The 230,014-nt window shown below is 60.5% G+C and carries 210 protein-coding genes, 1 pseudogene and 1 riboswitch (2 of these 212 cut by a window edge); of the genes and pseudogenes, 101 read left to right on the top strand and 110 right to left on the bottom strand.

The genetic code is table 11. The annotated features are described in order from the left end of the window. Positions 1–873: the end of a malate synthase G gene (locus KGB25_RS01600; RefSeq protein WP_008045142.1), read on the top strand. It extends 1,305 nt beyond the left edge of the window; the window shows 873 of its 2,178 coding nt (coding positions 1,306–2,178); its start codon lies beyond the left edge, outside the window; the stop codon is at positions 871–873. A 195-nt stretch (positions 874–1,068) separates the two neighbouring features. Here KGB25_RS01600 and KGB25_RS01595 read toward each other — a convergent pair whose 3' ends face one another. Then, on the bottom strand, positions 1,069–1,515 hold the full coding sequence (locus tag KGB25_RS01595) for a response regulator (protein ID WP_223434085.1): 447 nt from the start codon (positions 1,513–1,515) through the stop codon (positions 1,069–1,071). A 253-nt stretch (positions 1,516–1,768) separates the two neighbouring features. Here KGB25_RS01595 and KGB25_RS01590 point away from each other — a divergent pair, with 253 nt between their 5' ends. The 8 genes from KGB25_RS01590 (at position 1,769) to KGB25_RS01555 (ending at position 10,954) form a co-directional block, all read left to right on the top strand. Continuing rightward, entirely contained in the window at positions 1,769–3,709 is a 1,941-nt protein-coding gene (locus tag KGB25_RS01590) for a putative nucleotidyltransferase substrate binding domain-containing protein (protein ID WP_008045144.1), read from the top strand. Beyond that, positions 3,706–4,413: a PolC-type DNA polymerase III gene (locus tag KGB25_RS01585; RefSeq protein WP_008045145.1), complete on the top strand. Its 708-nt coding sequence runs from the start codon at positions 3,706–3,708 to the stop codon at positions 4,411–4,413. Before KGB25_RS01590 ends, KGB25_RS01585 begins: the two co-directional genes overlap by 4 nt. A gap of 245 nt (positions 4,414–4,658) precedes the next feature. Beyond that, positions 4,659–5,177, top strand: a complete 519-nt coding sequence (locus KGB25_RS01580) for an RNA polymerase sigma factor (RefSeq protein ID WP_032829214.1) — start codon at positions 4,659–4,661, stop codon at positions 5,175–5,177. After that, positions 5,174–6,145 carry a FecR domain-containing protein gene (locus KGB25_RS01575; RefSeq protein WP_008035007.1) on the top strand — a complete coding sequence of 324 codons (972 nt, stop codon included), beginning with the start codon at positions 5,174–5,176 and terminating at the stop codon, positions 6,143–6,145. The genes KGB25_RS01580 and KGB25_RS01575 overlap by 4 nt, the downstream gene beginning before the upstream one ends. Positions 6,146–6,382: 237 nt before the next feature. After that, a complete protein-coding gene (locus KGB25_RS01570; protein ID WP_008045146.1) occupies positions 6,383–8,791 on the top strand; it encodes a TonB-dependent siderophore receptor in 2,409 nt (802 codons plus the stop codon). A 69-nt stretch (positions 8,792–8,860) separates the two neighbouring features. Further along, a complete protein-coding gene (locus tag KGB25_RS01565) occupies positions 8,861–9,991 on the top strand; it encodes a PepSY-associated TM helix domain-containing protein (RefSeq protein WP_008045147.1) in 1,131 nt (376 codons plus the stop codon). After that, a complete protein-coding gene (locus KGB25_RS01560; protein ID WP_008045153.1) occupies positions 9,988–10,167 on the top strand; it encodes a hypothetical protein in 180 nt (59 codons plus the stop codon). The genes KGB25_RS01565 and KGB25_RS01560 overlap by 4 nt, the downstream gene beginning before the upstream one ends. A 157-nt stretch (positions 10,168–10,324) precedes the next feature. Further along, the gene (locus KGB25_RS01555) at positions 10,325–10,954 is read left to right on the top strand and encodes a glutathione S-transferase (RefSeq protein ID WP_008045154.1); all 630 of its coding nucleotides are present in this window, start codon (positions 10,325–10,327) and stop codon (positions 10,952–10,954) included. Positions 10,955–11,165: 211 nt separating this feature from the next. Here KGB25_RS01555 and creD read toward each other — a convergent pair whose 3' ends face one another. The 4 genes from creD to KGB25_RS01535 all read right to left on the bottom strand — a co-directional run bounded on the left by creD (position 11,166) and on the right by KGB25_RS01535 (position 15,324). Then, positions 11,166–12,536, bottom strand: coding sequence for a cell envelope integrity protein CreD (creD, locus tag KGB25_RS01550; RefSeq protein ID WP_223434084.1), 1,371 nt, complete (start codon positions 12,534–12,536; stop codon positions 11,166–11,168). Between the two features lie 111 nt (positions 12,537–12,647). Beyond that, positions 12,648–14,066 (bottom strand): two-component system sensor histidine kinase CreC, encoded by a 1,419-nt coding sequence (creC, locus tag KGB25_RS01545; RefSeq protein WP_223434083.1) that lies wholly within the window; start codon positions 14,064–14,066, stop codon positions 12,648–12,650. Further along, the gene (gene creB / locus KGB25_RS01540) at positions 14,066–14,746 is read right to left on the bottom strand and encodes a two-component system response regulator CreB (protein ID WP_032832901.1); all 681 of its coding nucleotides are present in this window, start codon (positions 14,744–14,746) and stop codon (positions 14,066–14,068) included. Before creB ends, creC begins: the two co-directional genes overlap by 1 nt. A gap of 74 nt (positions 14,747–14,820) precedes the next feature. Beyond that, positions 14,821–15,324, bottom strand: a complete 504-nt coding sequence (locus KGB25_RS01535) for an ATP-dependent zinc protease (protein ID WP_008045158.1) — start codon at positions 15,322–15,324, stop codon at positions 14,821–14,823. Between the two features lie 264 nt (positions 15,325–15,588). On the opposite strand from KGB25_RS01535, the gene KGB25_RS01530 reads away from it, so the two are divergent. Then, positions 15,589–16,476, top strand: coding sequence for an acyltransferase (locus tag KGB25_RS01530; RefSeq protein WP_223434082.1), 888 nt, complete (start codon positions 15,589–15,591; stop codon positions 16,474–16,476). 1 nt (position 16,477) lies between these two features. On the opposite strand, the gene KGB25_RS01525 is transcribed toward KGB25_RS01530, so the two are convergent. The 9 genes from KGB25_RS01525 to KGB25_RS01485 form a co-directional block, all read right to left on the bottom strand. Next, positions 16,478–17,026, bottom strand: a complete 549-nt coding sequence (locus KGB25_RS01525; protein ID WP_207284836.1) for a DUF2780 domain-containing protein — start codon at positions 17,024–17,026, stop codon at positions 16,478–16,480. Positions 17,027–17,211: 185 nt separating this feature from the next. Next, entirely contained in the window at positions 17,212–18,411 is a 1,200-nt protein-coding gene (gene fdhA, locus KGB25_RS01520; protein WP_008035029.1) for a formaldehyde dehydrogenase, glutathione-independent, read from the bottom strand. Positions 18,412–18,607: 196 nt separating this feature from the next. Next, positions 18,608–19,465 (bottom strand): formyltetrahydrofolate deformylase, encoded by an 858-nt coding sequence (purU, locus tag KGB25_RS01515; protein WP_008035031.1) that lies wholly within the window; start codon positions 19,463–19,465, stop codon positions 18,608–18,610. Positions 19,466–19,581: 116 nt separating this feature from the next. Next, positions 19,582–20,214 carry a sarcosine oxidase subunit gamma gene (locus tag KGB25_RS01510; RefSeq protein WP_223434081.1) on the bottom strand — a complete coding sequence of 211 codons (633 nt, stop codon included), beginning with the start codon at positions 20,212–20,214 and terminating at the stop codon, positions 19,582–19,584. Between the two features lie 136 nt (positions 20,215–20,350). Beyond that, the gene (locus KGB25_RS01505) at positions 20,351–23,368 is read right to left on the bottom strand and encodes a sarcosine oxidase subunit alpha (protein WP_192227597.1); all 3,018 of its coding nucleotides are present in this window, start codon (positions 23,366–23,368) and stop codon (positions 20,351–20,353) included. Beyond that, positions 23,365–23,694, bottom strand: coding sequence for a sarcosine oxidase subunit delta (locus tag KGB25_RS01500; protein ID WP_008035036.1), 330 nt, complete (start codon positions 23,692–23,694; stop codon positions 23,365–23,367). Before KGB25_RS01500 ends, KGB25_RS01505 begins: the two co-directional genes overlap by 4 nt. Positions 23,695–23,708: 14 nt before the next feature. After that, positions 23,709–24,959, bottom strand: a complete 1,251-nt coding sequence (locus KGB25_RS01495) for a sarcosine oxidase subunit beta (protein WP_007947735.1) — start codon at positions 24,957–24,959, stop codon at positions 23,709–23,711. Positions 24,960–24,982: 23 nt separating this feature from the next. Then, complete coding sequence (gene glyA / locus KGB25_RS01490; RefSeq protein ID WP_008035038.1) at positions 24,983–26,236, bottom strand: serine hydroxymethyltransferase; 1,254 nt, start codon at positions 26,234–26,236, stop codon at positions 24,983–24,985. A gap of 283 nt (positions 26,237–26,519) precedes the next feature. Next, entirely contained in the window at positions 26,520–27,230 is a 711-nt protein-coding gene (locus KGB25_RS01485) for a TraX family protein (protein WP_223434087.1), read from the bottom strand. Positions 27,231–27,363: 133 nt separating this feature from the next. Between KGB25_RS01485 and KGB25_RS01480 the strand changes: the two genes are divergently transcribed. After that, positions 27,364–28,404, top strand: coding sequence for a low specificity L-threonine aldolase (locus KGB25_RS01480; protein WP_008035042.1), 1,041 nt, complete (start codon positions 27,364–27,366; stop codon positions 28,402–28,404). 379 nt (positions 28,405–28,783) lie between these two features. Continuing rightward, positions 28,784–29,608 (top strand): SDR family oxidoreductase, encoded by an 825-nt coding sequence (locus KGB25_RS01475; protein WP_223434080.1) that lies wholly within the window; start codon positions 28,784–28,786, stop codon positions 29,606–29,608. 126 nt (positions 29,609–29,734) lie between these two features. Here KGB25_RS01475 and gbcB read toward each other — a convergent pair whose 3' ends face one another. Continuing rightward, positions 29,735–30,835 carry a glycine-betaine demethylase subunit GbcB gene (gbcB, locus tag KGB25_RS01470; protein WP_008033237.1) on the bottom strand — a complete coding sequence of 367 codons (1,101 nt, stop codon included), beginning with the start codon at positions 30,833–30,835 and terminating at the stop codon, positions 29,735–29,737. Between the two features lie 281 nt (positions 30,836–31,116). On the opposite strand from gbcB, the gene gbcA reads away from it, so the two are divergent. Continuing rightward, the gene (gbcA, locus tag KGB25_RS01465) at positions 31,117–32,412 is read left to right on the top strand and encodes a glycine-betaine demethylase subunit GbcA (RefSeq protein WP_008044830.1); all 1,296 of its coding nucleotides are present in this window, start codon (positions 31,117–31,119) and stop codon (positions 32,410–32,412) included. 784 nt (positions 32,413–33,196) lie between these two features. On the opposite strand, the gene KGB25_RS01460 is transcribed toward gbcA, so the two are convergent. From KGB25_RS01460 to KGB25_RS01425, 8 genes are all read right to left on the bottom strand, one after another. After that, positions 33,197–34,360 (bottom strand): TIGR02281 family clan AA aspartic protease, encoded by a 1,164-nt coding sequence (locus tag KGB25_RS01460; protein ID WP_223434079.1) that lies wholly within the window; start codon positions 34,358–34,360, stop codon positions 33,197–33,199. A 79-nt stretch (positions 34,361–34,439) separates the two neighbouring features. Next, positions 34,440–35,006, bottom strand: coding sequence for a GNAT family N-acetyltransferase (locus tag KGB25_RS01455; protein ID WP_223434078.1), 567 nt, complete (start codon positions 35,004–35,006; stop codon positions 34,440–34,442). Positions 35,007–35,136: 130 nt separating this feature from the next. After that, complete coding sequence (locus KGB25_RS01450) at positions 35,137–35,907, bottom strand: electron transfer flavoprotein subunit beta (protein ID WP_192416772.1); 771 nt, start codon at positions 35,905–35,907, stop codon at positions 35,137–35,139. A gap of 15 nt (positions 35,908–35,922) precedes the next feature. Continuing rightward, the gene (locus KGB25_RS01445; RefSeq protein WP_223434077.1) at positions 35,923–37,143 is read right to left on the bottom strand and encodes an electron transfer flavoprotein subunit alpha/FixB family protein; all 1,221 of its coding nucleotides are present in this window, start codon (positions 37,141–37,143) and stop codon (positions 35,923–35,925) included. Next, the gene (gene dgcB, locus KGB25_RS01440) at positions 37,143–39,092 is read right to left on the bottom strand and encodes a dimethylglycine demethylation protein DgcB (RefSeq protein ID WP_192227589.1); all 1,950 of its coding nucleotides are present in this window, start codon (positions 39,090–39,092) and stop codon (positions 37,143–37,145) included. Before dgcB ends, KGB25_RS01445 begins: the two co-directional genes overlap by 1 nt. 173 nt (positions 39,093–39,265) lie before the next feature. Further along, positions 39,266–41,326, bottom strand: coding sequence for a dimethylglycine demethylation protein DgcA (dgcA, locus tag KGB25_RS01435; protein WP_008033247.1), 2,061 nt, complete (start codon positions 41,324–41,326; stop codon positions 39,266–39,268). 15 nt (positions 41,327–41,341) lie between these two features. Beyond that, positions 41,342–41,872, bottom strand: a complete 531-nt coding sequence (locus tag KGB25_RS01430; protein ID WP_008033249.1) for a DUF5943 domain-containing protein — start codon at positions 41,870–41,872, stop codon at positions 41,342–41,344. Positions 41,873–41,950: 78 nt separating this feature from the next. Next, positions 41,951–42,928, bottom strand: coding sequence for a dipeptidase (locus tag KGB25_RS01425; protein ID WP_008033250.1), 978 nt, complete (start codon positions 42,926–42,928; stop codon positions 41,951–41,953). Between the two features lie 234 nt (positions 42,929–43,162). On the opposite strand from KGB25_RS01425, the gene KGB25_RS01420 reads away from it, so the two are divergent. Both KGB25_RS01420 and KGB25_RS01415 read left to right on the top strand, forming a co-directional pair. Next, complete coding sequence (locus KGB25_RS01420; RefSeq protein WP_223434076.1) at positions 43,163–43,564, top strand: lysozyme inhibitor LprI family protein; 402 nt, start codon at positions 43,163–43,165, stop codon at positions 43,562–43,564. 80 nt (positions 43,565–43,644) lie between these two features. Then, positions 43,645–44,061: a DUF3010 family protein gene (locus tag KGB25_RS01415; RefSeq protein ID WP_214379365.1), complete on the top strand. Its 417-nt coding sequence runs from the start codon at positions 43,645–43,647 to the stop codon at positions 44,059–44,061. Positions 44,062–44,191: 130 nt separating this feature from the next. On the opposite strand, the gene KGB25_RS01410 is transcribed toward KGB25_RS01415, so the two are convergent. Next, positions 44,192–45,139 carry a GlxA family transcriptional regulator gene (locus KGB25_RS01410; RefSeq protein ID WP_008033255.1) on the bottom strand — a complete coding sequence of 316 codons (948 nt, stop codon included), beginning with the start codon at positions 45,137–45,139 and terminating at the stop codon, positions 44,192–44,194. Between the two features lie 194 nt (positions 45,140–45,333). Here KGB25_RS01410 and KGB25_RS01405 point away from each other — a divergent pair, with 194 nt between their 5' ends. The 7 genes from KGB25_RS01405 to aac(6') all read left to right on the top strand — a co-directional run bounded on the left by KGB25_RS01405 (position 45,334) and on the right by aac(6') (position 51,277). Next, positions 45,334–46,278, top strand: coding sequence for a choline ABC transporter substrate-binding protein (locus KGB25_RS01405; protein ID WP_008033257.1), 945 nt, complete (start codon positions 45,334–45,336; stop codon positions 46,276–46,278). 89 nt (positions 46,279–46,367) lie between these two features. Then, positions 46,368–47,255, top strand: coding sequence for a 3-keto-5-aminohexanoate cleavage protein (locus KGB25_RS01400; RefSeq protein WP_008033258.1), 888 nt, complete (start codon positions 46,368–46,370; stop codon positions 47,253–47,255). A 137-nt stretch (positions 47,256–47,392) separates the two neighbouring features. Then, positions 47,393–48,358, top strand: coding sequence for an L-carnitine dehydrogenase (locus KGB25_RS01395; protein ID WP_223413616.1), 966 nt, complete (start codon positions 47,393–47,395; stop codon positions 48,356–48,358). Positions 48,359–48,487: 129 nt separating this feature from the next. Next, the gene (locus KGB25_RS01390) at positions 48,488–48,964 is read left to right on the top strand and encodes a thioesterase family protein (protein ID WP_223434075.1); all 477 of its coding nucleotides are present in this window, start codon (positions 48,488–48,490) and stop codon (positions 48,962–48,964) included. A gap of 13 nt (positions 48,965–48,977) precedes the next feature. Continuing rightward, complete coding sequence (locus KGB25_RS01385; RefSeq protein WP_223434074.1) at positions 48,978–50,141, top strand: gamma-butyrobetaine dioxygenase; 1,164 nt, start codon at positions 48,978–48,980, stop codon at positions 50,139–50,141. 371 nt (positions 50,142–50,512) lie between these two features. Further along, positions 50,513–50,776 (top strand): hypothetical protein, encoded by a 264-nt coding sequence (locus KGB25_RS01380; protein WP_008033263.1) that lies wholly within the window; start codon positions 50,513–50,515, stop codon positions 50,774–50,776. A gap of 54 nt (positions 50,777–50,830) precedes the next feature. Next, complete coding sequence (gene aac(6'), locus KGB25_RS01375) at positions 50,831–51,277, top strand: aminoglycoside 6'-N-acetyltransferase (protein WP_223434073.1); 447 nt, start codon at positions 50,831–50,833, stop codon at positions 51,275–51,277. On the opposite strand, the gene KGB25_RS01370 is transcribed toward aac(6'), so the two are convergent. Further along, positions 51,278–52,381: a GlxA family transcriptional regulator gene (locus tag KGB25_RS01370; RefSeq protein WP_008033265.1), complete on the bottom strand. Its 1,104-nt coding sequence runs from the start codon at positions 52,379–52,381 to the stop codon at positions 51,278–51,280. It lies immediately after the preceding gene. Between the two features lie 518 nt (positions 52,382–52,899). Continuing rightward, positions 52,900–54,276, bottom strand: a complete 1,377-nt coding sequence (locus tag KGB25_RS01365; protein ID WP_192416756.1) for an L-serine ammonia-lyase — start codon at positions 54,274–54,276, stop codon at positions 52,900–52,902. 437 nt (positions 54,277–54,713) lie between these two features. Between KGB25_RS01365 and KGB25_RS01360 the strand changes: the two genes are divergently transcribed. From KGB25_RS01360 to choV, 3 genes are all read left to right on the top strand, one after another. Next, entirely contained in the window at positions 54,714–55,664 is a 951-nt protein-coding gene (locus KGB25_RS01360; RefSeq protein ID WP_223434072.1) for a choline ABC transporter substrate-binding protein, read from the top strand. 77 nt (positions 55,665–55,741) lie between these two features. Next, the gene (choW, locus tag KGB25_RS01355; protein ID WP_008033268.1) at positions 55,742–56,587 is read left to right on the top strand and encodes a choline ABC transporter permease subunit; all 846 of its coding nucleotides are present in this window, start codon (positions 55,742–55,744) and stop codon (positions 56,585–56,587) included. Then, positions 56,584–57,762, top strand: a complete 1,179-nt coding sequence (gene choV / locus KGB25_RS01350) for a choline ABC transporter ATP-binding protein (protein ID WP_008044794.1) — start codon at positions 56,584–56,586, stop codon at positions 57,760–57,762. Before choW ends, choV begins: the two co-directional genes overlap by 4 nt. 202 nt (positions 57,763–57,964) lie before the next feature. Here the strand turns inward: choV and KGB25_RS01345 are convergent, their stop codons facing one another. Further along, positions 57,965–59,914, bottom strand: a complete 1,950-nt coding sequence (locus KGB25_RS01345) for a BCCT family transporter (RefSeq protein ID WP_223413660.1) — start codon at positions 59,912–59,914, stop codon at positions 57,965–57,967. Positions 59,915–60,293: 379 nt separating this feature from the next. On the opposite strand from KGB25_RS01345, the gene betI reads away from it, so the two are divergent. From betI to yccS, 12 genes are all read left to right on the top strand, one after another. After that, positions 60,294–60,887 carry a transcriptional regulator BetI gene (betI, locus tag KGB25_RS01340; RefSeq protein ID WP_008033272.1) on the top strand — a complete coding sequence of 198 codons (594 nt, stop codon included), beginning with the start codon at positions 60,294–60,296 and terminating at the stop codon, positions 60,885–60,887. A gap of 107 nt (positions 60,888–60,994) precedes the next feature. Then, positions 60,995–62,467, top strand: a complete 1,473-nt coding sequence (betB, locus tag KGB25_RS01335; protein WP_008044788.1) for a betaine-aldehyde dehydrogenase — start codon at positions 60,995–60,997, stop codon at positions 62,465–62,467. Between the two features lie 85 nt (positions 62,468–62,552). Further along, positions 62,553–64,256, top strand: a complete 1,704-nt coding sequence (gene betA, locus KGB25_RS01330) for a choline dehydrogenase (protein ID WP_008044786.1) — start codon at positions 62,553–62,555, stop codon at positions 64,254–64,256. Between the two features lie 181 nt (positions 64,257–64,437). Then, positions 64,438–65,439, top strand: coding sequence for a hypothetical protein (locus tag KGB25_RS01325; protein ID WP_223434071.1), 1,002 nt, complete (start codon positions 64,438–64,440; stop codon positions 65,437–65,439). Then, a complete protein-coding gene (locus KGB25_RS01320; RefSeq protein ID WP_008044782.1) occupies positions 65,439–66,161 on the top strand; it encodes an AzlC family ABC transporter permease in 723 nt (240 codons plus the stop codon). Before KGB25_RS01325 ends, KGB25_RS01320 begins: the two co-directional genes overlap by 1 nt. 11 nt (positions 66,162–66,172) lie before the next feature. After that, positions 66,173–66,508, top strand: a complete 336-nt coding sequence (locus KGB25_RS01315) for an AzlD domain-containing protein (RefSeq protein ID WP_263286227.1) — start codon at positions 66,173–66,175, stop codon at positions 66,506–66,508. Between the two features lie 216 nt (positions 66,509–66,724). Beyond that, complete coding sequence (locus KGB25_RS01310) at positions 66,725–68,167, top strand: TldD/PmbA family protein (protein WP_008033276.1); 1,443 nt, start codon at positions 66,725–66,727, stop codon at positions 68,165–68,167. Further along, on the top strand, positions 68,167–69,504 hold the full coding sequence (locus tag KGB25_RS01305; protein ID WP_223434069.1) for a TldD/PmbA family protein: 1,338 nt from the start codon (positions 68,167–68,169) through the stop codon (positions 69,502–69,504). Before KGB25_RS01310 ends, KGB25_RS01305 begins: the two co-directional genes overlap by 1 nt. 184 nt (positions 69,505–69,688) lie before the next feature. Beyond that, complete coding sequence (gene mdtD / locus KGB25_RS01300; protein ID WP_008033279.1) at positions 69,689–71,116, top strand: multidrug transporter subunit MdtD; 1,428 nt, start codon at positions 69,689–69,691, stop codon at positions 71,114–71,116. A gap of 105 nt (positions 71,117–71,221) precedes the next feature. Next, positions 71,222–72,559, top strand: a complete 1,338-nt coding sequence (dbpA, locus tag KGB25_RS01295) for an ATP-dependent RNA helicase DbpA (protein ID WP_230427581.1) — start codon at positions 71,222–71,224, stop codon at positions 72,557–72,559. A 145-nt stretch (positions 72,560–72,704) separates the two neighbouring features. After that, on the top strand, positions 72,705–73,883 hold the full coding sequence (locus tag KGB25_RS01290; protein ID WP_008044773.1) for an NAD(P)/FAD-dependent oxidoreductase: 1,179 nt from the start codon (positions 72,705–72,707) through the stop codon (positions 73,881–73,883). A 223-nt stretch (positions 73,884–74,106) separates the two neighbouring features. Then, positions 74,107–76,290, top strand: coding sequence for a YccS family putative transporter (yccS, locus tag KGB25_RS01285; protein ID WP_008033283.1), 2,184 nt, complete (start codon positions 74,107–74,109; stop codon positions 76,288–76,290). Positions 76,291–76,406: 116 nt separating this feature from the next. On the opposite strand, the gene KGB25_RS01280 is transcribed toward yccS, so the two are convergent. Beyond that, positions 76,407–77,144 carry a substrate-binding periplasmic protein gene (locus KGB25_RS01280; RefSeq protein ID WP_008033284.1) on the bottom strand — a complete coding sequence of 246 codons (738 nt, stop codon included), beginning with the start codon at positions 77,142–77,144 and terminating at the stop codon, positions 76,407–76,409. A gap of 256 nt (positions 77,145–77,400) precedes the next feature. Here KGB25_RS01280 and KGB25_RS01275 point away from each other — a divergent pair, with 256 nt between their 5' ends. After that, positions 77,401–77,853: a GNAT family N-acetyltransferase gene (locus KGB25_RS01275; protein ID WP_008044754.1), complete on the top strand. Its 453-nt coding sequence runs from the start codon at positions 77,401–77,403 to the stop codon at positions 77,851–77,853. Between the two features lie 99 nt (positions 77,854–77,952). On the opposite strand, the gene KGB25_RS01270 is transcribed toward KGB25_RS01275, so the two are convergent. From KGB25_RS01270 to KGB25_RS01260, 3 genes are read right to left on the bottom strand one after another with little or no spacing between them, the layout of a single operon-like run. Further along, positions 77,953–78,249 carry a helix-turn-helix domain-containing protein gene (locus KGB25_RS01270; RefSeq protein ID WP_008033286.1) on the bottom strand — a complete coding sequence of 99 codons (297 nt, stop codon included), beginning with the start codon at positions 78,247–78,249 and terminating at the stop codon, positions 77,953–77,955. A gap of 15 nt (positions 78,250–78,264) precedes the next feature. Beyond that, on the bottom strand, positions 78,265–78,756 hold the full coding sequence (locus KGB25_RS01265; RefSeq protein WP_032832888.1) for a YgjP-like metallopeptidase domain-containing protein: 492 nt from the start codon (positions 78,754–78,756) through the stop codon (positions 78,265–78,267). Positions 78,757–78,802: 46 nt separating this feature from the next. Continuing rightward, positions 78,803–80,926 (bottom strand): putative bifunctional diguanylate cyclase/phosphodiesterase, encoded by a 2,124-nt coding sequence (locus KGB25_RS01260; RefSeq protein ID WP_223434068.1) that lies wholly within the window; start codon positions 80,924–80,926, stop codon positions 78,803–78,805. Between the two features lie 321 nt (positions 80,927–81,247). On the opposite strand from KGB25_RS01260, the gene KGB25_RS01255 reads away from it, so the two are divergent. After that, positions 81,248–81,916, top strand: coding sequence for a polysaccharide lyase family 7 protein (locus tag KGB25_RS01255; protein ID WP_008044751.1), 669 nt, complete (start codon positions 81,248–81,250; stop codon positions 81,914–81,916). A 126-nt stretch (positions 81,917–82,042) separates the two neighbouring features. Here KGB25_RS01255 and fba read toward each other — a convergent pair whose 3' ends face one another. From fba to tkt, 6 genes are all read right to left on the bottom strand, one after another. Continuing rightward, complete coding sequence (gene fba, locus KGB25_RS01250; protein WP_007981624.1) at positions 82,043–83,107, bottom strand: class II fructose-bisphosphate aldolase; 1,065 nt, start codon at positions 83,105–83,107, stop codon at positions 82,043–82,045. A 237-nt stretch (positions 83,108–83,344) separates the two neighbouring features. Beyond that, positions 83,345–83,677: an MliC family protein gene (locus KGB25_RS01245; protein ID WP_008045002.1), complete on the bottom strand. Its 333-nt coding sequence runs from the start codon at positions 83,675–83,677 to the stop codon at positions 83,345–83,347. Positions 83,678–83,733: 56 nt separating this feature from the next. Continuing rightward, positions 83,734–83,955 carry a hypothetical protein gene (locus tag KGB25_RS01240; RefSeq protein WP_008033291.1) on the bottom strand — a complete coding sequence of 74 codons (222 nt, stop codon included), beginning with the start codon at positions 83,953–83,955 and terminating at the stop codon, positions 83,734–83,736. Between the two features lie 34 nt (positions 83,956–83,989). After that, positions 83,990–85,153: a phosphoglycerate kinase gene (locus KGB25_RS01235; protein ID WP_223414042.1), complete on the bottom strand. Its 1,164-nt coding sequence runs from the start codon at positions 85,151–85,153 to the stop codon at positions 83,990–83,992. Between the two features lie 12 nt (positions 85,154–85,165). Continuing rightward, a complete protein-coding gene (gene epd, locus KGB25_RS01230) occupies positions 85,166–86,218 on the bottom strand; it encodes an erythrose-4-phosphate dehydrogenase (RefSeq protein ID WP_008033294.1) in 1,053 nt (350 codons plus the stop codon). 183 nt (positions 86,219–86,401) lie between these two features. Then, positions 86,402–88,399 carry a transketolase gene (gene tkt, locus KGB25_RS01225; protein WP_008033295.1) on the bottom strand — a complete coding sequence of 666 codons (1,998 nt, stop codon included), beginning with the start codon at positions 88,397–88,399 and terminating at the stop codon, positions 86,402–86,404. A 260-nt stretch (positions 88,400–88,659) separates the two neighbouring features. On the opposite strand from tkt, the gene KGB25_RS01220 reads away from it, so the two are divergent. The 4 genes from KGB25_RS01220 (at position 88,660) to KGB25_RS01205 (ending at position 93,288) form a co-directional block, all read left to right on the top strand. Then, a complete protein-coding gene (locus KGB25_RS01220) occupies positions 88,660–89,655 on the top strand; it encodes an ArsR/SmtB family transcription factor (RefSeq protein WP_008033297.1) in 996 nt (331 codons plus the stop codon). A gap of 18 nt (positions 89,656–89,673) precedes the next feature. Then, positions 89,674–90,864: a methionine adenosyltransferase gene (gene metK, locus KGB25_RS01215; protein ID WP_008033298.1), complete on the top strand. Its 1,191-nt coding sequence runs from the start codon at positions 89,674–89,676 to the stop codon at positions 90,862–90,864. A gap of 256 nt (positions 90,865–91,120) precedes the next feature. Next, positions 91,121–92,794: an NAD-dependent DNA ligase LigB gene (gene ligB / locus KGB25_RS01210; RefSeq protein WP_223434067.1), complete on the top strand. Its 1,674-nt coding sequence runs from the start codon at positions 91,121–91,123 to the stop codon at positions 92,792–92,794. 98 nt (positions 92,795–92,892) lie between these two features. Continuing rightward, positions 92,893–93,288, top strand: coding sequence for a DUF1090 domain-containing protein (locus KGB25_RS01205; RefSeq protein WP_223434066.1), 396 nt, complete (start codon positions 92,893–92,895; stop codon positions 93,286–93,288). Between the two features lie 128 nt (positions 93,289–93,416). Here the strand turns inward: KGB25_RS01205 and KGB25_RS01200 are convergent, their stop codons facing one another. Continuing rightward, positions 93,417–93,866, bottom strand: a complete 450-nt coding sequence (locus KGB25_RS01200) for a c-type cytochrome (protein WP_223434065.1) — start codon at positions 93,864–93,866, stop codon at positions 93,417–93,419. A gap of 128 nt (positions 93,867–93,994) precedes the next feature. On the opposite strand from KGB25_RS01200, the gene KGB25_RS01195 reads away from it, so the two are divergent. Then, positions 93,995–95,179 carry a murein transglycosylase A gene (locus KGB25_RS01195; protein ID WP_223434064.1) on the top strand — a complete coding sequence of 395 codons (1,185 nt, stop codon included), beginning with the start codon at positions 93,995–93,997 and terminating at the stop codon, positions 95,177–95,179. 158 nt (positions 95,180–95,337) lie between these two features. Here KGB25_RS01195 and KGB25_RS01190 read toward each other — a convergent pair whose 3' ends face one another. Further along, complete coding sequence (locus KGB25_RS01190; protein WP_008045013.1) at positions 95,338–95,721, bottom strand: MAPEG family protein; 384 nt, start codon at positions 95,719–95,721, stop codon at positions 95,338–95,340. 41 nt (positions 95,722–95,762) lie between these two features. Further along, positions 95,763–96,596 carry an EamA family transporter gene (locus KGB25_RS01185; protein ID WP_008033307.1) on the bottom strand — a complete coding sequence of 278 codons (834 nt, stop codon included), beginning with the start codon at positions 96,594–96,596 and terminating at the stop codon, positions 95,763–95,765. Between the two features lie 285 nt (positions 96,597–96,881). Here KGB25_RS01185 and KGB25_RS01180 point away from each other — a divergent pair, with 285 nt between their 5' ends. Further along, positions 96,882–98,051: an MFS transporter gene (locus KGB25_RS01180; RefSeq protein ID WP_008045014.1), complete on the top strand. Its 1,170-nt coding sequence runs from the start codon at positions 96,882–96,884 to the stop codon at positions 98,049–98,051. Positions 98,052–98,184: 133 nt separating this feature from the next. Next, a complete protein-coding gene (locus tag KGB25_RS01175) occupies positions 98,185–99,450 on the top strand; it encodes a cation:proton antiporter (RefSeq protein ID WP_207284864.1) in 1,266 nt (421 codons plus the stop codon). Here the strand turns inward: KGB25_RS01175 and KGB25_RS01170 are convergent, their stop codons facing one another. Next, a complete protein-coding gene (locus KGB25_RS01170) occupies positions 99,451–100,332 on the bottom strand; it encodes a formate/nitrite transporter family protein (RefSeq protein ID WP_223434063.1) in 882 nt (293 codons plus the stop codon). It lies immediately after the preceding gene. A gap of 182 nt (positions 100,333–100,514) precedes the next feature. Further along, positions 100,515–100,907: an acyl-CoA thioesterase gene (locus tag KGB25_RS01165; protein ID WP_008033312.1), complete on the bottom strand. Its 393-nt coding sequence runs from the start codon at positions 100,905–100,907 to the stop codon at positions 100,515–100,517. A gap of 198 nt (positions 100,908–101,105) precedes the next feature. Then, positions 101,106–101,204: riboswitch (S-adenosyl-L-homocysteine riboswitch) on the top strand. A 23-nt stretch (positions 101,205–101,227) separates the two neighbouring features. Here KGB25_RS01165 and ahcY point away from each other — a divergent pair. From ahcY to KGB25_RS01145, 4 genes are all read left to right on the top strand, one after another. Continuing rightward, the gene (ahcY, locus tag KGB25_RS01160; RefSeq protein WP_008045025.1) at positions 101,228–102,637 is read left to right on the top strand and encodes an adenosylhomocysteinase; all 1,410 of its coding nucleotides are present in this window, start codon (positions 101,228–101,230) and stop codon (positions 102,635–102,637) included. 191 nt (positions 102,638–102,828) lie between these two features. Beyond that, entirely contained in the window at positions 102,829–103,674 is an 846-nt protein-coding gene (gene metF, locus KGB25_RS01155; RefSeq protein WP_008045026.1) for a methylenetetrahydrofolate reductase [NAD(P)H], read from the top strand. A 196-nt stretch (positions 103,675–103,870) separates the two neighbouring features. Next, positions 103,871–104,686, top strand: a complete 816-nt coding sequence (locus KGB25_RS01150; protein ID WP_008045028.1) for a substrate-binding periplasmic protein — start codon at positions 103,871–103,873, stop codon at positions 104,684–104,686. Positions 104,687–104,908: 222 nt separating this feature from the next. After that, positions 104,909–106,783, top strand: a complete 1,875-nt coding sequence (locus KGB25_RS01145) for a DEAD/DEAH box helicase (protein ID WP_223434062.1) — start codon at positions 104,909–104,911, stop codon at positions 106,781–106,783. A gap of 237 nt (positions 106,784–107,020) precedes the next feature. Here KGB25_RS01145 and KGB25_RS01140 read toward each other — a convergent pair whose 3' ends face one another. From KGB25_RS01140 to KGB25_RS01130, 3 genes are all read right to left on the bottom strand, one after another. Further along, positions 107,021–107,617, bottom strand: coding sequence for a YceI family protein (locus KGB25_RS01140; RefSeq protein ID WP_008033318.1), 597 nt, complete (start codon positions 107,615–107,617; stop codon positions 107,021–107,023). A gap of 32 nt (positions 107,618–107,649) precedes the next feature. Then, positions 107,650–108,201, bottom strand: a complete 552-nt coding sequence (locus tag KGB25_RS01135; protein ID WP_008033319.1) for a cytochrome b — start codon at positions 108,199–108,201, stop codon at positions 107,650–107,652. A gap of 252 nt (positions 108,202–108,453) precedes the next feature. Further along, complete coding sequence (locus KGB25_RS01130; protein ID WP_223434061.1) at positions 108,454–110,220, bottom strand: flavin monoamine oxidase family protein; 1,767 nt, start codon at positions 110,218–110,220, stop codon at positions 108,454–108,456. A gap of 223 nt (positions 110,221–110,443) precedes the next feature. Between KGB25_RS01130 and KGB25_RS01125 the strand changes: the two genes are divergently transcribed. Beyond that, complete coding sequence (locus tag KGB25_RS01125) at positions 110,444–111,850, top strand: adenosylmethionine--8-amino-7-oxononanoate transaminase (RefSeq protein WP_207284869.1); 1,407 nt, start codon at positions 110,444–110,446, stop codon at positions 111,848–111,850. Between the two features lie 140 nt (positions 111,851–111,990). Beyond that, positions 111,991–112,710 (top strand): 16S rRNA (uracil(1498)-N(3))-methyltransferase, encoded by a 720-nt coding sequence (locus KGB25_RS01120; RefSeq protein ID WP_223434060.1) that lies wholly within the window; start codon positions 111,991–111,993, stop codon positions 112,708–112,710. Between the two features lie 113 nt (positions 112,711–112,823). On the opposite strand, the gene trhA is transcribed toward KGB25_RS01120, so the two are convergent. Beyond that, positions 112,824–113,441: a PAQR family membrane homeostasis protein TrhA gene (trhA, locus tag KGB25_RS01115; RefSeq protein WP_008033324.1), complete on the bottom strand. Its 618-nt coding sequence runs from the start codon at positions 113,439–113,441 to the stop codon at positions 112,824–112,826. Positions 113,442–113,674: 233 nt separating this feature from the next. Between trhA and KGB25_RS01110 the strand changes: the two genes are divergently transcribed. Further along, on the top strand, positions 113,675–114,589 hold the full coding sequence (locus tag KGB25_RS01110) for a LysR substrate-binding domain-containing protein (RefSeq protein ID WP_008033325.1): 915 nt from the start codon (positions 113,675–113,677) through the stop codon (positions 114,587–114,589). Positions 114,590–114,701: 112 nt separating this feature from the next. On the opposite strand, the gene madM is transcribed toward KGB25_RS01110, so the two are convergent. From madM to pilG, 15 genes are all read right to left on the bottom strand, one after another. Beyond that, positions 114,702–115,466, bottom strand: a complete 765-nt coding sequence (madM, locus tag KGB25_RS01105; RefSeq protein ID WP_008026230.1) for a malonate transporter subunit MadM — start codon at positions 115,464–115,466, stop codon at positions 114,702–114,704. Between the two features lies 1 nt (position 115,467). Further along, a complete protein-coding gene (gene madL, locus KGB25_RS01100) occupies positions 115,468–115,884 on the bottom strand; it encodes a malonate transporter subunit MadL (protein ID WP_223434059.1) in 417 nt (138 codons plus the stop codon). Between the two features lie 65 nt (positions 115,885–115,949). After that, a complete protein-coding gene (mdcH, locus tag KGB25_RS01095) occupies positions 115,950–116,861 on the bottom strand; it encodes a malonate decarboxylase subunit epsilon (protein ID WP_223434058.1) in 912 nt (303 codons plus the stop codon). Continuing rightward, positions 116,858–117,478, bottom strand: coding sequence for a malonate decarboxylase holo-ACP synthase (locus KGB25_RS01090; protein ID WP_223434057.1), 621 nt, complete (start codon positions 117,476–117,478; stop codon positions 116,858–116,860). Before KGB25_RS01090 ends, mdcH begins: the two co-directional genes overlap by 4 nt. Next, complete coding sequence (gene mdcE, locus KGB25_RS01085) at positions 117,472–118,275, bottom strand: biotin-independent malonate decarboxylase subunit gamma (RefSeq protein WP_223434056.1); 804 nt, start codon at positions 118,273–118,275, stop codon at positions 117,472–117,474. The genes KGB25_RS01090 and mdcE overlap by 7 nt, the downstream gene beginning before the upstream one ends. After that, a complete protein-coding gene (locus KGB25_RS01080) occupies positions 118,272–119,123 on the bottom strand; it encodes a biotin-independent malonate decarboxylase subunit beta (RefSeq protein ID WP_008026220.1) in 852 nt (283 codons plus the stop codon). Before KGB25_RS01080 ends, mdcE begins: the two co-directional genes overlap by 4 nt. Beyond that, positions 119,116–119,415: a malonate decarboxylase subunit delta gene (locus KGB25_RS01075; RefSeq protein ID WP_008026217.1), complete on the bottom strand. Its 300-nt coding sequence runs from the start codon at positions 119,413–119,415 to the stop codon at positions 119,116–119,118. Before KGB25_RS01075 ends, KGB25_RS01080 begins: the two co-directional genes overlap by 8 nt. Beyond that, complete coding sequence (locus tag KGB25_RS01070) at positions 119,415–120,290, bottom strand: triphosphoribosyl-dephospho-CoA synthase (protein ID WP_223434055.1); 876 nt, start codon at positions 120,288–120,290, stop codon at positions 119,415–119,417. Before KGB25_RS01070 ends, KGB25_RS01075 begins: the two co-directional genes overlap by 1 nt. Next, positions 120,290–121,960: a malonate decarboxylase subunit alpha gene (gene mdcA, locus KGB25_RS01065; RefSeq protein ID WP_008026213.1), complete on the bottom strand. Its 1,671-nt coding sequence runs from the start codon at positions 121,958–121,960 to the stop codon at positions 120,290–120,292. Before mdcA ends, KGB25_RS01070 begins: the two co-directional genes overlap by 1 nt. A 201-nt stretch (positions 121,961–122,161) precedes the next feature. Continuing rightward, complete coding sequence (locus KGB25_RS01060; RefSeq protein WP_008045056.1) at positions 122,162–122,617, bottom strand: chemotaxis protein CheW; 456 nt, start codon at positions 122,615–122,617, stop codon at positions 122,162–122,164. Beyond that, on the bottom strand, positions 122,610–128,615 hold the full coding sequence (locus KGB25_RS01055) for an Hpt domain-containing protein (RefSeq protein WP_223434054.1): 6,006 nt from the start codon (positions 128,613–128,615) through the stop codon (positions 122,610–122,612). Before KGB25_RS01055 ends, KGB25_RS01060 begins: the two co-directional genes overlap by 8 nt. A gap of 37 nt (positions 128,616–128,652) precedes the next feature. Further along, positions 128,653–130,710: a methyl-accepting chemotaxis protein gene (locus KGB25_RS01050; RefSeq protein ID WP_008026203.1), complete on the bottom strand. Its 2,058-nt coding sequence runs from the start codon at positions 130,708–130,710 to the stop codon at positions 128,653–128,655. A gap of 145 nt (positions 130,711–130,855) precedes the next feature. Then, positions 130,856–131,389: a chemotaxis protein CheW gene (locus KGB25_RS01045; RefSeq protein ID WP_008026202.1), complete on the bottom strand. Its 534-nt coding sequence runs from the start codon at positions 131,387–131,389 to the stop codon at positions 130,856–130,858. Positions 131,390–131,399: 10 nt separating this feature from the next. Continuing rightward, entirely contained in the window at positions 131,400–131,765 is a 366-nt protein-coding gene (gene pilH, locus KGB25_RS01040) for a twitching motility response regulator PilH (RefSeq protein ID WP_007897961.1), read from the bottom strand. 57 nt (positions 131,766–131,822) lie between these two features. After that, on the bottom strand, positions 131,823–132,227 hold the full coding sequence (gene pilG / locus KGB25_RS01035) for a twitching motility response regulator PilG (protein WP_008026200.1): 405 nt from the start codon (positions 132,225–132,227) through the stop codon (positions 131,823–131,825). Here pilG and KGB25_RS01030 point away from each other — a divergent pair. The 8 genes from KGB25_RS01030 to KGB25_RS00995 all read left to right on the top strand — a co-directional run bounded on the left by KGB25_RS01030 (position 132,216) and on the right by KGB25_RS00995 (position 138,618). Then, positions 132,216–132,386, top strand: a complete 171-nt coding sequence (locus KGB25_RS01030) for a hypothetical protein (RefSeq protein WP_157214348.1) — start codon at positions 132,216–132,218, stop codon at positions 132,384–132,386. The two genes, pilG and KGB25_RS01030, sit on opposite strands and share 12 nt — an antisense overlap. Positions 132,387–132,588: 202 nt before the next feature. Beyond that, a complete protein-coding gene (gene gshB, locus KGB25_RS01025) occupies positions 132,589–133,542 on the top strand; it encodes a glutathione synthase (protein WP_008026199.1) in 954 nt (317 codons plus the stop codon). 77 nt (positions 133,543–133,619) lie between these two features. Then, complete coding sequence (locus tag KGB25_RS01020; RefSeq protein ID WP_008026197.1) at positions 133,620–134,519, top strand: energy transducer TonB; 900 nt, start codon at positions 133,620–133,622, stop codon at positions 134,517–134,519. A 203-nt stretch (positions 134,520–134,722) separates the two neighbouring features. Continuing rightward, positions 134,723–135,295, top strand: coding sequence for a YqgE/AlgH family protein (locus KGB25_RS01015; RefSeq protein WP_032832312.1), 573 nt, complete (start codon positions 134,723–134,725; stop codon positions 135,293–135,295). Next, positions 135,295–135,732: a Holliday junction resolvase RuvX gene (gene ruvX / locus KGB25_RS01010; RefSeq protein WP_007945492.1), complete on the top strand. Its 438-nt coding sequence runs from the start codon at positions 135,295–135,297 to the stop codon at positions 135,730–135,732. Before KGB25_RS01015 ends, ruvX begins: the two co-directional genes overlap by 1 nt. 82 nt (positions 135,733–135,814) lie before the next feature. Then, the gene (gene pyrR, locus KGB25_RS01005; protein ID WP_008026190.1) at positions 135,815–136,318 is read left to right on the top strand and encodes a bifunctional pyr operon transcriptional regulator/uracil phosphoribosyltransferase PyrR; all 504 of its coding nucleotides are present in this window, start codon (positions 135,815–135,817) and stop codon (positions 136,316–136,318) included. 27 nt (positions 136,319–136,345) lie between these two features. After that, complete coding sequence (locus KGB25_RS01000) at positions 136,346–137,350, top strand: aspartate carbamoyltransferase catalytic subunit (protein WP_223434053.1); 1,005 nt, start codon at positions 136,346–136,348, stop codon at positions 137,348–137,350. Then, positions 137,347–138,618 (top strand): dihydroorotase, encoded by a 1,272-nt coding sequence (locus KGB25_RS00995; protein WP_223434052.1) that lies wholly within the window; start codon positions 137,347–137,349, stop codon positions 138,616–138,618. Before KGB25_RS01000 ends, KGB25_RS00995 begins: the two co-directional genes overlap by 4 nt. Before the next feature lie 94 nt (positions 138,619–138,712). On the opposite strand, the gene KGB25_RS00990 is transcribed toward KGB25_RS00995, so the two are convergent. Continuing rightward, a complete protein-coding gene (locus KGB25_RS00990) occupies positions 138,713–139,144 on the bottom strand; it encodes an NINE protein (protein ID WP_008026184.1) in 432 nt (143 codons plus the stop codon). Positions 139,145–139,394: 250 nt separating this feature from the next. On the opposite strand from KGB25_RS00990, the gene KGB25_RS00985 reads away from it, so the two are divergent. Next, positions 139,395–140,015, top strand: coding sequence for a C40 family peptidase (locus KGB25_RS00985; RefSeq protein ID WP_008036675.1), 621 nt, complete (start codon positions 139,395–139,397; stop codon positions 140,013–140,015). Between the two features lie 131 nt (positions 140,016–140,146). On the opposite strand, the gene KGB25_RS00980 is transcribed toward KGB25_RS00985, so the two are convergent. Then, positions 140,147–141,181 carry a type IV pilus twitching motility protein PilT gene (locus tag KGB25_RS00980; RefSeq protein WP_008036678.1) on the bottom strand — a complete coding sequence of 345 codons (1,035 nt, stop codon included), beginning with the start codon at positions 141,179–141,181 and terminating at the stop codon, positions 140,147–140,149. Positions 141,182–141,238: 57 nt separating this feature from the next. Between KGB25_RS00980 and KGB25_RS00975 the strand changes: the two genes are divergently transcribed. The 9 genes from KGB25_RS00975 (at position 141,239) to KGB25_RS00935 (ending at position 147,964) form a co-directional block, all read left to right on the top strand. Next, the gene (locus KGB25_RS00975) at positions 141,239–141,925 is read left to right on the top strand and encodes a YggS family pyridoxal phosphate-dependent enzyme (RefSeq protein ID WP_008026178.1); all 687 of its coding nucleotides are present in this window, start codon (positions 141,239–141,241) and stop codon (positions 141,923–141,925) included. Positions 141,926–141,961: 36 nt separating this feature from the next. Next, entirely contained in the window at positions 141,962–142,780 is an 819-nt protein-coding gene (gene proC, locus KGB25_RS00970; RefSeq protein WP_223434051.1) for a pyrroline-5-carboxylate reductase, read from the top strand. Positions 142,781–142,804: 24 nt separating this feature from the next. After that, the gene (locus KGB25_RS00965) at positions 142,805–143,392 is read left to right on the top strand and encodes a YggT family protein (RefSeq protein ID WP_008026173.1); all 588 of its coding nucleotides are present in this window, start codon (positions 142,805–142,807) and stop codon (positions 143,390–143,392) included. A 202-nt stretch (positions 143,393–143,594) separates the two neighbouring features. Next, positions 143,595–144,734 (top strand): homoserine O-succinyltransferase MetX, encoded by a 1,140-nt coding sequence (gene metX, locus KGB25_RS00960; RefSeq protein WP_008036684.1) that lies wholly within the window; start codon positions 143,595–143,597, stop codon positions 144,732–144,734. Positions 144,735–144,741: 7 nt separating this feature from the next. Further along, positions 144,742–145,362: a methionine biosynthesis protein MetW gene (metW, locus tag KGB25_RS00955; RefSeq protein ID WP_008036692.1), complete on the top strand. Its 621-nt coding sequence runs from the start codon at positions 144,742–144,744 to the stop codon at positions 145,360–145,362. Positions 145,363–145,388: 26 nt separating this feature from the next. Next, positions 145,389–145,823: a DUF4426 domain-containing protein gene (locus tag KGB25_RS00950; protein ID WP_223434050.1), complete on the top strand. Its 435-nt coding sequence runs from the start codon at positions 145,389–145,391 to the stop codon at positions 145,821–145,823. Next, positions 145,820–146,416, top strand: coding sequence for an RdgB/HAM1 family non-canonical purine NTP pyrophosphatase (gene rdgB / locus KGB25_RS00945; RefSeq protein ID WP_008036695.1), 597 nt, complete (start codon positions 145,820–145,822; stop codon positions 146,414–146,416). The genes KGB25_RS00950 and rdgB overlap by 4 nt, the downstream gene beginning before the upstream one ends. After that, positions 146,413–147,618, top strand: a complete 1,206-nt coding sequence (gene hemW / locus KGB25_RS00940; protein ID WP_223434049.1) for a radical SAM family heme chaperone HemW — start codon at positions 146,413–146,415, stop codon at positions 147,616–147,618. The genes rdgB and hemW overlap by 4 nt, the downstream gene beginning before the upstream one ends. A 22-nt stretch (positions 147,619–147,640) precedes the next feature. Beyond that, positions 147,641–147,964, top strand: a complete 324-nt coding sequence (locus tag KGB25_RS00935) for a DUF3392 domain-containing protein (RefSeq protein WP_008026163.1) — start codon at positions 147,641–147,643, stop codon at positions 147,962–147,964. Positions 147,965–148,089: 125 nt separating this feature from the next. Here the strand turns inward: KGB25_RS00935 and trmB are convergent, their stop codons facing one another. The 4 genes from trmB to KGB25_RS00915 form a co-directional block, all read right to left on the bottom strand. After that, positions 148,090–148,815 carry a tRNA (guanosine(46)-N7)-methyltransferase TrmB gene (gene trmB / locus KGB25_RS00930; protein ID WP_008026161.1) on the bottom strand — a complete coding sequence of 242 codons (726 nt, stop codon included), beginning with the start codon at positions 148,813–148,815 and terminating at the stop codon, positions 148,090–148,092. A 9-nt stretch (positions 148,816–148,824) separates the two neighbouring features. Continuing rightward, the gene (locus tag KGB25_RS00925; RefSeq protein ID WP_008036703.1) at positions 148,825–149,619 is read right to left on the bottom strand and encodes a thiazole synthase; all 795 of its coding nucleotides are present in this window, start codon (positions 149,617–149,619) and stop codon (positions 148,825–148,827) included. Positions 149,620–149,679: 60 nt separating this feature from the next. Next, the gene (thiS, locus tag KGB25_RS00920) at positions 149,680–149,880 is read right to left on the bottom strand and encodes a sulfur carrier protein ThiS (protein ID WP_008026157.1); all 201 of its coding nucleotides are present in this window, start codon (positions 149,878–149,880) and stop codon (positions 149,680–149,682) included. Between the two features lie 90 nt (positions 149,881–149,970). Then, entirely contained in the window at positions 149,971–150,342 is a 372-nt protein-coding gene (locus KGB25_RS00915; RefSeq protein ID WP_223434048.1) for a DUF423 domain-containing protein, read from the bottom strand. 74 nt (positions 150,343–150,416) lie between these two features. Here KGB25_RS00915 and mtgA point away from each other — a divergent pair, with 74 nt between their 5' ends. Further along, positions 150,417–151,139, top strand: a complete 723-nt coding sequence (gene mtgA / locus KGB25_RS00910) for a monofunctional biosynthetic peptidoglycan transglycosylase (protein WP_008026152.1) — start codon at positions 150,417–150,419, stop codon at positions 151,137–151,139. A gap of 181 nt (positions 151,140–151,320) precedes the next feature. On the opposite strand, the gene rpoH is transcribed toward mtgA, so the two are convergent. The 4 genes from rpoH to ftsY all read right to left on the bottom strand — a co-directional run bounded on the left by rpoH (position 151,321) and on the right by ftsY (position 155,471). After that, positions 151,321–152,175: an RNA polymerase sigma factor RpoH gene (rpoH, locus tag KGB25_RS00905; RefSeq protein WP_007897890.1), complete on the bottom strand. Its 855-nt coding sequence runs from the start codon at positions 152,173–152,175 to the stop codon at positions 151,321–151,323. Positions 152,176–152,287: 112 nt separating this feature from the next. Beyond that, positions 152,288–153,310, bottom strand: coding sequence for a permease-like cell division protein FtsX (gene ftsX, locus KGB25_RS00900; RefSeq protein WP_008026150.1), 1,023 nt, complete (start codon positions 153,308–153,310; stop codon positions 152,288–152,290). Continuing rightward, positions 153,307–153,978: a cell division ATP-binding protein FtsE gene (gene ftsE, locus KGB25_RS00895; RefSeq protein ID WP_008026149.1), complete on the bottom strand. Its 672-nt coding sequence runs from the start codon at positions 153,976–153,978 to the stop codon at positions 153,307–153,309. Before ftsE ends, ftsX begins: the two co-directional genes overlap by 4 nt. Continuing rightward, positions 153,975–155,471: a signal recognition particle-docking protein FtsY gene (gene ftsY, locus KGB25_RS00890; protein WP_223434047.1), complete on the bottom strand. Its 1,497-nt coding sequence runs from the start codon at positions 155,469–155,471 to the stop codon at positions 153,975–153,977. Before ftsY ends, ftsE begins: the two co-directional genes overlap by 4 nt. Positions 155,472–155,814: 343 nt before the next feature. On the opposite strand from ftsY, the gene KGB25_RS00885 reads away from it, so the two are divergent. From KGB25_RS00885 to KGB25_RS00860, 6 genes are all read left to right on the top strand, one after another. After that, on the top strand, positions 155,815–157,170 hold the full coding sequence (locus tag KGB25_RS00885) for a M16 family metallopeptidase (RefSeq protein WP_008040793.1): 1,356 nt from the start codon (positions 155,815–155,817) through the stop codon (positions 157,168–157,170). Beyond that, positions 157,163–158,653: a M16 family metallopeptidase gene (locus tag KGB25_RS00880; RefSeq protein ID WP_223434046.1), complete on the top strand. Its 1,491-nt coding sequence runs from the start codon at positions 157,163–157,165 to the stop codon at positions 158,651–158,653. Before KGB25_RS00885 ends, KGB25_RS00880 begins: the two co-directional genes overlap by 8 nt. Beyond that, entirely contained in the window at positions 158,653–159,267 is a 615-nt protein-coding gene (gene rsmD / locus KGB25_RS00875) for a 16S rRNA (guanine(966)-N(2))-methyltransferase RsmD (RefSeq protein WP_008040791.1), read from the top strand. Before KGB25_RS00880 ends, rsmD begins: the two co-directional genes overlap by 1 nt. A 148-nt stretch (positions 159,268–159,415) precedes the next feature. Continuing rightward, on the top strand, positions 159,416–160,648 hold the full coding sequence (locus KGB25_RS00870; RefSeq protein ID WP_223434045.1) for a M16 family metallopeptidase: 1,233 nt from the start codon (positions 159,416–159,418) through the stop codon (positions 160,646–160,648). A 186-nt stretch (positions 160,649–160,834) separates the two neighbouring features. After that, positions 160,835–161,833: a hydrolase gene (locus KGB25_RS00865; RefSeq protein WP_008026140.1), complete on the top strand. Its 999-nt coding sequence runs from the start codon at positions 160,835–160,837 to the stop codon at positions 161,831–161,833. Positions 161,834–161,837: 4 nt separating this feature from the next. Continuing rightward, on the top strand, positions 161,838–162,665 hold the full coding sequence (locus KGB25_RS00860) for an AraC family transcriptional regulator (protein WP_192416707.1): 828 nt from the start codon (positions 161,838–161,840) through the stop codon (positions 162,663–162,665). A gap of 95 nt (positions 162,666–162,760) precedes the next feature. Here KGB25_RS00860 and KGB25_RS00855 read toward each other — a convergent pair whose 3' ends face one another. Then, a complete protein-coding gene (locus KGB25_RS00855; protein WP_223434044.1) occupies positions 162,761–163,615 on the bottom strand; it encodes a sulfurtransferase in 855 nt (284 codons plus the stop codon). A gap of 33 nt (positions 163,616–163,648) precedes the next feature. Then, positions 163,649–164,320 (bottom strand): TetR/AcrR family transcriptional regulator, encoded by a 672-nt coding sequence (locus KGB25_RS00850; protein ID WP_008026133.1) that lies wholly within the window; start codon positions 164,318–164,320, stop codon positions 163,649–163,651. A gap of 146 nt (positions 164,321–164,466) precedes the next feature. Here KGB25_RS00850 and KGB25_RS00845 point away from each other — a divergent pair, with 146 nt between their 5' ends. The 5 genes from KGB25_RS00845 (at position 164,467) to KGB25_RS00825 (ending at position 169,234) form a co-directional block, all read left to right on the top strand. Further along, positions 164,467–165,897, top strand: coding sequence for a coniferyl aldehyde dehydrogenase (locus tag KGB25_RS00845; protein WP_008040788.1), 1,431 nt, complete (start codon positions 164,467–164,469; stop codon positions 165,895–165,897). A gap of 28 nt (positions 165,898–165,925) precedes the next feature. Continuing rightward, entirely contained in the window at positions 165,926–166,471 is a 546-nt protein-coding gene (locus KGB25_RS00840; RefSeq protein WP_192227538.1) for a twin-arginine translocation pathway signal protein, read from the top strand. A 133-nt stretch (positions 166,472–166,604) separates the two neighbouring features. Continuing rightward, a complete protein-coding gene (locus tag KGB25_RS00835; RefSeq protein WP_223434043.1) occupies positions 166,605–168,200 on the top strand; it encodes a GMC family oxidoreductase in 1,596 nt (531 codons plus the stop codon). Positions 168,201–168,315: 115 nt separating this feature from the next. Continuing rightward, positions 168,316–168,795, top strand: a complete 480-nt coding sequence (coaD, locus tag KGB25_RS00830) for a pantetheine-phosphate adenylyltransferase (protein WP_003177462.1) — start codon at positions 168,316–168,318, stop codon at positions 168,793–168,795. Between the two features lie 187 nt (positions 168,796–168,982). Next, positions 168,983–169,234, top strand: coding sequence for a YfhL family 4Fe-4S dicluster ferredoxin (locus KGB25_RS00825; protein WP_003195146.1), 252 nt, complete (start codon positions 168,983–168,985; stop codon positions 169,232–169,234). A gap of 109 nt (positions 169,235–169,343) precedes the next feature. Here the strand turns inward: KGB25_RS00825 and KGB25_RS00820 are convergent, their stop codons facing one another. The 3 genes from KGB25_RS00820 to KGB25_RS00810 are packed head-to-tail and all read right to left on the bottom strand — an operon-like array spanning position 169,344 to position 171,378. Continuing rightward, positions 169,344–169,667 (bottom strand): multidrug transporter, encoded by a 324-nt coding sequence (locus KGB25_RS00820; RefSeq protein ID WP_223434042.1) that lies wholly within the window; start codon positions 169,665–169,667, stop codon positions 169,344–169,346. A 53-nt stretch (positions 169,668–169,720) separates the two neighbouring features. Then, on the bottom strand, positions 169,721–170,533 hold the full coding sequence (gene mutM / locus KGB25_RS00815; protein WP_008026119.1) for a bifunctional DNA-formamidopyrimidine glycosylase/DNA-(apurinic or apyrimidinic site) lyase: 813 nt from the start codon (positions 170,531–170,533) through the stop codon (positions 169,721–169,723). Positions 170,534–170,562: 29 nt separating this feature from the next. Then, on the bottom strand, positions 170,563–171,378 hold the full coding sequence (locus tag KGB25_RS00810; protein ID WP_192227639.1) for an HDOD domain-containing protein: 816 nt from the start codon (positions 171,376–171,378) through the stop codon (positions 170,563–170,565). A gap of 316 nt (positions 171,379–171,694) precedes the next feature. Here KGB25_RS00810 and KGB25_RS00805 point away from each other — a divergent pair, with 316 nt between their 5' ends. From KGB25_RS00805 to ilvD, 3 genes are all read left to right on the top strand, one after another. Further along, positions 171,695–172,891 (top strand): class I SAM-dependent rRNA methyltransferase, encoded by a 1,197-nt coding sequence (locus KGB25_RS00805; protein WP_008026111.1) that lies wholly within the window; start codon positions 171,695–171,697, stop codon positions 172,889–172,891. Between the two features lie 207 nt (positions 172,892–173,098). Continuing rightward, positions 173,099–174,298 (top strand): MFS transporter, encoded by a 1,200-nt coding sequence (locus KGB25_RS00800; RefSeq protein ID WP_223434041.1) that lies wholly within the window; start codon positions 173,099–173,101, stop codon positions 174,296–174,298. A 258-nt stretch (positions 174,299–174,556) separates the two neighbouring features. Further along, positions 174,557–176,398, top strand: coding sequence for a dihydroxy-acid dehydratase (gene ilvD / locus KGB25_RS00795; protein WP_008040782.1), 1,842 nt, complete (start codon positions 174,557–174,559; stop codon positions 176,396–176,398). A 190-nt stretch (positions 176,399–176,588) separates the two neighbouring features. Here ilvD and KGB25_RS00790 read toward each other — a convergent pair whose 3' ends face one another. Next, complete coding sequence (locus KGB25_RS00790) at positions 176,589–177,644, bottom strand: hypothetical protein (RefSeq protein ID WP_008026105.1); 1,056 nt, start codon at positions 177,642–177,644, stop codon at positions 176,589–176,591. 240 nt (positions 177,645–177,884) lie between these two features. Here KGB25_RS00790 and KGB25_RS00785 point away from each other — a divergent pair, with 240 nt between their 5' ends. Beyond that, positions 177,885–179,276 (top strand): L-cystine transporter, encoded by a 1,392-nt coding sequence (locus KGB25_RS00785; protein ID WP_223434040.1) that lies wholly within the window; start codon positions 177,885–177,887, stop codon positions 179,274–179,276. Positions 179,277–179,371: 95 nt separating this feature from the next. Here the strand turns inward: KGB25_RS00785 and KGB25_RS00780 are convergent, their stop codons facing one another. Next, positions 179,372–179,884: a dihydrofolate reductase gene (locus KGB25_RS00780; protein WP_223434039.1), complete on the bottom strand. Its 513-nt coding sequence runs from the start codon at positions 179,882–179,884 to the stop codon at positions 179,372–179,374. 99 nt (positions 179,885–179,983) lie between these two features. Here KGB25_RS00780 and KGB25_RS00775 point away from each other — a divergent pair, with 99 nt between their 5' ends. Both KGB25_RS00775 and KGB25_RS00770 read left to right on the top strand, forming a co-directional pair. Beyond that, positions 179,984–181,354: a DUF2868 domain-containing protein gene (locus tag KGB25_RS00775; RefSeq protein ID WP_223434038.1), complete on the top strand. Its 1,371-nt coding sequence runs from the start codon at positions 179,984–179,986 to the stop codon at positions 181,352–181,354. After that, positions 181,347–182,723, top strand: coding sequence for a GTPase/DUF3482 domain-containing protein (locus KGB25_RS00770; RefSeq protein WP_223434037.1), 1,377 nt, complete (start codon positions 181,347–181,349; stop codon positions 182,721–182,723). The genes KGB25_RS00775 and KGB25_RS00770 overlap by 8 nt, the downstream gene beginning before the upstream one ends. 9 nt (positions 182,724–182,732) lie before the next feature. Here the strand turns inward: KGB25_RS00770 and KGB25_RS00765 are convergent, their stop codons facing one another. From KGB25_RS00765 to KGB25_RS00730, 8 genes are all read right to left on the bottom strand, one after another. After that, a complete protein-coding gene (locus KGB25_RS00765) occupies positions 182,733–183,263 on the bottom strand; it encodes a hypothetical protein (protein ID WP_223434036.1) in 531 nt (176 codons plus the stop codon). A 108-nt stretch (positions 183,264–183,371) separates the two neighbouring features. After that, a complete protein-coding gene (locus tag KGB25_RS00760; protein WP_207284888.1) occupies positions 183,372–183,935 on the bottom strand; it encodes a phosphonate degradation HD-domain oxygenase in 564 nt (187 codons plus the stop codon). After that, on the bottom strand, positions 183,935–185,068 hold the full coding sequence (locus KGB25_RS00755; RefSeq protein WP_223434035.1) for a TIGR03364 family FAD-dependent oxidoreductase: 1,134 nt from the start codon (positions 185,066–185,068) through the stop codon (positions 183,935–183,937). Before KGB25_RS00755 ends, KGB25_RS00760 begins: the two co-directional genes overlap by 1 nt. A gap of 119 nt (positions 185,069–185,187) precedes the next feature. Continuing rightward, positions 185,188–186,213, bottom strand: a complete 1,026-nt coding sequence (locus KGB25_RS00750) for a putative 2-aminoethylphosphonate ABC transporter substrate-binding protein (RefSeq protein WP_008040773.1) — start codon at positions 186,211–186,213, stop codon at positions 185,188–185,190. A 40-nt stretch (positions 186,214–186,253) separates the two neighbouring features. Beyond that, complete coding sequence (locus tag KGB25_RS00745) at positions 186,254–187,978, bottom strand: putative 2-aminoethylphosphonate ABC transporter permease subunit (protein WP_223434034.1); 1,725 nt, start codon at positions 187,976–187,978, stop codon at positions 186,254–186,256. Continuing rightward, on the bottom strand, positions 187,978–189,054 hold the full coding sequence (locus tag KGB25_RS00740) for a putative 2-aminoethylphosphonate ABC transporter ATP-binding protein (protein WP_008026095.1): 1,077 nt from the start codon (positions 189,052–189,054) through the stop codon (positions 187,978–187,980). Before KGB25_RS00740 ends, KGB25_RS00745 begins: the two co-directional genes overlap by 1 nt. Positions 189,055–189,278: 224 nt before the next feature. Then, positions 189,279–190,142, bottom strand: coding sequence for a LysR family transcriptional regulator (locus KGB25_RS00735; RefSeq protein WP_008026094.1), 864 nt, complete (start codon positions 190,140–190,142; stop codon positions 189,279–189,281). Positions 190,143–190,158: 16 nt separating this feature from the next. Beyond that, positions 190,159–192,414 carry a heavy metal translocating P-type ATPase gene (locus KGB25_RS00730; RefSeq protein WP_223434033.1) on the bottom strand — a complete coding sequence of 752 codons (2,256 nt, stop codon included), beginning with the start codon at positions 192,412–192,414 and terminating at the stop codon, positions 190,159–190,161. 84 nt (positions 192,415–192,498) lie between these two features. On the opposite strand from KGB25_RS00730, the gene cadR reads away from it, so the two are divergent. After that, positions 192,499–192,948 carry a Cd(II)/Pb(II)-responsive transcriptional regulator gene (gene cadR, locus KGB25_RS00725; protein WP_008040770.1) on the top strand — a complete coding sequence of 150 codons (450 nt, stop codon included), beginning with the start codon at positions 192,499–192,501 and terminating at the stop codon, positions 192,946–192,948. Positions 192,949–193,072: 124 nt separating this feature from the next. On the opposite strand, the gene KGB25_RS00720 is transcribed toward cadR, so the two are convergent. From KGB25_RS00720 to KGB25_RS00710, 3 genes are all read right to left on the bottom strand, one after another. Beyond that, positions 193,073–194,044, bottom strand: coding sequence for a thymidylate synthase (locus KGB25_RS00720; RefSeq protein WP_223434032.1), 972 nt, complete (start codon positions 194,042–194,044; stop codon positions 193,073–193,075). A gap of 48 nt (positions 194,045–194,092) precedes the next feature. Continuing rightward, positions 194,093–194,905 (bottom strand): prolipoprotein diacylglyceryl transferase, encoded by an 813-nt coding sequence (lgt, locus tag KGB25_RS00715; protein ID WP_008040769.1) that lies wholly within the window; start codon positions 194,903–194,905, stop codon positions 194,093–194,095. An 83-nt stretch (positions 194,906–194,988) separates the two neighbouring features. Beyond that, complete coding sequence (locus KGB25_RS00710; protein WP_008026089.1) at positions 194,989–195,771, bottom strand: sulfite exporter TauE/SafE family protein; 783 nt, start codon at positions 195,769–195,771, stop codon at positions 194,989–194,991. A gap of 120 nt (positions 195,772–195,891) precedes the next feature. Between KGB25_RS00710 and KGB25_RS00705 the strand changes: the two genes are divergently transcribed. After that, complete coding sequence (locus KGB25_RS00705; protein WP_008040768.1) at positions 195,892–196,638, top strand: NRDE family protein; 747 nt, start codon at positions 195,892–195,894, stop codon at positions 196,636–196,638. Between the two features lie 104 nt (positions 196,639–196,742). Here KGB25_RS00705 and ptsP read toward each other — a convergent pair whose 3' ends face one another. Both ptsP and KGB25_RS00695 read right to left on the bottom strand, forming a co-directional pair. Next, the gene (gene ptsP, locus KGB25_RS00700) at positions 196,743–199,022 is read right to left on the bottom strand and encodes a phosphoenolpyruvate--protein phosphotransferase (protein WP_008026086.1); all 2,280 of its coding nucleotides are present in this window, start codon (positions 199,020–199,022) and stop codon (positions 196,743–196,745) included. A 22-nt stretch (positions 199,023–199,044) separates the two neighbouring features. Further along, complete coding sequence (locus KGB25_RS00695) at positions 199,045–199,524, bottom strand: RNA pyrophosphohydrolase (protein WP_007897732.1); 480 nt, start codon at positions 199,522–199,524, stop codon at positions 199,045–199,047. A 143-nt stretch (positions 199,525–199,667) separates the two neighbouring features. On the opposite strand from KGB25_RS00695, the gene KGB25_RS00690 reads away from it, so the two are divergent. Beyond that, positions 199,668–200,324 (top strand): HAD family hydrolase, encoded by a 657-nt coding sequence (locus tag KGB25_RS00690; protein WP_008026084.1) that lies wholly within the window; start codon positions 199,668–199,670, stop codon positions 200,322–200,324. 113 nt (positions 200,325–200,437) lie between these two features. On the opposite strand, the gene KGB25_RS00685 is transcribed toward KGB25_RS00690, so the two are convergent. Then, the gene (locus tag KGB25_RS00685; protein WP_008026082.1) at positions 200,438–200,863 is read right to left on the bottom strand and encodes a DUF2269 domain-containing protein; all 426 of its coding nucleotides are present in this window, start codon (positions 200,861–200,863) and stop codon (positions 200,438–200,440) included. Positions 200,864–200,902: 39 nt separating this feature from the next. Next, positions 200,903–202,417, bottom strand: coding sequence for a threonine ammonia-lyase, biosynthetic (gene ilvA, locus KGB25_RS00680; RefSeq protein ID WP_008026079.1), 1,515 nt, complete (start codon positions 202,415–202,417; stop codon positions 200,903–200,905). A gap of 301 nt (positions 202,418–202,718) precedes the next feature. On the opposite strand from ilvA, the gene rpiA reads away from it, so the two are divergent. Further along, complete coding sequence (gene rpiA, locus KGB25_RS00675; protein WP_008026076.1) at positions 202,719–203,393, top strand: ribose-5-phosphate isomerase RpiA; 675 nt, start codon at positions 202,719–202,721, stop codon at positions 203,391–203,393. A gap of 123 nt (positions 203,394–203,516) precedes the next feature. On the opposite strand, the gene KGB25_RS00670 is transcribed toward rpiA, so the two are convergent. From KGB25_RS00670 to KGB25_RS00655, 4 genes are all read right to left on the bottom strand, one after another. Next, positions 203,517–204,434 carry an SdiA-regulated domain-containing protein gene (locus tag KGB25_RS00670; protein ID WP_223434031.1) on the bottom strand — a complete coding sequence of 306 codons (918 nt, stop codon included), beginning with the start codon at positions 204,432–204,434 and terminating at the stop codon, positions 203,517–203,519. 130 nt (positions 204,435–204,564) lie between these two features. Further along, entirely contained in the window at positions 204,565–205,494 is a 930-nt protein-coding gene (locus KGB25_RS00665) for an SdiA-regulated domain-containing protein (protein WP_223434030.1), read from the bottom strand. A 247-nt stretch (positions 205,495–205,741) separates the two neighbouring features. Further along, positions 205,742–206,407: a fumarylacetoacetate hydrolase family protein gene (locus tag KGB25_RS00660; protein ID WP_008026071.1), complete on the bottom strand. Its 666-nt coding sequence runs from the start codon at positions 206,405–206,407 to the stop codon at positions 205,742–205,744. A 37-nt stretch (positions 206,408–206,444) separates the two neighbouring features. Beyond that, positions 206,445–207,839: an FAD-binding oxidoreductase gene (locus tag KGB25_RS00655; RefSeq protein ID WP_032828611.1), complete on the bottom strand. Its 1,395-nt coding sequence runs from the start codon at positions 207,837–207,839 to the stop codon at positions 206,445–206,447. Between the two features lie 203 nt (positions 207,840–208,042). Here KGB25_RS00655 and serA point away from each other — a divergent pair, with 203 nt between their 5' ends. Next, positions 208,043–209,272: a phosphoglycerate dehydrogenase gene (gene serA, locus KGB25_RS00650; RefSeq protein ID WP_223434029.1), complete on the top strand. Its 1,230-nt coding sequence runs from the start codon at positions 208,043–208,045 to the stop codon at positions 209,270–209,272. Between the two features lie 62 nt (positions 209,273–209,334). Here serA and KGB25_RS00645 read toward each other — a convergent pair whose 3' ends face one another. Next, positions 209,335–209,760 (bottom strand): DUF4399 domain-containing protein, encoded by a 426-nt coding sequence (locus tag KGB25_RS00645; protein WP_008026064.1) that lies wholly within the window; start codon positions 209,758–209,760, stop codon positions 209,335–209,337. A 136-nt stretch (positions 209,761–209,896) separates the two neighbouring features. Here KGB25_RS00645 and KGB25_RS00640 point away from each other — a divergent pair, with 136 nt between their 5' ends. Next, positions 209,897–210,481, top strand: a complete 585-nt coding sequence (locus KGB25_RS00640; RefSeq protein ID WP_008040763.1) for a transporter substrate-binding domain-containing protein — start codon at positions 209,897–209,899, stop codon at positions 210,479–210,481. A 127-nt stretch (positions 210,482–210,608) separates the two neighbouring features. Here the strand turns inward: KGB25_RS00640 and KGB25_RS00635 are convergent, their stop codons facing one another. Further along, a complete protein-coding gene (locus KGB25_RS00635) occupies positions 210,609–211,088 on the bottom strand; it encodes a DUF523 domain-containing protein (RefSeq protein ID WP_223434028.1) in 480 nt (159 codons plus the stop codon). A gap of 2 nt (positions 211,089–211,090) precedes the next feature. Further along, on the bottom strand, positions 211,091–211,723 hold the full coding sequence (locus KGB25_RS00630; protein ID WP_207284899.1) for a 2OG-Fe(II) oxygenase: 633 nt from the start codon (positions 211,721–211,723) through the stop codon (positions 211,091–211,093). Between the two features lie 108 nt (positions 211,724–211,831). On the opposite strand from KGB25_RS00630, the gene KGB25_RS00625 reads away from it, so the two are divergent. Continuing rightward, positions 211,832–212,584: a DUF2059 domain-containing protein gene (locus tag KGB25_RS00625; protein ID WP_192416684.1), complete on the top strand. Its 753-nt coding sequence runs from the start codon at positions 211,832–211,834 to the stop codon at positions 212,582–212,584. Between the two features lie 120 nt (positions 212,585–212,704). On the opposite strand, the gene KGB25_RS00620 is transcribed toward KGB25_RS00625, so the two are convergent. After that, on the bottom strand, positions 212,705–213,652 hold the full coding sequence (locus tag KGB25_RS00620) for an alpha/beta hydrolase (RefSeq protein ID WP_223434027.1): 948 nt from the start codon (positions 213,650–213,652) through the stop codon (positions 212,705–212,707). Positions 213,653–213,749: 97 nt separating this feature from the next. Here KGB25_RS00620 and KGB25_RS00615 point away from each other — a divergent pair, with 97 nt between their 5' ends. Further along, entirely contained in the window at positions 213,750–214,331 is a 582-nt protein-coding gene (locus tag KGB25_RS00615; protein WP_008040759.1) for a DUF6436 domain-containing protein, read from the top strand. A 107-nt stretch (positions 214,332–214,438) separates the two neighbouring features. Then, positions 214,439–216,850 (top strand): penicillin acylase family protein, encoded by a 2,412-nt coding sequence (locus tag KGB25_RS00610; protein ID WP_223434026.1) that lies wholly within the window; start codon positions 214,439–214,441, stop codon positions 216,848–216,850. Between the two features lie 117 nt (positions 216,851–216,967). On the opposite strand, the gene KGB25_RS00605 is transcribed toward KGB25_RS00610, so the two are convergent. Continuing rightward, positions 216,968–217,933: a GlxA family transcriptional regulator gene (locus tag KGB25_RS00605; protein ID WP_008040757.1), complete on the bottom strand. Its 966-nt coding sequence runs from the start codon at positions 217,931–217,933 to the stop codon at positions 216,968–216,970. 302 nt (positions 217,934–218,235) lie between these two features. Here KGB25_RS00605 and KGB25_RS00600 point away from each other — a divergent pair, with 302 nt between their 5' ends. Continuing rightward, a complete protein-coding gene (locus KGB25_RS00600; protein WP_207284902.1) occupies positions 218,236–218,877 on the top strand; it encodes an HD domain-containing protein in 642 nt (213 codons plus the stop codon). Positions 218,878–219,001: 124 nt separating this feature from the next. On the opposite strand, the gene KGB25_RS00595 is transcribed toward KGB25_RS00600, so the two are convergent. The 8 genes and pseudogenes from KGB25_RS00595 to KGB25_RS00560 form a co-directional block, all read right to left on the bottom strand. Beyond that, positions 219,002–219,895 (bottom strand): ABC transporter permease subunit, encoded by an 894-nt coding sequence (locus KGB25_RS00595; RefSeq protein WP_008026042.1) that lies wholly within the window; start codon positions 219,893–219,895, stop codon positions 219,002–219,004. Beyond that, the gene (locus KGB25_RS00590; RefSeq protein ID WP_177318183.1) at positions 219,892–220,773 is read right to left on the bottom strand and encodes an ABC transporter permease subunit; all 882 of its coding nucleotides are present in this window, start codon (positions 220,771–220,773) and stop codon (positions 219,892–219,894) included. The genes KGB25_RS00595 and KGB25_RS00590 overlap by 4 nt, the downstream gene beginning before the upstream one ends. Positions 220,774–220,808: 35 nt before the next feature. After that, on the bottom strand, positions 220,809–221,951 hold the full coding sequence (locus KGB25_RS00585) for an ABC transporter ATP-binding protein (protein WP_008026038.1): 1,143 nt from the start codon (positions 221,949–221,951) through the stop codon (positions 220,809–220,811). A gap of 71 nt (positions 221,952–222,022) precedes the next feature. Beyond that, positions 222,023–223,120, bottom strand: coding sequence for a polyamine ABC transporter substrate-binding protein (locus KGB25_RS00580; protein WP_008026036.1), 1,098 nt, complete (start codon positions 223,118–223,120; stop codon positions 222,023–222,025). Positions 223,121–223,376: 256 nt separating this feature from the next. Beyond that, positions 223,377–224,489, bottom strand: coding sequence for a polyamine ABC transporter substrate-binding protein (locus KGB25_RS00575; RefSeq protein WP_008026034.1), 1,113 nt, complete (start codon positions 224,487–224,489; stop codon positions 223,377–223,379). Positions 224,490–224,659: 170 nt separating this feature from the next. Next, on the bottom strand, positions 224,660–226,024 hold the full coding sequence (locus KGB25_RS00570) for an aspartate aminotransferase family protein (protein WP_008040754.1): 1,365 nt from the start codon (positions 226,022–226,024) through the stop codon (positions 224,660–224,662). A 58-nt stretch (positions 226,025–226,082) separates the two neighbouring features. Next, positions 226,083–227,441, bottom strand: coding sequence for a glutamine synthetase family protein (locus KGB25_RS00565; RefSeq protein WP_008026030.1), 1,359 nt, complete (start codon positions 227,439–227,441; stop codon positions 226,083–226,085). 100 nt (positions 227,442–227,541) lie between these two features. Continuing rightward, a pseudogene (locus tag KGB25_RS00560) lies at positions 227,542–227,859 on the bottom strand (gamma-glutamyl-gamma-aminobutyrate hydrolase family protein); the annotation flags it as partial. Positions 227,860–228,137: 278 nt separating this feature from the next. Between KGB25_RS00560 and KGB25_RS00555 the strand changes: the two are divergent. Together KGB25_RS00555 and KGB25_RS00550 are read left to right on the top strand one after the other, a co-directional pair. Then, the gene (locus tag KGB25_RS00555; RefSeq protein ID WP_008026026.1) at positions 228,138–229,514 is read left to right on the top strand and encodes a glutamine synthetase family protein; all 1,377 of its coding nucleotides are present in this window, start codon (positions 228,138–228,140) and stop codon (positions 229,512–229,514) included. Positions 229,515–229,746: 232 nt separating this feature from the next. Further along, positions 229,747–230,014, top strand: the 5' portion of a protein-coding gene (locus tag KGB25_RS00550; protein WP_223434024.1) for a carbonic anhydrase. It continues 458 nt past the right edge of the window; the window shows 268 of its 726 coding nt (coding positions 1–268); the start codon lies at positions 229,747–229,749; its stop codon lies beyond the right edge, outside the window.

Here is a 230,014-nt window from a genome sequence, read left to right as displayed (position 1 = left end):
ACCACGGTCAACCTCAAGGCCTGCATCAAGGCCGCCAGCGAGCGCGTGGTGTTCATCAACACCGGTTTCCTCGACCGTACGGGCGATGAAATCCACACCTCCATGGAAGCCGGCCCGATGGTGCGCAAGGCCGACATGAAGGCCGAGAAGTGGATCGGTGCCTACGAGAACTGGAACGTCGATATCGGTTTGAGCACCGGCCTGCAAGGTCGCGCACAGATCGGTAAAGGCATGTGGGCGATGCCCGACCTGATGGCGGCGATGCTTGAACAGAAAATCGCTCACCCATTGGCCGGCGCCAACACTGCTTGGGTGCCATCGCCAACGGCGGCTGCGCTGCACGCGCTGCACTACCACAAGGTCGACGTGTTCGCCCGTCAGGCCGAACTGGCCAAACGTGCACGCGCCTCGGTGGATGACATCCTGACCATCCCGCTGGCGGTCAACCCGCAGTGGACCGCGGAACAGATCAAGAACGAACTGGACAACAACGCCCAGGGCATTCTCGGTTACGTGGTGCGCTGGATCGACCAGGGTGTTGGTTGCTCGAAAGTGCCGGACATCAATGACATCGGCCTGATGGAAGACCGTGCCACGCTGCGTATCTCCAGCCAGCACATCGCCAACTGGTTGCGTCATGGCATCGTCACCGAAGCGCAAGTGATGGAAAGCCTCAAGCGCATGGCGCCGGTGGTTGACCGTCAGAACGCCAACGACGCGCTGTACCGTCCGCTGGCACCGAACTTCGACAGCAACATCGCCTTCCAGGCGGCGGTCGAACTGGTGGTTGAAGGCACCAAACAGCCGAACGGCTACACCGAGCCGGTTCTGCACCGTCGTCGTCGCGAGTTCAAGGCTGCCAATGGCCTGTAACTGAGCGTTTGCGCTGGACAAAAAAAGGCCCTGATCTTCGGATCAAGGCCTTTTTTGTTTGCTTGAGATCAGTGGTGTTGCCTTCGCGGGCAAGCCTCGCTCCTACAGGGCTTACGTTGTTCGTGAGCAACGCACCATCCTGTAGGAGCGAGGCTTGCCCGCGAAGGCGATCAAATGGGCAACAGATAGCCTGGATCAGGGCTCCAACCCCAACTCATGCTTGACCAGCTTTAGCAGTTTCGCGCTATCAATCGGCTTGAGCAAAAAATCCACCACGCTCAAATGCATGGCGGCAATCGCGTCCTTCACGTCGGCATCGCCGGAAACGATGATGAACGGCATGGCGCCCCGAACGGACTCACGGACCTTGCGGATCAACTCCAGGCCATCAATTTGCCCCATCCGCAGATCAGTAATCACCAGGCCTATCGATGGTTTCTCCGCCAGCATCTTTAGCGCGGTTTCACCGCTGGCTGCGGTCATGCAACGAATACCATCCAGACCTAGAATCTCCGACAACAGCTCGCGCGCATCTTTATCGTCATCGACGATCAGCACCCGTTGCGGCGGCAAGTCGGGTTCCAGCATGACGGCACTCAGCGCCTCGCGCTCGGCGTCACTCAAAATATCGTGGTCGGACATGGTTTTCTCTAAGTTTCCAATATCATTCCCTAGCACAGTGGTGAGACATCGCTAAGCGGGCCGTCAATGTGCACTTCGTCGGATTTATTTCCTATAGGGGGAAGGATAGGTTCTTCCCAAGATTGTGTAAGGCATTTCCGAAATTTCATCGCCGCAAGGCCCGACCTAGACTTACGTCCAATGGGCACCCTGCGCGTAGGGGCCGACCATGACTGAGTCACCCGACAACAACAATTCATAAAAGACTGCGGTAATGGTTATGAGTAAAGCGGACGCCTTCACACAGGCAGGGAAAACCGCGGTATTGCAGAACATCCAGGGCACTTTGCAATTCCTTCAGCGCTTCCCGCCCTTCAATCAAATGGAACACGCTCACCTGGCGTACCTGGTTGAACAATGTCAGCTACGTTTTTATGCCCCCGGCGAGAGCATCATCAAGCCCGCCGATGGCCCGGTTGAGCATTTCTACGTCGTCAAACAGGGCCGGGTCGTGGGTGAACGTCCCCACACGGCCAAGGGCGGCACGGAAACCACCTTCGAAATCACCACCGGCGAATGTTTCCCCCTCGCCGCGCTGCTGGGTGAGCGTGCGACGCGCACCGAACATCTGGCTGCCGAAGACACCTTTTGCCTACAGCTGAACAAGCTGGCGTTCATCAAACTGTTCGCACTTTCCAACGCGTTTCGCGACTTTGCCCTACGCGGCGTGAGCAGTTTGCTGGACCAGGTCAACCAGCAAGTCCAGCAAAAAGCCGTGGAAACCCTCGGCACCCAATACTCGCTGAATACCCGTCTGGGCGAACTGGCCATGCGTCACCCGGTGACGTGCAGCCCGACCACGCCGCTGCGGGAAGCGGTCACCCTGATGCACGAGCAGCAGGTCGGCAGCATTGTGGTGGTCGATGAGCACAAGGCGCCGTTGGGTATTTTCACCCTGCGCGACTTGCGCCATGTTGTGGCCGAAGGCATCAACGACTTCAACGAAGCCATCGAACGGCACATGACCCAGGCGCCGTTTTTCCTGACGCCGGACCACAGCGCCTTCGATGCCGCGATTGCCATGACCGAGCGACACATCGCCCACGTCTGCCTGGTCAAGGACCAGCGTCTGTGCGGCGTTGTCTCGGAGCGCGACCTGTTTTCCCTGCAACGGGTCGACCTCGTGCATCTGGCGCGAACCATCCGCAGCGCCCAACGCGTGGAAAACCTGGTGGCGCTGCGCGGCGAGATCGGTCAATTGGTCGAGCGCATGCTGGCCCACGGTGCGTCCTCGACCCAGATCACTCACATCATCACCCTGCTCAACGATCACACCGTGTGCCGGGTGATCGAACTGACCCTCGCCGAGAAAGGCGACCCGGGCGTGCCGTTCAGTTGGTTGTGTTTCGGCAGCGAAGGGCGCCGCGAGCAGACGCTGCACACTGACCAGGACAACGGCATTCTGTTCGAGGCGCGGGACGCCGCGCACGCCGCCGAGATTCGCGGCAAGTTGCTGCCCATCGCTCAGCAGATCAACCAGAGCCTGGCGCTCTGCGGTTTTACCCTGTGCAAAGGCAACATCATGGCCGGCAACCCCGAGCTGTGTTTGTCCCGAGCCGAATGGGCGCGGCGTTTTGCGGCGTTCATTCGTGAGGCGACACCGGAAAACCTGCTGGGTTCGAGCATCTATTTCGACCTGCGCGTGGTCTGGGGCGACGAGCAAAGCTGCGAGCAGTTGCGTCGGGGGATTCTCGATCAGGTTGCCGACAACCGATTGTTCCAGCGAATGATGGCCGAGAACGCCTTGCGCAACCGTCCACCCGTAGGGCGTTTCCGCGAGTTTGTGCTGGCGCGCAAAAATGGCGAGAAAGCCACGCTGGACCTGAAAGTCCAGGGCCTGACCCCGTTTGTCGACGGCGCCCGACTGTTGGCCTTGGCCCATGGCATCGAGGCGAACAATACGCTGGAGCGCTTTCGCCAGTTGGTCGACAAAGAAGTCATTGATCGACAGGACGGTGCGGCGTACGAAGAGGCGTATCACTTCATCCAGCAAACCCGCATGCAGCAACATCAGCTACAGACCCGGGAAAATTTGCCCTACTCCAACCGGGTCGATCCCGACAGCCTCAATCATCTGGACCGACGCATCCTGCGTGAATCCCTGCGCCAGGCCCAACGCCTGCAAAGCAGCCTGACCCTGCGGTATCAGCTATGAGCCTGTTTTCATGGCTGCGCCCGGCAGGGCCGATGCTGTCCGGGGACTTGCAGCAACGTCTGCAACGCTTGCCGGCGCGGGCCGAGCTCAGAGAATGCAGCCTGCGCGAGCAGCGCTGGGTGGTGCTGGATCTGGAAACCACGGGGTTGAACCTGAACAAGGATCGGGTGCTGTCCATCGGTGCCGTGGTGATTGAGGACGGGGCGATCGACTTCAGTCAGCAGTTCGAACGCACCCTGCAATGCGCGGACATGAAAGTGGCGCCGAGCGTGTTGATTCACGGCTTGGGCCCGAGCGCGATTGCCGCCGGCAGCGATCCGGCGCAGGCGTTGGTCGAGTTCATGGAGTTTGTGGGCGACAGCCCGGTGCTGGCGTTTCATGCGCCGTTTGATCAGCACATGCTCGGCCGCGCACTGAAAGATCATCTGGGCTACAAATTGCAGCATCCGTTTCTGGATGTGGCGGATATCGCCCCCCTGCTCTGCCCTCAGGCGCACATTCGCGAGGCGGGGCTGGATGAGTGGATCGACTGGTTCAAGCTCGAGGTGTTCGAACGCCACAACGCCAGTGCCGATGCGCTGGCAACCGCCGAGCTGGCGCTGATCCTGTTCAGCCGCGCGCGGCAGCAGCAGATTCATAGCCCGTTGAATCTGCAACAGCGGTTGAGTCAGTGGAAGCGCAGGCAGCGGGCGCCTTCCTTTTAAGTTTTTAGCGCCTGTCCCGACGCAATCGCTGGCAAGCCAGCTCCTACAGGGTTTGTGTTGCCCGCCGATTCCGTGAACGACACAACTCCTGTAGGAGCTGGCTTGCCAGCGATGAACGATAACGCGGTCCAACTGAACACCCCCATCAAAACCACCTGACCAGTGGCCAATTGCTTACCTCCCCCGCCTCTGCCACAATCGCGAACAATTCTCGTTAGTTAACACTTCCCAATCGGTGATGCTGCGTGTCGTCAGTCCAAAGCCCCCACAGTGAGCTCGTCGGTGCGTTATATCGCGACCACCGCAGTTGGCTATTGGCCTGGCTTCGACGCAATGTCGCCTGCCCGCAACGGGCCGAAGACCTGAGTCAGGACACCTTCGTGCGTTTGCTGGGCCGTGATCAACTGAACGAACCTCGCGAACCGCGGGCGTTTCTGGTGGCGATTGCCAAGGGCCTGCTGTTCGACTATTTCCGCCGCGCTGCGCTGGAACAGGCTTACCTCACCGAACTGATGCTGATCCCTGAAGGCGAGCAACCGTCGGTGGAAGAACAGCAGATGATCCTCGAAGACCTGAAAAACATCGACCGCCTGCTCGGCAAGCTGTCGAGCAAGGCGCGGGCGGCGTTTCTCTACAACCGTCTGGACGGCCTCGGCCACGCAGAAATCGCCCAGCGCCTGGGCGTGTCGGTGCCGCGGGTGCGTCAGTACCTGGCTCAGGGCATTCGTCAGTGCTACATCGCGCTGTACGGTGAGCCGGTGTGAACCCGGTCAGTTCCAAGCCGGTCTCGGCACAGGTGCTGGACGCGGCGATTGCCTGGCAATTGTCGCTGGATTCCGGCACCCCGGTGGAGCGCGAGGAGTTTGCCAAATGGCACGCCGCCCACGAAGAGCACGCCCGCGCCTGGCGCCAGTTGGGCATGCTCGACCAGCGTTTCAGCGTGGCCAGCGGCCCGGCCCGCACCGCGTTGCTGCAATCGCGCGAAAGCATTCGCCGACGGGTGCGCAAACTCGGCAGCGGCGTGGCCAGCATCGTTGCGGTGCTTGGCCTGGCGCTGTTTGCCGGTGATCGTTATCTGCCGGTCGACTATTGGCTGGCGGATCAGCGCACCGCCACCGGCGAGCAACGCACCCTGCGCCTGAGCGACGGCACGCTGATCAACCTCAACACTCACAGCGCCGTGGATGTGCGTTTTGATGAGAAGCAGCGCCGGGTGATTCTTCAGGAAGGGGAAATCCTCGTCGAAACCGGCCATGGCGACGCCCGGCCGTTTATCGTCGAAACCCGCGAAGGCAGCATGCGCGCACTGGGCACGCGGTTCCTGGTCAAGCGCGAGGAAGAAGGCACGCGCCTGAGCGTGTTGCAGTCCGCCGTGGCCGCCCACCCCGAGTCGAGCACTGAAGAACAGATCCTGCACGAAGGCCAGCAAGTGCTGATGCGCAACAATGGCCTGGGGCCGATCATCGCGCTCAACCTCGGCGCCGATGCCTGGACGCGCGGCATGCTGGTGGTGGACAACGCACGGCTGGAAGACCTGGTTCACGAGCTCGGTCGTTATCGGCGTGGGCATCTGGGCGTAGCGCCCGAGATCGCCGACCTGCGCATCACCGGCAGTTTCCCGTTGCACGACACCGACCTGGCGCTGAGCGCATTGTTGCCGACGCTGCCGGTGCAGATCGAACAGCACACACCGTGGTGGGTGACGGTGGCGAAGGCTGATGCCAAGCCCTGAGAAAGTTGTCGTCTGAGCGGACGCCTTCGCGGGCAAGCCTCGCTCCTACAGGGTTTTGTGTCGAACGGTAATTCTGTGTATGACACAAAACCCTGTAGGAGCGAGGCTTGCCCGCGAAGAGGCCATCAGCCTCACCAAAATTGCTGAATCGAAATTATTTTCATCCAGCCCTATCACTTTTTGATTCTCGTCCGGCACCTAGGCAATTGAGAAGTATTCCCTTTCAGGAGCCGTTGCATGTCCCGTTCGCTAAACACCTTGTTGCGCCCCAGTTTGCTGGCGGTCGCCATTGCCCTTTGCGCCCCTCTGGCCAGTAGCCAACTGATCGCCGCCGAACAAGCGTCCAGCGTTCGTGCCTACAACCTGCCGGCCGCGCCATTGGCCACAACGTTGAACCAGATCGCCAGCCAGTCGGGCCTGGCGCTGTCGCTGAATCCGTCGCTGGCGGCAGGCAAGACGTCGGCACCAGTCAATGGCCAGTTCGACGCGGTTGGCGCCTTGCAGGCAGCTTTGCGTGGCACCGGTCTGCAACTGGAACAGAGCAGCACTGGCACCTACAGCCTTGTGGCCATGCCTGAGGGCGTGGTGGCCCTGCCGGAAACCAGCGTGATCGGCGTAGAAAACACTGAAAACGCCTGGGGACCGGTTGACGGATACGTCGCCACTCGCACCGCTGCCGGCACCAAGACCGATACGCCGATTGTCGAAGCACCACGCTCGATGTCGGTGATCACCCGCGCCCAGATGGAAGATCGCGGCGTACAGAATCTCGATGACGCCGTGCGTTACATGCCAGGCGTGATCGCCAGCAGCTATGGCAGCGACTCCCGCGCCGACTGGCTGCGCGTACGCGGCTTCGAGCCAACCCAGTTCCTCGACGGCCTGCCGTTGCCAAAAGGCTCCTACGCCAACCCAAAGGCTGAAACCTGGAACCTGGAACGCATCACGCTCCTGCGCGGCCCGGCCTCTTCGGTATACGGCCAGACGCCACCGGGCGGCATGCTCGACATGGTCAGCCGCCGTCCCGACGTCATTGCCAGCCACGAAGTGCGAGCCGAAGTCGGCAGCAACAATCGCAAGCAAATCAGCTTCGACAGCACCGGAAAAATCGATGACGAGGGTCAGTTCCTGTACCGCGTCGACGGCGTGGTGCGCGACAGCGGCATGCCGGTCGATCACATTGATGACAAGCGCTACAACCTCGCGCCGAGCCTGACCTGGAACATCGATGACGATACACACCTGACCTTCCTCTCGCAGTTCACCCGCGACGATACCGGGGTCAGCGGTCAGTTCCTGCCTCTGCAAGGCACCAAGCTGGCTTCTCCGGCCGGGGCGAAAATTTCGCACCATAAAAACCTTGGCGATCCGGACTCCGATCACTACGACCGCACCTATTACGCACTGGGTTACGCCTTCGACCATCGCCTGAACGATGTCTGGCAGTTCAAGCAAAACCTGCGTTACACCAAAAGCGATCTGTCGTTCCAGCAAGCCTATGCGTCGTTCGGTGACGTCGTGGCGGCGGATGGCACGCTGCGCCGTCTGGTCGATCAGGTTGATGAGGACATCAGCCAGTTCGCCGTGGACAACAACTTCCAGGCCGACTTCCAGACCGGCGCGCTGAGCCATGTCGTGCTGTTGGGCCTGGACCACCAGCGGACCAACACCAATTACAAATGGCTGGAAGGCAACGCGCCCGACAGCAATGTGATCAAGCCAATCCGTGGTGCGGACTTCTCCAACGTCGCGTACAACACCTTTTACGACTACAACCAGAAAACCAACCAGACCGGCCTCTACGCCCAGGATCAGATCTCCCTGGACAAATGGCGCCTGACCCTCGGCGGCCGCGAAGACTGGATTCACAGCTCGACGCAGTTCAATAACCAGGGCGATGCCACCAACACCCAGCGCGACAAGGCTTTCAGCGGCAACGCAGGCCTGAGTTACGTGTTCGACTCCGGGATCACGCCGTACATCTCCTACACCGAGTCGTTCCAGCCTTCGATGGGCGCCGATGCCAGTTCGACCAAGTCGTTCAAACCCACCGAAGGCAAGCAGACCGAAGTTGGCGTGAAGTACCAGCCACCGGGCAGCCGCACCTTGCTGACCGCCGCCGCGTTCGACCTTCGCCAGCAGAACGTGTCGGTGTCGCAGAACAACGTCACCAGCCAGATCGGTGAATTGAAAGTGCGCGGTATCGAGCTGGAAGCCGTCTCCGATGTCACCGACAACCTGAAACTGGTGGGCTCCTACACCTACACCGATACCGAGATCCTCAAGGGCGACGACAAGGGCAACCGGATGAAACTGGTCCCGCGCAATCAGGCCTCCCTGTGGTCCGATTACACGTGGCACACCGGTGTGCTCGACGGTTTTGGCGTGGGCGCGGGCGTGCGTTATGTCGGCGATACCTACGGCAACACGGCCAACACCAACAATGGTCACGTGGGTTCGTACACCGTGTACGACGCCGCTGTGCATTACGACCTGAGCCGCATCAACCCGGTACTGGCAGGCGTTTCGGTTGACGTCACCGCGAAGAACCTGTTCAACAAGGACTACCTGTCGACCTGTGATGGCACCTGGTGCTACTACGGCGACGAGCGCAACGTCGTGGCGGCAGTCAACTACAAGTGGTAAACCGCTGAGCGGATTACAGCCACACAAGGGTCACGGTACAGCCGTGGCCCTTTTGCATTTGGATGGGTCATGAAAAGCAAAACCATTCGCCGCTGGTCCTTTGTCCACACCTGGACCAGCCTGATCTGCACGGTCTTCCTGCTGATGCTGGCACTGACTGGCCTGCCGTTGATCTTCCACCACGAAATCGACCACTTGCTGGGCGATGCCGCCGAGTTGCAGCAGCTGCCGGCCGACACCCCGCAGCTGAATCTGCAGCAGTTGGTGCAGGCCGCCCAAAAACATCGCCCCGGCGAGGTCATGCAGTATTTCGGCTTCGACGAAGACGAACCGAACGCCGCCATCGCGATCATGGCGGCCACTGCCGGCACCGAACCGAATTCGTCGCACACCTTCATGCTCGACGCCCGCACCGGTGAAGCGCTGGAGATGCCATCGGCCAACGGCGGCTTCATGATGGTCATGCTGCGCCTGCACGTGGACATGTTCGCCGGCCTGCCGGGCAAGCTGCTGCTGGCGTTCATGGGGATTCTGTTTGTAGTGGCTATCGTGTCCGGGACGGTGCTGTACCTGCCGTTCATGCGCCGGTTGAAATTCGCCACGGTGCGCCAGGACAAATCCACGCGCCTGCGCTGGCTCGACCTGCATAACCTGATCGGCGTCGTCACCCTGACCTGGGCGTTGGTGGTCGGCGTCACCGGCGTCATCAGTGCCTGCGCCGACCTGCTGATCGCCGCGTGGCGCAATGACAGCCTGAGCGCGATGGTTGCACCGTATCGCGATGCGCCGGCGCTGACGCAACTCGCGCCTGCGACCCGCTTGCTCGACATCGCCAAAGAAGTCGCGCCCGGTATGCAGCCAGACTTCATCGCCTTCCCCGGCACGCGGTTTTCCAGTGAGCACCATTACGCGGTGTTCATGAAGGGCAGCACGCACCTGACCTCGCATCTGCTGACGCCGGTGCTGATCGACGCCAGCACCCTGCAAGTCACCGCCGTGGCCGAACGGCCGTGGTACATGGACGCCATGGGCATGTCGCAGCCGTTGCACTTCGGCGACTACGGCGGCATGCCGATGAAAATCCTCTGGGCGACCCTCGATGTGCTGACCATCATCGTGCTCGGCAGCGGGGTTTACCTGTGGGTGGTGCGGCGTAAAGCGGCAAGGCCCGTGCTGGAACAAGCGGAGGCCAACGCATGAAGCCGCGGCAGTCGAACTTCTGGAAGGTCTTCTCTACGCCCATTGTCATCGCGCTACTCAGCGCTGCCGGGTTGTTTGCGGCCTTGCTGGGCGATGGCGTTTGGGATGCGTTGAGCTGGCTGGGCCTGGGCATCCCGGCCGTCCTCGCCTTGCGCGGCCTCCTACAACGCCGATAACCACACCAAACCTGTAGGAGCGAAGCTTGCTCGCGAAGGGATCGCCTCGGTCCTTCAGTCAGACCGAGGCGATCCCTTCGCGAGCAAGCTTCGCTCCTACAAGTTACGTGATCCACGCGCTATGCTCCCGACACTGCAAACCGACCGAGATGCTGCCATGTCCGCCCCGAGCATGACCCTCTACCACAACCCGTTGTCACCCTTCGTTCGCAAAGTCATGGTGCTGCTGCACGAGACCGGTCAGCAAGACCGCGTCGCCCTGCAAAACTGTGTGCTGACCCCGGTCGCCCCGGACCTGCCCCTGATCGATGACAACCCGCTGAGCAAAATCCCGGCCCTGCGCCTGGCCGACGGCAACGTCATCCATGACAGCCGGGTGATTCTCGATTACCTCGACCACCAACACGTCGGCAACCCGCTGATTCCTCGCGAAGGCTCGGCACGCTGGCGTCGCCTGACCCTGGCGTCCCTGGCCGACGGGATCATGGACGCTGCGGTGCTGGTGCGTTACGAAGTCGCCCTGCGCGCCCCGGAAAAACACTGGGACGAATGGCTCGATGGCCAACGCGACAAGATCCGCCGCGCCTTGGCGCTGCTGGAAAAAGACGCGATTGCCGAGCTGACCAGCCATTTCGATGTGGCGGCGATCAGTGTGGCGTGTGCGTTGGGTTACGTGGATTTGCGCCATCCGGACCTGGGATGGCGCGAGGTGAATCCGAAGCTGGCGGACTGGTATTTTGAGGTGAGCCAGCGGCCTTCGATGGTGGCGACGATGCCGAAGGGCTAGATTTTCGCTGACTGTTCCGGCCTCTTCGCGAGCAAGCCCGCTCCTACATTTTGATCTGTGGTGTGCATATATTTTGTGTTCACTGGAGATCCACTGTGGGAGCGAGCCTGCTCGCGATGGCACCACACCGGATCTACCGGAAACAACCCAAAAATCAGCGTCGCCAACACCTCCCCCTCCCGCTGATCCTCACGCAACCCCAACGACCGGCTCATTCCACCACCCCGATATCGAACTCCAGCGGCTTGGCCGCCTTCTGTCCGATCCCGTACCAGTCCAGTTTGCGGGTCAGCACCATGAACACGCCCAGTAACCCGAACAGCAACAACGCCCCCATCAACAGCGCGTAATCCTCGGCGCTCAACAAGCCGTAGAGCAAGCCATACAACGCCGCCAATCCTGCCGAAAAACTCAAGCCGTGGCGCACGCTGCGCAGCACGTGGCAGACATAGAAACCGATCAACAGCACGCAGCCGCTGGCCGACAACAGATACGCCAGGGCAAAACCGATGTGCTCGGACAACGACAGCAACAGCAGATAAAAGAACGCCAGCGCCACGCCCACCAACGCGTATTGCACCGGGTGCACCGCCAGGCTCTTCAGGACTTCGAAGAGGAAGAAACCGGCGAAGGTCAGGACGATGAACAGCAGTGCGTATTTGATTGCCCGGTCGCTTTTCAGGTACTGATCCACCGGGTCGATGAAGCTCACGCCGAAGCTGCGGCCGCTGAACGCGTCACAGTCGCCGCCGGACACGCAACTGCTCAGCGCTTCTTGCAGGTTGGTGGAGAAAAACGAGGTCTGCCAATTCGCGGTAAAGCCCTGATCGGAGACTTCGCGCTGGGTCGGCAGGTAATTGCCGATGAAGCTCGGATGCGGCCAGTTGGCGGCCAGCGAGACTTTGCTGGTCTTGCCCACCGGGAGAACCTGCAACTGGCCGGTGCCTTGCAAACGCAGGTCGAAACCGAAGGCCAGTTCTGTGGCCTGACGTGGGTCAAGCGCTGGCAGCGTCACGTGCACACCTTCGCCCAACCAGCCCACCTGACTGCCGGGGATGAAGTCCAGGCGCTGGTCATTGAGCTCCAGTTTCAATGCATTCTCGATGCCGCGAATGTCGCTGATCCCGACGGCGAGAAATGGCTGATCGAACTGGTAGTCGGCGAAGTCTTCCTTGATGCCCAACTGCGCCGGCACCGAGAAGTGCCCGCTGATGCGGTTGTCGGCGTGGAACAACCGCGCCTCGTAGATGCCCCGGGAACGCAGCTCGGTCTGGACCTGCCCGTCGAGTTCGAAACGCTCCGGCAGGAAGTACAAACGGCCGCGCTCTTCGCCGATGTCCTGGTAACGCTCGTTGGTTTTTTCGTTGAGCTTCCAGGTGCGCACCACTTTGCGATAAGGCACCACCATCAGCGGTCCGCTCAGGCGCTGGCTGTAGCTGGAACTGCGCGCGATGTCTTCGAGCACACCGTCGCGCAGTTCCTGACGCTCCTGAATCACGCCGTTGATCATCAGCAACGGGATCAGCAACAACAGAATCAGCAGGGCAATGGCCCCGAGTTTTATGGTCAGATTTCGGTTCATGGGACTCTCCCTGTTTGGATGGGGAGAGTCTGGGATGGGTGTGTGGGGGTTTTGTGGGGGAAGTATGGAGATTATGTGGAGACTGGGCCGGCGATTGGCCGCGACTCGGTTCTAAGCCAGGCGCAAAGTCACTTCAACCCCGCCCTCGACATTGCCAATGCTCAATGTCCCGCCATGCAGCTTCACCACTTCCTCTACAAAATTGAGCCCAAGCCCTGTGCTCTTGCGCCCACTGTCCGGACGCGGCAACGAATAGAAGCGCTCACTCAATCGCGGCAACGCGTATTCGGGAATCGCTTCGGCCTGATTGAACAGTTTGAACTCAATCTGTTCGCCAATCCGCTCGGCGCTGAATCGCAGCACGCCATTCACCGGCGTGAAATCCAGCGCATTTTCCAGCAGATTACCCAGCGCCTGACGCAACAGAAAGGGTTCACCGGTCAACGCCAGATCCCCTGGAATCGCCTGCTCCACGCGTAACCGCTTGCCTTCGATGCGCCCGGCCTGAGCACTCAGCAGCTCATCGACCAAACCCGCCAACGGCACGGCCACCCGCTCTTCCAAGCCTTGGCGCTGTTCAACCTGCGCCAGGTTCAGCAACCGTTCGATCAACTGCTGCATCCGCACGCTTTCGCTGTCGATGTTGCTGACGAAACGCTGCCGTTGCGCCAACGGCATCTCCCCTTGCAGCAACTCCGACGCACCACGAATCGCCGCCAGCGGGCTTTTCAATTCATGGGTCAACGTGTGCACGTAACGCTCGACGTAGGCCTTGCCTTCGAGCTGCGTGCGCATCTGTTCCACAGCAGTCGCCAGTTGCTCCAGCTCGCCGCCGCGATAGTGTGGGACCTCGACTCGCCGGCCTTCACTCACGGCTTTCGCATAAGCGGTCAAGCGCCGCAGCGCTGCGCTCAGCCACCACGACAGCAACGCACCAAACAGCAAACCGAGGCCGATCAGCCCGGCGCCATACGCGAGCAATCTGCGCTCGGTGCGATCGACGTAAGGCTGCAGCGAGCTATTAGGTTTGGCCACGGTGACCACGCCGATGATCCGACCGTTGTCGCGGATCGGTGCGCCAACGTGCATCACCGAAGAGCTGGCATCATTCGGATCGCTGCGACTGGAGCGGGCGCCGTATTCACCGCGCAAAGTCAGCAGAACATCGTTCCAGCGCGAGTAATCCTGCCCCACCGCCACACCGCTGGAATCCAGCACCACGATGCCCTTGGCGTCGGTGACGTAGATGCGGTGGTTGACCTGATTTTTCGGCAACCCCCAGATGCTCGCCTTCGGTTGCCGCTCGCCATAGGCCTTGAGCAATTCGGGCCAGCGGTTCTGATTGAGCGTGCCGGCCTTGAAATCATCGCGCAGGATTTCGGCCATCAGGTTGGCGGTATCGACCAGGGTTTCTTCGGTGGACTGACGCACACCGGGGCGGATTTCCTCCATCACGGTGCTGAGCACGAAGTAACCGGTCAGGCCGATGAACAGCACATAGACCAGGAATATCCGGATCCCCAAGGGCATCAGCTGTGCCCCGGACTGTAGCTGTAACCGAGGCCGCGATGGGTCTGGATCGGTTCGGCATCAGCCTTCACCAGACGCAATTTGGCGCGCACGCTCTTGATGTGGCTGTCGATGCTGCGCTCATACCCGGCGTCGGCGGCGACGCCCAGCGCATCGAGCAACTGCTCGCGGCTGAACACGCGTTCGGGTTGTTCCAACAGGCATTGCAGCAGACGGAATTCGTGGCGGGTGAGGCTCAGCAACTGGCCGCGATAGCAGATCTGTACCCGCTCGCTGTCGATGCGAAACAGCGCAGAGCCAGCGTCGGCCACTGCACGCGGCGCCATGCGCTTGAGGATGGCCCGCACGCGTGCGGCCACTTCCCGTGGGCTGAACGGCTTGACCACATAATCGTCGGCACCGATTTCCAGGCCCACGACACGGTCGATTTCCGCATCACGCGCGCTGAGGAAAATCACCGGCACTTCACTGAAACGGCGCAGTTGCTTGCAGGTTTCGAAGCCGCTGATATCCGGCAGGCCGATGTCGAGAATGATCAGATCGGCCGGCGTCTGCCGCTGATGGTCCAGCGCGGCGGCGCCAAGGCTCAGCCACGTCGTGGTGAACCCTTCGCCCTGCAAGGCGAAAATCAGGGTGTCGGCAATCGCCGCTTCGTCTTCGACAATCAGGATATGAGGCATGGCGTCCGAGCCCGGCAGTTGAGTGGGCGAACGGTGCCCCATGCCTCACGTCACGTCAATGAGACCACTTGAAATCAGCAGTCGGGCTTGTCCGCCGTAAAACGCCGCGCCGGGTTCACGGCCGCGCCGAATTCACGCAGGGCTTTGGCGCCGATCAGCAGCGGATAGTTGAAGCTGCTGCGGTCGGTGAGGTTGACCTCGACCGTGCGCTTGACGTTGCCCAGGCACAGTTCCAGATCGACCACCGGGCGCTTGGTGGGCGCCGCGACATCTTCATCCTCGTCCTCTTCGGAGCGGGTCTTGATCTTGCTGATCCGCGCGACCTTGTGTTCGTAGACCTTGTTGCTCGCGTCTTTGGTGGCGAGACGGAAACGCACCCATTCTTCGCCGTCGCGGGTGAAGGTTTCGATGTCCTTGGCCGACAGCGAGGCGGTCAGGGCGCCGGTGTCCATTTTGGCCTTGAGCACTTCACCGCCGATTTCCGGCAGCGCAATGTATTCGTAGCGCCCGTACAGGGTCGGCTCGGCGGCCAGGACCGGCAGGGCCACGAGGGAAAGCAATGCGAGGAGGGATTTCACGTAAGGGGCATCCTGGGAAAGTGGGCAGCGGAATTTTAGACCGTCGGTGAGCAATTCGTTCGTTCTTGGGATCGCTTCGCGGGCAAGCCTCGCTCCTACAGGTCACGCGATAACCGTAGGAGCGAGGCTTGCCCGCGAAGAGGCCGGAATGATCACCACAGCCCCAGCATACTCAAGCAACCGTGAAACATTCGTTCCCCCCGATTTGGCCTGTCGCCCGAAGCTGCTTATCATGGCGCGCCCAAACGCTTTCAAGAGTTACTTATGCGCCGCCTGCTCACCGGCTGTTTCGTTACCCTGCTGCTGTTGCTCAACACCCTGGTCCTGTTCGGACCGCTGATGGTGTTTGCCCTGCTCAAACTGGTCCTGCCCGGCCGCTTGCGTGATTACGCATCAGCGGCAGTGATGTGGATCGCCGAGACCTGGGCCGAGATCGACAAGCTGATCTTCCGTCTGTGCATCCCCACGCAATGGGACGTGCGAGGCGGCGATGACCTGCGGGTCGATACGTCGTACCTAGTGATCAGCAACCACCAATCCTGGGTGGACATTCCGGCACTGATCCAGACGCTCAACCGGCGCACGCCGTTCTTCAAGTTCTTCCTCAAGAAAGAACTGATCTGGGTGCCCCTCCTGGGCCTGGCGTGGTGGGCGCTGGATTACCCGTTCATGAAGCGTTACACCAAGGCGTTTCTGGAGAAGAACCCGACGCTTGCCGGCAAGGACCTGGAGATCACCAAAGCGGCGTGCGAACTGTACAAGCGCCAGCCCGTAACGGTGGTCAATTACCTGGAAGGCACCCGGTTCACGGCGGCGAAAAGCACTCAGCAGCAGTCACCGTTCACCCATTTGCTCAAGCCCAAGGCTGGCGGCGTGGCGTTTGTGCTGGCGGCAATGGGTGAACAGCTGGACGCCATTCTCGATGTGACGGTGGTGTATCCGCAGCAGAAGATTCCGGGTTTTTGGGATTTGATCAGCGGCAACGTGCCGAGGGTCATCATTGACATCAAGACCCGCGAACTCGACCCCGCGTTGTGGCAGGGCGATTACGAGAACGATCCGGTGTTTCGCGAAACGGTCCAGAACTGGGTCAACCAGCTCTGGATCGAGAAGGACCGGCGCATCGACGCCTTGCGCGCCGGGCGTCGCTGAATCAGGTGCCGGCGCCCCAGATCCCGCCCAGGTTCTGCAGCAGCGAGCCGGCGACGCCCTGCTGACCGAGGTATTGCAGAATCAGCGGGGCAAACTGACCGATCATGCCGCTTTCCATGCCCAATGCGCTGAACGCATTGTTCAGGTCATTGGTGTCCTTGACGTTGCCCAAGACATTGTCCAGCCCGGCCACCTTGCCGGACGAACCGAGCAAACCGGCGATGGCCCCCAGTTCACCGCCGCCGGACAGCATGTCGATGCCCGGTACGCTTTGGGCCAGCTCCGAATAGTCGGTTGAACTCAATTGATTCTTCGCCAGGCCGAGCATCGCTCCGGTACCGCCAAGCAATTGTTGTGGCGTCAGGTTCAACTCGCTGAGCGCACCCAGCAGATCGGCTGTTTCAGCAGTCGGCGCTGCCGCTGTGGTGGCGTTATCGTCCTTCATGCCGGAAATGGCACTGGCGGCATCGCTCAAGCTGAACTGCGCGAAGACCGGACTGGCCACCAGAGTCATGAGCGATGCCAGTACAAAACCACGTGAAAACTTCATCCAGACATCCTCTTGCGCCATGAAAACCGCCCGGCAATGGGCGGAAAAACCTGCCGATTTGACTCGGCTTCTGCCGGCATGTTCCTCAGCGCTACGCCCATTTTGAGCCCGTTCGTCACTGGACAGATGGATGGCTCAAACAAAAACGGCGACCCGAGGGTCGCCGTTTTGCATTGCGTGAAGCCTTATGCCGCGCTGAACAGTTTGTGTGGATCGATCACAAACTTCTTCGGCACGCCTGCATCGAACTCACCGTAGCCCTGAGGTGCTTGATCCAGGCTGATCACCTGAACGCCCACCACTTCGGCGATGTTGATGCGGTCCCACATGATCGCCTGCATCAGCTGGCGGTTGTACTTCATCACCGGAGTCTGGCCGGTGTGGAAGCTGTGGGATTTGGCCCAGCCCAGACCGAAGCGAATGCTCAGGCTGCCCATTTTCGCGGCCGCGTCCACGGCACCCGGGTCTTCGGTCACGTACAGGCCTGGGATACCGATTTTGCCGGCTACCCGAACCACGCCCATCAACGAGTTGAGTACGGTGGCCGGAGCCTCGTGCTTCACGCCGTCATGGCCGTGACCACGCGCTTCGAAGCCCACGGCGTCGATGGCGCAATCCACTTCTGGCTCGCCCAGCAATGCGGCGATTTGTTCGTGCAGTGGCGTGTCCAGGGACAGGTCGGCGATTTCAAAGCCCTGCGCCTTGGCGTGCGCCAGGCGGACGGTGTTGACGTCGCCGACGATGACCACTGCCGCACCCAGCAGGCGGGCGGAAGCGGCAGCGGCCAGACCAACCGGACCGGCACCGGCGATGTACACCGTGCTGCCTGGGCCAACGCCGGCAGTCACTGCGCCGTGGTAACCGGTCGGCAGGATGTCGGAGAGGCAGGTCAGGTCGCGGATTTTTTCCATCGCGCGATCGCGATCAGGCAGTTTCAGCAGGTTGAAGTCAGCGTACGGCACCATCGCGTACTCAGCCTGGCCGCCGGTCCAGTCGCCCATGTCGACGTAACCGTAAGCACCGCCCGGACGTGCCGGGTTAACGCTGAGGCAGACGCCGGTGTGCATTTCCTTGCAGGAACGGCAGCGCCCGCAAGCCACGTTGAACGGAACGGACACCAGGTCGCCGATTTGCAGGTTCTCGACGTCGCTGCCCTTCTCGATCACTTCACCGGTGATTTCGTGACCCAGTACCAGACCGGTTTGAGCGGTGGTACGACCGCGCACCATGTGCTGGTCGGAACCACAGATGTTGGTGGAAACCACGCGCAGGATCACGGCGTGGTTGATCTTCCTGCCACGCGGGTCCTGCATTTTCGGATAGTCGATTTTCTGTACTTCGACCTTGCCAGCGCCGAGATACACCACACCACGATTGCCAGACATGCTTTCACCTCGCTGTTGTTTTTATGTAATAGCCGCGTCGCCCAGGATCGGCGGCGCGTTGATTGCTCGGGTTATTGCCTGTGTGTCTTGTGTTGTTTGTTATGGCCTCATCGCCGGCAAGCCGGCTCCTACAGGGAACCGCGATCAACTGTAGGAGCCGGCTTGCCGGCGATAGGCTGCGAAGCAGCCTCAAAATCTAAAGAACAACCGTGCGATTGGCGTTGAGGAACACCCGTCGCTCAATGTGATACCCAACCGCTCTGGCCAACGTCAGCCCCTCGATATCCCGCCCCTTGGCGATCAAATCTTCCGGGTAATGACTGTGGTCCACCACCTCCACGCCCTGGGCGATGATCGGGCCTTCGTCCAGGTCGTTGTTGATGTAATGCGCTGTGGCGCCGACCAGTTTCACGCCCTTGTTGTAGGCCTGGTGATACGGCTTGGCGCCTTTGAAACCGGGCAGCAGGGAGTGATGGATATTGATCGCCTTGCCATCGAGCTTGCGGCACAGCTCCGGCGACAACACCTGCATGTAGCGCGCAAGGATCACCAGCTCGGCACCGGATTCTTCGATCACCTGCAACACCTGGCGCTCTTGCGACGGCTTGTCGTTCGGGTCGAGCGGGAAGTGGTAATACGGAATCTGGTGCCAGTCGGCCAACGGCTTGAGGTCCGGGTGGTTGGAAACCACGGCGGCGACGTCCATCGACAACTGGCCGATGCGTTGGCGGTAGAGCAAATCGTTGAGGCAGTGATCGGCCTTGGAGACCATGATCACCACTTTCGGGCGGTGATGCGGCGGGGTCAGCTCGAAGATCATGCCGAACGCCTGGCCCCGCTCTTCCAGGCCGGCGCGGAAGGCTTGTTCGTCGAAGCCGTCAGGCTGCCGGAATTCCACGCGAATGAAGAAACGACCCGAGAGCCGGTCATCGAACGAATGGTGCTCGGTGACGTAGCAGCCCTGCTCGAACAGAAAGCGGGTCACCGCGTCCACGGTGCCGAGGACGCTTGGGCAGTCGGCGGTCAGAATCCATGTGTCTGGGGCGCGGCTCATAGTGCGGTGACTCCTGTTGTTATGGGCAACCGCTGCGCGGTTGATCGCCAGCAAGCCGGCTCCTACATTTGGAATGCATCTCCCTGTAGGAGCGAGGCTTGCCCGCGAAGGCAATCTCAGGCCTGAACGCTAAGCCCGTACTCGGCCGACGCATCCTGCAACCACAACCACCAGTAATCCGAGAAGCTGCGACGGATCAGCAGTTCCCAGGTGTCTTCGGCCGTGTGGCGGATCACCAGTTGCGACTTGGCAAACACGGTGCCGACAGCCTTGCCGACCGGGAAGCTGTTGGGGTGTACGTCGTAGCTGGTGGACTTCATCAGCACCTGGCGCACGTTCGGACCGCTCAGTTCGAGGATCTGCTGGCCACCGCTGACGTTGACGATCTGGATGTGCAGGTCGCCCAGCGCTTCACGGAGCTTTTTCTCGGCGGCAAATTCTTCGCCGGTCGGCACGATCAGCAAATACTCATCCGGCCCCATCCATTGCAGGCTGGTTTCGCCCTTGACGATCACGGTCAGCGCACTTGGCAATTCGATGCCCAGGGCCTTGTGCACGCCAGCGGCGAACGCGGCATCGTGGCCATCGCCACGGATGGTCAGGTGGCCGAGGAGTTTTTTCTCACGCACGATCACGCCGGCGTTTTTGCGACCCTTGCCGACCAGGCTGGCGAGGTCGGCATGATGCAGCGACGACTCGGCCTTGGCCCCGGTGGTTGGGCGTTGTTGGTAAACATTGGCTGCGGTCATAAAGCACCTGTTCCTGAAGTTCTTGCATCTCACCTGTGGGAGCGAGGCTTGCCCGCGAAGGCATCGACTCGGTTTTACTGAGGCACCGCGTCATCGTTCTTCGCGGGCAAGCCTCGCTCCTACAGGGGCTGTGGTGTCAGATGTTCTGGCGATCGCCTTTCGGATCGAAGAACACCGAAGAAACGATTTCCGCCTCGATCACGCTGCCATCGGCCAGCGGTGCGAATACGCGCTCGCCGATCCGCTTCAAGCCGCCCTTGACCACGCCCATGGCAAACGAATAGCCGAGGGAGTTGTGCAGGTAGCTGGAGGTGACGTGACCGACCATCGTCATCGGGATCGTCTGCTTGGTGTTGAACACCAGTTGCGCACCTTCCGGCAGCCATTTGGTCGGATCGATCGGCTTCAGGCCCACCAGTTGTTTACGTTGATCACGCACGCAGTCTTCGCGATTCATGCCACGCCAGCCGATCCACGAGAACGGTTTGGTGCGACCGACACACCAGCCCATGTTCAGGTCGTCCGGGGTCATCGAGCTGTCAGTGTCCTGACCGACGATGATGAAGCCCTTCTCCGCACGCAGGATGTGCATGGTTTCGGTGCCGTACGGCGTCAGGTTGTACTGCTTGCCGGCCTCGGCGATTTTTTCGAGCACGCCCATGGCGTAGTCGGCTTGCACGTTGACTTCGTACGACAGCTCACCGGTAAACGAGATCCGGAACACCCGCGCCGGTACACCGCCGACCAGACCTTCTTTCCAGGTCATGAACGGGAAGGCTTCGTTGCTCAGGTCAATGTCGGTGACTTCGCTGAGCAGCTTGCGGCTGTTCGGCCCGGACAGGGTCATGGTTGCCCAGTGATCCGTCACGGAAGTGAAGTACACCTTCAGCTCTGGCCATTCGGTCTGGGAGTAGATTTCCAGCCATTGCAGCACGCGCGCAGCGCCGCCGGTGGTGGTGGTCATCACGAAATGGTTGTCGGCGAGGCAAGCGGTGACGCCGTCGTCGAAGACCATGCCGTCTTCTTTGCACATCAGGCCATAACGCGCCTTGCCCACGTCGAGCTTGGTCCAGGCGTTGGTGTAGACGCGGTTGAGGAACTCACGCGCATCCGGGCCTTGAATGTCGATCTTGCCGAGGGTCGACGCATCCAGCAGGCCGACGCTGTCGCGCACGGCTTTGCATTCGCGTTTCACAGCGGCGTGAATGTCTTCACCGTTTTTCGGGAAGTACCAAGGACGTTTCCACTGACCGACGTCTTCGAATTCGGCGCCGTTCTTCACGTGCCAGTGATGCAGCGCAGTGAAGCGTACAGGTTCGAAGATGTGCCCACAGTGACGGCCGGCCACGGCGCCGAAAGTCACCGGCGTGTAGTTCGGACGGAACATGGTGGTGCCCATCTGCGGGATGGTCACGTTCAGCGAACGGGCCGCGATGGCCAGGCCGTTGACGTTGCCGAGCTTGCCCTGGTCGGTGCCGAAGCCCAGTGCGGTGTAGCGTTTGACGTGCTCGACCGACTCGAAGCCTTCGCGGGTCGCCAGTTCGATGGCGGCGGCGGTGACGTCGTTTTGCAGGTCGACGAATTGCTTCGGCGCACGTGCGGTGTTCTTTTCATGCGGCACCTGGAACAGCGCCAACGTAGGCTCTTCCAGACGGCTCAGGGCTTTCGGCAAGGTGCCTTCGACCACGCTGAAACCGGCTTCGCTGGCTGCGCGAGCGCCGCCTTCAAAACCGTCGGCCAGCGAATCGCCAAGACCGTAGACGCCGTTGATGCCACCGACGCACACGCGTTTCTGCGGTGCTTCGCCCGGTACGAAACCGAGGATGTCTTCACGCCAGATTGGCTTGCCACCCAAGTGCGAAGCCAGGTGAACCACCGGGCTGTAACCGCCGGAACTGGCAACCAGGTCGCATTCGAGCCACTCGCCAGGACTGGTCACGGCGTGGGCTTTGACGTCGATCGCGGCAACGCGAGCGGCGGTCACGTGCTTGCTGCCACGGGCCTCGATCACGGCGCTGCCGGTCAGGATGCGAATGCCTTTGGCACGGGCTTCTTCAACCAGTGCACCACGCGGATTGCTGCGGGCGTCGGCGATGGCCACCACTTGCAGGCTGGCGTCGAGCCAATCCAGTGCAACGCGGTAGGCGTGATCGTTGTTGGTCGACAGCACCAGTTTTTTACCTGGTGCTACGCCGTAGCGACGGACGTAAGTCGACACAGCGCCGGCGAGCATGTTGCCCGGCACGTCGTTGTTGCCGTAGACCAGTGGACGCTCGTGAGCGCCGGTCGCCAGCACCACACGCTTGGCGCGAACCCGGTGGATGCGTTGACGCACCTGGCCAATCGGGGCGCGGTCACCGAGGTGATCGGTCAGGCGCTCGTGGATGGTCAGGAAGTTATGGTCGTGGTAGCCGTTGACCGTGGCGCGCGGCAACAGCAGCACGTCCGGGGTGTTCTTCAGTTCGTCGAGGACGCTGGCGACCCATTCCACGGCAGGCTTGCCGTCGAGGCTTTCGCGGGAGTCGAGCAGGCTGCCGCCGAACTCTTCCTGCTCATCGGCCAGAATGACGCGAGCACCGCTGCGAGCGGCTGCCAAAGCAGCGGCCAGGCCAGCCGGGCCACCGCCGACGATCAGCACGTCGCAGTGCTGGTTCATGTAGTCGTAGGTGTCCGGATCGTTCTCGGTCGGCGAGCGGCCAAGACCGGCAGCCTTACGAATGTACTTCTCGTAAGTCATCCAGAACGATTGCGGGTACATGAAGGTTTTGTAGTAGAAGCCCGGTGGCATCAGCTTGCCGCCGACCTTGCCGAGAATCCCCATCATGTCGTTGTTCACGCTCGGCCAGCCGTTGGTGCTGGTGGCGACCAGGCCCTGGTACAGCGCTTGTTGCGTGGCGCGTACGTTCGGGATTTGCGTGGCTTCGGTCGCGCCGATCTGCAGCACGGCGTTCGGCTCTTCGGCACCGGCGGCGAAGATGCCGCGCGGACGGGAATACTTGAAGCTGCGACCGATGATGTCAACGCCGTTGGCCAGCAGTGCAGCGGCCAGGGAATCGCCTTCAAAGCCTTTGTAGGTCTGGCCGTTGAAGGTGAAGCTCAGCACTTTGTTGCGGTCGATCCGTCCGCCGTTGGACAGGCGATTGATCTGGCTCATACCTTCTCTCCCAGAGCCGTCGTAGCCGCTTTCGAGCTATCGGTCTTGTCGGTGAATTGTGGCTTGGTGCCGATCTTGTAAGTCTCGAGAATCTCGTAGGTCACGGTGTCGCGGGTGACGTTGAAGTACTGACGGCAACCGGCAACGTGATCCCACAGCTCGTGGTGCAGGCCGCGAGGGTTATCGCGGAAGAACATGTAGTCGCCCCACTCCTCGTCGGTGCAGGTGTTCGGATCCAGTGGACGCGGGATGTGCGCCTGGCCGGATGCGTGGAATTCCTCTTCAGAGCGCAGCTCGCCGCAGTGAGGACAGAAGATATGCAACATGGGGATTTCTCCTGTTAGTGGGCAACCGCAGCAGCGCCGTGTTCATCGATCAACGCACCGTTGTGGAAACGGTCGATGGAGAAAGGTGCGGCCAATGGGTGCATTTCACCCTTGGCCAGGCTCGCGGCAAATACGTTGCCCGAACCAGGTGTTGCCTTGAAGCCACCGGTGCCCCAACCGCAGTTGAAGAACATGTTCGGGACCGGGGTTTTCGAGATGATCGGGCAGGCATCCGGCGTGGTGTCGACGATGCCGCCCCACTGGCGGTTCATGCGTACGCGGGACAAGACCGGGAACATCTCGACGATGGCCTGGATGGTGTGCTCGATCACCGGGTACGAACCACGCTGGCCGTAGCCGTTGTAGCCGTCGATACCGGCGCCGATCACCAGGTCGCCCTTGTCGGACTGGCTGATGTAACCGTGTACGGCGTTGGACATGATCACGCTGTCGATAATCGGCTTGATCGGCTCGGACACCAACGCTTGCAGCGGGTGGGATTCGATCGGCAGACGGAAACCGGCGAGTTTGGCCATGTGCCCGGAGTTACCGGCCGTGACCACGCCGACGCGCTTGGCGCCGATGAAGCCCTTGTTGGTTTCAACGCCGATGCACACGCCGTTTTCCTTGCGGAAACCGATCACTTCGGTCTGCTGGATCAGGTCCACGCCGAGTGCGTCAGCGGCACGGGCAAAGCCCCATGCCACGGCATCGTGACGGGCGACGCCGCCGCGACGCTGGACGGTAGCGCCCATCACCGGGTAGCGAGTGTTCTTGGAGCAGTCGAGGTACGGAATCTCGTCCGCTACTTGCTTGGCATCGAGCAGTTCGCCGTCCACGCCGTTGAGGCGGTTGGCGCTGACCCGACGCTCGGAATCACGAATGTCCTGCAGGGTGTGGCACAGGTTGTAGACGCCGCGCTGGGAGAACATCACGTTGTAGTTCAGGTCCTGGGACAGGCCTTCCCACAGTTTCATCGCGTGTTCGTACAGGTGCGCCGACTCGTCCCACAGGTAGTTGGAGCGAACGATGGTGGTGTTGCGCGCGGTGTTACCGCCGCCCAGCCAGCCTTTTTCGACCACGGCCACGTTGGTGATGCCGTGTTCCTTGGCCAGGTAGTAAGCCGTGGCGAGACCATGCCCGCCACCGCCGACGATGACCACGTCATAGACCTTTTTAGGGGTCGGCGTGCGCCACATTTTCTGCCAGTTTTCATGATGGCTGAGGGAGTGTTTGAAGAGGCCGAAGCCCGAGTAGCGTTGCATAGTCATTTACTCCAAAACCGCGCTCAGCGATAAACCGGGAAGTCCGCGCACAGGGCCGACACTTGCTGCGCGACGTTCGCTTCGACATCGGCGTCGCCGAGGTTGTCGAGGATGTCGCAGATCCAGCCGGCCAGCGTGACGCACTGGGTCACCTTGAAGCCGCGCGTGGTCACCGCAGGGGTGCCGATGCGCAGGCCGGAAGTGACGAACGGCGACTGTGGATCGTTCGGGACAGCGTTCTTGTTCACAGTGATGTGGGCGCGACCGAGTGCTGCATCCGCCTCTTTGCCGGTGAGACCCTGACGAATCAGGCTGACCAGGAACAGGTGGTTATCGGTGCCGCCGGACACTACATCGTAGCCGCGTTTGATAAATACGCCGGCCATGGCCTGGGCGTTATCGATCACTTGTTGCTGGTAAGCCTTGAAACCTGGCTCCAGCGCTTCCTTGAAGCACACCGCTTTACCGGCGATGACGTGCATCAGCGGGCCGCCCTGGGCACCCGGGAACACGGCTGCGTTGAGCTTCTTCTCGATTTCTTCGTTGGCCTTGGCCAGGATCAGGCCGCCACGCGGACCGCGCAGGGTCTTGTGGGTGGTGGTGGTCACCACGTCGGCGTACGGCAGCGGGTTCGGGTACAGACCGGCAGCGACCAGACCGGCAACGTGGGCCATGTCGACGAACAGCAGCGCACCGACCTTGTCCGCGATCTGACGGAAGCGTGGGAAGTCGAGGGTCTTGGAGTAAGCCGAGAAGCCGGCAACGATCATTTTCGGCTTGCACTCGACGGCCAGGCGCTCGACTTCGTCGTAGTCGATCAGACCGGTCTTGGTGTCGATGCCGTACTGCACGGCGTTGTACAGCTTGCCCGAAGACGAAACCTTGGCGCCGTGGGTCAGGTGACCGCCGTGGGCCAGGCTCATGCCCAGAATGGTGTCGCCGGCTTGCAGCAGGGCCAGGTAAACGGCGCTGTTGGCCGAAGAACCGGAGTGCGGCTGCACGTTGGCGTAATCGGCGCCGAACAGTTGCTTGGCGCGTTCGATGGCCAGTGCTTCAACCTTGTCGACGTGCTCGCAGCCACCGTAGTAGCGCTTGCCCGGATAGCCTTCGGCGTATTTGTTGGTCAGGCCGCTGCCCTGCGCTTCCATGACGCGTTTGCTGGTGTAGTTTTCGGACGCGATCAGCTCGATGTGATCTTCCTGGCGTTGCTCCTCGGCATTCATCGCCGCCAGCAGTGCATCGTCGTAACCCTTGATCTGGTCTTGCTTGCTGAACATCGCGTCTCTCCCAGCGGCATCTGTGCGCCATTCGTCTCGGTAAGGCACGGCGTTTCGGCAGTGCCCTTTGATAGCGATGGTATGACCGGCGCAGACAGGTCAAATGCCTACGGACGCCACGCAAAGGTGCGTTTACGACATGGCGGGGAATGACAGACCGAGCCCCGCTCTCAAATCAGCGGTAAACCCTGTGGGAGCTGGCTTGCCAGCGATGAGGGCGTCACATACAGCATTGATGGCGGCTGACCCACCGCTATCGCTGGCAAGCCAGCTCCCACAGGGGTCAGGTGGCGATCTGGCGGACGAGTAATAGCAGCAGGAAATGCAGCGGATAAAGGGCATACGCCCAACGCCGCATCGGTGGTGGCGTTATTTGTCGCGTATGTCGCAACAGGAACATTCCCAACAGCGGTGCGACCAAGCAAGTGGCAATGCCGAGGATCGCCGCACTGTTACCCAACCGGGCGGAGTAATACAGCACCTCCCACTGATTGGCGGCCAGACAGATCAACCCCGGCAACAGGCTGAAATACCAGGGCCGCTTGACCACCAGCAACATCGCCAGCGGCAACAAAACACCAAAAACGCCGAACATCAGGTGTTCCGTGAACACCGCTGCCAGCACTAAGACAGCAACCGCAAGCAGGCGCGATGGCAGCGTCTTTTGCTGCCAGCCACGCGCGACCAACAGCCCAAGCGCCAGCGTAGGCAGCACGTTCAAGGTGTCGGGATCGGGGATGAACATCCTGTAAGGGATTTCGCTGATAGCACTAAACAGAATCAACCAGCCCAGATACCGCCATTGATGTGTGACTTGTCGTGAACGCGACAGGTTCGCCGCCATTGCCAGACAAAACCACGGAAACGCCAGTCGTCCGGGCACATACAGCAGATCGAGGGAATAACCGACATATCGCAGGTGATCGAGCACCATGCTCAGCAGCGCCAGCCACTTGAGCAGATCCAGTGCCCCATCCCGTTGAGTCATGTGCATAATCGCCCGTCGTCTTTGTATTTTTCTGTCAGACGCATCCTGTGTGCTCGCCGGATGATCTTCGGTAAAGTGCGCACCATCATTGACCACGAGACGCTTCACCATAAGCGTCCCGACCACGGAAAGCAGGGCCATGACCGATAAGAGCCAACAATTCGCCAGCGACAACTATTCCGGTATCTGCCCTGAAGCCTGGGCGGCGATGGAACAGGCCAACCACGGCCACCAGCGCGCCTACGGCGACGATGAATGGACCGCTCGCGCGTCCGATGATTTCCGCAAACTGTTCGAAACCGACTGCGAAGTGTTCTTCGCCTTCAACGGCACCGCCGCCAACTCCCTGGCCCTGTCGTCGCTGTGCCAGAGTTACCACAGCGTGATCTGCTCGGAAACCGCCCACGTCGAAACCGACGAATGCGGCGCGCCGGAGTTCTTTTCCAACGGCTCCAAGCTGCTGGTCGCTCGCACCGAGAACGGCAAGCTGACCCCGGAATCGATCCGCGAAGTGGCCCTCAAGCGCCAGGACATTCACTACCCGAAACCGCGCGTCGTGACCCTGACCCAGGCCACCGAAGTCGGCAGCGTCTACACCCCGGAAGAAATCCGCGCCATCAGCGCCACTTGCAAAGAACTCGGCCTGAACCTGCACATGGACGGCGCGCGCTTCTCCAACGCCTGCGCGTTCCTCGGCTGCACACCGGCCGACCTGACCTGGAAAGCGGGTGTTGACGTACTGTGCTTCGGCGGCACGAAAAACGGCATGGCAGTGGGTGAGGCGATTCTGTTCTTCAACCACAAACTGGCCGAAGACTTCGACTACCGCTGCAAACAGGCCGGGCAACTGGCCTCGAAAATGCGCTTCCTCTCGGCGCCGTGGGTCGGGATCCTGGAAAACGATGCCTGGCTCAAATACGCCCGCCACGCCAACCACTGCGCTCAACTGCTGGCGGAACTGGTCAGCGATATCCAGGGCGTGGAGCTGATGTTCCCGGTGCAGGCCAACGGCGTGTTCCTGCAACTCTCGGAACCGGCCATCGCCGCACTGACCGCCAAGGGCTGGCGCTTCTACACCTTCATCGGCAACGGCGGCGCCCGCTTCATGTGCTCTTGGGACACCGAGGAAGAACGCGTACGTGAATTGGCAGCGGATATTCGCGAAGTGATGTCCCGCTAACAACACAAACCCTGTAGGAGCCAGCTTGCTGGCGATCCAGACGACGCGGTATGCCTGACACACCGCCATCGCCGGCAAGCCGGCTCCTACAAATCCCCGCCCCGTCTCCATTCTGTGTACGACACAAACCCTGTAGGAGCCGGCTTGCTGGCGATCGCCGCAACGCGGTACACCCGACACACCGCCATCGCCGGCAAGCCGGCTCCTACAAATCCCCGCCCTGCCTCCCATTCTGCGTACGACGAAAAACCTGTAGGAGCCGGCTTGCTGGCGATCCAGACGACGCGGTATGCCTGACACACCGCCATCGCCAGCAAGATGCACCACGCATGTTGGTCTACATTGAAGCGCTCAGATAACAATAATCAGGAGCGCACGCATGTCCCTTCAAGGCAAAACCCTGTTCATCACCGGCGCCAGCCGCGGGATTGGTCGTGAGATCGCGCTGCGGGCCGCGCGCGATGGGGCCAACATCGTGATTGCAGCCAAAAGTGCCGAGCCGCACGCCAAATTGCCGGGCACGATTTTCAGTGTCGCAAAGGAAGTCGAAGCCGCCGGCGGCAAGGCGCTGGCGCTGCAGGTGGATGTGCGTGATGAAGTCGCGGTGCGTGAGGCACTGGCCCAGGCCAACGAGCATTTCGGCGGCATCAATGCGCTGGTCAACAACGCCGGCGCGATCAAGCTGACCGGGGTTCAGCACATCGAGCTCAAGCGCTTCGACCTGATGCACCAGATCAACACCCGCGCCGTATTGCTGTGCAGCCAGGCAGCCCTGCCTTACCTGAAGAAAAGCAGCGGGCATATCCTCAACTTGTCACCACCACTGAACCTGGCAACCAAGTGGTTCGCCCAATACAGCCCGTACACCGTGACCAAATACGGCATGAGCATGCTCACGTTGGGCATGAGCGAGGAATTCAAGAATTACGGGATCAGTGTCAACTCGCTGTGGCCGCAGACGATGATCGCCACCGCCGCCATCGAATTTCAATTGGGCTCACGCGAGTCGTTCAAACATGCGCGCACACCGGAAATCATGGCGGATGCCGCTCACGTTATCTTGAGCAGCACCGGACGCAGCCTGACCGGGCGGTTGTTGATTGATGAGGAAATACTGCGGGAAACCGGCGTGACCGAATTCGATCATTACCGCTTTGAGCCCGGCACCAACGACAAGCTGATGCCAGACCTATTCGTCGACTGAGATATCCACAACCTTGTAGGAGCTGTCGAGTGAAACGAGGCGGCGATCTTTTGACTTCAAAAATCAAGGTCAAAAGATCGCCGCCTCGTTTCACTCGACAGCTCCTACAGGTTTATCGTGCGACCATCAATACTCGATGCGAACGTCGCCCTTCGGCACGCTGCAGCACGACAGGATGAACCCTTCGGCTTCGTCTTCCTCGGTGATCCCGCCGTTGTGGTCCATCTCCACTTCGCCGCCAAGCTTGAGCACCTTGCAGGTGCCGCAAATGCCCATGCCGCATGCTTTCGGAATCATCAGGCCGACCTTGGCGGCCGCCGCATGCACGGTCTCGCCCGGTGCCACGCGGATGCTCTTGCCCGAGGCGGTGAATTCCACCTCATGCAAATCAGCCGCATCGATTTCCGGCGCCTCAGCGGCCTGCTCGGCATTCTCCACGGCATCGGCGATCGCCTCTGGCGGCGTGGCGCCGAACGATTCCTCGTGGTAGTGCTTCATATTGAAGCCGGCGTTTTCCAGCAGGCGCTTGACCGCGTTCATGTAAGGCGTCGGGCCGCAGCAGAACACTTCGCGCTCAAGGAAGTCCGGGACCATCAGTTCCAGCATCTTGTGGTTCAGATAACCGCGATAACCGGCCCATGGCTCACCGAAACCATGTTTTTCACAGATCAGGTGCAGGCTGAAATTTTCGATCCGCGCGGCCATGTGTTCCAGCTCGCGGTGATAAATGATGTCTTTCGGCGAGCGGGCGCTGTGGATAAACGCCATGTCGACATTGCCGTTGGTATCGAAGAACCAGCGGGCCATGGACATGCACGGCGTGATGCCCACGCCGCCACTGAGGTACAGCACTTTCGGGTTCGGGAAGTCGATCGCGTTAAACAGCCCGACCGGGCCGTGCACCGCCAGTTCGTAGCCCTCATGCAGGGTGTCGTGCAGCCAGTTCGAAACCTTGCCGCCCGGCACGCGCTTGATCGTTACCGAAAAGCTGTACGGCACCGAGGGCGAACTGGAAATGGTGTACGAACGCATGATCTGCTGGCCATCGATTTCCAGCTCCAGGGTGACGAATTGCCCCGGCTTGAAGAAGAACATGATCGGCTGGTCGGCCATAAAGCAGAAGGTGCGCACATCCCAGGTTTCCTGGATGACTTTGACGCAACGGACGATGTGTCGGCCATTGGCCCAGGTCTGGGTGGTTACCGGATTCAGGAAGCTGTTGGACATGCTGTTCTCCACCGCCGATGGTCGGCCTTATGTTGACGATTCTGCGTATAGCGCAGACCACCCATTTACCTATCTGCGACATTCACATACTTATCGCGACCAGCCCCCAACTGCCGGGGGTTACGCGTCGGGAACAGATTGGGCCATGTCGCCCATGGATAAGGTTCCGGGCAACGCCGGCCCCACACTCGCCCCATACCAAGACATAACCTTTACACCTTGCGTAGCAACCCTGATCAGCCACTTTCGCGGCCACGCAGATGGCCTTGAGGATATACACGATGGACGTCACCGCAAAAATCAGCCTGGGCGATCCGCTGGAACCCGCACGCAAGGCCACCGCGCAGATGCTGCAAGAGCGCGAGCGCACCTTCTCGCTGCCGCAGCCGTTTTACTCTGACGAGCGGCTGTTTGATATCGACATGCAGGAGATCTTCCAGAAAGAGTGGTTGATCGCCGGCATGACCTGCGAAATCCCGACCAAGGGCAACTACCTGACCCTGCAAGTCGGCAAGAACCCGATCATCGTGATTCGCGGCGCCGAAGGCGTGGTTCACGCCTTCCACAACGTCTGCCGTCACCGCGGTTCGCGGCTGTGCACCAGTGAAAAAGGCAAAGTCGCCAAGCTGGTCTGCCACTACCACCAGTGGACCTACGAGCTGGACGGCCGCCTGCTGTTCGCCGGCACCGAGATGGGCGCCGATTTCGACATGAAGCAGTACGGCCTCAAACCGGTGAACGTGAAGACCGCCGGCGGCTACATCTTCATCAGCCTGTCGGAGAACCCGCCGGCCATCGATGACTTCCTGTCGACGCTGAACCATTACATGGAACCGTACGACATGGAAAACACCAAGGTGGCGGTGCAAACCACCTTGATGGAAAAGGCCAACTGGAAACTGGTGCTGGAAAACAACCGCGAGTGCTACCACTGCAACGCGTCGCACCCGGAACTGCTGAAAACCCTGCTGGAATGGGACGACGTTACCGACCCGCGCGCCGACCAGGCGTTCAAGGACCACGTCGCCGCTTCCGCCGCTGCCTGGGAAGCCGAGAAGATTCCTTACGCCCACGCCAGCTTCGGCCTGCGTAACCGCATCGTGCGCATGCCGCTGCTCAAAGGCACCGTGTCGATGACCATGGACGGCAAACAGGGCTGCGCCAAACTCATGGGCCGCATCAAGAACCCGGACCTGGGCTCGATGCGTATCCTGCACCTGCCGCACTCGTGGAACCACTGCATGGGCGACCACATCATCGTCTTCACCGTGTGGCCGATCAGCGCGCAGGAAACCATGGTCACCACCAAGTGGATCGTGCACAAAGACGCGGTCGAAGGCGTCGACTACGACGTGGAGCGCATGCGCCAGGTCTGGGATGCCACCAACGACCAGGACCGTCGCCTGGCTGAAGAAAACCAGCGCGGGATCAACTCTTCGGCGTACCAGCCTGGGCCTTACTCCAAGACCTATGAGTTTGGTGTGGTGAACTTTGTGGACTGGTACAGCGAGCGTTTGCTGAACAACCTTGGGGCTGAGCCTGCGCCTTACCTCAAGGGTGTTCCGGTTCAGGGTTAAAGATCAAAAACATCGCCGGCAAGCCGGTCTCGCTCCCACAGGGGATTTGTGATCGACACAGATCCAATGTGGGAGCGAGACCGGCTTGCCGGCGATAGCGTCCGACTGATCACCGCATCACTATCTGCAATACCCCTCCCCTCCATAGAACTGTACGAAATATGATCTATTGCGTTCAGCGCTATGGCGTTCGTGGCTTCCAGCCTTCCGCAAACAAGTTATCCACACCTCCACCCACAGCTAATGGGGACAAGTGTGCGATGCCCCCTAACTTTCTCCACAGAAACCGAAGAAAATCCGTGACTTATCCAGAAGCAGGGTTTTGAACAGCGATTGGTTGTTTTTTGATCTAACAGCTGAAAGCCACGCAGTACGTGGCCTGTAGCGGATGGCGAACACCTTATCCACAGAAGCGCCAACAGACTTTGGGGGCAACTTCGCCGCCTCTGTGGAAAACCGCCGAAAGCCGCGATAAATCAGGGTTTACGCGAGGTTAGCCCCTCCAAATCGGCAAATTGATCACTTTTTAATCATGCAGCTAACAGGCCCGGTTTATATGGCCTGTAGCGGACAGCGAACATCTTATCCACAGAAGCGCCAACAGAGTTTGGGGGCAAGTATTGGCGAACGAACAGACTTATCCTCTGGAAAAAGCCCGAAAAAACCGCAACTTAGGCTGGTTGTTTTTTGTACGAAGGCTTGCAGGGCTTGATTTGTATGGCGTGCAGCGATGGGCGAACACGTTATCCACAGAAGCGCTAACAGGGATTGTGGGTAACCGTGATCAAACCCTGTTGAAACAGGACAGGCCCGAAGCAATATCCAGATTCAACTCGTAATCATTGAATGCACGCCATCCGAGCAAAATCGACGGCACGTACTGCCCAAGCAGCATCGACGGCGGGATCGTAAAGTCCGGGTAATACTTGTACGCGATCAGACGGGTACGCCCGGACAAGCTCAACTCGCCCTTGAAGATCTGGTGGTGCGGCTTATCGATGACATGAACAGGTGAAGCGCCGGGTGAGGCGGATGTCAGGTAATCCACATTGCCGGTGTCGATAATCGCCACGGTCGCACGCCGATCCAGCCGCGCAGCAAGGGTCAATCGTTGATTGATGTCGATACGGACGAAGGTGACCGGCGAATCACATCGTGTGGGCGCCGCAGCGTTGATCTCCAGCGTCTTTTTCGTAATGGTCAATCGTCCCAGCTTACCGATCAGGTCGAGCCCCAATAAGTTATCCCGGTCACTGACAAACACCAGGACGTTCCTGAACTCGCTTGCACCGATCTTCAGGGACTCAAGGATTCCGAGTTTGGCCGCCAGGTCCCGCTCGCCGTAGAAAGTGCTGTAGCCGTAATCAGAGTCGGTCAGCAGCTTGATGCCCATCTGCTTCGCGGTTTCGCTGTTGACCCGGGTTTGCGGGGCGCCCGTATCCAGAATGAACCGCGCCGAAACACCGTTGGCGGCTTTGACATCGAGGTACGGCAGCACCTCATTCGTCTCGTGGCCATCGTTTGGGGAAGGATGAATCGGCAGCACTTCGCGTCGCGGTGATCTTGTCAGTGAGAAATCGGCGACCTGCCGCAAGGTCGCGATCGATTCGCTGCCGAACATGGAGAACAACTGTTGGAGTTCAGGGTCATTGGCGATGGCTTGAGCATGGCGCCGCTTGATTGCCAGGTAGTAATCGGGCAGCTGATTGGCGGCCTTGGTCTCGAACATTCTGGCGAGAACGGTGACTGAACAATTGAGGTTTTTATCAGGCGCCAACACCTGATCGCAGTGTTGCTTCATTTGCGCCAGGGAGGCGTGCCGCCCCTGCGCAGAGTCGATCCATTGATAGAAATCCGGATCGCCCTGGCGGGTTTCAGCGGCCGCAGCCATCACAACCAGCATCACGCCACAGATCAGACATGTCTCACGCCGACTGACCGTGTTCATCGACAACCCATTCCTGAAAACGAGTTTTATGAATCAGCGCTGCTGCCGCCTCGGGCCGCTCATTAAGAAATGTAGCTCACTAGGGCCACTGCATGAGGTAAGCGTCGCCGGTCACCCGAATCATCGGGTGTGGCGTGATCTGGCAGGTATCGACGATGCGGAAACCATGCCGCTCATAGAAACGACGGGCGCCGGTGTTGACGGCGTAGTCGATCAGGCTCAAGCCCTTGAGCCCCAACTGGCGGGCGCGTTCGTGAGCGTGGGCGAGGAACTGCTTGCCAAGGCCCTGGTTGCGCCAGCCTTCATGCAGCGCGAGGCTCGATATGTACAGCGTGTCGGGGATTTCCATGTCGGCATACGGCGCCAGCACCGGATCGGTGGTGGGCTCGGCCAGTGGATCGTGGCGCATCACATAGCTGTGCATCATGCCGATGACGTGGCCGTCGGCCTCGGCGATGAGGCAGTTCTGGTAGGAGAAATCCACGTCGTCACGGGCGTAACGCAGGGCGCCGACGTCCAACAGGTCCTGGCCGGGTTCGGCGAGTTGGCTCCAGATGTAATCCGAAGCGCCTTCCGAGGAAATCTGAAACAGGCGAGCAATTTCCCGCGCGTCGCTGCGCAAGGCCGAACGAAATTTGACGGTCATTAAACTTTCCCCCTGTGGGAGCGAGCCTGCTCGCGATAGCGGTGTATCAGTTGACATAAATTCAGCTGACACACCGCTATCGCCGGCAAGCCGGTCTCGCTCCCACATTTTGATCTGTGCTGAGTATTGGTTAGCGGACCACGCCTTCTTCAATCAGCAATTTGAGAATCGCTTCGGCACCCGCTTGCGCCGTGACGCCTTTGAGCACCTGCCCGCCGCCGCCACTGGCTTTGGCCGTCGCCGCTTTCATCCGGTCCGCGCCGCTTTTGGCTTTGATCACCTTCAAGCGTTTAGGCCGAGGCTTGGCCGGTTGCAGCGTCGATACGGCCAGCAACGCATCATCGATCACTTCGACTTCATCCGCCTGCAAAACACCACGCCGGGCCGGGCCGTACGCGCTCTGACGAGGCTTCGGCGCCGCGTTATCCACAGTCGCCAGGAACGGCAGCCGCACCTTCAAACGACGGCGCTGACCACGGGGCAACGCTTGAAGGACAAGCGCCGAACTGCCATCGATGGACTCCACCTGAGCCAGCCCGACCACCAGCGGCCAGCCGAGGTTTTCCGCCAGCAGGAACGGCAGCATGCCCGAGCCTTCGCCGGTTTCTGCCTGGCTGCCAGTCAGCACGACTTGTGCTCCGGCATCGCGCAAATAGGCGGTCAACGCCGGCAAGGCATCGGCACCGGATGGTTGCTCCAGTACGTGCAGTTGTTCCAGGCCCATGCCCAGATAGGCGCGTAGCGCAGGCTCCGCGACGTCACCGGCATGCAGCACTTGCAGGTTATCCCCAGCCAGTTGCAGACCCAGTTCCACCGCCCGCGCATCCTGCTCCGCGCGACGTGGCCGGCCGGAGGTCGGGTGGGCGCCGATGGACACCAGGCTGATGATTTTCGTGCTCATAACCCTTTCCTTCCCTTAAGCCGCATCGCGCTTGGCGTCGTCGCGATAAGCCGCTATCGCATCGATCAAGGCTTGAAGAATCTCGGCACTCTCGCCGATCACCGACAGGTCGGCCCGTTTGATCATGTCGCAACCTGGGTCGAGGTTGATCGCCACCACCTTGTCGCAGGCACCGATGCCTTGCAGGTGCTGGATCGCCCCGGAAATCCCCACCGCCACGTAGACCCTCGCAGTGACCCACGTGCCGGACGCGCCGACCTGACGATCACGGGCCATGAAGCCATCGTCCACCGCCACACGGGATGCGCCTTCGGTGGCGCCGAGCGCTTCGGCAGTCCTGTGGAAAAGTCCCCAGTCCTTGACGCCGTTGCCGCCGGAGAAGATGAACTCGGCTTCGGCCATCGGAATGGCTGCCGGATCCACGGCCACAGCGCCCAGATCTTCGATCCGCGACAGGCTGCGCGCCACGGTTGTGGATAACTCCACCGGCAAGGCTTCATGACGGGTTTCGCTGACCGGCTCGGCGCATTCGGCGGCGGCCAGAATCAAGCGTGCGACCGGACGCGCAAGGTCTTGCAACCCGGCGCCAGCGCGGCCGATGCATTCCTGATCCTTGACCTGCCAGACCCGTGTGGCCGGGCGTTCGCCCAGTGCAGCGGCAAAGCGCCGACCGAGTTCGCCGCCACCGCTGCGGCTGTCCGGCAGCAGCCAGTGACGCGGGCTGAACTGGTTATCCACAGCCCGCAGGCCCTGGACACGTTGCTCCGGTGCATAACCACTGAATTCGTCGCCTTCGAGCACCAGCAAGCGATCGACGCCAGCGGTGGCAAAGGCGTTTTCCTTGTGTTCGCCGAAGACCACGGCCAACACCGCGCCGTCCTTGCCGGCCAGCTGGTGGGCCAGGCCGAGCAAATCCTTGTCGTGGCTACTCAAGCGGCCGCCGACCATGTCCGGCACCACGCTGATGTAAAACGCAGGTGCTGGCACTTGATGCAGCGGCAATTGCACTTCAACAGCCGCCGAGCGTTTGGTCGCCCCGCCCTGCTGCGCGCCGCTGCGGTCGATGCGCTTGATGCCGTTGGGACCGATAAAACCGATGCCATGCGGGTTCTTGCGGATGACGCCGTTCGGCCCCATCCAGCTGTGTTGCGCCGGCTGCATGGCCGCGTGCAGCGGGTGCAGGCGGTTACGGGCAATCCATTCGGCGCGGGGGTCGCGGCGGATAATGTCGCTCATCAGTGGGCCTCCGCAGGTTCACGTTGGGCCGGTGTGGACGGTTTGCTTGGCGCTGCGTCTTCAAGCAGTGCGTCCGCCACCAGCTCGGCGATGTCCTTGATCAACGGCCGTGGTTCGACCACGCCTTCGAGCATCGCGGTGCATTGTGGACAACCCACGGCCACCAGTTCGGCGCCGGTTTCGCGGATGTCTTCCATGCGCATGTCGGGGATCCGCTGCTTGCCCGGAATGTCGGTGATCGGCGCGCCGCCACCGCCGCCGCAGCAGCGTGAACGGAAACCGGAGCGTTGCATCTCTTTCACTTCAATCCCGAGGGCGCGCAGCACTTCACGCGGCGCCTCGTATTCGCCGTTGTAGCGACCGAGGTAGCACGGGTCGTGATAGGTCACGCTGCTGCCTTTGTGCTGGCCGAGATTGAGCGCGCCGGCGTCGATGATTTCGGCCATGTAGGTGCTGTGGTGCTGCACCAGGTAGTTGCCGTCGAAGGCGCCGTATTCGTTTTTCAGCACGTGGAAGCTGTGCGGGTCGCAGGTGACGATGCGGTTGAAACTGTACTTGGCCAGGGTCTGGATGTTGCGCTTGGCCAACAACTGGAACGTCGCTTCGTCGCCCAGACGTCGGGCTACGTCACCGCTGTCGCGTTCTTCGAGACCGAGTACCGCGAAGTCGACCTTGGCCGCTTTCAGCACTTTGACGAAGGCACGCAAGGTGCGCTGGTTGCGCATGTCGAAGGCTCCGTCGCCGACCCAGAACAGCACGTCGGTGGATTTTTTCTCGCTGAGCAGATTGAGGTTCAAATCCGCCGCCCAGTTCATCCGCCCACCCGGTGCGAAACCGCCAGGGTTGTCGGTGGCAATCAGGTTTTCCAGGACTTCGGCGCCCTTGTTCGGGGTCGCGCCTTTTTCCAGGGTCAGATGGCGACGCATGTCGACGATGGCATCGACGTGCTCGATCATCATCGGGCATTCCTCGACGCAGGCACGGCAGGTGGTGCAGGACCACAGGGTTTCGGCGTCCACCAGACCGTTGACGATCGGTTGATGCGGATTGCCCGCGTGTTCGCCGATGGCTTTGCCCGGATAGGGGCTGCCAGCGAACTTGGCATCGGTGCCGCCGGCAAGGCCGACGACCATGTCCTGAATCAGCTTTTTCGGGTTCAGCGGCTGGCCGGCGGCGAACGCCGGGCACGCGGCTTCACATTTACCGCATTGCACGCAGGCATCGAAACCGAGCAGTTGGTTCCAGGTGAAATCCTTGGGTTTTTCCACGCCCAACGGTGCGCTTGGATCGTTCAGGTCGAGCGGTTTCAAACCGGTGGAACGACCACCGCCAAAACGCTCGGCGCGACGGTGCCAGGCCAGGTGCAGCGCACCGGCGAAGGCGTGCTTCATCGGCCCGCCCCAGGTCATGCCGAAGAACAATTCCGAAACGCCCCACAGCACGCCGATGCCGAGGATCGCTGCCACCACCCAACCGCCAAAATTCTCCGGAAGGATGCCGGCGACCGGCAGAGTCAACAGGAAGAAGCTCGCCGAGAACGCCAACAAGCTTTTCGGCAGGCGCATCCACGGCCCTTTGGACAGGCGAGCCGGCGGGTTGCGACGACGCAGGTACACAAAGATCGCACCGACGAACATCACCACTGTCATCAACAACAGCGCGTAACCGAGGATGCGGTTATGCAGGCCGAAACCGTGCACCAGAATCGCCAGCACGATGGACGCCACCGCACCACCGGCCGTGGCCACGTGGGTGTTGGCGATGTATTTGTCCCGCGCGACAACATGGTGCAAATCGACCATGTAGCGCTTGGGCATGGCGAACAGGCCACCGATCAGGTCGACCTTGGAGGCTCGGCCCCGGCGCCACATGGCCACCCGCCGCAACGCGCCGAGGACAGCAAGGCCCAGGGCAGCGAACAACAGGATTGGAAGAAGGGTGTTCAACATGGTGGAGCTCCCAAAGACCGCAGGGTCTTGCAGGCCAAACTACCTGGATGCCTTGCCCGATTCCTGTAGGAGCGAGGCTTGCCCGCGAAAGCGATGGGTCAGCCGACAACAATGTTGAATGTCAGGACGCCTTCGCGGGCAAGCCTCGCTCCTACAGGGTTATCCACAAGCTCTTAGAAATCCTTGCACAGCCGCAGCGCGTCGTAGATCGCCGCGTGCACGTTACGCTGGGCCACGCAGTCGCCGATGCGGAACAGCAGGTAGCCGTCACCGCTCTGCTCAAGGCATGGCTGCGGCTTGATCGCGAACAAGGCTTCGACGTCGATCTGGCCTTTGTTGCGCGAGCCGTCCTTCAGCGCGTAGTAGATTTCTTCGTCCGGGCGCACGCCGTTTTCCACGACCACCTGGTCGACCACCCGCTCCTCTTTGGCGCCGGTGTATTCGTTTTCCAGCACCGCCACCAGCTTGTCGCCTTCGCGGTAGACCTTCTCCAGCATCATGTCCCCGGTCATGATCACTTCTTTCGGGTACATGCTGCGGTAGTAAGTCGGGAACGACGTGCCGCCAATCGCGACCCCGGGCTTGATGTCGTCGGTGACGATCTCGACCTGGCTGCCCTTGTCGGCGAGGAAGTCGGCGGTCGACATCCCGGTGAACTCGCAAATAGTGTCGTAGACCAGCACGTTCTTGCCCGGCGCGACCTTGCCGTCGAGCACGTCCCAGCTGCTGACCACCAAGCCTTCAGCCGCGCCCCAGTGTTCGTTCTGCTCAAGGAACGGATGACCGCCAACCGCCAGCACCACCACATCTGGACGCAGGTCCATGATGGTCGGAGCATCAGCCGCAGTGCCCAGGCGCAGGTCTACTTTCAACCGTGCCAGTTCCAGCTGATACCAGCGGGTGATACCGGCGATCTGGTCACGCTGCGGCGCTTTCGACGCCGTGGTGATCTGCCCGCCGATGAATTCCTTTTTCTCGAACAGGGTCACGTCGTGGCCACGTTCGGCGGCCACGCGGGCGGCTTCCATCCCGGCAGGACCGGCACCGACCACCACCACCTTGCGTTTCACGCCAGTGGTTTTTTCGATGATGTGCGGCAGGCCCATGTATTCACGGGAGGTCGCCGCGTTCTGGATGCACAACACATCCAGGCCTTGATACTGACGGTCGATGCAGTAGTTCGCGCCGACGCATTGTTTGATCTGGTCGATCTGACCCATCTTGATCTTGGCGATCAGGTGCGGGTCAGCGATGTGCGCGCGAGTCATGCCGACCATGTCGACGTAACCGCCCTCCAGAATACGGGTCGCCTGGTTCGGGTCCTTGATGTTCTGTGCGTGCAGCACCGGAACCTTGACTACTTCCTTGATGCCGGCCGCCAGGTGCAGGAACGGCTCCGGCGGGTAACTCATGTTCGGAATCACGTTGGCCAGGGTGTTGTGGGTGTCGCAACCCGAACCCACGACGCCGAGGAAATCGAGCATGCCGGTGTCGTCGTAATACTTGGCAATCTGCTTCATGTCCTCGTGGGACAGGCCGTCCGGGTGGAATTCGTCACCACAGATACGCATGCCCACGCAGAAATCATCACCGACTTCGGCGCGCACGGCTTTCAACACTTCCAGACCGAATTTCATGCGGCCTTCGAAGCTGCCGCCCCATTCGTCTGTACGCTTGTTGACCCGCGGGCTCCAGAACTGGTCGATCATGTGCTGGTGCACGGCAGACAGCTCGACACCGTCCAGGCCACCGGCCTTGGCGCGGCGGGCCGCTTGGGCGTAGTTGCCGATCACCCGCCAGATTTCTTCCGGCTCGATGGTTTTGCAGGTGGCGCGGTGCACCGGTTCACGGATGCCGGACGGCGACATCAGCGTCGGCCAGTTGAAACCGTCCCAGCGCGAACGCCGGCCCATGTGGGTAATCTGAATCATGATCTTGGCGCCGTGCTTGTGCATGGCGTCGGCCAGATTCTGGAAGTGCGGAATAATGCGGTCGGTGGACAGGTTCACCGAACTCCACCACTCCTGCGGGCTGTCGATAGCCACCACGGACGAACCGCCGCAAATCGCCAGGCCGATCCCGCCCTTGGCTTTCTCTTCGTAATACTTGACGTACCGATCGGTGGTCATGCCGCCGTCGGTCGCGTAGACCTCGGCATGCGCGGTGCTGAGCACGCGGTTACGGATGGTCAGTTTGCCGATCTGGATCGGCTGGAACATTGCTTCGAAAGCCATGGCGGGTTCCTCGACTTACAACGGCTTGACGGTGAACAAACCGTCGTCGTGGCCTTCTTCGGAGCCACCGTAGACTTGTTCGGCAACGGTGCGAATCTTGCTGCCGCGGGCTTGCAGAATCTGGTCCATGGCACCGGCAAACCAGCCAGTGAACATGTAGTCGACCTTGCGCCCGACCTTGCCGTACACGTAGACGAAAGCGGAGTGTTCAAGCTTGACGCTGGCGGTGCCTTTGTCGAGGTCGATGTCCTGGATCTTGAACAGGCCCCAGCCGCGTTGCGACAGGCGCTTCATGTAGTGCTCGAACACCGCGACGCCTTCCAGGCCGTGGCATTCAGCTTCTTTTTCACACCAGTGCCAGGCGGACTTGTAGCCGGCCTTGTAGAGAATTTCGGCGTAGGCGTCGGCGCCCAGCACTTCCTCGATGCCCATGTGGTTGTTGACGAAGAAGTGACGCGGCACATACAGCATCGGCAGGGCGTCGGAGGTCCAGACACCGGTTTCGCTGTCGACTTCGATAGGCAATTGCGGGGCGATCTTGGCCATGGAAACTTAACTCCAGAAAAATTTTGGTGTTGCCCCCGGCACGGATGGCCGGGGGAAAGAATTCAGAGGTGCGGCGGCTTATTCGCCCCAGACATCTTTCAAGACGTTGACCCAGTTCTCGCCCATGATCTTGCGGACCACGCGCTCGGAATGGCCGCGCTTGAGCAGGGTTTCGGTCAGGTTCGGGAACTCGCCGACGGTGCGGATGCCCAGCGGGTTGATGATCTTGCCGAAGCTGGTCAGACGGCGGGCGTAGCCCTTGTCATGGGTCAGGTATTCGAAGAAGTCCTGGCCATGGCCCTGGGTGAAGTCGGTGCCGATGCCGATGGCGTCTTCGCCGACGATGTTCATGGTGTATTCGATGGCTTCGGCGTAGTCGTCGATGGTCGAATCGATGCCCTTGGCGAGGAACGGCGCGAACATGGTCACGCCGACGAAACCGCCGTGGTCGGCGATGAACTTCAGTTCTTCATCGGATTTGTTGCGCGGGTGAATTTTCAGACCCGACGGCAGGCAATGGGAGTAGCAGACCGGTTTCTTCGATTCGAGGATGACTTCTTCGGAAGTCTTGGAACCGACGTGGGACAGGTCGCACATGACCCCGACGCGGTTCATCTCGGCAACGATTTCGCGACCGAAGCCCGACAGGCCGCCATCACGCTCGTAGCAACCGGTACCGACCAGGTTCTGGGTGTTGTAGCACATCTGCACGATACCGACGCCGAGCTGCTTGAACACCTCGACATAGCCGATCTGGTCTTCGAAGGCGTGAGCATTCTGGAAGCCGAACAGGATGCCGGTCTTGCCCTGCTCCTTGGCTTTACGGATGTCGGCGGTGGTGCGAACCGGAATCACCAGGTCGCTGTTCTCGCGGATCAGCTTCTGGCTGGCGGCGATGTTGTTGACGGTGGCCTGAAAGCCCTCCCACACCGACACGGTGCAGTTGGCCGCGGTCAGACCGCCCTTGCGCATGTCTTCAAACAGCTCGCGGTTCCACTTGGCAATAATCAGCCCGTCGATAACGATGCTGTCGGCGTGCAATTCGGCTGGGCTCATCAGGCTGTCCCCTATTAGCGATTCATGCGCCGAATCGTGTGCCGGCGCTTTGGGGCCAGCATATGCCTGAGTACCGGTGCAGCCGGGTGCAAAAACGACAGGGGGTTTGCCGAAAGCGTCAATCTGCGACAAAGGGTCGTCGTTGAACGTCGCGGGCCACCTGTTCAAGGACTTGCGCATGGGCCAGAATTCGCCGCATTACGGAATTTGGGCCAAAAAAGGGGCTGAGGCGCAATGAAATCGATCTTACTGGCAATGGCACTGATAGCGACCGGCGTACAGGCGGCTGAAGAGTCCGACATCAACCCCTGCGATGCGGTCGAAAACGAAGTCCAGACCCTGGAATGCTCGGTCTACAGCCGAACCACCGCCGAAGACCTGCTCAAAGACAACTACCAGAGCCTGACCGAGCGCATGCAAACGCTCTACGGCAAAAACCCGACACAACTGGCCGACATCACCGCCAAAATCAAGGCCGCCCAGCAGCAATGGCTGAAGACCCGGGATGCGGATTGCACAGTTGAAGCGTTTCCGGCGACCAGCGGCAGCAAGGCGTTCACTATTGCGCAGAACGATTGCGTGGCGCGGATGAGTGATGAGCGGTCGGAGTTTTTGGAGTCGATTGGGCAGGAGTGATTAAGAGCTGAGCTTATTGTTTCTACACCCTGCCAACGCGAGCGGTAAGCTGCACACCATAATTTGGTAGAGGGATTCAAATGAAAATCTGCGGCATCGAAATCAAAGGCAGCGAAGCGATCATCGCCGTGGCCTCCCTCGACGATCAGGTACTGAGCCACGTCGCGCTGAACACCAAGAAAATCGCCCTCGACGATGACGACGAAGCCGCCAACGTCAAAGTCTTTGCCGCTCAGGTGGCGTCGTTTGTCCGTGAGAATTCAATCGACCGGATCGCGATCAAGAAGCGCAGCAAGAAAGGCGAATTCGCCGGTGGGCCGACCACGTTCAAGATCGAGGGCGTTTTTCAGTTGCTGGAGAGTTGCGAGGTGACGTTGCTGTCGCCACAGACGATCAATGCGCAGAACAAGAAGTTTGATTTTGAGCTGCCGGGGACGCTGAACAAGTATCAGCATGAGGCTTACAAAGCCGCCTGTTCGGCACTGATGAAAAAGTAAACGCGACACGACCTGTAGGAGCGAGGCTTGCCCGCGAAGGCGGAGTGTCAACGACGGTGATTTCGATTGAGGCGGCCTCTTCGCGGGCAAGCCTCACTCCTACAGGATTCGGTTTTTTCCGTTGATAGTGTCAGGCCTTTTGGGTTTGTCGCCGGTCTTCCCGCGGACACCGCTCAAACTTCGCCCGATAACTTCGGGTGAAGTACGACGGCGATTCAAACCCGCACGCAATGCTCACTTCCAGCACACTCATATCGGTCTGCCGCAGCAACTGCCGCGCCTTCTCCAGCCTTAACCGCAGGTAGAAATTGCTCGGCGTATCGTTCAAATGCAGCCTGAACAACCGCTCCAGCTGCCGCCGCGTCACCTTGATCGACTCCGCCAGCTCCAGCGTGGTCAGCGGCGGTTCGCTGTGTTGTTCCATCTCGCCGATCACGTGAACGAGCTTCTTGTTGCTGATGCCATAGCGCGTGGCGACTTCCATGCGCTGGTGGTCTTTGCGCGGGCGGATGCGGCCGAGTACGAATTGTTCGCTGACCTGGATCGCCAGTTCCGGGCCGTGGGCCTGGGCGATGAGGTCGAGCATCAGGTCGATGGAGGCGGTGCCGCCGGCGGAAGTGATGCGGCGACGGTCGATCTCGAACAGTTCCTGAGTGACGCTGAGCTGTGGATAAGATTCCTTGAACGCGTCGATGGCTTCCCAGTGCAGGGTTAGGCGATGGCCGTCGAGCAGGCCGGCCTCGGCGAGGACGAAGCTGCCGGTGTCGATGGCGCCGAGTGTCACGCCTTCGTTGTCCAGCCGGCGCAGCCAGTGCTCCAGAGCTGGCGTGGCGAATTTCAGCGGTTCAAAACCGGCAACCACCAATAAGGTCGCGCCTTTCTTCAGCGGTTCCAGTGCTGCATCGGCGTTGACCGACATGCCGTTACTGGCCAGCACCGCCCCGCCATCCGCACTCAGCACATGCCAGCGATACAGCTCGCCGCGAAAGCGATTGGCGACCCGCAGCGGCTCGATGGCCGAGATGAAACCGATGGCCGAGAAACCCGGCATCAACATGAAGTAGAAATCCTGGGACATGGAGCGCACTCGATTCGCGGGTAGCGTGTGCTGTTGATACGCCACTTGCGAGCGGCATTCAAGTGGACAGGTCGCTGCAGTGCAAGAGCTGGTCGCCGCAGTGCGTTTTCACCGGGCTTTAGCTGCGTAACTTGGCATCACCGGCGCACAAAGACGACCGGACCCACAATAACGAACTGCCGAGGAAACCTGAGATGAAACGACTGATCAGCAGCTGTGTTCTTGCACTCAGCGGTACCGCTTTCCTGAGCGCCAGCGTCATGGCCGCCGAACCTGCATCGTGCCAGAACGTACGCATGGGCGTCGTGAACTGGACCGACGTGATCGCCACCAGCGCCATGACCCAGGTCTTGCTCGACGGCCTCGGCTACAACACCAAACAAACCAGCGCGTCCCAGCAAATCATTTTCGCCGGGATCCGCGACCAGCGCCTGGACCTGTTCCTGGGCTACTGGAACCCGCTGATGACCCAAACCATCACGCCGTTCGTCGATGGCAAGCAGGTCAAAGTGCTTGAGGCGCCCAGCCTGAAAGACGCCCGCGCCACCCTCGCGGTTCCGACTTACCTCGCCGACAAGGGCCTGAAAACCTTCGCCGACATCGCCAAATTCGAGAAAGAGCTGGGCGGCAAGATCTACGGCATCGAGCCAGGCTCGGGCGCCAACACGCAGATCAAAGAGATGATCGCCAAGAACCAGTTCGGTCTCGGCAAATTTCAGCTGGTCGAGTCCAGCGAAGCCGGAATGCTGTCGGCGGTGACCCGGGCGACCAAACGCAACGAAGCCATCGTGTTCTTCGGCTGGGCGCCGCACCCGATGAACGTCAACGTGAAGATGACTTACCTCACCGGCAGCGACGACGCCCTGGGCCCGAACGAAGGCATGGCGACTGTCTGGACCGTCACTTCGCCGACCTACGCCGAGCAATGCCCGAACATCGGCCGCTTACTGAGCAACCTGACCTACACCGCCGAAGACGAGAGCCGGATGATGCAGCCGCTGCTGGATCACAAGGACGCCTTCGAATCGGCCAAGCAATGGCTGAAAGATCACCCGCAAGACAAGCAGCGCTGGCTGGAAGGTGTAACCACCTTCGATGGCAAACCAGCAGCTGAAAACCTGCAACTGACCAGCAAGTAGCTCTTCAGCAAACAGACCCGAACCGAACCACCGATTCGCAGCCCGACCGGGCTGCGAACGGGACCACCACGCCTGCAAGGAACCACCTCATGAACCACGACGTCATCATCACCTGCGCACTTACCGGTGCTGGCGACACGACCAGCAAAAGCCCACACGTGCCGGTCACCCCGAAACAAATCGCCGCTGCCGCCGTGGAAGCCGCCAAGGCCGGCGCCACCGTGGTCCACTGCCATGTTCGCAACCCGCAAACCGGCAAATTCAGCCGTGACGTGGCGCTGTACCGCGAAGTCATGGAGCGCATCCGCGAAGCTGACGTCGACATCATCGTCAACCTCACCGCCGGCATGGGCGGCGACCTGGAAATCGGCGCTGGCGAGAACCCGATGGAGTTCGGCCCGAACACCGATCTGGTCGGCCCGCTGACCCGTCTGGCCCACGTCGAAGAACTGCTGCCGGAAATCTGCACCCTCGATTGCGGCACCCTGAACTTCGGCGACGGCGACACCATTTACGTCTCCACCCCGGCGCAGCTGCGTGCAGGCGCCAAACGCATTCAAGAGCTGGGCGTCAAAGCCGAGCTGGAAATTTTCGACACCGGTCACCTGTGGTTCGCCAAACAGATGATCAAGGAAGGCCTGCTCGACGACCCGCTGTTCCAGCTGTGCCTGGGCATCCCGTGGGGCGCACCGGCTGACACCACCACCATGAAAGCCATGGTCGACAACCTGCCGGCAAACGCAGTGTGGGCCGGGTTCGGCATCGGTCGCATGCAAATGCCGATGGCGGCGCAAGCGGTGTTGCTGGGCGGCAACGTGCGGGTCGGCCTGGAAGACAACATCTGGCTGGACAAGGGCGTGTTGGCGACCAATGGCCAACTGGTCGAACGCGCCTCGGAAATCCTCAGCCGCCTCGGCGCCCGGGTTCTGACACCGGCTGAGGGCCGGGCAAAAATGGGCCTGACCAAGCGCGGCTAACCACACTCCAACCCCTTTGTAGGAGCCGGCTTGCCGGCGATGAGGCCGGTCCATCCGCCCTATTTTTTTGGCAGGAACACCGCCATCGCCAGCAAGCTGGCTCCTACAGGGTCCACCGAATTTTTTAGGAAGTTGCCATGAGCTTTATCACTGATATCAAAACCTTCGCCGCCCTGGGCAGCGGTGTCATCGGCAGCGGCTGGGTGTCCCGCGCCCTCGCCCACGGCCTCGATGTTGTGGCCTGGGACCCGGCGCCCGGCGCTGAAGCCGCGCTGCGCAAACGCGTCGCCAATGCCTGGGGCGCACTGGAGAAACAAGGCCTGGCACCCGGCGCGTCGCAGGATCGCCTGCGCTTTGTCGCAACCATCGAAGAGTGTGTTCGCGACGCCGATTTCATCCAGGAAAGTGCGCCGGAACGCCTGGAGCTGAAGCTGGAACTGCACAGCAAAATCAGCGCCGCAGCCAAACCAAATGCTCTGATCGGTTCCAGCACCTCCGGCCTGTTGCCAAGCGAGTTCTACGAGAGCTCGACCCACCCGGAACGCTGCGTCGTCGGTCACCCGTTCAACCCGGTTTACCTGCTGCCATTGGTGGAAGTGGTCGGCGGCAAGAACACTGCGCCGGAAGCAGTACAAGCGGCCATGAAAGTCTACGAATCCTTGGGCATGCGCCCGCTGCACGTGCGCAAGGAAGTGCCGGGATTCATCGCCGACCGTTTGCTCGAAGCGCTGTGGCGTGAGGCCCTGCACCTGGTCAACGACGGTGTGGCGACCACCGGTGAAATCGACGATGCAATTCGCTTTGGCGCGGGTCTGCGCTGGTCGTTCATGGGTACCTTCTTGACCTACACCCTGGCGGGCGGCGACGCAGGCATGCGCCATTTCATGGCACAGTTCGGGCCGGCGTTGCAGTTGCCGTGGACGTATCTGCCGGCACCGGAGCTGACCGACAAGCTGATTGATGATGTGGTGGATGGCACCAGCGATCAGTTGGGCAAACACAGCATTTCGGCGCTGGAGCGCTATCGTGATGACTGCCTGCTGGCGGTGCTGGAGGCGGTGAAGACCACCAAAGAGAAGCATGGGATGGCGTTCGCCGACTAACCCCCGCCAATCTCTGTAGGAGCCAGCTTGCTGGCGATGAGGTCAACGCGGTTTGACAGGAACTCCGCGTTGCGCCCATCGCCAGCAAGCTGGCTCCTACAGGTTCTCGTTATTTCAGGACTTGACGACATGCCCGCACTGACCACCTACCAAACCCGAATCATCCCCGACTGGGTCGACTACAACGGCCACCTGCGCGACGCGTTTTACCTGCTGATTTTCAGCTACGCCACCGACGCGCTGATGGACCGGCTGGGCATGGACAGCAACAACCGCGAAGCCAGCGGCAATTCGCTGTTCACCCTCGAACTGCACCTCAATTACCTGCATGAAGTGAAGCTCGACGCCGACGTAGAAGTGCACACCCAGATCATCGCTCACGACAGTAAACGCCTGCACCTCTATCACAGCCTGCACCTGGTCGGTGACGACAAAGAGCTGGCGGGCAACGAGCAGATGTTGCTGCACGTCGACCTTGCCGGCCCCCGCTCCGCGCCGTTCAGCGAAGACACGCTGGGCAAGCTGCAAGCCATCGTTGCGCAACAAACCGACCTGCCCACCCCTGACTACATTGGCCGAGTGATCGCTTTACCCCCAAAAAAATAACAAGGAGATCGCCATGAACACCGCCGCCGCTTTTGCTGACTTCCGTACTTATCCGTTGATCAGCGCGCTCAGTGGCGTGCAGGCCCTGGCGGATCGCGTTCTCGTGAAATGGGCCGATGACCGTGTCAGCCCCTTCCATCACCAGTGGTTGCGTGACAACTGCCCTTGCCCGCAGTGCGTCTACACGGTGACCCGTGAGCAGGTGCTGGAAATCGTCGACGTTGCGCCAGACCTGATGCCCGCAGAGACGAGCGTCGACCCTGAAGGTTGCCTCTGCATCCAGTGGCAGGACGGTCACCTCAGCCGCTTCGATCCAGGCTGGTTGCGGGCCCACGCCTATGACGACGAGTCCCGCGCCGAACGCCGCGCCGGCAAGCCAAAATCCAGTCTGTGGAAAAGCGACTTGTCGCTGCCGGTGTTCGATTATCAAGCGCTGATGGACGACAACGACGCCTTGTTGCAATGGCTGTTGGCGGTACGCGATATCGGCCTGACGCAAGTGCGCGGCGTGCCCACCGAACCCGGTTCGTTGAAGCTGATCGCCCAGCGGATTTCCTTCATCCGCGAGAGCAATTTCGGCGTGCTGTTCAACGTGCAATCCAAGGCCGATGCCGACAGCAACGCCTACACCGCTTTCAACCTGCCGCTGCACAGCGACTTGCCGACGCGCGAGTTGCAACCGGGGCTGCAATTTCTGCATTGCCTGGTCAATGACGCCGACGGTGGCGAGAGTATTTTCGTCGACGGTTTTGCCATCGCCCAAGCGCTGCGCGAGGAAGATCCCGAATCGTTCAAGGCCCTGTGCGAAATCCCCGTGGAGTTTCGCAACAAGGACCGTCACAGCGACTATCGCTGCCTCGCGCCGGTCATCGCTCTGGATGCACTGGGACAGGTGTCTGAAATTCGTATGGCGAACTTTTTGCGCGGGCCGTTCGATGCGTCGGTGGAGGAGATGCCCAGGTTGTACCGCGCTTATCGCCGCTTTATTGCCATGACTCGCGAGGGGCGGTTCAGGCTGATGCAACGGCTCAACCCCGGGGAGTTGTGGTGCTTCGATAACCGTCGCACGCTGCATGCGCGCAATGCGTTTGATCCCGCCAGTGGTGCCCGGCATTTCCAGGGGTGCTATGTCGATCGGGATGAGTTGTTGTCGCGGATCCTCGTGCTACAACGCTAGACCGTGTCATCGTTTTTCGCGGGCAAGCCTCGCTCCTACAGAGTTAGCGTGGCTTCTGTAGGAGCGAGGCTTGCCCGCGAAGGCGTCAGCACAGACACCCCATATTTCCCTGACTCACAGGCAAAAAAACCCCGATCAAGCCGTGACAGGATCGGGGCAGAGGTGGGTACTGTTGAGGAGCCGTTGCGCGAGGGTGACCAAACCTTCGTGAAGCCAGCTGAATCCAGTGTGCCCACTCTCCCCTCTTGCGAGTTAGCCGAAAACGACCTGTTCATAGGTATTGCGGCCATTGCGACAAATCGTCCTTGCCGACGCCAACGGCCCCTACGAGAATCGAACCACGACACCGTTCCCTGAAGAAGGATTGCGTCATGATGCACGCCGATTTGATTGACCAGGAAGACCTGTTGGGCCAGCTGAAATCGTTGGGCTTTCAAGTACCGAACGGCTCCACCGCCGAGCAGGCTTGCGAGTGCGCGGTGAGAGGATTGAACAACGAACGGGCGACCGTGCTGCGCACCATGGTCAAGCAGATGTACACCAGCAGCGCGACCATCCTGCCGGCAGTGCGTCAAGCTATCGACAAGCAGCTGCTGCCGGCATTGGCTGAATACCAACAAAGCCACCGCGCCTGACACTTCGGCGGTTTGCTAGAGTGGTGGCTTCCTGACCACCACAAGCGATCGCCGATGTTCCGAATCCAACACTGCCAGTCCGGCGAACAAGCGGGCTGGCTGCCTTTGCGCCAGGCACTCTGGCCTGATGCTTCGGAACAGGTGCATCGGGACGAAATCGCCGAACAGCTGCGTCAGCCGCAACGCTATATCAACTTCGTCGCCTACGACGCGGGTGAGCAACCCGTCGGCCTGGCCGAAGCCTCATTGCGCCACGACTACGTCAATGGCACCGACAGCTCGCCGGTGGTGTTCCTGGAGGGTATCTACGTGGTGCCGCAGCAGCGCCGCCATGGAGTGGCCGCACGACTGATCGAACACGTGGCGCAATGGGGACGGGAACGCGGTTGCGTGGAAATGGCCTCGGACACCGACGTCGATAACCTGCCGAGCCAGGAGACGCACAAGGCGCTCGGTTTCGAGGAAACCGAGCGCGTCGTGTTTTTCAGGCGTCAGCTCTGATCAGAGCCTTACGCTGGCGAAGGTCGACTCGTTGCGCGCCTGACTCAATGCCGACAACGGCCCGGACAACGGCGACAGCACCAATGCTTGCGGCAGCGGCATCATCGCCACCTGTTGCGTGGTGTTGGAGCCTACGCGTTCGTCACGCGGTGGAATGCCGAAGTATTCGCGATAGCACTTGGAGAAGTGCGGCGTGGACACGAAACCGCACACCGACGCCACTTCGATGATCGACATCGGCGTTTGCTTGAGCAACTGCCGGGCACGGATCAGGCGCAGTTTAAGGTAGTAACGCGACGGCGAGCAGTGCAGGTATTTCTGGAACAACCGCTCGAGTTGCCGACGTGACACGGCGACGTATACCGCCAGTTCGTCGAGGTCGATCGGCTCTTCGAGGTTGGCTTCCATCAGCGCGACGATTTCCTGCAACTTCGGCTGGTTGGTGCCGAGCATGTGCTTGAGCGGCACGCGCTGGTGATCCTGTTCGTTGCGGATGCGCTCGTAGACGAACATCTCCGAAATCGCGGCGGACAGTTCACGCCCGTGATCACGGCTGATCAGGTGCAGCATCATGTCCAGCGGCGCGGTGCCGCCGGAACTGGTGAAACGGTTACGGTCGAGGGTGAACAGGCGGGTACTCATCGCCACACGCGGGAAAGCTTCCTGCATCGAGGCCAGACATTCCCAGTGCACGCTGCAATCGAAACCGTCCAGCAGGCCGGCGCAGGCCAGGGCCCAGCTGCCGGTGCAGACCGCACCCAGACGCTTGGATTGACGCGCCTGGCTTTGCAGCCATGAGACGTGTTCGCGAGTTACCGTGCGCTGAATACCGATACCGCCGCAGACAATGATGGTGTCCATGGAAGGTGCTTTGTGCATGGAGGCGTCGGGGGTGATCTGCAGACCGTCACTGGCCCAGACCTGACCACCATCGACGGTGAGCGTGGTCCAGCGATACAGCTCGCGACCGGACAATTGGTTGGCCATGCGCAGGGGTTCTACGGCGGAGGCCAGAGAAATAAGCGTGAAATTGTCCAGCAGCAGAAAGCCGATGGATTGAGGCGCACGGTTCTGGGGTTGAGCCCCGGAGTTGAACGTCGTCATCGCGGTATCTCCTCACACAAAGCAGGTGATGGCCTCAGGCGGAGGCTCTTGTTATTGCCATCGTTCTCGCGTGGGAGACGGGCTTTGTAATGACAGAGCAATTGCCATGCCTAAAATTGAATACGCGTTCAATAACTCCTGAAAACGACGTCGCAGCCTGTCTATATAAGCCGCGTCACGAGTAGGGGTTATAAGTGGCATTCACAGGGGTAAGCGCTCTGCCGCGTTGCGTGTGAGCAAATCGGTAGCACTTGTGGGAACAGGCCTGCGACGACTTCGGAAAGAGTGTCACCGCAGGCACAGGGGACGGACGGTCAGGGCCGGGTTGGATCCCTGACGTGTAGCAATGCGCTTATCTGTAAGCGACGCGCCAAAACGTGGCGCGTTTTCAATCCGGTGTTCACTTAGCGCGCAGTTTTGACTGGTCTGACGTCTTCGCGGGCAAGCCTCGCTCCTACAAGAGCACCGCACGATCCCTGTAGGAGCGAAGCTTGCTCGCGAATGGGATCGCCTCGGTTTCAGCACTCAACCGCGCTAACCGCCAACCCGCCCCGCGATGTCTCTTTATATTTGTCATGCATATCCGCACCGGTATCTCGCATGGTGCGGATCACCCGGTCCAGCGAAATAAAGTGCTGGCCGTCGCCACGCAACGCCATCTGCGCCGCGTTGATCGCTTTCACCGCGGCAATCGCGTTGCGTTCGATGCACGGCACCTGCACCAACCCACCGACCGGGTCACAGGTCAGGCCGAGGTTGTGTTCCAGGCCGATTTCCGCCGCGTTGCACAACTGCTCCGGCGTAGCGCCAAGAATCTCCGCCAACCCGGCCGCCGCCATCGCGCAAGCCGATCCGACTTCGCCCTGGCAACCGACTTCCGCGCCGGAGATGGAGGCGTTCTTCTTGCACAGAATCCCCACCGCTGCGGCACCGAGGAAATAGTCGACCACGTTGGCGTCCGTCACCACCTCGCTGAACTTCATGAAGTAGTGCAACACCGCCGGAATGATCCCCGCCGCGCCATTGGTCGGCGCCGTGACCATGCGCCCGCCGGCCGCGTTTTCTTCGTTGACCGCGAGGGCGAACAGGTTGACCCATTCCATCGCGCTCAGGGTCGAGCCAATGACGTTGGGCTTGTTCAGTTCTTGCAGGCTGCGGTGCAATTTGGCCGCGCGACGGCGCACGTTCAGGCCACCCGGCAGGATGCCTTCGTGCTTGAGGCCTTGCTCGACGCAATCCTGCATGGCCCGCCAGAGTTTCATCAGGCCGGCACGGATTTCGTCTTCGCTGCGCCAGACCTTCTCGTTGGCCATCATCAATTCGGCCACGCGCAGGTTGTGCTTCTGGCAGAGGCTGAGCAGCTCGGCGGCGCTGGAGAAATCGTACGGCAACACCGTGCGATCCAGATCCACCACACCGCTGGAAGCTTGTGCTTCATCGACGACAAAGCCGCCGCCGACGGAATAGTAGGTGTCGCGATGCAGCTCACCGTCATCGCCTTCGGCGACCAGAGTCATGGCGTTCGGATGGAACGGCAGGTTTTCGTCGATCAGGCGCATGTCCCGCGCCCAGATGAACGGCACCGGCAAGCGGCCGTCCAGCAGCAGGGTGTGGGTTTCGCGCAGGGTTTCAATGCGGATGCCGATTTGCGACGGGTCGATCGCGTCCGGCCATTCGCCCATCAGGCCCATGATCACCGCGTTGTCGCTGCCGTGCCCGATGCCGGTGGCCGACAACGAACCATAAAGCTGGACCTCGACACGCCGCACTTGCTCCAAAAGCCCCTGTTCACGCAAACCTTGCACGAACAGCGCCGCGGCGCGCATCGGCCCCACGGTGTGCGAACTGGAAGGGCCGATGCCGATTTTGAACAGGTCGAAAACGCTGATAGCCATTACTGCCGAACTCCTGGATATGCCAACTCCAGGCGCAAAAGCGCCCGGTGACGGAGCTGCTACGCTCAAGCTGCAATCCGCCGGTATGGCTGCATCATCAGGCTTTTACCGTGTCGCTCGACGTCCAGTACCGACGCACTCTTGTCCACCAGCGCCGTGTGCGTTTTACGCTGCTTTTTCGCCGTTTTTTTGCGGTTCAGGTGGGCAAACGGGGCTGAAAAAATCTGTAAACGACGTCACCGACACTGGATGCGACCATCCCTGTACTGGATACGACGCACCCTGTAGGCGTCAGATTTTCACTGGTACATGATCGTATCGACTCGATTGCAAGGCGCCGTGGTAGAGCTGTCTCCAAAACGCCATCCAACCGCAACCTATAAGTGCGGTGGTCCACAGTCGGAACACTGCCAAAAAAAACACCAAGGAGTCCATCCATGAAAGGTTCCCCGTCGTTGTTGTTGGCCGCCATGCTGAGTCTGCCGTTACTGGCTCAAGCCGCAGAACCCGCTCAGTGCAGTACCGTAAACTTCTCCGATGTCGGCTGGACTGACATTACTGTCACCACCGCCACCACCAGCGTCGTGCTCGATGCCCTGGGCTACAAAACCAAAACCACAATGATTTCCGTGCCGGTGACCTACAAGTCGCTGGCCGACGGCAAGAACATGGACGTATTCCTGGGTAACTGGATGCCGACCATGGAAAACGACATCAAGGCCTACCGCGACGCCGGCACCGTGGACACCCTGCGTGCCAACCTCGAAAACGCAAAATACACACTCGCCGTCCCGGAAGAGTTGTATAACAAAGGTCTGAAAGATTTCGCCGACATCGCCAAGTTCAAGAAAGAACTCGACGGCAAGATCTATGGCATCGAACCGGGTAACGACGGCAACCGTCTGATCCAGAGCATGATCGACAAAGACGCCTTCGGCTTGAAAGCCGCCGGTTTCAAGGTGGTCGAATCCAGCGAAGCCGGCATGCTCTCGCAAGTCGATCGCGCCCAGCGCCGCAACACCGCCGTGGTGTTCCTGGGCTGGGAACCGCACCCGATGAACACACGATTCAAGATGAAGTACCTGACTGGCGGCGACGAGTTCTTCGGCCCCAACTTCGGTCAGGCGACCATCTTCACCAATACCCGCAAGGGTTATGCCCAGGAATGCAGCAACGTTGGACAGTTGCTGAAAAACCTGGTGTTCACCCTCGACATGGAAAGCACGCTGATGGGCAACGTCCTGGACGACAAAATGAAGCCTGACGCGGCCGCCAAGGCCTGGCTGAAGAAGAATCCACAGGTGCTCGATACCTGGCTCGCTGGCGTGACCACCATTGACGGTAAACCTGGCCTGGACGCCGTGAAAGCCAAGCTCGCGCAGCCTTGAATTAAGAAGCACCGCTTACGCCGGGCGGGCTAGCCCGCCCGGGCTGTTTATTTCCTTGCATGCGGACGTTCACTACCATGCTGATTGATCAGAAAATACCTCTAGGCCAGTACATCGCGGGCTTCGTTGAATGGTTGACGCAACACGGCGCCAACACCTTCGACGCAATCGCCGTGTCACTGGAAACGATGATCCACGGCGTGACTTTTGCGCTGACCTGGTTCAACCCGCTGGCATTGATCGGCCTCATCGCGCTACTGGCACACTTTATTCAACGAAAATGGGGGCTGACTGCTTTCGTCATCGCTTCCTTCCTGCTGATCCTCAATCTGGGGTACTGGCAGGAAACCATGGAAACCCTAGCCCAGGTGTTGTTCGCCACCCTGGTCTGCGTGGTCATCGGCGTGCCGCTGGGCATCGTCGCCGCGCACAAACCGATGTTCTACACCCTGATGCGTCCGGTGCTCGATCTGATGCAGACCGTACCGACCTTCGTTTACCTCATTCCTACCTTGACCCTCTTTGGTCTGGGTGTGGTCCCTGGTCTGATCTCCACGGTGGTGTTCGCGATTGCCGCGCCTATCCGCCTGACTTACCTGGGTATTCGCGATGTCCCGGAAGAATTGATGGACGCAGGCAAAGCCTTTGGCTGCTCGCGACGTCAGCTGCTCTCACGGATTGAATTGCCCCACGCCATGCCAAGCATCGCGGCCGGTATCACCCAGTGCATCATGCTGTCGTTGTCGATGGTGGTGATTGCGGCACTGGTGGGCGCCGACGGCCTGGGCAAACCCGTGGTCAACGCACTGAACACTGCTGATATCGCCCTGGGCTTCGAAGCAGGCCTGGCGATCGTATTGCTGGCGATCATGCTCGACCGTATCTGCAAACAACCCGACGCTAAAGTAGGGGGTGACGCATGAGCATTATTCGCTTCGAAGACGTCGACGTGATCTTCACCAAAGATCCGCGCGAAGCCTTGAAACTTCTCGACCAGGGCATGACCCGTAACGAGATCCTGAAAAAGACCGGGCAGATCGTCGGCGTCGAAAAGGCCAGCCTGGATATCGAGAAAGGCGAAATCTGCGTGCTGATGGGCCTGTCCGGCTCCGGCAAGTCCAGCCTGCTGCGTTGCATCAACGGCCTCAACACCGTGAGCCGTGGCAAGCTGTTCGTCGAGCATGAAGGCAAGCAGATCGACATCGCTTCCTGCACCCCGGCAGAACTGAAAATGATGCGCACCAAGCGCATTGCGATGGTGTTCCAGAAGTTCGCCCTGATGCCATGGCTGACGGTGCGCGAGAACATCAGTTTCGGTCTGGAAATGCAGGGTCGGCCGGAGAAGGAACGCAAACGACTGGTCGATGAAAAACTTGAGCTGGTGGGCCTGACCCAATGGCGCAACAAGAAACCCAACGAGCTTTCCGGCGGTATGCAACAACGTGTGGGCCTGGCCCGCGCGCTGGCGATGGACGCCGACATTCTGCTGATGGACGAACCGTTTTCGGCCCTCGACCCATTGATCCGCCAAGGCCTGCAGGACGAACTGCTGGAGCTGCAAAGCAAGCTGAACAAAACCATCGTCTTCGTGAGCCACGACCTCGATGAAGCACTGAAACTGGGCAGCCGTATCGCGATCATGAAAGACGGTCGGATCGTCCAGTACAGCAAGCCGGAAGAAATCGTTCTCAACCCGGCGGACGACTATGTGCGGACCTTTGTCGCCCACACCAATCCGCTGAACGTTTTGTGCGGTCGCAGCCTGATGCGCACCCTGGACAACTGCAAGCGCATCAACGGTTCGGTCTGCCTGGATCCGGGCGGCGATTCGTGGCTGGACCTGGCGGAAGGCAACACCATCAAAGGCGCACGCCAGAACGGTGCGAGCCTGGACCTGCAGAACTGGATCCCGGGGCAAGCCGTCGAAGGCCTGGGCCGTCGCCCAACGCTGGTGGACTCCAACATCGGCATGCGCGATGCGCTGCAGATTCGTTATCACACCGGCAACAAACTGGTGCTGCACGACAACAACAAAGTGGTCGGGATTCTCGGCGACAGCGAGCTGTATCACGCACTGCTCGGCAAGAACCTGGGGTAAGGCAACACACACAAAAACGCCGCGACAGGATCGCGGCGTTTTTGTTTGTGGGATATCGAGGGAGATGTGTATTGCCCCATCGGGCCCCTTCGCGAGCAAGCCTCGCTCCTACAAGGCCAGCGTAAACCTGTAGGAGCGAGGCTTGCCCGCGAAGAACACGACGCGGTGCTTCAGACTGAAACACCGCGTCACTTACAACTTATTAGCTATAAACCCGGCCAAGGAGCTGCCGATGGCTTTCAAACTGATCGAGCACGTCACGAGTGATCTGATCCTGAGTGAAGCCCATCAGGTCGTAGTCCTGGCTGCCATTGTGCAGGTACACCTCGGCGCGGTAGTAACGGGCGCGAGGTTCATCGGCACTTTCAGCCGACACCGTGTCGCTCGCCGCTGCCAGATAGCCGTCCAGGCTCACTTCGTAGACAAAAGGGTTACCCTCTTCCATCTCGATGCGCACGCCCATGCAACGCTTGGACTTGCCCAGCAACGTTTGCACGTCCAGGCCTTTACCACGCAATTGCACCACGGCCTCTTCCAGCGCCGGGCTGACTTGCTTGTCCATGAAACGTTGAACGATCGACTGGTTCGGTTGCAGGTCCAACTGAGTCAGACGCTCGCTGAAACCACGACGACCGCGCGCCGCCAGTTCCGCTTGCTCCTGTTCGATCTGCACGTCCTGGCGCATGGCCTTGTGCAAGCCGAACATGAAGAACACCAGCACCACCGAGAACGGCAGACCGGCCAGCACCACCATGGTTTGCATGGCTTCGAAGTTACCGGCGAACAGCAGGCCGATGGTCACCAGGGTGATCACAACGGACCAGAAGATCCGCAGCCAGTGCGGCGCATCTTCGTCGACGTTGCCGCCCTTGCACGAAAGGTTGGCCATCATCACCGCGCCGGAATCCGCCGGGGTCAGGAACAGCACGAAACCGACGAAAATCGACACGCCGATCACCACTTTCGACGCCGGGTAATGCTCAAGCAACTGGTAGATCGCCATGGACGGCTGTTGCAGCGCCGTCTTCCCGAGCTCCACCGCCCCGTGGTTCATCACAAGGTCCAGGGCCGAGTTACCGAAGATCGACAGCCACGCCAGGGTGAAACCCAGCGGAATCAGCAGCACGCCGGCCACCAGTTCACGCACGGTACGACCACGGGAAATACGCGCGATGAACATGCCTACGAATGGGGCCCAGGAAATCCACCAGGCCCAGTAGAACAGGGTCCACAGGCCCAACCAGCGGTCGGACTTCTCACTGTCGCCTTCGTACACATAGAGGTCGAAGGTCTTCAGCACCACGCCGTTCAGGTAGTCACCGACGTTCTGTACGAAGCCGTTGAGCAGGTGCAAGGTCGGGCCAAACAGCAGCACGAAAATCAGCAAGCCGCTGAACAGCACGATGTTCAGGTTGGACAGACGACGGATGCCGTTTTCCACGCCGGACACGGCGGCGATGGTCGCCACGGTGCTCATCACGATGATCACGATCAACAGGTTGGTGTTGCTGTGTTCCATGCCGAACAGGTTTTCAAGGCCCGACGACACTTGCAGCGAACCAATCCCCAGGTTCGTCACCAGACCCAACAGGGTCACGAACATGCCGAAGCCGTCCACCGCGTGACCGGCCGCGCCTTTGACCCAACGCTCACCGACCAGCGGATACAGCGCCGAACGCAACGCCAGCGGCTGGTTGTGACGGTAGGCAAAGTACGCCACGGCCAGGCCGACCAAGGCGTAAATCGCCCAGCCATGCAGGCCCCAGTGCAGGAAGGTCAGCTGTACCGCCTGACGCGCGGCCAGGTTGCTGGCCGACACGCCTTCCGGCGGGTTGAAGTAGTGATCCAGCGGCTCGGACGCACCGAAGTACAACAGCGAGATGCCGATACCCGAGGAAAACAGCATCCCCGCCCAGGCGCCGTAGCTGAAGTCCGGGGTGTCGTCCTTGCTGCCCAGTTTGAGCTTGCCGTAGGACGAAAACGCCAGGCCGACCACGAATACCAGGTAAGCGGCGATCACCACCATGTAGTACCAGCCAAAGCTGCGGGACAGCCACGCCTGGGCGATACCGAGCAATCTGCCAGCCTCTTGCGGGGCGATGATCAGAATGGCGGTCAACAGCAAAATCAGCGCGGTAGAGGTGTAGAACACCCAACCGTTGACCGTCACCTTCTCGGGCGGGGTCTTTATTAGAGAGGCAGAACTCATGGCACAGATGCTCCAGGCAGTGCGAGAGAAGAACACAAGGCAGCGCGTTACCCGACCAATCGGTTAGTTGGCAGCCGACCGGCGGGTGATATAAAGACAACCCGAAAAAAGCCCGAAACCCTTAAGCACCAGTGCGTAGGGGTTTCGAGCCGTTTTGGATGTCGGGTTATCGCCATTTACACGTAGGAAAAACCTGTAAGCAGCGACGATTTGTCGCAGATCTTATTCTTTGTTGATTGAACGTTCAATCAAAACAAAATAGACTGGCCCTCAATCCGATAGACGTTTTGCGTCTGCCGGAAGGCCTAAGGAGATGTGCAAGATGCCCAAGGTCGGTATGCAACCCATCCGCCGCCAGCAATTGATCGAAGCCACCTTGCTGGCCGTCGATCAGGTCGGAATGGGGGACGCCAGCATTGCGCTGATCGCCCGTTTGGCCGGTGTCTCGAACGGCATCATCAGTCACTATTTTCAGGACAAGAACGGCCTGATCGCTGCCACGGCGCAGTACCTGATGAGTGTCCTCAGCGAGAACGTCACCGCGCGCCGTCAGGCGCTGACAGATGCCAGCCCGCGGGCGCATCTGCAGGTGATCATCGAAGGCAACTTCGACGCCAGCCAGGTCAATGGCCCGGCAATGAAAACCTGGCTGGCCTTCTGGGCCACCAGCATGCACCACCCGTCTTTGCACAGGTTGCAGCGGATCAACGATCACCGTCTGTATTCCAACCTGTGCTGCCAGTTCCGCCGCGTATTGCCGCTCGATGATGCGCGCAGTGCAGCCCGGGGCCTGGCAGCGTTGATTGACGGTTTGTGGTTGCGCGGCGCGCTGTCGGGAGATGCTTTCGACACGGAACAGGCGCACCGGATCGCTTACGAATACATGGATTTCCAACTGGCCAAGCAGGTGAGTTAGAGCACACATAAAACGCTCAACCCCTGAACCGCCACTGACCAGCGTGCCAGCGCTACACGGCACGCCCAGTGGTCAACGCCAACCACTTATGCACTTGCGAGGACACTATGGCCCGTTTCGAACTGCAAAAACTCTACATCGATGGCGGTTACTCCGACGCCAGCAGCGACGCCACTTTCGAAGCCATCAACCCGGCTAACGGTGAAGTCCTCGCAAAAGTACAGCGTGCGACCAAGGAAGACGTTGAGCGCGCTGTAGTCAGCGCCGAAAAGGGCCAGAAAATCTGGGCTGCAATGACTGCCATGGAGCGTTCGCGCATCCTGCGTCGCGCCGTTGACATCCTGCGCGAGCGCAACGATGAACTGGCCGCCCTGGAAACCCTGGACACCGGCAAGTCGTTCTCCGAAACCAAGTATGTCGACATCGTTACCGGCGCCGACGTGCTGGAATACTACGCAGGCCTGGTCCCAGCCATCGAAGGCGAGCAGATCCCGCTGCGCACCACTTCGTTTGTTTACACCCGTCGCGAGCCGCTGGGCGTCGTGGCCGGTATCGGCGCGTGGAACTACCCGATCCAGATCGCCCTGTGGAAATCCGCGCCTGCCCTGGCGGCCGGTAACGCGATGATCTTCAAGCCAAGCGAAGTCACTTCCCTGACCACGCTGAAACTGGCCGAGATCTACACCGAGGCAGGCCTGCCAGCCGGCGTGTTCAACGTATTGACCGGCAGCGGCCGTGAAGTCGGCACCTGGTTGACCGAGCACCCGCGCATCGAAAAAATCTCCTTCACCGGCGGCACCGACACCGGCAAGAAGGTCATGGCCAGCGCTTCCGCTTCGTCCTTGAAAGACGTGACCATGGAACTGGGCGGCAAATCCCCGCTGATCATTTTCGACGACGCCGACCTCGATCGCGCCGCCGACACCGCGATGATGGCCAACTTCTACAGCTCCGGCCAGGTCTGCACCAACGGCACTCGCGTGTTCGTACCGAGCCACCTGAAAGCCGCTTTCGAAGCCAAGATCGTTGAGCGCGTTGCGCGCATCCGCGTCGGCAATCCGGAAGACGAAAACACCAACTTCGGCCCGCTGGTCAGCTTCGCCCACATGGAAAGCGTGCTGGGCTACATCGCCAAAGGCAAAGAAGAAGGCGCTCGCGTGCTGTGCGGCGGCGGCCGTCTGACCGACGGCGAATTCGCTAAAGGCGCGTTCGTGGCACCGACCGTGTTCACCGATTGCACCGACGAGATGACCATCGTTCGCGAAGAGATCTTCGGCCCGGTGATGGCGATCCTGACTTACGAAACCGAAGAAGAAGTGATCCGTCGTGCCAACGACACCGACTTCGGCCTGGCCGCAGGCGTCGTCACCAAGGACCTGAACCGCGCTCACCGCGTGATTCATCAGCTGGAAGCCGGTATCTGCTGGATCAACGCCTGGGGCGAGTCCGACGCGAAGATGCCGGTCGGCGGCTACAAGCAATCCGGTGTGGGTCGTGAAAACGGCATCAGCTCGCTGAACAACTTCACACGCATCAAATCGGTACAGGTTGAGCTGGGCGATTACGCCTCGGTGTTCTAAGCCCCCGAGTCATGTGTTGCCCGCGAATCGAGTGCGCAGCACTCGCCCAGGCCTGACCTGACCAACTTCAAAGAGGGTGCATTCAATGTCCCAAGAATTCGATTACATCATCATCGGTGCCGGCTCGGCCGGTAACACCCTGGCGACCCGTCTGACTGAAGACGAAGGCGTCACCGTCCTGCTGCTCGAAGCAGGCGGCCCGGATTACCGGATGGATTTCCGCACGCAAATGCCAGCGGCCTTGGCGTTCCCGCTGCAAGGTCGTCGCTACAACTGGGCGTACGAAACCGATCCAGAGCCACACATGGACGGTCGCCGGATGGAATGCGGTCGCGGCAAGGGCCTGGGCGGTTCTTCGCTGATCAACGGCATGTGCTACATCCGCGGCAACGCGATGGACTACGACGGCTGGGCCAAACTGCCTGGTCTGGAAGACTGGGACTACCTGAACTGCCTGCCGTATTTCCGCAAGGCCGAAACCCGCGACATCGGCCCGAACGACTACCACGGTGGCGAAGGTCCGGTCAGCGTGACCACGCCCAAAGCCGGCAACAACCCGCTGTTCCACGCCATGGTTGAAGCCGGCGTGCAAGCCGGTTACCCGCGCACCGAAGACCTGAACGGTTACCAGCAGGAAGGCTTCGGCCCGATGGACCGCACCGTGACGCCTAAAGGTCGTCGCTCCAGCACCGCTCGCGGCTACCTGGACACTGCTAAAAAGCGTTCGACCCTGACCATCGTCACTCACGCCCTGACCGACAAGATCCTGTTCGAAGGCAAGCGTGCCGTCGGCGTGCGTTACCTGATCGGCGCCGCTGAAGAGCGCGTTGAAGTCCGCGCCCGCAAAGAAGTGCTGCTGTGCTCCGGCGCCATCGCTTCGCCACAGATTCTGCAACGTTCCGGCGTTGGCCCGGCCGAACTGCTGAACAAGCTCGACATCCCGGTGGTGCACGACCTGCCAGGCGTCGGCGAAAACCTGCAGGATCACCTCGAGCTGTACCTGCAATACGCCTGCACCCAGCCGGTTTCGCTGTACCCGTCGCTGCTCCTGCACAACCAACCGGCCATCGGTGCCGAGTGGCTGTTCAACGGCACCGGCATCGGCGCCAGCAACCAGTTCGAAGCCGGCGGTTTCATCCGCACCCGTCCGGAATTCGAATGGCCGAACATCCAGTACCACTTCCTGCCGGTCGCGATTAACTACAACGGCAGCAACGGTGTGAAAGAGCACGGTTTCCAGGCGCACATGGGTTCCATGCGTTCGCCGAGCCGTGGTCGCATCCAGGCCAAGTCCAAGGATCCGCGCGAGTACCCGAGCATCCTGTTCAACTACATGGCCACCGAGCAGGACTGGCAGGAATTCCGCGACGGCATCCGCCTGACCCGTGAAATCATGCAACAGCCTGCACTGGACGCTTTCCGTGGCCGCGAAATCAGCCCGGGCATTGAAGTGCAAACCGATGAGCAGCTCGACAAGTTCATCCGCGAACACGCCGAAACCGCGTTCCACCCGTCCTGCTCGTGCAAGATGGGCACCGACGAAATGGCCGTGGTTGACGCCGAAGGTCGTGTGCATGGCATGCAAGCCCTGCGCGTGGTCGATGCCTCGATCATGCCGATCATCACCACCGGCAACCTGAACGCGCCGACGATCATGATCGCCGAGAAAATCGCCGACAAGATCCGTGGTCGCAAGCCATTGCCGCGCAGCACTGCCAGCTACTACGTGGCCGGTGACGCTCCGGTGAAAGGCAAGCCAGTGCGTGATGTGAGCGCGACAGCACGCTGATAGCCGCTCCGCAAAACCGCAAACCGCCACCTCTTCGGAGGCTGGCGGTTTTTTATTGCCTTGAATAAACCACCCACCCTGTCCAGCTCGCAACAAAACTCGCAACACTTATAGGGGGCTTCAAACTTAATAGTTGCATTAAGATCAGCGCCAAACAAAAACCTGATTATCAAGGATGATAATGAATACCCACTATGCAAACCCAACTGTATCAGCCAGCTTATTCCGACAAGCAATAGCAAAAGAAACAACAATCACTCTGAACTTCAACTATCTCAGCGGCATGATCGAAGCGTGGTGGATGAAAAATCACGACCAGAGTATTCATGAGCTGAAAATCCAGCTAATCAATATCTTTGCAACCTACCTCCACCCGGAAGATGCCTACTATTTCGATAAATTAGGGCAAGCACACGACGGCGTGGCCGCCGTGTGCATCAAGAATATCTTCCACCTCGATTCACCCAGGCTGGCCCTGACGGTGCATGAAGCGCTCGCCGATTTGTTCCATCTGGTTGACATCAAATACGACTATGAAGAACACAAAGCCTTATATCTTAAACCGGCAGCAGAAAAATATCGGGAATGGGGAAATGGCTATGGAGATATCACACCGCACTCCGACGACTTGTATGAAAACCTCAGCGTGGATTTCCTGGCACTAACAGTTTGTCGAGACACTACTCATACGCCGACGGCTTATTACTTTCCCGCAGACTTGCTCTGCGACCTTGATAACGAAGACATTGAAACACTGCTTGGCATGCAAGCCAGGTTTATTTCCGGCAAAAACGTCAACGGTTCGAAAGAGCGAATTCGCAATGTCGTTGAATACGACGATCACTACGGCTACCGGTTTTCTCTGGACTTCCGGATCGACCCGCACAACGGTGAGCGGATGCGAGCGGTCAACGGCGGCCAACATGTCCTCGACAAGATAAGAGCCCAGTTGCCCACCGCCAGTCACAGTGTCTCGACAGCCGAGACCGGAACCTTCCTGATCGTGGCCAACCACAAGATTCTGCACGCACGCCCCATGCTGAACATGAGTGAAGATGCAGTGCGCACCCAGGCCGCCACTTCAACACTGGCCACCACACCTCGCCTGCTGTTTCGCAGCAAAGGCCCCAGGAAGCAGTATTACGCGCTGAATGCATCCGACTGTCCGCGGGAAACTTGCTGATGGTTGCTGGAAAACCGCCTTGTCATTCGTCAGCCAAGGTCTTCCAGGAAGGCGCACGGGATGCGATCAGCTTCGGTGTCGCCTTCCTGTTTCTGTATTTGTCGATCGGGATGGTAGGCGCCGCACAGTCGTTAACCCTGGGGCAGACCCTGGCAACAACTTTGTTGATATTTTCTACGCCGCTACAGTTTTTGCTTCTGCAAAACTACAACGATGGCTGGCTGTTGATTCCGGTCATTCTGGCGCTCAACGTGCGATTCCTGCTGCTCTCGGCCGCGCTGGCGCCGTACCTGAAGCACGTTTCGACAAGCAACATACTGCCCTCGCTGATCCTGATAACGCCGTCGATATTCACGGCCTGCATGACCCGCTTCAAACAACGAACCAATCACCCCTTCACCTACATGCTCGGCGTGGGCTTGCCGATATTTGCCGTGTCGATTGTGTGTACCTGCATCGGCTTCATCGCCGGTGCCGGGTTGGCGTCGCCGGTGACTACGGCCGTGATGATGATGCTGTTGCCGCTTCAGTTCACGGCACTGGCCGGCAAACACTGGCCGCATTACGCCGAAGTGTCGAGCTACTGGCTGGGCTTCATCGGCGCGCCAGTGCTGGTGCTGTTCTTCAAGGAATACAGCTTGCTCATCACACCGTTTTTGATCGGTGGCGTGACCGTGTTGATTGAAAACGCCTGGACCGAACAAGGAGTGCGCAGCCAATGACAGTTTGGTTTTTGATCGGCTTTGCCGCCGTCAGCGCACTGGCGTTTCGCGCCCTGCCCTTTGCCTTTAAAAACACGACGGCGCTGACGCGCACCCACGGTTCGTTTTATCGGTTTATCAACTACAGCGCACAAGCCATGCTGGGGGTAATCATTTATGACACGGCCTTCAACAAACAGGATGCGCCGAGCCTGATGCAACAGTTTGAAAGCCTGGATGCGCTGAAGCTGATCCTGCTGCTGGGGACCTTCATTGTGGTCGCCAAAACCAGAAAAATACTTCCCGCTTTCCTGGCCAGCCTGATGATTTATCTGACGGCGGTCCTCTATCTCTATGGCGGGCAGTAAGCCCCGCCCCCTCTCACCACCGTAACCAATGCCATCGCGAGCAGATCACGACACGGTCTGCCCGCGAGCCTCGGCCTTCACGCTGATTAAATATTTCCTACGCAGCTCTGCGCTTGATCCTACCCCCACGCAGGCCTAATCTAGCGCCACGCAAACGTTTCACCCCCCCCTTCGCAACACCGCTGCATCGCCACTCCAGACCAAGGAGGTTCCCGAATGTTCGATTTCCACCCCCAGCTCAAGCAGCGCTTTGCTGCCTTGCGCACGGGCGCTGAATTCTTTTCTCTGCGATACGTGCGCGAGTCCGGCCAGTACCTGTCGGTGCGCAAGAACGTTGCCGAACCTCCGAGCCTGAGCCGTGATGAAGGCGCGATGCTGACCGTTCGTGTCAACGGCGTTGAAGCCTACGCCGCGACCAACGACCTGTCGCCGCAAGGCCTGCAATCGGCGCTGGACCGAGCCGAGCAACAAGCTCGCCTGCTCAAGCCTCACGCGCTGCTGGACCTGCGTGAGCAAGCCGTTTCCAGCGACCGCGCCGACTATTTTTCGCCGAACCTCGACCAGCCCTTCCCGTCCCTGAGCGATTGCTACCAACTGCTCGGCGCCGAATCCGCGGCGGTGCCCAAGGACGAGCGACTGGTGAACTGGCAGGTCAGCATCGGCATCACCCATGTCGAGCAGATCTACCTCAACAGCGCCGGCGCCGAACTGCGCCAGGCCCAGCGTTTCGTCTATCCGGGCCTCGATGTCACGGCCTACGACGGCAACGACAGCCAGACCCGCAGCCTCGGCCGCGAGAATTTCGGCCAACAGGGCAGCGCTGATGTCATCAGCCGTTGCGGCCTGATCGGCGCCGGTCCAAAAGTTGCCGATCAAGCATTGCAATTGCTGCTCGCGCCGAACACGCCGCAAGGCCCACGCGACCTGCTGCTGATGCCCGACCAGATGATGCTGCAGATCCACGAATCCATCGGTCACCCGCTGGAACTCGATCGCATCCTCGGTGACGAGCGCAATTACGCCGGCACCAGTTTCGTCAAGGCCGAAGACTTCGGCCATTTGCAGTACGGCTCGAAACTGCTGAACGTCACCTTCGACCCGGACATTCCCGAGCAGCTCGCCAGCTACGGTCATGACGACGACGGCACTGCCGCGAGCAAGCAATTCCTGATCAAGCAGGGCTTGCTCCTGCGTCCATTGGGCGGCGCACTTTCGCAGTTCCGCGCCGGCATGGACGGCGTTGCCAACAGCCGCGCCTGCGGCTGGAACCGCCCACCGATCGACCGCATGGCCAACCTCAATATCGAGCCCGGCGATCAGCCGCTGGAACAACTGATCGGCAACATCGAGCACGGTATTTTGATGAGCACCAACCGTTCCTGGTCCATCGACGATGCGCGCAACAAGTTCCAGTTTGGCTGCGAATGGGGCCAGTTGATCGAAAACGGCGAACTCAAAGGCGTGGTGAAAAACCCGAACTACCGGGCGATTTCCGCGCAGTTCTGGAAAAGCCTCAGCGCCGTCGGCGACGCCAGCACCTTCAAGGTTCTGGGCACGCCGAACTGCGGCAAGGGCGAACCGAATCAGGTGATCCGTGTCGGCCATGCATCACCGGCCTGCGTGTTCAGCAACGTGGATGTATTTGGGGGAGACGCCTGATGAGCACTTCAAAAAGTCAGGCTGATTCGTTCAAGGCCTTGGTCAACGGGTTGCGCGAGGCGATTCGCGAACCGGAGCAATTCACCCTCAGCTACGCCGCCGAGTCGTCGGCCTTCGTGCGTTTCAATCATGCCAAGGTGCGGCAGGCCGGGCAGGTGCAACAGGCGAGCGTCGGTCTCAAGCTGATCAACGACGGACGCCACGCTGACCTCGACATCACGCTGTCGGGCGATGCGCACGTCGACGCCCAGCGTCTGGCCGAAGGCCTGCAACAGTTGCGCGACACCCTGCCGCTGCTGCCGCAGGATCCGTACTTGCTGCTCAACTACACCGGCTGGCAAAGCAAGAATGTGCGGGAGCATCCGCTGCCGGACACCGAGCAGGTGGTCGCCGAAATCACCCGGGCCGCCGAAGGGCTGGATCTGGTGGGTTTCTACGCCGCCGGCCCGATCAGTCGCGGTTTCGCCAGTTCTTCAGGCGCGTTCGGCTGGCATCAGGCCAACAGCTTCAACTTCGACTTCAGCCTGTTTCATGCAAACGGCCAGGCGGTGAAAGCCAGCTACGCGGGCCATGACTGGAACAGCGAAGGGTTTGCCCGGCGCTTCCAGCAGGCGCGTGAGCAGCTTGAGTTTCTCGGTCGACCATTGCGTACGTTGGCACCGGGTCAGTATCGCGCTTACCTGGCGCCGGCCGCGCTGGAAGAAATCATGGGCATGTTGTCCTGGGGTGGCTTTTCGGCGCAGTCGATTGCCAGCAAGAGCAGCCCGTTGCAGAAACTCTACGCGGGCGACCATTCGTTCAGTCCGCTGGTGTCCCTTGACGAGCAAGTCAGCGGTTCGTTGAGCCCGGCATTTTCTGGCGAAGGTTATCCACGCAGTGACCTGAAGCTGATCGTCGAAGGCAAGGCCGGCGCGCAATTGGTCGGCTCACGCAGCGCCGCCGAATACGGCCTGACGGCCAACGGCGCCAGCGGCGGTGAGTCGCCGACCGCGTTGAACATGGCGCCAGGCGCGCTTGCCGATGCCGAGATCCTCAAGCAACTGGGCACGGGCTTGTACATCAGCAACCTCTGGTACCTGAACTACTCGGACCAACCGATGGCACGCATGACCGGCATGACGCGGTTTGCGACGTTCTGGGTCGAGAATGGCGAGATCCAGGCACCGGTCAGCACCATGCGTTTTGATGACAGTGCTTACAGTTTGCTGGGTTCGCAGCTGGAAGCGCTGACCGAAGAGCGCGAGTTGTTGCTGTCGGCGAGCACTTACAGCCAGCGGGCCACGGCATCGGCGCTGTTGCCGGGCGCGCTGATCAGCAAACTGACCTTGACCCTGTAACAACGCAAAACCCGTAACAACGCAAAACCTGTAACGACGCAAAACCTGTAGGAGCTGGCTTGCCAGCGATGAGGCCGGCAAATCCAACATCATTGTCGGCTGACAGTCCGCCATCGCTGGCAAGCCAGCTCCTACAGGGATTGGGGAAACACCGAAATTCCTGCGACTCAAAACCTGAGGTCCCATGCCCAACCGCCCGCCTCTCGACGCTGTCACCGCCCGCTGGTTGCCGTGGGTCGTCGCTATTGCCTTCTTCATGCAGTCCCTCGACGGGACCATCCTCAACACTGCCTTGCCGGCCATGGCCCGCGATCTGGCGGAAGACCCGCTGCGCATGCAGGGCGTGATCATCGCCTACATGCTCACCGTCGCGTTGCTGATCCCCGCCTCGGGCTGGATCGCCGACCGCTTCGGCACCAAGAAAATCTTCTTCGGTGCGATCCTGCTGTTCAGCTTCGGCTCGTTGCTCTGCGCCTTGTCGAGCAGCCTGAGCATGCTGATCGGCGCCCGGGTGATTCAGGGCCTGGGTGGTGCGCTGATGCTGCCGGTCGGTCGGCTGGTCGTACTGCGGGCCTACCCGCGCTCGGAACTGGTGCGGATCATGGGTTTCATCACCATTCCCGGCCTGCTCGGCCCGTTGATCGGCCCGACCATGGGCGGCTGGATGGTGGAATACCTGACGTGGCACTGGATCTTCCTGATCAACCTGCCGGTCGGCGTCGTCGGTTGCTACGCCGTATGGAAATTCATCCCCGACCTGCGCGGCACTGAGCGCACGCGGTTCGACAGCCTCGGCTTTTTGCTGTTTGGCGCAGCGATGGTGCTGATCACCATCGCCATGGAAGGCCTCGGCGAACTGCACCTGCCGCACCTGCGCGTGATGCTGCTGCTGTTCGGCGGCATGGCGTGCCTGGCGGCGTACTGGTTGCGGGCCGGGCACATCGACAATCCGCTGTTCGCGCCGTCGCTGTTCAAGACCCGCACGTTCGCCGTCGGCATCCTCGGCAACCTGTTCGCCCGTCTCGGCAGCGGCGCACTGCCGTTCCTCGTGCCGTTGTTGCTGCAAGTGGCCCTGGGCTACTCGCCGTCGCAGGCGGGGATGAGCATGCTGCCGCTGGCAGCGGCGGCGATGGTTGCCAAGTCGGTGGCGCGGCCACTGATCGAGCGCCTGGGTTATCGCATTGTGCTGACCGGCAACACCCTGGCGCTGGGGCTGATGCTGGCAAGCATGGGCCTGGTCAGCGAGCAGACGCCGTACTGGCTGCTGCTGGGCATGCTGGCGATTCTCGGCGCGATCAACTCGTTGCAGTTCACCGCAATGAACACCGTGACCCTGATCGACCTCGACGATGCCAGCGCCAGCAGCGGCAACAGCCTGCTGTCGGTGGTCGCGCAATTGTCCCTGAGCCTGGGCGTTGCATGCGCCGGTGCGCTGCTCGGCGGGTTCACTGCAGAGATCGGAAACGACGGCGTGGACACGGTGCTGGGCGCGTTCCAACTCACGTTTGTGACCGTCGGAATCATGGCGATGCTGGCCGCGACGATCTTCTCGCAGCTGTCAAAGGAAGACGGACGGCGCGTCAAGCGTCCGGAAGAGCACATAGAGCCTTAGGGCGAATGGCCACTGGGCTGGTACACTGCGCGACATTTTGTTTTGCAGGCCAGTCCCGTGACCACCATCGCCACCGCTTTTAATACTTTGCCGCTGTCCGCCGCCATGCTGGCTAACCTCGACTCCCTCGGTTATGCCCAGATGACGCCGATCCAGGCGCAAAGCTTGCCGGTGATCCTCAAGGGGATGGACCTGATCGCCCAGGCCAAGACCGGCAGCGGCAAGACCGCAGCCTTCGGTATCGGCCTGCTGAACCCGATCAATCCGCGCTTCTTCGGCTGCCAGGCGCTGGTCATTTGCCCAACGCGTGAACTGGCTGACCAGGTTGCCAAGGAAATCCGTCGCCTGGCCCGCGCCGAAGACAACATCAAGGTCCTGACCTTGTGCGGCGGCGTGTCGTTCGGTCCGCAGATCGGCTCGCTGGAGCACGGCGCGCACATCATCGTCGGCACTCCGGGTCGCATCCAGCAGCACCTGCGCAAAGGTTCGCTGGTGCTTCATGGCCTGAACACGCTGATCCTCGATGAAGCCGACCGCATGCTCGACATGGGTTTCTACGATTCCATCGAAGAAATCATCGCCCAATGCCCGGAGCGTCGTCAGACCCTGCTGTTCTCCGCCACGTACCCGGTGGGCATCAAGCAGTTGGCCTCCAAGTTCATGCGCAACCCGCAGCAAGTGAAGGCCGAGGCGTTCCACGACGACACGCAGATCGAGCAGCGCTTCTACGAGATCTCTCCGGAAGAGCGCATGGACGCCGTGGTCAAGGTCCTCGCGCATCACCGCCCGGCCTCTTGCGTGGCCTTCTGCTTCACCAAGCAGCAGGTTCAGGAAACCGTCGATCACCTGACCGCCAAAGGCATCTCCGCCGTCGGCCTGCACGGCGATCTGGAACAACGTGATCGTGACCAGGTGCTGACGATGTTTGCCAACCGCAGTACTTCGGTACTGGTTGCCACCGACGTCGCCGCTCGCGGCCTGGACATCGATGCGCTGGACATGGTGATCAACGTCGAACTGGCGCGTGATTCGGAAATCCACATTCACCGCGTTGGCCGTACTGGCCGCGCCGGTGAAAAAGGCATCGCGATCAGCCTGGTCGCCCCGTCCGAAGCGCACCGCGCCCAGGCCATCGAGCAACTGCAGAAGTCGCCGTTGAGCTGGGATCAGCTGGACAACCTCAAGTCCCAGGGCGGTGGTCCGTTGCTGCCGCAAATGAGCACGCTGGTCATCGGCGCTGGCCGTAAAGACAAAGTGCGTCCGGGCGATATTCTGGGTGCATTGACTGGCGATGCCGGGATTCCGGGCGCGCAGGTTGGCAAGATCGCGATTTTCGACTTCCAGGCGTTCGTTGCCGTGGAACGCGCAGTTGCCAAGCAGGCAGTGCAACGCCTGAACGACGGCAAGATCAAAGGCCGTTCGCTGCGCGTGCGTATCTTGTAAGAACAACACTGCCCCTGTAGGAGCGAGGCTTGCCCGCGAAGAACGAAAACTCGGTTTACCTGACTCTCCGCGTTATCGTTCTTCGCGGGCAAGCCTCGCTCCTACAGATATAGGCTGGCTCCGAGATTTGTGTGAGGACACCGTTTTGCGCTCTACCGAAGTCGTGATCATTGGCGCTGGCGCCGCAGGGTTGATGTGTGCGCTGACCGCCGCCGGGCGCGGGCGCAAGGTGATGTTGCTCGACCATGCGAACAAGGCCGGCAAGAAAATCCTGATGTCGGGCGGTGGCCGCTGTAATTTCACCAACATGTACACCGAACCGGGCAATTTTCTCTCGCAGAACGAACACTTCTGCAAATCCGCACTGGCGCGCTACACGCAGTGGGATTTCATCGGCATGGTCGCCAAGCACGGCGTGCCGTACCACGAGAAGAAACTCGGCCAACTGTTCTGCGATAACAAATCCAGCGACATCCTCGAAATGCTGCTCAACGAGTGCGATCAGGTTGGCGTCAGCCTGCACCTGGACACGTCGATCCAGACCATCGAGAAGCTGGAAAGCGGCTATCTGCTGGACACCACACTGGGCCAGATCACCTGTGAATCCTTGGTGATCGCCACGGGCGGCCTGTCGATCCCGACCCTCGGCGCCACCGGTTTCGGTTACCAGGTCGCGAAGCAGTTTGGCCACGAATTGTTGCCGACCCGCGCCGGCCTGGTGCCTTTCACCATCACTGATCAGCTCAAAGAGCTTTGCACCGAACTGTCCGGTACGTCGGTGGATTGCCTGGTGAGCTGCAACGATCAGAGCTTTCGCGAGAACATCCTGTTTACCCATCGCGGCCTCAGCGGTCCGGCGATTTTGCAGATTTCCTCGTTCTGGGAATCCGGCGACCCGGTAGAGATCAACCTGATGCCGGATCACGATGTGCCGAGCTGGCTGCAACAGCAGCAGGCCGAACGTCCCAACAGCGAGTTGAAAACCCTGCTCGGTGAAATCTTCACCAAGAAGATGGCCAACCTGCTGGCGGACAACTGGTTCGTCTCCAAACCGATGAAGCAATACACCCACGCGGAAATTGCCGACATCGCCGAGAAGCTGGCGAGCTGGAAAGTGGTGCCGGCCGGGACCGAAGGCTACCGCACCGCCGAAGTGACCTTGGGCGGCGTCGACACCAACGAAGTCTCGTCCAAGACCATGGAATCGCTGAAAAGCCCTGGGCTGTATTTCATCGGCGAAGTGCTCGACGTGACCGGGCATCTGGGCGGTTTCAACTTCCAGTGGGCGTGGGCCTCCGGGTACGCCGCTGCGCAATTCGTCTGACACAACCAATAACCTGTGGGAGCGAGCCTGCTCGCGATGAGGCCGGTATATTCGACATTGATGTCGACTGTCAGGCCGTTATCGCGAGCAGGCTCGCTCCCACATTGGTTATGGGTGGTTCGATAAAGGAACAGATTTTGCTGTCAGATGTGATCGGCGCCATTGCGTCGGCGTCATTACTGGCTCAATTTAGCGTCATTGCCTCGGAAGGCCCTCGCACTTCATGCCATCGACCCCTTTTCGTCAGTCCCTGCGTCGCCTCTGGGCGCTGGATAAATTCAGTTACAGCGTGCGGGTGTTCATCGCCCTGACCGGCAGCATGGCGCTGTGTTGGTATCAGGATGAAATGGGGCTGCTGATCCCGTTGTTCCTGGGGATCATCGCCAGCGCCCTGGCCGAAACCGACGACAGCTGGCAGGGCCGCCTCAATTCGCTGGCCGTAACGCTGGTCTGCTTCATCGTCGCGGCCCTGTCCGTCGAACTGCTCTTCCCCTACCCCGTCCTGTTCATCATCGCTTTCGCATTGGCCGCTTTCTGCCTGACCATGCTCGGTGCGCTCGGCGAACGTTATGGCGCGATTGCCTCGGCGACGTTGATTCTGTCGGTCTACACCATGATCGGCGTGGACCAGCGCGGCGGCGCAGTGACCGATTTCTGGCACGAGCCGGTGCTGCTGGTGGCCGGCGCGGCCTGGTACGGTTTGCTTTCGGTGTTGTGGCAGGCGATGTTTTCCAACCAGCCGGTGCAGCAGAGCCTGGCGCGGTTGTTCCGCGAACTGGGCTTTTACCTGAAGCTGAAATCGTCGCTGTTCGAGCCGATCCGGCAGATGGACGTGGAAGCGCGCCGACTGGAGCTGGCCCAGCAAAACGGTCGGGTCGTGGCGGCCCTGAACGCTGCCAAGGAAATCATTCTGCACCGGGTCGGCAACGGTCGACCGGGCTCGAAAGTCAGCCGTTACCTGAAGCTCTACTTCCTCGCTCAGGACATCCACGAGCGCGCCAGCTCCTCGCACTATCCGTACAACGCGCTGGCCGACGCCTTTTTCCACAGCGACGTGCTGTTCCGCTGTCAGCGCCTGCTGCGCCAACAGGGCAAGGCTTGCCGAGCGCTGGCGGAATCGATCCAGATGCGCCAGCCATTCATCTATGACGCCAGCTTTGCCGAAGCCCTCAGCGACTTGCATGCATCCCTCGAACACCTGCGTGTCCAGAGCAACCCGGCCTGGCGCGGACTGCTGCGCTCCTTGCGCGCCCTGGCCGCCAACCTCGGCACCCTCGACCGCTTGCTCAGCGATGCGAGCAACCCCGACGCCCTCGCCGACGCCACCGACAGCAGCCTGCTCGACCGTTCGCCACGCAGCCTCAAGGATGTGTGGATTCGCTTGCGCACGCAGCTGACGCCGACCTCGCTGCTGTTCCGCCATGCCCTGCGTTTGCCCCTGGCATTGAGCATCGGCTACGGCATGGTGCATTTGATTCACCCGTCGCAGGGTTACTGGATCATCCTCACCACGCTGTTCGTCTGCCAACCGAACTACGGCGCGACCCGCCGCAAGCTCGGTCAGCGGATCATCGGCACCGCCATCGGCCTGACCGTAGCGTGGGCGCTGTTCGATCTGTTCCCGAATCCGCTGATCCAGTCGTGCTTCGCCATTGCCGCCGGTGTGGTGTTCTTTATCAACCGCACCACCCGCTACACCCTGGCCACGGCCGCGATCACGCTGATGGTGCTGTTCTGCTTCAACCAGGTCGGCGACGGTTACGGCCTGTTCCTGCCGCGACTGTTCGATACCTTGCTCGGCAGCCTGATCGCCGGCCTGGCGGTGTTCCTGTTCCTGCCGGACTGGCAGGGCCGACGCTTGAACAAAGTGCTGGCCAACACCCTCACCTGCAACAGCATTTACCTGCGCCAGATCATGCAGCAATACGCCGCCGGCAAGAGCGACGACCTGGCTTATCGCCTGGCCCGGCGCAACGCACACAACGCCGATGCGGCGCTCTCGACCACGCTCGCCAACATGCTGATGGAGCCGGGGCATTTCCGTAAGGAGGCGGATGTCGGGTTCCGCTTCCTGGTGTTGTCGCACACCTTGCTCAGCTATTTGTCAGGACTGGGTGCACACCGTGAAACCCAACTGCCGGCGGACGTGCGCGAACAATTGATCGAAGGGGCCGGCGTGAAACTGGCGGCGAGCATCGATGAAATCGCTCAAGGGTTGGCGAGCAAACTGCCGATTGCGATTCAGAGTGATGAGGAAGAGGCACTGGCCAATGAGCTGGAACAGATGCCGGATGAGATCGATGAAGGGCAGCGGCTGGTGCAGACGCAGTTGGCGTTGATCTGTCGGCAGTTGGGGCCGTTACGGACGTTGGCGGCGCATTTGATCAAGGACACCGGCGAGGATTGAGATGTGTGGTGAGTGGGCCGGCCTCTTCGCGGGCAAGCCTCGCTCCTACAAGTATCGCCGCGAATCCTGTAGGAGCAGGCTTGCCCGCGAAGGGGTCATCAGCCATCCCGCAAAAACTACATCCCGTGCTGCTTCATCAACTGCTCATAACTGCCATCCGCTTTCATCTCCGCAATCTCACGGTCGAAACTGGCCACGATCTCTTCGTGGTGCGGATTTTTCAGGCTGACCAGAATGTGCAGGCTGTTCTCGCTCAACGGCTTGGGCAGGAACTCCACGGCATTGCGCACCTTGGCGGACTCCCGGGCCAGGTAATAACGCGCGACGTATTCGTCTTCCAGCGTCAGCTTGACCCGATCGGCAGCGACCATGCGCACGGCCATGGCGAAGCTGTGCACCGGGACCTTCTGCAGCGAGGCGTCCTCATCGAACGCCGGTGAATAGGCGTAACCGCGTACCACTGCAATCGGGTAGGTGTGCAGCTGCTGCAGGTTGTTGTATTCGATCGGTGCGTCCTTGCGCTTGAGAAAGCGCACGCGGTTGAGCAGGTACTCGCCGGAAAACCGGCCGAGCCTGGTGCGCTCTTCGGTATACCAGGCGTTCACCAGCACATCGTAACGGCCTTCGCCCACACCCATCAGGGCACGTGCCCAGGGCACCTGTTCAAAGTCACTTGCATAGCCGGCTCGCGCCAGCGCGGTGCTGACAATGTCTGTCGCCAGGCCGCCATTGAGCAGCGTCGCATCAGTAAAGGGTGGCCAGGCATCGGCTACCAGTCGCAGCTTTTCCGCTGCCGCGCTCTGAGTCAGCAACAGCAATCCGATCAAGGCCAAAGCTCGATGCAATCGCGGCATGCTCGAAAATCCTTAGCGGGCGGCTGCCCGACGTGTTTTCAGCCAAAACTCCAAGGCCCCGTAACGGCGAAACCCAGGTACCAACATTAGCTCATCGAAGCCACTGCACAGCGCTTCAGCCCAGATTACACAAAGAAGACAACGCCGCGCGAATTGAATGATGGCATTTTGGCCTTTGTCACAGATTTCTCTGCCATAAAGACATCTTTCGCCCAGGCGATTAGTATCGGAGCGACTAGGTCAACGGAATGTGAAGATGACAATCGATTGGATCTGCAAGCACCACAGTGATCTGGGCAAAGAGCAGCTGTACGCCATTCTGCAGTTGCGCTCAGAGGTTTTCGTTGTGGAGCAGAAATGCGTCTATCAGGACGTGGACGGCCAGGATCTGGAGGGTGACACCTGCCACTTGATGGCCTGGGACGGCGATCGGCTGGTGGCGTACCTGCGCTTGCTCGACCCGGAATTACAGGGCGGCGATGTGGTGATCGGCCGGGTGCTTACCGCCCCGCAAGCGCGCGGCAAAGGGTTGGGTCATGAGCTGATCGCCCTGGCGTTGAAGCAGGCTGGGAAGCGTTGGCCTGATGTGCCGGTTTATCTGTCGGCGCAGGCGCATTTGCAGGGGTATTACGGGCGGTACGGGTTTGTCGTGGCGGGTGAGGAATACGTGGAAGATGGTATTCCGCATATCGGGATGCGTCGTTCTTGAGGGCCTCTTCGCGGGCAAGCCTCGCTCCTACAAGGGCAGCGCAAATCCTGTAGGAGCGAGGCTTGCCCGCGAAGGCGTCAGTTCAGTCGCCGCAGCAGTCTACGGATATTCCAACACCGCTTTAATCTGCCGCAAATTCCGCTCGATCCATCCCCGATCAATCGCTCCCCACTCGCGAATCCGATAGCGCCCCGCATGATTGCGCGCGCCCTCTTCCTGCTCGAACTCGCAAACGATATCCAGATCCGCCAACGCCGCAATGGTGTCCTGCGCCGTGCGCCGGGGCATGCCGGTCACGTCGGTCAATGCCGGGACGCTGCTGGCCAGCCCACTGTCGATCAGGTACGCCACGTATAAACGGCGATAGAAGCTGCTCTTGGTCTTGCTCACGTCCATCCACACACTCCTTGGCTACTGCATTTCCCGCCACGTCAGGTACACCCGCAAATCGAATTCGACCTGGTGATACCCCGGCAACATGTGTTCGCACAGCTTGTAGAACGCCTTGTTGTGATCCGATTCCTTGAAGTGCGCCAGCTCATGCACCACGATCATCTTCAGGAACTCGCAAGGCGCCTCCTTGAACAGCGAGGCCACGCGAATTTCTTTCTTGGCCTTGAGTTTGCCGCCCTGCACCCGCGAGATCGTGGTGTGCAGGCCGAGGGCGCGGTGGGTCAGGTCCAGACGGTTGTCGAACAACACTTTGTCGATGGCCGGGGCGTTACGCAGGTATTCCTGCTTGAGGTCCAGGGCATAGGCATACAGCGCCTTGTCACTCTGCACGTCGTGCTTTTGCGGGTAGCGTTTGTCCAGGTAATCGCCCAGCCGACCTTCGGTGATCAGCCAGCGCACCTGGTCCTGCAACTCTACGGGATAGGCCTGAAGGTATTTCAACGCGGTCATCGGGATAGGCAACATCAATTACTGAAAGGCCGCCAGTGTAGCGAATTCAGTCGATCAACGTGCTCCAGTCGAACGGCCGCACAAAGTCGCCGACGTCCTCGGCCATCATCGGCCGCGCCACCAGGAAACCTTGCACGTACTCGCAGCCATTGGCTTGCAGCCATTCATATTGCGCGATGGTTTCCACGCCTTCGGCGATCACCAGCATCCCGTACTGCTTGCACAGGTCGATCACATTGCGCACCAACGCCGCATCCCGCGAAGAGTCCGGCAACCGGGCGATCACATGCCGGTCAAGCTTGAGCGTGTCCAGCTCCAGATCCCGCAGATGCGACAACGAGCACGGCCCGGAGCCGAAATCATCCAGCGCCACCCGCACCCCCAGATTGCGCAGCAGCCGCAGTTGTTTGCGGGTTTCATCGGGGTTGTGCATCAAGGCCTCTTCCGTGACCTCGACCTCCAGATGCCGCGCCTGCAAGCCATGGCGCTCCAGCACCTGACGCAACTCGGTGACCAGGTTGGGCATGCCGAACTGTGTACTGCTCAAGCTGACGCCCAGCACCAAGTCCTCGGCAAACAAGGTTTCCCAGGCTTTGCGTTGCCCGGCGCCGCGATGATAAATCCAGCTGCCGAGGCGACTGATCAACCGCGCCTCTTCCAGCAACGGCAAAAACAGCCCTGGCGGCACGTCGCCGACGCTCGGATGCTGCCAGCGCAGCAGGGCTTCGAACCCGCGAATCTGCCCTCCGGCAATGGCCACTTGCGGTTGATACACCAGATTGAAATCGCGGTTTTCGATGGCGGTGCGCACACTTTCTTCGAGCATCAACCGTGAGCGCGCGCGACCGTTCATGTCATGGTCATAGAAGCGATATTGCTGACGCCCGGCACGCTTGGCTTCGTACATGGCGATGTCGGACGCTCGCAGCAAACCATCGAGATTGGCCCCGCAATCCGGATACGTGGCGATGCCGATGCTGGCCCCGAGGGCGATATCCAGCCCATCGATCTGCTGACAGATCGACACCCGCTCAATCAGCTTCTCGGCAATCTTGGCCGCTTGCTCGGGGAACTCCAGATCGAGCAGCGCCGTGAATTCATCGCCGCCCATGCGCGCCAGAATGTCGAAGGGTCGCAAGCAAGCCTTCAGCTGTTCGGACACCCAGCGCAACACGCGGTCACCGGCATCGTGACCAAGGGAATCGTTGACCCGTTTAAAACCGTCGAGGTCGAGGTACAGCAACACCCAGGCGCTGTCGTTACGCTCACCGCGCAGCAGCAGGTTTTCCACGGTCTGATAGAAACCACGGCGATTGAGCAGGCCGGTCAACGGGTCGGTCACCGCCTGGAATTCCAGCTGCTGATGCAGATGACGCACCACCGACATGTCCAGCACCGTCACCACCATCGCGTGTTGCTCGGTTGGCAATGGCGCGCATGAAAGTGCGACGGGTACCTGCTGGCCCGGTGCCGTACGCAATAGCGCATCGTGCAGGCGCAGGGTTTCGCCGCGCTTGTAACCGGCCAGCAGTTCTGAATCGGCCCAGACCGGAATATGCGGCTTTTGCAGGTAATCCAGAAACTCTTTGCCTTGGAGGTCTTGCACCGTGGCATTGAGCAGTCGCGACATCGCCGGGTTGGCAAAGCGGATCAGGCCGTCCTCGCCGACCACCAGGATGCCTTCGGCGGCATTGTCCAGCACCGAGGCGTTGAAGGCGCGCGCGACCTCCAGATCGTGGCTCAGGCGCTGCAACGCCCGGCGATTGCGCTGATGCTCCAGCAGCGCCTGGACTTTGGGCTTGAGAATCTGCGGGTCGAACGGTTTGAACAGGTAATCCACCGCACCACTGGCGTAGCCCTTGATCACGGCATCCTGAGACTGTTCGTTGGCGGTGAGGAAAATGATCGGCGTGAGGCGGGTGCGCTGACTGCCACGCATCAGGCGCGCCACTTCAAAGCCGTCCATGCCCGGCATCTGCACATCCAGCAGCACCAGATCGATATCGTGTTCGAGTAGAAGGCCGAGGGCTTCGAAACCGGAGGCAGCAGTAATGACCTGCCAGTCCTGGCGCTGCAGCAACGCGCGCATGCTGATCAGGTTTTCAGGGTAATCATCGACGATTAAAAGGGTTGAGCTGCCTTCGGCTGGCGTGGGTTGCGCGCATTCCATGCTGCTTCTCTATGTCGGGGCGTCAGGCCGGTTTCTCGTGAAAACCGGACAAATATTACGTCTTCACTCTAGACCGGGATTCGCGAAAGCAGAAGATATCAGTACGCCATCATTTAACTAAAGGGTTCATTGCCCGACTAACGGTCACCTCTACAGCCCGCTAAAACCGGGAAAGATGGCCTTTTAACAGGATTTTGACGTCATCCATTTGTCAGACAGACGTTAACAAAATAGCCTTCTACGCTTATAAAGACCGCCCCCAAAGGCGCGTGCTAGAGCTTCTGGTACGTCCGTGCCGCAAAATTCGTGGAAGCTTTGCCTATGATCGATCTCGCATCCTGGAACCTCAGCGTTCCCGTCGGTAACCCGCCGTACACCGTTGAAACGGCCAAACTGGTGAATGGGTTCAAGGATCAATACTTCCACTCCGACACCGGCACACTGTTTTTCTGGTCGCCGGTGACTGGCACCCGCACCGAAAATGCCAAATACCCCCGCACCGAACTACGGGAAACCTACAGCAACGGCACCCTGAAAAACTGGTACTACCCGGACGCCGACAATTCCCTGCGCGCCACCCTGGCGGTGAACCAGGTGCCGAGCTCCGGGAAAATCGTCATCGGCCAGATCCACGCCTACGAAAGCCAGAAACCCATGGTGAAGGTCGAGTATCAGTACAAGACCACCACCAAGACCGGCAACATCGTCGCCAAAGTGCGCATGCACCCCGATGACGACGAAGGCCGGGTAATCACCATCGCCACCGGCGTGAAACTGGATCAGGAGTTCTCCTACCTCATCCACCTCAGCCCTGGTGGTGCGCTGGGCATAAGTGCCGCGGGTTATCAGTGGGACACCAACATCAGCGCCATGTGGCGGGTCAAACCGCTGTACTTCAAGGCCGGGGTCTATGTGCAGGACAACACCGGGTACACCAGTGAAGGCGGTAAAGTGACATTTAGCAAACTGGATATTGATCACGATAAGTGATGTGAATCACGGCTGAACCTGTGGGAGCAGGCTCACTCCTACAATGACCGCATTCAACCAAGAGTCATCGCCCATAAAAAAACCCGCCTCTCGGCGGGTTTTTTGTGCAACTCAAACGCTGAAGGCTTAGTTAACCTTGGCGTTCAACTCACCTTTCAGATAACGCTGATACATGCCTTCCAGCGAAATCGCTTTGATCTTCGAAGCGTTGCCGGCAGTGCCGAAGGCTTCGTAGCGAGCGATACACACATCACGCATCGCAGTCACGGTCGCGCCGAAGAACTTACGCGGGTCGAATTCGCTCGGGTTGGTGGCCATCAGGCGACGCATCGCACCGGTGGACGCCAGGCGCAGGTCGGTGTCGATGTTGACCTTGCGCACGCCGTGCTTGATGCCTTCGACGATTTCTTCAACCGGTACGCCGTAGGTTTCTTTGATGTCGCCGCCGTACTGGTTGATGATCGCCAGCCACTCTTGCGGAACCGAAGACGAACCGTGCATTACCAGGTGGGTGTTCGGGATGCGTTTGTGGATTTCTTTGATGCGGTCGATGGCCAGCACGTCGCCGGTAGGCGGCTTGGTGAACTTGTATGCGCCGTGGCTGGTGCCGATGGCGATGGCCAGGGCGTCGACTTGAGTGCGTTTGACGAAGTCGGCAGCTTCTTCCGGGTCGGTCAGCATCTGGCTGTGATCCAGAACGCCTTCAGCGCCGATGCCGTCTTCTTCACCGGCCATACCGGTTTCCAGCGAACCCAGGCAGCCCAGCTCGCCTTCTACCGATACGCCGCAGGCGTGAGCCATGGCTACGGTTTGTTGGGTAACACGGACGTTGTAGTCGTAGTCGGTCGGCGTCTTGCCGTCTTCGCCCAGGGAGCCGTCCATCATCACCGAGCTGAAGCCCAGTTGAATGGAGCGCTGGCAGACGTCAGGGCTGGTGCCGTGGTCCTGGTGCATGCACACCGGGATGTGCGGGAATTCTTCGATTGCCGCCAGGATCAGGTGACGCAGGAACGGTGCGCCGGCGTATTTGCGAGCACCGGCCGACGCCTGGACGATCACCGGGGAGTCAGTCTTGTCAGCGGCTTCCATGATGGCGCGCATCTGCTCAAGGTTGTTGACGTTGAAGGCTGGAACGCCGTAGCCGAACTCGGCTGCGTGGTCCAGCATCTGGCGCATGCTGATAAGTGCCATTGTGTGTGTCTCTCCCGGTTTGGGTCGTTAATCGTGCCAGCCTGCCGGAGCGGCGGCGGCTATTCAAGTTATTGCAGATCGGGGGTCAGCCCGGCCTGCGAATTCGGTATTACGCTACTGACCTGCACATCCCCTGTAGGAGCCGGCTTGCCGGCGATGGCGTCCGCACAGACACCACACGCCTCAAGGGCCTCATCGCTGGCAAGCCAGCTCCTACAGAGGTTGCGTCGGCCGTTGTTATTCGGCTTTACAACCGCGGCCGATCAAATCGTTGGTGGCGACCCAGTAAACCAGGCCTTCCTCACCTTTTATGTGAAACGCCAGCATGTCGTTGCTGTACAGCGAACCTTCGGCGCCTGGCTCAAGCTTCAGGCGATAGACCTGATCGGCCCCACCGAGGCGCACGTCGACGGCCTTATGGCTGTCGTCAGTGTAGCGCCAGACCACTTTGGCCTGGCTGTCGCAGGTCCAGGTGGCCCAGCTGTCCGTTGATTGGGCCGGCTTGAACAGGTCAAAATTCGAGCAACCTGCCAGCAGCACCAGCGCCGTAATGGCGATAAAACCTTTCATCCGTGTTCCTCGACTGACGGCGCACGCTGCCAGCCCTGAGTAAGGAGTCAGACCCGTCAAGGACAACCATGTTCCTTGGCGGGGGTCTGTGTTTCGTATTTGTCCAGGCCATCAGGCCCGGAACGCTTGTTGAGCACCGGGTTGGTTTCCGCTTGCCAGTCAGCCTGGTAGCAGCTTTTTTGTACCGATTGCGGCGCAGGTTCCGGTGCGGCCTTCGGGTTACTCCCGCAAGCCGCCAGTGAACCGGCGACGATCAACAGCGCTAGCGTCTTGACCATCTGAACACTCCTTTGCCTGGTCAAATCAGCGACCTCAGGCCTTGGCCCGACTTTCCAGGACTTCTACGGCCGGCAACACTTTGCCTTCGACGAATTCGAGGAATGCGCCGCCGCCGGTAGAAATGTAGGAGATCTGATCCGCTACGCCATATTTATCAATGGCCGCCAGGGTGTCGCCGCCGCCCGCGATGGAGAACGCCGAGCTTTCAGCGATGGCCTGGGCCAAGACTTTGGTGCCGTTACCGAACTGGTCGAATTCGAACACGCCGACCGGGCCGTTCCACAGGATGGTCTTGGACGACTTCAGCAGCTCGGCGAAATTCGCCGCGGTCTGTGGGCCGATGTCCAGGATCATGTCGTCTGCCGCCACATCGGCGATCAGCTTGACGGTCGCAGCGGCGCTTTCAGCGAATTCCTTGGCGACCACCACGTCGACCGGCAGCGGCACGCTGACTTTGGCGGCGATGGCGCGAGCGGTGTCCAGCAGGTCCGGTTCGTACAGGGACTTGCCGACCGGATGACCGGCCGCAGCCAGGAAGGTGTTGGCAATGCCGCCGCCGACGATCAGCTGGTTGCAGATCTGGCTCAGGCTGTTCAGTACGTCGAGCTTGGTCGACACCTTGGAACCGGCAACGATGGCTGCCATTGGTTGAGCCGGAGCGCCGAGGGCTTTACCCAGTGCGTCCAGTTCAGCGGCCAGCAACGGGCCCGCGGCCGCGACTTTGGCGAACTTGGCCACGCCGTGGGTCGAACCCTCGGCGCGGTGAGCGGTGCCGAAGGCGTCCATCACGAACACGTCGCACAGGGCGGCGTATTGCTGGGCCAGTTCGTCAGCGTTCTTTTTCTCGCCCTTGTTGAAGCGCACGTTTTCGAACAGCACGATGTCGCCGGCCTTGACGTCAACGCCGCCCAGGTAATCGGCAACCAGCGGCACTTCGCGGCCCAGGGCCTTGCTCAGGTAGTCAGCGACAGGCTTGAGGCTGTTCTCGGCCGAGAACTCGCCTTCAGTCGGACGGCCAAGGTGCGAGCAGACCATCACGGCCGCGCCTTTTTCCAGGGCCAGCTTGATGGTCGGCAGCGAGGCCAGGATTCGCGCATCGCTGGTGACAACACCGTCCTTGACTGGGACGTTGAGGTCTTCGCGGATCAATACGCGCTTACCTTGCAGATCGAGGTCGGACATCTTCAACACGGTCATGGGTCGCACTTCCTACGGTTTTTTTGAAGTTGCTGTTTGCAGATAGTGTTCTGCAACGTCCAGCATTCGGTTGGCAAAACCCCATTCGTTGTCGAACCAGGCCAGGATGTTCACCAGCCGTGGGCCGGAAACTCGGGTCTGACTGGCATCGACGATCGCCGAATGTGGGTCATGGTTGAAATCACAGCTTGCGTGGGGCAGCTCGGTGTAGGCCAGCAGGCCTTTGAGCGGGCCGCTGGTGGCAGCCTCGCGCAGAATCCGGTTGACCTCGGTGGCGTCGGTATCGCTCACGGTCTGCATCGTAATATCGAGGCAAGACACGTTCACCGTCGGCACCCGCACGGCTTTGGCCTGAATTCGCCCGGCAAGTTCCGGCAACAGGCGTTCGATGCCGCGCGCCAGACCAGTGGACACCGGAATCACCGACTGAAACGCCGAACGCGTACGGCGCAGGTCTTCGTGGTGATAGGCGTCGATCACCGGCTGATCGTTCATCGCCGAGTGGATGGTGGTGATCGACACGTATTCCAGGCCGATGGCCTGATCCAGCAGGCGCAACAGCGGCACGCCGCAGTTGGTGGTGCAGGATGCGTTGGACACCAGCAGCTCGTCGCCGGTCAGGCAATCCTGGTTCACGCCGTAGACGATGGTGGCGTCGACATCCGCCTCGCTGGCCATCGGCTGGGAAAACAGCACGCGTGGTGCGCCGGCGTCGAGGAAACGCTGACCGTCTTCACGGGTGTGGTAAGCGCCGGAGCACTCCAGCACCAGATCGACGCCCAGGGACGCCCAATCGATGCCTTCGGGGGTGGCACTGCGCAGGACCTTCACGCAGTCGCCATTAATATGCAGACAATCGCCGTCGACCTTCACCTCGCCGGGAAAACGCCCGTGCGTGGAGTCGAAGCGTGTCAGGTATTCGATGCTGGCCATGTCCGCCAGATCGTTGATCGCGACAATTTCAAACCCGGCCGCCGAGCCTCGCTCAAACAACGCACGCAAGACGCAACGACCAATCCGGCCGTAGCCGTTGAGTGCAACTTTGTAGGGACGCGGTTGAGGCATGGGGGTTCTCGATGACGCTTGGGAATGTGGTCGCCAGGCCTGCCGTCTTCGCGGGCAAGCCTCGCTCCTACAGGTTTGCGATTGTTGAGGATCGGGATGACCCCAATTCCGCCAACAACGCTATCCCTTGTAGGAGCGAGGCTTGCCCGCGAAGGCGTCAGCCCCGATAACGCAACTTCTGGATCAGTCTTCCAGCAGCTCTTCAGCCTGACCCAGGATGTTTTCCAGGGTGAAGCCGAACTCTTCGAACAAGGCTGGCGCAGGCGCCGACTCGCCGTAGGTGGTCATGCCGATGACGCGACCTTCCAGGCCCACGTACTTGTACCAGTAGTCCGCGTGAGAGGCTTCGATGGCGATACGGGCGCTGACCTGCAACGGCAGGACCGATTGCTTGTAGTCGGCGTCCTGGGCATCGAACACGCTGGTGCACGGCATCGAAACGACGCGTACTTTACGACCCTGCTCGGTCAGCTTGTCATAAGCCTGAACCGCCAGGCCGACTTCGGAACCGGTGGCGATCAGGATCAGATCAGGCTCGCCTGCACAGTCCTTCAACACGTAACCGCCACGGGAGATCTCTTCGATCTGAATCGCGTTGCGGGTTTGGTGCTGCAGGTTCTGACGCGAGAAGATCAAGGCCGAAGGACCGTCCTTGCGCTCCAGTGCGCATTTCCAGCTCACCGCCGATTCCACGGCGTCGGCTGGACGCCAGGTGTCGAGGTTTGGCGTGCAGCGCAGGCTGGCCAGTTGCTCGATAGGCTGGTGAGTCGGGCCGTCTTCGCCCAGACCGATGGAGTCGTGGGTGTAGACGTGGATCACGCGCTGCTTCATCAAGGCCGACATGCGCACAGCGTTGCGGGCGTATTCCATGAACATCAGGAAGGTCGCGCCGTAAGGCACCAGGCCGCCGTGCAAGGCAACGCCATTCATGATGGCGGTCATGCCGAACTCGCGTACGCCGTAGTACATGTAGTTGCCGCTGGCGTCTTCAGCCGTGACGCCTTTGCAGCCTTTCCACAGGGTCAGGTTGGAACCGGCCAGGTCAGCGGAGCCGCCGAGGAACTCAGGCAACAGCGGGCCGAATGCGTTGAGAGCGTTCTGGCTGGCTTTACGGCTGGCGATGGTTTCGCCTTTGGCAGCGACTTCAGCGATATAAGCATCGGCTTTCTCGGTGAAGTCGGCCGGCAGATCACCGCTCAGACGACGAATCAGTTCGTTCGCTTCGGTCGGGAAAGCGGCGGAGTAGGCAGCGAAACGCTGGTCCCACTCGGCTTCGGCAGCGCGGCCGGCTTCCTTGGCGTCCCACTCGGCGTAGATGTCGGCCGGGATTTCGAACGGACCGTGGTTCCACTTCAGTGCAGTACGGGTCAGTGCGATTTCCGCGTCACCCAATGGGGCGCCGTGGCAGTCTTCTTTACCTTGCTTGTTCGGCGAACCGAAACCGATGGTGGTCTTGCAGCAGATCAGGGTCGGCTGCGCGCTTTTGCGAGCGGTCTCGATGGCGATTTTGATCTCTTCAGGATCATGACCGTCGACGTTGCGGATCACCTGCCAGTTGTAGGCTTCGAAACGCTTCGGCGTGTCATCGGTGAACCAGCCTTCGACTTCGCCGTCGATGGAGATGCCGTTGTCATCGTAGAAGGCGATCAGCTTGCCCAGGCCCAAAGTACCAGCGAGCGAGCCGACTTCGTGGGAAATGCCTTCCATCATGCAGCCATCACCCAGGAACACATAAGTGTGGTGGTCAACGATGTTGTGGCCCGGACGGTTGAACTGCGCCGCCAGGACTTTTTCAGCCAGGGCAAAACCCACGGCGTTGGCCAGACCCTGGCCCAGTGGACCGGTGGTGGTTTCAACGCCCGGGGTGTAGCCGAGTTCCGGGTGACCCGGGGTGCGGCTGTGCAGTTGACGGAATTGCTTCAGGTCATCGATCGACAGGTCGTAGCCGGTCAGGTGCAGCAGCGAGTAGATCAGCATCGAGCCGTGGCCGTTGGACAGCACGAAGCGGTCACGGTCGGCGAACGATGGATTGCTCGGGTTGTGCTTCAGGTAGTCACGCCAAAGTACTTCGGCGATATCCGCCATACCCATCGGGGCACCGGGATGGCCGCTGTTGGCTTTTTGCACGGCATCCATGCTGAGGGCACGAATGGCGTTGGCACGCTCACGACGGCTGGGCATCGCTGATCTCCTAGGGTTTGAATAAAACGAAACGGAAAAAAGGCGAGCATTTTCCCTCACAGGCATGCCTCGCGGCAATGACAGATAGTCATCTGAAGGCGTTTTTCCAATGGATAAAGACGGTTTCGGCTGGTGAAACCTTTCTGCTATTCGTTTGTAGAGTGAAACAAGTCATCAGAAGTGCCACCCATCGAGCAATATCAAAACTTTTTGATATTGCTCTTGCGGTACTTTCTGACCGTCACTAGACTGCTGGCCCTATGAATTTACGCGTGCCTTCCATTCAACATGACGAGTGCGATGAGCTGGCGGCCCTGTGCAAGGCCGGTGGCGATCCTCTGCGGCTGAATGTATTGCGCGCGCTGGCCAACGACTCGTTTGGCGTACTCGAGCTGGCGCAGATCTTCGGTATTGGCCAGTCGGGCATGAGTCATCACCTCAAGGTACTGGCCCAGGCCGACCTGGTGGCTACGCGCCGTGAAGGCAACGCGATTTTCTACCGTCGCGCCCTGCCCCACACCGACCTGCTCGGCGGCAAGTTGCACGCCGCGCTGCTCGAAGAAGTGGACAACCTGACCCTGCCTGCCGATGTGCAGTCGCGGATCGGTCAGGTCCACGGGCAACGCGCAGCGGCCAGCCAAGACTTTTTCTCACGGGTCGCGGAGAAGTTTCGCGCCCAGCAAGACCTGATTGCCGGCCTGCCGCAGTACCGCGAAAGCGTGGTGGCCTTGCTCGACAAACTGAGTTTCAGTGAAGGCGCCACGGCCATAGAAGTCGGCCCTGGCGACGGTGCTTTTTTGCCGGAACTGGCGCGCCGTTTCACTCACGTCACCGCGCTGGACAACAGCCAGGCGATGCTCGAATTGGCGCGGCAGGTCTGCGAACGTGAAACGCTGGCTAACGTCAGCCTGCAACTGGCCGATGCATTGAATGGCGTAAGCCTCAAGGCCGATTGCGTTGTACTGAACATGGTGCTGCACCACTTTGCCGCGCCGGCCGATGCGCTCAAGCACATGGCCAAATTGCTGCAACCGGGCGGTAGCCTGCTTGTGACAGAGTTATGTAGCCACAACCAGAGTTGGGCCAGGGAGGCCTGCGGTGATCTCTGGTTGGGGTTTGAACAGGACGATCTGGCCCGTTGGGCCACCGCTGCGGGACTCGTTCCCGGGGAAAGCCTCTATGTAGGCTTACGTAATGGTTTCCAGATTCAGGTCCGCCACTTTCAGCGGCCAACTGGCGACACTCACCATCGGTAAATTCAGGAAAAAATCGAGATGAGCGAATACTCCCTCTTCACCTCCGAGTCCGTGTCCGAAGGGCATCCGGACAAAATCGCCGACCAGATTTCCGATGCGGTGCTGGACGCCATCATTGCTGAAGACAAGTTCGCCCGTGTGGCGTGCGAAACGCTGGTAAAAACCGGCGTGGCAATCATCGCAGGTGAAGTCACCACGTCGGCCTGGGTCGACCTGGAAGAAATCGTGCGTAACGTCATTCTGGACATCGGCTACAACAGCTCCGATGTCGGCTTCGACGGCGCCACTTGCGGTGTGATGAACATCATCGGTAAGCAGTCCCCAGACATCAACCAGGGTGTTGACCGTGCCAAGCCTGAAGATCAGGGCGCCGGCGACCAGGGCCTGATGTTCGGCTACGCCAGCAACGAAACCGACGTGCTGATGCCAGCACCGATCACCTTCTCGCACCAACTGGTTCAGCGCCAGGCCGAAGCCCGTAAATCCGGCCTGCTGCCTTGGCTGCGCCCGGACGCCAAGTCGCAAGTGACTTGCCGTTACGAAGGCGGCAAGGTTGTCGGTATCGACGCCGTTGTACTGTCGACCCAGCACAACCCTGAAGTGTCGTACAAAGACCTGCGCGAAGGCGTGATGGAGCTGATCGTCAAGCACGTGCTGCCTGCCGAACTGCTGACCAAAGACACCCAGTTCCACATCAACCCGACTGGCCAGTTCATCATTGGCGGCCCAGTGGGTGACTGCGGTCTGACCGGTCGCAAGATCATCGTCGACAGCTACGGCGGCATGGCCCGTCACGGCGGCGGCGCGTTCTCCGGTAAAGATCCATCGAAGGTTGACCGTTCCGCGGCCTACGCCGGTCGTTACGTGGCGAAGAACATCGTCGCTGCCGGCCTGGCCGAGCGTTGCGAGATTCAGGTTTCCTACGCGATCGGTGTTGCCCAGCCAACTTCGATCTCGTTGAACACCTTCGGCACCGGCAAAATCAGCGACGACAAAATCGTCAAACTGGTTCGCGAAGTGTTCGACCTGCGTCCATACGCAATCACCACCATGCTTGACCTGCTGCACCCGATGTACCAGGAAACCGCAGCGTACGGCCACTTCGGTCGCACCCCGGCGACCAAGACCGTGGGCGAAGACACCTTCACCACGTTCACCTGGGAAAAAACCGACCGCGCCGACGACCTGCGTTCGGCTGCCGGCCTGTAAGACCTCCCCGGCGGTACCAAAAGCCCTGCACGGTTCGCCGTGCGGGGCTTTTTGTTGTCTTGCCTTTGAGACCGAGTCGCTCCCATCACCGGCAAGCCGGTCTCGCTCCTACATTGGAATGCATTTCCCTATAGGAGCGAGCCTGCTCGCGAAGAGGCCAGCCCAGTCACCCGGAAACACCAGGCAAAACACCCACCGTCCCCGCCAGAAAATACTGACTAGCCTTCAAGCATCCCCCTGAGCAAGGACGCTCACAATGCTTCTGCGCCTGTTTTCTGTTTTTTCTCTGAGCTTTTTTTGCCTCACTACAACCGCAGCCGACTGTCCCGACTGGCCGCCCGCCAGGGCTCTGGACGAAATCACCACCCTGCAAAAACAGATCGACACCTGGGATGACAGTTATCACCACCATGGCCGCTCGCTGGTTGCCGACGAACTTTACGATCAAGCCCTCGCTCGCCTCACCGAATGGCGCAGTTGCTTTGACTTGGGCCTGACGCCCGAACCATTACGCACGGCTGGCGGCAAAACTGCCCACCCCATTGCCCACACCGGCCTGGAAAAAGTGCGCGATGGTCGTGCAGCCGAAACCTGGATGCGCGATCGCAAGGACCTCTGGGTACAACCCAAAGTCGATGGTGTGGCGGTGACGCTGATCTACCGCAAGGGCGTACTGCACCAGGCAATCAGTCGCGGCGACGGAATAAACGGGCAAGACTGGACGGCCTCGGCGCGACTGATCCCCGCCATCCCCCGGCAACTGTCACGCCCGCTGGACCTGCTGGTGCAAGGCGAACTCTATTGGCGACTGGCCGACCATGTGCAAGTCAAGGCGGGAAGCCTCAATGCCCGCGCCACCGTGGCCGGTTTGATGGCGCGCAAGGAACTCAGCCCTGAGCAGGCGACCGGCATCGGCCTGTTTATCTGGGACTGGCCACAAGGCCCGGCCGGTTTGCCTGCTCGCATCGCCGCTCTGGATGAGCTGGGTTTGCCGAGCATCGCGCCTTACAGTCAGCCGGTACAGACGTTTGCCGATGCTGAACACTGGCGCAATTACTGGTACCGCTCGCCCCTGCCCTTTGCCAGTGATGGTGTGGTCCTGCGCCAGAGCCAACGGCCTTCGGCCGAGCGCTGGCAGGCAAAAACACCGTACTGGGCCGTCGCCTGGAAATACCCCTTTGCCCAGGCGCTGGCCGAAGTACGCAAAGTCGACTTCAAGGTCGGTCGCACCGGACGGATCACCCCCGTGCTGGACTTGAAACCGGTGACCCTCGATGACCGGCAGATCAAGCGTGTCAGCGTCAGCTCACTGCGGCGCTGGGAGGAGCTGGACATCCGCCCCGGCGATCAGGTGTCCATCAGCCTCGCGGGGCTGACCATTCCCCGGCTCGACGGCGTCGTACTACGCGCCGCCGAACGCCCAGCCTTGAACACGCCGCTGGCAGCGGACTTTCATCATTTGAGTTGCTGGCAACCGACGCCGGGCTGTGAAAGCCAGTTTCTCGCACGACTGACCTGGCTCAGTGGCAAGCAAGGGTTGGCCATGCCTCATGTCGGCCCAGGAACATGGGAGACACTTTTCGAAACAGGCCACCTGAACGGCCTGCTGGATTGGTTGACCCTCGATGCTCAAGAGCTTGCTAACATTAACGGCTTCGGCGAGCGCAGCAGTACTCGTCTTCTAAACAGTTTCAACAGTGCCCGCCAACGCCCTTTTGCTCGCTGGCTCAAAGCCCTGGGTTTACCACCGACCGGCCAGGCAAACCTCGCCGACTCCTGGCAGGAACTGGCACAACGAAACACCGAACAATGGCAGGCCGAAGCCGGCATCGGCCCGGGACGCGCGGCGCAATTGAGTGCATTTTTCCGCGACCCGCAGGTCCTGGCCTTGAGCGACACATTACGTGCGGCGGGGATCGACGGTTTTTAGCAACCGCAGATACTCGCCCGCCCGGGAACCCAAAGAGGCCGACGAGCTCAAACGCCCATCGCCCTATCGACCCGATTGCACCTGCACATGGAGCTTTTATGAAATTTCTTTCACCGCTCGCCCTGCTGACCCTTTGCAGCGTGATGGCCGCGCCACTGATGGCCGTCGAAGAGGCCCCGGGGCTGACCGGTTGTGCCGCCAAGAAACAAGGCATCATCAACCAGATCGAACTGGCCAAATCCCATGGCAACGCCGAACAGCAGGCAGGCCTGGAAACGGCACTGAGCGAAGTTACCGCGCATTGCACCGACGCTTCGCTGAAGAAGGAGCGGGAAAACAAGGTCCTCGACGCCAAGCATGAAGTCAGCCAGCGCCAGGCCGACCTCGACAAAGCCATGAAGAAAGGCGACCCCGAGAAGATCAACAAGCGCAAAGACAAACTGGCCGAGTCGCGCAAGGAACTGCAAAACGCGCTCGACGAGCTGGATAAATAAGAAAAGGTAAAGTCAGGAATTTGTAGCGTTCTTCAGGGAGCTTCGCGAGCAGGCTCGCTCCCACAGGGGAATGCAATCCTATGTGGGAGCGAGCCTGCTCGCGAAAGCGTCAGCAAGAGCGCTGCAAATCAATGATCCCGAAACTCTTTATGGCACGCACTGCAGGCATCTTCGACCTTCTGCACCGCCGGCCCTAGGTTGCTGGCCTTGTATGGCTGAACCTTGCTGGCAATCACCAATTCACCGGTGGCGGCTTCAAGGCTGCGGGCCATTTCCTGAAAGCGTGCCTGTTTCTGCCACACATCGCCCTTGGCGCTGGTGTGATCTTCTTCGCGCACCTGTGGAAAATGCTTCCACGGTTCCTGGGACAGCGCATCGAGTTTCACCGCGCCGTCAGCGAATTTCGGGCCGTCGAATGGAATGCGGCCGCGCAACATGCCACCCAGGTCTTCGCCGGTCTTGAGCATTTGTTTGAAGATTGCCTTGCGCTGGCCCAGTGGCGAATTCGGATCGACACCGCCGCACGCGGACAAGGTCAGGCAGGCCAGCAATACAACGGAAAGTCTTTTAAGAGTCATGGTGGCTTCAGGTCACGGGAAACGGCGGCCAGTATCCTCGCGTCATCGGCAAAGACCAATAGCCCTATTATCAATACGGGTTGTTTGAGCGCATGGAGCACTCAGGCAACCGACAAAGGAATTACTCCATGAACAGCCGTTTCAAGGCATGGCGTCACCGCCTCGCCTGGACCCTCCCGATGGTGGCCGTGCTCGCAGGCTGCACCGGCGGTGACAACAACAAACCCAAGACCCACGCGCTGGCGACTTACTCCAGCGCCACCTGGGAAGCCTTGCCGACGGTATCCGATAACGACCTGGTCGCCGGTTTCGGTTCATGGCGCAGCGCGTGCACCCGACTCAAGGCCGACCCGATCTGGGGCTCGACCTGTGCTGCTGCCAGCAACGTGCCGCAAACCGCCAGTGACATTCGCGGCTTCCTCAAACAGAACCTCGACGTCTACGGCCTGCGCGCCGCCAACGACAATCCCAACGGTTTGATCACCGGTTACTACGAACCGGTCTACCCCGGCAGCCTGACCCAAACTGCCGTGGCGAACATCCCGGTATACGGGGTTCCAGAAGACATGATCATCGTCTCTCTGGACAGCATCTACCCGGAGCTCAAAGGCAAACGCCTGCGCGGACGGCTCGAAGGTCGCGTGCTCAAGCCTTACGACGATGCAGCAACCATCGAAACCAAAGGGGTCAAGGCGCCGGTCGTGGCGTGGCTGACCGACCCGATGAACCTGCAATTCCTGCAAATCCAGGGTTCCGGTCGCATTCAGCTCGACGATGGTCGCCAGTTGCGCATTGCGTATGCCGACCAGAACGGTCATCCGTATCGCCCCATCGGCCGCTGGCTGGTAGAGCAAGGCGAACTGAAGAAAGAAGACGTGACCATGGACGCAATCAGCGACTGGGCCAAGGCCAATCCGGCGCGCATTCCGGAACTGCTCGGCAGCAACCCGAGCTATGTGTTCTTCACCCGCAACCCGGACAGCAATGAAGGCCCTCGCGGCTCGCTGAACGTACCGCTGACGGCGGGTTACAGCGCGGCAGTGGATCGCAAAGTGATTCCGTTGGGCAGCCTGTTGTGGTTATCCACAACGCGGCCGGACGGCACTGCACTGGTTCGTCCGGTGGCAGCTCAAGACACTGGCGGTGCGATTGCCGGTGAAGTACGTGCTGACTTGTTCTGGGGCACCGGCGAAGCGGCGGGTCAACTGGCTGGCGACATGAAGCAGCAGGGGCAGATCTGGATGCTCTGGCCCAAAGGCGCGGCCTTGCCGCAAGTGCCTCAGGTGGCTGATGCGGTTAAAGCCAACCCTTAATTACTGTGGCGGCAGATAGATAGCTTTCGCGGGCAAGCCACGCTCCTACAGGGATCTGCGGCGATCACACAATTGTGATCGACTGTAATACCTGTAGGAGCGAGCGGGCGGCGATCCGACTTGCCCGCGAAGGGGCCAAAATAAACACCGCAGATATGTCAGACCGAAATCACAAAGAAACTCACGATCAACCCCATCCCCACAAACCACACCAGCGACCGCAGAATCGCCCAGTCCGCCAGGTAGCAAATGATGTACAGCAGACGGCTGGTGATGAACAACACCGACAGCACATTGATCGTCACCAGCTCGGCGTTGCCGGCCAGGTGGGCCACGATCACCGCCGCCGCGAACGCCGGGGTCACTTCGAAACTGTTCAATTGCGCCGCGTAGGCGCGCCGGCCCAAACCATTCAGTGACTCGAGAAAATCCCGGGGGTCATGGTTGTCTTTCAGTCCAAAACGGCCACTGATCTTGGCAATCCCCACGCAGAGATAGGGCAGGAAGAACGCAATCAAAATGCACCACAGAGCAACCGTCATATCGCAGTCCTTTTCTTCGAGTTATAAAATCCGGATCCCGGTCAAAACTTCATCACCAACATGCCGATCAGCACCAGCCCACAGGCCAAGAGCCGCGGCCGACCGAAAGGTTCTTTCAGATAGCGCATGCCAAACAGCACCACCAGAATCACGCTGATCTCGCGCAATGCCGCCGCTTCTGCAATCGACCCCAGCTGCATCGCCCACAGCACCAGAGCGTAGCTGAACAACACGCAGAACCCGACCGCCAATCCCAAGCGCCATTGTTCACGCCAGAACAGCATGAACGCCGGCCGCTTGCGCACCAACGCCAGCAGCGGAAACGGCCAGGCGCTGAGCAACGTCACCCAGACCAGGTAGTCCAGCGGATGCGACCAGCGCCGCAACGCCTGGCCATCGATAAAGGTGTAGCAGCCAATGCACAGGCCAATCAGCGCCACCACCGGCAGCATCGACCACGGCAAACGCGTACCGCCACCGCCCTGCCACAGCAGGCACAGCATGCCCAACGGGATGAGCAGAATTCCGAAGATCTGCTGATTCGTCAGCACCTCCCCGGCAAAGATCAGCGTCAAGGCCAGCACCACTAACGGCGACAAGCCACGCATCAGCGGGTACACCAAACCGAGATCACCCACTCGATAGGCCTGAATCAGCAGATAGCGATAAAGCAATTCGAATGCGGCCGATGCGAGAATCCATGGCCAGATTTCAATCGGTGGCAGCGCCACGAACGGCAACATCAGCGCGACAAAAAGCATCGCCACGCTGTCCATGCAGGCCACGACCAACAACCGTTCCGCACTGAATTTAATCAGGGTGTTCCACGCCGCGTGCAACAGCGCCGCCACCAACACCAACGCCGTTGCAAGCACGGCACACTCCTTTTGTTCATCATCCTCACCCTGTAGGAGCACGGCTTGCCGGCGAAGGCGTACTTCAGACCGCTTTCGCCGGCAAGCCGTGCTCCTACAGGGACGGGGGGAGATAATTGATTCGCCATATGTCAGCAGCTGTTTATACTGCAAGCGACCACGCCGCACTCAGTTGCGCACAGACTAATTCCAATAATTTCTGCCATGACCCGCTCTCTTCGAGAACGGTCGTCGGCCTGCGTATGCCTGATCACAGCGTCAAGACTACCGACAGAGACCTTGCGCATGCCACTCGCCTTGCTTGCCCTCGCTGTTGCCGCGTTCGGCATCGGCACCACTGAATTCGTCATCATGGGCTTGCTGCCCGACGTCGCTCGCGACCTCGCCGTGAGCATTCCCCACGCCGGTCTGTTGATCACCGGTTACGCCCTGGGCGTGGTGTTCGGCGCGCCGATCCTCGCGGTCGGCACCGCCAATATGCCGCGCAAAGCCACCCTGCTAGGCATGACACTGATGTTCATCCTCGGCAACGTGCTGTGCGCGTTGGCGCCAAACTACGCCACGCTGATGGCCGCCCGAGTGGTTACCGCGTTATGCCACGGGGCGTTCTTCGGCATCGGTTCGGTGGTCGCGGCCGGTCTGGTCGCGCCGAACAAACGGGCGCAGGCGATTGCCATGATGTTCACCGGCCTGACCCTGGCCAATGTGCTCGGTGTGCCATTGGGCACCGCGCTCGGCCAATACGCCGGTTGGCGTTCGACGTTCTGGGCGGTGTCGGTGATCGGTGTGATCGCCGCGATTGCGCAGTGGGTCTGGTTGCCGAAGGACATCGCCATGGACGAGGCCAACCTCGCCAGCGAGTTCAAGGTGCTGGGCAAGGTCAATGTGCTGCTGGCCCTGGGCATGAGCGTACTGGCGTCGACCAGCCTGTTCAGCGTGTTCACCTACATCGCGCCGATCCTGCAGGACATCACCGGGGTCAGCCCGCACGGCGTGACCATTATGTTGCTGTTGTTCGGCGTCGGTTTGACGGCGGGCAGCATGCTCGGCGGCCGCCTGGCCGACAGTCGCTTGCTGCCTTCACTGGTGGGCATGGCGTTGGCGGTGGTGGTCGTGCTGGCCGCGTTCACGCAGACCAGTCACTCGGTGATTCCGGCGGCGATCACGCTGGTGCTGTGGGGGATCTTTGCCTTCGCCCTGTGCCCGATTCTGCAACTGCTGATCATTGATCAGGCGCATGAAGCACCGAACCTCGGCTCGACGTTGAACCAGAGCGCTTTCAATCTCGGTAATGCGGCGGGCGCGTGGATTGGCGGGCTGGTGGTCGCCAGCGGCGCGGACCTGGCGGACTTGCCGTGGACCGGCGCGCTGGTCAGTGGATTGACGGTGCTGACAGCGCTTTTCTTCATTTACCTGCAACGTCGCGGTGCGACTGCGGTCAATGTGTCCGCCTGAATAATTGCCTTCGCGGGCAAGCCTCGCTCCTACAGGATCGCGCAGATCCCGTAGGAGCGAGGCTTGCCCGCGAAGAAGCCGACTCGGTGCACCTACCTGAAAACTAATCTCTCCCCTCATCCAAGGACCCCGGATGCTTGAACTTGTCGCTGCGTTTATCTGTCTCACCTCCCTGCTCACCTACGTGAATTTCCGCTTCATCGGCCTGCCCCCGACCATCGGCGTCATGGTCACCGCACTGATGTTTTCCCTGCTGTTGCAGGGCCTGAGTTTCCTCGGTTACCCCGGCCTCGAAGAGCGCGTGCAACAGCTGATCGGCCAGATCGACTTCGGTGATCTGCTGATGAACTGGATGCTGTCCTTTCTGCTGTTCGCCGGCGCGCTGCACGTCAATCTCAATGACCTGCGCAGCTATCGCTGGCCCATCGGCCTGCTCGCAACATTTGGTGTATTGATCGCCACCGCCGTGATCGGCAGCCTCGCGTATTACATCTTTGCCCTGTTCGGCTGGCATGTGAGCTTTCTGTACTGCCTGCTGTTCGGCGCGCTGATTTCCCCGACCGACCCCATCGCGGTGCTCGGCGTGCTGCGGACCGCCAACGCGTCCAAACCGCTGAAAACCACGATTGTTGGTGAATCGCTGTTCAACGATGGCACCGCGGTAGTGGTGTTCACCGTGCTGTTGGGTATCGCGCAACTCGGTGAAACCCCAACCGTAGGCGCCACGGCCCTGCTGTTTGCACACGAAGCAATTGGTGGTGTGCTGTTTGGTGGGCTGATCGGCTACCTGGTGTATCTGATGATCAAGAGCATCGAGCAGCATCAGATCGAAGTCATGCTGACCCTGGCACTGGTGATCGGCGGCTCGGCCATGGCGTCGGAGCTGCATGTTTCCGCACCGATCGCGATGGTGGTCGCCGGCCTGATCATCGGCAATCTGGGGCGCAACCTGGCGATGAACGACATGACCCGAAAGTACCTGGACGGTTTCTGGGAGCTGCTCGACGACATGCTCAACGCCCTGCTGTTTGCCCTGATCGGCATGGAGCTGTTGCTGCTGCCGTTCAACTGGCTGCACGTGCTGGCGGCAAGTTTGCTGGCCCTGGCCATTCTGCTCTCGCGCCTGTTGACCGTGGCACCGGCCATCCTCCTGCTGCGACGCTGGCGCACAGTGCCGCGCGGAACGATCCGGATTCTGACCTGGGGTGGTTTGCGCGGTGGTGTTTCGGTAGCGCTCGCCCTGGCGCTGCCATTGGGCCCGGAGCGTGATTTGCTGCTGAGCATCACCTACATCGTGGTGTTGTCGTCGATCCTGTTGCAGGGCTTGAGCATCGGCAAACTGGTCAAGCACGTGACCCGGGATGAGCCTGCGCCAGCGGCACAGGCCGGGCATCACTGATTATTTTTTGACCTTCTGCGGGTCGGGCTCCCGATCCGCAGGCTGCTTCGGCGGCCCGCTTTCGCTGCGAATCTGCGCATGGCTCAACAGCGCAAAGATAAAGCTGCCACCGATAATGTTCCCCGCCAGCGTGGGACCTGCGAACACCAGCCAGAAATCCTTCCACGGCAACTCGCCGGCAAACACCAGATACGACACCTCGGCCGAACCGACGACGATGTGGGTGAAATCCCCCAGCGCCATGAGGTAGGTGATGAGGATGATGATCCACATCTTGGCGCTCTCCATGGACGGGATCATCCAGACCATGGTCGCGATCATCCAGCCCGACACAATGCCTTTGGCGAACATCTTGCTCGCGTCGTTCTCCATGACTTTGCGCCCGATATCGAGGAAGGCCAGGTCGGTCCTGGTGTCGAAAATCGGCAGGTGCAACATCACATACGCGACCAGCAAGGTGCCGCAAAGGTTGCCCACCAGCACCACCGACCACAGCCGCAACAACCGGCCGAAATTGTTCAGGGTGGGTTTGGTCATGACCGGCAGCACCGCCGTCAGGGTGTTCTCGGTGAACAATTGCTGGCGGGCGAGGATGACCGCAAGGAACCCGGCGCAGTAACCGAAACTGGCAATCACCTTGAAGTGTTCGTCGTCCGGCAGGCGCGAGTTGAGCAACCCCATGGCCATCAGCGACAGGCCCATGGTCAGGCCGGCGGCGAGCGCTGACCACCATAGTGCGGCGACGCTGCGTTCCAGTTCCTGATCGCCCTGGGTGCGGATGATTTCGTGCAATACAGCCGCACGTGGCGGCTGGCTTTTTTCGACGTCATGCCGTTCTTCAGCCGAGAGGTTCGGGGTCTTGCCGTCTTTTTGCGCGTCCATAGAGCTCCGGAACCGGTGGCGTGTCATGTAGGTACGACACGCGGGGTTCGGCGCTTGTTCAGTGGCCCCACAAATGAAACCGCATCTTGTAGGAGCCAGCTTGCTGGCGATGGGGTCGACTCGGTTTTTGCGGTGACGCTTATGGCGCCATCGCCGGCAAGCCGGCTCCTACGGAACTCGCATTACTCGTCCTTGAACTGGTCTTTGACGTACTTGATCTCGGTCCGGCCGTGTGGGGCGGGCAGGCCGTCTTCGCCGAGGTTGACGAAGACCATCTTCTCCACCGTCAGGATGCTTTTGCGGGTGATCTTGTTGCGCACTTCGCAGGTCAGGGTGATCGAGGTGCGGCCGAACTCGGTGGCGGTGATGCCCAGTTCGATGATGTCGCCCTGGCGCGAGGCGCTGACGAAGTTGATTTCGGAAATGTACTTGGTCACCACGCGCTGATTGCCCAACTGGACGATGGCGTAGATCGCCGCTTCTTCGTCGATCCAGCGCAACAGGCTGCCGCCGAACAGCGTGCCGTTGGGGTTGAGGTCTTCGGGTTTTACCCATTTGCGGGTGTGGAAATTCATATTCACTCCTGAGCGTCTTGCCGAATGATGGGTGCCATCATGGCAGAGCCCGGACTAGAGCTCTATTAAGCATCGTCTATGGTCACGATTACCGTTCGGACATTGACCGACAGAAACGCTTTGGAAGATCAGCATAGCCCGCTATAATCGCCCCCGTTTCAAAACGGTAACGTTCCATTGATACCGTTTTCCCGCCACCTGTCCGAGGGGCGCTGCAGCAGGTTCAACCTGTCAGGCTCGGATGGGGCGTTGACTGGCCACGGCCAGACACTAAACGCACAACGGCGCCCATTCGCATACATTACGAATGGAGGCTCTTCATGAGCGCTGTTATCACGCCTGCAGATTTTAACGATTACAAAGTCGCCGACATGTCCCTGGCTGCCTGGGGCCGTCGCGAAACCATCATCGCTGAATCCGAAATGCCAGCCCTGATGGGTCTGCGCCGCAAGTACGTCGGTGAGCAGCCGCTCAAAGGCGCCAAGATTCTCGGCTGCATCCACATGACCATTCAGACTGCCGTGCTGATCGAAACCCTGGTTGCCCTGGGTGCCGAAGTTCGCTGGTCGTCCTGCAACATTTTCTCGACTCAGGATCAGGCCGCTGCTGCTATCGCCGCTGCTGGCATCCCGGTTTTCGCCTGGAAAGGCGAGACTGAAGAAGAGTACGAGTGGTGCCTGGAGCAAACCATCCTGAAAGATGGCGCGCCATGGGATGCCAACATGATCCTCGACGACGGCGGCGACCTGACCCAGCTGCTGCACGACAAGTACCCACAGGTTCTGGATCGCGTTCACGGCGTGACCGAAGAAACCACCACTGGCGTTCACCGCCTGCTGGACATGCTGGCCAAGGGCGAGCTGAAAATCCCGGCCATCAACGTCAACGACTCGGTGACCAAGTCCAAGAACGACAACAAGTACGGCTGCCGTCACAGCCTGAACGACGCGATCAAGCGCGGCACCGACCACCTGCTGTCCGGCAAGCAAGCGCTGGTCATCGGTTACGGCGACGTGGGCAAGGGCTCCGCTCAGTCCCTGCGTCAGGAAGGCATGATCGTTAAAGTCTCCGAAGTCGACCCGATCTGCGCCATGCAAGCCTGCATGGACGGTTTCGAACTGGTTTCGCCGTTCATCGACGGTATCAACACCGGTACCGAAGCAAGCATCGACAAAGCGCTGCTGGGCAAGATCGACCTGATCGTGACCACCACCGGCAACGTCAATGTTTGCGACGCGAACATGCTCAAAGCCCTGAAGAAGCGCGCTGTTGTCTGCAACATCGGCCACTTCGACAACGAAATCGACACCGCTTTCATGCGCAAGAACTGGGCATGGGAAGAAGTGAAGCCACAGGTTCACAAAATCCACCGTACCGGTCCTGGCGCATTCGATGCCCAGAACGACGACTACCTGATCCTGCTGGCCGAAGGCCGTCTGGTTAACCTGGGTAACGCCACCGGTCACCCAAGCCGCATCATGGACGGTTCGTTCGCCAACCAGGTTCTGGCGCAGATCTTCCTGTTCGGTCAGAAGTACGCCGACCTGTCGCCAGCCCAGAAAGCCGAGCGCCTGACTGTTGAAGTACTGCCGAAGAAACTCGACGAAGAAGTGGCCCTGGAAATGGTCCGCGGTTTCGGCGGCGTCGTGACTCAACTGACCAAGACCCAGGCCGACTACATCGGCGTGACGGTTGAAGGTCCGTTCAAGCCGCACGCTTACCGCTACTGATTCGACCTGCTGTCCGCTCCCCATGGGAGCGGACTTAAGCAGAAACCACGCTCCCCTGTAGGAGCGAAGCTTGCTCGCGAAAGCATCACCGCGTTGTTTCTGAAGCACCGTGTTGTTGCTTTCGCGAGCAAGCTTCGCTCCTACAGTAAACGTGGCGACTGCAAGGCTTACGCGTTTCCAAGGATATGACCATGTCCCAAGACCGTCGCTACAGCTTCGAGTTCTTCCCTACGAAGACCGACGCTGGGCATGAAAAGCTGCTCGCCACTGCTCGTCAGCTGGCCACGTACAACCCCGATTTCTTCTCCTGCACCTATGGCGCTGGCGGTTCGACCCGTGATCGAACCCTCAACACCGTGTTGCAGCTCGAAAGCGAAGTCAAAGTCCCTGCCGCACCGCATCTGTCCTGCGTAGGCGACAGCAAGGACGACTTGCGCGGCCTGCTGGCGCAATACAAGGCTGCCGGCATCAAGCGCATCGTTGCCCTGCGCGGTGACCTGCCTTCGGGCATGGGCATGGCCAGCGGCGAAATGCGACACGCCAACGACCTGGTCCAATTCATTCGTGAAGAGACCGGTGATCATTTCCACATCGAAGTCGCCGCCTACCCGGAGATGCATCCGCAAGCGCGCAATTTCGAAGACGATCTGACCAATTTCGTGCGCAAAGCCAACGCTGGCGCCGACAGCGCGATCACCCAGTACTTCTTCAACGCCGACAGCTATTTCTACTTCGTCGAGCGTGTACGGGCGATGGGCGTGAACATCCCGATCGTGCCGGGCATCATGCCGATCACCAACTACAGCAAGCTGGCGCGTTTCTCCGATGCCTGCGGTGCGGAAATCCCGCGCTGGATCCGCAAGCAACTGGAAGCCTACGGCGACGACACCCAGAGCATTCAAGGCTTTGGTGAACAAGTCATCACCGAAATGTGCGAACGCCTGCTGCAAGGTGGTGCGCCAGGGCTGCACTTCTACACACTGAACCAGGCTGAAGCGAGTCTGGCGGTGTGGAACAACCTGAAGTTGCCGCGCTGATAAACGTTTAAAGCAAGATCAAAAGATCGCAGCCTTCGGCCACTCCTACATTCGGGCATGTTTAATCCCTGTAGGAGCGGTCGAAGGCTGCGATTTTTTGCTTTCTACGTACTTTTATTGTGATGCAACACACGGAGATAGAGCATCTGCAGTCGGTTTCTGGCTCTTTCCCGTTTCTCGTCGTAATCTCAAGCCCATGCCTTTGATCCCACAGTTAATTGCCGTGCTGGTTTTCACTTGCCTGAGCTTCGCCGCTCGGGGCGAGAAGCTACGCATTGTCACTGAACCGTGGGCGCCTTATGTCTACGAGGAAAATGGCAAATCACTGGGCCTGGACTACGAAACCACGGCCATCGTCTTCAAGCGCCTGGGGATCGAAGTCGAGTGGCAGTTCCTGCCGTGGAAACGCTGCCTGTCGATGCTTGAAACCGGCCAGGCCGATGGCGCGCTGGACATTTTTCACAGCGACGAGCGCGAGGCGACCCTGCTCTACCCCAGCGAACCGCTCTCGGAAGTCCAGTTCGTGCTGTTCTACGCCAACGAACGCCCGCATCCGTTTAGCACCCTCGACGACCTGAAAGGCCTGACGATAGGCACCTCGCCGGGTTATCTGTACAGCCCGGACTTCCGTGAATCGACGCTGTTCACGCGCGAACCGGCACCCACCCATGAAGCCAACTTCGGCAAACTGGTGCGCGGCAGGATCGACCTGCTTATCACCGACCGCCGGGTGGGCCAGCATTTGCTCGACGAATTGAATATCCGCGACCAGATCAGCGAAAACCCGACCGTCATCAGCCAGCAGAGCCAGTTTCTGGCGGTGCGCCGCAACGCGGGCATGGATTTGCTGGTGCAGCGTTTCGGCGCCGAGCTCAAACGATTCAAGCGTGAACCCGCGTACGCCGAACTCAGCGCCCGTTATGGCGCCGGTCCGGCTACCAGCACGAAAACTGCCGGGGCCACCGCTGCCCGCGAAAAAACCGTTGAGCAGCAGGAAAGCGGCGCGCAGTGATTGCTCTGTTATACTCCGGCCTTCCCGCCAGGCTCACGCCCGGACGCTCGGACTTGTTCAAGGCATCTCGACCCCGCTACAGCGCAGCTTTTCAGCCCGCGCGAGCGCTCCAGACGAGCCTTCGAGGCCCAGCAGGACCGGACGGGATTGCGTCCTCTTAAACGCCATTCGCGCCAGGCAAGACTCCCATTGGGCCAAGCCCTAACTAAAACAGGATTACTCATGTCCTTTGCTTCCCTCGGTCTCTCCGAGGCTTTAGTCCGCGCCATCGAGGCAGCGGGCTATACCGAGCCTACTCCGGTGCAACAGCGGGCCATTCCCGCCGTGTTGCAAGGTCGCGACCTGATGGTTGCGGCTCAGACAGGTACTGGCAAAACCGGTGGCTTCGCCCTTCCGATCCTGGAGCGGTTGTTCCCTAACGGTCACCCGGACAAATCCCAGCGTCACGGCCCGCGCCAACCGCGCGTACTGGTCCTGACCCCTACCCGCGAACTCGCGGCTCAAGTACACGAGAGCTTCAAGGTCTATGCCCGTGACCTGAAGTTCGTCAGCGCCTGCATCTTCGGCGGTGTCGGCATGAACCCACAGGTTCAGGCCATGTCCCGTGGCGTTGACGTGCTGGTAGCCTGCCCTGGCCGCCTGCTCGACCTTGCCGGCCAAGGCAGCGTCGATTTGTCACACGTGGAAATCCTCGTGCTGGACGAAGCCGACCGCATGCTCGACATGGGCTTTGTCCATGACGTGAAGAAGGTCCTGGCCCGCCTCCCGGCCAAGCGTCAGAACCTGCTGTTCTCGGCGACGTTCTCCAAGGACATCACCGACCTCGCCGGCAAGCTGCTGCACAACCCGGAACGCATCGAAGTGACGCCGCCGAACACCACGGTCGAGCGTATCGAGCAACGGGTTTTCCGCCTGCCAGCCAACCACAAGCGTTCTCTGCTGGCGCACCTGATTACCGCGGGCGCCTGGGAACAGGTGCTGGTGTTCACCCGCACCAAGCACGGCGCCAACCGCCTGGCCGAATACCTGGATAAACATGGCCTCAGCGCCGTTGCCATCCACGGTAACAAGAGCCAGAACGCGCGCACCAAAGCCCTGGCCGACTTCAAGGCCGGCGAAGTGCGCATCCTGGTCGCTACTGACATCGCCGCGCGCGGCCTCGACATCGACCAGTTGCCACACGTGGTCAACTTCGAACTGCCGAACGTCGACGAAGATTACGTGCACCGTATCGGCCGTACTGGCCGTGCCGGTCGTTCGGGCGAGGCGATCTCGCTGGTGGCTCCGGACGAAGAAAAGCTGCTGAAAAGCATCGAACGCATGACCAAGCAGAAAATCGCCGACGGCGACCTGATGGGCTTCGATTCCAGCGCCGTGGAAGCCGAGAAGCCGGAAGTGCGCGAGCGTCCGGATGTGCGTAACCCGCGCAACCCACGTGGCCCGCGCGGCGACGGTCCGAACGGCAGCGGCGGTGGTGGCGGTCGTAAAGACAAGGGCAAGGACAAGGGCGGCAAGGAAAAACCGGCAGCCAGCGGCCGTGGCGAGCGCCCGGCACGTGAGCAGAAGCCACGCGAAGGCACGCCTGCCCGCGAGCAACAGCGCCCGGCGCCACGCGCTGCCGCTGATCGCGCTCCGGACGAGTTCCTGGACGACGATATCGATAACTTCGGTAACCGCGTCGACTACGTGCCTCAAGCCAAACCGGCCCAGGGCCGTGGCCGCCGTCCGGGTGCTCCGGCACAAGGCACGGCCGCTGGCGCAGGTGCTCCACGCACCGGCGGCAAGCCTCAGGGTCGCCAAAGCGGTCCACGCAGCAGCGACGGCGCCTCCACTGGCACGCCGCCAGCCAAGCGCAGCGGTCCACGCAACGGTGCGCCACGTGACGGTCAGGCCCGTCGCGAAGAAGGCCGCAACCGTCGCCCGGCACGTGACGAGCAGTCACGCTCGGAACCGGCCGTGCAGAACCCGCGCGGCCCGGCTCCGAAGATCATTCACAAGGAGTCGAAAACCGATCGTTTCCCGACACCTGAACAGCTTGATCAATTGCCAGGCCGCCCGCGCGGTGAGAAACCAGCGTTGCTGACTCGCAACCGCTGAGTTTTACCCAGCCATAAAAAATGCCCCTGATCTCGCGATCCGGGGCATTTTTTTTGCTCTTCGTAGGAGCGAGGCTTGCCCGCGAAGGGGTCAACCGGATTTCTGTGGTGAGGCCGCTGGCGCTTTCGCGGGCAAGCCTCGCTCCTACAGGATTCGTGGTGCGACGCAGATTACGCTTGGCAATAAAAAACGCCCCCGATCGCGAGATCGGGGGCGTTTTTGTGTCAGGCGCGAAAATTACTTCGCTTTGACACCTTCAAACGTCACGTACAGTTCAACCGCGTCGGACGCTGGGCCCAGGTCTTTCTGCTTGCCGAAATCGGAACGCTTGAGGTTGGTGGTGCCTTCGAAGCCGGCACGGTAGCCGCCCCATGGATCCTTGCCTTCACCCAGGAAGGTCGCCTTGACCACGACTGGCTTGGTCACGCCAGCGATGGTCAGATCACCCGCCACGTCCGCAGTGTCTTTGCCAGCGGCGTTTTTGCCGGTGGATTTGACGCTGGTGGAAACGAAGGTGGCTTTAGCGAATTTGCTCGCGTTCAGGAAATCACCGCTGGCGATGTGCTTGTCGCGTTCGGCGTTGTTGGTGAAGACGCTGGCGGTGTTCACATTGAACTCGATCTTGGCGTCTTCAGGCTTGGCAGCGTCGAAGCTGAACTTGCCATCGATATCCTTGAAGGTACCGGTGATGAAGCTGTAGCCCAGGTGGCTGATCTTGAAGTCAACGAAGGCGTGCTGGCCTTCCTTGTCGACGACATAATCAGCGGCCATTACGTTACCGGCGGACAGCAGAGCGGAACCGATTGCCAAAGCGGCGAGGGTCTTTTTCAACATGCTTTCTATTCCTTTGGAGTCGAGGTTGAACTTCAGGCTTTGCGACCCAGCATTCGAGTAAGGGTCGCATCACGATCGATAAAGTGGTGCTTCAATGCTGCCAACGCATGGAGACCGGAAAAAATTACCAGCACCCATGCCAGATACAGATGAATCTCACCGGCGGTGTCTGCCTGGTCCGGTAGTCCGGAAACCAGTGCAGGAACTTCGAACAGGCCAAACACCGGAATCCCGACACCATCTGCGGTGGAAATCAGGTAACCGGCAATCATCACAGCAAACAGACCCAGGTACAGGAACGAATGGCCAAACTTCGCGCCCATGCGCGTCAGCCGGCCATAGCTTTCCAGCGTTGGCGGTGGTGGGCTGATAAAGCGCCACAGCACCCGAAGCACCATCACGGCCAGCAACACCAGGCCAATGCTCTTGTGCAGCTCCGGCGCATCTTTGCGCCAGGTGCTGTAGTAGTCGAGATCGACCATCCACAGGCCCAGTGCAAACAGACCGAAGACCGCCAGCGCCACGCCCCAGTGCATGAAGATGCTGACCCAACCGTAGCGGGAAGAAGAGTTACGTAGCTGCATGCCCAAATCCTGTGAGAATTGCGACCAAGACTATCGAGTTATCTATCGAATTAAAGCGGAAAATTTCGCTTTGAAATATCGAGAAATACGATCAAGAGTCTGAAATCGGTGAGTTAAGGAAAGATTAACGACCAATGTGTGAAAAAAAATGACGCCCAGATCAAGAACACCAATGCCATGAGATTTATTCAATTCTTTTCTTCGGGCATAAAAAAACGCGGCATTTACGCCGCGTTTCTTTAATCCAGACGCTTACTGCGCTTTGGTATCAGCTACCGGGGTCGCAGCAGGTTTGGCTGCAGGTTTCTTCGCCGCTTCAGCTTTCTTTGCCGCCGGTTTCGCCGGGGCCTTTTTGGTTTCGGTCGCAGGCTTTTTCGCCGGCGCCTTGGCCGCAGCCTTCTTGGCTGGCTCGGCTTTCACCGGGGCGGCAGGTTTCGGCGCTTCCACTGGCGCAGGGGCCGGGGCTGCTACTGGAGCCGGTGCCGGGGCTGGCGGTGTGACGGGCTCTGGCGCTTTCACGGGTTCCGGCTTCTTGTCGTCGTCCGAAGAACCACCGAACAGGTTGCTGAAGAAGTTGCCTTTCTTCGCCGCCACTGCGCCGGCTGCTGCAGCAGTCGCTGCCGGGACAACCTTCGCCGGTTCAAACGACTTGCCGGCCGCCAGGTCTTCAACCTGACCGGCTGCACGCTGACCAGTGCGCAACGCACCTTCCAGAGTGCCCGGGTACAAGGTGTCGGTGTGTTCGCCAGCGAACGCTACGCGTTGCAGCGGACGTTCCCACAGGCGCCAGAACTTGCTGATCTGGCCCGGACCGAAGGCCAGGTAAGCGCCGCCCATCGAAGGGTCGGTGCTGTAGCGACGGATTTCATAACCGGTGAACGAACCGCGCGCCTGTGGATAAAACGTGTGCAAGCGAATCAGCACCTGATCGGCCATCTGCTTGTCGCCGAAGGCCTGCATCACTCGTGCGTTGTCGCCGGACAGGTTGATCACCACGTTGGCGCCACCCTTCAGCGCCGGCTCGACCCACAACATGCCCAGGCCGGTGTTGCTGTAGATCTCGCCGGACATGCGCGCCTTGCTTTCCCAGACCGGCGTCTTGAACTTCAGCATGATCTGGTCGCGCCAACCGTAGTTGGTGCCTTTGATCGCGCCCATGTGCTGGGCATCCAGTGCCGGGGTCATCACGATTTTGTTGAGGGCGCGCAACGGCACCGCGACCACGACGTAGTCAGCCTGATAGCCGACGCTGCCGACCTTGACGGTCACGCCGTCCTTGTCCTGGGTGATGGACGAGACCGGGGAACTGGTCTTGATGGTTTTCAGCTGTTTGACGAAGGCTTGTGCCAGCACCGGGCTACCGCCCAGCAGGCGCGAAGCGCGCAGGTCACGGTCGGACACGCCACGGTAAACCCGGCTCTGTTGTGCGTAGTACAGCAACGACAGGCGCGAAGGTTCGTCATAACGGGTACGGATTTGCTGATTGATCAATTGGCGAGCCGTGGCTGGCAACGTCAAACGGTCGAGCCAGTTGGAGACGTTGATCTGATCCAGGGCATGCAGCGCGCTGGTCGCGGCAGGGTTCAGCGGGTCTTCGATCGAGCGTGCCAGGTCGTCCAGGGTCTTCTCGTAACGCTTGAGCGCGTCAGCGGTGGCCGGCTCTTTGGTGGCCAGGTCAGCGGCGGTGTAGTACACGCCGTCGATCAGGTAACTCGGCGTGCGCACGAATTCAGGGGCCGGCGTGGTGCTCAGCTTGAAGGTCGATACGTACTTGTTCAACACCGGCTGAGTCTTGTCGTTGCCGATCCATTCGCTGGTGGCCATGCCGGAACGACCGCCCAGGGTCGGCTTGGCTTCCAGCAGGGTCACCTGCCAGCCTTTGTTCTGCAGTTCGTACGCCGCCGTCAGGCCCGAGAGCCCGCCGCCGATCACGATCGCCGTTTTATCCTTGGCCAGCGCAGACACGCTGAACAGCCCCAACATCACCAGCGCACAGGCGCGCAGCCAACCAGCAGACATTCAGCGAACTCCGGAAATACACGTAGAAAAAAGCGGTTTTGCGAGTCAGACGACTCAAAGAACCGCGAAGAATACGTCAGCCATCAAAGGCCCGCCAGCGACGTCTATCGCCCTATACAAAGTAGCTCATTCGACACAATGGGTTGTCCCGATGCCACGCATTGCATAGGCTTGCGCGATTGTATGTCCGCGCCTGTCGCGGACCGCCTCGAGGAGACTGGAAATGGGCCTGAATAATCAGTGGATGCAACGCGATCTCGCCGTGTTGTGGCATCCCTGCACCCAGATGAAAGACCACGAACAGCTGCCGCTGATCCCGATCAAGCGCGGTGAAGGCGTGTGGCTGGAAGACTTCGAAGGCAAACGCTACCTCGACGCCGTCAGCTCCTGGTGGGTCAACGTGTTCGGCCACGCCAACCCGCGCATCAACCAGCGCATCAAGGATCAGGTCGATCAGCTGGAACACGTGATCCTCGCCGGTTTCAGCCATCAGCCGGTGATCGAGTTGTCCGAGCGTCTGGTGAAGATGACGCCGGAAGGCCTGACCCGATGCTTCTACGCCGATAACGGTTCGTCCTGCATCGAAGTCGCGCTGAAAATGAGCTTTCACTACTGGCTGAACCGCGGCCAGCCGAACAAGAAGCGCTTCGTCACCCTGACCAACAGCTACCACGGCGAAACCATGGCGGCGATGTCGGTGGGCGACGTGCCGCTGTTCACCGAAACCTACAAGGCGTTGCTGCTGGACACCATCAAGGTGCCGAGCCCCGATTGTTACCTGCGCCCTGAAGGCATGGGCTGGGAAGAACACTCGCGGAACATGTTCGCCGCGATGGAACAGACCCTGGCCGAAAACCACGACACCGTCGCGGCGGTGATCGTCGAGCCGCTGATCCAGGGCGCCGGCGGCATGCGCATGTATCACCCGGTTTACCTGAAACTGCTGCGCGAAGCCTGCGACCGTTATGGCGTGCACCTGATCCACGACGAAATCGCCGTCGGCTTCGGCCGCACCGGAACGATGTTCGCCTGCGAACAGGCCGGCATCCGCCCGGATTTCCTCTGCCTGTCCAAGGCCCTGACCGGCGGTTACCTGCCGCTGGCGGCGTGCGTGACGACGGAAGATGTCTACAGCGCGTTCTACGACGACTACCCGACCTTGCGCGCGTTCCTGCATTCGCACAGCTACACCGGCAATCCGCTGGCGTGCGCGGCGGCGTTGGCGACGCTGGATATCTTCGAAGAAGACAACGTGATCGAGAACAACAAGGCGCTGGCCCAGCGCATGGCCTCCTCCACCGCGCACCTGGCCGATCATCCGAACGTCTCGGAAGTGCGTCAGACCGGTATGGTGCTGGCCATCGAGATGGTCAAGGACAAGGCGACCAAAGAAGCTTATCCGTGGCAGGAACGTCGTGGCTTGAAGGTGTTCCAGCACGCGCTGGAACGCGGTGCTTTACTTCGACCGCTGGGCAGCGTGGTGTATTTCCTGCCGCCGTACGTGATCACCCCGGAGCAGATCGACTTTCTGGCGCAAGTGGCCAGTGAAGGGATCGACATTGCGACACGCAACAGTGTGAGCGTGTCGGTGCCGCAGGATTTCCATCCCGGGTTCCGTGATCCGGGTTGATTGATCACACACAGCGATCAATGTGGGAGCTAGCCTGCTCGCGATGCAGACGCCGAGGTCTTTCTGATCATCCTCGGTGATGCTATCGCGAGCAGGCTCGCTCCCACAAAGACGACCAACACCTTTTTCAGAGAACCCGCATGAGACTGTCCCGCTTCTTTATCGACGCCCCCCTGAGCACTGGCGAGCACGAGTTGCCCGAGGCCCAGGCCCATTACATCAGCCGCGTGCTGCGCATGGCCGAGGGTGATGCGTTGCAACTGTTCGACGGTTCGGGTCATGAGTTTCGCGCGAAGCTGGTCGAGGTCGGCAAGAAGCGCGTCGTGGTACAGATCGACGAAAGCTTCGCCGGGCAAATCGAATCGCCGCTGCAGATCCATCTCGGCCAGGGCTTGTCCCGTGGCGAGCGGATGGACTGGGCGATTCAGAAAGCCACCGAACTGGGCGTGACCGAAATCACCCCGATCTTCAGCGACCGCTGTGAAGTCCGCTTGAAGGACGAGCGCGCCGACAAACGCCTGATGCACTGGCGCCAGGTGGCGATCAGCGCGTGCGAGCAATGCGGGCGTTCACGGGTGCCGGTGATTCACCCGCCGGTGTTGTTGGCGGACTGGTTGAAGCAGACCGAGGCAGAGTTGAAGCTGGTGCTGCATCCGGTGGCTGAGCCGTTGGTGAGTCATGCCAAACCTTCAAGTCTGGCATTCCTGATCGGTCCGGAGGGAGGTTTGTCCGATGCCGAAGTCGATCAGGCCAAGGCCAGCGGCTTCCAGGCCGCCCGCCTCGGCCCGCGGGTGTTGCGCACCGAGACTGCGCCAGTGGTTGCACTGGCGGTTGCCCAGCAACTTTGGGGTGATTTCTAGGCCGCCATCGCTAGCAGGCTAGCTCCCACATTGAATTTTGGGTGTTCACCAGTTTCATGTTCACTGGAGATTTCTGTGGGAGCTAGCCTGCTAGCGATTGGCCGCGACGCGGTTTACAGGACGTAAAACATAATCGCCACAAAGTGCAGCAAACTCCCCGCGATCACGAACAAATGCCAGATCCCGTGCGCATGCCGCAACCGATGATCCAGTGCAAAAAAGATAATCCCCACGGTGTACAAAATCCCGCCCGACGCCAGCCAGGCAAACCCGGCCGTGCCCAACGCCGCCAATAGCGGCTTGACCGCCACCAGCACGATCCAGCCCATCACCGCGTAAATCACGATCGACAGGATCCGCGCTTCCGAACGCGGCTTGATCTCCTGAAGGATGCCGATCAACGCCAGCCCCCAGACAATCCCGAACAACGTCCAGCCCCACGGCCCGCGCAGGGTCACCAGGCAAAACGGTGTGTAGCTGCCGGCGATCAACAGGTAGATCGAAAAGTGATCGACCTTCTGCATGATCGCTTTCTTGCGCCCGCGCACGCTGTGGTAAACGGTCGATGCGCTGTAGAGCACCATCAACGTGAAACCGTAAATCGCCACGCTGACGATCTTCCAAGGGCTGCCGTCCATGCCGGCGATCACCAGCATCCACACCACCCCGACCGTCGCCGCCACCGCCCCGACCAGATGCGTCCAGGCGTTCAATCTTTCCCCGTGGTACATGTGTTGCTCACCTCACAATCCAATGCAGCGTTGCGCAAGGCTCAGGCCTCAAGCGTAAAAGCGCAACTCTTCAGTACACCCTCGCCCCCTGTAGGAGCCGGCTTGCCGGCGATTGGCCCTCAAGCGTTACGATAATTTCAAGGCCGCCATCGCCAGCAAGCTGGCTCCTACAAAGGTCTGCGCCGTCTTGAGGAATTGGGCACAATCGAGCCATTCGAATAAGAGTCACGCCCATGCTGATCGATGAAGAGTTGACCCTGAAAAAACTCGAGGTGTTCCTCGCTTTCATGCGCACCGGCAATCTGGCTCGCGCCGCTGCCGAATTGCAGACCAGCAACGTCAGCGTGCACCGGGCGATCCACTCCCTGGAAAGTGCCCTGCGCTGCCCGCTGTTCAAGCACGAAGGCCGTAACCTGACGCCGCTGGAAAGCGCCTACGTACTGGAAGAACGGGCACAGAAGCTGATTCAGGACGTGGTCGAAACCGTGCGCCTGACCCGAGAAGCCGCCGGGTTCTCGGCTGAACGCTTCAAGCTGGGGTCGTTGTATTCGTTGACGGTGAAGACCGTGCCGCAACTGATCATGGGCCTGAAAATCCGCCGCAGCGAACTCAACATCGACCTGATCCTCGGCTCGAACTTCGACCTGTTGTACAAGCTCAAGAACATGGAAGTCGACGCGATCCTGGTGTCTTTGGACGAGAGCGTGAACGACCCGGATTGCGAGCAGATCCCGCTGTTTTCCGATGACATTTTCCTGGCCACCCCGGCGGACTCGAAGTTTGCCCAACGCACGGAAGTCGATCTGGCCGAAGTGCGCGACGAGACGTTCATTACCCTGACCCAAGGCTTCGCCACGCACCAGGATGGCAATCGGGTGTTCAAGCAGGCGGGATTCGAGCCAAAGGTGGCGATGCAGGTCAACGACATCTTCACCCTGCTGAGCATGGTCAGTTCGGGGGTGGGTTATGCGTTGCTGCCAGGAAGGATTGCAGCGGTGTATGAGAACCGGGTGAAACTGATTCCGTTGCAGGAAAAGTATCGGTTGCAGCAGCACATCGGCGTGGTGTTTTTGAAGGCCAAGGAGCGCGACCCCAATTTGCTCGCGCTGCTGGCGGAGTGTCGGATGTATGCCAATCGCCAGGCTTAAGACCACGTCGCACCCTTCGCGGGCAAGCCTCGCTCCTACAGGGATATGCAGTCTCTGTAGGAGCGAGGCTTGCCCGCGAAGACGTCAGAACAATCAGCGATGAATCATCGGCCTAACCAACAATCCCGCGAACAATGAAGTACAACAACGATGGCCCAAGCAAGCACCCAAGCCCGGTGTGAAAGGTCGCCGTCAGAGCCCCATAAGGCACCAACCGCCGATCCGTCGCCGCCAACCCGGCGGTCACACCGCTGACCGTACCGGCCAACCCGCCAAACACCATCGCCGAGCGCGGGTTATCCAACCCCATCCAGCGCGCTGCCATCGGCGTGCCGACCATCACCAGAATCGCCTTGATCAACCCGGTGGCAATCGACAATGCGACCACATCGGAACTCGCGCCAATCGCCGCGCCAGTCACCGGCCCGACGATGTACGTCACCGCGCCCGCACCGATGGTGGTCATGCTTATCGCATCGCGATAACCGAACACCCAGGCAATGCTCGCCCCGACAATGAACGGCAACACCGTGCCCAGCAACAGCGCAATCACGCCGATCATCCCGGCCTTTTTCGCTTCGGTGGCCTGCACTTCGAACGCCGTGGCGACGATGGCAAAGTCGCGCAGCATCGCCCCGCCCATCAAACCGATACCCGAGAACAGTGTCAGGTCCGCCAGGCCTTTTTGCCCGCCGGTCATGGTGCCGCCGACCCACGCCAGGACCAGGCCGATGACAATGGCAATCGCCGAGCCATGAATCCGTCCGAACGTCAGGCGCTTGGACAACACCACCGACACCCACATGATCACGCCAACGAACGCGAACGCCGTGACCAGACCGTTAGTTGCCAAGCCCTTCTCGATGACTTCCAACATATCAGCGGCCTCCTACTGGCGTGCCAACGGGCGTGAGTTCCGCAGGCTCATCAGGCAACGGTTCGCCTTTGTGGGTCCGGCTGATCAGGGCAATGGTGCAGCCGCAGAGCACCACCGAACCGATGGCCGCGAGCACCGCCACCGGGCCGCCGTGCAAGGCGGTCACGACGTTCTGTTGTGCCGCCATCGCCACCACCACCGGAATGTACATGGCGCCCCAGAAGCCGACGCCCATCTCGCAATCCTTGGTCATGCCGCCGCGCTTTTGCATCCACAACCGCGCGCAGATCAACAGGATCATCGCGATCCCGACCCCGCCCACATTGGATTTGACGCCCAGCATTACGCCCAGCGCATCGCCCAGAATCACCCCTGCCAGCGTACAGATCGCCAACAGCGCCACACCGTAAATAATCATTGTTGTAGTCCTCAAAGTGCATCGTCGAATGTTGTTTTTGTTGTTCGAAGGCCTGAGTTGGAGGTCTAGAGTTGGCGGCTTCCCTCCTCACGCAACAGCGCCTGCAAGGTGTCGAGCCGCGCCCCGTCGAAGGCAATCACGGTGCCCTGCTCGAACACCCGGCGCGCCAGCCCGGTCAGCACCGCACCGGGCGGCAGTTCGATTTGTAGCCGTACGCCGCGCTCGTAGGCGCTTTGTACCGTGCCGCGCCAATCGACGATGCGGCACATGTTGTAAGCCAGGTCTTCGCGCAGGGCTTCGATGTTGATGATTGGCCGCGCGCGACTGCCGCTCAGATAGCCCACCGTCGGGCTTTTCAACTGCACGCTGGTGAAAGCTTCGGCCAGGATTTTCGCCGGCGCATCCAGCAGCGGGCAGTGCGACGGCACGCTGACGGCAAGGCGCTTGGCCAGGCCTGCGCCGCGTCCTTTCGCCAACTCGGCGACGGCCTTCATCGCGCCGTCGCTGCCGGCAATCACCACCTGGTTATCGGCGTTGATGTTGGCCAGGTAAACCGGCGTGTCGACGCTGTGAACCTGCGCCAGCAAACCTTCCACTGTGGATAAATCGAGACCGATGATCGCGGTCATGCCGTAGCCCTGTGGATAAGCCTGCTGCATCAATTCACCGCGCAGGCTGACCAGATGCAGCGCATCGCTGAAGCTCAAGGCACCCGAAACCACGGCGGCCGGATAAGCACCAATGGACAAGCCCGCCACGTAATCCGGCGTCATCGATAACTGACGCGAAGCCGCGACACCGGCAATCAACAGGCACAGCTGAACCGCCCGTGTCGACTTCAATGCTTCAGCGCAATCCAGCAGCAAAGCATCTTCGCCAAGCACTTCGCTCGCCTCGATCACCGTCTCGCGAGGCAAACGATGGAGCATGCCCGGCTGCTGCGCGCCCTGGCCGGGGAACACCAGCAAACTGCTCACGCTGCTTGCTCCTGCGGGTTCCACGGATCGATCACAAGGCAGGCTTCACTCGCGTTTTTCAGCAACACCCGACGCGCAGGACCGGCCCATTCACGCAGGGCGACGGCGCCAAACGGCGTCTGCAATTGCATGTCCACCTGGCACTTGGCGCGGTCCAGAATCGTCAGCAGTTCCTGCGCCTTTAACCGTTCCAGAACCTGCGGCGTACGCAGGATCAAATCCAGATCGCTGCTCTCATGCAAAGCAACAACGCCACTGGCCAATTCAAATCCGGCACTGCCGCTGACGCCCCACACCCAACCGCAGCCATCGAGCAACGGCCGCAATTGGTTGAGGGCCTGCACGGCGGGCAAATCCCGATCGATCGAGACATGACACAGCGTTTCCGGTGTGACCCGACGCTGAAGCGCATCGACCGCCATCACCGTCGCATACCTCTGCTCACGCAACCGTCCACGCACCCCGACCGCGATAAAACCCGGCGTACTCACCGCACGCCGAACCACCACCGGCTGACCCGCGCTGATCGACTCGATCACCCACGCAGGCGCCTGCGCAGGCAACTGCTCCGGGGTCATCCCCCACAGCAGGTCGTGAGCCAGAAACGTGTTCACCACTGTGCTCTCAGCAGTTGGCGAACCGTGCTCGACGCGGCGCGGTTGCTCGCGCCCAAGCGGCTGCTCAAATCGCGACCGCTTGCGGCAACATCGCCAATCGCCAGATTCAGGCATTCCGTCACTCGCGCCAGATCCGCTGATGTTGGCTGCTCAATCTGGTCCACCGACAAGGTTTCCCACAGCAAACCGAGACTGGCGTAACTGTCGATGTCATACGCCATCGGCGGCACGCTGGCGGCCAGTGCTTCCAATTCTTCGACACTGCGCAAGGTCACCCGCGCCGCTGACGCCTTGCCCATCGCATGCACCATCACGCCCGGATCACGCAGGGCGATCAGCCGGTTAGCCTGGTAGCCATGAGCCAAAAACGCTCCGGACATCGCCTTGCCTACCAGCAAACCAATCACGGCGTGGCCAGCCAACCGGGCGCGGGCATAACTGTCCGCCGCAGCGGCCAGTGCCTGATGAATGCCCAACGCTTCTTCGCGCCGACCGTAAGCCTGACTCGGCACATCGATGATCGCGATCACGGCGCGCTTATGCGATTTATCAGCGTCAGCCACGATGATTTCATCCACAGCCTTGGCCAAGCCCCAACCTTCCAGCAAACCCACTTCACCGTTGCGAGCGCGGACGAAACGGTTGTCGGGATCTGCCACCACTGCGATAAACCGGACCGGTTGTTCACCCACCACACCATCAGCGGCTTTCAGTGATGCAGGCAAACCCTCCACCGGTTTCGCGCCTGCACTCAAGGCGTTGAACCAGTTCAAACCTCGCAGGGAATACGAATTCATGAGCGCTCTCCTTGATACAGATCGCGAACCGTCGCGGCATCGATTTGCGGTTCGGCGTCCAGGCGGGCCAGCCGTTGCAGGAACAGATCGGCCTGACGACTGCGCTGTTGTTCCGGCAAGCCTTGTTGCAGCAATTCACTGACCTGCTGCCGGACCTGCGCCACATCGTCAGCGACAAAGCGATCTACCAGACCGCTGGCAAAGCGTTGCTCGCCACCGGTCAGGCTCCAGATGAACGGACGGTCGCGGGAGTCGTATTCCTCAAGCCCGGCTTCCTGTTCGATCACCTGCGGGCCGTTCAGGCCAAGACGCGCTTCCTGAGTCACCAGCAAATAGCTGCACAGCCCGGCGGCAATCGACATCCCGCCAAAGCAGCCCACGCTGCCCGCCACCACGCCGATTACCGGTTGGTACTGACGCAGATCGACAATCGCCGCATGAATGTCGGCAATTGCCGCCAACCCGAGGTTGGCTTCCTGCAAGCGCACGCCGCCGGTTTCCAGCAGCAACACGGCGCGGGTTGGAATGCCGTTGCGGTTGTCTTCGGCGGCGAGTTCCAGAGCACCGGCAATCTTCGCCCCGCCGACTTCACCGAGGCTGCCGCCCTGGAAAGCGCCTTCGATGGCGGCGATCACCACCGGCAAACCGCCGAGGCTGCCCTTGGCAATCACCACGCCGTCATCGGCTTGCGGCACCACCCCCTGGCGCGACAGCCACGGCGACATGACGCGTTGAAACGGGTCGAGCAATTCGCGGAAGGTGCCGGCGTCGAGCAAGGCTTTCGCCCGGTGTCGGGCGCCGAGTTCGATGAAGCTGTGCTTGTGGAGGAGCGCTGCACTGTCAGTCATGGCCGATCTCCTCAAAGCCTTGTTCCAGACGCAAGCGCACCACGCCAGGGGTCGCGCCGAAATCGTGGATATCGATGGCCATTGCCGGTGGTGTCTGGCCGTCGAACATCCGTGCGAACAGATGCTGCCAGCGTTGTTCGGCGCCATTGACCGAGGTCTGCACCTTGATGGTCAGCTTGCCGGCCTGACCCGGTTCGATCAGCACTTCCAGATCGCCCGAACCGACACAACCCACCAGCGTACGACCACGTGGCGGCTGCCCGGCGGGGAATTCAAAGGATAAGGTTTCCATCAAAACGCTCCCTGGTTGATGCCGTCAGCCGACGCAATGCGGTCGATAAACAGGCAGGCTGCGAGCAAGTCCGCAGCGCCGCCGGGCGAGGCATTCAACGCGATTAATTGTTCGTCCAGTTCATGCAAGCGCCGGCGACCGGCAAGGCTGGCACTGCCACCCGCGTCGAGCACCGCCTGGGCACCGAGTTGCATGGTGTGCAGGCCTTGTTCGCCGGCGCGGTAGAGCACGCAGGTGTCACTCAGTTGAGTCATGATCGCCAGCAGCGCATCGAGCCGGGCGTTCTGTTCGCCATGACCGGCGGCGCGGCTGCGCTTGAGTTGCGGCAGTGCGCGTTGCAGCACCGAAGGGAAACCGAGTTGGGCTTCTTCACGGGCACCACGCGCGCCGTAACGTTGGGCGACTTGCGCGCCGTGGCTCAAAGGACGCGGGGCGAAACGGTCGTCGAGTATCGCCAGTCGGGCGGCGCGCAACGTCACCGTGCTTGCGTGGGTATTCGAGCAGTCCAGCGCGGCGGCAGTGACCAGCAGGCCCAACGCCCAGATCGCGCCCCGATGTGTATTCACACCGTTCGTGGTGGCGAGCATGGTTTGCTCGCCTTCCCGGCCAATCCGCCCAATCGCTTCGCGCAGCGGTACACCGACTTCGCCAAACGCGATGGCCGATTCCGCCATTTCCTTGAATGCTGGCCACAGCGACAACGCCGAAGCGTGCATCAGCCCGAGGTGCAAATCGGTGTGTGCGCCATTGCCGCGACGATCCACCAGCGCCGGTTTCGGCGACAGGTCCGCTTCGTCGATCAGCGCGTCCACTGCCAGGTCCGCCAGCCGTTCGGCCAGCGACAGAGGTTTGGGTTGCAGGTTGAATGCGTGCATTACCAGCTCCTGAACTTGGCGGGCGGGTTGTAGAGGCCACCGGACCACTCGACCAGATCGGCCACGCTTTTGGCGGCGAGCAATTCGCGGGTGGCGTCGGTGCGACGGATGCCGAGGTCTTCAGGCAAGGCGATCAAGCCTTCGCGACGCATCCGGGCGGTGTCTTTCGGGTTGTGACGCAGGCCGATGGCAGTCACCCCAGCGACGGCGGCGATCATTGCCTGACGCTCTTCCAGCGAACGTGCCTTGTACAAATAGGCGATGCCTTCTTCGGTCAGCAGGTGGGTGACGTCGTCGCCGTAAATCATGATCGGCGCCAGCGGCATGCCGCTTTTCTTCGCCACTTCAATCGCGTCGAGGGTTTCGACGAAGGTCGGTTTGCCGCCCTCCTGGAACGTCTCGACCATTTGCACCACGAGTTTTTTGCCGCGTTCGAGCAAGGGTTCCGGCGCATCGCCGTGGCGCATGTCGAGCCAGGCCGGCGTGCCGTGACGCCGCCCACGCGGGTCGTGCCCCATGTTTGGCGCCCCACCGAAACCGGCCAGGCGCCCGCGAGTCACGGTGGAAGAATGGCCGTCGCCATCGACTTGCAGGGTCGCGCCGATGAACAGGTCCACCGCGTATTGCCCCGCCAGTTGGCTGAACATCCGGTTGGAACGCAGCGACCCGTCGCGCCCGGTGAAGAACACGTCCGGCCGCGCAGCAATGTAGTTTTCCATGCCCAGTTCGGTGCCGAAGCAATGCACGCTTTCGACCCAGCCGCTTTCGATGGCCGGGATCAAGGTCGGGTGTGGATTGAGCGTCCAGTTGCGGCAGATCTTGCCTTTGAGGCCGAGGGATTCGCCGTAGGTCGGCAGGATCAGTTCGATGGCGGCGGTGTTGAAACCGATGCCGTGGTTCAGCGACTGCACGTTGTGTTTTTCGTAGATTCCGCGGATCGCCATCATCGCCATCAGCACGTGCACAGGCTTGATGTGCCGTGGGTCGCGGGTGAACAGCGGCTCGATGTAGAACGGCTTGTCGGCCACCACCACGAAATCGACCCAGGACGCGGGGATGTCGACGCGAGGCAGGTCAGTGACGTCGTCTACAAGCTGGTTCACCTGAACGATGACGATGCCGTCGCTGAAGGCCGCTGGTTCGATCAATGCAGGCGTGTCTTCGGTGCTGGGGCCGGTGTAGATGTTGCCGGCGCGGTCGGCCATGAAACCGGCCGAGAGCACGACGTTGGGAATCAGGTCGACCACCAATCGTGCGTAGAGCTCGATGTAGGTGTGGATCGCACCGATTTCCAGCAGGCCGTCTTCCAGCAATTGGCTGATGCGCAGGCTCTGGGTGCCGGCGAAAGAGAAATCGAGCTTGCGGGCGATGCCGCGTTCGAACAGGTCCAGATGCTCGGAGCGCCCGACGCTGGGCATGATCATGTGCAGGTCGTGGAGCCTGGCAGGATCGGCCTTGGCCAGGGAGCGCGAAAGGAAATCCGCCTGCTTCTGGTTGTTGCCCTCCAGTACCACGCGGTCGCCGGGCAGGATTAACGCCTCCAGCGCTGCCACGATGTTGTCGGTGGGCAGCACCACACCGTCAGCCAGGCCCTTGACCAACGCCAGACGCCGCTGCTTTTCGCTGCGCCGCCGCGTCCATCGCGAGTCGGGGGATATTGTTGTTGTCATGACCACTCCACGGGTTCGCTGTCGTGGGAGTCACCTTAGGAGGGTTGGGTGGGGGGCATCAATCAAGCAGAGTGGTGGATTGTTACGGTTAGGGTAATGGTTGGCAGGTCGGACGCCTTCGCGGGCAAGCCTCGCTCCTACAGGGGTTTTGTGTGCGCCCCGATCCATTGTAGGAGCGAGGCTTGCCCGCGAAGGGGCCAGTCAGGTCAACCCGGCACTCACAAGCAACTCCTCCAGCGCCAGCAAGTCAGGCACCTTGGCCACTTGATCGCCCACCTGCACCGCCGCCTGTTCCAGCGCACATAACGGCACATCCACATAGCTGAGCTGACTGTCGAGCTTGTAGGAACGAGGAATCCCCTGCACCAGCAACGCGATAAATTTCAGCTCAGGCCGCCCGCCCAGGGCATTGAGAATCACGATCCGCGCGCGCTCGCCAATGACGATTTTATCGCCGCACGCCGACTCAAAACTGAGCAACGGAATCTGCCGCTCCCGCCAACTCACCCGCCCCAGGTACCACGGCGGAGTATCGAGATCGAAAGCCCCCGGCTGATAGTCGATCAACTCCGCTACCGCGACGTTGGGCAAAATCAGGTTGCGGTCGGCCAGGGGTAGCAGCAGCCCGGTGAGGTTGCTGGTGCGATGCTCAAGCATGGGTTTTGCTCCACAGGGCAATGCTTTCGAGCAGCACCGATTCCTGATACGGCTTGCCGAGGTAGTCGTTGACGCCAATGGCCATGGCGCGGTCGCGGTGTTTCTGGCCGGTGCGCGAGGTGATCATGATGATCGGCAGGTGTTGCAGTCGCTCGTCGGCGCGCACCTGGGTGGCGACTTCGAAACCGTCCATGCGCGGCATTTCGATGTCCAGCAGCATCAGGTCCGGCATGTGGTCTTCGAGCAGCAGCATGGCATCGACGCCGTCCTTGGCCGTCAGCACGTTCATGCCGTGGCGTTCGAGTAAACGACTGGTGACCTTGCGCACGGTGACCGAGTCGTCGACCACCATGACCAGCAAGGGCTTGTGCGGCTCGGGTTCAGGGTCTTGAAGCAGCCGTCGTTGCGGCACCTGCGCCTGCATCGCGCGGATCGGCGCCAGCAGATCGAGAATCAGCACCACGCGGCCATCGCCCAGAATCGTCGCCCCGGACAAACCCTGCACGGCCGCAAATTGCGGGCCGAGGCTTTTCACCACAATCTCGCGGGTGCCGGCCATGGCATCGACCTGCACCGCGATGTGGCGCTCGTTGCATTGCACCAGCAATACCGGCAACGGCAGGCTCTGGCCCAACAGTTTCGGGCGTGTACTGGTTTTCAGCAGTTCACCGAGGTAGCACAGTTCATAGTGCTGCCCGGCGTATTTGTAAGTCGGCGGATCGAGCCGGTAATGCCCTTCGAGTTCGTTGGGCAACACACGCACGATGCCGTCGATGGTGTTCAGCGGGATCGCATATTGATCCTCAGCGCACTGCACCATCAGCGCCCGGTTGACCGACACGGTGAACGGCAGGCGAATGCGAAAATGCACGCCCTGCCCCGCCACAGAGTCGATGCTCATTGTGCCGCCGAGTTGCCGGACTTCTTCATGAACCACGTCCATGCCCACGCCGCGCCCGGAAATCTGGGTGATTTTCTCGGCCGTGGAGAACCCCGGTTGCAGGATGAACTGCAGCACGTCGCGGTCGCTGATGTCGCTGTCGGCGGCGAGTAAGCCGCGCTTGATTGCCTTGCGCCGCACCGCGTCCAGCGGCACGCCGGCGCCGTCGTCGCGGATGTCGAAAATGATGTCGCCGCCCTCGCGGGACAGGTCGAGGGTGATCCGCCCTTGCGCCGGTTTCCCGGCCGCGATGCGCACGCCTGCGGATTCGAGACCATGGTCCACCGCGTTGCGCAGCATGTGTTCCAGCGGCGCGGCCATGCGTTCGAGGACGTTGCGGTCCATCTCGCCTTCGGCGTTGCCGACCACGAACTCCACCTCCTTGCCCAGCTCGCTGGAGACCTGGCGGACGATGCGCTTCAAGCGCGGCAACATCCGCTCGAACGGCACCATGCGCGAGCGCATCAGGCCTTCCTGCAATTCGGTGTTGATGCGGCCTTGCTGTTGCAGCAGGTTCTCCGCGTCCTGATTGCGCCGGTCGAGGGTTTCCTTGAGGTCAAGCAGGTCGGAAGCGGATTCGAACAGCGCCCGCGACAGCTGCTGCAACTGCGAGTGACGGTCCATTTCCAGTGGGTCGAATTCTTCGTAGCCCGAGCGTTCGGCGTCGACTTGCTGGCGGCTGAGAATCCTGCCCTGGGTTTCGGTATCGAGCCGGCGCAATTGATCGCGCATGCGCTCGATGGTGGTTTCCATTTCGTTCAGCGCCACGCGTGCATCGTTGACCTGCTGTTCGATGCGACCACGGAAGATCGAAGTTTCCCCGGCCAGATTAACCAGATCGTCGAGCAGCTCTGCCGAGACCTTGACCATATCGGCACCGGTATCGGCTTGTGGCGCAAGCGGCTCGACCTTGGGTGCAACCGGTGTGGCAACGGGTGTTTCCGGCACTTCCGGATGGCTGAAATTCCTGATCGCATCGATCAGCCGATCCGCTGGTGGCAACGGTTGACCGGCGCGGGTCGCGTCGAGCATCTGCGCCAGTCGGTCATGGCTGCTTTGCAGCAGGCCGAACAGCGCGGCGGTCGGTTTCAACACACCGGCGGACAAGCCTTCGTAGAGAAATTCCAGCTCATGGGCGAGGTCGCCGATCGGGCCGATTTCCACCATCCGCGCACCGCCCTTGAGGGTGTGCAGATCGCGCAGCAGGGTTTCCATTTCCTGACGATTGGCAGGTTCGGCCTGCCAGCGAACCAGCGCCGCGCCGGAATTTTCGATGATGTCGAAACCTTCCTCAAGGAAGATTTCCAGCAACTCCGGATCATGCCCCGGCGAGTCCTCGGCCCGCACAGGCTCGGCGACGTCTGGCGCACTGGCGTTGCCTTGGCGGAACTGGCGAATGGCTTCGATCAGCTCACCCGGATCTCCCAGTGGCTTGTGGTGCTGCAATTGCTCAAGCAGTTGCGCCAGTCGGTCATGGCTCTGTTGCAACAGCTGCGCCAGGGTTTCGTTGTGGCAGTAACGGCGATCGACAAGCCCTTCGTAAAGGCTTTCCAGCTCATGGGCGAGGCCTGCGACCGGCTCGACTTCGGCCATCCGCGCACCGCCCTTGAGCGTGTGCAGATCTCGCTGCAACGACAGCAACGGCGCGGCGTTGTCCGGGTCTTTCAGCCAGCGCTGCAAGGCCTGACCGGCGCTTTCGAGGATGTCCACCGCCTCTTCGAGGAAGATCGAAACGATCTCGTCGTCCAGATCAACAACGCTGTCCACTGTAGGAGCCGGCTTGCCGGCGATGGTCGTTAACGATGACGCGTTTTCACTGGATGAATGCGGCGCATGTGAGTCCATCGCCGGCAAGCCGGCTCCTACAGGGGTTTGTGCCAGTTCGGCGGTGGCGCTGCTTAGTTCGCGAATGCTCAGGGTGCGGCTGCCGTCGCTGCGAATCAGGCCCATGGCCGATGGGTCGAGGCTCTCATCGAGCAAGCCGCGCAAGGCCCGGATGCGCTCCGGTTGCGGGCTGACTTCCTGACCGGCCGCGAGTTCGTCGAGCATGTTGATCAGCGCTTCGTGGGCACTTTGCGCCTCATGGAAAAACGCCTCGCTGACTGCCAGGCTGCTTTCTTCCACGGCGCCGTAGAGATCGAGCAAGGCTTCACAAAGCTCATCCACCGGATGCAGATCGGCCAGGTGCGCGCCTTCGCCGAGGGTAGTCAATTCATCCAACAGCGCACTGAGTTCCTGACGTTCACCGGGGTGCTGCTGCCAACGCTGCAACAGGCTTTCGGCGTCCAGCAGGATGTCCATGCCCTGGGCCAGGAAATTGTTGATCAACTGCGGATCGCGCTTGGTTCTGAGCGCCATGCTCGGCGTGCTCAACAGGGCTTCCAGGCGTTCAGCCAGCAGCGCCTGGGTTCTTTCGATCAACGAACGGGCCCCGGGAATCTCGGCCAACGGATCGACCTTGAGCTGTCGCAGCCCGACGCGGAACACGCCTTCGGCCTCCAGCAGCAGTTCGACTTCGTCGAGGTCCAGCGCGATCAGGTGCGCCTTGTATTCACGAGCCAGTTTGTCCAGCGGCGTCGCCAGCTCGGCAATCGGCAACACGCCGGCCATCGAGGCGCTGCCTTTGAGCGTGTGCAAGGCACGTTGCAGTTCGTCGCTGGCCTGCAACGGCACATGTTCGGCGGCCTGATCGAGGAAGCGGTTGAGGCTGGCCAGATGTGTTTCGGCTTCGTTGCGGAAGATCTCCAGCAGCAACGGATCGAGGGCGGCGACATCCTGCACGTCCTCATCGGCCAACGGCTTGTCACCCTTGGCGAGCGCGTGGGCGCGGGCGGCCAATTGGTCGACGTCGTTGCGCTGACGCTGAGCATTGCCGGCAAATTCAGCCACCAGTTCCGGCAGCAGGTTCAATACATCGCCGAGCAATTGCTGCACCGCCGGCCCCGGTTCAACGCTGCGTTCCAGCACGCGGTTGAGCAGGTTTTCCACGGCCCACGCCAGTTCACCCAACACCAGCGCGCGCACCATCCGGCCACTGCCTTTGAGCGTATGGAAAGCTCGGCGCAGTTCGCCCAGGATCGATTCGCTCTCGGGGCTGGCCGCCCAGCGCGGCAAGTATTCCCGGAGGATTTCCAGGACCTCATCGGTTTCTTCGAGGAAGACTTCGCGCAGTTCATCGTCCACCGGTTCTTCACCCGGAGGCGGTGGCAACAGGCTGCCCGGCGTATTCAGGGCGGGCGGATTGACCGCCGACACCGGGTTGGCGAGGACATCGGCCAGGGTCTGGACGACGTCGGGATCGTCCAGTTCCTGCTGGTCCTGCATCACCTGCGCCTCACTCGGGCTGAGCACTTCATCCAGCACAGGGACATTGTGTTCGCTGGGGAAAAAGCCGAGCGCTGCCAGGCTCTTCTCCGCAACGTCGAGCAATTGTTCACCGGACGCTTCAGCGTCGTCGCTCAGACGTTCAAGGTAATACTCGATGCTGGTGATGACGTCGGCCAGGCTGTCCAGCGCCTGCCAGCCAGGCTGGTCCGGGTCGAGCAGCAGATGCTCGCGGATAAAGTGGTTGCAGGCGTCGATCAGGCTCGCCGCACGGCTCAGCGGGATCATCGCCAGCGCGCCACGCACCTGGGTGAGCAAGGCTGGCAACGGTTGCAAATGCTGGCGGTCCCAGTCGGCGTCGATGTAGTCGACGATCATGTCCTTGGCCTGTTGCAGGCAGATGCGTGCTTCCTTGATCACGATCTGGTGGATCTGCGTCAGGTCGGTGGTCGGCAGGCGGCTGTCTTCCTGGCTCTCCGGTTCGACCGTGCCGACCATCCCCGCGAGCGTCGCCTCGACGTAAAGCAAGGCGCCGGCGACATCCATCAGGATCGCGTCGTTGGGTTCGCGTTGCCCCTGAGCGAGGCTCAACACCACCGCGAGCTGATCGATGATGACCTTGCGCGGTTGACCAAAACCGAGCACCGCCAGGGTGTCGGCGATTTGCCGCAAGGGTGCCAGCAAGCTATCGAGGTCCGAGGCATGCTGGCGGTCGCTGCGCACGAACAGGTCGAGGCGTTCTTTGACCCGCACCAGTTCTTCGCACAGCGCGGCTAGCACCGAGCGCATGGCATCGCGATCTGGGCCGGCCAGCCGTGTCCGTTCTTCGTCGACCATCGCGCTGTCAGGCAGCGCATCGTCCAGTCCGTAGCGATCTTTCATGGTCAGCATCTGCCCGGTGGGGTGTTCGGCTTTGGCGATGTAAAACAGCAAACTCTTGAGCAACTCCGGCGGTGCCGGCTGATTGATCGCGCACATGCCCTGTTCAAGCAGGCGCTTGAGTTCTTTGTCGGCGTCCTTGAACAGGCTGCGCAGGGCCGGGCTGTTGGCGATCGAGCCGCCGCGCATGCCTTCGACAAGCGCCGAGGCAACGTGCCACAACGGGCTCAGCGGCGCATTTCCGCACAGCCCTTCGAGGCGTAAAAATACGGTGCTCAGGAAACCGAGATGAGTGTCGTCATCCTGCTCGCGCAGCAACCCGACCAGGGCCATCTGCAACATCTGGCGCAATTTGCGCAGCACGTTCGGCAGGTCCGCCGGCTCCAGCAGCGCCAGCGCCTCGTCATCCAGTGGCGGCAAGTCCGGTAATTGCGGGGTGAACAGGCTGGTTTCCGATAACAGGCTTTCGCCACGGGCACTGCGCAGGTCGTTGATCAACGGCAACACCACCAGCGGCAGGTCGCGGCGCGCGCCTTGTACGCGGTCGAGATAGATCGGCAGCTGACCGATCGCTTGCAGCAACAAGTGGATCGCCTCGTCGCGATGGATGACGCGGTTCTGCTGCAAGGCGGCGGTCAGTTGTTCCATTTCTTCGGCGAGCAGGGCCGCGCCGTAGAACTCGACCATCTGCAAGCTGCCGTGAACCTGATGGATGCACGCCAGGCATTCACTGAGGGCGTGCGTCGCCTGAGGGTCATCAAGCAACGTTTCAATCGCCTGGTGAGCCACTTTCAGTGTTTCGGCAATCTCGCCTTTGACCCATTCGAGGGCCACATAGTCGTGCCGATCACCCATAACCACTCCGTTCATCGTTCGAACGCCCTCGGGCGCCTCACACTTTATCCACAGTCTGCGCCTTGGCGGCCGGCAAGGTGAAACCGGACACCGAACGTCGCAGCTGGCTGGCCATTTTCGCCAGGTTGCCGATGCTCTCTGCCGTGGCGGTGGAACCGGACGAAGTCTGCGTGGTGATCTGCTGGATCACGTTCATCGTCAGGGAAATCTGCCCGGCCGAAGACGTCTGCTGTTGTGCCGCGTTGGAAATACTCTGGATCAACGCCGCGAGGGTTTTCGACACGCCTTCGATTTCTTCCAGAGCCACACCGGCATCCTGCGCCAGACGCGCGCCACGCACCACTTCGGTGGTGGTCTGCTCCATGGAAATCACCGCTTCGTTGGTGTCGGCCTGGATCGCCCGCACCAGGGTTTCGATCTGCCGCGTCGCGGCGGACGAGCGCTCGGCCAACCGTTGCACCTCGTCGGCCACCACCGCAAAACCGCGCCCGGCATCACCGGCCATGGAGGCCTGGATCGCGGCGTTGAGTGCAAGAATGTTGGTCTGGTCGGCAATGTCATCGATCAGGCTGACAATGTCGCCGATCTCTTGCGAAGACTCGCCCAAGCGCTTGATGCGCTTGGCGGTGTCCTGAATCTGCTCGCGAATGTTGTCCATGCCGTGGATGGTGTTGTGCACCACCTCGTTGCCCTTGTTGGCGATTTCCACCGAGCGCTCGGCCACCGCCGAGGATTCGGCAGCGTTGGCCGACACCTGATCGATGGACTGCGCCATGTCGTTGATCGCGGTGGAAGCTTCGCTGATTTGTTGCGCCTGATGCTCCGAGGCCTGCGCCAGGTGCATGGCAGTGGCCTGGGTTTCCTGCACGGCGGCGGCGACCTGGCCGGCGGTGAGGTTGATCGTCGCCACCAGATCGCGCAGCTGGTCCACGGAATAGTTGATCGAATCGGCGATGGTCCCGGTGAAGTCTTCGGTCACCGAAGCGGTCACGGTCAGGTCGCCGTCGGCCAGGTCTTCGATCTCGTCGAGCAGGCGCATGATCGCGTTCTGGTTGCGCTCGTTCTTCTCGGCGGTTTCGCGCAGTTGGCGATTGGTTTCGCGCACCATCACCATCCCGATAAGGATGATCGACATCAGCGCCGCCAAACCCAGTACGTAGCCGCCAATGGTGTCTGTATTGCGCCCGCTGGCGAGGTTTTCAAACCCGGAGGCCAGGTGCGAGGCTTCGTCGAGCAGGGTTTGCGACAGGCTGAATATGTTGGTCGCCGATTCGCGGACCTTGAACAGTTCCGGCGAGGTTTCGAGGATTTCATCCACCGAACCGGAGACGAATTCGAACAGCTCGGAAATCTCGATCAAGCGGGCACGGGCATCGTGGTCTTCGACCTGACTGACTTTCAGTGCCGGATTGCCCTGGAGCATACCCGTGAGCACCAGGCCGAAACGCGCGGCGTCGCGGCCAAACGCGTCGGCGGCCTGTTGCGAATTTTCGTCGCCGGACAGCACAGTGTTTACCGCGCCGAGGATACGTTCGGCCAACAACGACTGACGCTGGGCCATCGCCACCTGAGCGGCGGGCGCACCGCGTTGCAGGAGAATTTCGACGACTTTTTCGTACTCGACCTGCAATTGCGGCACGGTTTCAGCGAGGGTGGCGGCGACTTGATGCAGCGACAAAACCGTCTGTTCGCTGGAAAGGATCGCGTCGGTGTTTTTCAGCACACGCTCCCAATCCAGCTGCACGGCGCGCATTTCCGGGCGCACGGCGGACGGTGCCGGCGGCAGCCCGGTGGAAGGGTCGCCTTTCTTCAGATAACCCCAGCGCTGGGCAAAATCGTTGCGCGCATCGCTGAGCAACTTGAACGCCGCGGCCTTGCCAGCGGCGGCTTCCGTGGCGTTTTTGGCGATGCGCTGGGACAGCACGCGCAGCTCACCGGCGTGGCCGATGTACTGTTTATCGTACGAGGCCTGGGTGTTGAGGTAAGCGAAGTTGGCGAACAGCAGCATGATGAAGACAATCAGCGCGATGAACAGCGCGATGATCTGCGAGCGGCTGCGCGATCCTTCTGGCTTGCCTGTTTTAGCTTTTATCATCGGTCCTCGCCTGTACTACCCAATTCACCCAAGCCCCTGTAGGAGCGAGGCTTGCCCGCGAAGCAGGCGAAGCGGTCTTGCAGGAATACCGCGTTATCGTTCTTCGCGGGCAAGCCTCGCTCCTACAGGATCGGCGTTGCCGCGTTTACAGCGCTACGTGCATGAAGCTTTGCGACCGCACCAGCGCAAACGGGCTGAACACCTGCCAATTCTGCTCGCGCTGAAACCGGCCCTTGATGAACGGTGCAATCGGGCCACTCAAGTTATCCACCGGCTCCAGACTGTCCTGGGCAAAGTGCTGAAGGCCGAAAACCTCATCGACCATCAACCCGGCAAACACCTCGTTATGCTCCACCACCAGCACCCGCCGCTGTTTGCGCACCGCCGATAATTCGTGCCCGAAGAAGGCACTCAAATCCATCATCGGCAACAAGCGCCCACGCAGGTTGGCCACGCCCTTGACCCAAGGCTTGACCCCCGGCAACTGGGTGAAGCGCGGTTCATGCAGGACTTCGCTGACTTCACCCATCGGCGCGACGTACCACGCCTCGCCCAAACGAAAACCGATGCCGCTCCAACTGTCCTGTCGGGTTGGCTGCGACGGCAGATCCGCCGCCAGCAGACGACAGCGCTGGTCGATCTGCAGCAGCAGTTCGAAGGCGGTCAACGACTCGGTCATGGTCGGGTGATCAACCGGCCAGCACGTTGTTCAGGGTTTTGATCAGGGTGTCTTCGTCGACCGGTTTGGTCAGGTAATCCTTGGCGCCCTGGCGCGTGCCCCAGACCTTGTCGGTTTCCTGATCCTTGGTGGTGATGATGATCACCGGGATGTGCCCGGTTTCCGGGTCTTTGGTCAACTGACGGGTCGCCTGGAAACCGTTGAGGCCGGGCATGACGATGTCCATCAGCACGGCGTCGGGTTTTTCCTGACGGGCCAGGGCCACGCCGTCGGCGCCGTTTTCGGCTTTCAACACTTCATGACCGTGCTTTTCCAGCATGCCGGTCAGTTTGTACATTTCGGTCGGCGAATCATCGACGATCAGAATACGTGCCATGGTTTTCCCCATTCTTGTCGACGCCGGGCCCGCTGGCCGAGCGTCACTGTGCGTGTCCTACTGCGGCAAAACGGCGGCGAAGCCCGGTACATGGGCCTGGATCGCGTTAAGCAGTTCTTCCTTGCTGAAAGGCTTGGTCAAAAACTGGTCGGAGCCGACGATGCGCCCCTTGGCCTTGTCGAACAACCCGTCCTTGGACGACAGCATGATCACTGGCGTGGACTTGAACGCACTGTTGTTCTTGATTAAAGCGCAGGTCTGATAGCCATCCAGACGCGGCATCATGATGTCGACAAAGATGATGCCGGGATGATGATCGGCAATCTTCGCCAGCGCATCGAAACCATCGATGGCCGTAATGACTTCACAACCCACATTCTTCAACAGCGTTTCGGCGGTGCGACGAATCGTCTTCGAATCGTCGATCACCATGACCTTCAAGGCGCTGGAATGCTGGCCCATAAATGCTCTACCGTCGCCTTTGCGAATCAAATTGTCCGTTTTCCGGTTACCGGCGGCTTGAAACCCTTGATACTCAAGGGCCAGCACGACATGGCAGCCTTTTTAGCACAGTCTCCAAATGCAATCTATCGGGCGTCCTTTGAAGTGGTTTTTCCTTGACCGGGAACACACTCAGCGCCACTCTGACGCCACTTTTATACGGTCCTTTGGATTGATCTTTTGTGGGAGCGAGCCTGCTCGCGATGGTCGTCAACGATGACGCGTGCCAGCAGGATAAGCGCGGTGTCCTGAAGTCCATCGCGAGCAGGCTCGCTCCTACAGGGGACTTACATAGGCCTACCCCACTTCAGAGGAAAAACCCATGAGCGTTCGCGTCGGGATTGTCATGGATCCCATTGCCAGCATCTCCTATAAAAAGGATAGCTCGCTGGCCATGCTGCTGGCCGCACAGAAGCGCGGCTGGGAACTGTTCTATATGGAACAGCGCGACTTGTATCAAGGCGAAGGTGAAGCCCGGGCGCGGATGCGGCCGCTGAAAGTTTTCGCCAACCCGGAAAAATGGTTCGAGCTGGAAGACGAGACCGACGCACTGCTGAGCGATCTGGACGTGATCCTGATGCGCAAGGATCCGCCGTTCGACATGGAGTTCGTCTACTCCACTTATCTGCTCGAGCAAGCCGAGCGCGCGGGTGTGCTGGTGGTCAACAAGCCGCAGAGCCTGCGTGACTGCAATGAAAAACTGTTCGCCACATTGTTCCCGCAGTGCACGCCGCCGACTGTGGTCAGCCGCCGCGCCGACGTGCTGCGTGAATTCGCCGCCAAACATGGCGATGTGATCCTCAAGCCGCTGGACGGCATGGGCGGCACCTCGATCTTCCGTCACCGTGCTGGTGACCCGAACCTGTCGGTGATCCTGGAAACCCTGACCGCGCTGGGCACCCAGCAGATCATGGGCCAGGCGTACCTGCCGGCGATCAAGGACGGCGACAAACGCATCCTGATGATCGACGGCGAGCCGGTGGATTATTGCCTGGCGCGGATTCCGGCGGCCGGCGAAACCCGCGGCAACCTCGCCGCCGGTGGTCGTGGCGAAGCCCGTCCGCTGAGCGACAAGGATCGCTGGATCGCCGCCCAGGTCGGCCCGACCCTGCGCGAGAAAGGCCTGCTGTTCGTAGGTCTCGACGTGATCGGCGAGCACCTGACGGAAATCAACGTCACCAGCCCGACCTGCATTCGCGAGATTGATAACGCGTTCGGCACCGACATCGGCGGCCTGTTGATGGATGCCATCGATCAGAAGCTCAAGGCCCGTTGATATAGAACACCCAAGATGAAACCAACATTGCGCTATCATGCGCGGCCTCTGAAAAACGCGATGTTGGTTTTCTTGTCATGACACTTCCGTCCGATCTGCCCGCTGAACTCGCCCATCGTGGCGTGCGCCCGGCTGATCGTCTCGGATTTACCCTGTTTCTCGCGGCGTTGATTCACCTGGCCTTGCTGTTGGGCGTCGGCTTTACGATGGTCGAACCCAAGCAAATCAGCAAAACCCTGGAAATCACCCTCGCCACCTTCAAGAGCGAAAAGAAACCGGCGAAGGCCGACTTCCTCGCGCAGGAAAATCAGGAAGGCAGCGGCACCCTGGATAAAAAGGCGATTCCCAAGACCACCGAGGTCGCGCCGTTCCAGGACAACAAGGTGCAAAAAGTCACGCCACCGCCGGCCGCCAAGCCTGAAGTCCAGGAAGCAGCGCCCAAGGCTGCCGTGACCACCGTCGCACCGAAGCCGAAGAAAGCCGCGGCCAAGACCGAAGAGCCCAAACCTGCCACCAAACCCGCCATCGCCGCGCCGACGTTCGACAGTGAACAGCTGTCCAGCGACATCGCCAGCCTCGAAGCGGAACTGGCCAACGAACAGCAGCTGTACGCCAAGCGCCCACGCATCCACCGCCTGAGCGCGGCCTCGACCATGCGCGACAAAGGCGCCTGGTATAAGGATGAATGGCGCAAAAAGGTCGAGCGCATCGGCAACCTCAATTATCCGGATGAAGCGCGGCGCAAACAGATTTACGGCAATTTGCGCTTGATGGTCTCGATCAACCGCGACGGCTCGCTTTTTGAAGTATTGGTACTGGAGTCGTCCGGGCAACCGCTGCTGGATCAGGCGGCACAGCGAATTGTGCGACTGGCTGCGCCGTTTTCGCCGTTTACCGGGGATTTGTCGGACATCGACCGACTGGAAATCATCCGCACCTGGAAATTTGCGCGCGGCGATCGCCTCTCCAGCAACTGACCGAAGGATTGCGGTTGTTTTGACCGACGCCTTCGCGGGCAAGCCTCGCTCCTACAGGTTTGCGGAACATGCAAAACCTGTAGGAGCGAGGCTTGCCCGCGAAGAGGCCCTCAAGCAAACAGACATCAAAAAGACACCCACGCAGGCATTTCCTGTGCATCCCCAGCTTGTCAGTTCGCCCCTCCAACGCCACACTAGCGCTCATGAAGAACGTCAGCCCAAGCTACCTCAAGCATCACTTCCTGATCGCCATGCCTCACATGGCCGACCCGAACTTTGCCCACACCTTGACCTACATCGTCGAGCACACGGCCAATGGTGCCATGGGGCTGGTGGTCAACCGTCCGCAAGACCTGAATCTGGCCGATATCCTCGAGCAATTGCGCCCCAATATCGAGCCACCGCTGCTCTGCCAGCATGTGCCGATCTTCATCGGCGGCCCGGTGCAGACCGATCGCGGTTTTGTCCTGCACCCCTCGGGCAAGCAATTTCAGGCGACCGTTGATCTGGAAGGCGACCTGTCGTTGTCCACCTCCCAGGACGTATTGTTCGCCATCGCCGATGGCGTCGGCCCGGCAAAAAGCCTGATCGCCCTCGGTTACGCAGGCTGGGAAGCCGGGCAACTTGAGGCCGAACTGGCGCAGAACGCCTGGCTGACCTGCCCGTTCGATGCCGACATCCTGTTCAACACCAGCAGCGAACTGCGCCTCGAAGCAGCGGCCAAGCACCTGGGCGTCAACCTCAGCCTGCTCACCAGCCAGGCGGGACACGCCTGATGGCCCTGCGGCTGATTCTGGGTTTCGACTACGGCACCAAACAGATCGGCGTGGCGGTCGGCCAGGTGATTACCGGCCAGGCCCGCGAGCTGTGCACCTTGAAGGCACAAAACGGCGTGCCCGACTGGAATCAGGTCGAAGCGCTGATCAAAGAGTGGAAACCCGATGCCGTGGTGGTCGGCCTGCCGCTCAATATGGACGGCACGCCCAGCGACATGTGCCTGCGCGCCGAGAAGTTCGCCCGCCGCCTCAACGGCCGCTACAACCTGCCCTTCTATACCCACGATGAACGCCTGACCACGTTTGAAGCCAAGGGCGAACGACGTGATCGCGGCGGGCAAAAGGGCAGTTACCGCGACAACCCGGTCGACGCCATCGCCGCCGCCCTGCTGCTGCAAGGCTGGCTCGATGAAAACAGCGCACTGTTCGAATCCTGAAGAGTCGTAACAAGCGACTCTCTATAGCGACAACCCGAGCCACCGCCAGCAGCACCCGGCCCGGGCCCAAGAAGGAGCAACCATGAGCCTGCCCAATCCCGCCGAACTGATCAGCCAGATGGCGATCCGTCTCAAGGCACATCTGGAACACCGTGGCATCAGCGAACCGCGCTACATCGGTATTCGTACCGGCGGCGTCTGGGTTGCCCAGGCGTTGCTCGAAGAACTGGGCAGCGACGCGCCGCTCGGCACCCTGGACGTGTCTTTCTACCGTGACGATTTCAGCCAGAACGGCCTGCACCCGCAGGTGCGCCCTTCGGCGCTGCCGTTCGAGATCGAAGGCCAGGACCTGGTGCTGATCGACGACGTACTCATGAGCGGCCGCACCATCCGCGCCGCGATGAACGAACTCTTCGACTACGGCCGCCCGGCCAGCGTGACGCTGGTGTGCCTGCTGGACCTGGACGCCGGCGAGCTGCCGATCCGCCCGAACGTGGTCGGCGCGACGTTATCGCTGGCCGCCCACGAGCGCGTGAAGCTGTCCGGTCCGGAACTCAAGCTCGAACTGCAAGACCTCGCCCTTTAATTCGCCCTATTGAGAGTCCCCCTCGCGATGACGCCTCTAGAAACCAAGCGCCCGCTGCAGCTCAATGATCAGGGCCAGCTGCGCCACTTCCTCTCGCTCGACGGTTTGCGCCGCGAGCTGCTGACGGAAATCCTCGACACCGCCGACTCGTTCCTCGAAGTCGGCGCCCGGGCAGTGAAGAAAGTCCCGTTGCTGCGCGGCAAGACCGTGTGCAACGTGTTCTTCGAAAACTCCACCCGCACCCGCACCACCTTCGAACTGGCGGCCCAGCGCTTGTCGGCGGACGTGATCACCCTCAACGTCTCGACATCGTCGGCGAGCAAGGGCGAAACCCTGCTCGACACCCTGCGCAACCTGGAAGCCATGGCCGCCGACATGTTCGTCGTGCGCCACGGTGATTCCGGCGCCGCGCACTTCATCGCCGAACACGTGTGCCCGCAAGTGGCGATCATCAACGGCGGCGACGGCCGTCACGCGCACCCGACCCAAGGCATGCTCGACATGCTGACGATCCGTCGGCACAAAGGCAGCTTCGAAAACCTGTCCGTGGCCATCGTCGGCGACATCCTGCACTCGCGGGTGGCGCGCTCGAACATGCTGGCGCTGAAAACCCTCGGCTGCCCGGACATCCGCGTGATCGCGCCGAAAACCCTGCTGCCGATCGGCATCGAGCAATACGGCGTGAAGGTCTACACCGACATGACCGAAGGCCTGAAAGACGTCGACGTGGTGATCATGTTGCGCCTGCAACGCGAACGCATGACCGGCGGCCTGCTGCCGAGCGAGGGCGAGTTCTACCGCCTGTTCGGCCTGACCACCGCGCGCCTGGCCGGGGCCAAACCGGACTGCATCGTCATGCACCCAGGGCCGATCAACCGCGGGGTTGAGATTGAGTCGGCGGTGGCCGACGGTCCGCATTCGGTGATTCTCAACCAGGTAACCTACGGCATCGCGATTCGTATGGCCGTGCTGTCCATGGCCATGAGCGGGCAGACTGCCCAGCGCCAATTCGAGCAGGAGGACGTTCAGTGAAGCTCAGCATTCTCGGCGCCCGCGTGATCGATCCAGTCAGCGGGCTGGATCAAGTGACTGATATCCACATCGAAGCCTGCAAGATCGTCTCCCTTGGCGCCGCACCCGCCGGTTTTGTTGCCGTCGATACCATCGACGCTCAAGGCCTGGTGGCCGCACCGGGGCTGGTTGACCTGAACGTCGCCCTGCGCGAGCCGGGCTACAGCCGTAAAGGCTCGATCGTCAGCGAAACCCGCGCCGCTGCTGCCGGTGGCGTGACCAGCCTGTGCTGCCCGCCGAAGACCAAACCGGTGCTGGACACCTCGGCCGTGGCCGAACTGATCCTCGACCGCGCCCGCGAGGCCGGTAACACCAAGGTGTTCCCGATTGGTGCCCTGAGCAAAGGCCTGGACGGCGAGCAACTGGCTGAGCTCGTAGCGTTGCGCGATGCTGGTTGCGTGGCCTTCGGCAACGGTCTGGAAAGCTTCCGCAACACCCGCACCCTGTGCCGGGCGCTGGAGTACGCGGCGACCTTTGACCTGACGGTGATTTTCAACTCGCAGGACCATGATCTGGCCGAAGGTGGCTTGGCGCATGAAGGTCCGACCGCCAGTTTCCTCGGCTTGCCGGGTATTCCGGAAACCGCAGAAACCGTGGCGCTGGCCCGTGATCTGTTGCTGGTCGAGCAAAGTGGCGTGCGCGCGCACTTCAGCCAGCTGACCAGCGCTCGCGGCGTGGCCCTGATTGCTCAGGCTCAGGCGCGCGGATTGCCGGTGACGGCGGATGTCGCCCTGTACCAGCTGATCCTGACCGATGAAGCGCTGATCGACTTCAGCAGCCTCTATCACGTCCAGCCGCCGCTGCGCACCCGCGCCGACCGTGATGGCTTGCGTGAGGCGGTGAAGTCCGGGGTGGTTTCGGCGATTTCCAGTCATCACCAGCCCCATGAACGGGACGCCAAACTGGCGCCGTTTGGTGCGACGGAGCCTGGGATCAGCAGCGTTGAACTGTTGCTGCCGCTGGCGATGACGCTGGTGGAAGACGGTTTGCTCGATCTGCCGACGTTGCTGGCACGCCTGAGTGCCGGGCCTGCGCAAGCCTTGCGCTTGCCGGCGGGGAAACTGGCGGTGGGTGGTGCGGCGGATATTGTGCTGTTCGATCCGGCGGCTTCGACCGTGGCCGGTGAAACCTGGCTGTCCAAGGGTGAGAACTGCCCGTTCATTGGGCATAGCTTGCCGGGTGTGGTGCGTTACACGCTGGTGGATGGGCGGATTAGCCACCAGGCGTAAGACCGCGTTGTCCCAATCGCTAGCAGGGCTAGCTCCCACACAGGATCTGTGAATTACACAAATCCCCTGTGGGAGCTAGCCTGCTAGCGATGACTTACTGGAAGGTGCCGCGATTCTGCGCGTTACGCACGGAAACCTGGTCATTCAGCGTCCAGAAGTCATACAAAACCCCCAGAAAGAACAACCCGCCCGTCACCAGGTACAGCAACCCGCTGATCCACTTCCCCTGATACATCCGGTGCACGCCGAACACTCCCAGAAACGTCAGCAGAATCCACGCAACGTTGTATTCGATAGGCCCGGCGGTGAAACGCAGGTCCGCTTCACGGTCCATGGCCGGGATCAGGAACACGTCGATCAGCCAGCCGATACCCAGTAAACCCAGGGTGAAAAACCAGATCGTCCCGGTCACCGGTTTGCCGTAATAAAAGCGGTGGGCACCGGTAAAACCGAAAATCCACAGCAGGTAACCGATCACTTTGCTGTGGGTATCTTGATGTGGAACGGGGTGTCGATAGGTGTTCATGAATGGCCTCGAATCACACGATAGATAAATATTCTTGAATTCTTTGTGACTTTTTTACAGGTGGCCGACGTATGGCAAATGCTACCGTGTCTCCCGTCAAACCCTTATAGCACCTGACTTCTGTCCGACAATTGCGTCTATTTGCCGCGTATTGGGCTCCGTTGACCGCCAGGTTGAATCGACCAACGGCCTCGGAATGACAAAAAAAGCTGTTATAAAGTTTCGCGCTAACCAACACGAGCCTTGCCTAATGCGTCCATTTTTCAAGACATGGCTAACCATTTGCCTTTTGATGCCACTGGCCGCCCACGCCACCAATCGTGAGCAACGTCTTCCTAACGTTAATGGTTACACCCCAAAATCCCATGTTTCTGCTCCTTCGAGCAAAAACAAACAAACTGCCAAGCAACCGACTTCGCTGAGCAAAGCCAACAGCAAGCTTGTCCCGCCGATGGCGACCAAGGAAAGCAGCAATGTGCTGAGCCGTGCCGTCAACGTCCTCGGTACACCTTACCGTTGGGGCGGCAGCAGCCCAAGTAAAGGGTTCGATTGCAGCGGCCTAGTGAAATACGCGTTCAACGACGCCACGTTTGACCTGCCGCGCACCTCGAACGCCATGGCCAGCGGTCATGGCGAGAAAGTCGAACGCGGCGACCTGAAGCCGGGCGACCTGATTTTCTTCAACATCAAGAGCCGCCGGGTCAATCACGTTGCCATCTACCTGGGCAACGACCGCTTCATCCACGCACCACGCCGTGGCAAGTCGGTGACCATCGACACTTTGAAGAAACCGTACTGGGAAAGCCACTACGTGGTTGCCAAGCGGGTTCTGCCTAAAGAGAAGAACACGCTGCAGGTTGTTCAGCGTTGATTTGAAAATCCCGGGCCTGACCCGGGATTTTGCTTTGAACCTGCCGCCCCCATCGCGAGCAGGCTCGCTCCCACATTGGAATGCATTCACCTGTGGGAGCGAGCCTGCTCGCGATGGCGTTTCCGGACTGGTCAAAAATTATCCGGCGACCGCGCCTTATCCCGCGCATGCTCGCGGCTGATCAAGCCCTTGGTCACCAGCTCCTTCAAGCACATATCCAGCGTCTGCATCCCCAGATTCCCGCCGGTCTGAATCGACGAGTACATCTGCGCCACCTTGTCCTCGCGGATCAGGTTACGAATCGCCGACGTTCCCAGCATGATTTCGTGCGCCGCGATCCGCCCGCCGCCGATCTTCTTCACCAGCGTCTGCGACACCACCGCCAGCAGCGACTCGGACAGCATCGAACGCACCATCGACTTCTCATCCCCCGGAAACACATCCACGATCCGGTCGATGGTTTTCGCCGCCGACGTGGTGTGCAACGTGCCGAACACCAGATGGCCGGTCTCGGCAGCCGTCAGCGCCAGGCGAATAGTCTCCAGATCACGCATCTCGCCCACCAGAATCACATCCGGGTCTTCCCGCAACGCCGAACGCAGGGCCGTGGCGAAGCTGCGGGTATCGCGATGGACTTCGCGCTGATTGATCAGGCATTTGCGTGATTCGTGGACGAATTCGATCGGGTCTTCAATGGTCAGGATGTGGTGATGACGATGGTTGTTCAGGTAGTCGATCATCGCCGCCAGGGTGGTGGACTTGCCGGAACCGGTCGGGCCGGTGACCAATACCAGGCCACGGGGGGAGTCGGTAATCTTGCGAAACACTTCCCCCATCCCGAGGTCTTCCATGCTCAGGACCTTCGACGGAATGGTCCGGAACACCGCGCCGGCGCCACGGCTCTGGTTGAACGCATTGACCCGGAAACGCGCAACGCCGGGCACCTCAAAGGAAAAGTCGGTTTCCAGGTGTTTCTCGAAATCCACCCGCTGGGTGTCGTTCATGATGTCGTAGACCAGCTCCTGAACTTCCTTGTGATCCAGGGCTGGCAGATTGATGCGCCGCACATCGCCGTCGACGCGAATCATCGGTGGCAGGCCTGCCGACAGGTGCAAGTCGGACGCTCCTTGTTTGGCGCTGAACGCCAGCAGCTCAGTGATATCCATAGCACTCCTCAATTCCAGTAGAATGCCGCCAACCTCAGACCCGCTGGCGCCTCTTGAATGTCCACGATAGCAGACAACATAGCCCTGGTTAGTTCACGCATCCGGGCTGCAGCCCTCGCCGCCCACCGTGACGAACACAGCGTTCAGCTCCTGGCCGTGAGCAAGACCAAGCCCGCCGAGGCCCTGCGCGAAGCACATGCCGCCGGCCTGCGCGACTTTGGCGAGAACTACCTGCAGGAAGCCCTGGGCAAACAGCTCGAATTGGCCGACCTGCCCTTGATCTGGCACTTCATCGGCCCCATTCAATCGAACAAGACTCGCGCTATCGCCGAGCACTTCGCTTGGGTGCATTCCGTGGATCGCTTGAAAATCGCACAACGCCTGTCCGAACAACGCCCTGCCGATCTGCCGCCACTGAACATCTGCATCCAGGTCAATGTCAGCGGTGAGGCCAGCAAATCCGGTTGCACCCCGGCCGACCTGCCGGCCCTGGCCAACGCCATCAGCGAACTGCCGCGCATCAAGCTGCGCGGGCTGATGGCGATTCCCGAACCGACGGAAGATCGCGCCGCCCAGGACGCCGCTTTTGCTGCCGTGCAAAGCCTGCAAGCCAGCCTGAACCTGCCGCTCGACACACTTTCCATGGGCATGAGCCACGACCTTGAGTCGGCCATCGCCCAAGGCGCCACTTGGGTCCGCATCGGTACGGCCCTGTTTGGCGCCCGCGACTACGGTCAGCCTTGAACCCATGGCCGACTCTTCTATTTATAAGGACCTGACATGAGCAAAACTCGTATTGCCTTTATCGGTGCCGGCAACATGGCCGCCAGCCTGATCGGCGGCCTGCGCGCCAAAGGTCTGGACGCCGCGCAGATCCGCGCCAGCGACCCGGGCGCAGAAACCCGCACCAAAGTGAACGCCGAACACGGCATCGAAGTATTCGCTGACAACGCCGAGGCCATTCAAGGCGCCGACGTGGTCGTTCTGGCGGTCAAACCGCAAGCGATGAAAGCCGTGTGCGAAGCGATTCGCCCGAGCTTGAAACCGGATCAACTGGTGGTATCCATCGCCGCCGGCATCACCTGCGCCAGCATGACCAACTGGCTCGGCGCGCAACCGATCGTGCGCTGCATGCCCAATACCCCGGCGCTGCTGCGTCAGGGCGTGAGCGGTTTGTTCGCCACCGCCGAAGTCACCGCAGAACAGCGCCAACAGGCGCAAGAACTGCTGTCGGCCGTGGGCATCGCCTTGTGGCTGGATGAAGAGCAGCAACTGGACGCCGTCACCGCCGTCTCCGGCTCGGGCCCGGCGTACTTCTTCCTGTTGATCGAAGCCATGACCGCCGCCGGCGTGAAGCTCGGCCTGCCGGCGGACATCGCTGCCCAACTGACCCTGCAAACTGCCTTGGGCGCCGCACACATGGCGGTTGCCAGCGATGTCGACGCGGCTGAACTGCGTCGCCGTGTGACATCGCCGGCGGGCACCACAGAAGCTGCAATCAAATCGTTCCAGGCTGGCGGCTTCGAAGCGCTGGTAGAAAAAGCACTCGGCGCCGCTGCGCACCGCTCGGCCGAGATGGCTGAGCAGCTCGGTCGCTAATCAGCCCTTACAAAGGAATAAATGATGCTAGGACTCAACGACGCTGCCATTTTCATCATCAAGACCCTGGGCAGCCTGTATCTGCTGATTGTGCTGTTGCGCTTCATCCTGCAACTGGTCCGGGCGAACTTCTACAACCCGCTCTGCCAGTTCATCGTCAAGGCCACCCAGCCGCTGCTCAAGCCGCTGCGCCGGGTCATCCCGAGCATGTTCGGGCTGGATATGTCGTCACTGGTGCTGGCGCTGATCGTGCAGATGCTGCTAATCGCGGTCATCGTGTCGCTCAAAGGCTTCATGGTCGATTGGGTGCTGCTGGTGCCGTGGGCGCTGATTGCGCTGTTCTCGCTGTTTTTGAACATTCTGTTCTACGCGATGATCATCAGCGTGATTCTGTCCTGGGTCGCGCCGGGTAGCCACAATCCGGGCGCCGAACTGGTCGCGCAGATTACTGAACCGGTACTGGCCCCGTTCCGCCGGATCATTCCGAACCTGGGCGGCCTCGATATCTCGCCGATCTTCGCGTTTATCGTGATCCAGTTGCTGCAAAGCTGGCTGATTCCGCGGCTGGCGTACTTTGCCCTGATGCCGCAGGGTTTGCTCGGGCTGATCTGATACCGCGTCATCGTTCTTCGCGGGCAAGCCTCGCTCCTACAGGTCATGCGCCATTTCAACATTGCCGCATGACCTGTAGGAGCGAGGCTTGCCCGCGAATGTAGCGCCTCGGTTCAACTGAATGAAATCAGGCCCGGCCTTTGCTTGCCGCTAACCCCACCGGTCTTTAGACTTACGCCTCATTTCAACGAGAGCAGGGTCGATGCCAACTGCCTTTCCCGCCGATTCTGTTGGTCTGGTGACGCCGCAAGTGGCGCACTTCAGTGAACCCCTGGCCCTGGCCTGTGGCCGTTCGCTCCCAGCGTATGACCTGATTTACGAAACCTACGGCACGCTGAACGCCACGGCGAGCAACGCCGTGCTGATCTGTCACGCCTTGTCCGGTCACCATCACGCCGCCGGCTTCCACAGCCCAGACGACCGCAAACCCGGTTGGTGGGACAGCTGCATCGGCCCCGGCAAGCCGATCGACACCAACAAGTTCTTCGTGGTCAGCCTGAACAACCTCGGCGGTTGCAACGGCTCCACGGGCCCGAGCAGTGTCAACCCGGAAACCGGCAAGCCGTTCGGCGCCGATTTCCCGGTGCTGACCGTGGAAGACTGGGTGCACAGCCAGGCGCGCCTGGCCGACCGGATCGGCATCAGCCAATGGGCCGCCGTGATTGGTGGCAGCCTCGGCGGCATGCAGGCGATGCAATGGAGCATCACCTACCCCGATCGCATTCGTCACTGCCTGGCCATTGCCTCGGCACCGAAGCTGTCGGCACAGAACATCGCCTTCAACGAAGTCGCACGCCAGGCAATCCTCACCGACCCCGAATTCCACGGCGGTTCGTTCCAGGAAGCGGGCGTGATCCCCAAGCGCGGCTTGATGCTGGCGCGGATGGTCGGGCACATCACTTATCTGTCCGATGACTCGATGGGCGAAAAATTCGGCCGCGGCCTGAAGAGCGAAAAGCTCAACTACGACTTCCACAGCGTCGAGTTCCAGGTTGAAAGCTACCTGCGTTATCAGGGCGAAGAGTTCTCCGGGCGTTTCGATGCCAACACCTACCTGCTGATGACCAAGGCGCTGGACTACTTCGACCCGGCAGCAAACTTCGACGATGACCTGGCGAAAACCTTCGCCGGCGCTTCGGCCAAGTTCTGCGTGATGTCCTTCACCACCGACTGGCGTTTCTCCCCGGCCCGCTCGCGGGAACTGGTGGACGCGCTGATGGCGGCCAAGAAAGACGTCTGCTACCTCGAGATCGACGCTCCGCAAGGCCACGACGCCTTCCTGATTCCGATCCCGCGCTATCTGCAGGCATTCGGCAATTACATGAACCGCATTACGTTGTGAGAAAGCCATGAGAGCTGATCTGGAAATCATCCAGGAATGGATCCCCGCCGGCAGCCGCGTGCTTGACCTCGGTTGCGGTGACGGCGAGCTGCTGACGTGGCTGCGCGACAACAAACAAGTCACCGGCTACGGCCTGGAAAACGACGCGGACAACATCGCCGAGTGCGTGGCCAAGGGCATCAACGTGATCGAGCAGGACCTGGACAAGGGCCTGGGCAACTTTGCCAGCAACAGTTTCGACGTCGTGGTCATGACCCAGGCGCTGCAAGCCGTGCACTACCCGGACAAGATTCTCGACGAAATGCTGCGGGTCGGTCGCCAATGCATCATCACCTTCCCCAACTTCGGTCACTGGCGCTGCCGCTGGTATCTGGCGAGCAAGGGCCGGATGCCGGTGTCCGAGTTTCTGCCGTACACCTGGTACAACACGCCGAACATCCACTTTTGCACTTTCGAAGACTTTGAAGCACTTTGCCGCGAACGTGAAGCCAAGGTCATTGATCGGCTTGCCGTGGATCAACAGCATCGGCACGGGTGGGCCAGTAAGCTATGGCCTAATCTGTTAGGTGAGATCGGTATTTACCGCGTCAGCAGTCCAGGACTGCAGGATCACAAGGTCGCGGTCTGAACCACCCTATTTCAAGGAGAACGATCATGGGTCGTCTAGCGTTATTTCTACTCACTGCCTGCCTGAGCGTTACCGCCATGGCCGCCGACGTCATCAAGGGCGAGCGCAAGGAAACCTTCGGTGACGTGACGGTGCATTACAACACCTTCAACTCCACGTTCCTGACACCGGACATTGCCAAGTCCGCCGAACTGGTCCGCAGCAAGAACCAGGGCGTGATCAACGTCTCAGTGATCAAGGATGGCAAACCGCTGATCTCTGAGGTCAGCGGCACGGTCAAAGACCTCACCAGCCAAAGTGTGCCGTTGAAATTCAAGCAGATCACCGAACAAGGCGCGATCTACTACATTGCGCAATACCCTGTGGAGCAACAGGAAGTCCGCACCTTCGATATCAAAGTGCAGACCGGCGACAAAACCAACACCATCAGTTTCCAACAAGAGCTTTTCCCCGGCCAATGATGAATTTCACGCAACTCGTACTGGCCAGCCACAACGCCGGCAAACTCAAGGAACTCCAGGCCATGCTCGGCGACTCGGTGCATCTGCGCTCGATCGGCGAGTTCAGCAGCGTCGAGCCTGAAGAAACCGGTCTGTCGTTCGTCGAGAACGCCATTCTCAAGGCCCGCAATGCCGCGCGCATTTCCGGCCTGCCGGCGTTGGCCGACGACTCCGGGTTGGCGGTGGATTTCCTTGGCGGCGCACCGGGTATCTACTCGGCTCGTTACGCTGACGGCAAAGGCGATGCGGCGAACAACGCCAAACTGCTCGACGCCTTGAAAGACGTGCCGCAAGCCGAGCGCGGCGCGCAGTTCGTCTGCGTGCTGGCGCTGGTGCGCCACGCTGATGATCCGCTGCCGATCCTCTGCGAAGGGCTGTGGCATGGGCGCATCCTGACCCAAGCCAGTGGCGAGCACGGTTTCGGTTACGATCCGCTGTTCTGGGTGCCCGAGCGCGATTGCTCCAGCGCCGAGCTGAGCCCGAGCGACAAGAACCTCATCAGCCACCGCGCCCGTGCAATGGATCTGCTGCGCCAGCGTCTGGGCTTGAAATGACCCGTGAATCATCCGCGCCACCGCTGATCTACGGCGGTGACGCACAATCGCCTCGGGCTGCGCTCCCCGTGCTGCCGCCCCTGGCGCTGTACATCCACATCCCGTGGTGTGTGCGCAAATGCCCTTATTGCGACTTCAACTCCCACACCGCAAACCCGGTGCTGCCGGAAGAAGAGTACGTCGACGCCTTGCTGGCGGACCTCGATCAGGATTTGCACGCGGTCTACGGCCGCGAGTTGAGCTCGATCTTCTTTGGTGGTGGCACGCCGAGCCTGTTCAGCGCCGAAGCCTTGGGCCGTTTGCTCAAAGGCGTCGAGCAACGGATTCCGTTTGCCAGCGACATTGAAATCACCCTGGAGGCCAATCCGGGCACGTTCGAGCAAGAGAAGTTCGTCGCCTACCGCGCGCTGGGCATCAATCGGCTCTCGATCGGCATCCAGAGCTTTCAGGAAGAGAAACTCAAGGCACTGGGGCGGATTCACAACGGCGATGAAGCGGTGCGAGCCGCCGGCATGGCGCGCCAGGCCGGGTTCGATAACTTCAACCTGGACTTGATGCACGGTTTGCCCGATCAGTCGCTGGACGACGCCTTGAGCGATCTGCGCCAGGCCATCGCCCTGAAGCCGACCCACTTGTCCTGGTATCAGCTGACGCTGGAGCCGAACACGGTGTTCTGGAACCAGCCGCCTGTGCTGCCGGAAGACGACACGCTGTGGGACATTCAAGAGGCCGGCCAGGCGCTGCTCGCCGAGCACGGTTACGCACAATACGAAGTCTCGGCGTATGCCCTGCCCGGTCGTCCAGCGCGGCATAACCTCAATTACTGGAGCTTCGGCGACTTCATCGGCATCGGTGCCGGCGCCCACGGCAAGCTCAGTCATCCGGACGGGCGCATCGTGCGCACCTGGAAGACGCGCCTGCCGAAGGATTACCTGAACCCGGCGAAAAGCTTCAAGGCTGGCGAGAAAGCGCTGACCAACGATGAACTGCCGTTCGATTTCCTGATGAACGCTTTGCGCCTGACTGATGGGGTCGAATCGCGGCTGTATCCAGAGCGCACCGGGCTGAGCCTGGAAAGCCTCGCCGAAGGCCGCCGCGAAGCCGAACAAAGCGGCCTGTTGCAGGTCGAACCGTCACGCCTGGCGGCCACCGAGCGCGGGCAATTGTTCCTCAATGACTTGCTGCAAACATTTCTGAGCTGATTTCAGCCGTAAGGGAAAACGAATGGATTTGATACTCGACCTGCTCGCCACCGTCTCCCGCTGGAGCCGCAGCAACCTGTCGGAAATCTCTCTGGCGCTGGTGGGCTGTTTGCTGGTGCTGTTCGGCGCGGACATCAAAGCCTGGATCGATCAACGCCTGGGCAGCATCGCCGGCGCTTTGCGCGTCCCGCTGCTCGCGCTGGTGTGCATGATCGGCAGCGGTGCCGCGCTGATCTACGCCACACCGTGGATCGTTCGTGGTTTGAGCCAGTTCAACAACTACAGCCTGGCGCCGGTATTGTTGGTGGTGTTGGTGCTGATTGGCGTCGTCGCCGACCGCCGCTGATTTCCGAACACAAAAAAACCTGTAGGAGCGAGGCTTGCCCGCGAAGGGGCCGTGTCAGTCAATGGTGATGGTGACTGACACGGCCCCTTCGCGGGCAAGCCTCGCTCCTACAGGTTTCAGATAGTTCAGGACTGCTTTTCGAACTTCAGGTCCCACACGCCATGCCCAAGTCGTTCGCCACGGCGTTCGAACTTGGTGATCGGACGCTCGGCCGGGCGTGGCACGCACTTGCCGTCTTCGGCCAGGTTGCGGTAACCCGGCGCAACGTTCATCACTTCCAGCATGTATTCAGCGTACGGTTCCCAGTCGGTGGCCATGTGCAGAATACCGCCGACCTTCAACTTGCTGCGCACCAGTTCAGCGAACGACGCCTGAACGATACGGCGCTTGTGGTGGCGGCTCTTGTGCCATGGGTCCGGGAAAAACAGCATCAGGCGATCGAGGCTGTTGTCGGCCACGCAACGGTTGAGCACTTCGATCGCGTCGCAATCGTAGACCCGCAGGTTGGTCAGGCCCTGAGTCAGCACGCCATTGAGCAGCGCACCCACACCCGGACGGTGCACTTCCACGCCAATGAAATCCTGTTCCGGCGAAGCGGCGGCCATTTCCAGCAGCGAATGGCCCATGCCGAAACCGATTTCCAGCGAACGCGGTGCCGAACGACCGAATACCTGGTCGAAGTCCACCGGCGCGTCGGCCAATGGCAGCACGAACAGCGGCGTGCCCTGTTCCAGACCTTTTTGCTGGCCTTCGGTCATGCGCCCGGCGCGCATCACGAAACTCTTGATGCGGCGGTGTTGGCGCTCGTCGCCTTCTTCCGTCTGGATTGGCGTGTCGTTTGATTCAGTCATCAATGGCTCTTACTTGATCAGACCATCCAGCGGCGAAGAGGCGCTGGCATAGAGTTTTTTCGGCATGCGGCCGGCGAGGTAGGCCAGGCGGCCTGCAACGATGGCGTGTTTCATGGCTTCAGCCATCATGATCGGCTGCTGGGCATGGGCGATGGCCGAGTTCATCAGCACCGCCTCGCAACCCAGCTCCATGGCGATGGTGGCGTCGGAAGCGGTACCGACACCGGCATCCACCAGCACGGGAATCTTGGCCTCTTCGAGGATGATCTGCAGGTTGTACGGGTTGCAGATCCCCAGGCCCGTGCCGATCAGACCGGCCAGCGGCATGACCGCAATGCAGCCGATTTCCGCCAGTTGACGGGCGATGATCGGGTCATCGCTGGTGTAGACCATCACGTCGAAGCCTTCCTTGACCAGCACTTCGGCGGCCTTGAGGGTTTCGATCACGTTGGGGAACAGGGTTTTCTGGTCCGCCAGCACTTCCAGCTTCACCAGATTGTGACCACCGAGCAGCTCACGGGCCAGGCGGCAAGTGCGCACAGCCTCGGTAGCGTCGAAGCAACCGGCGGTGTTAGGCAGGAAGGTGTAGCGATCCGGCGACAGGACTTCGAGCAGGTTCGGTTCGCCCGGGGTCTGGCCGAGGTTGGTGCGGCGCACGGCGAAGGTGACGATCTCGGCACCCGAGGCCTCGATGGCCAGTCGGGTTTCTTCCATGTCACGGTACTTGCCGGTGCCTACCAGCAAACGCGACTGGTAAGTACGACCGGCCAGGACGAAGGGCTTGTCGCTACGAACGATGCTCATGGGAAATCCTCTGTAGGGGTGAGGTTCTTGCAGAATTCTGTGCCCTTGCGGGCCGGGCGACTAGCCGCCGCCGATGGCGTGTACCACTTCGACTGAATCGCCGTCGTTCAATGTGGTGTCCGCATGCTGGCTGCGCGGGACGATATCCAGATTGAGTTCGACCGCTACCCGGCGTCCGGTCAGTTCCAGACGGGTCAGCAGGGCCGCAACGGTTTCACCGTCGGGCAGTTCAAGGGATTCGCCGTTCAACTGAATGCGCATGCCGGATGCCGCCATCATTTTTAGGGGCTGGCATTCTAGCCCGATCAGTCTTGGCGACCCAAGCCATTCGTCATGAAATGGACCACCCGGTCAGCTCAACCGCCAGGCGGCAAGGCCCAGACAGAGCCAACCGATCAGGAATGCCAGGCCGCCGAAGGGCGTGATGATTCCGAGCTTGCTGATACCGGTCAGGGTCAACAGGTACAAACTGCCGGAAAACAGCAGGATGCCAATGGCGAAAGAGGCGCCGGCCCACGTGATCAAACGACCCTGAATCTGCGTGGCAAGCAGTGCGACACCCAGCAATGCCAAGGTGTGCACCAATTGGTAGGTGACGCCAGTGTGGAAAATCGTCAGGTATTCAGGCGTCAGGCGGCTTTTCAAGCCGTGGGCGGCGAATGCGCCAAGGGCAACGCCGGTGAAGCCGAAGAAAGCGGCCAGCATCAGAAAGCCACGCAGCATGAAGAACTCCAGTCAGACTCGATCAACAGGGTCTGTATAATGGCCCGCTCAATGGGTTCGGCCAAGCCATCTCTATGCTGCGTTTATTTTTACGACGATTTACAAAGGCCGTGCTCTGGTTCGCGGGCGGCAGCGTATTGCTGGTGCTGATTTTCCGCGTGGTGCCGCCACCGGGCACGACGCTGATGGTCGAGCGCAAGATCGAATCCTGGTTCGACGGCGAGCCCATCGACCTGCAACGCACCTGGAAACCCTGGGATGAAATCTCCGACGACCTTAAAGTCGCGGTGATTGCCGGTGAGGATCAGAAATTCCCGGAGCACTGGGGTTTTGACCTCGGCGCGATCCGCGCAGCCCTGGCGCACAACGAGCTGGGGGGTTCGGTTCGCGGCGCCAGCACCTTGAGCCAGCAAGTGTCGAAAAACCTGTTTTTATGGTCCGGCCGTAGCTGGCTGCGCAAAGGTCTGGAAGCCTGGTTTACCGGGCTGATCGAAGTGTTCTGGCCCAAGCAGCGGATTCTTGAGGTGTACCTGAACAGCGTCGAGTGGGATGACGGGGTGTTTGGCGCGGAAGCGGCGGCTCGCCATCACTTTGGTGTAAGCGCCAAGTCGCTGTCCCGGCAGCAGGCCAGTTATCTGGCGGCTGTATTGCCTAACCCACGGGTGTGGAGCGCGAGTCACCCGACGAATTACGTCGCACGTCGCGCCGGGTGGATTCGGCAGCAGATGAGCCAGCTGGGTGGCGACAGCTATCTGCTGGGGCTCAACGATTCACGCCGGGCGCCTTGGGCCCAGTGATTGACGCTATCCCTGTAGGAGCGAGGCTTGCCCGCGAAGGCGGTGTGTCAGTCGATGATGATAGTGACTGGTACGGCCCCTTCGCGGGCAAGCCTCGCTCCTACAGGGGGTTATGCGTACTCGATACAAACAAAAACGCCCCGATCAATGATCGGGGCGTTTTTTATTGCCTTCACGCAGCTTAGGCGGCGATCGACAGCTTGAGCTTGTTCATCGCGCTCTTCTCGAGCTGACGAATACGCTCGGCCGACACGTTGTACTTCTGCGCCAGATCGTGCAGCGTGGCTTTCTCTTCAGCCAACCAGCGCTGATAAAGGATGTCACGGCTGCGGTCGTCCAGCACTTCCAGCGCTTCGTGCAGGTTGTGATTGGAGTTGTCGCTCCAGTCGGCGTCTTCCAGTTGACGGGCCGGGTCGTACCGGTGGTCTTCCAGATAGTTGGCCGGCGACTGGAAAGCGCTGTCGTCGTCCGCTTCTGCGGCCGGGTCGAAGGCCATGTCATGGCCGGTCAGTCGACTTTCCATCTCGCGCACTTCCCGCGGCTCTACGCCGAGGCTTTCCGCCACACGATGGACTTCCTCGTTGTTCAGCCACGCCAGACGTTTCTTCTGGCTGCGCAGGTTGAAGAACAGCTTGCGCTGGGCCTTGGTGGTCGCGACTTTCACAATGCGCCAGTTGCGCAGGATGAACTCGTGAATTTCCGCCTTGATCCAGTGCACAGCGAACGAAACCAGACGCACACCCATTTCCGGGTTGAAGCGCTTCACGGCCTTCATCAGACCGACGTTACCTTCCTGGATCAGGTCAGCCTGAGCCAGACCGTAGCCGGAATAGCTACGGGCGATATGTACGACAAAACGCAGGTGGGCGAGCACCATCTGCCGAGCCGCCCCCAAATCCTGCTCATAGTAGAGACTCTCGGCCAGTTCACGCTCCTGCTCCGGCGTCAGCAATGGAATGCTGTTCACGGTGTGCACGTAGGCCTCCAGGTTCGCACCCGGGACCAGAGCATATGCAGGTTGCAAAGAATTGGTCATACGAAAAAACCTCCGTCTTACAAACTCGTGCAGTTCAGCACTGCGAAAATTGACCGGAAACCAAAAGACAAGTTCCCATAAACGCTGAAAGGTCAATACGAGCAAAATGATACTACTTAGGCGCAAGCTCCCTCAGGTGGCGTGCGACTGCAATCCATGCACCGATATACCCTAACAGCACCGCGCCAAGCAAGAGAGACAGACCGTCGGCAACTGGCACTCCGGCCAGCGCAAAATTACTGCCATACAAACCGGCCAGTCCAACCACTGCCTCGTTCAGCCAGTTCAGGCCAAACGCCAATACGCCCCAGGAAAGTATCCCCGCACCGAAGCCATACAACGCGCCCATATATAGAAAGGGCCTGCGCACATAGCTGTCAGTGCCGCCGACGAGTTTAATCACTTCTATCTCTGTGCGGCGGTTTTCAATATGAAGACGAATGGTATTGCCTATCACCAAAAGTAATGCAGAAATCAGAAGCACGGTCAGACCGAAGACAAAACGGTCACCCAGCTTGAGGATGGCTGCCAGACGCTCGACCCAGACTAGATCAAGTTGCGCCTGTTGTACCTTCGGCAGCTCGGAAAGTTTTTGTCGTAATGCTTCAAGCGCGGGCTTGTCGACTTCGTTCGGGGTCACCAGCACCACGCCTGGCAGCGGGTTTTCCGGCAGTTCCTTCAACGCTTCGCCCAGGCCGGACTGCTGCTGAAACTCTTCCAGCGCCTGATCACGACCGACATATTCGGCATCAGCTACGCCCCGAATGCCTTTGATCTGATCGCGCAATGATTCGCCTTCAGCCGGGCTGACCTCAAGTTGCAGGTACAGGGAAATCTGTGCCGCGCGCTGCCAGGAACCGCCGAGACGTTCGACGTTACTTAGCAAAAGTGACAGGCCCATCGGCAAACTCAGGGCAACCGCCATCACCATGCAGGTGAAGAAACTGCCGATGGGATGCTTGCCCAGGCGCCGCAGACTGTCCAGCAGACTGGCGCGATGGCTTTCTATCCAGGCGCGGAACAGCGTGGCGAAGTCCGGACCGTCGTCATCGTCGTGTTTTTTCTTCTGCGGTTGCGGATCGGCGGCTTTCGGCGCCACGCGTTCGGAAACTTTAGGGCTGCGTGTCGCACTCATTCCCCAGCCTCCCCGTCACCGATCAGTCGGCCGCGTTGCAGAGTCAGCATGCGGTGACGCATGCGGGCGATCAGGGCCAGGTCGTGACTGGCGATCAGCACGCTGGTGCCCAGACGGTTGATGTCTTCGAACACGCCCATGATCTCGGCCGCCAGGCGCGGGTCGAGGTTACCGGTCGGTTCATCCGCCAGCAGCAAGGCCGGGCGGTGAACGATGGCGCGGGCGATACCGACGCGCTGTTGCTGGCCGGTGGACAGGTCGCCGGGGTACAGATCGGTTTTGTCCGACAGCGCCACGCGCTCCAGTGCCGAATCCACACGCTTGGCGATTTCGGCCTTGGACAAACCAAGAATCTGCAACGGCAGGGCCACGTTGTTGAACACCGTGCGATCGAACAGCAACTGGTGATTCTGGAACACCACGCCGATCTGCCGACGCAGGTAAGGAATCTGCGCGTTGCTGATGGTGCCGAGGTCCTGACCGGCCAGCAGCAATTTGCCGGTGGTCGGACGCTCCATTGCCAGCAGCAGGCGCAACAAGGTGCTTTTACCGGCGCCGGAATGGCCGGTTACAAACAAGAATTCGCCCCGACGGACTCGAAAGCTCAGCTCATGCAAGCCGACGTGACCGTTCGGGTAGCGTTTACCGACCTGTTCGAAACGAATCATGAACGCTCCCGCTCGGCAAACAGTGCCTGGACAAAGGGTTCTGCTTCAAAGGTACGCAAGTCATCGATGCCTTCACCGACGCCGATGTAGCGAATCGGCAAGCCAAACTGCTTGGCCAGGGCGAAAATCACCCCGCCCTTGGCGGTTCCATCGAGTTTGGTCAGGGCCAGGCCGGTCAGTTCGACGGTCTGGTTGAATTGCTTGGCCTGGTTGATGGCGTTCTGCCCGGTGCCGGCATCGAGCACCAGCAGCACTTCGTGCGGCGCGTCGGCGTCGAGCTTGCCGATGACCCGGCGAACCTTTTTCAACTCTTCCATCAAATTGTCTTTGGTGTGCAGGCGACCGGCGGTGTCGGCGATCAACACGTCAATGCCGCGGGCCTTGGCGGCCTGCACGGCGTCGAAGATCACCGAAGCCGAGTCGGCGCCGGTGTGCTGGGCGATCACTGGAATCTTGTTGCGCTCGCCCCAGACCTGCAATTGCTCGACTGCGGCGGCGCGGAAGGTGTCGCCCGCTGCGAGCATGACTTTCTTGCCTTCGAGTTGCAGCTTTTTCGCCAGCTTGCCGATGGTGGTGGTCTTGCCGGCGCCATTGACGCCAACGACCAGGATCACGAACGGCTTGTTCTGCGAGGTGATTTTCAGTGGTTGCTCGACCGGCTTGAGCATCGCCGCCAGTTCAGCCTGCAAGGACTTGTACAACGCGTCGGCATCGGCCAGCTCTTTGCGGGCAACCTTTTGGGTCAGGCGCTGGATGATCACCGAAGTCGCTTCAACGCCCACGTCTGCGGTCAGCAGACGGGTTTCGATGTCTTCGAGCAGCTCGTCATCGATGATTTTCTTGCCAAGGAACAGGCTCGCCATGCCTTCGCCGATGCTGGCGCTGGTCTTTGACAGGCCTTGCTTGAGGCGGGCGAAGAAACCGGCTTTGGTTTCTTCGGTACGCACAGGCTCGGCGGGTGTTTCGACCGGCACGACGGGCGCGGCGGCAACGGGAGCAACGACCGGCGCAGGCACTGGTGCTTGAACAACTGGAGCAGCCGGCGCAACAAAGGCTGGAATCACAGGCTCAGGAACAACAGGCGCAGGCTCGGCCACAACAACTGGCTCAATCACTGGCACCTGAACGGGCGCAGGAGAAAACGCACTCGGCGCAGGAATCGGCGGCGTAATGTGCGGCGCCAGTTCGTCTTCGACCAACGATACCGGCTCTTCCGCTACCGGCAAGGTCAGCCATGGCTCGGCGGCAGGCGTCAGCGGCTGTTCAGCCACGACGTCAGGCGCGGCCTCAACCAGCGTTTGCAGCACCGGCTCGGAGATCGGCAGGACAACCGGCGCTGGCGCTTCATCTATTACCGGCGCAGGTACTGGCTCAGGAATGGGCTGTGGCTGTTCGACGACGGTTTCCTGCGGCTTTTTGCGCAGCCATCCGAACAGGCTTTTCTTCTCGCCAGCCGCAGCTGGGGCTTTCTTGTCGTCGTTGGAACCAAACATGGAGGACGGCTATCTCACGGTAGCGACGCGCCAAAGGGCGCCTCGGCAAATAAATATTCGATGCAGAACAGACTGCGATTGACCCAGCTTGTTCACGCGCAACATTTTGTAGAGGTGCAAGTGGCACCTCACGGAAACGATTTCACGAAGGACTAACGCGGCAAAATCGGCGAAAAAGCAGAGTTTAGTTGATAAATTCCAACCTTCTGCCGCAAACCCATACAACCTGATCAAACGCAAAGGTCTGATAGGCGTGGCCGCCAGTAAAACGGATCAGTATCCTAGCACCCTCTCGCCCGCCGACGCTAAGACCAAGCGGGCAGCTCAACAGGTTTAAAAACGAATGAATGCTCTAGCCCGCCGCGCTGCAGGCCTGCTGCTCAGCACAGTTTGTCTGCCACTTTCAGTCTTTGCTGCCGATCCGCAACCCACCCACGAATTCACCCTCGACAATGGCCTGAAGGTCATCGTGCGCGAAGACCATCGCGCGCCAGTGGTGGTTTCCCAGGTCTGGTACAAGGTCGGCTCCAGCTACGAGACGCCGGGGCAGACCGGTTTGTCCCACGCCCTGGAACACATGATGTTCAAGGGCAGCGAAAAAGTCGGTCCTGGCGAAGCCTCGCTGATCCTGCGGGACCTCGGTGCCGAAGAGAACGCGTTCACCAGCGACGACTTCACCGCTTATTACCAGGTGCTGGCTCGCGACCGCCTGGGCGTGGCCTTCGAACTCGAAGCCGACCGCATGGCCAGCCTGCGCCTGCCGGCCGACGAGTTCGCCCGCGAGATCGAAGTCATTAAAGAAGAACGTCGCCTGCGCACCGACGACAAGCCGATGTCCAAGGCCTACGAACGCTTCAAGGCCATGGCCTACCCGGCCAGCGGTTACCACACGCCGACCATCGGCTGGATGGCTGACCTGGACCGCATGAAAGTCGAGGAGCTGCGCCACTGGTACCAATCCTGGTACGTGCCGAACAACGCCACGCTGGTGGTGGTCGGCGACGTGACGCCGGACGAAGTGAAAACCCTGGCCCAGCGCTACTTCGGCCCGATCGCCAAACGCGACGTGCCACCGGCGAAAAAACCGGTCGAACTGGCCGAGCCCGGCGAACGGCAGATTACGCTGCACGTGCAGACCCAACTGCCGAGCCTGATGCTGGGCTTCAACGTGCCAAGCATCGCCACTGCCGAAGACAAGCGTTCGGTCAACGCCTTGCGCCTGATCTCGGCCCTGCTCGACGGCGGCTACAGCGGACGCATCCCGACACAACTGGAGCGCGGCGAAGAGCTGGTGTCCGGCGGTTCGTCGAGCTACGACGCCTACACTCGCGGCGACAGCCTGTTCACCCTGTCCGCATCGCCGAACACCCAGAAAAACAAAACCATGGCCCAGGCCGAAGCCGGCTTGTGGAAGCTGCTCGAACAGCTGAAAACCACCGCGCCGTCCGCCGAAGAGCTGGAGCGCGTGCGGGCTCAAGTGATTGCCGGACTGGTTTACGAGCGCGATTCGATCACCAGCCAGGCCACCGCTATCGGCCAACTGGAAACCGTCGGCCTGTCCTGGAAGCTGATGGATACCGAACTGGCCGAACTGGAAAGCGTCACGCCAGAAGACATCCAGAAAGCCGCCAAGCTGTATTTCACCCGCGAACGTCTCAGCGTCGCCCATGTCCTGCCACTGGAGACGACTCATGAGTGAGCATAAAAAACCACGTCTGGCCCTGATCGGCCTGGTCGCTGTCGCATTGATTGGCTCCGCTGCCTTCTATTTCCTGAAGACCGACCACTCCAGCGCCAGCGAAGCCCTCGACAAGGCCAAGTCCAGCCAGAAACTGCAATCGCTGGCCGAACTCGACGGCAAGGCACCGAGCCGCCGCTCGCTCAACGTGCAAACCTGGAACACCACCGAAGGCGCCAAGGTGCTGTTCGTCGAAGCCCGCGAGTTGCCGATGTTCGACATGCGCCTGATCTTCGCCGCCGGCAGCAGCCAGGACGGCGATGCGCCGGGCCTGGCCGTGCTGACCAATGCGATGCTCAACGAAGGTGTGGCCGGCAAAGATGTCGGCGCTATCGCCCAGGGCTTCGAAGGCCTGGGCGCCGACTTTGGCAACGGTGCGTTCAAGGACATGGCACTGGCGTCGCTGCGCAGCCTCAGTGCCGCCGACAAACGCGAGCCTGCGTTGAAGCTGTTCTCCGAAGTTGTCGGCAAACCGACCTTCCCCGCCGATTCGTTTGCGCGCATCAAGAACCAGATGCTCGCCGGCTTCGAATACCAGAAACAGAACCCCGGCAAACTGGCCAGTATCGAGCTGATGAACCGCTTGTACGGCGATCACCCGTACGCGCATTCCAGCGATGGCACGGCGAAAACCGTACCAGCCATCACTCTGGCTCAGTTGAAGACGTTCCATGAAAAAGCCTACGCCGCCGGCAACGTGGTGATAGCACTGGTGGGGGACCTGTCCCGCGCCGAAGCCGAGGCGATTGCTGCGCAAGTCTCCAGTGCGCTGCCAAAAGGCCCGGCGCTGGCGAAGCTGCCGCAACCTGAAGAACCGAAAGCCAGCATCGGCCACATCGAGTTTCCGTCCAAGCAGACCAACCTGATGCTCGCGCAACTGGGCATCGACCGTGACGATCCGGATTACGCCGCACTGTCCATGGGCAACCAGATCCTCGGCGGCGGTGGCTTCGGCACCCGCTTGATGAGTGAAGTGCGCGAGAAGCGCGGCCTGACGTACGGCGTGTATTCGGGCTTCACCCCGATGCAGGCGCGCGGCCCGTTCATGATCAACCTGCAAACGCGCGCCGAGATGAGCGAAGGCACGCTGAAACTGGTGCAGGACGTGCTCGCCGACTACCTTAAAACCGGCCCGACCGAAAAAGAACTCGACGACGCCAAGCGTGAACTGGCCGGCAGCTTCCCGCTGTCCACCGCCAGCAACGCCGACATCGTCGGCCAACTCGGCGCGATGGGTTTCTACAATCTGCCGTTGAGCTATCTGGAGGACTTCATGCAGCAGTCCCAGAGCCTGACAGTCGAACAAGTCAAAGCCGCACTGAACAAACACTTGAGCACGGACAAAATGGTCATCGTCAGCGCTGGCCCGACCGTGCCGCAAAAGCCGTTACCGGCCCCTACTGATAAACCTGCCGAGCAGCCGCTCGGGGTTCCGGAGCATTAATGGCCACTTCCCGTCCAAAAAAACCTGTTCATAACGTGCACAACGGCGTGAACCAACTGCGCATCATCGGCGGCGAATGGCGCAGCCGAAAGTTGAGCTTCCCTGACGCGCCGGGCCTGCGCCCGACCCCGGACCGGGTGCGTGAAACCCTGTTCAACTGGCTCGCGCCTTACGTGGCCGGGGCCAAGGTGCTCGACCCGTTCGCCGGCAGCGGCGCGCTGTTTCTCGAAGCCTTGTCCCGTGGCGCGGCCATGGGCCAGGCGCTGGATGCGAGCAATATCGCGGTGTCCAGCCTGAAGGAACATCTGGGCACGCTGCGTTGCACCACCGGCCAGGTTCAGACTGCCGACGCCTTGCGCTATCTGGAAACCCAGCCAGCAGTGGCTTACGACCTGGTGTTCCTCGACCCGCCGTTCAACCAGAACCTGTTGCCGACCGTATGCACCCTGCTCGAAGAGCGCCAATGGCTGGCGGACGACGCGTGGGTGTACACCGAAAGCGAAACCGCCCCCTCGACGCTTGGCCTGCCGGCCAACTGGCGCCTGCACCGTGAGCAGAAATCCGGGCGCGTCTACTATTCGTTGTGGCAACGAAGCATAGAAACACCTTCTTAAAAATCACCGGGATGGGCAAGTTGCCCATCCTGTTACCCACTCCGCTTGTTTTTCAAACGGCAACACATTCCATGTAGCAGGGTTCTACTGCGTTAACCCATTGTGAACGTGCGAAATAACTCGCATGGACGCAAAGGATTGTTGACGGATGAATGCATCAACCAAAGAAACCCCATCCCGCCCGACTCATGATTTCACGCTTGATAATGGCTTGAGGGTTATCGTGCGCGAAGATCATCGCAAAGCCGAATTCTACTCGACGCTACTCTACAAAGTCGGGTCCAGCTATGAGCATCCTGATGAGCAAGATCTTAGCTCTATCGTTATGAATGCACTCGTCGATGACTATGACCATAGCCTTGTGGAGGAAGTGGGCGGCGACTACTTTAACTACGCTGCACAAGACAGCACTTGCATTGAGCTACAGATGCCGCGTGGACAACTTGAAACGGCTTTTGTACTCCAGTCCACGGTGATGAAAAAAGAGCCATCAGACGAAGTATTCCGTCGTCACTGGGATGACAGTATTCTCAAAAGCAAAGAAAAGTCTTCGTTCATTTCAGCCACTTTATTCAGCCCGGAACTGGAAGCATTAATAGAAACAGGGTCGAGCTACTACCAGTCACCCGAGGGTATGACCGCAAGCCTTGAACGTTTAAACCTGGAAAAAATCCGGCATTGGCAAAAAACCTGGTATGGGCCAAACAATGCAGTTCTGGTTGTGGCGGGAGACGTCGAACCAGACGAGGTCAAACGCCTTGCCGAGCACTATTTCGGGGACATTGCCCAAAGCGATGTACCAGACCGTCCCTTTATCCTTGGGCCGTCAGAACCCGGATATCGCCAAATAACACAGCACCTGGATACTAAACGCCCCCTGATGTTGATCATCTTCAACGTACCGAGTTTAGTGACCACAACCGAACCGCATTCCCTCAGGGCGTTGCAAGTACTGAGTTCCGCTCACCTCGACCCGGCGTTCACGGGGGCACATCTTTCTCCACCCGCCTCTAACATGCCTCGATTCAATCGGGGTGATACCCGCCTAAGCCTTGCTTTTCATTTCGAGGGAGATCCAGGCGAAGCGGAAGCTCATTTCTGGGCGTTGTTGGAGGACGTTAAGCGCACGCCGTTCTCCCAGGCCGAACTTGTGGCAGCAATCGAAAACGCCAGCAATGAACAAAAAAACATCAACGACACACTCTCTGGACAGTCGGAAATTATTGGACTTTTAGTTGCAAACGGATTGCCGTGGGAATTGATAGATCTTGAGATCGCGCAACTGGAGAGTGTCACCCCGGATGATATCCAGAAAGCCGCCCAGACCTACCTGATCCGTGAGCGTGCCACAGTTGGTTATATTTTCCCCATGGAACAGTAAAAAGCTCCGGATCGGTTGGCGACATCATCGGATAGATTAGCCATTGCCTGCTTGAGATGAGGCAGCACCGATAGAAATTCGGGCAGATGCACTACTCGTTGTGGCAACGTATGGCAGAGATCGCCGGTTAACCGACCGGCCTGAAAAGGTGCGCACAGGTTGCGCACCGCTGCATCGAGAGCAATCGTGTCTTTTCCGTCAGAACGCTTCACCCCTGCCTTTGGCCTCGGCAACCCGCACTTGCAGACCTTGTGGGGACCGCTTTGGCGCAAAACCACGCACATCGAGCGCGAACGCGAACGCTTGTGGCTCGAAGATGGCGACTTTCTTGACCTGGACTGGCACGGCCCGCACAGCGCCGATGCACCGCTGGTGCTGGTGTTGCATGGCCTGACCGGGTCTTCCAATTCGCCTTACGTGGCCGGCGTGCAAAAAGCCTTGGGCGACCAAGGCTGGGCCAGCGTCGCGCTGAACTGGCGCGGCTGCTCGGGTGAACCGAATCTGTTGCCGCGCAGCTACCATTCCGGCGCCAGTGAAGATTTGGCCGAAACCATCAAGCACCTGCGGGCCAAACGGCCGCTCGCGCCGCTGTATGCGGTCGGTTATTCCCTCGGCGGCAATGTTTTGCTCAAACACTTGGGCGAGACCGGCAGCGACAGTGGCGTGCTCGGTGCCGTGGCGGTGTCGGTGCCGTTTCGGCTCGATCAGTGCGCAGATCGTATCGGCCAGGGTTTTTCGAAGGTGTACCAGGCGCACTTCATGCGCGAGATGGTCGCCTACATCAAGAACAAGCAGCGGCAGTTCCAGCATGACGGGCGCGAGGATGGTCTGGCGGAATTGGCCGCGCTGGGTTCGCTGGAAAACATGCGCACGTTCTGGGATTTCGATGGCCGGGTGACCGCGCCACTACACGGTTTCACCGATGCGCAGGATTACTATCGCCGCGCCTCAAGCCGCTACTTTCTGGGCGAAATCCGCACGCCGACGCTGATCATTCAGGCCGCCGACGACCCGTTTGTATTTCCGCACAGCCTGCCGCAGGCCGAGGAACTGTCCGCCAGCACTCAATTCGAACTGCAAGCCAAGGGTGGGCATGTCGGCTTCGTCGATGGCTCGTTCCGGCAGCCGGGTTACTACCTGGAACGGCGCATCCCGCAGTGGCTGGCCGCTGCAGGTCGCGGGTAAACCGATGGACATCGATCAGGGCGAGTCGATCCGTTTCTGGCAAACGGCGCCTTTGGCCGGGGTCGAGTTGTTGTCCGCACGCTACATCGAACACCGTTTCGCCCCGCACGTGCATGACGGTTACGTGATCGGCATGATCATGGCCGGCGCCCAGCGTTACCGCTATCGCGGCGCCGAACACCTGGCGGGCAGCGGCACGCTTGTTTTGATCAACCCCGACGAGTTGCACACCGGCCACAAAGGCACGGAAGACGGTTGGTTGTACCGGGCGTTTTATCCCGACAGCGGGCAGATTCTGTCACTGCTCGATGAGCTGGAACTGCCGACCCATAACCTGCCGGCATTTGGCGCCACGCTGTATCGCGATCCGGATCTGGTGAAGGGCTTCTGCCAACTGCATCGTTTACTTGAAACGCCCTCCACCGCCCTGCAACAGCAGACAGCCTGGAGAGAGATGATGTTGTCGCTGCTGCAACGTCACGCCGCCGTTCCGGATGCCGGCAAACCCGGCAAGGAACACCGGGCAGTGACGCAGGCCAAGGAACTGCTGCAAGCGCAATTAGCGGCGCCGCCGTCGCTGGAAGAGCTCGCGGCAGCGGTCAATCTGTCGCCCTTTCATTTCGCCCGGGTGTTCCGCAGCGCCACCGGCATGCCACCGCACACCTGGTTGATGCAGCAACGCATCGCTCGGGCGCGGGCGTTGTTGCAGGGCGGCTGTTTGCCGTTGGAAGTGGCGACACAATTGGGGTTTGCCGACCAGAGCCATCTGAGCCGACAGTTCAAGCAGGTTTACGGGGTGGGGCCGGGGGCGTATCGCAGAGCACTCCTGTAGGAGCCAGCTTGCTGGCGATAGAAGCGCCGCGGTATTTCAGGCAGACCGCGTCATCGTTCATCGCCGGCAAGCCGGCTCCTACAGGGGATTTGTGTTTATTCGCCGGTGGCGATTCCACGCGCGGGGTCGTTGATCCATTCGCTCCACGAGCCGGCATACAACGAACCCAAGGGATATCCCGCGAGGCACAAGGCGAACAGGTTATGGCACGCCGTCACGCCGGAACCGCAATACGCCACCAGATCGGTCGGCGAACGTTGACCGAGTTTCGCGGCAAAGCGCTGCTTGAGCTGATCGGACGGCAGAAAACGCCCGTCGCTGCCCAGGTTGTCGGTGAATGCCGCACATTGCGCGCCGGGAATGTGCCCGGCAATCGGGTCGATCGGCTCCACTTCACCCTTGAAGCGCGGCAAGGCGCGGGCATCGAGCAAGGTCAAATCGGGCTGGCCGAGACGGTGCTGAAGCTGTTCGGCGTTCAACAGCAGCGTATTGTCCGGCGTTCCCGCGAAGGTGCCACGTTCAATACCGGGCGCATCAAGGCTCAAGGGCAAACCCGCCGCGTGCCAGGCCTTGAGCCCGCCATCGAGGATAAACACGCCGTCACGCTTGCCCAGCCAGGCCAGCAACCACCACGCCCGCGCCGCGTAGGCACCGGGGCCGTCGTCGTACAAAACCACATCGCTGTCGGCATTGATGCCCCAGGCTTGCAGGCGTTCGATCAAGTCCGCAGGTTGCGGCAACGGATGACGCCCGGTCACGCCCTTGACCACCGCCCCGCTCAAATCACGCTCAAGATCGGCGAAGCTCGACCCGGCGATATGCCCTTCGGCATAGCTGCGCTGGCCGTAGTCCGGGTCTTCGAGGGCAAAACGACAATCAAGAATCACCAACCCCGGCGGGTCCTTTTTCAGGTCCAGTGCTTGCGGGCTGATCAGTTGCGCAATGGGCATAACGGGCTCCTGTGAGATGGTCGATTTTGAATCCTACTGCACTTCTTCCAGCGCCTGGGCCAGCGGCACGTAAAACTCCTCGTACAGCGCGTTCACCGCATCGCGAGACTGATCGGTGACAAAACCGGCCTCCAGCACCAGCACCTGATACACGCCGCGTTTGATCGCCTGTTCGCTCAGGTGGTTGGAATTTTCCCGCGTGGTGCACAGGAAACGCACCCAGGACGTGAGGATGATCCACGCATTGAGCGTCAGGGATTCAATCTGCACCTTATCCATGGACAGGATGCCGGCCTCGACGAATCCCGCGTAGATGTGCGTGCCATAGATCAGGCAACGCTGGGAAAAGCGCCGATAACGGGCAGCCAGTTCCGGATCGCTGTCGAGCAAGTGCTCGAGATCACGATGTAAAAACCGGTAGCGCCACATCGCCGCCAGCAACTCCTGAAGGTAGAAGCGCTTGTCTTCAACCGTCGCGGCGCGCCCTTGGGGCGGGCGCAGGAAGCTGTCCACCAGGCTTTCGTACTCACTGAACAGCACGGCGATGATCGCCTGCTTGTTGGGGAAGTGGTAGTAGAGGTTGCCCGGAGAAATGTCCATGTGGGCAGCAATGTGGTTGGTGCTGATGCTGCGCTCACCCTGCTGGTTGAACAGCTCCAGGCTGTTCTGCACGATGCGCTCGCTGGTTTTGATCCGAGGGGCCATGGCTTGAGCTTTAATTCAGAGTGCGTTGAGGGGCATCTTACGACCTAACCGCGAGCGGATAAAACAACGCGATGTCAGGATCTCATTTGACTTTATAGAGTATAGACTCTAAAAAGTTCTTAACTACAATAAATCCGGAGCCGACCATGACTGCTGACATCGCCTACCTGCAGAAGCTGCAGCAGCCCCTGGAGGAACTTCAAAACCGCTTCGACGACCAGCGCGCAGCCTATGCTGCCAACCCGATGCCGCCCGCTGCCCAACGACTTCAATGGCTCAAAGCCCTGCGCGATTTGTTGAGCAATGAACGTCAGGCCCTGATCGATGCGATCAGCCAGGACTTCAGCCACCGCAGCGCCGATGAAACCCTGCTCGCCGAACTGATGCCCAGCCTGCACGGCATTCACTATGCCAGCCAGCACCTCAAAGGCTGGATGAAACCTTCGCGGCGCAAGGTCGGCGTGGCCTTCCAGCCGGCCTCGGCGAAAGTCGTTTACCAGCCGCTGGGCGTGGTCGGGGTGATCGTGCCGTGGAATTACCCGCTGTTTCTGGCCATCGGCCCTTTGGTTGGCGCGTTGTCGGCGGGCAATCGGGTGATGCTCAAACTCAGCGAATCGACCCCCGCCACCGGTCTGTTGCTCAAGGAATTGCTGGGCCGGATCTTCCCCGAAGACCTGGTTTGCGTGGTGCTCGGCGAGGCCGATATCGGCGTGGCGTTCTCCCGCCTGCGTTTCGATCACCTGCTGTTCACCGGCGCCACCAGTATCGGCAAACACGTGATGCGCGCGGCGGCCGAGAACCTGACGCCGGTAACGCTGGAACTGGGCGGCAAGTCCCCGGCCATTGTCTCTCGTGATGTGCCGTTGAAGGACGCCGCTGAACGCATTGCGTTCGGCAAGACGCTCAACGCCGGGCAAACCTGCGTCGCCCCGGACTACGTAATGGTGCCGGAAGACCGCGTGGGTTCTTTCGTCGAAGCCTACCGTCAGGCGGTTCGCGGGTTTTATCCGACACTGGCTGACAACCCGGACTACACCGCGATCATCAATGACCGACAACTGGCCCGGCTCAACGGCTACATCAGCGACGCCACCAGCAAGGGCGCGCTGCTGATTCCGCTGTTCGACCAGGGCCAGGGCCGGCGCATGAGCCATAGCCTGCTGCTGAACGTCACCGACGAGATGATGGTGATGCAGGACGAAATCTTCGGTCCGCTGCTGCCGATCGTTCCGTACAAGGATCTGGATGAAGCGTTTGCCTACATCAACCAGCGACCTCGTCCGCTGGCGCTGTATTACTTCGGCTACGACAAGCGCGAACAAAACCGCGTCCTGCACGAGACCCATTCCGGAGGCGTGTGCCTGAACGACACGTTGCTGCACGTCGCGCAGGACGACATGCCCTTCGGTGGCATCGGCCCCTCGGGCATGGGCCATTACCACGGCCACGAAGGTTTCCTGACCTTCAGCAAGGCCAAAGGTGTGCTGATCAAACAGCGTTTCAACGCGGCGAAACTGATCTACCCGCCGTACGGAAAAACCATTCAGAAACTGATCCAGAAGCTGTTTATCCGCTAACGACCTTCACCGCCGGGTAATAACAATAATGAGCCCTAGCCTGTCCGATACACCCGCGCTGTCACGGCGCGGCCTGCTTAAATTCAGCCTTGGCGCGAGCGCGTTTCTTGCCACCGCCGGACTCGGCGCGAGCCTCAGCGGGTGTTCGTCGAGCATCCCGGCCAGCGGTTTCGCGATCCTGCGCAGCGGCGATCTGTTGTTTTTGCGGGCACTGATTCCGGTGATGCTCGATGGCGCCGTGGTCGCCGGGAAAATGCCGATGGCACTCGACCAGACCCTGCACTGCCTGGATAACGGCCTGAATCACCTGTCGCCGGAAATGCTCAAGCTCACTCAGCAGTTGTTCGATGTGCTGGGGATGGCCGTGACTCGTGGGCCGCTGACCGGGATCTGGGGCAGTTGGGAAAACGCCAGTGCCGATGAGATCCGGCACTTTCTTGATCGCTGGGAAAACAGCTCGTTGAGTCTGTTGCGCATGGGGCATAGCTCGTTGCTGCAACTGGTGATGATGGCGTGGTACAGCCGGGCTGAGTCGTGGGCGCATTGTGGGTATCCCGGGCCGCCTACGGTTTGAGACCGAGTTGGCCCCTTCGCGGGCAAGCCTCGCTCCTACAGGGATCGCGCGCCCCCTGTAGGAGCGAGGCTTGCCCACGAAGGCGGCCTGATGAACGACACATTTCACAATATAAAAACAAGAGAACCCGAATATGCCCGTACCCGATCCGTTCCGCGAAGGCATGGCCCGTGGCTGGAAAACCCACAACGGCTCGCAACTGACCCAGGACCTGACCCTCGAAGCGGACGTGGCGATCATCGGCAGCGGCGCGGGCGGCGGCACCACTGCTGAAATCCTCAGCGACGCCGGCTACAAGGTGCTGTTGATCGAAGAAGGTCCGCTCAAGACCAGCAGCGACTTCAAGATGCTTGAAGACCAGGCCTACACCAGCCTCTATCAGGAAGGCATCGGCCGCATGAGCAAGGACGGAGCGATCACCATCCTTCAGGGCCGCGCAGTGGGCGGCACCACGCTGATCAACTGGACCTCGAGTTTCCGCACGCCGGAGCCGACGCTCGAACACTGGGCCCGGGAGCATAACGTCAAAGGCCACAGCCCGGCCGAGATGGCGCCTTGGTTCGAGAAAATGGAGCAACGTCTGGGCGTCGCACCCTGGATGGTCCCGCCGAACGCCAACAACGATGTGATTCGCAAAGGCTGCGAGCAGCTCGGCTACAGTTGGCACGTGATCCCGCGCAACGTGCGCGGCTGCTGGAACCTTGGCTACTGCGGCATGGGCTGCCCGACCAACGCCAAGCAATCGATGATGGTCACGACGATCCCGGCAAGCCTGGAAAAGGGTGGCGAGCTGCTTTACCTGGCCCGCGCCGAGAAACTGATGATCAAGGACGGCAAGATCACCGGCCTGCAATGCATGGCGATGGATGATCGCTGCGTCGCGCCCACGGGCAAGACGATCACGGTCAAGGCGCTGCATTACGTGCTGGCCGGTGGCGGCATCAACAGCCCCGCGTTGCTGTTGCGTTCCGACGCGCCCGATCCGCACAAACGTCTGGGCAAGCGCACCTTCTTGCATTTAGTGAACATGTCCGCCGGGCTGTTCGACGAGGTGATCAACCCATTCTACGGGGCGCCGCAGTCGATCTATTCCGACCATTTCCAATGGAAGGACGGCACCACCGGCCCGATGGCCTACAAACTCGAAGTGCCCCCCCTGCACCCGGCGCTGGCGGCAACATTGCTCGGCGGTTTTGGCCAGGAAAGCGCCCGACACATGGAAAACCTGCCGCATACCCACGCCATGCTGGCGTTGCTGCGCGATGGCTTTCACCCGGACAGTCCCGGTGGCAGCGTCGAATTGCGCGGCGACAACACGCCCGTGCTCGATTATCAGGTTTCACCCTACGCCTGGGACGGTTTGCGCCGCGCCTTCCACAGCATGGCCGAGATCCAGTTCGCCGGCGGCGCCAACGCCGTGATGCCGATGCACGCCGATGCGCGCTATGTGAAAACCCTGGCCGAGGCGCGCACGCTGATCGACGGCCTGAGCCTTGAGTTGTATCGCACACGCTTGGGCAGTGCCCATGTGATGGGCGGTTGCGCCATGGGCGAAGACCCGAAAAACGCCGTGACCGACAGCCTCGGTCGGCACCATCAGCTCAGCAACCTGTCGATCCATGACGGCTCGCTGTTCCCCACCAGCATTGGCGCAAACCCGCAATTGTCGGTCTACGGGCTGACGGCGCAACTGGCGACTTCGTTGGCCGAACGTTTGAAAAACCCATGAAAAGAGCGAATATTCCTATCGTCTATAGTGCTTTCTTACCCAACAGGCGACTTGGCCGACCGGGAAGGCTGCGATACCATCCGACTCCCCAACGGACTCCCGCCAGGACGACGCGATGAACCGAGTGTTGTACCCAGGTACCTTCGACCCTATTACCAAGGGCCATGGCGATCTGGTCGAACGCGCCGCGCGCCTGTTCGATCATGTGATCATCGCCGTCGCCGCCAGCCCGAAGAAAAACCCGTTGTTTCCCCTGGAACAGCGTGTGGAGCTGGCCCGCGAGGTCACTAAACATCTGCCGAACGTAGAAGTCGTCGGCTTTTCGACGCTGTTGGCGCATTTCGCCAAAGAGAAGAATGCCAACGTGTTCCTGCGTGGTTTGCGCGCGGTCTCGGACTTCGAATACGAATTTCAGCTGGCCAACATGAACCGTCAGTTGGCGCCGGATGTGGAAAGTCTGTTTCTTACACCGTCCGAGCGCTATTCGTTCATTTCCTCGACGCTGGTCCGTGAAATCGCGGCGTTGGGCGGCGATATCACCAAGTTCGTCCACCCTGCGGTGGCGGATGCCCTGACACTTCGATTTAAAAAATAACACCGACTGTAGGAGCCGGCTTGCTGGCGATAGGACCGCTGCGATGTCTCAGACTGACCGCGGTGTTGCTATCGCCAGCAAGCCGGCTCCTACAGAACGTCGCGCCCGCGTGCACTGCGCTCTCCAATGCGGCACAATTGCGCATTGGTTTTTAGCGCCCGGGCCTGCCGCCCCGGCTGGAGTTAGCATGTCCCTGATCATCACCGACGATTGCATCAACTGCGACGTCTGCGAACCCGAGTGCCCGAACGCCGCCATTTCCCAAGGCGAAGAGATCTACGTGATCGACCCGAACCTGTGCACCCAGTGTGTCGGCCACTACGACGAACCTCAGTGCCAGCAGGTGTGCCCGGTGGATTGCATTCCACTGGACGAAGCGCATCCAGAGACTGAAGAGCAGTTGATGGAGAAGTACCGGAAGATTACCGGTAAGGCGTGAGCCATGAGGCGTCTGTGAGGACGCCTTCGCGGGCAAGCCTCGCTCCTACAGGTTCGCGGTATTTTCGTAAACCTGTAGGAGCGAGGCTTGCCCGCGAAGCTTTTAGGCTTCACTCCCGCTGCTCAAACCCTTCCCCGATACACCCCAGACACCTCACGAACGCCGCTTTCGCCGGGTCGACCACCAACGCCTGTCCCGCGTCGCCGACATTGCCGCCCAGCGCGGTAAACGGCAACGACACCACAAACGCCCCCGCGCCAATCACCGTTGCCACGACCAGCAAGGGTCGGGCAATCAGCAAGTCGCCGAGCATGGCGTACGCCGGGGGATTCTGGATGGTGTAGCGCGGGTCGCCGCTGCCGGTATTGGCTGCCAGCGCTGGCGCACCGGCACTCAGCAGCAAAACCACGGCAAGGGTTCGGAACAGGTTCATGGCACAGTCCTTCGACTAGGCAGTGAGAACACTGACTATAGACCGCAGGAATATCAGCTCTGGCAGCGCGGGCAAAAGACGCTGGCGCGCTGCCCGAGTTTGACTTCCCGCAGCTCTGTTCCGCAGACCTTGCACGGCTGACTGCCACGGCCGTACACGAACAATTCCTGCTGGAAATAACCTGGCTGACCGTCGCCGCCGATAAAGTCGCGCAACGTCGTACCGCCGCGCTCGATGGCGGCGGCCAAGATGCGTTTGATCTCGATCGCCAATTTCAAATAGCGCGCCCGGGAAATGCTCTTGGCCTCGCGACGCGGGTCGATACCGGCCGCAAACAGCGCTTCGGTCGCATAGATATTGCCCACGCCGACCACCACTGCGTTGTCCATGATGAACGGTTTGACCGCCATCGAACGCCCGCGAGACTGCTGGAACAAGCGCTCGCCGTCGAACAGGTCGGTCAACGGTTCCGGCCCCAGGCGAATCAGCAATTCATGGTTGAGCGGATCGAGGCTCCAGAGCATCGCGCCGAACCGTCGCGGGTCCGTGTAACGCAGGGCCAGGCCCGATTCCAGCTCGATATCCACATGCTCATGCTTGGCGGCCGGCAGGCCGACTTCCACCAGGCGCAGATTGCCCGACATGCCCAAGTGGCTGATCAGCGTGCCGACTTCGGCGTTGATCAGCAGGTACTTGGCGCGCCGCTCAACCAGCACGATACGCTGGCCGGAGAGCCGCACATCCAGGTCTTCAGGGATCGGCCAGCGCAGGCGACGGTCACGCACGATCACCCGGCTGACGCGCTGGCCTTCCAGGTACGGCGCAATACCGCGGCGGGTGGTTTCGACTTCCGGCAGTTCAGGCATGGTGCTCTCGAATCAGGCGCTGACGGCACTCAGCGGTGAGTGCCGAGGTCGCGAATCGTTTGTTTGAGGGTTTCGAAGTCGTAGTCCGAGAGGCCCACGTAATCGAGTACCAGCGGCGCGATGGTGTTCCATTCATGGTCCTCGTTCTGGTTGCCCAGTACCCGGTAAGACGCACAAATGTGCTCGGCCATTTTCAGGATCGCCAACAGGTTTTTCAGCTGGCTGTTGCGCGAAGACTCATCGCTGAAAATCGCCAGCGCATTGTGGTGATTGGCGATCGCCGTGCTCACATGCTCCGGCAGGCGCCAGGATTTGGCCGTGTAATAACCCACCACCGCATGGTTGGTATTGAACACCCGATTTTCCGTGTCCACCACGCGGCATTCGGCACTGGCGCTGGCGTAGGCTTCTTCCAGCGTGGTCATGTAGTCGGGGAAGCGCTGCAGCATCAGCGGCACGCCGCAGTCGTGGAACAGGCCCAGGGCGTACGCTTCATCGCCGGCCTGGACGCCGATGCGCTTGGCCAGGGTCAGGCAGGTCATCGCCACGTCTTGAGCGGTGTCCCAGAAACGATTCAGGGTAACGATGGTGTCATCGTTCATTTCACCCTTGATCGACTGCGCGTTGATCAGGTTGATGATCGAACGGCTGCCCAGCAGGTTTACTGCACGCTGGATCGAGGCGATCTTGTTGCTCAAGCCGTAATACGGCGAGTTGACGATTTTCAGGAGGGCACCAGAGAGGCCCGGGTCCTGGGAGATCAGCTTGGCGATCACTTCCAGATCCGGGTCGGGCATGTACTGCTCCATCTGCAGATCCACCATGATCTGCGGCTGGGCCGGCACGCTGATGCCTTGCAGGGACTGTTGGATCTGTTCGGTGGTCAGCTCTTGGGACATAAGTACACACTCTGGGACAGGCGCCGATTCTAACCTTTATAAAGTTGGATCCGACACACCGGCGGGCAACATCGGCCAAAGTTTCATTTCCGTGGAGCATTTGAAATTGCCTTCGCGGGCAAGCCTCGCTCCTACATTTGGAATGCGTCCCCCTGTAGGAGCGAGGCTTGCCCGCGAAGGCGTCATCAGCGTTTCATCGCCCACCCGGCCCGCCACCACCTTCAACACGCTATACTCCCGCTCTTTTTTCCGGAGCGACGTCATGTCCCTGCCTAGCCTGCGCCTCAAAGCCAACGCCGACCGTCGCCTGCGAAACGGCCACCTGTGGGTCTACAGCAACGAAATCGACGTGGCCGCCACCCCGTTGCACGGCTTCAAGGCCGGCGATCAGGCGATCCTCGAAGCTGCCGGCGGCAAGCTGCTGGGCATCGTTGCCATGAGCCCGAACAACCTGATCTGCGCCCGCCTGCTGTCGCGCGACGTCAAGTTGCCGCTGGACAAATCGCTGCTGGTGCACCGCCTGAACGTCGCTCTGTCCCTGCGTGATCGCCTGTTCGACAAGCCGTTTTATCGCCTGGTCTACGGCGATTCCGACCTGCTGCCAGGCCTGGTGGTCGACCGTTTCGGCGACATCCTCGTGGTGCAGATCGCTTCGGCAACCATGGAAGCGCATAAAGACGACGTGATCGCGGCGCTGACCCAAGTGCTCAAGCCAAGCGGCATTCTGTTCAAGAACGACTCCGCCGCCCGCGACGCCGAAGGCCTCAACCGCTACGTCGAAACCGTGTTCGGCCTGGTGCCGGAGTGGGTCGCGCTGGAAGAGAACGGCGTGAAGTTCGAAGCACCGGTCATTCAGGGCCAGAAAACCGGCTGGTTCTACGACCACCGCATGAACCGCGCACGCCTGGCCCCGTACGCCAAAGGCAAACGCGTCCTCGACCTGTACAGCTACATCGGCGGCTGGGGCGTGCAAGCCGCAGCATTCGGCGCCAGTGAAGTGTTCTGCGTCGATGCTTCCGCCTTCGCCCTCGACGGCGTCGAGCGCAACGCCGCGCTGAACGGTTTCGCTGAAAAAATAACCTGCCTCGAAGGCGACGTCTTCGAAGCGCTGAAAGAACTGAAAGCCAGCGAAGAACGCTTCGACGTGATCGTGGCCGACCCGCCGGCGTTCATCAAGCGCAAGAAAGACATGAAAAACGGCGAAGGCGCTTACCGTCGCCTGAACGAGCAAGCCATGCGCCTGCTCAGTAAAGACGGCATCCTGGTCAGCGCTTCGTGCTCGATGCACCTGCCGGAAGATGACCTGCAGAACATCCTGCTGACCAGCGCCCGTCACCTGGATCGCAACATCCAGATGCTGGAACGTGGCGGTCAGGGTCCGGATCATCCGGTACACCCGGCGATTGCTGAAACCCGCTACATCAAGAGCATCACCTGCCGGTTGCTGCCAAACAGCTAACCGCTCGGAACGACTGTAGGAGCGAGCCCTGCTCGCGATGGTCGTCAACGATAACGCTGGCTGCCTGACACCCCGCGTAGCCTGTTCGTTTTTCGCGAGCAGGCTCGCTCCTACAACGGTCTGAGAACAGTCCCACACCTCCTGCATTGACTTCCCTATTCATCAAGTCGACTCTCGGCTACCCCTCACGGATCGAGAGCGTTGTTGATGAACCCTTCCCCGCATACCGCGAAAAAATCGTCGCTCATCCTGCTATTGATGACGATGACGCTACTGGGTGTTTTCCCGCTGGACGTGGTGCTCCCGTCCTTTCCCGCGCTCTCTGATTACTTCCTGACCTCAGCCTCCGACATAGCGTTATCCGTCAGCCTGTTCGCCATTGGCCTTGGGCTATCCGTGGTGCTGGTCGGACCGCTGTCGGACTTGTGGGGGCGCAAAACCCTTTTGCTGACTGGCATCGCCATCTCGATCGTCGGCGCTACGGGTTGTCTGCTTTTCAGCGAATACAGCTGGTTTCTGGTATTTCGCGTCATTCAGGCCGTGGGTTGCGGGTCCTTTGTGCTGTCACAGGCACTGATTCAGGATCTGTTCGTCGGCAAGGAACAGGAACGGATGAGGATCTGGATGACCACCGGCGGCGGCGTGTTCATTTCCATATCGCCGCTGCTTGGAACCTGGTTGCAGATGCATCTGGATTGGCAGGGCAGCTTCTATGTCTTTATCGCACTGGCGGTCTTCGTCTGGATAAGGGCTGGCGTGATCCTCAAGGAAACCCCGCGCAGTCGCAATGCCGCGCCCGGTCACTTTTTCAGTGCCTACTGGCGGCTATGCGCGGATTTTCGCTTCATGGGTTACTGGTTGATTTCGGCCCTGGCCTTCGCCTGCCATTTTTCATTCATCGTCATGTCGCCGATCATTTTCATGGAGCGCCTGGCACTCACGCCCTACGAATTCGCCTGGACATTGTTGCTGTATGGCGTGGCTTATGTGTTCGGCGGGATAGTCGCCAGCGCCTTGCATCGGCGTCTGCCAGCCAATTCACAGATAGTGATCGGCCTCGGCCTGATCGCACTGTCGGGGTTGGCCATGCTGTGGCTGGCAAATCAGTTCGGGCTGACGGCCGCTGCGGTGCTGATCCCCATGCTCATCTGCACGGCTGGCACCACCATTGCCCGGCCTATCGCCAATTCCAAAGCCATGACCCTCTACCCACAGGATGCCGGTACGTCCTCCTCGGTCGGCGGCGTGATGATCTTCATGTGCGGCGGCGTGATCAGCGTGATGATCAATCTCGCGTCCGAAGACCTCACCACGGCGCTCGCCTTGTGTTTCCTGATCCTTAGCGTCGCGGGCCTGGGTTTGAACGCGCTGATCATGCAGCGCGATCTGGCACTGAACGCGAGTTGATTTACGCCGGTCGTCATCCGGCGCACGCCACCGGCGCCGGATCAGCGCTTCCCGGCATTCCCTCCAGCCGCCAGCCGTGTAGAATCGCGACATTCATCGCCAGTCATCCCCCGGCGGGTTTATGAGCTCAAGCTGAAGCGCGCGGCGATCCCGCAAAGTTATCGGCAACTTCCGGACACACGGCCATTTCTGAGTGTTCCAGACGTCAATAGAAGCTCACTTCCCTTTTGATACCTGATTAGCCGCCCGGAGTGCTTCATGCCTGATTACCGCTCGAAAACATCCACCCACGGCCGCAACATGGCCGGTGCCCGCGCATTGTGGCGCGCCACGGGGATGAAAGATGACGACTTCAAAAAGCCGATCATCGCCATTGCCAACTCGTTCACCCAGTTCGTACCGGGCCACGTCCACCTCAAGGACCTGGGCCAACTGGTCGCCCGCGAAATCGAACGCGCTGGCGGTGTAGCGAAAGAATTCAACACCATCGCCGTGGATGACGGCATCGCCATGGGCCACGACGGCATGCTGTATTCGCTGCCGAGCCGCGAGATCATCGCCGACTCCGTCGAGTACATGGTCAACGCCCACTGCGCCGACGCCATCGTCTGCATCTCCAACTGCGACAAGATCACCCCAGGCATGTTGATGGCCGCCCTGCGCCTGAACATCCCGGTGATCTTCGTCTCCGGCGGCCCGATGGAAGCCGGCAAGACCAAACTGGCCAGCCACGGTCTCGACCTCGTCGACGCCATGGTGATCGCCGCCGACTCCAGCGCTTCTGACGAGAAGGTTGCCGAGTACGAGCGTAGCGCCTGCCCGACTTGCGGTTCGTGCTCCGGCATGTTCACCGCCAACTCGATGAACTGCCTGGTTGAAGCGTTGGGCCTGGCCTTGCCGGGCAACGGTTCGACCCTGGCCACCCACAGCGACCGCGAGCAACTGTTCCTGCAGGCCGGCCGCACCATCGTCGAGCTGTGCAAGCGTTACTACGGCGAGAACGACGAGTCGGTATTGCCGCGCAACATCGCCAACTTCAAGGCGTTCGAAAACGCCATGACCCTGGACATCGCCATGGGCGGTTCCACCAACACCATCCTGCACTTGCTGGCCGCCGCCCAGGAAGCCGAGATCGATTTCGACCTGCGCGACATCGACCGTCTTTCCCGTCACGTGCCGCAACTGTGCAAAGTCGCGCCGAACATCCAGAAGTACCACATGGAAGACGTGCACCGCGCCGGCGGGATCTTCAGCATCCTCGGTTCGCTGGCCCGTGGCGGCCTGCTGCACACCGACCTGCCGACCGTGCACAGCAAGACCCTGGCCGAAGGCATCGCCAAGTGGGACATCACCCAGACCGACGACGAAGCGGTGCATCACTTCTTCAAGGCCGGCCCGGCGGGCATCCCGACGCAAACCGCGTTCAGCCAGTCGACCCGTTGGGAAACCCTGGACGACGACCGTGAAAACGGCTGCATCCGCAGTGTCGAACACGCTTACTCGAAAGAAGGCGGCCTGGCCGTTCTCTACGGCAACATCGCGCTGGACGGCTGTGTGGTGAAAACCGCGGGCGTCGACGAGTCGATCCACGTGTTCGAAGGCAACGCAAAAATCTTCGAAAGCCAGGACAGCGCCGTACGCGGCATCCTCGCGGACGAAGTGAAGGCCGGCGACATCGTGATCATCCGTTACGAAGGCCCGAAAGGCGGCCCGGGCATGCAGGAAATGCTGTACCCGACGTCGTACCTGAAATCCAAAGGCCTGGGCAAAGCCTGCGCCCTGCTCACCGACGGCCGTTTCTCCGGCGGCACTTCGGGCCTGTCCATCGGCCACGCTTCGCCGGAAGCCGCTGCCGGTGGCGCGATTGGTCTGGTGCAGGACGGCGACAAAGTGCTGATCGACATTCCGAACCGCTCGATCAACCTGTTGGTCAGCGATGAAGAACTGGCCGGCCGCCGTGCCGAGCAGGATCAGAAAGGCTGGAAGCCGGTGGAGAAACGTCCACGTAAAGTGACCACCGCACTGAAAGCCTACGCCCTGCTGGCGACCAGCGCCGACAAGGGTGCCGTGCGTAACAAGGCGATGCTTGACGGGCTGTAAGGCTTAATCGCAAACAAAAAAATGCCCCGCCAAGTGCGGGGCATTTTTTTGCCGGTCGTTTGATCTGCGTATATGCAAATCCCTGTAGGAGCCGGCTTGCCGGCGAAGGCGGTATGTCAGCCAGCAAATTCTTCGTCTGAAAGTCCGCTATCGCCGGCAAGCCGGCTCCTACAGTTGATCGGTGTTGCGGTTACTGGATTTCTGCCGGCGTCACGATCACCCAGTTCTTGTCCGCCGTCACCGGCAACCCTTCCTTGGCCTGGGCCGCAGCGTGCTTGGCCATCATGCCGTTAATCTGGGTCATGTATTTGTCCTTGCGGTTGACCCACAAGTGGATGCCGCCCTTGGCCACGTCAACATCGTGGAACAGCATGTAACCGTCGCTGCTCGGGGTGTCGCCGCCGACCAGTACCGGTTTTTTCCATTCATCGATGTAGGTCAGGATCGCCGCGTGTTTACCGGCCATCCAGGTTGCCGGGGTCCACAGGTACGGGGTCAGTTCCAGGCCGAGGTTGGCCTTCTCGTCATACTTGCCAGCGGTGATCTGCTTGCGGGCCGTGGTCAACTCGCCGGACTTTTGATCCTTGAGCAGCAGGCTCACGCCGATCACGTTTTGCGGTTTGACGTTGTAGCCGTACTTCGGATCGGAGGCGACCATGCGCACCAGCTCTTCAGAAGCGGCGGTCATCACGTAGACCTCGATGCCGTTCTCCATCAGCTTGTTGTACAGCTCGGTTTGGCCGGTGAAGACTTTCGGCGGGTTGACGTCGAGCTTCTTGACCACGTCGCCTTCGTAATAGGTAGCCGGCACCGGTTTGCCGGACGCCATCAACTCGTCGACATAACCTTTGAGCTCTTGCAGGGTGAAACCGGAGAACACCTGGGCGACCCATGGGTAGCAAACCATGTCGTCGAGTTCGCAGAGGCGGTAGTAGTAGCTGAACAGGCTTTCCTTATGGTCGGCGGTGTCCTTGAACGGAATCAGTTTCAGGGAGGGATCGAGTTTCTCGCGGGTGATCAGGCCCTTGTTTTCCATGAACGGCAGCAGCGATTCTTCGAGGTCATAGCGGTAACTGGTGTTGTCCATGTCGAACACCGCGTAGTTACCTTTGTTGGCGTTGGCCGCGATCATCGCATCCAGTGCCTTGGCCTGATCGGCTGGCCAGTGCTTCAAATCCGTAGCGAAGGCCTGTCCGGCGAGGCCAATGCACAGTGCAGCGAGCAGAAATTTCGGTGCGAACTTCATCGATAGATCTCCCTGATTTAAAGACATCGACGCTAACAAATAAGTGTGACAGTCCCCGTCTGTCAGCGACGGTCAACGCACCTATCGCGCCAGCTGCATTCCTGTAAGCGACACCCGCTTATTCCAAAAACGACAGTCATCAGACTTTTTTGATATTAATTCATTGAAAATCAAGCTGTTAGGCTTGCCGGTTCGCAGCTGCCCCGGAAGGCAGTTGGCACATGTCTAATGGGAGTTCCAATGAATCTGCCGCTGATTCTCAATCTGCTGGTGTTCCTCGCCCTGCTCGTCGCACTGGCGCAAACCCGCCACACCACATTTAGTCTGGCGAAAAAAGTCCTGCTCGCCCTGGTGTTGGGCGTGGTGTTCGGTGTCGCCTTGCACACTATTTACGGTGCCGGAAACCCGGTGCTGAAAGCCTCGATCGGCTGGTTCGATCTGGTGGGCAACGGTTACGTGCAGTTGCTGCAAATGATCGTGATCCCGCTGGTGTTCGCCTCGATCCTCAGCGCCGTGGCCCGTCTGCACAACGCTTCATCGCTGGGCAAAATCAGTTTCCTGACCATCGGCACGCTGCTGTTCACCACCGCCATCGCGGCGCTGATCGGTATCGGTTTGACCAACCTGTTCGGCCTGACCGCTGAAGGCCTGGTCGCCGGCACACAGGAAATGGCCCGCCTGCAAACCATTCAGACCGACTACGCAGGCAAGGTCGCGGACCTGAATGTGCCGCAACTGCTGCTGTCGTTCATCCCGCAAAACCCGTTCGCTGATCTGGCGCGCGCCAAGCCGACATCGATCATCAGCGTGGTGATATTCGCCGCGTTCCTCGGGGTCGCCGCGCTGCAACTGCTGAAGGATGACGTCGAAAAAGGTCAGAAAGTGATCAACGCCATCGACACCCTGCAAGCCTGGGTGATGCGTCTGGTGCGTCTGGTGATGAAGCTGACTCCGTACGGCGTACTGGCGCTGATGACCAAAGTGGTCGCCGGTTCCAACCTGCAAGACATCATCAAGCTCGGCAGTTTTGTCGTGGTGTCCTACATCGGCCTGGGCCTGATGTTTGTAGTCCATGGCGTGCTGGTGTCGGTAGCCGGGATCAACCCGCTGCGGTTCTTCCGCAAGATCTGGCCGGTGCTGACGTTTGCTTTCACCAGCCGCTCCAGCGCGGCGACGATTCCGCTGAGCATCGAAGCGCAGACCAGCCGTCTGGGCATTCCGCAATCCATCGCCAGTTTCGCCGCTTCGTTCGGCGCGACCATTGGCCAGAACGGCTGTGCGGGTTTGTACCCGGCGATGTTGGCAGTGATGGTTGCGCCGACCGTGGGCATCAACCCGCTCGACCCGCTGTGGATCGCGACGCTGGTGGCGATTGTGACCTTGAGTTCGGCCGGTGTGGCCGGCGTGGGCGGTGGTGCGACGTTCGCGGCGCTGATCGTGCTGCCGGCGATGGGTTTGCCGGTGTCACTGGTGGCGTTGCTGATTTCGGTTGAGCCGCTGATTGATATGGGGCGTACGGCGTTGAACGTGAGTGGTTCGATCACGGCCGGGGCGATTACCAGCCAGATCATGCAGCAGACCGATAAAGATTTGCTGGATGCGGATGAGCATGCGGAGTTGGCTCACGCTTAAGAATTTCAGTGACTGAGCGGGCCTCTTCGCGGGCAAGCCTCGCTCCTACAGGATTTACGCATAACCTGTAGGAGCGAGGCTTGCCCGCGAAGCTTTTAGACTTTTTCCCAGACTTCGAAGTTGTACGCCGGTTTGTCGCCTTCAGCCGGATTCGGCACATTCGACACCAGCTTCCACTGCTTCAAATCAAACTCCGGAAACCACGCATCCCCTTCCGGGCTCAGCGCCACGCGCGTCAAATACAACCGATCAGCCTGCGCCAACCCCTGCGCATACAACTGCGCGCCACCAATCAGCATCAACTCATCGACGCCCTGCTCTTTCGCCCATTCTTCCGCGCGAACCACGGCAGCCTCCAGCGACGGATAAACCTCCGCGCCTTCGAGCACCAGATCCACCTGACGGCTGACCACGATGTTCAGCCGGCCCGGCAGCGGGCGACCGAGGGAATCCCAGGTCTTGCGACCCATGATGATCGGCTTGCCCAAGGTGGTGGCCTTGAAGTATTTGAAGTCCCCCGGCAAGTGCCAGGGCATGCTGTTGTCGACGCCGATCACACGGTTTTCACCGAGGGCTGCGATCAGGCTGAGGGGGAGTGATTTAGTCATGCCGGCGAGGATACCAGAGGCTCGGCTTCTCGCAACGTAGCCCCCCGACAAGCGCGACAGCGGTTATGCTCACAACTCAATTGAGCGACGGGATGCCGCGTGACTGAACTGAATACCCTCTGGTTGACGGAAACCATTCGCCTGCGCGAAGAACACGCCGGCCCTCTGGATGATCTGGAAGCCAACCGAGTGGCTCGCACGGCGGGCGGCGATCTGCCGACACGGATTTCGCGCCGCGCCTTATGGCTGGCCCAACGCGACGGACTGACCGAAGCCCTCAGGCATTGGCTGCAAGGTGCACGACTGGCGCTGTTGGTGTTGGCCGTGCTGGCCGTGGTCAGCGGCGCCGGCCTGGCGTTTGCCGCGCTGGGCGACGGACAAACGCCGGTCAATGTGTTTTGGGCCTTGGGCAGCTTGCTCGGGCTGAACCTGATTCTGCTGCTGAGCTGGGCGCTGGGCCTGGTGTTTGCCGGTGAGCACGGCGCGACGCTGGGACGCTTGTGGTTGTGGCTCAGCGAAAAACTCGCCCGCGACGCCAAAGCCGCGCAACTGGCGCCCGCGCTGCTGTTGCTGCTGCAACGACAGAAACTCAATCGCTGGGCGCTCGGTGTGCTGGTCAATGGCTTGTGGTTGCTGGCGATGCTCAGTGCGTTGGTTATTCTGCTGATGCTGATGGCGACCCGGCGCTACGGCTTCGTCTGGGAAACCACCATCCTTGGCGGCGACACGTTCGTCGTCATGACTCAGGCTCTGGGCGCCCTGCCGGCTCTGTTGGGTTTCAGCGTGCCCACCGTGGAAATGATCCGCGCCAGTGGCGATGCCGCACTGAACATTGAAAGCGCTCGTCAGGCCTGGGCCGCGTGGCTGGTGGGTGTGCTGCTGGTCTACGGGGTTTTGCCGAGGTTGTTGTTGGCGCTGTTGTGCCTGTGGCGCTGGAATAGGGGTCGCGCCAGGTTGCGTCTGGACCTGAACCTGCCCGGCTACGCGCAACTGCGCGAACGCCTGATGCCGACCAGCGAACGCCTGGGCATCAGCGATGCGGCACCTGCGCAGCTTCATCACGTGGAAAGCGGCGTCAGCGAACTGCAAAGCGACGGCGCGTTGCTGGTGGCCATCGAGCTGGACGATCAACGGCCATGGCCGCCACCGCTGCCGAAAACCGTGAACGACGCGGGCGTCCTCGACAGTCGCGAATCGCGCCACAAACTCTTGGAACAACTCAGCCGTTTCCCCCCGGCCCGCCTGGCCATCGCCTGCGATCCACGGCGTTCGCCGGACCGCGGCAGCCTCGCGCTGATCGCCGAACTGGCCCGCAACGCCAGCGCCACCCGCGTCTGGTTGCTGCAAGCGCCGCCCGGCGAAGCGCTGGATGCCGAGCGTCTCGGCGACTGGCACGTGGCGCTGCAACAGTTGGAACTGCCCTTCGCCGATTGCGCGCCGCTGAACTGGCTGGAGACCGGTCATGACTAATCCGTGGAAAGCGCCGTTGAAGCTCGCCGTGGTCGGTCACACCAACGTCGGCAAAACCTCATTGCTGCGCACGCTGACCCGTGATGTCGGTTTCGGCGAAGTCTCCCATCGCCCGAGCACCACGCGGCACGTCGAAGGCGCGCGGTTGTCGGTGGACGGCGAGCCCTTGCTCGACCTGTTCGACACGCCGGGCCTGGAAGACGCCATCGCCCTGCTCGACTACCTCGAACGCCTGGAACGCCCCGGTGAGCGCCTCGACGGTCCGGCGCGACTGGCGCGTTTTCTTGAGGGCAGTGAAGCGCGGCAGCGGTTCGAACAGGAAGCCAAGGTGCTGCGGCAACTGCTCACCTGCGACGCCGGCCTCTATGTGATCGACGCCCGCGAACCGGTGCTGGCCAAGTACCGCGACGAACTGGAAGTGCTGGCCAGCTGCGGCAAACCGCTGTTGCCGGTGCTGAATTTCGTCAGCAGCGCCAACCACCGCGAACCGGATTGGCGTGAAGCGTTGGCGCGTCTGGGCTTGCATGCCCTGGTGCGTTTCGACAGCGTGGCGCCGCCGGAAGATGGCGAGCGGCGGCTGTATGAAAGCCTCGCGCTGTTGCTGGAAAATTCTCGCGAGCAACTGGAACGTTTGATCGCCGATCAGCAGGCCCAGCGTCTGGCCCGGCAACAAAGCGCGGCGCGGTTGATTGCCGAGTTGTTGATCGATTGTGCGGCGTGTCGGCGTAGCGTGGTCAGCGACGCCGAGCAGGAACAACAGGCGATCAGCGAACTGCGCAAAGCCGTTCGCCAACGGGAACAGCGTTGTGTCGAGGCGCTGCTCACGCTCTACGCCTTCCGCCCGCAAGACGCGGCGGCCAGTGATCTGCCGCTGCTCGATGGCCGTTGGGGCGATGACCTGTTCAACCCGGAAACCCTCAAGCAACTGGGCGTGCGGGTTGGCGGCGGCATCGCGGCGGGAGCGGCAGCCGGAGCCGGGGTGGATTTGCTGGTCGGCGGCTTGACCCTCGGCGCGGCGGCGCTGGCCGGCGCGATTGCCGGCGGCGCCCTGCAAACCGCGCGCAGTTACGGCAGCCGGTTGCTGGGCAAGATCAAAGGTCAGCGTGAATTGACGGTCGATGACAGCGTGTTGCGGTTGTTGGCATTACGGCAGCGGCAGTTGCTTCAGGCGCTGAATGCGCGTGGGCATGCGGCGATGGACAGCATCCAGGTCGCCACGCCACAGGACAAGAGCTGGCGCGAAGGCAAACTGCCCGAAGCCCTGAACAAGGCTCGGGCGCATCCGCAGTGGTCGTCGCTGAATCCCCATGCGAAGTTGAATCAGGCGGAACGGCAGGAGCAGATCGAGGTGTTGGCGCAGCAGCTTTGATACGGTTGATCAGCGCCAGTTGAACCTCAGAAACGTGGATCTCAATGTCCAGGCAAGCTGTTTGTCCACTTTATCCAAATCGCCATCACCATCCATATCGAGACCGAACACCATGTCAACCATGTAGCCCTCAAGGGAGTCTAAAACAGTGGCGGTGGAAACGAGGCTTCGGCCTGAAGGTCTGCGGGAACTATCATGAAAGTGCAGTTCCACGGGGTCTAGACTACCGTCGCAAGCAAAATCCTCTACATATATCTTGACATAGCGATCCCAAGTATCTCCATTATTGAACCAGCTAAGCTGCAGGAACGCTTCTGCAAACAAGTTGATTAGCTCCTCATCCTTAATGTTTTCCTTACCGTCGTTGTTCACGTCGCCATACTGAAAATCAACTTTGCCATCGGCAGTGTTATCCAGTGCATAGGCTTCGTGAACGAGCCGATCTTCGGCACCGTCAATCTCTTCGAAAAAATGCAGGATCAGGTTGTCAGCCCTGCCGTAAGCACTTCGGTCCTGGGCTGTAACTTTCAAATAACGCATGTGGATAGCTCAAATCAATTTAGGGTCGATCAAGCTATCCCATCCTCGTAAAACGCTCTGCGCGAACAATCTCTTCATCCTGTAGGAGGTCTCACCAGTAGTTGTGGTTCAAGCCGCCCTGGGCAGAAGGCCCAAAGCCTTGCGCTTCAGAACGTCGAGATCCAGAAGAGGCACGTTCATCTCCTTCGCCAACTCATCCCACTGGCGCATGCGCAAACTCACCGCGCACAACGGGTCCTGCTCGAAGGCTTCAGCCTCGGCCGGGGTCATCACCCCGCCCTGATACTCCAGGGTCCGACGGCTGGCCTCGCTCAATCGTTCGTAATACCCGGGCTCCTTGAGTGTCAGGTAGCGCTTGGCCTGAACGTGGTATTCCACCAACCGCGCCATGCGTTCACTGAAACCTGCGCGACGCAGGTAATCGGCGCCCAGCCGCTCGTGGCTGACCACGCCGAAGCCGCCCATGTTCGGCGCGCTGTCAGCACAGATGTGCCCGATGTCGTGGAAGAATGCCGCCAGCACCACTTCATCATCGAAGCCTTCCGCCATGGCCAGTTGTGCGGCCTGGGACATGTGCTCGATCTGCGACACCGGCTCGCCGATGTAATCGCTGTCGCCGAAGCGCTCATACAGCCCAAACACCTCGTCGATCACTTGCGCCTTGCGGTCCATCAACGCTCTCCCAATAACGTCGCGACATTACGTTCGGCCATTGCCGGCCCGACACTCATGCCGACGCCGGTGTGCATCAGTGCCACGCTCACGCCCGGCATCGGCCGCAGGAACGAAAACGGCCCTGGCCCTCGGGAACCATAGACCCCCTGCCAGCGCTCGACCACTTGCACTTTGCAGCCCAGCGTCTGCTCGGCCAGTTCGATCATCCAGTTATCCACTTGCTCGGCATTGAACGGTGACGGATCACTGCCGTAGTGGTGGGAATCGCCGATGATCAGCTCGCCGTGAGGTGTCGGGCTGATCAGCAGGTGAATGCCGTTTTCATGCAAGTGCGGTTGCTCGCGCAGGATCTGCGCCTGCACTGCCGCTGCTTCCGGCAGATCGGCGAAGGCGCCGTAATGCACGCAACTCAAACCGGTGAGCAGCGCGTGTTGCAGGTTGAGGTTGATCTGCGGGCGGGCGCGGAGCATTTGCAGGCGGCAGATTTGCGGGTTGAGCGCGGCAATCGGCTCGGCCAGCAAGGTCTGATAATCGTGGCCGGAGCAGACGATGATTTGCCCGGCGCTGAAGGTGCCGGCGGTGCTGTGCAGGCGGCCCGGTTCGATGTCGCGCACGAGGGTGGAGAAGTGAAACTCGACGTTCATTTCGCGGCGCAGGTAATCGATCAACGCCGGGATCGCTTCGCGGGAATACAGTTGCTGATCGTCCATGCCGTGCAGCGCAGCGCGGTGATGGCGGAACTGGCCGCCGTACAGGTCGCGCAATGCGGCGCCGCGTAGCAGGTCGACGCGGTAATCGTGTTCCACGGCGCGGCCGGCGCAGAATACTTCCAGCAGGTGTTCTTCGGCTTCGGTGCGGGCAAATAAATACGAGCCGTTGCGCTTGAGTTGCAGGCCAGCCAGTTGCGCCCATTGGCCCCAGATCTCGCGGCTGGCTTTGGCCAGTTCGAGCATCGGGCCCGGTGGCTGGCCGGTGACGAGGGCTTGGCCAAAGTTGCGCACCGAGGCGCCCAAGGGCGTTTCGCTGCGTTCGAAAACGGTGACTTTGAGACCGCGCCTGGCGGCGGCGTAGGCGTGGGACAGGCCGAGGATGCCGGCGCCTACGATCAGCAGGTCGTTGGGGTGTGTCATCAAGAGATGTCCTGAGTTTGAAGCCGCCTTCGCGGGCAAGCCTCGCTCCTACAGGGGGTACGCATTTCTCTGTAGGAGCGAGGCTTGCCCGCGAAGGGGCCCGTCAGCCGATGAAAATCTTACTTGGCAGCCACTTTCTCGGACTTGCCGTCATAGCGCTTGCGCCACTCGGTCAGGATTTCGTCGCGATTCTTCGACGCCCAGGCGAAGTCGTTCTTGATCAGGCGCTGCTCGTAATCCGCCGGCAATTCAGTCTGCGGCTTGGCGATACCCGGCTGAGCGAGGACGGCGAAGTTCTCTTTGTACAGTTCCATCGCTGCAGGGCTGGCCGAGAAGTCAGCCAGTTTCTTCGCCGCGTCTTCATGCGGTGTGCCCTTGATCACCGCCGTCGCTTCGATCTCCCAACCCAGGCCTTCTTTCGGCAGGATGATGTCCAGCGGTGCGCCCTGGCGCTTCAACTGAACGGCCGGGTATTCAAAGGAAATACCAATCGGAAATTCACCCGCCGCTGCCAGTTTGCAAGGCTTGGAACCGGAGTGAACGTACTGGCCGATGTTCTGGTGCAGGTCGTCCATGTACTGCCAGCCCTGCTTCTCGCCGAAGGTTTGCAGCCAGGCGCTGACGTCGAGGAAACCGGTGCCGGACGAGGCAGGGTTCGGCATCACGATCTTGCCTTTGTACTCAGGCTTGGTCAGGTCCTGCCAGCTCACGGGCTTGGTCAAACCCTGCTTCTCGGCTTCGACGGTGTTGAAGCAAATGGTCGCGGCCCAGACGTCCATGCCAACCCAGGCTGGCGGGTTGGCGGCATCGCGGTAGTTGCCGCCGATTTTGCCGAGGTCCTTCGGCGCGTAGCTTTGCAGCATGCCTTGCTGATCGAGAATCGCCAGGCTCGACGCGGCCAGGCCCCAGACGGCATCAGCCTGCGGGCGGGCTTTTTCGGCCAGCAGTTTGGCGGTGATGATGCCGGTGGAATCGCGCACCCACTTGATCTCGACGTCCGGGTTAGCCTTTTCGAAGGCTTCTTTGTAGGTCTTCAGTTGTTCGGCTTCGAGGGCGGTGTACACCGTCAACTCGGTTTTCGCCGCGAAGGCGTTCAGGCTGAAAGCGGTGAGGACAGCAGCGGCCAGGGCCAGGGGCTTGAACATGATCTTTTCCTGTTTTGAGTTGAGGTTGCGGGAGTGGAAATCAGTGACCGGGCGCGGTCTGCCGCCAGGCTTGGGAACGGCGCAGCAAACCGCGCGAAGCCCAGGCCAGCAGCAGGGACACGCCCGCCGAGGTGAACAGAATCAGGGTCGACATCGCCGCCGCGCCGCCGACGTTGCCGGCGTCGTCCATGTTCAGCACCGCCACCGCCGCGAGGATGGTGTCGGGGCTGTAGAGGAAGATCGCCGCCGAGACGGTGGTCATGGCCGAGACGAACAGGTAACGCACGATGTCCAGCAGCGCCGGCAGGCAGATCGGCACGGTGACGCGCAGGTAATGCCGGTACAGCGGCGCCTTGAGCGACAGCGCGGCGGCTTCGAACTCGGCGTCGAGTTGGCGCAGCGCCGTGGTCGCGGTCATTTGCGCGGTGGTCAGATAGTGAGCAATGGTGCAGACCACCAGCAGGGTCATGGTCCCGTAGAGCACATGCAGCGGGTTGTCGCTGAGGTTGAAGAAGAAGACATAACCCAGGCCCAGCACCAGACCCGGCACCGCCATCGGTACGAAACTGAGCATGCGCAATGTCAGATTCAGTCCGCGCTGGCCCTTGGTTTTTTCCATCAGGTAGGCGCCGGTGAAGATCAGCACGCTGCCGATCAACGCCGTGCACAGGGCCATCTTCACGCTGTTGCCGTAGGCCAGCCAACCGCCGCCCGCCGTGTCGTTGAACTGGTAATGATTGAGCGACAGCGACAGGTTGTACGGCCAGAACTTCACCAGCGACGAGAACACCGCCATGCCGAACACCAGCAGCAACACCGCGCAGATCAGCAGCACGATGGCCAGGTAGCAGCCGTCGCGCAGTTTCGACGGTGCCGGTTGAAAGACCTGCGCCCGACCGCTCATGGAATCACCGTGACGCCGGCGCAGCCACGCATCGACCCCGAAGCTGAACAGCGCCGGCAGCAGCAGGACCATGCCGATCAACGCACCGCGACCGAATTGTTGCTGACCAACCACGGCTTTGTAGGCTTCCAGCGCCAACACCTGATAGTCGCCGCCGACCACCACGGGCACGCCGAAGTCAGTGATGGTCAGGGTGAAAACAAGACAGAACGCAGCGAACACCGCCTGACGCGTCGCCGGCCAGGTGATGCTGCGGAAGGCTTTCGCCGGACTGGCGCCCATGCTGGAGGCGGCATCGAACAGTCGCGCATCCGCCAGGGACAGCGCTGACAGCAGAATCATCAAGGCGTGTGGGAAGGTGTAGATGACCTCACCGAGAACAATGCCCCAGTAGCCGTAGATATTGTCCGAGAGCAAACCGCGCAACATGCCTTGGTTACCAAACAGATAAACCAGCGCAATGCCCGGCAACATCGACGGCGCCATCAATGGCAACAGCGACATTCCACGCCAGATAGCTTTGCCCGGAATCAGGGTGCGTTGCAGCGCGTAGGCAAACAGGTAGGCCAGCGGTACGACAATCGCCGCGACGCTGAGGGACACTTTCAGGCTATTGCCGAGCAACCAGTGGAAATTCGCACTGGTGACCAGTTCACGCGCAGCCACCAGACCACCGCCCTGCCCGGCCTCCGAACTGAAGCCACGCCAGAAGATCGCCAGCAACGGCATCAGCACCGCGACGCCGAGCAACACCAGCAAAAGAACTTTGCCGCCGACCACGAACACCCGGTCGCCGATCTCGGCACGGGAGGTCTGCCGAACCTGCTTGTGCGGTATCGGCAGCGCGATATTCGCGCTCATCAGGCAAACACCTGCAGGCTGCGCGGCGGCAAGGCGACCATGATCTGCTGTGCGCCGAGGCGCGGCATGGCTTCCGGCGCCAGTTCTGCCAGCAGTGCGTGACCCGGCAGTTGATCGAGTTCGAAGCTCATGCGGCAGCGGTTGCCGAGAAAGGTGATTTCACGAACCTTGGCCGGGAACAGGTTTTCTTCATGCACCAGCGGGTTGACGTTGATCGCCTCGGGCCGGCAGAACAAACGACCCGACGCGGTTTTCGCGCTGCCATCCGCCAGGCGCATGTTCATCCCGCCGACCTGGGCATGACTGTCGCTGCTGCGCTGGAAGGGCAGCCAGTTGCCTTGACCGACAAACTCCGCCACGAACGGCGTGGCCGGGCGGTCGTAGATTTCCTGCGGCGTGGCGTATTGCTCGACTTTGCCGTTGTTCATCACGGCGATGCGGTCGGCCATCAGCATGGCCTCGTCCTGATTGTGGGTGACCATCAGCGTGGTGATGCCGAGGCTGCGTTGCAGTTGGCGCAGTTCGGTGCACAGGTGCTCGCGGACCCGGGCATCGAGGGCGGACATCGGCTCGTCCAGCAACAACAACGAAGGCGCCGGTGCCAGGGCGCGGGCCAGTGCGACACGTTGCTGCTGACCGCCGGATAATTGGCCGGGGTACTTTTTCTCACTGCCGGTCAGGCCGACCAGTTCCAGCATCTGACCGACGCGCTTGCGCACTTCATCGCGACCGCTGCCGGCGAGGCCGTAGGCAATGTTCGCTTCGACGGTGAGATTGGGGAACAACGCGTAGGACTGAAACAGAATGCCGTAGTCCCGCGCCTGAGGTGCCAGGTGCGAGACGTCGCGATCACCGAGGTACAACTCGCCGCTGTCCTGTTTCTCCAGACCGGCGATGCAACGCAGCAAGGTGGTCTTGCCACAGCCCGACGGCCCCAGCAGACACACCAGTTCACCGGCCGCCACGTCGAGGGAAACGTTATCCAGCGCAGTGAAAGCGCCGAAGCGTTTCTGCACGCCGCGCACCTTCATCGGAGCGCCGGGGTTGGTCAGGGCAGTTGCGATCGAGTGGTTCATGGACGGGCCTCATCAAGCAGATGAAGGCCATCCTAGGGATGTAATGCGTCCGTCATGTGGCAGTGAGGCCAAAACGGCTGATAGTGGTATTCAGAGATTTTGGTTCAAGTTATTCGTTGTCCGGGCTGACGCCTTCGCGGGCAAGCCTCGCTCCTACAGAGAAATGCGTTCCCCTGTAGGAGCGAGGCTTGCCCGCGAAGAGGCCAGCACAGTCAACGCAAAACTCAGGCCGGGGCCATTTCCTGCGCCAACCCCAGAAACGCCGCCGGCAACCGCGCGCCTTTGCGTTCCTTGAGGCAGTACAAATACTCCGGAATCTGCGGCGCATTCTCGATGGTCAGCACGCGCAATTGCGGATCGTGCGGCACTTCCTGCCGGGCAATGATGCTGATCCCGATGTTGCGCAGCACCGCCTCGCGGATCGATTCACGGCTGCCGATCTCCAGCAACGGGCCGAAACTCACCCCGGCGCTGGCCAGCAATTCTTCGGTCAGACGCCGAGTGGTCGAGCCTGACTCACGCATCAACAACGTATGCCCGGCCAACGCGCTGAGCGGCACATGATCGTGCACCGCCAACGGATGATTGCGATGCACTGCCAACACCAGCGGATCGCTGCCGAGCACCCGCCGAATCAGTCGCGCATCATCGAGCAGTTGCGAGGACGCGGCGACATCCACCCGGTAATCCTCCAACGCTTCCAGCACCTGCTGCGAGTTGCCGATCTCCACCGACACTTCCACCTGCGGCAAGCGCTCGCGAAAGGTCTTCACCAGATCGAGGATGTAATACGGCGCCGTGGCGGCGATGCGCAAAGTGCCCTGGACCTGGCCGCTGTTACGCAGGAAAAACTCGATGTCGGCTTCCTGCTGCAACAGCGTCTTGACCATCGGCAGCAGCCGCGCACCTTCATCACTGACGCTGAGGCGGCGACCGCCACGGTAGAACAGTTCAACCGAGTACTGGCTTTCCAGATTGCGGATTTGCGTGGTCACGGTGGGCTGGCTCAGGCCGAGCTTTTTCGCCGCCAGGGTAATGCTGCCCAGACGGGCCACCATGTAAAACGCCTTCAGCTCGGCACTCAGCACACCCGCTCCTCATCACTTACTTGCGCAACAGGCGCAAACCGTTGAACACCACCAACAGGCTCACGCCCATGTCGGCAAACACCGCCATCCACATGGTGGCGATCCCGGCGAAGGTTACCCCAAGAAAGATAGCCTTGATGACCAAAGCGAGGGCGATGTTCTGTTTGAGGATGCTCGACGTCTGCCGCGACAGGCGGATGAACGTGGGGATTTTGCGCAGATCGTCGTCCATCAGGGCGACATCGGCGGTTTCGATGGCGGTATCGGTGCCGGCGGCGGCCATGGCAAAACCAATCTCGGCCCGGGCCAGTGCCGGTGCGTCATTGATGCCATCACCGACCATGCCGACGCTATGGCCCTGTGCATAAAGGGCTTCGATGGCTTGCAGTTTATCGGTCGGCAGCAGATCGCCCTTGGCTTCGTCGATGCCGACTTGTGCGGCAATCGCCTGGGCGGTGTGGACGTTGTCGCCAGTGAGCATCAGGGTTTTGATGCCCAAATCGTGCAGTTGCTGGATCGCTTCGCGGCTGGATTCCTTGACCGTATCGGCCACGGCGAACAGCGCCAGCGGGCCGGATTTGTCGAGCAGCAGCACCACCGACTTGCCCTGTTTTTCCAGCGCAAACAGCTTTTCTTCCAGGGCGGGCGAGCACAGGTTCAGCTCTTCGACCAAACGGTGGTTGCCCAAGTGGTAGACCTGACCGTTGATTTCACCGCGCACCCCGCGACCGGCCAGGGCTTCGAAGTTATCCACAACGAGCGGCGCAAAGGTTTTATCCACAGCGGCATTGGCGATGGCCAGCGACACCGGGTGGTCCGAGCGCCCGGCCAATGCCGCCGCAATTCCCGGGGCCGAGGCATCAGCGGTTGGGTCAAGCGACAGGTAATCGGTCTGCACCGGTTTGCCGTGGGTGATCGTGCCGGTTTTATCCAGCGCCAGGTAATCGAGCTTGTACCCGCCCTCCAGATAAACGCCGCCCTTGACCAGAATCCCTTTGCGCGCCGCCGCCGCGAGGCCGCTGACGATGGTCACTGGCGTCGAGATCACCAGCGCACACGGGCACGCGACCACCAGCAATACCAACGCGCGATAGATCCAGTCGAACCAGACCGCGCCCATGAACAGCGGCGGAATTACCGCGACGGCCAAAGCCAGGGCGAACACCGCCGGGGTGTAGATTTTTGAAAACTGATCAACGAAACGCTGAGTCGGTGCCCGTGCGCCTTGCGCCTGTTCGACGGCGTGGATGATCCGCGCCAGGGTCGAATTGTTGGCGGCGGCGGTGACGGAATACTCCAGAGAACCCGCCTGATTGATGGTCCCGGCGAAAACCTTGTCGCCAAGCGTCTTCTCGACCGGCAGGCTTTCACCCGTGATCGGTGCCTGATCGATGGTTGAACTGCCCGCCACCACTTCACCGTCCAGGCCAATCCGCTCGCCGGGACGCACGCGCACCCGCGCGCCCAGCTCGATGGTTTTGACGTCCTGCAAAACCCAACTGCCATCGGCCTGCAATACCGTGGCCTGCTCCGGGGTCATCTGCATCAAACCGCTGATTGCATTGCGCGCGCGGTCCAGGGACTTGGCCTCGATCAACTCGGCCACGGTGAACAGGAACATCACCATCGCCGCTTCCGGCCACTGCCCGATCAGGATCGCGCCGGTCACCGCAATGCTCATCAGCGCGTTGATGTTGAGGTTGAGGTTTTTCAGGGCGATCCAGCCCTTTTTGTAAGTGCTGAGGCCGCCGCTGAGGATCGAGACCAGCGCGATAACCGCCACGACCCAGTTGGGCGCTACGTCGGTGAAGTGGATCACTTCGGCGGCGAGCGCGGTCACGCCGGACAGTGCCAGTGGCCACCACGGTTTTTTCTCAGGTGCCGGGGCGGGTGCTTCGACGCCCTGCTCCAACGGCTCGGCAACCATGCCCAGCGACTTGATCGCGTCGATGATCGGCGCGGTGCTCGGCAAGTCATGAGTGACGCCCAACACGCGGTTGATCAGGTTGAACTCCAGCTGCTGCACACCGGCGAGCTTGCCCAGTTTGTTCTGGATCAGCGTCTGCTCGGTCGGGCAGTCCATCGCGTCGATGCGGAAACTGCTCAGCCGCGCGTTGGCGGTGGACGTTTCGCTGAGCTTGATCAGCGACGGCGCCGCTGCTTTGGAAGAACAGCAGGAATCCCCGTGACCGCCATGGTCATGTTTCTGTACAGGCTGCAGTTTGTGGCTGTGACCAGCCTCGTGTGTGTGATCGTGTCGGGAATCGCTCATCAGGTCGCGTCCATAAGGTGCCTGTTGCCAAGTAAAGACCCTGTAGCCACTATAGGGTCAAGCACCCTTTTGGAGATTGCCGTCATGAAGATCGGAGAACTGGCCAGGCTCACGGACTGCGCCGTGGAAACCATTCGCTACTACGAGCGCGAAAACCTGCTGCCGGAACCGGCCCGCAGCGACGGCAACTACCGCGTCTACACCCAGGCCCACGCCGAGCGCCTGACCTTCATCCGCAACTGCCGCACCCTCGACATGACGCTCGAGGAAATCCGCAGCCTGCTGGCCTTGCGCGACAGCCCGCAGGATCAGTGTGAAAGCGTGAATGCGCTGATCGACGAGCACATTCATCACGTGAAAGCGCGGATCGACGGGTTGCTGGCGTTACAGGCACAACTGCTCGACCTGCGCCAACGCTGTGGCGAAGGGCCGGATATCGATCAATGCGGGATTTTGCAGCGGTTGGAAGTGAGCGGCGGGGTTGTGGCGACGGAGGTTGAGCATTCGCATGTGGGCCGCAGTCACGGCCATTAGGAACACCACAAAACCAAATGTGGGAGCGAGCCTGCTCGCGATGGCGGCATTACAGTCAACATCGATGCTGAATGTGATGGCCTCATCGCGAGCAGGCTCGCTCCCACAGGGTCAATCGGTGGTTTTACACCGCCATCGGCGCGGTCATTGGCGCATGGTGCTGATAACCCTCAAGCGAAAAATCACCCGGTTCGATCAACTCCAGCCACTCCGGCTGATACACGCCCGTCTTGGCAAACTCCGGCACACGATCACTGATCACCAGCTTCGGCATCGGGAACGGCTCGCGCTTGAGCTGTTCGTTGAGCATGTCCAGATGGTTTTCGTAGACGTGCGCGTCACCGATGAAATAGGTGAACCAGCGCGGCGTATAACCGGTCAGGCGACCGATCAGGCTCAGCAGCGCGGCGCCTTCGGTGAGGTTGAACGGCGTGCCCAGGCCCAGGTCGTTGGAGCGGATGTAGAGGGTCAGGGAAATTTCCTTGGTCTCGACATTCGGGTGGAACTGGTACAGCAGGTGACACGGCGGCAGGGCCATTTCATCAAGCTGCGCAACGTTCCAGCCGTGGAACAGGATGCGGCGGCTGCCCGGGTCCTTGATGATGGTGTCGACGCACTGGCGGATCTGGTCGATCGCCTTGTACAGCACCACGTAGGACTGACCGTCTTCTTCGCCTTCAGCGATCTGGCGGTAGCCTTGCTTCAGGGTCTGCTCGATGGCGGCCTGATTGCTGACCGGGATCTGCTTGTACGCCGGCCATTTGCGCCATTGCACGCCGTAGATCTCGCCGAGGTCGTCTTCGCCCTGGCGGAACGGGTTGGCCAGCCATTGCGCGTTTTCGTTGGCGTTCTGGTCCCAGACCTTGCAGCCCAGCGCACGGAATTCGGCGGCGTTGTTCACCCCACGCAGAAAACCGCACATCTCGCCGATGGCCGATTTGAAGGCCATCTTGCGCGTGGTGATCGCCGGGAAACCTTCCTGCAGGTCGTAACGCAGCATCGCGCCCGGAAAGCTGATGGTGTTCACGCCAGTGCGGTTGGCCTGTTTGGTGCCGTTCTTGATGACGTGGGCGACCAGTTCGAGATATTGCTTCATGAGTTACCTGTGTCCTTGAACCCGGGACCAAAGCCCCGGGGTTCGAATTTATACGGCTGCCGCTGGAGTCGCCGGGGCGCGGCGATACGCCAGCCAGATCAGGAACAGCCCGCCGACGATCATCGGCACGCAGAGCACCTGGCCCATGGTCAGCCAGTTCCAGGCCAGATAGCCCAGTTGCGCGTCCGGTACGCGGACGAATTCGACGATGAAACGGAAGATGCCATAGAACAGCGCGAACATCCCGGACACCGCCATGGTCGGCCGTGGCTTGCGCGAGAACAGCCACAGGATCAGGAACAGCGCGACGCCTTCCAGCGCGAACTGATACAGCTGCGACGGGTGACGCGGCAACTGCGCCGGATCGCTGAACGGCGGGAAGATCATCGCCCACGGCACGTCGGTCGCCTTGCCCCACAATTCGGCGTTGATGAAGTTGCCGATACGCCCGGCGCCCAGGCCGATCGGCACCATCGGCGCGACGAAGTCCATCAGCTGGAAGAACGACTTGTTGTTCTTCTTACCGAACCACAACGCCGCCAGCATCACGCCGATGAAGCCGCCGTGGAACGACATGCCACCCTTCCACACTTCGAAAATCAGCGTCGGGTTGGCCAGGTAAGCGTGCAGATCGTAGAACAGCACATAGCCCAGGCGACCGCCGACGATAACGCCCATCGACATCCAGAAGACCATGTCGGAGAGCTTCTCCTTGGTCCAGGTCGGGTCGAAACGGTTGAGCCGGCGCGACGCCAGCAGCCACGCACCGCCGATGCCGATCAGGTACATCAAGCCGTACCAGTGGATTTTCAGCGGACCGATGGCCAGGGCCACCGGGTCGATCTGCGGGTAAGGCAGCATTGCGACTCCTCGTTAGAGTTGAAAGCTTCAAAATTCCCGGGCGACGCTGCCACCTCAGGATTAAGCCAGGATTGTGCGGTGCGTCAGATCAGAAAATTCAAACCCACGCAGAACAGCAAAGCGGCGAACAGTCTTTTCAGCAACTTCGGCGACAGGCTGTGGGCCAATCGCGCACCGAGGCGGGCGAAGACCATGCTGGTCAGGGCGATCCCCAGCAGCGCCGGCAAATAAATAAAACCGAGACTATGGGCCGGCAGCAACGGATCGTGCCAGCCCAGAATCATGAAACTTAATGCACTGGCCAGCGCGATGGGCAGACCGCACGCCGAGGACGTGGCCACCGCTTGCTGCATCGGCACGCTGCGCCAGGTCAGGAACGGCACGGTCAGCGAACCGCCGCCAATCCCGAAAATCGCCGACGCCCAGCCAATCACACTGCCGGCCACGGTCAGACCGACTTTACCCGGCACCGTTCGGCTGGCCTTGGGCTTGACGTCCAGCATCAACTGCACGGCGATGACCAGGGCAAACACGCCGATGATTTTCTGCAGGTTTGGCCCGGAGATCGCTTCGGCTGTCAGCGCGCCGAACCCGGCGCCGAGCAGGATGCCGACGGTCATCCAGGCAAAAATCGGCCAACGCACGGCACCGCGGCGATGATGCTCGCGCACTGCGTTGACCGAGGTAAAGATGATCGTAGCCAGGGATGTGCCGACCGCCAGATGCGTCAGGATCGAGGCGTCGAAACCCTGCAAGGTGAAACTGAACACCAGCACCGGCACGATGATAATTCCGCCGCCGACGCCAAACAGGCCGGCCAGCACGCCTGCACAGGCGCCGAGCGCCAGATAGAGCAGAAATTCCATGTACGACCCCCAAAGAAGAGCGGCATGGTAACGGATGCATGGCCTTCGGCTCCACTGGATGGCGATGGATACCCGCACAATGACTGCGTAGAGTGGGCAAAAACACACAAGGACCACCTTATGTGCCTGATTGTCTTTGCCTGGCGCCCGGGCCACGCCCAACCGCTGATCGTCGCCGCCAACCGTGACGAATTCTATGCCCGGCCCAGTCTGCCCCTGGCGCAATGGCCCGAAGCACCGCACGTCTACGCCGGTCGTGATCTGGAAGCCGGCGGCACCTGGCTCGGTGTCGGCGCCAACGGGCGCTTTGCGGCACTGACCAATATTCGCGATCCCCATCAACCGGCCGCTCGAAAATCCCGAGGTGAACTGGTTGCGCGATTTCTCAGCGGCGACATGCCGATAGATGATTATTTGGACGACGTTGTTGGACGTTCACTGGAATATGCCGGTTTTAACCTGCTGATCGGCAATGCCAATGAACTGTGGCACTTCAATGCCCGGGAGCTTGAAGCGGTGCTGCTGCCGGCCGGGGTGTATGGGTTATCGAATGCTGGTCTGGATACGCCGTGGCCGAAGTTGCTCAAGGCGCGAGCGGCGCTGGAGGCTGTTCTGGAGGATCCGCAGCCTGAGGCGTTATTGGCGTTGCTCAGTGATTCGCAGACAGCGCCTTTTGCAGAGCTGCCGGATACCGGGGTGGGTCTGGCGACCGAGTCGTTGTTATCGAGTGTGTTTATTGCCAGCCAGAGTTATGGGACGCGGGCGAGTACGGCGTTGATTGTTCAGGCGGATGGGACGCGGCTGATGGTCGAACGGAGTTTCGGGCCGTATGGCGGGCATTTGGGGGAAGTTGAGGTCAGGGTTTAGATTTTCGGCGTACTAGGGGACGCCTTCGCGGGCAAGCCTCGCTCCTACAGGATTTACGCGTTCCATGTAGGAGCGAGGCTTGCCCGCGAAGAGGCCAGCAGCCTTTAGAGGGCTTTGACCGCTGCCGGGCTGACCATCTTCGCCAACCCAAGGTTCTTCAGCGCCAGTTGCAGCGAGCTGTGGATGACTTGCGGGTTGTCGATGGTCATCAGCTCCGCGAGCAATTCCTTGGCCTTGCTCAGGTTGATCTGACGCAGCATCCACTTCACCTTCGGCAGGTTGGTGGCGTTCATCGACAAACTATCAAAGCCCATCGCCATCAGCAGCACCGCCGCCGCCGGATCCCCCGCCATCTCGCCGCAGATGCTCACCGGCTTGCCTTCGGCATGGGCGTCACGCACTACGGTCTGCAACGCCTGTAGCACCGCCGGGTGCAAATAGTCGTAGAGGTCGGCCACTCGCGGGTTGTTGCGGTCAACGGCCAGCAGGTACTGGGTCAGGTCGTTGGAACCGACCGACAGGAAGTCCACTTGCCGCGCCAGTTCCTTGGTCTGATAAACAGCCGCCGGAATCTCGATCATCACGCCAATCGGCGGCATCGGCACGTCGGTGCCTTCGTCGCGGACTTCGCCCCACGCCCGGTGAATCAGGTGCAGGGCTTCTTCGAGTTCATGGGTGCCGGAGATCATCGGCAGCAGAATCCGCAGGTTGTTCAAGCCTTCGCTGGCCTTGAGCATGGCGCGGGTCTGCACCAGGAAGATTTCCGGGTGGTCGAGGGTGACGCGAATGCCGCGCCAGCCGAGGAACGGGTTGTCTTCCTTGATCGGGAAGTACGACAGCGACTTGTCGCCGCCGATGTCCAGGCTGCGCATGGTCACCGGTTGCGGGTGGAACGCGGCGAGTTGCTCGCGATAGATCGCCAGCTGCTCTTTTTCGCTCGGGAAGCGCTGGTTGATCATGAACGGCACTTCGGTGCGGTACAGACCGACACCTTCGGCGCCGCGCTTTTGCGCCCGCGCCACGTCCGCCAGCAGGCCGGTGTTGACCCACAGCGGCATGCGGTGACCGTCGAGGGTCACGCACGGCAGGTCGCGCAGGGAATCGAGACCGAGCGCCAGTTGTTTCTCTTCTTCCACCACCTCGGCGAACTGCTTGCGCAGCACATCGCTGGGGTTGGTGTAGACCTCGCCGCGGTTGCCGTCGACGATCAATTCGATGCCGTCGACCTTGGCATAAGGCAGGTCGACCAGGCCCATCACCGTCGGGATGCCCATCGCCCGGGCGAGGATCGCGACGTGGGAGTTACCTGAACCGAGGACCGAAACCAGACCGACCAGCGTGCCTTCCGGCACCTCGCCGAGCATCGCCGGCGTCAGTTCTTCGCTGACCAGAATGGTTTTTTCCGGGTAGACCAGGTTCTGCTGGCGCTCTTCCTGCAAGTAGGCGAGCAGACGGCGACCAAGGTCCTTGACGTCCGATGCGCGCTCACGCAGGTAGGCGTCGTCCATCAATTCGAAACGGTTGACGTGCTCAGTGACCACCTGACGCAGCGCGCCCTGGGCCCACTGACCGGTCTTGATTACGGTGGTGACTTCGCTGCCGAGCGCCTCGTCGGCGAGCATCATCAGGTAGACGTCGAACAAGGCGCGCTCTTCGGGGCGCAACTGCGAGGCCAGTTTGGCCGACAACGCACGCATGTCGGCGCGCACGCCTTCGATGGCGGTCTTGAACAACGCCAGTTCGGCGTCGATGTCGCTGATGGTCTTGTCCGGCACCACGTCCAGATCGGCCGGTGGCAGCATGACCACCGCCGTACCGACCGCCGCGCCCGGCGAGCCCGGCACGCCGATGAACTTGGCTTCCTGGATGCCTTTGCCCTGACGGCCCAGGCCACGGATCGAACCGGTGGCCTCGGCGTGGGCAATAACCCCGGCAAGCTGCGCGCTCATGGTCACGAGGAAGGCTTCTTCACCTTCATCGAACTGGCGGCGTTCTTTTTGCTGAATGACCAACACGCCGACAACGCGGCGGTGGTGAATGATCGGCGCCCCGAGGAAGGAGGCGTAGCGCTCTTCACCGGTCTCGGCGAAGTAGCGGTAGCGCGGGTGATCCGCGGCGTTTTCGAGGTTCAGGGGTTCTTCACGCGTGCCGACCAGGCCGACCAGACCTTCGTTGGGTGCCATGCTGACTTTGCCGATCGAGCGCTTGTTCAAGCCCTCGGTCGCCATCAGCACGAAGCGGTTGGTCTCGGGGTCAAGCAGGTAGACCGAGCAGACCTGGCTGCCCATGGCCTCTTTGACGCGCAACACAATAATCCCCAACGCCGCCTTGAGATCCTTGGCGGAGTTAACTTCCTGGACGATCTTGCGCAGCGTATTGAGCATGGCTCGGGGTCGAACTCCGTCGTCAGTCGCGCGCTAAAAGGCGCGGGGCAAGCTCTTTGAGAGCGCGTCGATAAACCTCGCGCTTGAATGTCACCACCTGGCCCAACGGATACCAATAACTGACCCAGCGCCAGCCATCGAATTCCGGTTTACCGGTCAAATCCATCCGCACCCGCTGCTCGTTGGAGATCAGGCGCAGGAGAAACCATTTCTGTTTCTGGCCGATGCACAGCGGTTGGCTGTGGGTACGGACCAGACGTTGCGGCAAACGATAGCGCAACCAGCCCCGGGTGCAGGCGAGAATTTCAACATCTTCGCGCTCCAGACCCACTTCTTCGTTCAACTCGCGGTACAAGGCGTCTTCCGGCGTCTCCTGGGGGTTGATACCACCCTGTGGAAACTGCCAGGCATCTTGATTGATACGGCGAGCCCATAGCACCTGTCCGGCATCATTCGTGAGAATGATCCCGACATTGGGGCGGAAACCATCGGGGTCGATCACGGCAACAACCTCGCAAACGCATGTCGCCGCATTGTTCCACAAAGGTTGTGAAGGCAGCAACGAGCCGGCCAACCTTATGTGCACTCTTGTGAAAAGTCCGTATTCTGGGCGCCTTTCTACAGACTTTTCAGCGAGTAACTGCAATGCGCCTGGCTTTATTCGACTTGGACAACACCCTTTTGGGCGGCGACAGCGACCACGCCTGGGGTGATTACCTGTGCGAACGCGGCTTCCTCGACGCCGTCGCCTACAAGACACGCAACGACGAGTTCTATCAGGATTACCTGGCCGGCAAGCTGGATAACGCCGCCTACCTGAACTTTTGCCTGGAAGTGCTCGGCCGCACCGAAATGGCCACGCTGGATCAGTGGCACAGCGATTACATGCGCGACTGCATCGAGCCGATCGTGCTGCCCAAGGGACTTGAGCTGCTGAAGAAGCACCGCGATGCCGGCGACAAACTGGTGATCATCACGGCGACCAACCGCTTCGTCACAGGTCCGATTGCCGAGCGCCTGGGCGTTGAAACCCTGATCGCCACCGAGTGCGAGATGGTCGATGGCCGCTACACCGGGCGCAGCACCGACGTGCCGTGCTTCCGCGAAGGCAAGGTGACGCGGCTTAATCGTTGGCTGGAAGAAAGCGGGCATTCGCTGGAAGACAGTTACTTCTACAGCGACTCGATGAATGATTTTCCGTTGCTGGAACAGGTGGCGAATCCGGTGGCGGTTGATCCGGACCCGAATTTGCGTGCCGAGGCCGAGAAACGTGGCTGGCCGGTGATTTCGTTGCGTGACTGAAATCGCCTTCGCGGGCAAGCCTCGCTCCTACAGGTCATGCGTCAATTATGAAAATGACGCAAATCCCGTAGGAGCGAGGCTCGCCCGCGAAGGGGTCAACTCGGTTTCAAGCGTTAAACAGGCTTGGCACCCATCAACCCGGCAATGGCGATAAAGCAGACGAAGCTGAACAACGCCAGGGCGAAGGTAAACTTGCCGTTCCCCGCCGGCGCCTTGCGCAACTTGTTAAGCCGCACCAACAACCAGAACCACGCCAACGCCGCAACGGTGTAAAGCACACTCGACGCCAGCAACCACGTCTGCCCCAACGGCCAGCCCACCAGATGCACCATCCACCAGCCGGTGAACGGCATGCTCAGCAATGCCAGCCCCATCAACAGCCAGATGAATACCCGAGGCCTTTGCAAGGTTCGGCTGCCCGCCGTCGCGTCGCCATTACGCCGAGTTCGCCAGACCCAGATCCCCAGGCCCAGCGCACAGACCAGCAGCACAACCGTCGCCACCATGTGCGCCACTTTCAGGGCGGTTAACGTTTCCATTGTTCGACTTCCTTATGACCTGCCCATCAGCGTAGCCGCTCAGCCAAGAAACAGCTGATAGGCCGGGTTGTCGCTTTCGTCCCAGTACGGGTAGCCGATTTCTTCCAGCGCCGCCGGCACCAGATGACGCTCCTCGTGAGGCACTTGCAGCCCTGCGACCACACGACCGTCCGCCGCGCCGTGGTTGCGGTAGTGGAACATCGAGATGTTCCAGCGCCCGCCGAGCTTGCTGAGGAAGTTGAACAGCGCGCCCGGTCGCTCCGGAAATTCGAAGCGCAGCACCACTTCATCCACCACCTGGGCCGCGCGGCCACCGACCATGTGCCGGATGTGCAACTTGGCCAGTTCATTGTCGGTCAGGTCCAGCACCGGGAAACCTTGCTCGGTCAGGCTGGCAAGCAGCGCGCTGCGTGGATCGTTTTCCGGGTGCGTCTGCACGCCAACGAAGATGTGCGCTTCGCTGCCGGTGTTGTAGCGGTAGTTGAATTCGGTGATCTGGCGCTTGCCGATGGCTTCGCAGAACGCCTTGAAGCTGCCCGGCTTCTCGGGGATGGTCACGGCGATGATGGCTTCGCGGCCCTCGCCCAGCTCGGCGCGTTCGGCGACGTGGCGCAAGCGGTCGAAGTTGACGTTGGCGCCGGAATCGATGGCCACAAAGGTGTGCCCGGTGACAGCGTGCTGCTCGACGTACTTCTTGATCCCGGCCACGCCCAGGGCGCCGGCAGGTTCAGTGATCGAGCGGGTATCGTCGTAGATATCCTTGATCGCCGCGCAGATCTCGTCGGTGCTGACGGTGATCACTTCATCGACATAGTCTTTGCAGATGTCGAACGTGTACTGACCAATCTGAGCGACCGCGACGCCGTCGGCGAAGAGGCCCACGGTCGGCAGCACCACGCGCTCGCCGGCGGCCATGGCGGCTTGCAGGCAATTGGAGTCGTCCGGCTCGACGCCGATGATCTTGATTTCCGGGCGCAGGTATTTCACGTACGCCGCGATACCGGCGATCAGACCGCCGCCGCCGACCGGAACGAAGATCGCATCCAGACGCCCAGGGTGCTGGCGCAGAATCTCCATGGCCACCGTGCCCTGCCCGGCAATGGTGTGGGGATCGTCGTACGGGTGAATGTAGACGTAGCCTTTTTCGTCGACCAGTTTCAGCGAGTAAGCCAGGGCTTCCGGGAACGAATCCCCGTGCAGCACCACTTTGCCACCACGGGAACGCACGCCTTCGACTTTGATTTCCGGGGTGGTCTTGGGCATGACGATGGTGGCTTTCACGCCGAGCACTTTCGCCGCCAGGGCCAGGCCCTGCGCGTGATTACCGGCCGAAGCCGTCACGACGCCGCGCGCGCGTTCTTCATCGCTCAACTGCGTGAGCTTGTTGTAGGCCCCGCGAATCTTGAACGAGAACACCGGCTGCAAGTCTTCACGCTTGAGCAAAATACTGTTGCCCAGCCGCTCGGAGAGCTGGCGGGCAGTCTGCAATGGGGTTTCTACGGCAACGTCATAAACGCGCGAGGTGAGGATCTTTTTGACGTACTGTTCGAGCATCGGAAAGCATCACTGAGCGGGTTGGGCAGGGCCAAGGAGTCTAACCCGGCTTTCGGGCGTGCGACCACACTAAACAGGTGGTTTTACCCTCCCCGGAAGGGATCAAGGACCTGTAGGAGCGAGGCTTGCCCGCGAAGAGGCCGGCACATCCAGAATAAATGTTGGCAGTAAGAACGCTTTCGCGGGCAAGCCTCGCTCCTACAGGTAACGGTGCGGTCTGCCAATCGGGCAATGACCTTCCCCGTCCCGGGGCCTATAATGCCGGGCTTTCGTTCCCCCTCTTCGGCACTTCGGAGCCCGCATGACCCAGGATCAACTCAAACAGGCAGTAGCCCAGGCCGCCGTCGACTTCATCCTCCCGAAACTCGACGACAAGAGCATCGTCGGGGTCGGCACCGGCTCCACCGCCAACTGCTTCATCGACGCACTGGCGCAACACAAAGGCGCCTTCGACGGCGCAGTCGCCAGTTCCGAAGCCACCGCCGCACGCCTCAAGGGCCACGGTATTCCGGTGTATGAGCTGAATACCGTCAGCGACCTGGAGTTCTACGTCGACGGCGCCGACGAAAGCGACGAGCACCTGAACCTGATCAAGGGCGGCGGCGCAGCCCTGACCCGCGAGAAGATCGTTGCGGCCGTGGCCAAGACCTTCATCTGCATCGCCGATGGCAGCAAACTGGTGCCGGTGCTTGGCGCGTTCCCGCTGCCGGTCGAAGTGATCCCGATGGCCCGCAGCCACGTGGCCCGCGAGCTGGTGAAGCTCGGCGGCGACCCGGTTTACCGTGAAGGCGTGCTGACTGACAACGGCAACATCATTCTGGATGTGTTCAACATGCAGATCACCAACCCGGTCGAGCTGGAGACGCAGATCAATGCGATCGTCGGCGTGGTGACCAACGGTTTGTTCGCGGCGCGTCCTGCGGATCTGCTGTTGCTGGGCACCAGCGAAGGCGTGAAGACCCTGCGCGCGCAGTAAGCCAGACGCAAAACCCTGTAGGAGCCAGCTTGCTGGCGATAGCGGCGTAACAGTCAACATAGATGTTGAATGTCACGGCCTTATCGCCGGCAAGCCGGCTCCTACAGGGGTTGTGTTTATGTTTTAGGGCTGTGGCGGTTTCTTGAAGACGTAGAACAGGTTCGGCTCGCTCACCAGGTACATCGTGCCGTCGTCATCCATGGCGATCCCTTCCGCTTGCGGCACCGTCTTCTGCAACCCCTGACGCCCCTTGCTCAGTGACATGGTGCTCAGCGGACGCCCGTCCACATCCAGTTCCAGAATCAGTCGCGACTCGTCGGACAGCGCCAACAGGTGACCGCTGCGCTCGTCGTATTGCAGGCTCGACAGGTCTCGCACAAACATCCCGGCATCGCGCTTGGGGTTGTTGACCACGTGCACCGCATAGGATTTTTCCGGGTTGTAATGCGGAAAACCCTGCACTTCATAGATCAGCATCGGGTCGCGCTCCTTGGCGACAAACAGCCGCTTGCCCACCGAATCGTAGGCCAGGCCTTCAAAACCCTTGTTGCTGCTCATGTGCACGCCGAGGGTTATCTGTTCGGCATCCGCCGCATCGAGGAACGTCGTGTCCTTCTCCAGATGAATCTTGATCAGCCGCTGCTGACGCTCGTCGGTGATGACGTAAGTGTCGGCGCTGATGAATTCCACCGCTTCCGGATCACCGAAGCCGACCAGCGCGATGCGCTGAATTATCTGGCCTTCCAGCGACAGCTCGATCAGCTCGGAGTTTTTATTGGTGACGGTGAACAGGCTTTTGCGGACCGGATCGAAGGTCAGCGCTGACACATCGTCGTCCAGGCCTTCGATGACCCGACCCTCAATGACAACCTGATAGTGATCCAGTCCGATCGACCGGGCGCTTTCTGCCTGCCAAAGCGTATGCAGATTGAACCAGGCCCGCTCAAACAGACGCAGGTGTTGGCCGAACGCAACCAGCACGGTCAGCGCGATCACCGAGAGAATCAGGATCAGGGGTTTGGGGCGGGCAAGTCGGCGCATTCAGGCAAGCTCGGAATCAGGACGGGCGGATGAAATACCACGGCAGTCTGAATTGAAGCTTAAAGGCCGTTGGGTTGGCCCTACAACTGAGCGTCGCGTTTCCTACACATTCGCAGATCAAGGTCGCGAATCAGCGCTGCTTTTCGAATCGGTAGAACAGGTTCGGCTCGCTCACCATGTACAGCGTGCCCGCCTCGTCCATGGTCACGCCTTCGGCGCGGGGAATGGTCTTCTTCAGGCCATTGAAACCACCCAGCAAGGTCATGAAACTGACCTGCTCGCCCTTCTCATCCAGCTCCAGCAGCAAGTGGGAATCGGCGGACAACACCAGCGTATGGCCGGTGCGCGGGTCGATGGCCAAGGCCGACAGGTTGCGGATGTCCAGCGCGTCACTGGCCAGCTTCTGCTTGTCGCCGGTGAGTGTCAGGCCGTCGGCGCTTTTCCAGGTGAACAGCGCCGGTGGACGCTCCTCACCCAGCAGCATGTGTTGATTGCGCGCATCCCAGACGACCGCTTCGAACGCTTTGTTCTGGTCTTTCGACGGACCGAGGTCGTACTTGGGGAAGTTGGCGATGTTCAGCTCGCGGGTATCGGCGTCGACCTTGACGATGCTCAGCAAATGCTCACGCTCATCGACAATGGCCAGCAGACCGTTGCCCATGACCGTCACGCCTTCCGGGTTGCTCCAGCCCACCAAGGGCATTTTGCGCAGCACTTCACCCTGCAGGTCCAGTTCGACCAGGAACGGGTTTTTACCCATCACCGAGAACAGGGTTTTGGTTTGCGGGTTGTAGGCCAGGTCGGACGCTTCGTCCTTTTCCATCCCTGGCAGTAGCTTGGCATCGATCACCGCCCGGTAATCCGGGAGCCAGATACTTTCCTGGCGTTCAGCCGGGCTTTCGAAACGCTCCAGCACCCAGAGCACCCCGCGGTCATCCCAATGCATGGCAAAGGCAAGGCCATACGCGGCGGCCGCGACCAGCAAAAGCCAGGCATACCAACGCATGAAAAAGCGCGGGCGACGGGCAGTTTTAAGCGTGGGCAGCGATTGGATGGCCATCAGGGGATGCGTTCCAGAAATTCAGGCTAAGGGTAATAGCACAATTGGGACCGGCTCAGACGCCAGAAGCCCGGGAATTATCCAGACAAGATGTGAAAAAAACGGGAAATGGCGGGATTGCCCTTTACGGGCAACTAAATCCCCCCTGTAGGAGCCGGCTTGCCGGCGATGGCGGTGGAACATTCAGCATAAATGTTGAATGTGACGGCCTCATCGCCGGCAAGCCGGCTCCTACAGGGGGTTTGTGTCAGCGGACGCTGCTGGTGAAGCTGCTCGCGCCTGGCAGTTCCAGAACGATTTCGTCACCCACATTCAGCGGGCCGACACCGACCGGCGTACCAGTCAGGATCACGTCGCCAGCCTGCAGCGAAAAGCAGCCGGCCATGTGCTGGATCATTGGCACGATCGGGTTGAGCATCGCGCTGCTGTTGCCATCCTGGCGCACTTCGCCGTTGATGGTCAGGCGGATGCCGATGTCGGTCAGGTCGGCAAAGGTGCTGCCGGACACGAACGGGGCAATCACTGCCGCACCGTCGAAGGACTTGGCGATTTCCCACGGCAGGCCTTTGGACTTCAGCTCTGCCTGCTTGTCACGCAGGGTCAGGTCCAGCGCTGGAGCAAAACCGGAAATAGCATCAAGGACTTCTTCACGGCTTGGCTTGGTCGACAAAGGCTTGCCGATCAACACCGCGATTTCGGCCTCGTAGTGCACTGAACCGCGCTCGGTCGGGATGCTGAAACCGCCTTCCAGCGGCACGACACAGCTGCCTGGCTTGATAAACAGCAGGGGCTCCGTTGGCACCGGGTTGTCCAGTTCCTTGGCGTGTTCGGCGTAGTTGCGGCCGATGCAAACCACTTTGCCCAATGGGAAGTGGATGCGTGTACCGTCGACATACTGGTGCTGATAGCTCATTGACCGACTCCTGGTTCGTAGCGCTTAAGTTCGAAAATCAAACAGCGAAAATCTTGCCCGGGTTCATGATGCCGTTCGGATCGAACACCGCTTTGACCGCTTTCATGTACTCGATCTCAACCGGGGAGCGGCTGTAGGTCAAGTAGTCACGCTTGGTCATGCCCACGCCGTGTTCGGCGGAAATCGAGCCGTTGTACTTCTCGACGGTTTCGAACACCCACTTGTTCACGGTCGCGCACTTGGCGAAGAACTCGTCCTTGCTCAGGTCATCCGGCTTGAGGATGTTCAAGTGCAGGTTGCCGTCGCCGATGTGGCCGAACCAGACGATTTCGAAGTCCGGGTAGTGTTCGCCGACGATCGCATCGATTTCCTTCAGGAACGCCGGGACTTTCGACACAGTGACCGAAATGTCGTTTTTGTACGGCGTCCAGTGGGAGATGGTTTCGGAAATGTATTCGCGCAGTTTCCAGAGGTTTTGCAGCTGGGTTTCGCTCTGGCTCATCACGCCGTCCAGCACCCAGCCCTGCTCCACGCAATGTTCGAAGGTTTCCAGCGCGTGGTTGGCCACTTCTTCAGTGGTCGCTTCGAATTCCAGCAGCGCGTAGAACGGGCAGTCGGTTTCAAACGGCGCCGGCACGTCACCGCGCCCCATGACCTTGGCCAGGGCTTTGTCGGAGAAGAATTCGAACGCTGTCAGGTCAAGTTTGCTCTGGAACGCGTGCAATACCGGCATGATCGAGTCGAAATCGGCAGTACCAAGCACCATCGCGGTGAGGTTTTTCGGCGCCCGGTCCAGACGCATGGTCGCTTCGACCACAAAACCGAGGGTGCCTTCAGCGCCGATGAACAGCTGACGCATGTCGTAGCCGGTGGCGTTCTTGATCAGGTCGCGGTTCAGTTCCAGCACGTCACCCTTGCCGGTGACCACTTTCATGCCGGCGACCCAGTTACGGGTCATGCCGTAGCGAATTACCTTGATCCCGCCGGCATTGGTGCCGATATTGCCGCCAATCTGACTCGATCCTGCGGAAGCGAAGTCCACCGGGTAGTACAGGCCTTTTTCCTCGGCGACGTTCTGCAAATGCTCGGTCACGACGCCCGGCTGGCACACGGCGGTGCGGTCGGTGAGGTTCACGTCGAGGATCTGGTTCATATAGTCGAAGGACACGACCACTTCGCCATTGGCGGCCACCGCAGCGGCAGAAAGCCCGGTGCGCCCGCCGGACGGCACCAGCGCCACCTTGTGTTTATTGGCCCACAAAACGATGGCCTGGACCTGTTCGGTGGTCTTCGGGAACACGATGGCGGTCGGGGCCGGGGCGAAATGCTTGGTCCAATCCTTGCCGTAAGCGTTCAGGGAGTCGGCATCGGTCAGTACCTTGCCAGGCTCGACCAGGGTCTTCAGTTCATCAATCAGGGCAGGATTGGTCATCGACAGAACTCTCGAACAATTCATGGTCATCCTGAGAACGCTTCACGTCGCAGGAATGAGTGTTTGCGGGGCGCTTATGCTAGCATACCGACCCCGCAGGATAGTGCCCAACGGCTGTTCTGCGGCGACGGCTGTCGTGCCGTCGGGGTCAGCGTCTGTTGACCATTTCCTGCCATTTTTCTCCGGGATACAGGTTTACGCAGATGAGCAAGACTTCTCTCGATAAGAGCAAGATCAAGTTCCTTCTTCTCGAAGGCGTCCACCAATCGGCTGTCGACGTTCTCAAGTCGGCGGGCTATACCAGCATCGAGTACCTCACGGGTTCTCTGCCGGAAGCCCAGCTGAAGGAAAAGATCGCTGATGCTCACTTCATCGGCATTCGCTCCCGCACTCAACTGACCGAAGAGATCTTCGATCACGCGAAGAAGCTCGTCGCTGTAGGTTGTTTCTGCATCGGCACCAACCAGGTTGACCTGAACGCTGCCCGCGAACGCGGCATCGCAGTGTTCAACGCTCCGTACTCCAACACTCGCTCCGTTGCCGAGCTGGTGCTGGCCGAAGCGATCCTGTTGCTGCGCGGCATCCCTGAGAAGAACGCTTCCTGCCACCGTGGCGGCTGGATCAAAAGCGCGGCCAACTCCTTCGAAATCCGTGGCAAGAAGCTCGGCATCGTCGGTTATGGCTCGATCGGTACGCAACTGTCGGTCCTGGCTGAAGGCCTGGGCATGCAGGTTTACTTCTACGACACCGTGACCAAGCTGCCTCTGGGTAACGCGACCCAGGTCAGCAACCTGCACGAGCTGCTGGGCATGTCCGACATCGTGACCCTGCACGTTCCGGAAACCGCTGCGACCCAGTGGATGATCGGCGAGCAGGAAATCCGCGCCATCAAGAAGGGCGGCATCCTGATCAACGCCGCTCGCGGCACCGTGGTCGAACTGCAAGCCCTGGCGGACGCGATCAAGGACAAGCACCTGATCGGCGCGGCCATCGACGTATTCCCGGTGGAGCCACGCTCCAACGACGAAGAGTTCGAAAGCCCGCTGCGTGGCCTGGACAACGTGATCCTGACCCCGCACATCGGTGGTTCCACCGCTGAAGCGCAAGCCAACATCGGTCTGGAAGTGGCCGAGAAACTGGTCAAGTACAGCGACAACGGTACGTCGGTATCGTCCGTGAACTTCCCGGAAGTGGCCCTGCCGGCTCACCCTGGCAAGCACCGTCTGCTGCACATCCACGAGAACATTCCGGGTGTGATGAGCGAGATCAACAAGGTCTTCGCCGAAAACGGCATCAACATCTCCGGTCAGTTCCTGCAGACCAACGAGAAAGTCGGCTACGTGGTGATCGACGTAGACGCCGAGTACTCGGACCTGGCGCAACAGAAGCTGCAACACGTCAACGGCACCATCCGTAGCCGTGTGTTGTTCTGATAGCGACTTGAGCGACAAAAAAGGAGACCTCCGGGTCTCCTTTTTCTTGGGCGCGACTAACGTTACTTAACGTTGACGGTGATTTTCTCGGAGAGGATCGGCGGATCGAACGGCATGTGGTTGCTATCGCCAAGTTCGAGTTGCAAGGTGTGCTTGCCGGGCGTCAGCGTTACTTCAGCCTGAGTTTGCGCGTTGCCGAAATGCTGGTGGTTGGCATCTTTGGGGATCGGCGCACCGGCGGCTGGCAACTCATCGACATCAATCAACAAGTGGTGATGACCGGTGTTCTTGGTGGGATCACCCGCCGGGGCCAGCGCAATGTTCTCGACAGCGAACTTGACGACGACAGTCTGCGGGACCGTCGCACCGTCTTCAGGAGAAACGATGGACACTTCAGCACCCTTGGGTGCCGGCGTAGCCGCACTGGCCAGCACCGAAACACCCATCAGCAGGCCAGCCAGCGCAGCACGTGACATAAAGGTTTTCATTCTCTTCTCCAGTTTTTTCGTAAAATCCATGTGACCATGACAACTTCATGGCCATTCGTTGTCGAAGGCACTCGACAACCATAGCAAAGCGAGCCTGAACCAGCGCATCGCGATAAATGTATTCAAAGGAGTGACCATGCGCTTTTTGCCTGGCCTGATCTGCCTGCTACCCCTTTTGAGCCCTTTGGCTCATGCCGAACTGATTGACGATGTAAACGACCGCGGTGAATTGCGTATTGCCCTTGAGGCTAATACACCACCTTTCAATTTCAAGGACGATGGCCAACTCTCGGGCTTCGAAGTCGAACTGGGCCAACTGCTGGCCAATGAACTGGATGTAAGGGCCGACTTCGTCGTCACCGATTCCAGCGATCTGTTGACCGGTGTTGAAAGCGGCAAGTACGACATCGCCATCAATCACATAACAGAGACTCCAGCGCTCAAGGATCGTTTCGACTTCAGCGAGCCTTACATTCACACCGATGCGCATCTGATCGCGCAGAAAGAAGAGCCGCGTTCAATCCTGTTGGTGCAGTCGCTGACGCAAGAAAAGCCGAAAGCCGCCCCGGCCGAGAACCTGGCCATTCCGTTTCAGAAAGGGAACCCGGCGTTTCATGCCAGCCTGGAGAACGCGTTGCAGCGGATAAAGGCAGATGGGCGACTGGAGGCACTGGAGAAGAAATGGTTTGGGGCGGATGCCGCCGAGATACCGAAACCCTAAGGCCACCGCCAATCACCGCAATCCCTTGTAGGAGCCGGCTTGCCGGCGATAGCGGTGTAACAGTCAATATAGATATTGAATGTTACGGCCTCATCGCCGGCAAGCCGGCTCCTACAGGGATTTGGGTTTAGAGTTGCAGTGCGGCGGCGGCTTCAGCCAGTTCCAGTTCGCTGAAGACCTGCACGCCATGGCGCTTGAGCAACGCCGCCGTCACGCCTTCGCCGCTGACTTTCACGCCGCTGAACGTGCCGTCATAGGTCAACAGGTTGCCGCAGGATGGGCTGTTGGCCTTGAGCACGGCGATGCGGATGTTGTGTTTCTGTACCAGCTCCAGCGCCTGGTAAGCACCGCTCAGAAACTGCGCACTGACATCCTCGCCCTCGGTGGTAATCACCGCCGCCTGCCCCGCCAGCACGTCACTGCCCTGCCCGCCCGGAATCTCCGCCGCCGCCCGTGGCGTCGGCAAGCCACCGGCAACTTCCGGACACAACGGCACGACGCGACCTTCGTCGACCCACTGTTGAAGCTGATCGAACGGCCCGCTGGCACCGCCGTCGTAACGCACGCGGTGGCCGAGCAGACAGCGACTTACCAAAATTTTCTGCATGATCAGAACGGCTCGTTGCCACGACGCCGGAACCAGCCGGTCAACGACAGGCGATCGCGGGTCGCGGGCAGGACTTCGTGGGGCACTTCGCCCGACAGGAACACCACCAGGCATCCGCCGGTAGGCACCACATCGTATTCGACGCCTTCCTTGAGGTACATGCGCAACTGACCGCCGTGCTCCGGCAACCAGGCGTCGTTGAGGTAGACCACTGCCGAGACCATGCGCCGATCATCGTCGCGGAAGCGGTCGACATGCTTGAGGTAGAAAGCGCCGGGCGGGTACATCGCGAAATGGCTTTCAAAGTCTTCGAGGCCCAGATACAACCCGCGATTCAATGCCTCGCGCAGGCTGTCCATCAATTGCAGGTAGCTGTCGCAAGCCAGCGCCTGACCCGGCTCGATCCACTGGATTCGGTCGCCGCGAATTCCCTCGCGAATCTCCGATGTCGGCCCGCGGCCCACGGCGGCCGGGGCCAATTCACCCTCGGCGGCACGTTTACGGCACTCAGCCGCCAGTTCTTGGGTCAGACCCAAAGGCAGGAAAATGTTCTGCTGCGACCAGCCGCGCTCGGCCAGGTCGTCGACGATACGTAACAGCAGCGGGTGATCAGAGGGTATTCGCATGGCGCGCATAGTATTCCTGTGCCGGAAAATCCGACAGAGCCGCGCGGCGGCTTGATACGAATTCTCGACAAGTCCCTATGCCACACGGAGAATAGTCGCCTGCTGACAGGAGTCCCTATGCGCCGTTTGCTTTTCTCACTGATGATGTTCTGCGTTTTGCCCGCTTGGGCAGACGGCCACGACCAGTTGTACAAGGTCGCCGGCTGGCCAGAACAACGCGCGCATTTCAGTGATGCCCTTTCAGCCGCTCAGCAGCGTTACCAGAACAGCCTGCCGCCCGCCGTGTTTCAGGCGCTGGTGAACAACAGCAATCAGCGTTTTGCCCCGCAGGCCGTGGACCAGCGCGCCGAAGCGCAATTGCGCAAAACCCTGGCCGATCCTAAACCTGCACTGGCTTTTTTCCAGTCGCCGCTGGGCAAGAAGATCGTCGCCGCCGAGTTGCTGGCGACCCGTCGCGATCAACTGGCGAAGAACGCCAAAGGCCTGCCGAAGATTCAGGCCAGCGACAGTCGCACGCTGATCATCGGTCACCTCGCCCAGGCCTTGCCCGCACGGGAGGCCGGTGCGGAAGTCAGCCTGGCGATTGCCGGCGTCGCGGCCGACAGCCTGAGTTCGATGATCCCCGGCCTGCTCGGTGGCGGTCAGGCGCAGGGGCTGTTGAACGGTCAGCGTCAGCGTTTGATGGACCAGATCGGCAGCGACCTTAACAACACGTTGCTGTATGTCTATCGCGATCTGTCGGATGACGAGCTGGAAGAGTTCGCCACGTTTGCCGAGTCGGCGGAAGGCAAGGCGTATTACCAGGCGGCGTTGGCGGCGATTCGGGCTGGGCTGGCGGTGGGGCAAACCCCTTCGAATTTGACCCAATGATTTTCAGCGCCGGTTAGATCGCCATCGCCGGCAAGCCGGCTCCTACAGTTGACCGTGTTCTTCCGGACAACTCGATCCACTGTAGGAGCCGGCTTGCCGGCGATGAGGGCTTAACTGCCGCTAAAGATTCCGGCCCTTGATCCGCTTCGTCAAAAACCCGAAATACTCCCCGCGCAACGCCACCGTCTCATTCGCCAAATGATGCCGCGCCTCAGGCAGCATCAACACCTGAGGCCGATCGAACTTGGCCTTCAACACCTCAAGATTGTGCTGCCAATCCACCGTCATGTCCGCCTGCCCCTGCACGATCAGCGGCCGCCGAGTGCTGTCCGGCGCAGCTTCGATGCGTTTGATCCAGCGCGCCAGCGCCCCAACCCAGGCCGTCGGCAAGCGCAGCGGTTGCAGCGGGTCGGCTTGCAGGAACGGCAGGAAATCCGGGTCGTTGGAGTTCTCGCTGAAACGTCGGGCGATGGCTTTGACGAACGGCTTGAGCAGGTAATAACTGAGCTGCGACCAGCCCCAGGCGCGCGGCCTCACCAGCGGCGACAACAGGATCACCTGGCCCTGGGCCGGACTGCCCGCCCCTTCGTTAAGCACATGGTCGATCACGATGGCGCCACCAGTGCTTTGACCGCACAGGTGCCACGGCTGCGGCAGATCGAGGGATTTCGCCTCGGCGAACAGCCCTTGCAACGTGTCCTGATACTCGGCGAAATCGTTGATGCTCGCACGCTCGCCGCTGGACAGGCCATGCCCCGGCAAGTCGCAGGCAATCACCGCGAAATCCTGATTCAGCGCCCACTCGATCACGTGCCGGTAGAGCCCGGTGTGATCGTAGAAACCGTGGAACACAAACAACGTCGCCTTCGCCCGCTCCGGCCACCACACCTGGCCGACCACGTCATAAGCGTCCACTTCAAAACGACCCAGGCCCCTGCGCAACTGACGCCCCGGAAAATCCAGCCCGTAGAACCGCTGGTACGCCTGCGCCTCCTCGGACAGCGGCTGCCATTCGGCCAGGGGCCGCAGGCTGGCACGCAAATGATCGGGGGCGAAAGTGACGGACATGGGCGATTCCAGAGCACGAAGCGGACTTTATAAGCCTGCGATATTCATCTGTCGCGGCAAGCATGGCAAGCTGGGCGACCTTCGAGGATCGACACCCATGCGTTTGCCCTACCGCACCCCACTGCTTGCCTGCCTGCTCGCCCTCGTGTGCGCCGGTGTTTTATGGGCGGCGTACGACTGGTTTCAAGGACGCTACCTGCGAGCGTTCAGCGAACACACGGCGGTGTTTTCCGGTGACCCGTTGCACTTGCCCGACAACCTCGCCGGCCCCGGTGCCATTCGCCTGGTGCACTTCTGGGACCCGGCCTGCCCGTGCAACGTCGGCAATCAACAACACCTGAGCGAACTGGTCGAGCAGTATGTGCCGCAAGGCGTCGAGTTTTATGCGGTACAAAAACCCGGCAGCCACGGCCAGTTGCCGAGCACGCTGAGCAGCCTGAAAACCATCACCGTCCTCCCGGGCTCCGAACAGATCCCGGCCAGCCCGGCCGTGGCGATCTGGGACCGCAGCGGCAAACTGGCCTACTTCGGCCCTTACAGCGAAGGCCTGACCTGTAATTCGAGCAACAGCTTCATTGAGCCGATCCTACAAGCGTTAAACGCTGGCCGCACCGTCAATGCCACGCACACGCTGGCCGTCGGGTGTTACTGCCCGTGGCCCGCCGACACAAAGCAGTAAGACCGCGCAGACGCGAATCCCTCCTAAGGGCGATGGGCCGATTCGGCAAGCCGTGTTAAACAGTGGCGCCAGGGAACTGCTGCCACTAATAACAACAAGGAGTCACCATGAAACGTAGCCTGACCGTTCTCGCACTGCTGATAGTCGCGCTCGCCGCAGGTGCCGGCGGGTACATCTACAGCAAGCAACCGACGCGCCAGGGCATGGTCGAGCTGCAACACTTGCAAGGCTCCGTCACCGTCCGTTACGACGAACGCGGCATCCCGCACATCCGCGCCGAAAACGAAACCGACCTGTACCGCGCCCTCGGCTATGTGCACGCCCAGGACCGGCTGTTTCAGATGGAAGTCCTGCGCCGCCTGGCCCGTGGTGAACTGGCCGAAGTGCTGGGCCCGAAACTGCTCGACACCGACAAACTGATGCGCAGCCTGCGCATTCGCGAACGCGCCGAAACCTACCTGGCGAACATGGATAAGCAGTCGCCGGCCTTCATCGCCATGCAAGCCTATCTGGACGGCATCAACCAGTATCAGGACAGCCATGCAAAACCTGCGGAGTTCGATGTACTGGGCATTCCAAAACGCCCGTTCACTGCGCAGGACACCATCAGCATCGCCGGTTACATGGCCTACAGTTTTGCCGCGGCGTTTCGCACCGAACCCTTGCTGACCTACGTGCGCGATCAACTGGGTGCCGAGTACCTGAACGTTTTCGATCTCGACTGGCAGTCCAAAGGCGTGCTGGCGAACAACCACAGCAGCACCCCGCCGCCTCTCGCCAGCGCCGACTGGAAAGACCTCAACGCCCTCGCCCGCCTGAGCGAGCAGGCGCTGGCCGACAACGGTTTACCGCAGTTCGAGGGCAGCAACGCCTGGGTCGTCGCGGGCAATCGGACCAAAAGCGGCAAGCCGTTGCTGGCGGGTGATCCGCATATCCGCTTCTCTGCGCCGTCGGTGTGGTACGAAGCGCAGCTCTCGGCGCCGGGCTTCGAGCTCTACGGTCATTATCAGGCGTTGATGCCATTCGCCTCGCTGGGGATGAACCGCGACTTCGGCTGGAGCATCACCATGTTCCAGAACGACGACCTCGACCTGATCGCCGAGAAGGTCAACCCGGACAACGCCAACCAGGTCTGGTATCGCGGCAAGTGGATGGACATGGTCACCAGCGAACAGCAGATCGCGGTCAAGGGGCAGCCGCCAGTGAAGTTGCTGCTGCGCCAGTCGCCACACGGGCCGATCGTCAACGATGCGCTGGGCAACAGCGTCGGCAAAACGCCCATCGCCATGTGGTGGGGTTTTCTGGAAAGCCAGAACCCGATCCTCGAAGGTTTCTACCAGCTCAACCGTGCCGACACCCTGGCAAAGGCGCGCAGTGCCGCCGCCAAGGTCCAGGCGCCGGGCCTGAACATCGTCTGGGCCAACGCCAAGGGCGACATCGGCTGGTGGGCGGCGGCGCAACTGCCGAAGCGTCCAGCAGGTGTGCGGCCGTGGTTCATCCTCGACGGCAGCAGCGCCGAAGCGGACAAGGACGGCTTCTACCCGTTCAGCGCCAACCCGCAGGAAGAGAACCCGGCGCGGGGCTACATTGTCTCGGCCAACTTCCAGCCCGTGTCGCCGACCGGCATGGAGATCCCTGGTTACTACAACCTCGCCGATCGTGGGCAGCAGCTCAATCGTCAGCTCAGTGATAAAGCCGTGAAGTGGGATCTGGAGGCCAGCCAGAAACTGCAACTGGGCACCACCACCGCCTACGGCCCGCGTTTGCTCGCGCCGTTGTTACCAGTGCTGCATGAGGTGGTGAGCGATCCCGCCGAACTGAAACTGGTGGAACAACTGGCCCAGTGGACAGGCGACTACCCGCTGGATTCCACCAGCGCCACGCTGTTCAATCAGTTCCTGTTCAACCTCGCAGACGCGACGATGCACGATGAGCTGGGCAACGACTTTTTCGAGACGCTGCTCTCGACCCGGGTGATCGACGCTGCGCTGCCGCGTCTGGCGGCGAACGCCGACTCGCCGTGGTGGGACAACCGCAACACCCTCGGCAAGGAAACCCGCGCCGACACGGTCAAGGTGGCGTGGCAAGCGAGCCTCGCGCACCTCAAGAGCACGCTGGGTGCGGACTTCGCGCAATGGCAGTGGGGCAAGGCGCATACGCTGACCCATGGTCATCCACTGGGGCAACAGAAGCCGCTGGACCGGATTTTCAATGTCGGGCCGTTCGCGGCACCGGGCACTCACGAAGTGCCAAACAACCTCTCGGCCAAGATCGGCCCGGCACCGTGGCCGGTGACTTATGGGCCATCGACCCGACGCCTGATCGACTTCGCCGACCCGGCGCACAGCCTGACCGTCAACCCAGTGGGCCAGAGTGGCGTGCCGTTTGACCGGCATTTTGATGATCAGGCGGAGGCGTATGTCGAAGGGGTGTATTTCCAGGCGCATCTCAATGATGAAGAGGTGACAGCGAATACGCGGAGTACGTTGAAGCTGTTGCCGGCGCGGGCTGTGCCATAGATTTGTGTTGGCCGGGCTGACGCCTTCGCGGGCAAGCCTCGCTCCTACAGGAATAGGTCACTTGTAGGAGCGAGGCTTGCCCGCGAAGAGGCCCTGACTGACCACACAAATGTCAGCTCAAACCATCGCCGCAAAATTCAACCTGAACTGCTGCGGCGTTACCCCCAACCGGCGATTGAAAACACTGCGCATATGCTGCGCATCGCGAAACCCGCACTGATACGCCACCGTCTTCAACGGCGCGACGGTGCTTTCGAGCATCACCCGCGCTGCATCCACCCTCGCTCGTTCGACGAATTCCGCCGGGGTGACCTTCGCTTCTTTGGCAAACACCCTGGAAAAGTTGCGGGCGCTCATGTTGGCGGCGTTGGCCAGGTCAGCAATGGTCAGATCGCCGGTCAGGTTGGCCAGCACATAATGCTGAACCATCGCCACCGCCGACGTCGGCTCGGCGTGGGGCGTGAGGAATGGACTGAACTGCGATTGCCCGCCCGAGCGCTGCGTGAACACCACCAGCCGCTTGGCCACGCTGAGCGCCACTTCCGGCCCATGATCCCGGGCCAACAAGTACAACGACAGATCGATCCCCGCCGTGACCCCGGCCGAGGTATAGAGCTCGCCGTCCTGCACGTACAAGCGATCAGCCTCGACCTGCGTCGAAGGGCACAACGCCGCGAGCGCAGCGGCATCGCCCCAATGAGTCGTCACCGTCCGCCCTTCGAGCAAGCCTGCCCGGGCGAGCATGAATGCACCGTTGCAGATCGAGCCGAACCGTTGCGCCAGCGCGCTGGCATCGCGCAGCCAGGCATCGAAGGCCGCGCCGAAATCCATGAACGGCAACTGCGGCCCACCGGCCACCAGCAACAAGTCGTACGCCCCCAGCGCCTCGCTGAAATGCCGATGGGCATTGAGGGATAAACCGTTGGAGCACGGCATCACACCGCGCTCGACGCCGATCACCTCCAGTTGATAGTGATCCTGCGGAGCGAGGAAACGATTGGCCTCGGAAAACACATCCATGGGGCCGGTGACGTCCAGGGACTGAACGCCGGCGAACACCACGATGGCAACGGTTTTACTCATGGCAGGATTCGCCCTCAATGGCTCTGGATATACGCAACCTTTGTAGGAGCCAGCTTGCTGGCGATTGCGATTTAACATTCAACAATTTCGCTGACAGATACACCGCGATCGCCAGCAAGCTGGCTCCTACAAGGTGCGCGCAGGACCTCAACCGTAGCCAATCCGCGCTCAACAAGCGAGGTTGGCGCGATATGCATGCTCATTGGCAAGGATCGCAGCCATGGATCGATTGTCCGGTTTTGGGGCCGGGAACAGACTTGTTCCATCAGCGCCGCCACGGCGTACCCCACGAGGACAGCACCATGAGCAGCACCATCGCCGGCATCAAAATCCCCGACAGCGCTTTGGCCCGGGCCACCACGGAATACATTCGCGACGTCGAATCCGACCTGCTTTATCACCACTCGCGCCGGGTGTTTCTGTTCGGCGCTTTGAGCGGTGAACGCAAGCAACTGGCCTACAACCCGGAGCTGTTATACGTCGGCGCGATGTTCCATGACCTGGGTCTGGTGGAAGGTCATCGCAGCGACGATGAACGCTTCGAAGTCGATAGCGCCAACGCCGCCAAAGCGTTTCTCAAGCCTTATGGCCTGAGCGATGACGACATTGAGCAGGTGTGGTTGTCGATTGCCCTGCACACCACGCCGAACGTAGTGCATCACCTGCGCCCCAACGTGGCATTGGTGACGGCGGGCGTTGAAATGGATGTGTTGGGGATCGACTACGCGGCGTTTCCCACGGCGCAGCGTGAGGCGGTGGTGCACGCGCATCCACGGGGCGAGGGGTTCAAGGAGTGCATCCTGTGTGCGTTCGCCAACGGCTTCAAGCACAAGCCGGATACCACGTTCGGTACGGTGAACGCGGATGTGCTGGTGGACAGCGAGCCAGGGTTCAAGCCGATGAACTTCGTCGAGATCATCCGCAAATCCCCCTGGATTTCCTGAAACCTTGTAGGAGCCAGCTTGCTGGCGATGGTGTGTCAGTCGACATCAATGTGGCTGACATACCATCGCCAGCAAGCTGGCTCCTACAGTAGATCGGGGTTGGCCACGCGATTGTGGCCAACACTCAGGCGGCTTCCGGCGCCTGCTGTGCGCGACGCACGTCCGGTTGCTTCCACGAATCGGCAGCGCTTTCTTCGATGGCCTGCTGAATCGCACGCTTGCGGCTTTCTTCGGCACGGCGGCTGAAGAACCAGACCAGGAAGGTCATCAACGACACCGCCAGCAGAATCAGGCTGGCCACGGCGTTGATCTCAGGCTTCACGCCCAGACGCACTGCCGAGAACACTTCCATCGGCAAGGTCGTCGACCCCGGCCCCGACACGAAGCTGGCCAACACCAGGTCATCCAGCGACAGCGCGAACGACATCATGCCGCCCGCCCCCAGGGATGGCGCGATCATCGGGATGGTGATCAGGAAGAACACCTTCCACGGCTTCGCCCCGAGATCCATGGCGGCCTCTTCGATGGACAGGTCCAGCTCACGCAAGCGCGCCGACACCACCACCGCCACATACGCCGCACAGAACGTGGTGTGGGCGATCCAGATGGTGACGATGCCTCGCTCTTGCGGCCAGCCGATCATCTGCGCCATGGCCACGAACAGCAGCAACAGCGACAGACCGGTGATCACTTCGGGCATCACCAGCGGCGCGGTGACCAGGCCACCGAACAACGTACGACCCTTAAAGCGGGTAATGCGGGTCAGGACGAATGCGGCCAACGTGCCCAGCGCCACAGCGGCAATCGCCGTGTAGCAGGCGATTTCCAGCGAACGCACCACCGAGCCCATCAGTTGGGTGTTGTCCATCAGGCCGACGTACCACTTGATCGACCAGCCGCCCCACACTGTCACCAGTTTCGAGGCGTTGAACGAGTAGATCACCAGGATCAGCATCGGCGCGTAGATAAACAGCAAACCCGCGATCAGCATGAAACTCGAGAAACGGAAGCGCTTCATTCTTTACCCTCCATTTCCTTGGCCTGACTGCGGTTGAACAGGATGATCGGCACAATCAGGATCAACAGCATCACCACCGCCAGGGCAGACGCCACCGGCCAGTCACGGTTGTTGAAGAACTCTTGCCAGAGCACTTTACCGATCATCAAGGTTTCCGGACCGCCCAGCAGTTCCGGGATCACGAACTCGCCCACCACTGGAATGAACACCAGCATGCAACCGGCGACGATGCCGTTCTTGGACAGCGGAATGGTGATCTTCCAGAAGCTGTTGAACGTACTCGAACCGAGGTCGGACGCCGCTTCCAGCAGGCTGTTGTCGTGCTTCACCAGGTTGGCGTAGAGCGGCAGGATCATGAACGGCAGGTACGAATAAACCACGCCGATGTACACCGCCAGGTTGGTATTGAGGATCTGCAGCGGTTCGTCGATCCAGCCCATGCTCATCAGGAAACCGTTGAGCAGACCGTTGTTGCTGAGGATGCCCATCCACGCGTAAACGCGGATCAGGATCGCGGTCCAGGTCGGCATCATGATCAACAGCACCAGCACCGTTTGCAGCTCTTTGCGGGCACTGGCGATGGCGTAGGCCATCGGATAACCGATCAGCAGGCAGAGGATGGTGCTGATCAGCGCCATCTTCAACGAACCGAGGTAAGCGGCGATGTACAACTCATCGTCGCCGAGCATCGCGTAGTTGCCGAGGTTGAGCAGCACCTGCAGCTTCTGGTCTACGAAGTTGTAGATCTCGGTGTACGGCGGAATGGCCACGTCGGCTTCAGCGAAGCTGATCTTCAACACGATGAAGAACGGCAGCATGAAGAACATGAACAGCCAGAGGAACGGAACCCCGATGACCAGCTGACGGCCACCGGGAATTATTCGATTGAGGCGGCGTTTGAATTTGCGCATGTTCATGAGCGAAGTACCACGCCGCTGTCGTCTTCCCACCACACGTAAACCTGGTCACCCCAGGTTGGGCGCTGACCACGGCGTTCGGCGTTGGCGACGAAGGACTGGACGATCTTGCCGCTCGGCAGCTCGACGTAGAACACCGAGTGGCCACCGAGGTAGGCGATGTCGTGCACCTTGCCGCTGGACCAGTTGTATTCGCAGGTCGGCATGTCCGGCGTCACCAGCAGTTTTTCCGGACGGATCGCGTAGGTCACGGATTTGTCCTGCACCGAGGTGCTGATGCCGTGGCCCACGTAGATCTGGCGATCCAGGTCTTTGCAGGTGATGGTCGCATGGCCTTCGGCGTCGTCGATCACTTCACCGTCGAAGATGTTGACGTTGCCGATGAACTCGCAGACCAGGCGGCTGGTCGGGGTTTCGTAGATGTCGATCGGGCTGCCGATCTGGGCGATCCAGCCCAGGTGCATGATCGCGATGCGCTCGGCCATGGTCATGGCCTCTTCCTGGTCGTGGGTCACCATGACGCAAGTTACGCCGACGCGCTCGATGATCTCGACCAGCTCAAGCTGCATTTGCGAACGCAGCTTCTTGTCCAGCGCACCCATCGGTTCGTCGAGCAGCAACAGCTTCGGTCGCTTGGCCAGCGAACGCGCCAGGGCAACACGCTGACGCTGACCACCGGAGAGTTGATGCGGCTTGCGCTTGGCGTACTGGGTCATCTGAACCAGCTTGAGCATGTCGGCCACGCGGGCATCGATTTCAGCCGCAGGCAGTTTGTCCTGCTTGAGGCCGAAGGCGATGTTCTGCGCCACGGTCATGTGCGGGAACAGGGCGTACGACTGGAACATCATGTTGATCGGCCGCTCGTAGGGCGGCATGTCGGTGATGTCTACGCCATCGAGGAAAATGCGCCCCTCCGTGGGTCGTTCGAAGCCTGCGAGCATGCGCAGCAACGTGGACTTGCCCGATCCCGAACCGCCGAGCAGGGCGAAAATCTCGCCTTTCTTGATTTCCAGGGACACATCGTCCACGGCAATCGTCTCGTCGAACTTCTTCGTGACCCGGTCGATTTTGACCAGCACCTGTTTAGGTGACTGGTCGCCCTCGAGGGCTTTCTTATAGGCGCCGGAGGCAACTGCCATTTACGAAACTCCCAAAAAAAAGAGTGCAGTTCGCTCAAGGTGAGCCAACCTGGATAGTTTGAGCCCTGAAGCTATTTGCCCGACTTGACCTTGGTCCAGCTGCGGGTCATCAAACGTTGAATGTTTGGTGGTAACTCGACCGACACGTAGGTCTTGTCGAGGACTGCTTGCGGTGGATAAACCGACTCGTCGGTGCGGATGGACTGCTCCATCAATTTGTCCGAGCCAGGGTTGGGGTTCGCATAGCCAACAGAATCACTGACCTGTGCGATCACCTCGGGTTTCAACAAATAGTTGATGAAGGCGTGGGCCTCTTTGACGTTGCCCGAATCCTTCGGAATCGCGAGCATGTCGAACCACAGCGCACCGCCCTCTTTGGGAATGGTGTAGGCGATGTTCACGCCTTTCTTCGCTTCAGCCGCACGGTTGCGGGCCTGGAACATGTCGCCGGAAAAACCGATCGCGATGCAGATATCGCCGTTGGCCAGATCCGCGATGTACTTGGAGGAGTGGAAGTAGGTCACGTAAGGCCGCACCGCCAGCAACTTGGCTTCAGCCTTTTTGTAATCTTCGGGGTTGGTGCTGTTGGCGTTCAGGCCCATGTAGTTGAGGACCGTCGGCATCATTTCATCGGCGGAGTCGAGGAACGCCACGCCGCAACTCTGCAGCTTCTTGATGTTCTCCGGCTCGAACACCGCGCTCCAGGAATCGATCTTGTCGACGCCCAGCACAGCCTTAATCTTGTCGACGTTGTAACCGATGCCGTTGGTGCCCCACAGGTAAGGGACGGCGTACAAGTTGCCCGGATCGTTTTGTTCCAGACGCTTGAGCAATACGGGGTCGAGGTTCGAGTAGTTCGGCAACTTCGACTTGTCGAGTTTCTGGAAAGCACCGGCCTTGATCTGCTTGCCGAGGAAGTGGTTCGACGGCACGACCACGTCATAACCGGTACGCCCGGCGAGCAACTTGCCCTCCAGGGTTTCGTTGGAATCAAAAACGTCATACACCGGTTTGATACCGGTCTCTTTCTGGAAGTCGGCCAGGGTGGTCTCGCCGATGTAGTCCGACCAGTTATAAATATGCACCGTGCCGGCAGCCTGGACACTGACAGCCATCGTCAGTCCGGCACCGGCCAGCAATGCATTGCGCAACAAAGAAAAAATAGGCAAGTGGAGGTCCTCTAAAATTAGTTGGGCCCAAGTTGCCCCGCGTTACATGACAGTCGTAGCTGCCCAGCAACAAAACCGGCGCGCAACTTACCCTCGAAAAACCGTTCCAGCAAACTTTATGAAGATTCGTGTAGGAGCAGCCGGTCGACGCTCGATTGCTCGCGATGGTCGTCAACGATGACGCTGGGTGCCTGACACCCAGCGTTGCTCTCAGGTTCATCGCGAGCAGGCTCGCTCCTACAAGGGTTACTACTGCTTACTTACCGGATTTGATCTTGGTCCAGCTGCGAGTCAGGATCCGCTGGGTCGCGGCCGGCAAATCGGCAATCGCGTACAGCTTGGCCAGCACATCGGCAGGCGGGTAGACACCCGGATCTTCGGTGATTTCTTTTTCGACCAGAGGAGTGGCCGCCGCGTTACCGTTCGGGAAACGTACCGCGTTGGTGATTTCAGCCATGATTTCCGGCTTTTGCAGGAAGGTCATGAACTTGTAGGCGCCTTCGACGTTTTCGGCATCTTTAGGGATGGCGACCATGTCGTAGAAGCTGCCGGCACCTTCTTTCGGAATGTTGTAGCTGACTTTCACCTTGTCACCGGCTTCGGCGGCGCGCGCTTTGGCCTGGTAGATGTCACCCGAGTAACCCACGGCTACGCAGATGTTGCCGTTGGCCAGGTCGGAGATGTACTTGGACGAGTGGAAGTAGCCAACCGAAGGACGAATCTTCAGGAACAGCGCTTCGGCTTCGGCCAATTGTTTTTTGTCCTGGCTGTCGGTTGGATAGCCCAGGTAGTGCAACGCCACCGGAATCATCTCGGTTGGCGAATCAAGGAAACTGACGCCACACGATTTCAACTTCGCGATGTTTTCAGGTTTGAACAACAGGTCCCAGGAATTGGTCGGTGCATCGGCGCCCAGTGCTGCCTTGACCTTCTCGGCGTTGAAGCCGATACCGATCGAACCCCACATGTACGGGAAGGCATGTTCGTTGCCCGGGTCGCTCACCGATACCGCTTTGAGCAGGTCAGTGTTCAGGTTCTTCCAGTTAGGCAGCTTGGACTTGTCCAGCTTCTGGTAAACGCCGGCCTTGATCTGCTTGGCCAGGAAGTTGTTCGACGGTACGACGATGTCGTAACCGGACTTGCCTGCCAGCAACTTGGCTTCCAGGGTTTCGTTACTGTCGAATACGTCGTAAACGACTTTGATGCCGGACTCGGTTTCGAACTTCTTGATGGTGTCCGGAGCGATGTAATCGGACCAGTTATAGACGTGCAACACCTTGTCGTCCGCCTGAACCGCACCCGCCATAATGCCCATCAGGGACATGGCGAGAAGTGTCTTGCCAGCAAGCTTTTTTCCTAATGCCTTCATGCGTAATGCTCCAAATTTTTTCTTTTTTGAACCACTTTGTTCAGCGGCCAAACCCGGGCAACTGGAACCGCGGCTAGTCTGGCAAGATCGGTGGCGGTCTTTCAAGGAAAGGCCGCCGTTTGCGACTGCCCTGAGCGAAAGTTTCATGTCTCCCGCTCAGAGCCTAGCACTTAGCCCTGCAACGCACTCAGGGTCAGGTCCAGACACTTGCGTGCCTTGGTCACCAGCTCATCGATTTCAGCCTTGGTGATCACCAGTGGCGGAGCAATGATCATGGTGTCGCCGACGGCACGCATGATCAGCCCGTTGTCGAAGCAGAATGTGCGGCAGATCATGCCGACGCCCTTGCCTTCGTAACGCTTGCGCGTGGCCTTGTCCTGAACCAGTTCGATGGCCCCCAACAGCCCCACCCCGCGCACTTCCCCCACCAACGGGTGATCGCTCAGTTCCCGCAAACGTTTCTGCAAGTAAGGTGCCGTTTCTGCATGAACGCGCTCGATAATTTTTTCTTCGCGCAGGATGCGGATGTTTTCCAGCGCCACCGCCGCCGCCACCGGGTGCCCGGAGTAGGTGAAACCGTGGTTGAAATCGCCGCCCTCGTTGAGCACCGCCACCACTTCGTCACGAACGATCAGGCCACCCATCGGGATGTAGCCGGACGTCAGGCCTTTGGCGATGGTCATCATGTCGGGTTTGAGGCCGTAGAAATCGGTACCGAACCACTCACCGGTGCGGCCGAAACCACAGATCACTTCGTCCGCCACGAACAGGATGTCGTACTTGGCGAGGATTTCCTTGATGCGCGGCCAGTAGGTGTCTGGCGGAATGATCACGCCACCGGCACCCTGGATCGGCTCGGCAATAAAGGCACCGACGTTGTCCACGCCGATTTCCAGAATCTTCTCTTCCAGCTGATTGGCTGCCCACACACCGAACTCTTCCGGTGTCATGTTGCCGCCTTCACTGAACCAGTAAGGCTGGGCGATGTGGACGATGCCCGGGATCGGCAAGTCGCCTTGTTCGTGCATGTACGTCATGCCACCCAGGCTCGCGCCGGCCACGGTGGAACCGTGATAACCGTTCTTGCGGCTGATGATGACTTTCTTTTTCGGCTGGCCCTTGATCGCCCAATAGTGGCGGACCATACGCAGCATGGTGTCGTTGCCTTCGGAGCCGGAACCGGTGAAGAACACATGGTTCATGCCTTCTGGCGCGATGTCGGCAATGGCCTTGGCCAGCTCGAGCACCGGCGGGTGAGCGGTCTGGAAGAACAGGTTGTAGTAAGGCAACTCGCGCATTTGCTTGCTGGCGGCATCAGCCAGTTCATCGCGACCGTAGCCGATCGCTACGCACCACAGGCCGGCCATGCCGTCGAGGATCTTGTTGCCTTCGCTGTCCCAGAGGTAAACGCCCTTGGCGTTGGTGATGATCCGCGGGCCTTTCTCTTTCAGCTGCTTGAAGTCGCTGAACGGGGCCAGGTGGTGATCGTTGCTCAGGGTTTGCCATTCACGGGTTTGCGGGTTGTTGCTGGTCATGCGAACTCTCCTAAGATTTCGGTGAAAGGCGCCGCCAAAAGCAGCGGCGCCCGGCGCATCAGACGGCGAAGAGCAGGAATTCCCGCTCCCAGGAGCTGATCACGCGCTTGAAGTTTTCATGCTCGGCCCGCTTGACCGCGACGTAGCCAGTGATGAATTTCTTGCCCAGGTATTTCTCGATGGTCGCGCTGTTTTCCATGCGATCCAGCGCGTCCTCGATGGTCAGTGGCAGGCGCAGGTTGCGGCGTTCATAGCCGCGCCCCACCACCGGCGCACTTGGGTTCAAGCCTTCGACCATGCCGATGTAACCGCAGAGCAAGCTCGCGGCAATCGCCAGGTACGGGTTGGCATCAGCCCCCGGCAGGCGGTTTTCCACCCGACGGTTTTGCGGCCCGGCATCCGGCACCCGCAGGCCCACGGTGCGGTTCTCTTCACCCCACTCCACGTTCACCGGCGCCGACGTATCCGGCAGGAAGCGGCGGAACGAGTTGACGTTCGGGGCGAACAGCGGCAACAGCTCGGGGATCAGTTTCTGCAAGCCACCGATGTGATGCAGGAACAACTGGCTCATGGTCCCGTCTTCATTGGAGAAGACGTTCTTGCCGGTCTCAATGTCGATGATGCTCTGGTGCAGGTGCATCGCACTGCCCGGCTCGCCGGTCATCGGCTTGGCCATGAAAGTGGCGGCCACGTCGTGCTTGAGCGCGGCTTCGCGCATGGTGCGTTTGAACACCAGGATCTGGTCAGCCAGGGACAGGGCATCGCCGTGACGGAAGTTGATTTCCATCTGCGCCGTGCCGTCCTCGTGGATCAGCGTGTCGAGGTCCAGCTCCTGCAGTTCGCACCAGTCGTAGACGTCTTCGAACAGCGGATCGAATTCGTTGGCCGCTTCAATCGAGAACGACTGGCGGCCGATTTCCGGGCGCCCCGAGCGACCGATTGGCGGTTGCAGCGGGTAGTCGGGGTCGTCGCTACGCTTGGTCAGGTAAAACTCCATTTCCGGCGCCACGATTGGCTGCCAGCCCTTGTCGGAATAGAGCTTCAGAACCTTTTTAAGCACGTTGCGCGGCGACAGCTCGATCGGGTTGCCTTGCTTGTCATAAGTGTCGTGGATCACCTGGGCGGTCGGCTCGATGGCCCATGGCACCAGGAACACTGCATTCGAGTCGGGACGGCAGATCATGTCGATGTCGGCCGGGTCGAGCAGTTCGTAATAGATGTCGTCTTCGACATAGTCGCCGGTCACGGTCTGCAACAGAACGCTCTCGGGCAGGCGCATGCCTTTTTCAGCAATGAACTTGTTGGTCGGCGAAATCTTGCCCCGGGTGATCCCGGTCAAGTCGGCGATCATGCATTCGACTTCTGTGATCTTGTGGTCTTTCAACCAATCGGTGAGCTGGTCGAGGTTGTTACTCATAAATGCCTCTTAGGCTGAGTTTCCTGACTCTTATAAGTCAGGCGTTGTTTGACGCACGGGCGTCGCTTGGTACAGATTGCCACTGCAATTGCCGCGCACAAATACCTGCCTCGACGACGGCATGGGTGAACGGGAACAATGCAAGGCGTGCAGAATCACGAGCAATGACCGACACGTTGGTCGGGCCAGCCAGGTAAAACGGTTCTATATTGGAAGGACAACCCGTAAAGAGAATGTCGCGCAGACCGTCCAGAATATCGGACGGAACCAGCCGTTTTGCCGGGGAAGGAAGAGTCGACGGCACGCCTTTGGCAACACGGGCCCTGGCGTGAGCGTAACGATCGCCACTGATGTGATAAGCATGCAGACCGATCTGCTTAGAGCAGACGGCGACGCCGATTAACGGCAGGCGAGACATGAAGCACCCCGGTATTATTGCTGTTATGGGTTTGAATCGAGCTTAGCCTTGTTCATTTTTTTACACAACACCCCCGTAAAAAATACAACACGGCCCGCTCAAGCCCGCGGACGGCAAAGCATTCAAAGGCATAAAAACGCCCCAAAGTGCCTCAAAAAAGCCTCATGGGCGCTTTTTTAGGGCAAAAAAGGCCTCGCTTGACTTCGGCATGCCGTTCGGGTTGACTGGAATCCGAAGAGATCAATGATTGATATTTTTAACAACAAAGGTGTTGCATCATGTCGGTACCCCCGCGTGCCGTTCAGCTTAACGAAGCGAACGCGTTCCTTAAGGAACATCCTGAGGTTCTGTACGTTGACCTTCTGATTGCGGATATGAATGGTGTGGTGCGCGGCAAGCGCATTGAACGCACCAGCCTCCACAAGGTTTACGAGAAAGGCATCAACCTGCCGGCCTCTCTATTTGCTCTGGATATCAACGGCTCGACGGTGGAAAGCACCGGCCTGGGCCTGGACATCGGCGATGCTGACCGAATCTGCTATCCAATCCCTGACACCCTGTGCAATGAGCCCTGGCAGAAGCGCCCTACCGCGCAACTGTTGATGACCATGCATGAACTCGAAGGCGAGCCATTCTTCGCCGACCCGCGCGAAGTGCTGGCCAACGTGGTGCGCAAGTTCGACGAAATGGGCCTGACCATCTGCGCCGCGTTCGAGCTGGAGTTCTACCTGATCGACCAGGAGAACGTGAACGGCCGTCCGCAACCACCTCGCTCGCCGGTTTCCGGTAAACGCCCGCACTCGACACAGGTCTACCTGATCGACGACCTCGACGAATACGTCGACTGCCTCCAGGACATTCTGGAAGGTGCAAAAGAGCAAGGCATCCCGGCCGACGCCATCGTCAAGGAAAGTGCCCCGGCGCAGTTCGAAGTGAACCTGCACCACGTGGCCGACCCGATCAAGGCTTGCGACTATGCGGTCCTGCTCAAGCGCCTGATCAAGAACATCGCCTACGACCATGAGATGGACACCACCTTCATGGCCAAGCCTTACCCGGGCCAGGCGGGCAACGGTCTGCACGTCCACATTTCGATTCTTGATAAAGACGGCAAAAACATTTTTGCCAGCGAGGATCCCGAGCAGAACGCCGCGCTGCGACACGCGATCGGCGGTGTGCTCGAGACCCTACCGGCGCAGATGGCTTTCCTCTGCCCGAACGTCAACTCCTACCGTCGTTTCGGCGCACAGTTCTATGTGCCGAACTCGCCGTGCTGGGGCCTGGACAACCGCACCGTAGCGATTCGCGTACCCACCGGCGCCGCCGATGCCGTGCGCATCGAACACCGTGTAGCCGGCGCCGACGCCAACCCGTACCTGTTGATGGCTTCGGTGCTGGCGGGCGTGCACCACGGCCTGACCAACAAGATCGAGCCGGGTGCCCCCGTGGAAGGCAACTCCTACGAGCAGAACGAGCAAAGCCTGCCGAACAACCTGCGCGATGCACTGCGCGAGCTGGACGACAGCGAAGTCATGGCCAAGTACATCGATCCGAAATACATCGATATCTTCGTGGCCTGCAAGGAAAGTGAGCTGGAGGAGTTTGAACACTCCATCTCCGACCTTGAGTACAACTGGTATCTGCATACCGTTTAAGCGGTTGCAGTGAAAACAACGCCGCAGGCTTCACAGCTTGCGGCGTTTTTTTTGCTCGCGATTTGTTATGGAGTGCTTGCGACCAAAAACCAAAGAAAACTCCTACGAATTCGTCAGACGCTAACGACATCTGTCCCCTGACCACCACCTCACACTCCAGACTCCGGAACTCTTTCCGTTTCCCTGACTACGTGTGAGAACAAAAATGAAAAAACAGCGATTGGGTACAGCCATGACTCTGATCGTCGCCAGTTTGTGCACGACCGCCTGGGCAACCGCTGGCGACACGGCCCCATGGAGCTATTCCGCCCCCACCGGCCCACAAAACTGGGGTGAACTGAAGAGCGAGTACAGCCTCTGCTCGTCAGGCCAAACACAGTCGCCCATTGATATTCGTGACGCGGTCAAAACCGATCTGGAGCCTCTGAACTTTACCTATCATTCAGGCAAAGCCACGGTAGTGAACAACGGTCATACGATTCAAGTAACTCCAGAGAACG

Origin of the sequence: Pseudomonas sp. BF-RE-21, assembly GCF_019947305.1 — a bacterium.
Taxonomy (GTDB): domain Bacteria; phylum Pseudomonadota; class Gammaproteobacteria; order Pseudomonadales; family Pseudomonadaceae; genus Aquipseudomonas; species Aquipseudomonas migulae.
This window is presented reverse-complemented; position numbering and strand designations above follow the sequence as displayed.

Excerpts from the sequence above, each read along its gene's own strand:
- KGB25_RS01570 (WP_008045146.1), top strand. The coding sequence starts at position 6,383 with ATGTCCCGTTCGCTAAACACCTTGTTGCGCCCCAGTTTGCTGGCGGTC.
- ahcY (WP_008045025.1), top strand. The coding sequence starts at position 101,228 with ATGAGCGCTGTTATCACGCCTGCAGATTTTAACGATTACAAAGTCGCC.
- KGB25_RS00885 (WP_008040793.1), top strand. The coding sequence starts at position 155,815 with ATGAATGCTCTAGCCCGCCGCGCTGCAGGCCTGCTGCTCAGCACAGTT.
- KGB25_RS01310 (WP_008033276.1), top strand. The coding sequence starts at position 66,725 with ATGTTCGATTTCCACCCCCAGCTCAAGCAGCGCTTTGCTGCCTTGCGC.
- KGB25_RS00635 (WP_223434028.1), bottom strand. The coding sequence starts at position 211,088 with ATGCAGAAAATTTTGGTAAGTCGCTGTCTGCTCGGCCACCGCGTGCGT.
- KGB25_RS01080 (WP_008026220.1), bottom strand. The coding sequence starts at position 119,123 with ATGACTGACAGTGCAGCGCTCCTCCACAAGCACAGCTTCATCGAACTC.
- KGB25_RS00690 (WP_008026084.1), top strand. The coding sequence starts at position 199,668 with ATGCGCCTGGCTTTATTCGACTTGGACAACACCCTTTTGGGCGGCGAC.
- KGB25_RS01420 (WP_223434076.1), top strand. The coding sequence starts at position 43,163 with ATGAAATCGATCTTACTGGCAATGGCACTGATAGCGACCGGCGTACAG.
- KGB25_RS00755 (WP_223434035.1), bottom strand. The coding sequence starts at position 185,068 with ATGACACACCCCAACGACCTGCTGATCGTAGGCGCCGGCATCCTCGGC.
- KGB25_RS00685 (WP_008026082.1), bottom strand. The coding sequence starts at position 200,863 with ATGGAAACGTTAACCGCCCTGAAAGTGGCGCACATGGTGGCGACGGTT.
- KGB25_RS01500 (WP_008035036.1), bottom strand. The coding sequence starts at position 23,694 with ATGTTGCATATCTTCTGTCCTCACTGCGGCGAGCTGCGCTCTGAAGAG.
- KGB25_RS00850 (WP_008026133.1), bottom strand. The coding sequence starts at position 164,320 with ATGGCCCCTCGGATCAAAACCAGCGAGCGCATCGTGCAGAACAGCCTG.
- pilG (WP_008026200.1), bottom strand. The coding sequence starts at position 132,227 with ATGGGCCAGCATTCCAGCGCCTTGAAGGTCATGGTGATCGACGATTCG.
- KGB25_RS00720 (WP_223434032.1), bottom strand. The coding sequence starts at position 194,044 with ATGAAGCAATATCTCGAACTGGTCGCCCACGTCATCAAGAACGGCACC.
- KGB25_RS01275 (WP_008044754.1), top strand. The coding sequence starts at position 77,401 with ATGACAATCGATTGGATCTGCAAGCACCACAGTGATCTGGGCAAAGAG.
- KGB25_RS01320 (WP_008044782.1), top strand. The coding sequence starts at position 65,439 with ATGGTTGCTGGAAAACCGCCTTGTCATTCGTCAGCCAAGGTCTTCCAG.
- tkt (WP_008033295.1), bottom strand. The coding sequence starts at position 88,399 with ATGCCCAGCCGTCGTGAGCGTGCCAACGCCATTCGTGCCCTCAGCATG.
- glyA (WP_008035038.1), bottom strand. The coding sequence starts at position 26,236 with ATGTTCAGCAAGCAAGACCAGATCAAGGGTTACGACGATGCACTGCTG.
- KGB25_RS00655 (WP_032828611.1), bottom strand. The coding sequence starts at position 207,839 with ATGACCAATCCTGCCCTGATTGATGAACTGAAGACCCTGGTCGAGCCT.
- mdcE (WP_223434056.1), bottom strand. The coding sequence starts at position 118,275 with ATGAATTCGTATTCCCTGCGAGGTTTGAACTGGTTCAACGCCTTGAGT.
- KGB25_RS00950 (WP_223434050.1), top strand. The coding sequence starts at position 145,389 with ATGGGTCGTCTAGCGTTATTTCTACTCACTGCCTGCCTGAGCGTTACC.
- KGB25_RS00620 (WP_223434027.1), bottom strand. The coding sequence starts at position 213,652 with ATGTCCGTCACTTTCGCCCCCGATCATTTGCGTGCCAGCCTGCGGCCC.
- KGB25_RS00840 (WP_192227538.1), top strand. The coding sequence starts at position 165,926 with ATGAGCCCTAGCCTGTCCGATACACCCGCGCTGTCACGGCGCGGCCTG.
- thiS (WP_008026157.1), bottom strand. The coding sequence starts at position 149,880 with ATGCGCATTCAGTTGAACGGCGAATCCCTTGAACTGCCCGACGGTGAA.
- KGB25_RS00915 (WP_223434048.1), bottom strand. The coding sequence starts at position 150,342 with ATGCTGCGTGGCTTTCTGATGCTGGCCGCTTTCTTCGGCTTCACCGGC.
- ftsY (WP_223434047.1), bottom strand. The coding sequence starts at position 155,471 with ATGTTTGGTTCCAACGACGACAAGAAAGCCCCAGCTGCGGCTGGCGAG.
- KGB25_RS01430 (WP_008033249.1), bottom strand. The coding sequence starts at position 41,872 with ATGGCCAAGATCGCCCCGCAATTGCCTATCGAAGTCGACAGCGAAACC.
- KGB25_RS01400 (WP_008033258.1), top strand. The coding sequence starts at position 46,368 with ATGAACCACGACGTCATCATCACCTGCGCACTTACCGGTGCTGGCGAC.
- KGB25_RS01015 (WP_032832312.1), top strand. The coding sequence starts at position 134,723 with ATGAAGAACGTCAGCCCAAGCTACCTCAAGCATCACTTCCTGATCGCC.
- ilvA (WP_008026079.1), bottom strand. The coding sequence starts at position 202,417 with ATGCTCGAACAGTACGTCAAAAAGATCCTCACCTCGCGCGTTTATGAC.
- KGB25_RS01145 (WP_223434062.1), top strand. The coding sequence starts at position 104,909 with ATGTCCTTTGCTTCCCTCGGTCTCTCCGAGGCTTTAGTCCGCGCCATC.
- KGB25_RS00805 (WP_008026111.1), top strand. The coding sequence starts at position 171,695 with ATGTCCCTGCCTAGCCTGCGCCTCAAAGCCAACGCCGACCGTCGCCTG.
- proC (WP_223434051.1), top strand. The coding sequence starts at position 141,962 with ATGAGCAAAACTCGTATTGCCTTTATCGGTGCCGGCAACATGGCCGCC.
- KGB25_RS00965 (WP_008026173.1), top strand. The coding sequence starts at position 142,805 with ATGCTAGGACTCAACGACGCTGCCATTTTCATCATCAAGACCCTGGGC.
- KGB25_RS01270 (WP_008033286.1), bottom strand. The coding sequence starts at position 78,249 with ATGGACGTGAGCAAGACCAAGAGCAGCTTCTATCGCCGTTTATACGTG.
- KGB25_RS00615 (WP_008040759.1), top strand. The coding sequence starts at position 213,750 with ATGCGTTTGCCCTACCGCACCCCACTGCTTGCCTGCCTGCTCGCCCTC.
- KGB25_RS00745 (WP_223434034.1), bottom strand. The coding sequence starts at position 187,978 with ATGAGCGCGAATATCGCGCTGCCGATACCGCACAAGCAGGTTCGGCAG.
- KGB25_RS00855 (WP_223434044.1), bottom strand. The coding sequence starts at position 163,615 with ATGCCCATTGCGCAACTGATCAGCCCGCAAGCACTGGACCTGAAAAAG.
- KGB25_RS00880 (WP_223434046.1), top strand. The coding sequence starts at position 157,163 with ATGAGTGAGCATAAAAAACCACGTCTGGCCCTGATCGGCCTGGTCGCT.
- KGB25_RS01505 (WP_192227597.1), bottom strand. The coding sequence starts at position 23,368 with ATGAGCCAGATCAATCGCCTGTCCAACGGCGGACGGATCGACCGCAAC.
- KGB25_RS00985 (WP_008036675.1), top strand. The coding sequence starts at position 139,395 with ATGCGTCCATTTTTCAAGACATGGCTAACCATTTGCCTTTTGATGCCA.
- creB (WP_032832901.1), bottom strand. The coding sequence starts at position 14,746 with ATGCCTCATATCCTGATTGTCGAAGACGAAGCGGCGATTGCCGACACC.
- KGB25_RS01055 (WP_223434054.1), bottom strand. The coding sequence starts at position 128,615 with ATGGGTGATCGGCACGACTATGTGGCCCTCGAATGGGTCAAAGGCGAG.
- KGB25_RS00570 (WP_008040754.1), bottom strand. The coding sequence starts at position 226,024 with ATGACCAGCAACAACCCGCAAACCCGTGAATGGCAAACCCTGAGCAAC.
- KGB25_RS01045 (WP_008026202.1), bottom strand. The coding sequence starts at position 131,389 with ATGACCGAGTCGTTGACCGCCTTCGAACTGCTGCTGCAGATCGACCAG.
- KGB25_RS01245 (WP_008045002.1), bottom strand. The coding sequence starts at position 83,677 with ATGAAAGGTTTTATCGCCATTACGGCGCTGGTGCTGCTGGCAGGTTGC.
- KGB25_RS01150 (WP_008045028.1), top strand. The coding sequence starts at position 103,871 with ATGCCTTTGATCCCACAGTTAATTGCCGTGCTGGTTTTCACTTGCCTG.
- KGB25_RS01050 (WP_008026203.1), bottom strand. The coding sequence starts at position 130,710 with ATGATAAAAGCTAAAACAGGCAAGCCAGAAGGATCGCGCAGCCGCTCG.
- KGB25_RS01455 (WP_223434078.1), bottom strand. The coding sequence starts at position 35,006 with ATGACCGTCAAATTTCGTTCGGCCTTGCGCAGCGACGCGCGGGAAATT.
- KGB25_RS01260 (WP_223434068.1), bottom strand. The coding sequence starts at position 80,926 with ATGGAATGCGCGCAACCCACGCCAGCCGAAGGCAGCTCAACCCTTTTA.
- KGB25_RS00990 (WP_008026184.1), bottom strand. The coding sequence starts at position 139,144 with ATGAACACCTATCGACACCCCGTTCCACATCAAGATACCCACAGCAAA.
- KGB25_RS00750 (WP_008040773.1), bottom strand. The coding sequence starts at position 186,213 with ATGTTCAAGCCCCTGGCCCTGGCCGCTGCTGTCCTCACCGCTTTCAGC.
- KGB25_RS01280 (WP_008033284.1), bottom strand. The coding sequence starts at position 77,144 with ATGCCGCGATTGCATCGAGCTTTGGCCTTGATCGGATTGCTGTTGCTG.
- KGB25_RS00670 (WP_223434031.1), bottom strand. The coding sequence starts at position 204,434 with ATGCGCCGACTTGCCCGCCCCAAACCCCTGATCCTGATTCTCTCGGTG.
- KGB25_RS01175 (WP_207284864.1), top strand. The coding sequence starts at position 98,185 with ATGCTTGAACTTGTCGCTGCGTTTATCTGTCTCACCTCCCTGCTCACC.
- KGB25_RS01265 (WP_032832888.1), bottom strand. The coding sequence starts at position 78,756 with ATGACCGCGTTGAAATACCTTCAGGCCTATCCCGTAGAGTTGCAGGAC.
- KGB25_RS00630 (WP_207284899.1), bottom strand. The coding sequence starts at position 211,723 with ATGCGCGCCATGCGAATACCCTCTGATCACCCGCTGCTGTTACGTATC.
- KGB25_RS01235 (WP_223414042.1), bottom strand. The coding sequence starts at position 85,153 with ATGACCGTGTTGAAGATGTCCGACCTCGATCTGCAAGGTAAGCGCGTA.
- KGB25_RS00610 (WP_223434026.1), top strand. The coding sequence starts at position 214,439 with ATGAAACGTAGCCTGACCGTTCTCGCACTGCTGATAGTCGCGCTCGCC.
- betI (WP_008033272.1), top strand. The coding sequence starts at position 60,294 with ATGCCCAAGGTCGGTATGCAACCCATCCGCCGCCAGCAATTGATCGAA.
- creC (WP_223434083.1), bottom strand. The coding sequence starts at position 14,066 with ATGCCCTTGGGGATCCGGATATTCCTGGTCTATGTGCTGTTCATCGGC.
- lgt (WP_008040769.1), bottom strand. The coding sequence starts at position 194,905 with ATGCTGCCTTACCCGCAGATCGACCCGGTGGCCCTGGCCATCGGTCCG.
- ruvX (WP_007945492.1), top strand. The coding sequence starts at position 135,295 with ATGGCCCTGCGGCTGATTCTGGGTTTCGACTACGGCACCAAACAGATC.
- KGB25_RS01140 (WP_008033318.1), bottom strand. The coding sequence starts at position 107,617 with ATGTTGAAAAAGACCCTCGCCGCTTTGGCAATCGGTTCCGCTCTGCTG.
- KGB25_RS00595 (WP_008026042.1), bottom strand. The coding sequence starts at position 219,895 with ATGAAGCGCTTCCGTTTCTCGAGTTTCATGCTGATCGCGGGTTTGCTG.
- rdgB (WP_008036695.1), top strand. The coding sequence starts at position 145,820 with ATGATGAATTTCACGCAACTCGTACTGGCCAGCCACAACGCCGGCAAA.
- KGB25_RS01325 (WP_223434071.1), top strand. The coding sequence starts at position 64,438 with ATGAATACCCACTATGCAAACCCAACTGTATCAGCCAGCTTATTCCGA.
- ptsP (WP_008026086.1), bottom strand. The coding sequence starts at position 199,022 with ATGCTCAATACGCTGCGCAAGATCGTCCAGGAAGTTAACTCCGCCAAG.
- KGB25_RS01565 (WP_008045147.1), top strand. The coding sequence starts at position 8,861 with ATGAAAAGCAAAACCATTCGCCGCTGGTCCTTTGTCCACACCTGGACC.
- KGB25_RS01560 (WP_008045153.1), top strand. The coding sequence starts at position 9,988 with ATGAAGCCGCGGCAGTCGAACTTCTGGAAGGTCTTCTCTACGCCCATT.
- KGB25_RS01595 (WP_223434085.1), bottom strand. The coding sequence starts at position 1,515 with ATGTCCGACCACGATATTTTGAGTGACGCCGAGCGCGAGGCGCTGAGT.
- KGB25_RS00740 (WP_008026095.1), bottom strand. The coding sequence starts at position 189,054 with ATGAACCACTCGATCGCAACTGCCCTGACCAACCCCGGCGCTCCGATG.
- betA (WP_008044786.1), top strand. The coding sequence starts at position 62,553 with ATGTCCCAAGAATTCGATTACATCATCATCGGTGCCGGCTCGGCCGGT.
- KGB25_RS00645 (WP_008026064.1), bottom strand. The coding sequence starts at position 209,760 with ATGAAAACCTTTATGTCACGTGCTGCGCTGGCTGGCCTGCTGATGGGT.
- KGB25_RS00835 (WP_223434043.1), top strand. The coding sequence starts at position 166,605 with ATGCCCGTACCCGATCCGTTCCGCGAAGGCATGGCCCGTGGCTGGAAA.
- trhA (WP_008033324.1), bottom strand. The coding sequence starts at position 113,441 with ATGTACCACGGGGAAAGATTGAACGCCTGGACGCATCTGGTCGGGGCG.
- KGB25_RS00770 (WP_223434037.1), top strand. The coding sequence starts at position 181,347 with ATGACTAATCCGTGGAAAGCGCCGTTGAAGCTCGCCGTGGTCGGTCAC.
- KGB25_RS01130 (WP_223434061.1), bottom strand. The coding sequence starts at position 110,220 with ATGTCTGCTGGTTGGCTGCGCGCCTGTGCGCTGGTGATGTTGGGGCTG.
- trmB (WP_008026161.1), bottom strand. The coding sequence starts at position 148,815 with ATGACTGAATCAAACGACACGCCAATCCAGACGGAAGAAGGCGACGAG.
- KGB25_RS00780 (WP_223434039.1), bottom strand. The coding sequence starts at position 179,884 with ATGACTAAATCACTCCCCCTCAGCCTGATCGCAGCCCTCGGTGAAAAC.
- KGB25_RS01590 (WP_008045144.1), top strand. The coding sequence starts at position 1,769 with ATGGTTATGAGTAAAGCGGACGCCTTCACACAGGCAGGGAAAACCGCG.
- KGB25_RS00710 (WP_008026089.1), bottom strand. The coding sequence starts at position 195,771 with ATGGAATTTCTGCTCTATCTGGCGCTCGGCGCCTGTGCAGGCGTGCTG.
- KGB25_RS00800 (WP_223434041.1), top strand. The coding sequence starts at position 173,099 with ATGAACCCTTCCCCGCATACCGCGAAAAAATCGTCGCTCATCCTGCTA.
- KGB25_RS01485 (WP_223434087.1), bottom strand. The coding sequence starts at position 27,230 with ATGCACATGACTCAACGGGATGGGGCACTGGATCTGCTCAAGTGGCTG.
- KGB25_RS00625 (WP_192416684.1), top strand. The coding sequence starts at position 211,832 with ATGCGCCGTTTGCTTTTCTCACTGATGATGTTCTGCGTTTTGCCCGCT.
- creD (WP_223434084.1), bottom strand. The coding sequence starts at position 12,536 with ATGAACCGAAATCTGACCATAAAACTCGGGGCCATTGCCCTGCTGATT.
- KGB25_RS00730 (WP_223434033.1), bottom strand. The coding sequence starts at position 192,414 with ATGAGCGATTCCCGACACGATCACACACACGAGGCTGGTCACAGCCAC.
- KGB25_RS01445 (WP_223434077.1), bottom strand. The coding sequence starts at position 37,143 with ATGAGCGACATTATCCGCCGCGACCCCCGCGCCGAATGGATTGCCCGT.
- KGB25_RS01255 (WP_008044751.1), top strand. The coding sequence starts at position 81,248 with ATGATCGATCTCGCATCCTGGAACCTCAGCGTTCCCGTCGGTAACCCG.
- fdhA (WP_008035029.1), bottom strand. The coding sequence starts at position 18,411 with ATGTCTGGCAATCGTGGTGTGGTGTATCTCGGCGCTGGCAAGGTCGAA.
- mdtD (WP_008033279.1), top strand. The coding sequence starts at position 69,689 with ATGCCCAACCGCCCGCCTCTCGACGCTGTCACCGCCCGCTGGTTGCCG.
- pyrR (WP_008026190.1), top strand. The coding sequence starts at position 135,815 with ATGAGCCTGCCCAATCCCGCCGAACTGATCAGCCAGATGGCGATCCGT.
- KGB25_RS01390 (WP_223434075.1), top strand. The coding sequence starts at position 48,488 with ATGCCCGCACTGACCACCTACCAAACCCGAATCATCCCCGACTGGGTC.
- KGB25_RS01000 (WP_223434053.1), top strand. The coding sequence starts at position 136,346 with ATGACGCCTCTAGAAACCAAGCGCCCGCTGCAGCTCAATGATCAGGGC.
- KGB25_RS00935 (WP_008026163.1), top strand. The coding sequence starts at position 147,641 with ATGGATTTGATACTCGACCTGCTCGCCACCGTCTCCCGCTGGAGCCGC.
- metF (WP_008045026.1), top strand. The coding sequence starts at position 102,829 with ATGTCCCAAGACCGTCGCTACAGCTTCGAGTTCTTCCCTACGAAGACC.
- KGB25_RS00640 (WP_008040763.1), top strand. The coding sequence starts at position 209,897 with ATGCGCTTTTTGCCTGGCCTGATCTGCCTGCTACCCCTTTTGAGCCCT.
- KGB25_RS00860 (WP_192416707.1), top strand. The coding sequence starts at position 161,838 with ATGGACATCGATCAGGGCGAGTCGATCCGTTTCTGGCAAACGGCGCCT.
- KGB25_RS00605 (WP_008040757.1), bottom strand. The coding sequence starts at position 217,933 with ATGAGTAAAACCGTTGCCATCGTGGTGTTCGCCGGCGTTCAGTCCCTG.
- KGB25_RS01220 (WP_008033297.1), top strand. The coding sequence starts at position 88,660 with ATGAATTTACGCGTGCCTTCCATTCAACATGACGAGTGCGATGAGCTG.
- metW (WP_008036692.1), top strand. The coding sequence starts at position 144,742 with ATGAGAGCTGATCTGGAAATCATCCAGGAATGGATCCCCGCCGGCAGC.
- KGB25_RS01405 (WP_008033257.1), top strand. The coding sequence starts at position 45,334 with ATGAAACGACTGATCAGCAGCTGTGTTCTTGCACTCAGCGGTACCGCT.
- KGB25_RS01020 (WP_008026197.1), top strand. The coding sequence starts at position 133,620 with ATGACACTTCCGTCCGATCTGCCCGCTGAACTCGCCCATCGTGGCGTG.
- mutM (WP_008026119.1), bottom strand. The coding sequence starts at position 170,533 with ATGCCTGAACTGCCGGAAGTCGAAACCACCCGCCGCGGTATTGCGCCG.
- KGB25_RS01370 (WP_008033265.1), bottom strand. The coding sequence starts at position 52,381 with ATGACGACGTTCAACTCCGGGGCTCAACCCCAGAACCGTGCGCCTCAA.
- KGB25_RS01480 (WP_008035042.1), top strand. The coding sequence starts at position 27,364 with ATGACCGATAAGAGCCAACAATTCGCCAGCGACAACTATTCCGGTATC.
- KGB25_RS00870 (WP_223434045.1), top strand. The coding sequence starts at position 159,416 with ATGAATGCATCAACCAAAGAAACCCCATCCCGCCCGACTCATGATTTC.
- KGB25_RS01415 (WP_214379365.1), top strand. The coding sequence starts at position 43,645 with ATGAAAATCTGCGGCATCGAAATCAAAGGCAGCGAAGCGATCATCGCC.
- gbcA (WP_008044830.1), top strand. The coding sequence starts at position 31,117 with ATGGACGTCACCGCAAAAATCAGCCTGGGCGATCCGCTGGAACCCGCA.
- KGB25_RS00790 (WP_008026105.1), bottom strand. The coding sequence starts at position 177,644 with ATGAAGTTCGCACCGAAATTTCTGCTCGCTGCACTGTGCATTGGCCTC.
- metX (WP_008036684.1), top strand. The coding sequence starts at position 143,595 with ATGCCAACTGCCTTTCCCGCCGATTCTGTTGGTCTGGTGACGCCGCAA.
- KGB25_RS00665 (WP_223434030.1), bottom strand. The coding sequence starts at position 205,494 with ATGGCCATCCAATCGCTGCCCACGCTTAAAACTGCCCGTCGCCCGCGC.
- KGB25_RS01165 (WP_008033312.1), bottom strand. The coding sequence starts at position 100,907 with ATGAATTTCCACACCCGCAAATGGGTAAAACCCGAAGACCTCAACCCC.
- dgcA (WP_008033247.1), bottom strand. The coding sequence starts at position 41,326 with ATGGCTTTCGAAGCAATGTTCCAGCCGATCCAGATCGGCAAACTGACC.
- madM (WP_008026230.1), bottom strand. The coding sequence starts at position 115,466 with ATGTTGGAAGTCATCGAGAAGGGCTTGGCAACTAACGGTCTGGTCACG.
- madL (WP_223434059.1), bottom strand. The coding sequence starts at position 115,884 with ATGATTATTTACGGTGTGGCGCTGTTGGCGATCTGTACGCTGGCAGGG.
- KGB25_RS01190 (WP_008045013.1), bottom strand. The coding sequence starts at position 95,721 with ATGACGGTTGCTCTGTGGTGCATTTTGATTGCGTTCTTCCTGCCCTAT.
- KGB25_RS00820 (WP_223434042.1), bottom strand. The coding sequence starts at position 169,667 with ATGAACCTGTTCCGAACCCTTGCCGTGGTTTTGCTGCTGAGTGCCGGT.
- rpiA (WP_008026076.1), top strand. The coding sequence starts at position 202,719 with ATGACCCAGGATCAACTCAAACAGGCAGTAGCCCAGGCCGCCGTCGAC.
- KGB25_RS00845 (WP_008040788.1), top strand. The coding sequence starts at position 164,467 with ATGACTGCTGACATCGCCTACCTGCAGAAGCTGCAGCAGCCCCTGGAG.
- KGB25_RS01075 (WP_008026217.1), bottom strand. The coding sequence starts at position 119,415 with ATGGAAACCTTATCCTTTGAATTCCCCGCCGGGCAGCCGCCACGTGGT.
- KGB25_RS00925 (WP_008036703.1), bottom strand. The coding sequence starts at position 149,619 with ATGAGCATCGTTCGTAGCGACAAGCCCTTCGTCCTGGCCGGTCGTACT.
- KGB25_RS01135 (WP_008033319.1), bottom strand. The coding sequence starts at position 108,201 with ATGCAGCTACGTAACTCTTCTTCCCGCTACGGTTGGGTCAGCATCTTC.
- KGB25_RS00825 (WP_003195146.1), top strand. The coding sequence starts at position 168,983 with ATGTCCCTGATCATCACCGACGATTGCATCAACTGCGACGTCTGCGAA.
- gbcB (WP_008033237.1), bottom strand. The coding sequence starts at position 30,835 with ATGTCCAACAGCTTCCTGAATCCGGTAACCACCCAGACCTGGGCCAAT.
- KGB25_RS01410 (WP_008033255.1), bottom strand. The coding sequence starts at position 45,139 with ATGTCCCAGGATTTCTACTTCATGTTGATGCCGGGTTTCTCGGCCATC.
- yccS (WP_008033283.1), top strand. The coding sequence starts at position 74,107 with ATGCCATCGACCCCTTTTCGTCAGTCCCTGCGTCGCCTCTGGGCGCTG.
- KGB25_RS00975 (WP_008026178.1), top strand. The coding sequence starts at position 141,239 with ATGTCCACGATAGCAGACAACATAGCCCTGGTTAGTTCACGCATCCGG.
- KGB25_RS01180 (WP_008045014.1), top strand. The coding sequence starts at position 96,882 with ATGCCACTCGCCTTGCTTGCCCTCGCTGTTGCCGCGTTCGGCATCGGC.
- KGB25_RS00980 (WP_008036678.1), bottom strand. The coding sequence starts at position 141,181 with ATGGATATCACTGAGCTGCTGGCGTTCAGCGCCAAACAAGGAGCGTCC.
- KGB25_RS00575 (WP_008026034.1), bottom strand. The coding sequence starts at position 224,489 with ATGAAGGCATTAGGAAAAAAGCTTGCTGGCAAGACACTTCTCGCCATG.
- KGB25_RS01585 (WP_008045145.1), top strand. The coding sequence starts at position 3,706 with ATGAGCCTGTTTTCATGGCTGCGCCCGGCAGGGCCGATGCTGTCCGGG.
- KGB25_RS01060 (WP_008045056.1), bottom strand. The coding sequence starts at position 122,617 with ATGCTTGAGCATCGCACCAGCAACCTCACCGGGCTGCTGCTACCCCTG.
- mdcA (WP_008026213.1), bottom strand. The coding sequence starts at position 121,960 with ATGACAACAACAATATCCCCCGACTCGCGATGGACGCGGCGGCGCAGC.
- gshB (WP_008026199.1), top strand. The coding sequence starts at position 132,589 with ATGAGCGTTCGCGTCGGGATTGTCATGGATCCCATTGCCAGCATCTCC.
- KGB25_RS00765 (WP_223434036.1), bottom strand. The coding sequence starts at position 183,263 with ATGCGTTATTTGAAAGTTACAGCCCAGGACCGAAGTGCTTACGGCAGG.
- KGB25_RS00785 (WP_223434040.1), top strand. The coding sequence starts at position 177,885 with ATGAATCTGCCGCTGATTCTCAATCTGCTGGTGTTCCTCGCCCTGCTC.
- KGB25_RS01125 (WP_207284869.1), top strand. The coding sequence starts at position 110,444 with ATGGGCCTGAATAATCAGTGGATGCAACGCGATCTCGCCGTGTTGTGG.
- dgcB (WP_192227589.1), bottom strand. The coding sequence starts at position 39,092 with ATGTTGAACACCCTTCTTCCAATCCTGTTGTTCGCTGCCCTGGGCCTT.
- KGB25_RS00760 (WP_207284888.1), bottom strand. The coding sequence starts at position 183,935 with ATGGACCGCAAGGCGCAAGTGATCGACGAGGTGTTTGGGCTGTATGAG.
- KGB25_RS01365 (WP_192416756.1), bottom strand. The coding sequence starts at position 54,276 with ATGGCTATCAGCGTTTTCGACCTGTTCAAAATCGGCATCGGCCCTTCC.
- choV (WP_008044794.1), top strand. The coding sequence starts at position 56,584 with ATGAGCATTATTCGCTTCGAAGACGTCGACGTGATCTTCACCAAAGAT.
- rsmD (WP_008040791.1), top strand. The coding sequence starts at position 158,653 with ATGGCCACTTCCCGTCCAAAAAAACCTGTTCATAACGTGCACAACGGC.
- KGB25_RS00585 (WP_008026038.1), bottom strand. The coding sequence starts at position 221,951 with ATGGCAGTTGCCTCCGGCGCCTATAAGAAAGCCCTCGAGGGCGACCAG.
- KGB25_RS01030 (WP_157214348.1), top strand. The coding sequence starts at position 132,216 with ATGCTGGCCCATAAATGCTCTACCGTCGCCTTTGCGAATCAAATTGTC.
- rpoH (WP_007897890.1), bottom strand. The coding sequence starts at position 152,175 with ATGACCAATTCTTTGCAACCTGCATATGCTCTGGTCCCGGGTGCGAAC.
- KGB25_RS01110 (WP_008033325.1), top strand. The coding sequence starts at position 113,675 with ATGCTGATCGATGAAGAGTTGACCCTGAAAAAACTCGAGGTGTTCCTC.
- KGB25_RS01380 (WP_008033263.1), top strand. The coding sequence starts at position 50,513 with ATGATGCACGCCGATTTGATTGACCAGGAAGACCTGTTGGGCCAGCTG.
- epd (WP_008033294.1), bottom strand. The coding sequence starts at position 86,218 with ATGCCTCAACCGCGTCCCTACAAAGTTGCACTCAACGGCTACGGCCGG.
- metK (WP_008033298.1), top strand. The coding sequence starts at position 89,674 with ATGAGCGAATACTCCCTCTTCACCTCCGAGTCCGTGTCCGAAGGGCAT.
- KGB25_RS00555 (WP_008026026.1), top strand. The coding sequence starts at position 228,138 with ATGTCGGTACCCCCGCGTGCCGTTCAGCTTAACGAAGCGAACGCGTTC.
- KGB25_RS01395 (WP_223413616.1), top strand. The coding sequence starts at position 47,393 with ATGAGCTTTATCACTGATATCAAAACCTTCGCCGCCCTGGGCAGCGGT.
- ftsE (WP_008026149.1), bottom strand. The coding sequence starts at position 153,978 with ATGATTCGTTTCGAACAGGTCGGTAAACGCTACCCGAACGGTCACGTC.
- ilvD (WP_008040782.1), top strand. The coding sequence starts at position 174,557 with ATGCCTGATTACCGCTCGAAAACATCCACCCACGGCCGCAACATGGCC.
- hemW (WP_223434049.1), top strand. The coding sequence starts at position 146,413 with ATGACCCGTGAATCATCCGCGCCACCGCTGATCTACGGCGGTGACGCA.
- KGB25_RS01450 (WP_192416772.1), bottom strand. The coding sequence starts at position 35,907 with ATGAGCACGAAAATCATCAGCCTGGTGTCCATCGGCGCCCACCCGACC.
- choW (WP_008033268.1), top strand. The coding sequence starts at position 55,742 with ATGCTGATTGATCAGAAAATACCTCTAGGCCAGTACATCGCGGGCTTC.
- ftsX (WP_008026150.1), bottom strand. The coding sequence starts at position 153,310 with ATGAGTGCGACACGCAGCCCTAAAGTTTCCGAACGCGTGGCGCCGAAA.
- KGB25_RS01530 (WP_223434082.1), top strand. The coding sequence starts at position 15,589 with ATGCGCCGCCTGCTCACCGGCTGTTTCGTTACCCTGCTGCTGTTGCTC.
- betB (WP_008044788.1), top strand. The coding sequence starts at position 60,995 with ATGGCCCGTTTCGAACTGCAAAAACTCTACATCGATGGCGGTTACTCC.
- KGB25_RS01425 (WP_008033250.1), bottom strand. The coding sequence starts at position 42,928 with ATGAGCCCAGCCGAATTGCACGCCGACAGCATCGTTATCGACGGGCTG.
- KGB25_RS00565 (WP_008026030.1), bottom strand. The coding sequence starts at position 227,441 with ATGAGTAACAACCTCGACCAGCTCACCGATTGGTTGAAAGACCACAAG.
- KGB25_RS01305 (WP_223434069.1), top strand. The coding sequence starts at position 68,167 with ATGAGCACTTCAAAAAGTCAGGCTGATTCGTTCAAGGCCTTGGTCAAC.
- KGB25_RS01195 (WP_223434064.1), top strand. The coding sequence starts at position 93,995 with ATGAACAGCCGTTTCAAGGCATGGCGTCACCGCCTCGCCTGGACCCTC.
- ligB (WP_223434067.1), top strand. The coding sequence starts at position 91,121 with ATGCTTCTGCGCCTGTTTTCTGTTTTTTCTCTGAGCTTTTTTTGCCTC.
- KGB25_RS01170 (WP_223434063.1), bottom strand. The coding sequence starts at position 100,332 with ATGGACGCGCAAAAAGACGGCAAGACCCCGAACCTCTCGGCTGAAGAA.
- coaD (WP_003177462.1), top strand. The coding sequence starts at position 168,316 with ATGAACCGAGTGTTGTACCCAGGTACCTTCGACCCTATTACCAAGGGC.
- purU (WP_008035031.1), bottom strand. The coding sequence starts at position 19,465 with ATGAGCCGCGCCCCAGACACATGGATTCTGACCGCCGACTGCCCAAGC.
- KGB25_RS01120 (WP_223434060.1), top strand. The coding sequence starts at position 111,991 with ATGAGACTGTCCCGCTTCTTTATCGACGCCCCCCTGAGCACTGGCGAG.
- dbpA (WP_230427581.1), top strand. The coding sequence starts at position 71,222 with ATGCTGGCTAACCTCGACTCCCTCGGTTATGCCCAGATGACGCCGATC.
- KGB25_RS01460 (WP_223434079.1), bottom strand. The coding sequence starts at position 34,360 with ATGAACACGGTCAGTCGGCGTGAGACATGTCTGATCTGTGGCGTGATG.
- KGB25_RS01360 (WP_223434072.1), top strand. The coding sequence starts at position 54,714 with ATGAAAGGTTCCCCGTCGTTGTTGTTGGCCGCCATGCTGAGTCTGCCG.
- KGB25_RS01495 (WP_007947735.1), bottom strand. The coding sequence starts at position 24,959 with ATGCAACGCTACTCGGGCTTCGGCCTCTTCAAACACTCCCTCAGCCAT.
- KGB25_RS01205 (WP_223434066.1), top strand. The coding sequence starts at position 92,893 with ATGAAATTTCTTTCACCGCTCGCCCTGCTGACCCTTTGCAGCGTGATG.
- KGB25_RS01385 (WP_223434074.1), top strand. The coding sequence starts at position 48,978 with ATGAACACCGCCGCCGCTTTTGCTGACTTCCGTACTTATCCGTTGATC.
- KGB25_RS01555 (WP_008045154.1), top strand. The coding sequence starts at position 10,325 with ATGTCCGCCCCGAGCATGACCCTCTACCACAACCCGTTGTCACCCTTC.
- pilH (WP_007897961.1), bottom strand. The coding sequence starts at position 131,765 with ATGGCACGTATTCTGATCGTCGATGATTCGCCGACCGAAATGTACAAA.
- KGB25_RS01525 (WP_207284836.1), bottom strand. The coding sequence starts at position 17,026 with ATGAAGTTTTCACGTGGTTTTGTACTGGCATCGCTCATGACTCTGGTG.
- KGB25_RS01510 (WP_223434081.1), bottom strand. The coding sequence starts at position 20,214 with ATGACCGCAGCCAATGTTTACCAACAACGCCCAACCACCGGGGCCAAG.
- KGB25_RS01200 (WP_223434065.1), bottom strand. The coding sequence starts at position 93,866 with ATGACTCTTAAAAGACTTTCCGTTGTATTGCTGGCCTGCCTGACCTTG.
- KGB25_RS01240 (WP_008033291.1), bottom strand. The coding sequence starts at position 83,955 with ATGGTCAAGACGCTAGCGCTGTTGATCGTCGCCGGTTCACTGGCGGCT.
- KGB25_RS00660 (WP_008026071.1), bottom strand. The coding sequence starts at position 206,407 with ATGAGCTATCAGCACCAGTATGTCGACGGTACACGCATCCACTTCCCA.
- mtgA (WP_008026152.1), top strand. The coding sequence starts at position 150,417 with ATGCTGCGTTTATTTTTACGACGATTTACAAAGGCCGTGCTCTGGTTC.
- KGB25_RS01070 (WP_223434055.1), bottom strand. The coding sequence starts at position 120,290 with ATGCACGCATTCAACCTGCAACCCAAACCTCTGTCGCTGGCCGAACGG.
- serA (WP_223434029.1), top strand. The coding sequence starts at position 208,043 with ATGAGCAAGACTTCTCTCGATAAGAGCAAGATCAAGTTCCTTCTTCTC.
- KGB25_RS00705 (WP_008040768.1), top strand. The coding sequence starts at position 195,892 with ATGTGCCTGATTGTCTTTGCCTGGCGCCCGGGCCACGCCCAACCGCTG.
- KGB25_RS00600 (WP_207284902.1), top strand. The coding sequence starts at position 218,236 with ATGAGCAGCACCATCGCCGGCATCAAAATCCCCGACAGCGCTTTGGCC.
- fba (WP_007981624.1), bottom strand. The coding sequence starts at position 83,107 with ATGGCACTTATCAGCATGCGCCAGATGCTGGACCACGCAGCCGAGTTC.
- KGB25_RS01475 (WP_223434080.1), top strand. The coding sequence starts at position 28,784 with ATGTCCCTTCAAGGCAAAACCCTGTTCATCACCGGCGCCAGCCGCGGG.
- cadR (WP_008040770.1), top strand. The coding sequence starts at position 192,499 with ATGAAGATCGGAGAACTGGCCAGGCTCACGGACTGCGCCGTGGAAACC.